Origin of the sequence: Nocardioides zhouii (genome assembly GCF_004137345.1) — a bacterium.
Lineage (GTDB): Bacteria > Actinomycetota > Actinomycetes > Propionibacteriales > Nocardioidaceae > Nocardioides > Nocardioides zhouii.
The window spans coordinates 1-227,618 of the sequence record NZ_SDWV01000006.1; the positions used below are offsets into that span (position 1 = coordinate 1).

Genomic DNA, 227,618 nt, shown 5'->3' on the forward strand with positions numbered 1-227,618 from the left:
CTCGACCAGGCCCTGAGCCACGGCGCTGCGGCGCAGAAGGCCCTGGGCTCGACCGAGTCCTTGGACGTACGCCGCGCGAAGGCCCTCGGCGACCTCGCCCGTACGCAGACCGCACTGGACTTGTTCAGCCAGGGCCAGACCGGCACCCGCGACGGTGACGGTCTGCCGGCGGCGCGGGAGGTCGTGGTCCACGCCCACTTCGACGCGACGACCGTCGGTGAGTAGACGGTGTTCGGTCCCACCGGACGGATGGAGAACGGCCAACGCCTGGTCCTCCTCGACCAGGTCATGGGCTGGTGCGGCGACTCCCGCACAAAGGTCACCATCAAGCCCGTCATCGATCCGAACGTCGAGTTGTCGACACCGGCGTACGAGATCCCCGACCGGATCCGCGAGCAGATCATGCTCCGCGACCGGACCTGCGTGTTCCCGTGGTGCACCCGACCAGCCCGGCGCTGCGACGTCGACCACATCGTCGAGTTCGACCACGACGCAGAAGCCGAAGGACGACCCCAACCCGGCCCGACCGCCACGCACAACCTGGCCGCGCTCTGTCGCTACCACCACCGACTCAAGACCTTCACACCATGGCGCTACCGGATGGTCGAACCCGGAGTCTTCGAGTGGACGAGTCTCCACGGCCACCGCTACCGACGTGATCGCACCGGCACCACCCGGATCGACGAACCCGAGCCACCCGACCGGCATTGACCCCGCCCCGCACCCCGCCGCAGCACCATCCGGCGGGGCCACAGGCACGCCCGGGCCCGGGCGGAACGATCTGGGTGCCTGTGATCTGATCGCCACGTGCCCACACCGGAGGAGATCACCCGCCACCACGACGAGGGCGAGGTGGTCTACGTCGGTTCCTACCCGACGGGGTACGTCGTGCGCATCGAGGAGCCCGATCCCACGTGGCCGCAGCGGTACGCCGAGATCGAGGGCCAGATCTCTGCGGTCCTCGGCGAGCGGCTGCTCGCCATCCAGCACATCGGCTCCACCTCGGTGCCCGGGCTGCCGGCCAAGCCCATCATCGACATCGACCTGGCCGTGGCCGACCCCGTCGACGAAGCGGCGTACGTCCCCTCGCTCGAGTCGCTGGGCCTGGTCCACTGGCTGACCGAACCCGACTGGCACCAGCACCGGCTGTTCAAGATGCTGACCGAGCCGCGGGTGCACCTGCACGTCTTCGGACCCGGGTGCCCCGAGCTGGTCAGGCACCGGATGTTCCGCGACTGGCTCGTCGACCATGCCGAGGACCGCGAGCTCTACGCCGCCGCGAAGCGCTCCGCCCTCGCCCGCCTCGACGCCCGCGGCGATCATCCCGACGGGCTGGGCTTCGGGATGCGCTACAACAACGTCAAGGAACCCGTCGTGCGCGAGATCTACGACCGCATGTTCCGGGCGTCCGGCCTGCTGTGAGCGTCGATCACTCCCACTCATTACTGATTTAGCACCGATTCTTATAGTGACTCTAGGGATCTTTGCTAATACCCCCGTGGGGTATAATGGTCACGTCCCGCCAAGGCATCCCAGTTCCTTCCACCACGGAGAGCAACGCATGCCCAGCGGACACATTCGACTCAGCAACGCCGTTGAGCAGTACCTAACGAGCCGTCGAGCCGCCTGCGCGAGCACGACCGTCAAACAAGAGACGCTTGTCGCAAGGCGCTTCGTTAGCGCTGTCGGGGACCTCTACGTCGAGAATCTTCGCCCTTCGCACGTCGAGGACTTTTTCACCAGCCTCCTGGATGACCACGTCACCCGGGACGGACGTACGCGCCCGGCGATCAGCGCAGCTACATGGAACTATCTGTACGCCCGCATCAAGTCGCTGGCCCTGTACTTGGGGAAGCGGGGCTACACCCGCTACGACCTCATGGAGTACGTGCGCCCTCGCAAGGTTGACCAGCGCAAACGCTTCCAGCCGAGCGCCGAAGTGATGTGGGCGATGCTTGACGCGGCTCGTGACGACCGAGACCGAGCCTTCCTCGCGACGGCTTGCAACACCGGACTGCGCGCTAAGTCGCTTGCCGACCTCCGAGTTGGCGACGTGGACCTCAACGAACTCTTCCTTCGCGCCCGGATCACCAAAAGCCGCATCGAGGACGACATGCCGATCACGTCGGACCTCGCGGCCGAACTGGTCTCCTGGCTGAAGGTGTACCGGGCCTATCAGGTGGCCAGATTGGACCGCGTCGCCCAACCGTCGGACTTCTTGTTCCCAGCGCGCCGTTCGCCTACCTGGCGATGGGACGCGCAGCCCGATGGCTCCCGAGAGCGCATCAGCGTTCCAGGAGGCTGGGATCCCCTTCGACCAATCCGCAAGCCGCATGTGATCGCGCAGGACGCCCTCGAGTCCGTCGGTCTCCCCCGCCTGCACGAGGGTGCCCACACGCTCCGGCGAGGGGCCGCACGCCTCCTATTCGATTCCCTCGTCGAAGAGCGCGGCTATGACGGGGCGCTTCGCGTTGTTTCCTCCTTCCTCCACCACAGCAACGTCACTACAACCGAGCGCTACTTGGGTATCGGGCAGGAGCGGCGAGTGCGCGACCTGCACCTCAGAGGGCGCTCACTGCTGGGCCCGAGGCCGACTCTCGATGAGCGCACTCGGCCCATCCCGATACACCCGGGAGGGCTCTCGAACGCACCTGGACCGAGAGGTCCTGGGGTCAACGAGGGTCCTTGGAGTGACCTGCCCTACTCATCAGATCTCCCATGAAGGCGTGAGGGCCCGCGAGGCCCCCTGAGTAACCAGTCGGATAGCCGACAGGGCTCAGATGCCCTGAGGGGTGGACGTTGCTTACCGTGCACGGCACTGCTCTTGATCTTGATGCTGCGAAACGTGAACGAAGTGGGCTCTGCCCCCGACGCTCCGGCGAGTGGCTGAACACGCGAACCGGAGAACTGTTCCCCTCGTCTTGCTGGGCGTCGAGCTGTCCCCGCTGTCATGCCGTGCAGATCGCCCGCAAGCGAACTGCGGTCGCGTACGCGAACCCACAGTGGCTCCTAACCGCCACACAGGTGGGTGACGAGTGGGAACAAGTACGTGGTCGCTTTCGGTCACTCATGCGGCGCGTACGAGCGGACGGCTTCCGGCCAGAAATGGCGTGGACCATCGAATGCGCCTCCTTTGGCGCTGAGCATCACCTGCACGCGCTCGGGTGGGGGCCGCTTCCCAAGCACACCATGCTGCGTGAACACATCCGGGCTGTCGGCTGGGGTCGCCAGGCGGACGTGAGGGCGGTGACAGCTCCGACAGTTTCCGGCTACCTCACGAAGCAGGCCGTCAACGCAGGCGGACAACTGGATCACTTCTTGGATATGAACGGCCGCCGCCTGTTGCACACCACGGCTGGGTTCTGGAGAAGCCCAGACGGAAGCCCGATCCGCGGTGGCCTGCGGACCGTGCTCGAGCACGTAGAGGCCTGCCGTGGACTCGCCGGCCAGGAAAGTACTTCAGGTGACCTGCCCGGGACTTCGGATCTCCTCTGAAGAGGTGAGGGAGCAATCACGCGCCTCACACGCAGATACAGGAGAGCCAAGTGCCAGATGACCTGCTAACCATCGAAGAGGTCGCACGGACAACGCGCATGAGCGTGAAGTTCCTCCGCCGTGAAACCGCCCGTGGAGAACTCCGCACCGTACGACTGGGGCGCTCGGTGCGCGTGCGTCCGGAGGACCTCCGCGCCTACGTTGCCGGACGCGTTACGAGGCCGTCACAGACGGGTGCAGACAGCGATGCATGACCGGGAAGGAGATACATCTATGTCCAGCTCCCACGGCCCGCACACAGAGCCAATCCCAGGCTGTCGAGGGCGGCGCTGCAAGGGCGAGCCCGAACGGGACTACCAGCGGCGGTGCCTGGAATGCCGCCACTCCCTCCCTCTGCATGGCGGCGCAGCCAAGAAAGAGTGTCAGGGCTACGGATGCTCGTGCTTGGGGTGGCTGGAGACCTTCGGAGTAGTGCTCCGAGTTCGGCCGTCGGACGGAGACGTTGATTTCCAGGTCCTTCGCGGCCTTTAGGAGGCAGCACCCCGCCATTGACAGGTCCGCCTGACCATCGACCGCAGCCGCGCCTGAGGACGTATCAGTAGCACTCCGTGGCCTCGCGCCAGCCGCAAATTGCCCTCGCAGACACCTCGTACGCCCCTAGCGGGGGCGCTGATCACCAAGGAGCAGCATGTCCAACCCCATCGAGCTACGAACTGACAATCCCCCCGAAAGGTCCGGACAGCGGCGTAGCAAGCGCTACCTGGTGAATGCGCTGATCGACACGCATGACGCCGACGATGTCGGCTCGATTCTTGGTTGGACGGACGATTGGGGCCGAGCCATGCTCGCGGCCCGCCGGCACGCTGAGAGTTGGTTTGGCGCGTACCTACTGGAGGGAGCGTCGATCATGACTTTGATGGATGACAATTCCTATCTGGGCACGGTGTTCCAGATCCCCCCAACGTGCCCTGCATGCGACTGGACAGCGCGATCGGTGGGGCCCATAGGTCGGCCGCCCGGGCGGATCCTGAACCTCATGTCGCGATTCGCTCACCGCGACGTCGTCCATGGCTGGAACCACTTGCATGACTTGCCTGGACCTAAGTATCGGCCGTGGTGGGTGCTTCCATCGCAAATCCGCGAGTGGCCCGAAGAGGCGATCGCGCACCGCGAACAGACGGACCGACCGCTTCTGGACCTCGACCTCGAACTGCCCCGCTACATGCGCCTTCGAGGTGACGCGAGCCAATAGCCCCGCCAGCGGCACCTGCGTCGCCTGCAGGCCGAGGAGAGGTGAGGGACGGCAACATCCGCGGAAGTCATGCTTCTTAGTCGTAGAGGTAGTCATACTTGTTCGGGTCGACACCTTCGGTGCGCAGGGCAGACTCAATGTCTTCGAGCGTCGTGACCCCGTCAGCCACGATGTCCGCCCAAGTCAGATCCTGGATGATCTGTTGCAGAGTTCGCTCCTGAGGCACGCCCCGACCATACGGCTGGGAGCCGACTTAGCGAACTAGTTTTGCCGGCGTTCTCAATTGGTTGCTGCAACTCGATCGTGAGTGAGAGGTTGCGGCGCATGCCGGGAGTGAGGTTGACCGCGGATCAGCGGTTGGTGATTGAGCGGGCGTATCTGGCGGGGTTGCCCCAGGCCACGATCGCAGCGTTGGTGGACAAGCATCCGTCGACTGTCTCCAGGGAGCTGCGTCGTGCTGGATCGATCGGTGTCCGGTCACCCCGGATCCTGACAGCACGGGCCTCGGGTCGTGGCTATCGACGCAAGTACAGCGCGAAGTGGTCCCAGCGCGAGGCTGCTCGCAAGGCGCGTCGCCCCAAGGATCGGCGTCTTGATCATCCGCCGCTGCGCGAGAAGGTTTGGGAGTTGTTGCGGGCAGACTGGTCGCCGCAGCAGATCGCGGCGACGCTCCCGCTGCTGTTCCCACGCGATCCGAGGATGCGGGTGTCCCACGAGACGATCTACCAAAGCCTGTTCGTCCAGACCAAGGGCGAGCTCAAGCGCGAACTGACCGCTCACCTGCGGACCAGGCGGCAGCGACGCAAGGCCCAGACCGGTGGCGCGAAGCGGGTCACGCTCGGCATCACTGACGAGATCCGGATCTCAGCACGCCCAGCCGAGGTCAAGGACCGTGCCGTACCGGGGCACTGGGAAGGAGATCTACTGCTCGGTGGCACCGGCAAGGGTGCGGTGATCACCCTGGTCGAAAGGTCATCGCGCTTCGTGCTGTTGGCACCACTGCCGGGTCGGCACACCGCTGAGATCGCCCGGATGTCGCTGACCGACATGATCGCCACGCTGCCACTGGAGCTGCGCAAGTCGATCACCTGGGACCGCGGATCGGAGATGGCCCAGCACGCCCTGTTCAAGACCGAGACAGGGATACCCATCTACTTCTGCGACCCACAATCGCCTTGGCAGCGCGGCACCAACGAGAACACCAACGGCCTCCTGCGTCAGTACTGGCCCAAGGGATCCGATCTCCGCGCACTGACCCAGACCAAGTGCGATGCGGTCGCGCTGAAGCTCAACACCCGCCCCCGCAAGACCCTGCAGTGGAAGACTCCTGGCCAAGCCCTCAATACGAGGGTCGTTGCAACAACCGTTTGATCTCGCGGCCACAGGCGTCGGCGGACGGCTGCCTAACTTTCGAACCTTTGTTCTATTCTGACTCGATGCCCCGCACTCCTCCATTCCACGTGTGGGTGGACTTGACTGGCAGGTGGTCACTCCCGGTGCCAGGCGTGCTGCTCGCGTGGCGGCACACCGACCGACGCGGATGGGAAGCATGGGTGGTCCGCGTGGAGTCCTACTCGACCGGCGTGGGCACGGAGGTGCTTGTGTCTCAGTCTTGGGTAGCGGCCGCGCTTGTGCAGCCAATAGACACTGCACCTCTTTTGGCTTGATCCGCCCGCTTCACAAGCTCGAGGTGGTCACGCCGGAACCAGCGCCGACCGTCGTGCTTCTCGCTCGGCATGTGGCCCCGCTTCGCGCGGTCGTTAACTGCGTTGCGGGAAACACCCATGACCCCCGCCGACTGATCGGAATCCACCCAGACGTGCTCCCTATCGGGCGGCTCTGACACCTTCGGAGGCTTTCCGCTCCGGCGGCGACGACGACGGCCTAGGTGGCGCCCTAGCGTCTCTCAAGGCCAGAACCTCACGTCGTGAGAATGCGGGGCGCTCACCGTTGGGACGCGTCGTCAGGTCACCCCTCCGCCGCATCTTCGGGATGTTCGACTTGTGCACGCCGAGGATCTCCCCGGCTTCACGGGCGGTGATCCAATCGGACATAGCGGCAGGCTATCTACCGGCCACTGCGCTCACTGCGCCGCCACGTACGTGTCTGGATGGACTGGACTCCGGCCGACGAGGACTTAGCGCCCAGGAAGTACGCCGGCGCGCTACCCACCATCGAGAAGCAGTTAGGGTTCTGAATCGTGTACCTCGTTCCAGCTTTTCGGGAGATGGATGCGGGCATGTGCGCACTCGTGGCGCAGGTGCTGCCAGTCTTCTGGCTCGTTGCGGTTATCCCCGCACGCGGATGGACGAAGCGTCCGAACCTGCCGTTCTGGGATCCTTTCTTCGGAGTAGCGATGGCGCCCCTTCTAGCCGCCATTGAAATCGTGGTGCTGATTGGTGCCAGCCGAGATGGACTCAGCGGCCTGCTTGCGTACTGGACGTGGTGGGCTGTGGTCGGCGTCATCGGCTTCGTAGGGGTGAATCAGTTCCTGGGCTCATTGATGTCGCCTGGCAGCGACAGTCCTGATGACTCGGTGGCACCGCGAGGGTTGGCTCAACCGTCCTGGACAGTGGAACTCAGTTCACGACGCCCAGCAGCAGCGACTAACGATCCGGAACTCATCGGTGGTCCCACGGAGGAGTCAGAGGCCTAGGTCGTTAACCGCGTTGTCTGTGAAGACGGTGGCGTGTCGGATATATCCGCGCAGGACCTCCATCGAACGGTGTCCGGTTTGGACGGCAATGCGTCGTTCACTGGCGCCGTGGGCCGCCGCCGTAGTGGCGAACCCCGCCCGGAGACTGTGGCCGGAGTACTTATCGGGGTCGAGGCCAGCCGCCGTTGCGGCCCTCCTGATGACCAGGACGATCGCGCGGTCTGACAGTTGCTCCCCGACGTTGCCGTGACGGTCGACCGAGCGGAACAGCTGGCCCCGAGAGATGTCACCTTCCGCTAGCCAACTCCGAAGCGCGTCTACCGGGCAAGACTGCTCGTCCTTGCCGCGAGGCAGGGCGACCTCTCGCCCGGCTGCTTCCTGATCGGCCTTGGATCGCCGGATGTGCAGCACAGCCCCTTCGTCTCGCCACTCCACGTCGTCGACTCGTAGGGCGACCAGTTCGGAGCGGCGCAAGGCGCCAGCGAATCCGACCAGCAGGATGGCGCGATCGCGGGATCCCGCCGTGGTGTCGGGTAGGTGGGCGATCATTCGACGGAGCTCGCCGAGGCCGAGGGGCGAAGCTCTACGTGCTGCCACTCCTTCCGTCCGACGCACACCGCGAAGGATTTCCCGGACTCGAGGGTCGACGGTCGGTGAGGTTAATCCGTGACGCTGATGCATGACTGAGATCGCCGCCAACCGCCGAGTCAGCGTGCCTGGCTTGTGGGTGGTCGCCAGATCGGTGACGTACATCGCCACAGCGACGGGCTCTGCCGGAAGGGCGGAGGCGCCGTGTCTGCCGGTCCACTCCTCAAAGTGAGCCCAGTCGGACGCATACGCCTTCAGAGTCGCCGGGGATCGAGTAGCGGCGGCGTAGGCCGAGGCTCGCTCCATCAGTCGTTCGGCGGACCGCGGCAGAGTCAGGTCATCCGAGCCGGGCGGCCGGCCGGCCGGCATCGCTGAGGGGGTGCGTTGAGTGTCGATAACCACATGTTATCGGAACTTAGAAACTACGACTGCCACGGCCCGTCTCGCGGGCCATCATCAAAGAGGGGCGCGCGTTGCAGAGCGCCAGCCGTCGGTTGAGTGCACCAAGTACTAAGGAAGCCGTAGAGGGTGCTAGGTACCTCGATGAGGACAGACGCCGCGGTCATCGCCCCCTCCCTGTAAGCACATCGGTGCGCCCGTTGGGGGACTACCCTGATGCACGTGGGAACGCGAAGTCTCAGAGAGATCATCGAAGACCTGACGTGGGATGACATCGTCGCGGACGGCCTCACCACGACCGATGAGATCGAGGCCCAGTTGCGGGCCAAGGGGGTCGACCCCACCATGTACGACTATCTGTACGAGTAGCGGTCGCTCCGCTCCGTACGACTGCCGGACCTGTCTCAGATCGACCTGCGTCAGTAATGGATGTCGAGCAGCCGTGCGCGCTTGCTGGCGCGCCCAGTCAAGGTCTGCTCTTGTTGTTCCCCCAGCCGGGGACCGAGTTCCGCTCCGGCCGCAACTAGTAGTTCACCGACGGCCAGAATGGGTAGTGGGAGCACGATCTGCCTCGCGATGGCACGGCCCACCCCCGCGACTACGGCCCCCGGGTACACGACTAGGTCCCTTGCGGACGGGTGCCTCAACGACTGAACCTCTGCGATCAGCGGCCGGCCGACGGTGCGATACATCTGGATTCGGTTCTTGCCCTCCCTGGCATACCACAAAGGCAGTTCGCCGACTCGGACGAGGATGGCCCAGTCTGGCTCTGAACGATCTCTAGCCAACTGATCAAGCCGATCGCACAACGCCTCGGCGTCGTCACCTTCTGGGGCGTTCCTCCATGCATCTTTCCATCGAGCCCCCACCACGAGTTGCGACGGGACCGCTTGGACAAGGTCAGGGGGCGTCCTCGTCAGGCCGGTAGCGAACGGGAACGCATACTCGACAAAGGCCGCTGGCAACGCAGAATGCTTGCCATCGACAAGACGCTCCTCGTCGAGCCGGTCTTTCGCGGCGACGACCCGGGCCGAGGCTGCCTCAGCATCCGAATAAAGTATTGCTCCGCTCCAATCCTGGCGCCGCCTCACACTTCCTTCTGTGTGGCGGGGCTACGAGTCAATGCCGGGGACGACTCCGCATGCGTACTCCGGCGTCATACCAGCTCGTAGAGAGTGCCGTGCTTACTTGTCATGGTCGATTCAACAGACTCAGCCAACGGGACGTCTCGGGTGAGGACGCCGAACTCCACGTTGCGGTTCTCAGCGCTGAACGAGAAGTTGGCGCTGGTGAGCAGTAGGACTTCGTGGTCTATGACAATGAACTTGGCGTGACTGACAACACGCTTGCCAGACGGCAGCTCGGCGGATCGGTAGATGGTGGCTCCCGGGAGTTGGGCCTTGACCTTGATCGCGTCAGCTTTGTTGCCGTCGACGTAGACGGTCACTACGACTCCGGGCTGTTCGGCAGCCTGTTTGAGCACTGTCCACATCTTCGAAGTCGTCTCAAAGTTGTAGGTGGCGCAAGTCACCGAGATTCTAGCGGCTTGGACGAGGCGGTGGAACTCGCCGGTGAGGTGTCCGAGCTTGGCTTCGTTGCCAGGCATCGTCCACACGGGCGTGAGGTCGCGGTGGACCGACTTTGCGCCGACGATCCCCCGCAGCACCGCCGTCGCTCGTGCGCTGTCGACGTGGCCGAGCCCCGCAGCTGCCAACAGCTCCTTAGCGTCTGCACGGCGGCCGGAGTTGATCACGCCAAGCGCCTTGATGACGTGTTGGCCGTTGCCGAACTGAACGGCGAGGGCCTCGGCTTCGCTGGCGGTGAGGTACTGGCCGAGTGCGATGAAGGGATCAGAGGGCATCGACGCTCCCGAAGAACCCGGACACGGTGTCTCCGGTGGCCGTCGGGAGGTTGAGCAGGAAGCGCCGGTCGAGGAACCGGTTGGCTTTCTCGCACGATGTCTCGGATGCGAACGAACAGCAGTGGCATGCGGCCCCGTGTAGGAAGTCCTCCGGGTCGCTTGGCGTTCGCATCGCACAAACTGGGTCCGATGAGCACCTCGATGCGCGCCGCAGCGCGGAGACCACCAGCCCCTGAAGCCGGGCCGGCTCAGAGAGCGCAACCAGCCCACCAAGCGTGCCTTCGCTGTCCGATGCAGTGGTGCAGATCAGAAGCCCTGCCGCGGCCTCGCGCTGCGGCGAAGCCGACCACCCGTATATGCGCTCGGTGAGGCTCGCAGCTCCGTAGCCGCTCGACATCGCCATCTCGCGGATCAGCGCGTGGGACAGCGAGTGCAGCAGCCAGTATCTGGGCGCGGGCAAGCGGGTGTCGGGGTCCACCAGTTTGGCGGTCTCAGAGAACCGACGAGAGAAGTTGCGACGATGCGCCTCTTTGTGGGCATCCCAGAGCGGACTTGCGAGGATGCCCTGTTCCCACCCGTCGACAGCGGCGCTGTCGAGCTGGAGAAATATCCCTTCGCCGCGGTCCTCGGTCGCGGGCACCCACGTGGGCTTGCCGGTGCGAGCGAGCTTGACGAGGCGGCTGACGAGGTCGTTGACGCGGTCCATCTCGTCAAGGCGGGTGAACCCTAGGACTGCGTTGATCTTCTTCATCTGGTTCACCGCGACGACACGACCGATTCGCTCGTGCAGTTCGAGTCCCCGCTGCATCTCGGTGACCATGAGCCCACTGGAGTTTTGCTGTTGGGGGAAGAGCGATGGCTTCTGGAGGTACCGCCACTCCGGGACAAGCAGATCGACAGGATCCCAGGCGGCAAGCTTCTCGTGACGTTCCGCTTCGGAGTCCGCGGGCGCGAGTACGTCGGCTACGGCCGCGACAACGTCATCGTCGGTGATGCCGGCCATGTCGATGTGCTTGGCGATCGCCAGCGCGCGAATGACGTCGACCTGTGCGCCGAACTGCTGGACCTGCTCGACGCCGAGTTCAACACGGAGCCGGTCGGCGAGCGCTTCCTTCTCCTCGGCATCGGTGCGGGGCATGACAATGATCGACTGGGTGGAGGCGAACCACAGGTTCGAGGCGCCCATCATGATCAGCGCCGGGCGGGCGTCGCATTCAGCGTCGAACGCATTGAGATGCGGGTGGCGGCCTCTGCACTTCTGGGGCAGCTTGTCGCGACCAACGCCACCCTGGGCTTCGGCCATCCCCCGGGTCGCACCACAGGAGGCGCACTGAATCGTTGAGCCGACGGACTTGCCGACGTTCGCGTCACGCATCTTGAGGTCGGGCAGTTCGGCCCTGGGGCACTTGCCGCCGCGGTGAACCCACAGCGCGTAGGGGAACTCGTCGAGGTGCCCGTTGGCGCATGTCAGAAGGTGCTGCGCCGGGACGGCGGGACTTTCGCGCTTGCGGGCGGTAGATCCCGCTCGCTGTCTTCCTCGACCGGGGCAGTTCTTGTGTGTGAACTGTGCGAGGTCGGGTCGGAAGGGGTGGGTGTTGGCGTAGCTGAACCGAGGGAGTGGGCCGAGGAAGTCGCAGCCGGTGCAGCGAAACAGTTGAGGAAACACCCGTGACGGGATGCCGAGGTCGTCGCCTTCCTTCGACATGGCGCCCTTCTTGGGCTGCCAAGGGAAGGGACGCAGCCCATCGACCTGGGGCCCTAGGTGCAGGCGTACGACGTTGAGGAGCCTGGGCTCAATGATGCTCGGGATGAAGGGCCGCCGCTTCCAGATCGGTTCCCAGTCGTCGAGCCCAGCCGGCATCACCGAAAATCCGGGCAGGTCCATGATGGCGCCGGGACCATATGTGTAGAGCAGCGATGATGGACGAGCGGAGCCTACCTTGGCGCGGTTCTTGACCACTCCGTCCTCCGCGTCGGCGAGGGGGTCGAGGGCCTCGGTGCGGTCGTGCAGCATGTCGTCGGAACCCGATTCAGGCAGCAGGTCGGTCATCAGTCCCCCTCTCCCACGGGCAGCGTCCAGGCGGGCACGCCCTCGGGCGTGCGGGCGAAAAGTCGCTCGACTACAGGGCTGACGAGCAGGTTGATCTCCGGCTGCACCTCGCGCATCGAGTTGGCGATGACAAATGGAGCCTCCATCGACCCGCCCACGGAAGCCTTCGCGTTCTCGGGACTGATGATCAGCGGCAGGTACTTGTCGCCCTCACCAGTGCGTTCGTAGACGAGCGTCTTGCTCATCTCCGCAGCACGCTTGGCCCGCTCGGTCCACCTATCGATCCGATTCACAAGCAGGTCGTTCGCACGCTTGGTGGCGTCCTCGCTCTGCGCGGCCGCGGCGATCCGCTTCTTGAGGCGCTCAGCGATCGACTCCACGATCGACCGCTGATCCTGGATGCGCCAAGCCTCGCGCTCGGGTGACAGTCCATCCGCGGTTGCGGCCTCAATCACGCGCGCAACACTCACCAGCAACCCGTCAATACCGCGGGCGAGCGAGGTCGGCGAGAACGGTGTCACCGACAGCGCCTCGACCTGGGCGTAGAACGTCTCGTGGTAGTGCCGGAACTGCTCGAAATGCGCAAGGTCGCGAGGACGTGCCCAGTTCCCGAGTGCAACGACCAGCCCCGGACGATCGGATGCGTCGCGGCCGACCCGCGAGGACGCCTGGATGTATTCAGCCGTGTTCTTCGGCTGCCCCACCACCAACATTAGACCGAGTCGCTGGACGTCGACACCCACCTGGAGCATCGAGGTGGCGAGCACAACGTCGAAGGGCGAGTCGGTGCGGTAAGTGACTTTCTGGTCCGCTTTCCGCGCCGCGAGCCGCGCTTGGAACGCCTCGGTCGAGTCGAAGTCCGAGTCAAACTCCAGCCCCAAGCGGTCCAAGGTGCGCCCGATCTCGGCGGACGCGATGCGAGACGTCAGCTCGGCCGTGTGGAGGTTGCCGAAGGCGGCGCCGTAGCGACGGGGGAATCCCGAGTCCTTTGCCGGGTTGCCCACGCGGTTCGCGACGTCGTCGGCCATGTAGCGCGCCATGCCTGCCAGCTCGCGGGTGGCGTTGAAGTAGCCGACGAGGGTCATATACGGATCGGCCGCCGCGCCCGCGCGGTCGAACAGCAGCTGCCCCGAGGACAGCAGCACCTCCGAAACGCGGATCTCGGCACTCGATAGACGGACGCCTTGAGCGCTGACTCCGATGTAGCGCCGCCCGGGGTTATCCCTGTCGATCGGAAACTCCCGGGAGAAGAATGTGTCAGCGACGTCCAACACCTGTGGCGGGAAGATCTCCACCTGGCGTCCATAGAGTCCGCGTACCTGCTCCTGGGCGTTGCGAACGGTTGCTGTCGAAGCGACGATGAGTGGCTTCACTGGCTTCCCGTCTGGGGTCTCCCAGGAGGACAGGGTCTCAACCGCAACTTCGAACAGTCCGACGGCCGTGCCCAGTGCGCCCGTGATGAGGTGCAGCTCGTCCTGAATGATCAGGTCCGGCGGACGCAGCCGACCCACCGGCCGAACTGTGGCGGCCGGTAGACCGCTGTTCGCAGGGTGGGAACCGACCTGACACGGCGTGTAGTCAGCGTGGACGTACCCGTGGCGGCCGCAACGCCTGCTCACATAGCCGAACAGCGCGGCGGCCTCGCCCTCCCGTGCGAGGCGTGCGAACTTGTCGACGGTGGCGATCACAAACGCAGGAGTGAGGCGGTAGATCTCCTCATCGACGGTGAGAACCGGCAACCCTTCGGAGACCACGCCGCCCTTGGAGAAGGGGCACCGGGCCAGCTCGTCGCCACAGTGGACGAACACACGACGCATCGTGGCGTCGGCCCTCACCTGTGCCGCAGTGATCGGGGTTCCGCACCACGGGCAGCGTTGGATCTGGAGCACGGTCAGCCGGTGCGAGCCGTATTCGTTTGCCTTCTTGAGTTGCTCGTCTGCCTCCTCGAAGCGCTTGGGGCTCACGTCGGTTCCGACCCACAGTCCGATCCGGAAAGGCTCCACTCCCCAGGTCGCCTCGTCCTCGCGCCGAGCAAGCTCAGCAGCGCACATCAAGGTTGTGGCTCGCTGGAACTGCTGAGCAGTCAGGAGCCGCAGGGTGTAGCGCATCAGCACCGCAATGCCGTCGTTCCCTTCGAGGGGACCCTCGGACGACTCCACGACACCTTGGCGGCGCCTGATCGCGAACGTATAGGCCGCGAGGCCCAAGTACGCCTCGGTCTTGCCTCCACCTGTTGGGAAGAACAACAGCTCGACACGCGACTGGTGGTCTGCGCTCCGCAGCGGTTCGGTGGGATCGGTCAATGCTCCGAGCTGCATCAGGATGAATGCCAGCTGGAACGGACGCCATGAAGCCGCCTCGGGGCCGCGTTCGGTGACCTTGGCCTGTGCCTGGTCGAGAGTCACCGACGCATCCGATGCGCGCTCTGCAGCAACCTGCGATGCGATGCGCTGATCGCGCATCACTCGATTCATGAACTGGAAACAGCGCAGTGCTTCCGGATCGGTAGCGACATGCTCCAGGCCCGAGACGAGCCGCGCGTGGGCCTGCCGGGCCTCCCACAACACAAGCTCGCACGTCTCCTGCCAATGGGCAGGCAACTTCGCCGCCTCAGTCTCCTGCTCGTCGAGCCACGCTCCGTAGCCGGCCACGAGGGGTTCGAGCCCCGCACGCAGGTCGGCGGGTGTGACCTTGGACAGGTCGTCCATCGACAGCAGCGCGTCTTTCACGGATCGCGCGCGCGTTTGCGGCGTCTCGCCGATGGGAAGCCAGGTCGTCTCCACCGAGGTGGCGCGACGCGAACCCACCTTGGCCGTCCAGTCCACTGAGCATGTGCGGCCGATAGCGAACTCGAGGCGATTGCGGTACTGGAGGTTGAGGCGCTTGACCTCTTCGTCGTACTCGGGCCAGTCCTGCTCCAACACGTCCCGCACAGGCAGGAAGGCCTCAGCTCCACCGGCGTCGACCAGGAGCTTGGTCTGGAACATCCACATGCTTAACGGGATTGGCAGTGGGGTCTCGCGGTCGTTGCATAGAGCGATCTCTACGAGCACCCGCTCGAAAGTCGGATCTTGGTACAGGTCGACGCGAAGGCACGCATCGTCGCGCAGCGCAATCGACGCAGTCTGTCCTGGCACCAGATCGGCAAGACGGACTGTGCGGCGCTCCTCGATCGGAACGCGCTGGTAATGACGGATCGGCCGGCCGGCCTTCGACACCTTCCCGCTCTCCACCGACTCGTAGAGGCCCCACGATGCCGTTACGTCGAACGAGCCAAGATCCGTTGGCACCTGGAAACGCAACCCCATCGAGGCCGGGATCATCAGCCCCTGCTTGGGCGCCCGGTCCTCAGCGTCATCATCATCGGAGTCAGCTTCGGTCTCGTCCGCCGCGTACGCCGGAACGCCACGGCCCTCGGAGAGACCGTCGGCGTCCGTGCGAACCGCGGTGAGATCGTTCGCGGTGTCGTCAACATCCAGAGGCGAGGACTTCGCGCCCAGCAACTTCACGGGCGCGATGTGCCCGACGAGGTACTGCGACCGCGGGCTGAACGGCAGCACTTCCTCTGGCCCGTGGACCGGGCCGAGCAGCTCGCGCTGCATGATGTCGACGAGGTTCTCGCGCACAGCAAATGACGACCCGTCCAGGTGGTGGCTGAGTCGATACGCTTGTGGCCCCGCGGCCTCACTGTTTGCTTCCGTCACAGTGCCGGAGTCTGCCCTAGCGCGGCGACAAGTTCCCGCTCTCCGCAAATTGTCGGATGGTTCGCGTAGCGTCAGCGTTGGGGATTTCCCAACGCCGACGGCTAGGATCTGACGCATGAGCACGATGTCCGAGGTAGGCGACCGCATCCGGGCTGCAATGCCGTTTGGCATGAATCAGCGGCAGCTTGCAGACCGGGCAGGCATGACGCCGGACGCACTATCGCGCGCGCTCAACGGACAGCGGGGCCTGTCGCCACTCGAAGTTGCCAAAATCGCTAAAACTCTGGGCGCGGACACTCATTGGCTCATTACAGGCGCCCCCGACCCGTTTGCTATCACCGTCGCCGCCCGGCACGCCTGGGACATTGGTCGCCGTGAGCGGCACAACCCAGGAAAACAGGATGACCAATCGCTGCTTGACCGGGTCGTCGGGCTATATCGCGCCGCGTTCCCTCAGGGGCCTACCCCATCAGCCGTACTTCCGAGTGCCCCTACTGACACGCGGGAGCAGTTAGGGCCTGAGTTCGTTCGCGACTTTGCAGATAAAGTCGAGCAGCGATTGAACATCGATGTCATCCGAATCCCAGGGCTAAAGACTGATTACTCTCTTCGCGTGGGCGAACGGGGAGTGATCGTGCTTGCCACCCAAGCGAGTTGGTTCCGAAGTAACTGGTCCCTCGCACACGAACTGGGCCACCTCGCCCTTGGCCACCATTCAACTTACAACGATTCGGCCCGGCGTGTTCAGTCGGACGAGAAGGCTGCTGACGCGTTCGCGGCCCAACTGCTGATCTCCCAGCACGACATCGATGAGGTCGGGAGTGCCGAGACGGAGGGCGCAGTCGCCCGAGCGGTCTGGAGGCTTGGCATCTCGACCGAAGCCATGCGGAACCGCTTGGCCAGTGCACGGATGCAGCCCAACCCCGCAGTCACCGAAGCTCTTCGAACTTCAACCCCCCGACTGCTACGTGCAAATGCGCTCGACCTCACGGACGCAGGTGGTGGCACCGATCAGGTAGCCGCGCGCGAGCAAGCGGCTTCAGCCCGGCGATTCCCTCTCGCACTCCTATCGGCGCTTCAAACCCAGACCGAGCTTGGTGCAGCCTCACCCGCGCATCTGTCTTGGGCTCTAGATGTGCCCATAGATGATATCGAGTTCCCCGAGCCGGACGAGGACGCTGCTGGGTACGAGCGCATGGTGGCGGAGCGGCCCAGCGCAAGCCGTTGGCGGTCACTGATCACTGGTGCGGCACAGATTTAGTGACCGACCTTGATCCCGAGTGGCGGCCCCTCACCACCCGGAAAGAAGCGCGCGTGCTTGAAAGCTTCACGTGCACCGATGACCACCCGCGCACCCCCGGTGGCCGCAAACTCCCACATGATCGACGGTGGGAATGGGAGGCGCAGCGCCACCTGCGGCAGACATCCCAGCTGCTTCAGGAGGGGGACCTCCTTTTGGCCGGCCTACGCAGCAGCGAGGTCGTCGCCGCGGCTCACCTGCAGTTCGATCCCACCAACGAAGTCCTCCAGCTATTTGTTGCTGCAGCTGGTGTAGCCCTGGCCGGCCGCAGGCAAGGCGGCAACTTGGCGGACCAAATGCTTGCCGCAATCCTCGCGGAGGGGCTCCATCGCGCAACCGGGCTTCGCTGTGCAAACCTGGTCCTGACCGGCAAAATTCACACTCGTAATACCCCAAGTCAGCTGATGGTTCAGCGGGCAGGATGGGAGCCGTACGACGCGCCGAGCAGCGACTACCAAGCATGGGGGCTGATCGTCCCGCTCTCCACCTAACCGTTGCGTCGTGTCGCCGTCGTACTAAGGCCGGTCAGAGATTCGCGCGAAGAGGCCGAGCTGACTGTCGTCCGACGGAGCGGAGATGTTGCCCGCCCGCCCACCCCGCGGCGCGCTCTCGGCAGCAGCGCGTTTGTGGTTTTCCTCCAGAAGGCGATCCAAAATCTCGATCCGCGTGGCGGGATCGAGCGTCCAACGCTCCATCTGCCGGTAGGTGTGAAAGCCGTGGTCGAGGCTGACGTCGGACCAGCCATATGCATCCATCACCGCATTATCGAGTTCCGCGTGGATCGCACGAATTCTCCTTACGTCCGGGTCAAGCGCGTCGGCGATGTGCGGCGAATTGACTAGGTTGTAGAGCTTGGTTAGGCCGAGATCGCGTCGCAGCATGATCTCCCTACGTTCGCCATCGAGTAGGGATCCGACGCTCTTAAGGCGTTCGGTTGCGGTTGGCCTCGGGAAGGTCTCGAACACATCCGCCGGGGTGTAACGCGGGTCTGAGCGAAGCCCAGATCCGAACTTGATCGCCCACATCTGGTGGATGCTCGACGACAGGACCGCCTGCTCCACAAAATCGTCAGTAGCAAAGACCGCGAGAGAGTCGCTAAAGACCTGAGATGTTGCTACGCGCACCGGCATGACTGTCTTGCTCACTCGGGTGATCACGAGTGCCTCTTGGAGACCTTGCAACGCCCGCCGGAGACCGGGAGCGTTCTCGCCGTACTGCCACCACCGATCGCGCCGAGCAACTCGATTGTTGGTCGCTCGAACGGGTCGCACCAGCTTCTCGACTCTCGCGAACGGCGCTGCGTAGGATCCTGCCCGTTCTTCACTCCAGTCATCGAAGTCGATGATCCAGCGCGAAGGCGAGAACGAGGGACTCGAGTTGAGGTCCTCACCGTTGAGGTACGGCCGGATTACGTCGCGATTATTCTCATCTGCACGAAGGTATCCGTCTGCATCCTCCGGCGTGAGGACGAACCCCATACCGTCCACCTTGCAGCCATAAAAGGACAGCTCTCGATTTTCGGCCAGCCTGAGCGGCGTTCCCTTCACTCGGCCCTCGGGCTCGAGCAACGACGAGATGCGGCCAACGGGTGCGCCGTCGCTGAAGCGAGGGATGTCTTGATCGATCGGTGCCCATGTGCCCCACATCGCCGCGAATTCCAGCGTCACAGTGGATGCTGGCCAGGGGCGACTTTGGATAGCTCGGGTGACCTCGAACCCCTCGGCTGTAAGTCGATCGAGACTCACCTCTCTGGTGTCGCCTTGGGCAAGGGTGTTCGTGGCGATCAGTCCGAGCGTGCCTACCTTTGGCCGGATCAGGTGTGCCGCTCGAAGCACGAAGTAGGCGACCATGTCGGCATTGCCTGAAACCCCGGCGACCTGACTCGACAGCCACTCTCTAACATTCGGTCCCACGGCCCCCGAGATCTTCGAACCTCCGTGAAATGGGGGATTCCCGATCACCGCGTCGAACCCGCCATGGTCAACCATCACATCTGGTGCTTCAAGCATCCAATGGAGCGGCTGCCAGCGTTCATAATCGGTCGGCACAGTGGGAGTGAGTCCCGCGTCAGTTAGAGACGCGAGTAGTGAGGAGTCACGGGCTCCATGGTCGGGGTACGCGGCTTTGACCGCGATCCGGAGGCTTTCGTACGCCTCATCGAGGCCCCGACCCGGCTTGCCCCCCAACGGCAGCCCAGCCGCAATAACGCCGTCAGCGATCCGTCGAAGGTCCGCAGTAGTGGTCCGGAGTTGCGCCAACTGGCGCCGCTTCGCGGCGCTCGATCGGGCCGGGTCAGCATCATCGACCGGGGAGGCTAGGTCGCGCCGCAAGTCGACGGCTTTGCGAACGATGCCGTCAATATCGACGTCATACTGATAGTAGTGCTCGATCTCCGTCGACCGAGATGGGTTGATGTGAAGCTTGCGGATTTGATCCAGGCTCGTGAGGCCAAGCAGCGAGTTTCCGAGCAACACTTTGTCGTCGACGAAGGAAAATGGCATGTCTCGGTCGAGCGAGACGAGCCAGAGCGAGAGCTTGCACATTTCGACGGCCATGTCGTTGATATCCGCGCCGTAGAGGCAATTGGCGACGACCTGGCGGACGGCCCGGGTATGGAGATCCTTCCGGGCAACGTTGGCCGGGTCTTCAGCGATCCAAGCTTCGACCACTCGGTCGGCGAGGTAACGAGCTGAGGCAACAAGGAAGGCACCCGAGCCGCAGGCAATGTCTGCGACCTTGAGGTCGAGCAACTCATCCGATGACCTGAGCACCCATCGATCTTCTTCGGCGGTCTGGTGCGGCCCCGGCGAGTAGCAGAGCGGCTGCAGCGCATGAAGAACGACGTCTTCGGCCAGTGACTTCGGCGTGTAATGGGCACCCGCGTTTTTCCTGGATGGCGTCTCCTTAACCATCAGTCCGCCAGGCAGGACGACGAAGGGTCGTTTGCGAAGGTCGAGTCGAACTAGGTTGAGCCACGGGCGGACCCGATCCCTTAGGAGCGGGTCGTCGCCCACGGCTTGGGTGAGGGCACTCACGGCGCTTGGATCGACATCGGCAGTGATCGCCTTGGCGAGGGCAGAAGCAGACCCTGCCTTTGCAGACGGTTGATTCCCCTCGACCCAAGCACGGATCGCAACGGCGAACTCTCTGGGGTTGGCATTGGCCTCGGCGAGTTCCTCGAGCTTGGCAAGCGGGATCTCTGGCTCGACGCCGGCAGTGCCCCTGAGTCCGACGTAAGCCAGGTCCACCTTGCTGGCGGTGTAGCCGAGCAGACCTTCGTAGATGTAACCGATCTGCTCGACGTCGATGTCGCGGAAGGAGATGCGCCGGGCCTCGCCTTTGATGTCGGCGATCTGCACTGATCGAAGAACGTGCAGCATTACGCGGTCCGGGACCGAGACCGCGAGGGTGCCCTGCTCGTTCACCGCGGTCAGAAAATGAAACCGTTCGGGGTCGAATAGGGAACCGCCGTAGGCCGGCATCCGCAGGCTCTCGAAAGACGCCCCGCTGAACAACGCTTGGCTGGTGGCCAGAAGTCGATGCCAGGTCAAGGACGTGGAGTCGAGGGCCTCTTCGCTCTCCTCAGTCTCGCGCGCGATCAGACGGTCGAACTCTCGAGCGATTCCATAGCCCTGGTCGAAAAGCTCGCCCGAGGGAAGGAGCCCACGTTCCTCGGCGAACAGGAGGAACACCACGCGCATCATCACGGTGACGGCCGCTTCATAGGCGTCGTGTGTTCGGACCGGCAGCGGGTCCGGCATGCCGCGTCGATGCGCGTCGGCAGCAGACTCAGAAAACGACTGGATGAGCAGCTCCACTGCGCTGCGGACCTGCGCCCCAAGTGCTTCGGTGATTTCCTCGGCTGCTGCGACGGATTCCTCGAAGAGAACGGGGAGACGCTCTGCCGGGTCACCGCCGATGACGTGCTGACGGCCGATCAAGGCAAGGAATGCGTCCCGGGTCCGGGGCTCCTCGATCCAGGTAAGAGCATCGACGGTGCCCGAGGCCGCCATGGCGCCCTCGCGGACGCAGACCAGCCCCCACCAGCGTCCGTCGGTGACGATTCCGAGCTGGACCTTGTTCTCGCGCAGAAGCGCCTCGGTGCGGTCGACGGGCGTTGCTGCCCAGAGGTCGTTAGGCGTCTGGCGCAAGGAGTCGGTGGGGTCGACGACATGCACGAGCGCTCCAATCCCGTCGACACCATTCAGAATCGCATGAGCGGTGACGGTGACAGCGCGGTTGGGCGACTGGGCTTGGAAGCCCGGCGCCTCGCCCCATGACAATGACTCGTCCCACCCGGCGACATCCCTCAAGACGGTCTCGACCCACTTGTCGCGGGCGACTCGGTAGGAGTCGAGAACGGCGTCGTTGTCAGGGGTGCGGTCGAACCTTTCCCAGGCCGCCTCGAAGTCCTTTCGGGCGTCGACGAGTGCGGACTTCCGGCCGTCGCTGAGAGCGGGCATGCCCTGCGGCCAGACCCGCTTGAGAGGCGGAATCGCCAGGAACGGGCCCTCGGTGTCGACAAGTTCGAGCCAGGCGCGATGCAATTCAGTCACGCTCGGAGCGTTGGTTCCGATCCGTCCTCGGGTGTCTAAGCGGCCCATCACTCGACCCACCCTTCGGCGTCATCGCGGGTTAGCGCGAAAACGACCGCTGCGGCGGTGGCGTGTGGCTTTACGTCGGCGTAGCGGTCCGTAATGGCGGCAATCTCGCGTGCTTCCTCATCGTCGAGCTCCTCGAGGCGGCGGGTCATCGCCTCAACGTCGCGCCTCCATTGGCGCTGCTGGTCCGGGTCGGCGAACAGCTGGCCTTGGGCTTCGTCCTCGGCGGCATTGAGCGCTGCCAGAGAGTCGCGGAGGTTGGTGCGGAAGGCCGTGAAGATCTCGTGGGCTCGTTGCGTATCGGCGTCCTGCCGCTTGGCGAGCTGTTCCAGAACCAGGCCATGGCGGCGATCGGCACGGGCCCGCATCGACTCTTCCAGGCGCACACGAAGTGGCGCGTTAGGCACGTTCCAAAGGTCGCACAGCTGGTCGCGGACCTGCGGCTGGGCGAGGGCCAATCCCTCACGATCGAGGGCCTTATCGAGGGCTTCCTCGGCCTTCTCCTCGGCCATGGCCCGGCGGCCCTTCACACGGACACCGGCGAGGAATACCTCTTCATGGAGTCGAATACCCCCTCGCCCAACGAGAACCATGCGGGTGACGGCCGCTACGAAGGACTCCTCCAAGTCGTCGACCACGACGGCGGTCACGCGGCTCAACGGAGAGTCCACGCTCCACAGAGAGCGGCGCAACAGCCGCTGTGCCTTCTGCACAATCGGGTGACCAAGGTGAACGTAAACGAGGTCGTCACGCCCCTCGGCTGCGCTGGCGTCGAACGTGATTGGCCGCTGCACGCCGGGGTTGAGACGAGTGTCGAGACCTCGCACGGTGTCGTGCCAACCCGAGGTCAGGGTCGGCAGCTCGAACACCTCGGCGTCCGTGTCCTGGGCGAACTCGTGGTTCGGCACCAGCAGGGACTGATGGTTGATTCGCAGGGCGGTGTCGACCACGCGGCGCAAGTTGGCCGGATCGAGGTGCATCTCGGTGCGCGACGCGTCGTACCCCTGCTCCAGCTGGGTCAGCCGGCTGTTCAATTCCATTCCGCCGGCCAGGGCGGCGTTGATGACCTCGTTGGTGTCGACGCCCTTTGACTTCACCCTCCCAGGGGTGCGACGGGCGAAGTGTGTCTGGATCTCCTCGCCGACAACCTGGTTGGCGGAGCCAAGGTCGTACTCAACCTGGGCGATCTTGCGTGCAATGCGCGACATGAAGTCGACATCGGCGGCGTAGGTCGATGCCCCGGCCGCCGGGACGAAGTGGAAGATCTGAGGCTCATCAGTCTGACCGTAGCGATCGATGCGCCCGATCCGTTGCTCCAATCGAGACGGGTTGAAGGGGATGTCGAAGTTCACCAGCCGGTGGCAGTGGGTCTGGAGGTCGATGCCCTCGCCCGCAGCGTCAGTAGCGAGCAGGACGCGGACGGGCTCCAGGGCTGGGTCGGCTGTGAACTGCGAGCGAATGTACTCGCGGTCCTCGGGCTTGGTCGAGCCCTGGATCACAGCAAGGCGCTCTTCGACGTAGCCGCGTTGGCGTATTACGCGGGTCAGCCAGTCGACGGTGTGGGCGTACTCCGTGAAGATCACGACGCGCTCGTTGGACCAGTTCCTGCCGTCCGGGCGACATACTGCATCGAGGAAGTCCATCAGACGGTCGAGGCGGGAGTCTGCGCGACTCTCGTAACTCAGACCCCACTCCATGAGTGATTCAAGCTGGCCGGGCTCGGCCGCGACCAAGGGATCGGAGCCCTTGGACTCGCGCAGTCGTTCTCCCTCATCCTGGTCCCATAGGCCCTCTTCCTCGTCGGCCTGGCCTTCACCGAAGACGTCGTCGTAGTCGTCGTCCGACAAGCCACGCCCAGCCTTGGAGGACAGGTAGTGGCTCAGAGTCATGCCGAACGCGAACGGACTGGACAGGAAACGCTTCTTTAGGAGCATGGTCACGATGTCGCCTGTCGGCTTGGTGCCGTTCTGCTTCGCACTCTTGATGACGATGTCATCCAGTAACGAGAACGACTCCTGCTCGGCGTCCGATGGGGTGAAGCCGAGTGCGCTGACGGTGCGCTTCTTGAAGCCCTTGCCAGGTAGGTCGGTCTTGAGGCGACGGACCGTCACGTCCTTGAGCGCCTTGGAATCCAGGAGCGCTCCACGGGAGAACCGGCGAGGATCGATCATTTCCATCAGCGCGGTGAACGACTCGGGGTGGCCGTTGTGCGGGGTCGCGCTCAGGAACAGGCGGTGCTCGCACTTGTCGGCCAGTTGCCTCACGGCCACAGTCCGCTGAGTGTCCACGGCGTACCCACGTACCGCCCCGGCGGCTGAAGGGCTGGACGGAGCGACATGGTGCGCCTCGTCAACCACCAGAACGTCGAAGGCGAACCGCTTACCGGTCTTCGGGTTGGTGGCCTGCGCGTAGACGTCGCGCAGCAGCCGCTGAGCGCGCACCTGCGGCAACCACGCCATGCTCACGATCACACGCGGGAACAGCTGGAACGGGTTGGCGTGAAGACCGTGGGTCCGGCGAACCTGTGCCATCAGCTCGCTGTTGACGATCGTGAAGTCCAGACCGAACTTCTCCCGCATCTCGTCCTGCCACTTTAGTGCGAGGCTCGGCGGACAGACGACCACTGCAGTGCGGGCCCGATGCCTCAGGAACAGCTCCTGGATCACCAGTCCAGCCTCAATGGTCTTGCCGAGGCCCACGTCGTCGGCGAGCAAGAGGTTGGTGCGAGGGGCACCGAGGGCGCGACGAAGGGGCTCGAGCTGGTACGCCTCGACGTTCACGCCTGACCAGAACGGGGCTTGATAGCGGTTCGGGTCGGCCGATGTAACAGCTCCCCAGCGCATCGCGTCCACGAAGCCAGCAAGTGTCGTCGGGTCGTCGAACGCCTCGGCATAGATGACGTCCGGGAGGCCCTGAGGCGGAGAAACGGTGTGCCCAACCTCCAGCTCCCAGACCACGGAGAGCTGCTCACCGAGTCGGTCCTCGTCGAGCGACTGGAGGTCGACGACGTGCGAGAGCTGTGCCGAGGACTCGTCGGCCGGGCTGCGTGGCAGGCCTTGAGGCTGCACGTTAGCGACGGCCCACGTAGAACCGCGAGCCTCGACCACTTGACCGGGCTCTGGCAGCGTGGGCAAGCCCCTCTTCGTGCTGTTCGAACGGTCATCAACGATCGTGCTGTCCCCGGTCACAATGACGGACACTATCGATGATCCCCCGCCTCTATCCGGATTCGGAGTAACCTAGACGCTCAACAACCTCGCCGATGGCGGCCGCAGAAACCGCAGGTCAGAATGCGCGGCTCACTCCCACTCGATGGTGCCCGGCGGCTTCGAGGTGATGTCGACGGTGACCCGGTTGACCTCGGCGACCTCGTTGGTGATGCGCGTGGAGATCCGCTCCATCACCTCGTAGGGCAGGCGTGCCCAGTCGGCGGTCATCGCGTCCTCGGAGGTGACCGGCCGGATGACGATCGGGTGGCCGTACGTGCGGCCGTCGCCCTGCACGCCGACGGAGCGGACGTCGGCGAGCAGCACGACCGGCATCTGCCAGATCTCGCGGTCCAGCCCGGCGCGGGTCAGCTCCTGGCGGGCGATCGCGTCGGCGCGGCGCAGGATGTCGAGGCGGTCGGCCGTGACCTCGCCGATGATGCGGATGCCGAGGCCCGGTCCGGGGAACGGTTGGCGCCACACGATGTCCGCGGGAAGACCCAGCTGTTCCCCGACGAGGCGGACCTCGTCCTTGAAGAGCGTGCGCAGCGGCTCGACGAGCGCGAACTCGAGGTCGTCGGGCAGGCCGCCGACGTTGTGGTGGGACTTGATGTTGGAGGTGCCGGCACCGCCGCCGGACTCGACGACGTCGGGGTAGAGCGTGCCCTGCACCAGGAAGCCGACCTTCTCGCCGGAGCCGGCGGCCTCGCCGAGGACCTGCACCTCGGCGGCCTCGAACGCGCGGATGAACTCGCGGCCGATGACCTTGCGCTTCTCCTCGGGGTCGGTCACCCCGGCGAGCGCGGCGAGGAACGTCTCGCGGGCGTCGTACACGTGCAGGTTGACCCCGGTCGCGGCGACGAAGTCGCGCTCGACCTGCTCGGCCTCGCCCTCGCGGAGCAGGCCGTGGTCGACGAAGACGCAGTGCAGCCGGTCGCCGATCGCGCGCTGCACGATCGCGGCGGCGACAGCCGAGTCGACGCCACCGGACAGCCCGCAGATCGCCAGGCCGCTGTCGCCGATCTGCTCGCGGACGCGCTCGATCTGCTCCTCGGCGATGTTGAGCATCGTCCAGGTCTGGCGGGCGCCGGCAATGTGGTGCAGGAAGTGCTCGAGCACCTTCTGGCCGTGCTCGGAGTGCAGCACCTCGGGGTGCCACTGCACGCCGGCCAGGCCGCGGGCCACGTCCTCGAAGGCCGCAACGGGCGTGTCCGCGGTGGAGGCCAGGACGGTGAAGCCCTCGGGCGCCCGGGCGACCGAGTCGCCGTGCGACATCCACACCTTGTGCTCGGCGGGGATGCCGTCGAGCAGGGTGCCCGGCTCAGAGACGACGACGGGCGTACGTCCGTACTCGCGCGCGCCGGTGTGGGCGACCTCGCCGCCGAGGCCCTTGGCCATCAGCTGGAAGCCGTAGCACATGCCGAAGACGGGGACCCCGGCCGTGAACACGGCGTCGTCGATGCCGGGTGCGCCGTCGGCGTACACGCTGGACGGGCCGCCGGACAGGATGATCGCCTTCGGCTGGCGCGCGAGCATGTCGGCGACCGGCATCGTGTGCGGCACGATCTCGGAGTAGACCCTCGCCTCGCGGACCCGGCGGGCGATGAGCTGGGCGTACTGCGCCCCGAAGTCGACGACGAGGACCAGGTCGTGCTCTGCAGGCTGCGTCACGCGCGGAGTCTATCGACGGCGCTGCCCCGAAATCGTCCCAGGGCCCGATCGGGGAGGGAGGGTGACCGGGCCCTGAGACTTGTGTCCCCGCCACTGAACGTCCAGTGCCGAGAGCGAGGGATCCGGCCCTTGGGAGGGAGCATGACTTGCCGGAGCCCTCACACAGGCCAACGACCTCTCGCGGGGGTGGTTACGGGCGGGACGAAAGTAAATCGACGAGCGAGGCGAGCCGGTCAGCTGACTCCGACGATCGGCAGCCGCAGCGCACCCGGCGCTGCCTCGGGCACGACCGGGTTCTTCGGCTCCACCGGTGCGAGCAGGCGGTACGTCGCGCCGAGCTCGGGCCGGGGGTCGGCCTCGCCCTTGTTGGGCCAGAACGCCATCGCCCGCTCGGCCTGCGCCGTGATCGTCAGCGACGGGTTGACCCCGAGGTTGGCCGACACCGCGGAGCCGTCGACGACGTGGAGCCCCTCGTGGCCGAACAGCCGCTGCCACGGGTCGACGACTCCGGTGGTGGCCGAGTCGCCGATCGTGCAGCCGCCGATGAAGTGCGCGGTCAGCGGTCGGTTGAAGACCTCGCCGACGTTGCCGCCGGCGGTGCCGCCGAGCGCGTCGGCCATCCGGCGCGTGGCCTCGTACGCGATCGGGATGTACGTCGGGTTGGGCAGGCCGTGGCCCTGCTCGCTGGTCATCCGCCACCCGAAGCGGCTCTTGACCCACTTCGTGGTGATCGAGTTGTCGAGCGTCTGCATCACCAGCGCGATGACGGTGCGCTCCGACCAGTGCTTGAAGTCGTAGAGGTCGAGGGCGGTGCGGCGCTGCTTCCACAGCTCCCGCGCCCAGGTCTTCAACCGCGAAGTGCCTGGGGTGTCGTCGGCGAGCACGGTCTGCATCAGCGCCATCGCGTTGGAGCCCTTGCCGTAGCGCACCGGCTCGATGTGGGTGACGTCGTCGGGGTGCCACGACGAGGTGATCGCCACGCCCTCGGTGAAGTCGGTGGAGCCGGCGGGCGCGAGCGCTCCCAAGATCGCCTCGGAGTTGGTGCGGGTCAGCACCCCGAGCCGGTCGCTGATGCGGGGCAGGTGGCCCTCGGCCTTCAGCTGGTGGAGCAGCTTCTGCGTGCCGAGCGCGGCGGCAGAGAACACGACCTGGTCGGCGGTGAACACCTTGACGGCCGACTGCTTCCCGGTCAGGCGCGACAGCTTGGCCTTCGTCCAGCGCGTGGTCACCTCGTAGCCGCCGCCGTCGCGGGGGCATACGCGCGTCACCGTGGTCAGCGGATGGACGACCGCTCCGGCCTGCTCGGCGAGGTGGAGGTAGTTCTTGACGAGGGTGTTCTTGGCGTTGTGGCGGCACCCCGTCATGCACTCGCCGCAGTTGAGGCAGGCGTTGCGGGCCGGTCCGGCGCCGCCGAAGAACGGGTCCGCGATCTCCTCGCCGCCCTGCGCGTCGGGGCCGCCGAAGAAGACGCCCACCGGCGTCGGGTGGAACGTGTGGCCGACTCCCATGTCCTCGGCGACCTGCTTCATCACCTCGTCGGACGGCGTGTGCCGCGGGTTCTCGACGACGCCGAGCATCCGCTTGGCCTGGTCGTAGTAGGGCGCAAGCTCGCTCTTCCAGTCGGTGATGTGCGACCAGGAGGGGTCCCGATAGAAGGCGTCGAGCGGCTCGTAGAGCGTGTTCGCGTACACCAGCGACCCACCGCCGACGCCGGCGCCGGCGAGGATCAGGCAGTCCTTCACCATGTCGATGCGCTGGATGCCGTACATCCCCAGCGAGGGCGCGAAGAGGAACCGCTTGGCGTCGAACGAGGTGGCCGGGAAGTCGCCGTCCTCGAACCGCGCGCCGGCCTCGAGCACGCCGACGTCGTAGCCCTTCTCTGTCAGCCGGAGCGCGGTGACGGAGCCGCCGAAGCCCGACCCGATCACCAGGACGTCGTAGTGTTGGATTTTCTGGGCAGTGCTCATGCCCTGCCCAGCTTGTTGAGCACGCGCAGCGCGGCGGTCATGACCTTGGCGTTGGTCTCCTCCGACATGCCGAACATCGGTGCGATCGGCACCACCCGCTGCGTCGCGACGGACTGCGCCTCGGTGTAGCGGTGGATGCCCTCGGCGCCCTGGCGCCGGCCCATCCCCGACTCGCGCATCCCGCCCATCGGCGCGCCGAGCGAGCCGAAGGTGGCGCCGTAGGCCTCGTTGACGTTGACCGTGCCGGCCTTGATCCGGCGCGCGACGGCCCGGCCGCGGGCGCCGTCGCGGGTGTAGACCGACGCGTTGAGGCCGTACGCCCCGTCGTTGGCGCGCTCGACGGCCTCGTCCTCGCTGTGGAAGCGGTGGAGCGCGACGACCGGGCCGAAGGTCTCCTTGCCGAAGCACTCCATGTCGGCCGAGACGCCCTCGAGGATCGTCGGCTCGAAGACGAACGGGCCGAGGTCGGGACGCGCCCGGCCGCCGGTGAGCACCCGCGCGCCCTTGGCGACGGCGTCCTCGACGTGGCGGGTCACGGTGTCGAGCTGGGCCTGCGAGATGAGCGAACCCATGTCGACGCTCCAGTCCTGGCTCGCGCCCAGCGTCATCGCCTGCGTGCGGGAGACGAAGGCGTCGACGAAGCGGTCGTAGACCTGGTCGGCGACGAAGAGCCGCTCCATCGAGACGCAGAGCTGGCCGGCGTTGGAGAAGACACCGCGTACGGCGCCCTCGGCCGCGCGGTGCACGTCGGCGTCGCGCAGCACCAGCATCGGGTTCTTGCCGCCGAGCTCGAGCGAGCAGCCGATCAGGCGCTCGGCGCACTGGCGCGCGATGACGCGCCCGGTCGCGGTCGAGCCGGTGAAGCAGACGTAGTCGGCCTCGGCCACGATCGCGCCGCCGACCTCGGGGCCGGGACCGGCGACGACCTGCCAGAGCTCGGGCGGGAAGCCGGCGTCGTCGAGCAGCGTCGCTGCCAGCAGGGCGGTCAGCATGGTCTGGGCGTCGGGCTTGGCGACGACGGCGTTGCCGGCGAGGAGGGCCGGGAGGCCGTCGCACAGCGCCATCGTGAGCGGGTAGTTCCAGGGCGAGATGATGCCGACGACGCCCTTCGGCGCGCGGTGCACCTCGGCGCGGGTGAGCACCGGGAACATGCCGCCGACGCGTCGGGCGTCGAGGTGCTCGTGGGCCGTACGGGCGTAGTAGCGCGCGGTGAGCGCGAGGTGCGCGACCTCGAGGTAGGCGTCCTTGCGGGCCTTGCCCGACTCCCACACGACGAGGTCGATGAGCTCGGCCTGGCGGTCGAGGAGGATGTCGTGCAGGCGCAGGAGCGTGGCGGCGCGCTCGTCGACGGACGTCGCGGCCCACGCGGCCTGGGCGTGGCGGGCGCGGGCGAACGCCTCGGCGACGTCGGCCGGTCCCGACTGCGGGACGTGGGCGAGCGGGGTGCCGCCGATCGGCGACGAGACGGCGTGCGTCTCCCCCGTCGTGCTGACGATGCGGCGCGTGAGCGCGGCGACGTACGACCGGTCGAGGCCGTAGGCCGCGGTGGCGTCGTGCTCGGGGTCGGCGGGACCGTCGACGATGGGACCTGATGCGGGGGTCTGCTCGCTCATCCTCGCAGCGTAGGTCGCCCCCGACGGCCTTGCTACTGGTTGGTCACTTCATCCCGGCATTTGACACTACTGTGACATTTGTCAAACGGCTCGCTCAGACGATGTCGGGCGCCTTGACCCGGGCCTCGTCGGCCTCCTGGTCGGTCGGCATCAGCTGGCTCTGCCGCTCGGCCTCGACCCGCCGGAGGTAGTGGTCGACCTCGTCCTCGAGCTGCGCCCCGTCCCAGCCGAGGGCCTCGGCCATCAGCTCGGCGGCCGGGCGGGCGGCGGCGATGCCGCGGTCGAAGGTCTCGATCGACACACGCGTCCGCCGGGCCAGGACGTCGTCGAGGTGGCGCGCCCCCTCGTGGGTGACGGCATAGAGCACCTCCACCTGCAGGTAGTGCTCGGCGCCGGGCAGCGGCTCGGCCAGGTCGGGTCGCTCGTGCACCAGCGCGAGCACCTCGTCGACGAGCCCGCCGTAGCGGCCGAGCAGGTGGTCGACCATGCCGATGTCGATGCCCGACGAGCGGCTGAGCGCGACCCGCTGGTTGCTGCGCGCCTCGAAGCCCCACGCGCCCATCAGCGGAACGCGGTCGGTGATGGACTGAGGTATCGGGTCGAAGGCGCCCTCCGAGCGACTGAGCGCGTGGTCGACGGCGTCGCGGGCCATCACGCGGTACGTCGTCAGCTTGCCGCCGGCCACCAGCACGAGGCCAGGCACGGGGTTGGCGACCGTGTGCTCGCGGGAGAGCTTGGTGGTCTCCCCCATCTCGCCCTCCTTGCGCATCGGCTTGAGGAGCGGCCGGAGCCCGGCGTACACGCCGACGACGTCGCGCTGGTCGAGCGGGTCCTTGAGCAACCGGTTCACGTGGCCGAGGACGTAGTCGATGTCGGCCCGGCTCGCCGCCGGGTGGGCCAGGTCGAGGTCCCACGGGGTGTCCGTGGTCCCGATGATCCAGAACTGGTCCCACGGGATGACGAAGAGCACGGACTTCTCGGTCTTGGTGATGAAGCCGCACTCGGAGCGGATCCGGTCCTTGGGCACGACGATGTGGATGCCCTTGCTGGCGTCGACGTCGAGCTGCGCCTGGCCGCCGATGAGGTCCTGCACCTCGTCGGTCCAGACGCCGGCGGCGTTGATGACCACCTTGGCCCGGACCTCGATGTCGCGATCGCCCTCGAGGTCGCGTACGCGTGCACCGACGACGCGGTCGCCCTCGCGCAGGAAGGCGGTGACCTTGGTGCGCGTCGCGACGTGGGCGCCGTTGTTGGCGGCCGTACGGGCGATCGTCATCACGAGCCGGGCGTCGTCGACCTGACAGTCGTAGTAGCGGATCGCGCCGTGCAGGTCGTCGGTCCTGATGTCGGGCGCCATCCGCGCCAGCTGCTTGCGGAAGATGTGCTTGTGCTTCGGCACGCCCATGTCGTACTTGCCGGTCATCGCCATGCCGTCGTAGAGCGCGACCCCGGCGCCGACGTAGGGGCGCTCCCACGCGTGCTGGAGCGGGTAGAGGAACGGGACCGGTCGTACGAGGTGGGGCGCGAGCCGCGTGAGCAGCAGGCCGCGCTCCTCGAGCGCCTCCTTGACCAGCGCGAAGTCGAACATCTCCAGGTACCGCAGGCCGCCGTGGACCAGCTTGGACGAGCGCGACGACGTCCCGGAGGCGAGGTCGCGCTGCTCCACCAGCCCGACCCTGAGGCCGCGGGTCACCGCGTCGAGGGCCGCACCGACGCCGACGATGCCGCCGCCGACGACGAGGACGTCGAGCTCACCGGCCCCGAGCTGCTCGAGCGCGTCGGCGCGCTGGTCGGCGTCGAGGGCCCTGGCGATCGTCATGCCTGCACCACGACCTCGATGCGCTGGAACTCCTTGAGCTCTGTGTAGCCGGTGGTGGCCATCGCGCGCCTGAGGGCGCCGATCAGGTTCATCGTGCCGTCGGCGACGCGGGACGGGCCGAACATGATCTCCTCCAGCGACCCGACCGGGTCGAAGCCGACCCGCTCGCCGCGGGGCAGCTGGGCGTGGGTGGCCTCGCTCCCCCAGTGGTAGCCGCGGCCGGGGGCCTCGGTGGCCCGCGCCAGCGGCGAGCCGATCATCACGGCGTCGGCACCGCAGGCGATCGCCTTGGCGATGTCGCCCGAGCTGCCGATCGAGCCGTCGGCGATGACGTGGACGTAGCGACCGCCCGACTCGTCGAGGTAGTCGCGGCGGGCGGCGGCGACGTCGGCCACCGCACTGGCCATCGGGACCGCGACGCCGAGGACGGTGCGCGTCGTGTGGGCGGCCCCGCCCCCGAAGCCGACCAGCACGCCGGCGGCGCCCGTACGCATCAGGTGCAGCGCGGCCTGGTAGGTCGCGCACCCGCCGACGATCACGGGGACGTCGAGCTCGTAGATGAACTCCTTGAGGTTCAGCGGCTCGGACTGGCTGCTGACGTGCTCGGCGCTCACGGTGGTGCCGCGGATGATGAACATGTCGACGCCCGCGTCGACGACGGCCTTGACGTGCTCCTTGGTGCGCTGCGGCGACAGCGAGCCGGCCACCGTCACGCCGGCGGCGCGCACCTCCTTGAGGCGGGCCGTGATGAGCTCGGGCTTGATCGGCTCGGTGTAGATCTCCTGCATCCGGCGCGTGGCGTCGGAGCCCTGGAGGCCCGCGACCTCCTCGAGCAGCCCCGTCGGGTCGTCGTACCTCGTCCAGAGTCCCTCGAGGTTGAGGACGCCCAGGCCGCCCATCTGGCCGAGCGCGATCGCGGTCGACGGCGACATCACCGAGTCCATCGGTGCGGCGAGGACCGGGATGTCGAAGCGGTAGGCGTCGATCTGCCAGGCGGTGCTGACCTCCTCGGGGTCGCGGGTGCGCCGCGAGGGCACGATCGCGATGTCGTCGAAGGAGTAGGCGCGGCGACCGCGCTTGGCACGGCCGATCTCGATCTCGGTCACCTGGGCAGCGTATCGGCTGGGCTGGACCGCCCAGACTGCCCGTTCCCGCGAGAACCTGTACGGGGTTACGGTGCGCGCGTGCCGCACGCCGTCGTGCTCGGAGGCTCGATGATCGGCGCCGCGACTGCCCTGCTGCTGGAACGCTCCGGATGGCAGGTCACGGTCGTCGACGCCGAGCACAGCCGCCTGCGTGACGACGACGTGACCCACCGAGCCGGTGCCCCGCACGCGGTCCACGCCCACGGCTTCATGTCCCGCACCCGCGTCGAGCTCACCACCCGGCTGCCCGACGTCTGGGCCGCGCTGCTCGACGCCGGGGTCGAGGAGGTGCCGCTTGCCGCCATGGTGCCTCCTTCCCTTCACGACGGAGGTCGACCGGGCGACGACGACGTCACCTCTGCGCGGATGCGGCGCCACGTCACCGACCGGGCGCTGGCCCGGGCACTCGACCGCTCCGCGGTCCGACTCGTGGAGGCGCGGGCCACCGGGCTCGTCCTCGGGAGCGGGAAGGCCCTGCCCCGGGTGCTCGGCCTGGGACTGGCCGACGGCAGCGCGATGACCGGTGATCTGGTCGTGGACGCCGGAGGACGGCGCTCACCCGTGTCCGGATGGCTCCGTGCGGCCGGCATCGTCCAGCCCGAGCGCCACGACGAGAGCATCGCGCGCTACTACAGCCGGCACTACCGCGTCACTGGCGGGCGACCCCCGCTCAACGTCGGGTTCGCCGACGTCCACCGGTTCGCCTGTCACGTGCAGCTCATGTTCCTCGGTGACAGCGGCACAGCCATGGTCGCCCTCGCCGCGCATGACGACGACCCGGTCCTCAAGACGCTGCGCCACGCCGGGGCGTACGACGCCGTGCTCGGCGCCAACGACGCCTTCGCCGCCTGGCGCGAGGTGCTGGAGCCGACCACGGACGTCTTCTGCCTCGGCGCCTTCGACAACCGGATGCGGAGCCTGGTCGCCGACGGCGAGCCCGTGGTCCGGGGTCTGTCGCAGCTCGGGGACGCTCTTGCGACCACGAATCCGACCCGCGGCCGCGGCGTCTCGATGGGGCTGATGGCAGCCGGGCACCTCGCCGACGTGTTGGCCGCCCACGAGGACAAGGACGACGTCGCGCTGGCCTTCGAGGCGTGGCGGGACCGCGTCCTGGCGGTGGTCTACCGGGAGTGCGCGGCCACCGACGTGACGGCCTCCCGGCAGCTGAGCGCCGGCCTCGCCGGACGCTCCATCCCCTCCAACGCGCCCGCCGTCGAGATCCCTGAGGATCACGCGTTCACGGCCGCGGAGCTCGAGCGGGCGGCCGGGCTGGACGCCGACCTGTTCCGCGTCTTCCTGCGGGCGACCGCTCTGCTCGACGACGATCGACGCGTGCTGTCCCCCGAGGTGGCTGCGGACGTGCGCCGGGTCCTGGACGCGGCAGGACCTTCGACGCCGGACCGGCCGCGCCCGACCGATGGCCTGCACGACCGCGAGACGCTCGCCCGCCTGCTGGCGCCGTGGCAGTGAGCGTCGCAAACGGCTCGTGAACAGATTCGCGAAAGCTCCACGCACGCCTGGACTCCTCCCTACCGTGACCGGGTGGGGAACACAGGTCTGGTCGCGCGCGCCCTGGCGGCCGTCTGCATCGCAGGCGGGCTGCTCGGCGTGGTCGCGCCCGCCGCCCAGGCCTCCGACGACTACCCGTGGGCGTGGCAGGGACAGTGCCCGATCGTGCCGCAGGCACCGATCGTCGAGCCCACGCCCCCGCCGACACCGACACCGACACCGGCCCCGCCGAAGCCCGGCGAACCGCCCGCTCCCGTCGAGCCACCGGCACCGCCCCCTCCCCCGCCACCGCCGGTGTTCGACCCGGTGACGGGCCACACGTACGACCCGCGCGGGCCGCGCCCGACGTGCGCGAGCCGGGTGTGGTCGATCAACGGCTCGATCGGCGACTCGTGGGGGTTCGTGCTGCGCAACTGCACGAGCTTCGCCGCGTGGCGCCTCCGCGAGCGGGGCGGCGTGGCCTTCAGCAACTCCTACCTCGGACAGCACTGGGGTGACGCGCGTGCCTGGGACGAGGCCGCCCGGGCCGTGGGCATCCGGGTCGACGACGTGCCGGCGATCGGCGCGGTCGCACAGTCCGACGAGGGCCGCGCCGGCCACGTCGCCTGGGTGAGCGCCATCGGACCCGGCACGGTGACCATCGAGGAGTACAACCACTCCGTGCCCGGGGGCTACGGCAGCCGTACGGTCCCGGTCGGCGACTTCCGCTACCTGCACGTCGGCGACGTCGCGCCGTCGCCGCTGCTCGGGTCGGACCGCCCGATCGTGTCCGTCCCCGACAGGCTGGGCGAGTCGTCGACGGCCCGCGTCGACGACCGGGGCACCCTCTGGCTCTCGCGACCCGGACGGCCCCTCCGGGTCGCCGGTCCGCGCCGCACCTTCTCGCCGTTGGCGGCGCCCGCGCTCGCGCTCGACCGGTCGGGGATGCCCTGGCTGGCCGCCACCACTCGCGACGGGCGGGTCCTGGCCGGCCGGCTGCGCGAGGGCCGGCTGCGCCTGCGCGACGTCGGGGCATCCGCCCCGACCGCGAGCCCCTCCCTCGCCCTGACCCGCTCGGGACGCCCTGTGCTCGCGACCGTCTCGTCGACCGGCACCCTCACCACCCGTCGCTTCGCGGTCAGTGGCCGGTGGAGCCGTCCCGTCCGGGTCGGCAGGCCGAGCTCGTGGGCCACGCACACCGCCCCCGTCCTCGGCGCTGACAGCGACGGCCGTACGTGGATCGTGGCGGTCGGCCGCGCCGGGACGACGTACGCCAAGCCCCTGGAGAGCGGACGCCTCGTGCGCCTCCGGGGAGCCACCGGGTCGATCACCTCGACCCCCGCGCTCACCGTGGCCGGCGGCACGACCTACCTGCACCAGGTCGGCGCCGACGGCCGGCTCGGAGTCCGTACGCTCGACGATCGCCGGTGGACCCGACCTGAGCTGCTCGACGGCGAGTGGTCGCCGTACGCCTCACCGGCGGTCGGCGAGCTCTCGGGGCGACTGCATGTCGCCGTCGTCGACGTGAGCGGCAGGGTCGTCGTCCGTGCCGCCGTGCCGGGCCAGCGCGCCCGGGTATCGGTCGATCTCCGGGCCGAGCACGACCCGACACGGTCTCCCGGACTGGTCACCCGGCACAACGCCGGGATGTTCGTGGTGGCCGGACAGGCGCGCGCCCGCCTGTTGACCCGCCCCGCGTCTGCCCTCGCCGGAGTGTCGTCCCAGACCCGGGCAGGCTTCACGCCCTGACGTCGCGGCGTCAGCTGCCGGAGTAGTTGGGCGCCTCGACGGTCATCTGGACGCCGTGGGGGTGGCTCTCCTTGAGCGAGGCCGACGTGATCCGGACGAACCGGCCCTTGTCCTGCAGCTCGGGGATGGTGCGGGCGCCGACGTAGAACATCGACTGGTTGAGCCCGCCGACGAGCTGGTGGGCGACCGCGGACAGCGGGCCGCGGTAGGCGACCTGGCCCTCGATGCCCTCCGGGACGATCTTGTCGTCACTGGCGACCTCGGCCTGGAAGTAGCGGTCCTTGGAGTACGACTTCTTGCCGCGGCTGCTCATCGCGCCGAGCGAGCCCATCCCGCGGTAGGACTTGAACTGCTTGCCGTTGACGAAGACGACGTCGCCGGGCGACTCCTCGCACCCGGCCAGCATCGAGCCGACCATCACGGCGTCGGCGCCGGCGACCAGCGCCTTGGCGATCTCGCCGGAGTGCTTCATGCCGCCGTCGGCGATCAGCGGGACGCCGGCCGGCTTCGTGGCCAGCGACGCCTCGTAGACCGCGGTCACCTGCGGCACGCCGACCCCGGTGACGACGCGGGTGGTGCAGATAGAGCCGGGTCCGACGCCGACCTTGACCGCGTCGGCGCCCGCATCGACGAACGCCTGCGCGCCCTCGCGGGTCGCGACGTTGCCGCCGATGACCTGGACGTGCTTCGTGGCGGGGTCGGTCTTGAGCCGCTTGACCATGTCGAGCAGCAGGTGGACGTGGCCGTGCGCGGTGTCGGCGACCAGGACGTCGACGCCGGCCTCGACCAGCGTCGTGGCCCGCTCCCAGGCGTCGCCGAAGTAGCCGATGGCCGCGCCGACGAGCAGTCGGCCGTCGGCGTCGTACGAGGCGTGGGGGAACTGCTCACCCTTGACGAAGTCCTTGACGGTGATCAGCCCGCCGAGACGCCCCTCGTCGTCGATGAGCGGCAGCCGCTCGCGCTTGTGGGCCCGCAGCAGGGTGGTCGCGTCCTCGCGGGAGATGCCGATGGCGCCGGTGATCAGCCCCTCGCTCGTCATCACCTCGGTGACCTTGGTGGTCGCCCACTCGGCAACCGGCGTGAAGCGCAGGTCGCGGTTGGTGATGATGCCGAGCAGGTGGTTGTCGACGTCGACGACGGGGAGGCCGGAGACCCGGTACTCGCCGCAGAGCCGGTCGAGGTCCTCGAGCGTCGCGTCGGGGCCGATCGTGACGGGGTTGGAGATGATCCCGGTCTGGGTGCGCTTGACGAGGTCGACCTGGCGGGCCTGGTCCTCGATCGAGAGGTTGCGGTGCAGCACGCCGATGCCGCCCTCGCGCGCCATCGCGATCGCCATCCGCGACTCGGTGACCGTGTCCATCGCCGCACTGATCAGCGGCACCCGGATCGAGATCTCGCGTGTCAGGCGCGTGGTGGTGTCGATGTCGCTGGGCGCGAGGTCCGACTCCCCCGGCAGCAGCAGCACGTCGTCGTAGGTGAGGCCCAGCGCAGCAAACTTCTCGGGGATCTCCACGCGCTCATTCTACGGGCGCGTTGCGGGTGCTCTGAGACAGTGTCGCCATGGGGATGTCGCGGGTCGTCTGGCTCTCGGCCGTCGTCGCCTTCGTCGCCCGGTTCCCCTCCCTGCTGTGGCCGCTGCGACCCGACGAGGCGGGGTTCCTGCTGGTCGCCCGCGCGTGGCGGCCCGAGGCCGACTCGGTCTACGGCCACTACTTCGTGGACCGCCCGCCCCCGATCATCTGGCTGATGCAGGCGACCGACGCCGTCGGCGGCGCGTACACCCACCGACTGGTCGGCGCGGTGGGCTGCGCACTCCTGGTGCTCGCGGCCGCGGCGGCCACTCGGGAGATCGCCCGTCGCGCGGGCCTGGTCGACCCCGCCGCCGTGCGCCGGACCACCGCATGGGTCGCGGTCGCGACCGCGGGGCTGGTCTCCAACGCCCAGATCGACCCGGTGGCCGTCAAGGGCGAGCTCCTCGGCATCCCGCTCGTGATGGCCTCGTGCTGGCTGTCGCTGCGGGCCGTACGCCGGATGTCCCCCGCGGACGCCTTCTGGGCGGGATTCCTCGCGATGCTCGCCGTCGGCCTCAAGCAGAGCATCGTGGGCGGGCTGGTGTTCGGCGGCGTCCTGCTCGTCGGGTCGGTCCTCGCCCGGCAGCTCCCGTGGCGGGCGACCTCCCGGTGCGCGCTCGCAGCGATCGCCGGCGCGGCGGTGCCGGTGGCGGCCGTCGTGGTCTGGGCACTCGTGGCCGGCGTACGCCTCGAGGCGCTCTGGTACGTCTCCGTCAGCTTCCGCTCCGACGCCAGCCGGATCATCGCGACGCAGAACGCCGAGGGCGCGACCGGCCGGATCTGGGTGCTCCTGCTCGTCTTCATCGGCGTCGGGATGCTCCTCCTGGTGGTCTGCTTCCTCGCCCAGCTCCCCGGCATGCTGCGCCTCGACGCCGTGCCGGTGGTGGCCGTCGTGGTGATGCTCGGGGTCGACCTGGTCGGGGTCGCGGTCAGCGGCAGCTACTGGATGCCCTACCTCTTCGTCCTGGTCCCGCCGCTGGCGCTGGCTCTCGCCCTGCTGCTCAGCAACGACCGCGTGCGCGGCACCCGCGACCGCGTCAACCCCGCCGCCATCGCCTTCGTCGTCGCGTCCAGCGTGGTGGCGCTCGTGGGGTGGACCGGCGCGTGGGTCGGCGGACGGGTGCCCGTCGAGGTGCGCACGGGCGAGGCGCTCGACGCGATCGCCCAGCCCGGCGACCGGGTCCTCGTCTACGGAGGCCGCGCCGACATCCAGTGGTCGACGCACGCTGCATCGCCGTACCCCTATCTCTGGTCGCTGCCGATGCGGACCCTCGACCCCGGCCTCGACGACCTCCGCTCGGTGCTCACCGGCAACAACCCGCCGACGTGGTTCGTCGAGGCGAGCTACATCAACACGTGGAGCGAACTCGGCACCCGGCCCATCGAGAGCTCGCTGATCCGCAAGTACGAGTTCGTCGTGACCGCGTGCGACCGCTACCGGATCTACCACCTCAACTCGGTCGACCCGGTCAAGGTCGACGTCGACTGCACGACGCCGTACCGGACGATCTGGGGCCGGTGATGCGGCGCCCCCATGCAACCTCCGGGGGCCCTCATCCCGTTCGGACGTACATGGAGCAAGAACATGCGTGACGAGGCGGCGTTCGTCGAGTTCGCGCAATCGGCACGCGACCGGCTGCGGCGCACGGCGTACCTGCTGTGCGGCGACTGGGACCAGGCGTCCGACTTCGTGCAAGAAGGCCTGGTCCGGGTGTACGTCCGGTGGCCGCGGCTGGAGCGCAACGGCGGCGAGCTCGCCTATGCGCGCAAGGCGGTGGTCAGTGCTTACCTCGACCACGTACGGCGGCGCTCGAGCACCGAGCGTCCGCGGGCGGCCGACCCCACGGTGGCATCCGACGAGGACGTGGCGACCGCGGTGTCGACCCGAGCGGCGCTGATGTCGGTGCTCGCCGACCTGCCGCCACGGCAGCGGGCGTGCGTGGTGCTGCGCTACTTCGAGGACCTGTCGGTCGCCGACACCGCCGCCCTGCTCGGCTGCACGGAGGGCACGGTCAAGAGCCAGACCTCCCGCGCACTGTTCTCGCTCCGGTCCATGTTCGAGGACTCGCCGTTCGGCGAGCTGGCCGAAGGAGCCGTCTCATGGTGAACGACCTGCGCGAGCTGATGCGCGATGCGAGCAGCCACCCGCCCCAGGACCGGGGCGACGTCGAGGCGCTGCTGGGTGCCGGGCGGCGCCGTGTGCGCGTACGCCGCGCCGGGATCGTGGGAGGTACGGCGCTGGCCGCGGGCGCGATCACCCTCGCGTCGTTGTCGTGGTTCAACCCCAGTCCCGCCGACCTGGCTGCCGCCGGCGTGCCCGAGGTCGCCGGTCCGAGCATCCGGCTGACCGATGCCCGGCCGGCCGTCGAGGGGCAGGACTACCGCGAGCTGACGTCGTACACCAACGACGACCTCGACGCCGACAACGGCCAGTACTTCGACGGCGTCACCGACGACGGGTTGGTCCTCTTTCGGGACGGGCCTCGGCGCGACCAGCTCTTCCCCCGGTTCGCCCTCATGGACCCCGCGACCGGAGAGAAGGACTGGCTGCCGCAGCTGGACGTCGGACAGGCCCAACTGTGGGCCGTGGAGCTGGGCGAGGACCGGCTGGTCCTGCTGAGCCCCGACGACGGTAGGACGACGAACGGCGCGTCCGACGACCCCCTGGTCCATGTCTTCGACCGGGACTCACGACGCTGGTCAACGACCTCGTGGTCCTCCCTGCCGGGACGGGGCTGGGGCGACCGGCTGCCGACCATGGGACCTGACGGCCGCCTGTACGTGCTGGTCCCGGCGACTCAGGGACAGATCCCGGAGGGCGGGTGGCCGATGGGACCGGACGGCGAGGCCGACGACGCCAACGCTGACGGTGACACGTTCGACCTGTGGTCGGTCTCGCCCACCGACCCCACCGATGTCCGCGACGAGGGGCTGCGCGTCGGAGCGATCGGCTTCAGTGGCGACGGTTCCTTGGTCTACACCGGCTCCGCCAACGGCGCTGCCGGGCGGGTGCACGTGCGCGACCTGGCGTCGGGCGAGGAGACGTCGTTCGACCCGAGGCTCGGCGAACGGTGCAACCTGCTCGGCTTCGACGCCGAGGGCGAGCGCATCGCCCTCACGCAGTACTGCGGCACCTACGAGGACGGCGTGCGCGACGACCGCATCCAGGTGGTCACCACCGAGGGCGATCCCGTCGTCACGATCCAGGACAACGGGGTCGATGGAGGTCAGCTGATCGCGGGCGGCGACTACCTGTCCCTCGTGGCGTACGGCCGGGCGACCGGCGGCACCTACGTCTACGACTTCGAGGACGGCCGGCTGCTCCGGCTCAGCGAGGGGCACTCCGCCTGGGCGGTCGGGTCCGGCCCGACTCCGGGAGACCAGTTCCTGTGGAACGAGCCGGCGGGAGGCCTGGACTCGATGTTCGGCAGGAGCGGAGCCGAGACCCACCTGGGCGAGATCATCCGCTGACGGACTCAGACCGACGCGAGGCGCCGCACCGGGATCCGTACGGTGAGCTCGTCGTCGCCCATCCGGATCCGGCCGCGGAGACCGGTGCCGAGGATCAGTGGGAGCACGGCCGGGTTGTCCGCGGCCGTGCGCACCACGATGTCGTCGACGTCGTACGACCGCGCGGCTCGCGCCGTCTCGAGCAGGAGCTTCGACCCGATGCCGCGCCGTCGCCACGCAGGATCCACGGCGAGCTCGACGTGCCAGGCGCGCTCGTCGTCGGCCCGCCAGGTCGCCGACCCGACGACGGTGCCGCCCACCGCGGCGCGCACCTCGCCCTCGCGGACGTCGTACACCGGCGCCTGGTCGCCGGCCGGCAACGGCTCCGGCACGGCCGCGGGCGCCGCGGCGGCGAGGACGTCGGCCACGAGCTCGGCCAGGGCCGTGCCGCGGGCGTGCTCGGCAGCGGTGAACGGAGCCGTACGCCGCAGCTGCACGACGACGTCACCGATCTCGAGGTCCATGGCGTCCATCAGCGGCCCGAGGCCCGAGCCCGACGGGTCCGCCTCGGCGTCGAAGAGGTGCGCCACGACGTCGGGGAAGCCGGCGGGCTCGGCGAGGATCGTCCGCGCGGCCAGCACGTAGCGGGTGGGCTGGTCGGCCAGGGCGGCCTCGGTGCACGGGAGCACGCTGACGCGGGTCCCGCCGGAGCGCTCGACGAGGTTCGCGAGATCGGCGAGGTCCCAGTCGTCGGGCGTACGCAGCACCAGCTCGTCGGTCACCCGGTCGACGCCCGGGAAGACGTGCAGGCCGAGGATGTTCACCCCGGCCGAGCCGCAGGCGGTGGTCAGCTCGGCCAGGGCACCGGGTCGGTCGTCCAGCGTCGTCCGCACTCTCCACAACATGTCGCCAGCGTGCCCGCGCGTTGTTTCGGGACGTCGACCGACGGGTTTCGGGCTCGTCACATCTGTGGCGCAGATGGCCGGACGTGCGACAGGCCCGCACCGGCGAACCGGTGCGGGCCTGTCGTGTGGAGCGGGTGGATCAGTGGCCGTGGCCGTGCCCGTGGCCGCCGCCGGCAGCAGCCGACTCGTCGTCCTCGGGCTTCTCGACGATCAGCGTCTCCGTCGTGAGCAGCATCGCGGCGATGGAGGTCGCGTTGACGAGCGCCGAGCGGGTGACCTTGACCGGGTCGAGGACGCCCTGGGCGACCAGGTCGCCGTAGGTGTCGTCGGCAGCGTTGTAGCCGTTGCCGACACCGAGCTCGCGGACCTTGGCGGTCACGACGTAGCCGTTGACGCCACCGTTCTCGGCGATCCAGCGCAGCGGCTCGTCGCACGCCTTGCGGACCACGCGTACGCCGTAGGCCTCGTCGCCGGTGAGGCCGAGGTCGCCGTCGAGCACCGAGACGGCGTGGATGAGCGCGGAGCCACCGCCGGGGACGATGCCCTCCTCGATCGCGGCGCGCGTCGCGGAGACGGCGTCCTCGATGCGGTGCTTCTTCTCCTTGAGCTCCACCTCGGTGGCGGCGCCGACCTTGATCACGCAGACACCGCCGGCGAGCTTGGCGAGGCGCTCCTGGAGCTTCTCGCGGTCCCAGTCGGAGTCGGTGTTCTCGATCTCGGCCTTGATCTGGTTGACGCGGCCCTCGACAGCGCTGCTGTCGCCGGCACCGTCGACGATCGTCGTGTGGTCCTTGGTGATGACCACGCGGCGGGCCTGGCCCAGGACCTCGAGGCCCACCTGGTCGAGCTTGAGCCCGACCTCGGGGGCGACGACCTGCGCGCCGGTGAGGGTCGCGATGTCCTGCATCATCGCCTTGCGGCGGTCACCGAAGGCCGGGGCCTTGACGGCGGCGACGTTGAAGGTGCCGCGGATCTTGTTGACGACCAGGGTCGAGAGCGCCTCGCCGTCGACGTCCTCGGCGAGGATGAAGAGCGGCTTGCCGGTCCCGATGACCTTCTCCAGCAGCGGGAGCAGCTCCTGGATCGAGGAGATCTTGCCCTGGTGCAGAAGGATGTACGGGTCGTCGAGGACGGACTCCATCGACTCCGGGTCGGAGACGAAGTAGGCCGAGATGTAGCCCTTGTCGAACTGCATGCCCTCGGTGAACTCGAGCTCGGTGCCCATGGTGTTGGACTCCTCGACCGTGATCACGCCGTCCTTGCCGACCTTGTCGAAGGCCTGGGCGAGCAGGTCACCGATGATGCTGTCGCGGCTGGAGATCGTGGCGACGGACGCCATGTCCTCGCGCGACTCGACCTCGCGGGCGGCCTCGCGCAGCGCGTCGCCGACGGCCTCGGCCGCAGCGTCCATGCCGCGCTTGAGACCCATCGGGTTGGCGCCGGCCGCGACGGCGCGCAGGCCCTCGTGGACCATGGCCTGGGCGAGCACGGTGGCGGTGGTGGTGCCGTCACCGGCGACGTCGTTGGTCTTGGTGGCCACCTCCTTGGTGAGCTGGGCACCGAGGTTCTCGAAGGGGTCGTCGAGCTCGATCTCGCGAGCGACGGTCACCCCGTCGTTGGTGATCGTGGGGGCGCCCCACTTCTTGTCGAGGACGACGTAGCGGCCCTTGGGGCCGAGCGTCACCTTGACGGCGTTGGCGAGGGCGTCGACGCCGCGCTCGAGGGCGCGCCGGGCGTTCTCGTCGAACTCCAGGATCTTGGGCATCTATGTGCTCCTAGGAAAGGGGTGAAAGGGGTTCGCCCGGACGTCATACGGAGGGCGCAAGCGATTGCCCCGTCCGTATGACGTTCCGGGCGAGGAGATCAGGAAACGACGGCGAGGATGTCGCGGGCAGAGAGGATGAGGTACTCCTGACCGGAGTACTTCACCTCGGTGCCGCCGTACTTGCTGTAGATGACCTTGTCGCCGATGGCGACGTCGATCGGGACGCGGTTGCCGTTGTCGTCGATGCGACCGGGGCCGATCGCCACGACCGAGCCCTCCTGGGGCTTCTCCTTGGCGGTGTCCGGGATGACCAGGCCGGAGGCGGTGGTCTGCTCGGCTTCGATCGCCTGGACGACGATGCGGTCCTCGAGGGGCTTGATGTTGACCGACACTTCGGATCAACCTCCACTTTCTCTTCACGAGATTTCTTGGCTGACGTGGGCCCGGGACCTGGTCGGCACGCCGTCGCGGGGGTCGCGCCGGGGCCTCGGGCATTGGCGCTCTCGGGGCGAGAGTGCCAGAACTGACGCTAGCACTCTGACCCACCGAGTGCTAGCGGCGGTCGCGGCCGGTCCGCCTGACAGGATGCGCGCGTGGAGATCGAGACGCTGGACTGGCTGCGCACGAATGAGGGCGAGCGCCTCCTCGTCCACGCGAGCCAGGCGTGGGCCGACCACCCGGGCGACCCGGTGCGGGTCGCCAGCGTCGTACGCCGCCTCGAGCCCGACGCCGAGAAGGCGGCCGCGGCCACCACGCAGGCGCAGCTGCGCGCGAAGGCAGTGGCGAAGTTCGGCAGTGCCGCGCCCGTCATGTTCTTCACCCCGGACGCGCTCGAGCAGGCGACCCGCACCCGCGTGGCCGACCACCGGGCGGCCCGCCTCGCGGCCGCGATCCCCGGCGGGAGCGTCATCGACCTGGGATGCGGGATCGGCGGCGACCTCCTGGCCTTCGCCCGGGCCGGGCTGATCGCCGCCGGGATCGACCAGGACCCCGTACGGGTCGCGATGGCCGAGGCCAACCTGGCCGCGCTCGGACTCGCGGGCGCGGTGCTCGTGGGCGACGCGACCACGATCGACACCGGCGGGTTCGACGCCGCCTTCGCCGACCCGGCACGGCGAGGAGGCCGCGGCCGGGTCTTCGACGTGGAGGGCTGGACACCGCCGTGGCCCTGGGTGCTGGACGTCCTGACCCGCCGCGCGTTGGTCAAGGTGGCGCCCGGCATCGGCCACGACCTGGTCCCGCCCGGCGTCGAGGCGGAGTGGGTCAGTGACGCCGGCGAGGTCAAGGAGGCGGTCCTGTGGTCGCCCGGCCTCGCGACGTGCGAGCGCCGCGCCACGGTGATCGGCGAGGGCGGCCTCGCGACCCTGACCGAGGACGACGACCCGGGAGCCGAGGTCCGACCGGTCGGCGCGTACCTCTACGAGCCCGACGGCGCCGTGATCCGGGCCGGGCTGGTCACCGCGGTCGCGGCCGGCATCGGCGGTGGACTGGTGGACGCGCACATCGCGTACGTCACGAGCGACGACTCCTTCCGTACGCCGTTCGCCCGGGGCTACCGCGTGCTCGAGGAGCTCCCCTACCGCGAGAAGCCGCTCAAGGCCGCGCTGCGCGAGCGCGGGATCGGCCGGCTCGCCATCAAGAAGCGCGGCGTGCAGGTCGTGCCCGAGGAGCTCCGCAAGCGCCTGGCCCTCAAGGGCGACCACGAGGGCACGCTGGTGCTCACCCGCGTCGCGGGCCAGGGCACGGCCCTGCTGGTCGAGCCGTTCTGACCTCACGGAGACGGCGCGCGGCCCACAATGTCCACCATGGGACCTGCCCTGCTCCTCCTCCTCGCGATCGTGGCTGCCGTCCTGCTGGCGGCGACGAACCGCTACGCCAAGCAGCAGCGCGAGGAGCTCGAGACCCTCGCGCCGCCCGCCTCCCTCGACTCCGTCGGCACCTGGGAGGCCGAGGTGCTGGCTGCGGAGCAGGCGGCAGCAGCAGCGCCAGCGGCACCGGGGCCGCCGGTCACTGCCCGAGCCCTGCACGCGGTCCGGGACCAGGCGGTCCTGTTCCAGCAGCACGTGCCGCCACGGGCGGACGCCCGCAGCTACTGGGGCGGCCGGCCGCGGCTGGCGCCCGGGATGGTGTGGCCGGCCTTCACGGCTCCGGATGGCACCGAAAGAGCCATGTCGTTCCTCGTGCAGATCGCCTGCGACGAACTGCCAGGCGGGGCACGACTCGGAGTCTTCCCGGACACCGGCGTGCTTCACGTCTTCCTCGACCTCGCCTGGGGCGAGCACTGGCGCTGGCGGTGCCTCTGGACGCCGGGGGACTCCGCGGCGTGGCCCGAGGCCGTACCCCCTCCGGCTCTCCCGCGCGCCTACTCCGACCGCGGCCACTGGACCTGGCCCCAGGACGACGGGGACTGGCCGCGGCTGCTCCCGCGGTGGAGCTTCACCCCGGTCCTGGTCGAGGGGACACCCGCCGACGAACCGGTCGACCCGGTGGCAGATCCGGGCGACGACGAGGGGCGCCTGTGGCCGGGGTCGATCGACCTCGCCACCGCCCTGCAGGGACTCGGGGCCGTGGTCGACCAGGTCACGCTCCCGAGAGGACGCCCCTTCGCCACCTTCCCCCACGACTGGCGGTCCGTGACGATCACGATCGGCCACCTGGCCCACCACCTCGACCGCGCCGTCCGCTGGCCCTCGATGGGCAGGGTGGACGAGGACGCGGCGGAGCGACTGCGTGGACAGCTCGCGACCTGGGCGGCACGCTCGCGCGAGCACGCCCCGGAGGAGCCGCTGACGGCCGACGAGAGCAACGAGGCCTGGCACGCGTTGCTGGAGGAGAACGCCATCGCGGGACGGGCGATGCGAGACGCGGTCCACGACTCGGTCGAGGCGACCCTCACCGACCGGCAGTCGCGCGCCGTCCTGCCCGAGGAGGCGATCGATCTGGTGCGCTCGCGCCACGCTCTGGCGAGCCGCAACCCGGAGACCGGGTACGTCCACGTGAACACCCCGGACCGCATGCTCGCGGCACCCACCTGCGTCCAGGTGGAGGGCGACGCGCGCGCCGCGGAGTGGCTCCTGCTGCTGGAGGTGTCCAGCCTCCCGGGCATCGGTCATGAGTTCGGCGAGGGCGTGCTCCAGTTCTGGATCCGACCGGACGACCTCGCCGCCCGTCGGTTCGAGCGCGTCGAGCTGACGGGCGAGGCCTACTGACCGCAGCCGGCGCGGGACACGCCGGCCACCTTGACCGGGAGCCGACCCGGCGCGGCGGCCCGGCCGAGCAGCACGTCGACCAGCACCTCCATCGCGCCGGCCGTGTCGCCGTAGGTCGCGATGCGGGTGGGGGCACCGACCTGCCCGAGCACCCACGGGCTGTCCGTGGCCACCGCGACGTCGCCGTCGACCGGCGCGTCGTGGAAGCCGGAGAACCCGATGCCCGTCCCGGCCGAGAGCCGGGTGTCCTCGCGGGCGTTCCAGGCACCGAGGCGGCGTACGCGCCCGGCCTCGTCCTTCTTCCAGGCCCGCACGCGCAACTTGTAGTGCCGCTTGCCCTCCTTGGCCTTGCGCTCCGGCCGCGGAACGGCGGTGCCGAGACGGTCGGGCGGTGGCCGGCGCTGGAGGACGGTGAGGCCGGCCCCGATGGCGGCGGCCGCGAAGGTGGCGACGGCGCCCGGGTCGCCGTAGGGGTGGACCGTGGTGTCGACCAGGGCTCCCGAGCAGGCCCCGTCCGTGACGGTGATGGCTGCTGCCGAAAGGCTGCGCGAGGCGGCGCGGGCCGACCCGACGGCCTTGCCCTTCGCCCCGGCGAGGTGCGTGAGGAGGGCGATCTGCCGCGCGGCGGACTGCTCCAACCGGCGGCGCGCGAGCGACCCGGACCTGACGGCCTCGACCAGGGCCGTACGCGCGAGCGCGGGCGACTGCGGCATCAGCAGCACGTCGGCGCCGGCGCGCATCGCCTGGACCGCGACCCGGCCCGGCGGGCGACCGCGGGTGACGCCGGCCATCCGGAGGGAGTCGGTCACCACGAGACCGTCGAAGCCGAGCTCGTCGCGGAGCAGGCCGGTCACGACCTTGCGCGACAGCGACGAAGGCACGCGCGGGTCGATCGCCCGGACGTCGATGTGCCCGACCATCACCGACGGCAGCCCGGCCTCGACCGCCTCGCGGAAGGGCACGAGGTCGGAGGACTCGAGGTCCTTCAGCGACTTGGTCTGCACGGGAAGGGTCAGGTGGCTGTCGGCGGGCACGGACCCGTGGCCGGGGAAGTGCTTGATCACCGGCAGCACCCCGGACTCCGCGAACCCGGTGCTCGCCGCGACGACGTGCTCGGCCACGGTGGCCGGCCTCGACGAAGGGGATCGGGACCCGATCGTGGGGTCCCCCGGGCCGGAGGTGACGTCGGCGTCGGGCGCGAAGTCGACGGTGAACCCGAGCCCACGCAGCTCGGCACCGCTGGCGGCGTACGCCCGCCGCGTGAGCGTGGGGTCGCCCGCCGCTCCGGCGCTCATGAAGGTCGGGAACCGGGTGGCCGCGCGACGCAGGCGCTCGACGACGCCACCCTCCTGGTCGACGCCGAGGAACAGCGGCCACTTCCGCCTGACCTGGCGGGTGAGGGCGGCGTTCACACCGGAGATCTGGGCGGCCGAGGCGACGTTGGAGTCGAACGCGATCACTCCGCCGAGGTGGAGGTCCCGCACCATCGCCACCGGCGCCCGGGTGCCGGTCCAGTCGGCGACGATCACCTGGCCCGCGAGGTCGGGGAGCCGCATTCGGCCGACGATCTGGGCCGCGCGGTCGAGCTCGGTGCGGTCCGGGCCCCATCCCTCATCGAGCCCGAGCTCCTCCGAGGGGGTCGGTGGGACCGTGGGCGTCGCGCTGGCCGCGGCGCTGCGCGCCTCCTCGTCCTTGACCGGCGCGGCACCGTCGCCGCTGCACGCCGCGGTCGACGCGACCAGCGCGAGCGTCGCGAGGAGCGCGGTCAGGCGGGCGGACATCCCGTCATGGTGGCACGACCCACGGACGAGCTCACCTGCCGTGCCGCTCCGGTCGCTCCCACGGCCAGTCCGCCTCGAGCCACGCCGCCACGGCGTCCGCGAGGGGTACGTCGAGCTCGGCCCGGTCGGCGCGTACCCACGACTGCACGTCGACGTCGTGCTCCGTCGACCTCGTCGGGTAGAGGTAGACGCACCCGATGACCTCGTCCGTGGCCGGGTCGAGCACGGTGAACGTGAACCCCTTGCGTGCCTCGAAGTCGGCCGCGTGCCGGGTCAGGTCGCCGAGGTTGGCCTCGGAGGACATCCCGCCGACGGGCGGCCAGCGCCCGTCCGGGTAGCCCGGCGTCGAGCGGATGTGCTCGATGCTCGAACCCCAGGCGGCGAGGTCGGAGTCGTTGTGCTGCGGCCCCAGCGGCTCCAGCCGGAACGCGTCGGCCACCAGAGCCCTCGGGGCCACGAAGTCCGGCGGGACGAAGTCGGTCACAGGTTCGCCTTCTCCGCACCGATCGTGGTGTCCGGGCCGTGGCCGGTGTGCACGACCGTGTCGTCGGGGAGGTCGAAGAGCTTCGAGCGGATCGAGCGCACGATGAGGTCGGAGTCGCTGAACGACCGGCCGGTCGCTCCCGGGCCGCCCTCGAAGAGGGTGTCGCCGGTGAAGACGCAGCCCAGGTCGTGGACGTAGAGGCAGACCGCACCGGGCGCGTGGCCGGGCGTGTGGATCACCGTGACCGCGGCGCCACCGATGGTCAGCGTCATCCCGTCAGAGAGGTCGACGTCCCACAGTTCGGCCCCCTCCTCGTCGCCGCCGTGGGTGAGCTCCCACAGGGGACGGTCGTCGGGGTGCAGCAGGATCGGCGCGCCCGTGGCCACGCGCAGCGCCGGAGCGACGCGTACGTGGTCGTCGTGCGCGTGCGTGCACACGATGGCCTTCACCGCACGGCCCCCGACGAGGCGGAGGATCGCGTCGACGTCGTGCGGGGCGTCGATGACGAGGCACTGCTCGTCGTCACCGATCACCCACACGTTGTTGTCCACCTCGTGGGTCTCGCCGTCGAGGCTGAAGGTCCCGGAGACGACGGCGTGGTCGACACGTGCGCTCACAGGACCACGACCGAGCGCAGGACGGTGCCGGAGTGCATCTTGTCGAAGGCCGCCTCGACGTCGCCGAGGCTGATCTCCTCGGTCACGAACGCGTCCAGGTCGAGCCGCCCCTGCTGGTAGAGGTCGACGAGCATCGGGAAGTCGCGTGACGGGAGGCAGTCGCCGTACCACGACGACTTCAGCGCGCCGCCGCGTCCGAAGACGTCGATGAGCGGGATCTCGGGGATCTTCATGTCCGGCGTCGGCACGCCGACGAGGACGACGGTGCCGGCCAGGTCGCGGGCGTAGAACGCCTGCTTCCACGTCTCCGGGCGGCCGACCGCATCGATGACGACGTCGGCGCCACCCTCGTGACCCGTCGCGTCCGGCGGCGGGGTCAGCGACCGGATCGCCTCGACCGGGTCTGCGTCCTTCGAGTTCACCGTGTGCGTCGCGCCCATCTTCTTCGCGAGCTCGAGCTTCTTGTCGTCGATGTCGACCGCTATGATCCTCGACGCACCGGCCAGCACCGAGCCGGCGATCGCGGCCATGCCGACGCCACCGCACCCGATGACGGCGACCGTCGAGCCGCGCCCGACGTTGCCGGTGTTGATCGCCGCGCCGAGACCGGCCATCACGCCGCACCCGAGCAGGCCGACGGCCGCGGCACGGGCCGACGGGTCGACCTTGGTGCACTGGCCCGCGGCGACGAGCGTCTTCTCCGCGAAGGCGCCGATGCCGAGTGCGGGCGAGAGCTCCGTGCCGGCCAGGTCGCCCTCGGCGAGCGTCATCTTCTGGGTGGCGTTGTGGGTCGCAAAGCAGTACTGCGGCTCGCCGCGGTTGCAGGCCCGGCAGTCGCCGCACACCGCGCGCCAGTTGAGGACGACGAAGTCGCCCGGCGCCAGCCCGGTGACGTCCGGGCCCACGCTCTCCACGACGCCCGCGGCCTCGTGGCCGAGCAGGAAGGGGAACTCGTCGTTGATCCCGCCCTCGCGGTAGTGCAGGTCGGTGTGGCACACCCCGCAGGCCTGGACCTGCACCACGGCCTCGCCCGGCCCGGGGTCGGGCACGTTGATGGTGGTGAGCTGCACCGGCTCGCCCTGGGCGAGTGCGACGACGGCCTTGACCTGCTGCATGCGATGTCTCCTGTGTAGGTCGGGAGCCACGAGCCTCCCAAACAGATGCAACCTCCGTCGACCCGGCCGCGTCCTCACCCCGACACGCCCCGTTCCGGGGCATCGGGTTCAGGCAGGAGGCGGACGGTGAGCGCGACACTCGTCGACATGGGTTCCCAGGACCGACGCACCGACAAGGACGCCGACTTCTCGGCGTACATGTCCGCTCGTCAGCCCGCCCTCTACCGGACGGCGTACCTGCTCACCGGCGACCACGCCGGCGCCGAGGACCTCCTCCAGAACGCCTTCGCCAAGCTCTACCTGTCCTGGGACAGGATCCGGGACCGTGGGGCGCTCGACGGCTACGTCCGGCGGGTGATGGTCAACGAGAACAACTCGCTGTGGCGCCGCGCATGGAAGCGCCGCGAGCACTCGACCGACACGATGCCGGAGACCGGCACCACCGACACGTACGACGACGGGATGGGCGGGGCCCTCTGGTCCTTCGTCCAGACCCTGCCGCCCAAGCAGCGGGCCGTCGTGGTGCTGCGCTACTACGAGGACCTCAGCGAGGCCGAGATCGCCGAGGAACTGGGCATCTCCCCCGGCACCGTCAAGTCCCAGGCCAGCCGCGCCCTCGCCGCGCTGCGGGCCCGCGCCCCCCGCTCCCTCAACCCCCACGAGACCGGAGACGCACGATGAGCAACACTCCCCTCGAGGACCAGGTCCACGACGCCCTGCACCGCAGGGTCGACTCGATCCAGCACGCGCCCCTCACCGTCACCGACGTACGCCACCGCGCTCGCCGCATCCAGCGCCGCCGAACGGCGGTGGCCGGAGTGGCCGTCGCCGCGGTCCTCGCCATCGCGATCCCGTTCGGCCTCTCCGCCACCGGCTCCGGGCAGCGCAGCGACGTGCCACCCGCGACGCAGCCGCCGAGCCCGACCCCGACCCTGCAGCTGGGCAGCACCGTGATGGTGGACCCGCGCGGCGCCGAGGTGGTCGAGGAGACCCCCGTCCCGCTCCTGGACGTCGACGCCCCCAGCCTCATCACCCCCGACGGCACGACCGACCTGCCGCACGTCTACGACACCATCACGCCCTACCTGGACGGCTACGTCGGCGTCGCTCTCAACGACCAGCCCGGCGTGCCCCCGGTCGCGATCGAGTTCTTGGGCGCCGACCTCCGGGTCGACGACGGTGGCAGTCCCACCGGCGGACTCATCGTGAGCCCGGACGGGCGGAGGATCGGCTGGTCGGAGTACGACGGCACCCGCTGGCGAGTCTTCGTCGCCGACCCTGCCGGCCAGGTGGAGTGGGTCGAGACCACGTTCCCGCCGTCGGCCGAGACCGAGACGGTGATACCCGTCGGCTTCGTCTCGGACGAGGCGGTGGCGGTGCGGGCGATGTACGACCTCGGCGACACCAAGACCTTCGTCGCCGGCGGCGGGCAGCCGGTCGAGGTGCAGGGCCTGCTGCAGGCCGACGCGGCCTCCCCCTCGCTCGGCGTCGTCGCGGGGATCACCGAGTTCCGACCGCAGGGGACCTGCTTCGGTGTCGTGGACGCCATCGCCCGCGACGGCGACCCTGTGTGGACCACCTGCGACCACCGGCTCGGGCCGTTCAGCGCCGGCGGTGCCTACGTGGTCGGCATCAGCGCGGAGGCCGACGGCAACGGCTCGCCGACCATCACGGTGCTCGACGCGGCCACCGGCAAGGAGGTCGTCACCTTCGAGGCCGTCCTGCCGCGCCGCACGGTCGGCGGGTTCTGGACCCAGATGGCCTGGGTCGGCGACGAGGCGCTCGTGGTCAGGATGTTCAGCGGGGACGACTACTTCATGATGCGGCTCGGCCTCGACGGCTCCGTGCAGCGCATCGGCATCCCGAGTGCTGGCGTGTCCGGCCTGCAGGTGGCCGTGCCGAGCTGATGTCCCTGCGGCGCCTCAGCCGTCGCGCGGGCTCGGGCTCTGGTAGGTCGCGACGATCGAGTCGACGATCTCCGTCTGGCGCTCGGCCGAGAGCGCGTTGGGCAGCTGGATGTTGAGCTCGACGATCCACCCCGAGTCCCAGGTCCCCATCACGTGCTCGGTGAGGAACTTGTTGGCCTCGGCCGTGTAGTAGAACGCGCTGAGCCCGCCGAGCACCGTCCTCGGCTGCTCCTCGAACCCCCGGGGCTTGGCGCCCGGCTGCCACGACTTCCGCGTGGATGCGGCGATCGACACCTGCTCGCTCGAGGGGACCAGCCCCAGCAGCATCCCGCCCGAGCGGCCGTCGTCGACGGGCCCGATGGCCGTCGCGGCGATGAGGAACTCGTTGTTGATCCGCCACTTCTTCGGCGCGTTGACCCGGAACCCCTTCAGCTCGATCTCGACGCCGGTGGCCGGCTCCACCGTCGGCGTCGGCTCCGGCTCCGGGGCGTCGGAGGGGGTGGAGTCGCTCGAGGAGGGGCTCGAGGACGGACTGTCCGAGCCGGCGCCCGGGGACTCACCACCGCCGCCGCACCCCGCCGCCACCAGTGCCAGCCCAGCCGCGGCCAGTGCTCCGCGTCGCCTCATGCCCACGTCTCCCCGAGTCGTCCCAACGTCGTACGCCCTGACCGTAGCCGACCTCGTCGAGGATCTGCGCCTCGCGACACATCGTGCGAAAATCCCCACCACGACGTGTTTCACCGCCCTCGGAGGCGGGAATGGGGGACAACATGCTGATGGCGGACATCGGGCTGGTGGCGAATGCCTTGACGGCCCTCAACGTGGATCCGGACCTCGTGGCCGAGGTGACGGAGATGTTGCTCGACAACTCCGACGACCTCAAGAGCCACATCGTCACGGACGTGGCCCCGGGCTGGTTCGGTGGCTCGAGCAACGCGCACCGCATCGGCGTCAACACCAAGATGGCCCACCAGGCCGTCGAGGAGGAGTTCCAGAAGCTCGCCGACTCCCTGCGGGGCTACAGCGAGGCGATCAACCTGTGGGCCAACGAGGTGCGCGACGTCGACGGCACCAGCAACGCCGAGATGGTCCAACGGCAGACCGCCCTCGAGCAGGTCAACACCACGCTCGACCATGCTCGCGACGAGTCCGGTGACAACAACATGGGCGACGGCAGCTACACCGAGCCCACCACCAGCGGGAGTGGCGCCTGATGAGCATCGGTCCCGAGCGCGCCAAACTGCGCCAGTACCTCCAGGGTGCGCGGCACGACGCCACCGGCGATGCCGGTCTCAACTGGTTCTCGAGCGGCGAGTTCCTCGACAAGGTCTCCCAGGCGATGATCGCCGGCGCGAAGACCGCCACTGGCGACAAGACCGGCGGGACGGGCCTGTCGGGCGTCACCGCACAGGCCGTGCTCGAGGCCTTCCAGGTGTCCGCGACCTCCATGCAGGACAAGTCCGTCAAGATCCAGGCCGCCGGCACCGCCCTCCAGGAGACCGCCGAGGTGATGCGCAAGGCCGAGGAGGCCGAGGCCACGATGGACGTGCTGGAGCAGCCGCCCGCCTACTCCGCGCCGAACTACTCCCCCGGCTACCAGCCCACCCCTGCCGAGATCACGGCAGAGGGCGACAAGCGCTCGGCCGCCAACGCCAAGATGACGACGTACACCACGCAGCGCGCCGAGCAGGAGGGCGCCGCGTCCGACTGGTCGCAGAAGATGGACACCGCCTTCGTCACCGCGATCCCGCCGATGCAGGAGATCCACGGCGAGCCCGACCCGACGGAGCCGCCGCCTCCGGTTCCCGGCACCCCGGGCACGCCCGGAACCCCCGGAACCCCCGGCACCCCTGGCACGCCGACCGACCCGACGCCGAAGGACCCCGACCCCAAGGACCCCGATCCGGATCCCGATCCCGACCCGGACCCTGACCCTGACCCGGACCCCGATCCCGACCCGGATCCCGACCCGGACCCGGATCCCGACCCCGACCCCAAGGACCCGAAGCCCCTTCCGAACCCGAACCCGACTCCCGGGCCGACCACCACGGTCATCGGGTCGTCGCAGAGCGGCATCACCTACAACCCCACGAGCGGCACCGTCTCCGCGCCGGTCTCGGCCGGCACCGGTCCGTCGGCGGGTGCCTCGGCAGCCGCACTGGGTGCGGCGGGCGGTGCGGGCGGCATGGCCGCTGGCGCCATCCGGCCCGGCGCGGTCCCGACATCAGCGACGCGCGGCGCCACCCCGGTCCGGGCCATCGGCTCGACGGGGCGTGCCGGCAGCGCCGGCGCCCTGTCGCGGTCTGCCGGCTCCGCAGGCTCCACCGCCGGTCGCGCCGGCTCGGCCGGCAGTCCGGCCTCACGCGGTGCGGGTTCCGCCGGTGGTCGCGGCGCGGCTTCGGGCAGCACGTCCGGTCGCGGCAGCGCCGGTGGACGCGGCAGCGCCGGTGGCCGCAGTGCGGGCTCCAGCGCAGGTTCGCGCTCGGGTGGGCGCGGCTCGAGCGGCGCGCGTGGCACCGGAGCAGGCGGCGCCTCGGGCAAGGGTGGCCGCAAGGGCGAGGACGAGAAGACCACCGATCGTGACAGCCTGGTCTACGACCAGGACTGGCTCGGCGACGACGACGTCGCACCCGGCGTTCTCGACTGAGGCACCACCTCAGTCGCGAACGTCACGATGCAGGTCCCCGCTCTCGGGCGGGGACCTTCGTCATGTGCAGGCCCGCTTCAGGCGACGACGGTCGTGATCGGTTGCGACGAGTCGGCCGGCAGGTCCAGGAGCGAGGGCGTACGTCCGCGCGCGACGAGCTCGGCGCCGAGGGCGGCGACCATCGCGCCGTTGTCGGTGCACAGCCCCGGACGCGGGACCCGGACCCGGATGCCGGCGGCGGAGGCGCGTTCCTCGGCCATCGCGCGGAGCCTGCTGTTGGCGGCGACCCCGCCGCCGATCAGGATGTCCTCGATGCCGCGACTGGAGGCCGCGTCGACCGCCTTGCGGGTCAGCACGTCGCAGACGGACTCCTGGAACGAGGCGGCCACGTCGGCCACGTCGATGGTGATGCCGGCACGCTGCTGGGCCTCGACCCAGCGGGCCACGGCGGTCTTGAGCCCCGAGAAGGAGAAGTCGAACCGGTGCCGCTCGAGGTCGCGCCGGTTCGAGAGCCCGCGCGGGAAGTCGATCGCGACGCTGTTGCCGCTCCGCGCCACCCGGTCGATGTGCGGTCCGCCAGGGAACGGCAGTCCGAGGAGCCTCGCGACCTTGTCGAAGGCCTCCCCCGCGGCGTCGTCGATGGTCGCGCCCATCGGCTCGACCCCGACGGTCACGTCGTGGACCTCGAGCAGGCTGGAGTGTCCTCCGGAGACGAGCATGGCCAGGCACGGCTCGGGCAGCGGCCCGTGCTCGAGCTGGTCGACGGCCACGTGCGCGGCGAGGTGGTTGACCCCGTAGATCGGCTTGCCGAGGCCGAGGGCGAGCGCCTTGGCGCTCGCCACGCCGACGAGCAGCGCGCCGGCGAGGCCGGGTCCGCTCGTGACGGCGACGGCGTCGATGTCGTGCAGCGAGATCCCTGCCGTCTCGACCGCCCGCTCGATCGTGGGCACCATCGCCTCCAGGTGCGCCCGGCTGGCCACCTCGGGCACGACGCCGCCGAAGCGGGCGTGCTCCTCGACGCTGCTCGCGACCGTGTCGGCGAGCAGCGTGTGCCCACGTACGATCCCGACGCCCGTCTCGTCGCACGACGTCTCGATGCCGAGGACGAGGGGTCCGTCAGTCATTCCTCGTCGCCGTCTCCGCGCGGGCGGCGCCGGGCAGCCAGCGGCACATGACCAGCGCCTCGGACCCGTCGCGGTAGTAGTGCGGGCGGACGTCGATCACGCTGAACTGGCGCGCGACGTAGAAGCCGAGCGCGGAGGCGTTGGAGACGCTCACCTCGAGCAGCATCCGCGAGGCATCGTCGGTGTCGACGAGCAGCTCGTCGAGCAGGCGCGAGGCGAGGCCCGTACGTCGCGACTCCGCGCGTACGGCGATGCGCAGCAGGTCGACGATGTCGCCGGCCGTCATCGTCACCGCATAGCCGTCGAGTCGGCCCGCGCCGTCCTCGGAGACGACGAACCGGCGTCCGGGCCCCTCGATCTCCTGCCGGACCAGGGCCTCGTTCCACGCATCGTCGCCGAAGAGCTCCTCCTCGAGCGCGGCGAGGGCCGGGAGGTCGGCCAGGACGGCAGGTCGGATCACGAGACCGGCTTTCTGGGTGCTCCTGCGACCGCGTCGGGGCGCCGCAGGTAGAGGGGTTCGGGGTCGACCAATTCTACGAGCTCTCCGATGACGCCGCTGGCCAACCAGCCAGCACTCGGCCGAACGGGTGCGATCGGGTGGGGAAAGTGCTCGGGATACAGCACGGGGCCCGCGCCCGCGACCGGGGCGTCGGTGGCGACCTCGGCCGGGCGGGTGACCACCGGCCCTTCCAGACGTCGACCGTCGGCGTCGTACGAGGCGAGGTAGACCTCCTTGCGGCGCGCATCGGTGGCGACGAGGAAGCTCCCCGGCGTCGTCGAGGTGCCGACGACCTCCAGCGCGACGGCGTCGAGCGAGCAGACGCCGTACACCGGGATCTCCAGCACGAAGCCGAGCGTGCGGGCGGTGACGATGCCGACGCGCAGGCCGGTGAACGGTCCCGGCCCGACGCCCACGGCGATCGAGGTGAGGTCCTGCCGGACGATGCCGGCGTCCTCCATCGCCCGTGCGATCAGCGGGGCGAGGTGCTCGCCGTGCTTCATCGGCTGCTCGGAGGAGTGCTCGACGACGACGCGCTCCCCGTCGTGGAGCGCGACGCTCACGAGCGGGGTCGCGGTGTCGAGGGCGAGGAGCACGGCGACGAGGCTACTGTCCGATGACCCAGCGCAGTGAAACGCGCCGGGGATCGAGCTCGTCGTCCGCCGCGTGACCCACCGCGCGCTCGATCACCACGTCGAGCCGCGAGTCGGCCAGGCCCTCGGCGAGGCCGGAGCCCCACTCGACGACCGTCACCGCCGAGTCGAGCGAGGTGTCGAGGTCGAGGTCGTCCAGCTCGTCGAGGCCGCCGAGGCGGTATGCGTCGACGTGGACCAGGTCGGGGCCGTCCACGAGCGACGGGTGGACCCGGGCGATCACGAACGTCGGCGAGGTGACGGCGCCGCGGACCTCGAGCCCGGCGCCGAGCCCCTGGGTGAAGGTGGTCTTCCCGGCCCCGAGCTCGCCCGTGAGGACGACGAGGTCGCCGGCCCCGAGGCTGCGACCGACCCGCTCGCCCAGCAGTCGCATCGTGTCCGCGTCCGGGGCGTCGAAGGTCGTGCCCAGCCAGAGGGCGAGCTCGACGTACGGACTGGTCCGGCCGGTCACCACGAAGTCGTGGCGCTCCCAGAAGCCGACCGTCTCGGGCAGCTCCTCGCGCGCGACGACCTTCACCGCCGAGCGTCCGGCGGCCGCGTCGACGGCCGCCTCCACCAGCGCGGTGGCCACACCGCGGCCCTGCGCACCGGGCGTGACGCCGAACCGGCGCAGCACCAGGCCGTCCGGCGCCGGGTCGAGCACGACGCATCCGACGGGCACGTCGTCGATCGTCGCGAGGAAGCCGCCTCGACGTCCGAGCAGCCGGGCGATGGAGTCGACGTCCTCGCCGAGCGCGTCGGCGGGCGGGTCGAGGGCCGGGCGGGCGCCGAACGCCTCCCGCACGACCGCCAGCACGTCGGCAGCGGCCTCCGGCCCGACTCGGCGTACGACGACGCTCACCGCAGCGCCTGCCCCTGGGCCAGCGAGATGAGGTCGTCGAGCTCCGCGGTGACCTGCTTGTGCTGCTCGAGCAGCACCATGTGGCCGGCCCCCTCGCACTCCAGCAGGCTCGAGCCGCGGATGCGGCTGTGCAGCTTGCGGCTGTGGCCGACCGAGGTGATCTTGTCCTCCGTGCCGCAGATGACGGCCGTCGGCACGCGACCGAGCGGCTCGAGGCGGTCGAAGTGGTCGAGCGTCGCGAACGCGGGGTAGAAGTCCGCGACCACCGCGAAGGGGGTGGCGTTGAGCATCGAGTAGACGAACTCCACGTACGACGCCGGCACCGGGTCGGTGCCGAAGGCGTAGCGGTCGGTGACCACATCCGCCACAGCATGCCCCCACGAACGGGCGAGGTCGACCACCCGGTGGCCGCGGTCGAGGGTGCGAACCGCCCGTCCCATGAAGCGTCCGCCGAGGCCGAGCGGCAGCATCGGGAACAGGATGCGACCCGGGTCGAGGCCGCCTGCGGTCGTCGAGACGAGCGCCGTGCCGATGACCTTGTCACCGAACAGCTCGGGGTGGTGCTCGGCCAGCGAGACCACGGTCATGCCACCCATCGAGTGGCCCACGACCACGCACGGGCCGGGGACGGTGTCCTCGATGACGCGGCGCAGGTCGTGGCCGAGCTGGTCGATCGTGCAGTGGGCCTCGTCCGACCTCGCCGACCGGCCGTGGCTGCGCTGGTCGTAGAAGACGGTGCGGACCTGCCCGCGGTACGCCGCCCGCTGGAAGTGCCAGCTGTCGAGATTCAGGGAGTAGCCGTGCACGAAGACGATGGTGAGGTCGTCGTCGGTCGACGCCCGTCCCCCGAAGTCGGCCGGCTCGTCGATCTCGACGTGCAGGTCGAGCGCGTCGTCGGCGACGACGACCCGCCGTGCGCTGCGCAGCCCGCCGAACTCGACCTTCTCCCCGGCGGCGCGGTTGCCGATGATCCGGCTCTGCCGGGCGATGCCGACCGCGCCGGCCGCGGCGGCCAGGCCTGCCGCTCCGACCACGGTGCCGAAGATGCGGCCCTTGATGCTCATCGGGTGCGTTCCTCGTTGTCGCCGTTCTCACTGTCGACGTGGCGCCGGGACAGCCGGCCGCCGATCCGGGTCACGACCTCGTAGTTGATGGTGCCGGCGGCCTCCGCCCAGTCCTGGGCGGTCGGCTCACCGCGGTCACCCGGGCCGAACAGCACCACCTCGGTGCCGGCCGGCGGCAGCTCGCCGTGCAGGTCGATGACGAACTGGTCCATGCACATCCGGCCGCGGATCGGGCGCAGCGAGTCCTCGACCCAGACCGAGGCCGTGTTGCCGGCCGTACGCAGGATGCCCTCGCCGTAGCCGGCGGGCACGACGCCGACGCTGGTGTCGTGGTCGGCGACCCAGGTGTGGCCGTAGGAGACGCCGTCGCCTGCCGCGAGGGGCTTGCTCAACACCAGCCGGGCGCGCACCGTCATCGCCGGCCGCAGACCGAGCCGCGGCGTCACACCGGGCGCGGGGTCGAGGCCGTACACCGCGATGCCGCAGCGGACCAGGTCGAAGTGCGACGACGGGCGCAGGATCGTGGCCGCCGAGTTGGCGAGGTGGGTGACGTCGGGGTCCAGGCCGGCGGAGGCGGCCAGCGCGAGGGCCTCTCGGAACGCGGCCTCCTGCTGGTCGTTGGCGGGGTGGGCCGGCTGGTCGCTGCAGGCGAAGTGCGACCAGATCCCTGTGACGGTGATCCGGCCCGCGCGCTCGAGGTCGCTGGCGGTGGCGAACAGGTCGTGCCAGTCGGCGCGCGCTGCGCCGCCACGGGACAGGCCGGTGTCGACCTTGATCTGGACGCGCGCGGGACCGACCGCGCCGATCGCCTGGAGCTCGTCGACGGAGTACGCAGTGACCTCGACGCCGGCCGCCACGGCTGCCGCGAAGTCGTCGCCCGGCGCACTCAGCCAGGAGAGCAGCGGACCACGATCGCCGGCCGCACGCAGCGCGAGGGCCTCGTCGATCGTCGCGACGCCCAGCCAGTCGGCGCCGGCGTCGCGCGCCGCCTCGGCGGCCTCGACCATGCCGTGGCCATAGCCGTCGGCCTTGACCACCACCATCAGCTGCACCGGGGCGTCGACCGTCACCAGGTCCTTGAGGATCCGGACGTTGTGGCGGATGGCGGCGAGGTCCACCACGATCTCGGCGCGCGAGGGCACGGGATCGGTCATGGGCGCGATCATCCCAGCATTCCTGATCGGGGGGGCGCGAGCGTCTCGCGCACGACCTGCGGGATGTGGACCGCGACCCGGCTCGCGGTCAGTGGCCCACCGGCCGCGGCCTCGGTCGCCGCGGCGCCGTGCAGCCACGAGCCGACGGACGCGGCGTCGTACGGCTCCAGGCCGGCCGCGAGCAGCGCGCCGACGAGCCCGGCGAGCACGTCGCCCGCCCCGGCGGTCGCCAGCCACGGCAGGCCCGTCGTCGTCACCCGCACCCGGCCGTCGGGCGCCGCGACGAGCGTGTGGTGGCCCTTGAGCACGACCACGCAGTCCCAGCGGCGGGCGGCCTCACGGGCGTGCTCGAGCGGTGCGGCCTCGACCTCGTCGCGCTCGACGCCCAGCATCGCGGCGAGCTCGCCGGCATGCGGAGTCAGGACGCAGCCCGGCAGCGTGCCGGTGACGTGTCGCAGCGCGTCGGCATCCACCACGACGGGCACGTCATCCGCGCGCGCCTCGGCGAGCATGGTGGCGGCGTCGTCTCCGCCGCCGGGCCCGACCACCCACGCCTGCACCCGGCCGTTGCCGACGACCTCGGGGTGCGCAGCGCGGACGGTGTCGGCGACCCGCTCCGGCCCGACGTAGCGGACCATCCCGACCAGCCCGGTGTTGGCTCCGGCGACAGCGAGGAGCGCGGCGCCGGGGTAGGTACCCGACCCGGCGCGTACGCCGACGACGCCGCGGGTGTACTTCTGCGCGTCCACGCTGGGCCGGGGCAGCAGCGCGCGTACGTCGTCGGGCTGGAGCGCCTCGACCGCCGGAGCTCCCAGGTCGAGCCCGAGGTCGACCAGGTGCAGGGCGCCGCACGCGAGCGAGGCGGGGTCGACGAGGTGGGCGACCTTGTGGGTGCCGAACGTGACGGTGAGGGCGGCCCGCACGTGGGGGCCGTCGACACGTCCGGTGTCGACGTCGACGCCCGACGGCACGTCGACCGCCACGACCGGCACGTCGGCGAACCGCTCGAGGACGGCGACCGCGTCCGGTCGCAACCCGGGCCGGCCACCGATGCCGACGATGCCGTCCACGACGAGGTCGGGGCGGGGGTCGAGGTCGTCGAGGTCGCGGGTCGCCCGGCCACCCGCCGACAGGAGTTCGGCCAGGCCGGCCTCGTGGGTGCGGTCGGAGAGCAGGAACGCGTCGACGCGGACACCGCGGGCAGCGAGCCGGGCACCGGCCCACAGCGCATCGCCGCCGTTGTCACCCGATCCGACGAGGAGCAGGACGCGGCGACCGTAGCCGCCGCCGAGCAGGTCGAGGACCGCGGCCGCGAGACCCGCCGCCGCGCGCTGCATCAGCGCCCCGTCGGGCAGGTCGGCCATCGCGGCGGCCTCAGCCCGGCGTACGTCGTCGACGGTGTGCGCGCGGAGCATTCAGCTCTCCAGGATGACGACCGCCGAGGCGATGCCGGCGTCGTGCGAGAGCGAGACGTGCACGTGGACCACGCCCAGCGCGTCGGCCTGCGCGGCCACCGTGCCGCGGATCTCGAAGCGGGGGCGGCCGGTCTCCTCCGAGACGATCTCGGCGTCGTGCCACGCCATCCCGACCGGGGCGCCGAGTGCCTTGGCGATCGCCTCCTTGGCGGCGAAGCGTGCGGCGAGCGAGGCCGGCGGACGCGACGCCTCGGCCGCGGTGAAGAGCCGGTCCCGCAGGGCAGGAGTGCGCTCCAGAGACTGCACGAAGCGGTCGATGTCGACCACGTCGATGCCGACGCCGATGACCGGCATGATTATTCGACCGTGACGGACTTGGCGAGGTTGCGCGGCTGGTCGACGTCGTGGCCGAGCTGGGTGGCGAGCTCGCAGGCGAAGAGCTGCAGGGGCACCACGGCGACGAGCGGCTGGAGCAGCACGGGCACCTGGGGCAGCGTGATCAGCACGTCGGCGTACGGCTCGATCGCCGTGTCGCCCTCCTCGGCCAGGCAGAGGGTGCGGGCGCCGCGGGCGCGCACCTCCTGGATGCCGCTGATCATCTTGTCGTGGAGCTGGTCGCGCCCGCGCGGGGGCACGATGCAGAGGATCGGCAGGCCCTCCTCGACCAGGGCGATCGGGCCGTGCTTGAGCTCGCCGGCCGCGAACCCCTCGGCGTGGAGGTAGGCGATCTCCTTGAGCTTGAGGGCCCCCTCGAGCGCGACGGGGTAGCCGGCATGGCGGCCCAGGAAGAGCACCGAGCGGCTGCCGACGTGGTCGCGGGCGAGGCCGTAGACCTGCTCGGACTTGTCGAGCACGGTCTGGATGTGGGCCGGCATCTGGTCGAGCTGGTCCATCACCTGCGAGATCTCGTCGCCGTAGCGGGTGCCCTTGACCTGCGCGAGGTAGAGCGCGAGGAGGTAGCAGGCGACGAGCTGGGTGAGGAAGCCCTTGGTCGACGCGACGCCGATCTCCGGACCGGCGTGGGTGTAGATGACACCGTCGGACTCGCGCGGGATCGTCGAGCCGTTGGTGTTGCAGATCGACAGCACCCTCGAGCGCTGCTCGCGGGCGTGACGGATCGCCTGGAGCGTGTCGGCGGTCTCGCCCGACTGGCTGATCGCGACGACGAGGGTGTCGCTGGTGAGGATCGGGTCGCGGTAGCGGAACTCGCTGGCGAGCTCGACCTCGACCGGGATCCGGCACCAGTGCTCGATGGCGTACTTCGCGACCATGCCGGCGTAGAACGACGTCCCGGCCGCGATGATGATGATCTTGTCGACGTCGCGCAGGTCCTGGTCGGACAGCCGCATCTCGTCGAGCTGCAGCAGGCCGTCGGTGCCGCGGCGACCGAGGAGCGAGTCGGCGACGGCGCGCGGCTGCTCGAAGATCTCCTTGCGCATGAACCAGTCGTGGCCGTCCTTCTCGGCGGCCGACAGGTCCCAGTCGACGTGGTAGCGGCGGCCCTCGGCCGGCGTACCGTCGAAGCCGGAGACGGCGACGCCCTCGCGGGTGATCGTGACGACCTGGTCCTGGTCGAGCTCCATCGCCTCGCGGGTGTGCTCGATGAAGGCCGCGACGTCGGAGCCGAGGAAGTTCTCGCCCTCGCCGATGCCGACGACGAGCGGGCTGTTGCGGCGGGCGGCGACCACGCGGTCGGGATCGTGCGCGTCGATCGCGACGAGGGTGAAGGCGCCCTGGAGGTTGCGGCAGACGTTCTGCATCGCGACGGTCAGGTCGATGCCGGTCTCGAGCTGCTCCTCGAGCAGGTGGGCCGCGACCTCGGTGTCGGTGTCGGAGGCCATCTCGACGCCCTCGGACTCCAGGCGGCCGCGGAGGGCGGCGTAGTTCTCGATGATGCCGTTGTGCACGAGCGCGACCCGGCGTGCCCGCCCCAGGTGGGGGTGCGCGTTGCGGTCGGTCGGCGGCCCGTGGGTGGCCCAGCGGGTGTGCCCGATGCCCGTGGTGACCTGCGGGAGGGGCGACTCGGCGATGGCCTTCTCGAGGTTGGCGAGCTTGCCGGCGCGCTTGTCGGTGACGATCTGTCCGTCGTCGATCAGGGCGATCCCGGCGGAGTCGTAGCCGCGGTACTCCAGTCGCCTCAGGCCCTCGATCACGACGCCCTCGGCCGGCTTGGCACCCACGTACCCGACGATTCCGCACATGGCCGGTGAGTCTATCGGCAGGCCGCTGCACCCCGACGCCCCGGCGCGGTGCCACAATCGCACCCATGCCCGAGGTCCCGGAGCCGTCGCACGGCAACGAGGCCTCCCCCTATGTCGAGCTCGAGCGTGCCGCGTGGGCGGAGCTGGCCGGCACCGCCGAGACCGTCCTGACCCCCGACGAGGTCATCAACCTCCGCGGCCTCGGCGACCAGCTCGACCTGCGCGAGATCGAGCAGGTCTACCTCCCGCTCTCGCGCCTGCTGAGCCTCTACGTCGCAGGCAACTCGCGACTCCACCGCGAGCAGGAGGAGTTCCTGCACCGCGTCACCCCGCCGCGTACGCCGTTCGTGATCGGCCTCGCCGGCTCGGTCGCCGTCGGGAAGTCGACCACCGCCCGCGTGCTGCAGCAGATGCTCGCCCACTGGCCCGAGCACCCCAACGTCGCGCTGGTCACGACCGACGGCTTCCTCCTGCCCAACGCCGAGCTCGAGCGCCGCGGGATCCTGCACCGCAAGGGCTTCCCGGAGTCCTACGACCGCAAGGCGCTGCTCAAGTTCGTCGTCGACATCAAGTCGGGTCGCGACGAGGTCGAGGCACCGATCTACTCCCACCTCGTCTACGACGTGGTCCCCCACGAGAAGGTCGTCGTCAAGCGACCCGACATCGTGATCATCGAGGGCCTCAACGTCCTCCAGCCGGCGCGGGTCCGCGACGACGGCCGCACCGGCCTGGCGGTCAGCGACTTCTTCGACTTCTCCGTCTACGTCGACGCGGCGCTCACGGACATCAAGCGGTGGTACGTCGACCGGTTCCTGCGGCTGCGCGAGACCGCCTTCCGCGACCCGGCGTCGTACTTCCGCAAGTACGCCGCCCTCTCCCACGACGAGGCCGTCGACCAGGCAACCCGGATCTGGGACTCGATCAACGAGCCGAACCTCGTGCAGAACGTCGCCCCCACCCGCTCCCGCGCCAACCTGGTGCTGCGCAAGGACGCCGACCACTCGGTGAAGTACGTCCGCCTCCGCAAGCTCTGAGGCGACCCGCCCGGGACGTCATGAGAATCTCGGGTTCGAACCCACAGATCTCATGACGCAACGTCGAGGGGGCAGCCCCGCGCGACGAGCGCGGCGGTGATCTGGGCGAAGAACTCGTCGGGAGCGAGCCTCAGCCCGAGCAGCGGGAGCCGGAGGACGACCGCCCGGTCGAGGGCGATGGCGTTGTGCCGCAGCGCATCCGCGACGACGTTCGCCGCCCACTCGTGGTGGATGCCGTCGATCTCCACCACGACGCCCCACGGCTCCCAGCAGACGTCGAGGTACCACTGACCGCGAGGCCCGCGTCGCAACGCCTGCCGGGTCGGCTCGGGCAGTCTGCGGAGACGGCACATCCGCGCGAACTCGTGCTCGCCCAAGGAGCGCACGCCGCCCACGAGGTCGGCGATCACGCCGGTGAGGATGATCCGGCGCCGGTCGCGCTTGACCCGCATGACCTGCGCCCCGAGGCGGTCCGCGGTCGTCAGTCCCTGTTGCGCGGTCATGGTGAGGAGGAGCGTCGCCTGCTTGTCCGACCTCGCCCACAATCCAGCGCGTACGCCGGCCACCTCGGGCCGCGTCCGCGGAATCCCGGACGGCGCGAGATCGTCCGGCTCGAGTCGTCGGGTCTGGCGGATCTCGACCCCGACGGCGTGCCGGGTCAGGACGCCACGAGGCACCGACACCCGGATGACGTCCTCGGTGTAGTGCTCCAGTCCGCCCGCGATGAGCGCCGAGGCGCCGTCGAGGCAACCGCGGTCGCCCGCCTCGAAGACCGCAGCCCACAGCCGGCCGGCATCGGGCCACGGTCCGGTGTGCACGGCGATGCTCTGGCTGTGGACCGGACACCACCGATGGCCGCGCAGGTGGGACTCCAGCTCGTCCGGGGTGATCCCCGCCGTCCTGAGCTGGTCGCGCGAGACGACACCGCCCTGGCGGTCAGCGATGTCGCGCACCATGTGCAGACGCGCCTGGCGTACGTCCCGGCTTCGAGGAGACTCACCCTTCTTCGGCACCGCCCCAGACTGTGTGGGCTCTCCTGCTCGTGCCACTGGTCGGTGGCTCGCCTGTGGAGAAGTCCCCTCGCGTGCCATCTGTGGACACAGCGCGACCCCATCCACCCGCGTACGTCATGAGAATCCTGGGTTCGTACCCACGTATCCCATGACGTCCGCGTCGCGGCCTGCGCCGCTCAGGCGGCTGCGGCGGTGAAGCGCTGCCGGCGGTGCTTCGGGTCCTCGATCTCGTCGACGAGGGCGACGGCGTAGTCCTCGGCGGTGATGAAGTCGCCGGCCGGGGTGTCGAGCGCGGTGGCGTACGACCCGGTGCGCTCGCCGGGGGCGATGGCGGGCGCCGGGCTGACGAACGTCCAGTCGAGCGAGTCCGGGGCGGCGCGGAAGAGGTCGAGGGCGGCGGCGCCCGACGTGGCCTCGGCCTTGTACTCCTCCGGGAAGCCGTCGGTGTCGAGGAGGCGGGTGCCGTCCGGGGTGAGCAGCGAGCCGGCGCCGCCCACGAACAGCACACGGGCGCCCCCGCTGTTCGCGATGAGGGTGGAGACGGCGTCGAGCCACGGCTGGTGGGACTCGCCGGTCCGGCTCGGGCCGGTGGCCGACACGACGACGTCGTGGCTGGCGGCCGCCTGGCGTACGGCGTCGGCGTCGGCGAGGTCGCCGCCGGTGGAGCGGCTGAGCGACGTCACCTCGTGGCCGCGCGAGGTGGCCTCGGAGGCGATGCGGGTGCCGACCATGCCGGTGGCGCCGAACAGGGCGATCTTCATGTGGAGTCCTTCAGTCGTGGGAACGGGATGCTCCGACAGTAACCACTGGTAACTGATGACTTCAACGTGCTATAAGTACCTTGTGGTAACCATGAATTCCGAGCCCGGTCGCGGTGACGCCTTCGACCCCGACTGCCCCACCCGCGTGGTCCTCGACCGGATCGGCGACAAGTGGACGGTCCTGGTCATCCGGTCGCTCGAGGACGGCTCGCTGCGCTTCAGCGAGCTGCGCGCCCGGATCGGCGGCGTCGCGCCCAAGGTGCTCACCCAGACGCTGCGCGCCATGGAGCGAGACGGCCTGCTCACCCGCACCGTCCACGCCCAGGTCCCGCCACGCGTCGACTACGAGCTCACCGCGCTCGGCGCCTCGCTCACCGCGCCGATCGCGACCCTCACCGACTGGGCCGAGACCCACCTCAGCCGCATCCTCGCCGCGCGTGAGAGCTACGACAGCGCGAGCTGACTCACAGCTTCTTCTGCAGCTCCAGCAGGGTCTCGATGGTGCGATAGCCCAGCGCCTCGTTGACGGCGTTCATCCACGTGTTGACCTCGGCGTTGGAGGTGTCGACCGTGCCGATCCCGGCGTACGTCGCCAGCGCCAGGTCGTGGGTCGCGAGCTTCAGCGCCAGCCCGAGCCGGTGGCCGCGGTGGGCCGGGTCGACCAGGGTGATCCCCACCTGGCCGCGGGTGGTGTCGGTGTCGTTGACCCGGACGTCGGAGCTTCCGGCCACCGAGCCGTCCTCGGCGATCGCCAGCGCGGTGAGCACGTGACGACCGATGCCGAGCTGCCGCTGCTCGGCGTCGCGGATCCGCTCGACCGTCCACTCCGATGCGCGCAGGTCGAGCTCGCCCAGCGGGATCTCGTCGAGCAGCATGCCGAGCAGGCGCCCGAACGACTCGGCGTACGCGTCCGGGCACACGGTGTCGAACGTGACGACCCGGTAGGCCCCCGCCGCGGCCACCTCGTCGGTCAGGGCGCCTCGGCGGGCGAGGTAGTCGGCCAGGGTGAGCTCGCGGATCGACTCGCGGCTCGCCACCTCGTAGCCCAGCGCGGTCGCGAACGCCTCGGGACCGGTGCCGGAGGCGCCGGGTGGCAGGAACGCCTCACCGTGCAGCGTCGTACGCCCGTCACCGGCGGCGACCACCTCGAGCTCGGCGACGAGCCGACCGCCGATCCCCTCCCGGGTCCGGTCCGGACGGACGTACACATCGACCGTCGCGGTGTGCAGGTTGTCGCGCAGCGGACGCATCAGCAGCCCGGCGCCGACCATCTCGCGACCGTCGATGGCGGCCAGCAGCGTGACCTCCCCCTCGGGGTTCACCGCCGGCAGTGACACGCGGCTCTGCTCCCAGACCGGCCACGGGGCACCGGGGCGGTGGGCGGTCGCGGCGTGGCCGACCTCCCACCATGCGCGCAGCGCAGCCTCGTTGCGCGGGTTGAACTGCTCGATGTCGACCACGCTGCGACGCTAGTGGACTAGGAGCGCGCGGCGCGGCGCTGGCGGCGCGCCTCGATCCGGTCGGCCTCCTTGAGGACCGACCGCTCCGCCACGCGCCCGCGCCAGCGGACCAATACGCCGATCAACAGGGTGAAGGCGGGGGCGCCGATCCCGAGCCAGAGCCAGGTGGCCAGCGGCGAGCTGGTCTCCACCGCGGAGCCGTCCGGGGAGATCCACAGGGTCCAGGTGTCGCCGACCTCGCGATCGGCGCGCCCGGAGCGGCGGAACGTCGTCGTACGGACGTCGTCGCCGTCCGTCCACCGCAGGTCGTACGTGGTCAGCGGTCGGTCGACCTCGTCGGGACGGGTGCCCTCACGGACGGCGACGACCGTCGTGTCGCGTCGGTCCGTGCCGCCCAGCAGGTGGGTGCGTGCGCCGGGCGTGATGAGAGCCAGCACGGCAGCGAGCACCAGCCCGATACCGATCGCGAGGGCGACGTCCCTCGCGGTGAGCCGGCTCTTGGGCTCGGGCGCGCCCCCGTCGAGTCCGGTGCTCGCATCGGTCGTCACGGCAGCGACAGCTGGGACTTCACCACGTCGGCGAGCCGGGACGCGACGTCCTGGGCCTCGTCGTGGGTGGGCGCCTCGACCATCACGCGGACGATCGGCTCGGTGCCCGAGGGGCGGAGCAGGATCCGGCCGCGCTCCCCCAGCGCCGCCTCCTCCTCGGAGACGGCGGCGGCCAGCACGGCGTCCTCGTCGGCGCGGGTCTTGTCGACGTCGCGCACGTTGAGCAGGACCTGCGGCAGCCGGGTCATGACCGAGGCGAGCTCGGCGAGCGACTTGCCGGTGGTGGCCATCCGCTCCATCACGTGGAGGGTGGTGAGGATGCCGTCACCGGTGGTGGCGTGGTCGCTCATGATGACGTGGCCCGACTGCTCGCCGCCGAGGGAGTAGCCGGAGATCTTCATCGCCTCGAGGACGTAGCGGTCGCCGACCTTCGTCTGGCGTACGCCGACACCGTTGGCGCGCATCGCCTGGACGAAGCCCAGGTTGCTCATCACCGTCGCGACGACGGTGTCCTTGACCAGGCGGCCCTTGTCGAGCAGTGACAGGGACAGGATCGCGAGCAGCTGGTCGCCGTCGACGACGTTGCCCTCGGCGTCGACGGCCAGGCACCGGTCGGCGTCGCCGTCGAGGGCGAACCCGGCGTGGGCGCCGTGCTCGACGACCGCCGCGCGGAGCGACTCCATGTGGGTCGAGCCGCAGTTGTCGTTGATGTTGAGGCCGTCGGGGTCGGCGTGGATCGCGATGACCGTGGCGCCGGCGTCCTCGAGGGCTCGCGGGCCGGCGGCGTGGGCGGCGCCCTCCGCGCAGTCGAGGACGACCTTGAGGCCCACCAGCGGGTGGGTGATCGTGCTCTCGAGGTGGGCGGCGTACTCCTCGACGGCCGTCGAGTAGGGGTTGACCCGACCGACGTCACCGCCGATGGGCCGCTCCCACGGCTCGCCCATGCGGCGCTCGATCGCGATCTCGATCGCGTCGTCGAGCTTGTGCCCGCCGCGGGCGAGGAACTTGATGCCGTTGTCGGGCATCGGGTTGTGCGAGGCCGACAGCATGACGCCGAGGTCGGCACCGAGCCGCTCGGTCATGTAGGCGACACCGGGCGTCGGCAGCACGCCGAGCAGGAGCACGTCGACCCCGGCCGAGGCGAGGCCGGCGACGACCGCCGCCTCGAGGAACTGTCCGGAGATGCGCGTGTCCCGACCCACCACGGCAAGGGGACGGTGCCCCTCGAACTCGCCGCGGTCGGCCAGCACGTGTGCTGCGCACACGGACAGGTCCAGGGCCAGCTCCGCCGTCAAGGAGGCGTTCGCCAGGCCCCGGACCCCGTCCGTGCCGAAGAGTCGCGTCATCGGACGAGACCCTGGTGGATCAGCGCTTCGAGAACTGCGAGGCCTTGCGGGCCTTCTTGAGACCAGCCTTCTTGCGCTCCACGACGCGGGCGTCGCGGGTCAGCAGACCGGCCTTCTTGAGCGCCGGGCGGTTGGCCTCTTCGTCGATCTGGTTCAGCGAGCGGGCCACGCCGAGGCGCAGGGCGCCGGCCTGACCGGCGGTGCCGCCACCGTGGATGCGCGCGATCACGTCGAAGCGGCCCTCGAGCTGCAGCTCGGCGAACGGCTCGTTGGCGATCTGCTGGTGCAGCTTGTTCGGGAAGTAGTTGTCGAGCGTGCGGCCGTTGATCCGCCACTCGCCGGTGCCGGGGACGATGCGCACACGGGCGACGGCCTCCTTGCGACGGCCGGTGGCCGCGCCAGGCGCGATCGTGGCCGGGCGGGCCGGGGTGTCCGCGGAGGCGTCGCTCTCGGACGTGTAGGAAACGCCCTCGGCGTCGGTCTCGAAGGTCTCCTCGACCTCGCCAGCAGCGTTCAGGTCAGTGTTCTCAGTCATCTGTGCGTCCTCAGTCGTCGTCACTGGGAGATCTGCGTGATCTCGAAGGGAGTGGCCTGCTGGGCCAGGTGCGGGTGGTCGGGGCCGGAGTAGACCTTGAGCTTCTTCAGGATCTGGCGACCGAGCTTGTTCTTGGGGAGCATGCCCCAGACAGCGTTCTCGATGGCCTTGCGGGCGTCCTTCTCGAGGAGCTCACCGAAGGGCGTGGCCGAGAGGCCGCCCGGGAAGCCGGAGTGGCGGTACGCCATCTTGGTGGTCTTCTTGGTCCCCGACAGCGACACCTTGGAGGCGTTCACGATGATGACGAAGTCGCCCATGTCCATGTGAGGGGCAAAGGTCGGCTTGTGCTTGCCGCGGAGGAGGTTGGCGGTCTGGACGGCGAGGCGTCCGAGGACCACGTCGGTGGCGTCGATGACGAGCCACTCACGCTGGATGTCAGCGGGCTTGGGGCTGTACGTGCGCACGGCGATGTCCCGTTCTGGTTCGTTGGACCCGGCCCTCGGTCGAGGACTGGACTGTGCCCCACAAAATTCTGCGAGGCTGCGCGACGACTGACGAACACGGCCCGGTTCGCTCCCTCCGCAGGAGGGATGACGTCCGGATCTGCACCCGTCCCCGGAGAGGACGGACGCGGCAGTAGTCGCGACCAGCAAGAGTACGGCGATCCGACCGTGAGGGTCAAAACGTCGTCGCGAGGCGCACGCGTCACAATGTCGACGTGCGCAACGGTGGTGTGTCCTTCTGGTGGCAGCAGGTCGGGCTGCCGTCGCCGACCGACCGGCTCGACGGCGACGTCACGTGCGACGTCGCAATCGTCGGTGCCGGCCTGACCGGGCTCTGGACGGCCCACTACCTCCACGAGGCCGACCCCACCCTCGACATCCGCGTCATCGAGGCCGAGTTCGCCGGTTTCGGCGCGTCGGGCCGCAACGGCGGCTGGCTGTCGAGCGAGCTGCCCGGCAACGCCTCGGCGTACGCCGCACAGGCGGGCGAGGACGGCGTCGAGCGACTCCGGGCGGCCGTACGCGCCACGGTGGACGAGGTCATCGACGTGGCCGCCCGCGAGGGCATCGACGCCGACATCGTGCGCAGCGGCGTGCTGCACGTCGCGCGGTCGCAGGCCCAGGCCGAGCGGCTCGACGGCGAGCTCTCGGCGACGCAGGTGGCCGAGCGGATCCGGGTGGCCGACGCCGTCTCGGGACACTTCGACCCCGACTGCGCCCGCTTGCACCCCGCCAAGCTGGTGAGCGGCGTCGCCCGCGTGGTGCGCGAGCGCGGCGTACGCATCCACGAGGGCACCCGCGCCGTCGCGATCGAGCCGGGCGCCGTGGTCACCGATCGCGGCACGGTCCGCGCCTCCGTCGTGCTGCGCTGCCTCGAGGGGTTCACCGCCGGGCTGTCAGGACACCGGCGCGAGTGGCTCCCGATGAACTCCGCGATCGTGGCGACCGCTCCCCTGACCGACGCCCAGTGGCGGGAGATCGGCTGGAGCGGCGCGGAGCTGCTCGGCGACGAGGCCCACGCCTACTGCTACGCCCAGCGCACCGCCGACGGCCGGATCGCGATGGGCGGCCGCGGCGTGCCCTACCGCTTCCGCTCGCGCACCGACGTCGACGGACGCACCCAGGACTGGACGGTCGAGTCGCTGCGCTCGACCCTCACCACGCTCTTCCCGTCGCTGGCCGGTGTCGCGATCGACCACGCCTGGTGCGGCGTCCTCGGGGTGCCGCGCGACTGGAGCGCCAGCGTCTCCTTCGACCCCGCGACCGGCCTCGGCCACGCCGGCGGCTACGTCGGTTCCGGGCTCACCGCGACCAACCTCGCCGGGCGTACGTTGCGCGACCTGGTGCGCGGCGAGGACACCGACCTGACCCGGCTCCCGTGGACCAACCACCGCGTACGCCGCTGGGAGCCGGAGCCGCTGCGGTGGGCCGGTGTGCACACGCTCTACCGCCTCTACCGGGCCGCCGACCGGCGCGAGGACGCCGGCCTCGAGCGCACCAGCCGCATCGCGCGGGTCGCCCACCGGGTGGCCGGTCGCTGACCCGCGGCTCACTCCTGCGGGGGGTCGAGCGCTGGACACCGGTTCGCGCTCGCGCGACACCCGCGGATAGGTTGGAGTGACCCCACAGGCGTACAAAGACGTATGAACAGGAGCCGACGTGACCGACGTAGCGGCCAAGGATTCCCTGACTGTCACCGACAACCGGACCGGTCAGCAGTACGACATCGCGATCAACGACAACACGATCGCGGCCACGGACCTGGGACAGATCCGTCTCACCGATGACGAGCCCGGCCTGGCGACCTATGACCCCGGCTTCGTGAACACCGCCTCGTGCCGCTCGGCCGTCACCTTCATCGACGGCGACAAGGGCATCCTCGAGTACCGCGGCTACCCGATCGAGCAGCTCGCGGAGAAGTCCAACTTCCTCGAGGTCGCCTATCTCCTCGTGCACGGCGCGCTGCCGTCCAAGGAGGAGTACGACGCCTGGGTGCACGAGATCACCTACCACACGTTCGTGCACGAGAACGTGAAGGGCTTCATGCACGGCTTCCGCTACGACGCCCACCCGATGGGCATGCTGATGGCCTCGGTCGGCGCGCTGTCGACGTTCTACCCCGACGCCCGCAACATCAGCGACGCGGACAACCGCCACATGCAGATCGTCCGCATGATCGCGAAGATGCCGACCCTCGGCGCGTGGTCGTTCCGCCACGCCCAGGGCAAGCCGTTCGTCTACCCCGACAACGACCTCGGCTACACCGCCAACTTCCTCTCGATGCTCTTCAAGATGAGTGAGCAGAAGTTCGAGGCCGACCCCCGTCTGGTGAAGGCGCTCGACGTGCTCTTCATCCTCCACGCCGACCACGAGCAGAACTGCTCGACCAACGCGGTCCGCTCCGTCGGCTCCTCGCAGGTCGACCCCTACTCGGCCGTCGCGGCCGGTGTCGGCGCGCTCTACGGCCCGCTGCACGGTGGCGCCAACGAGGCCGTCCTCCGGATGCTCAAGCGCATCGGCTCCAAGGAGAACATCCCCGCCTTCATCGAGGGTGTGAAGGACGGCAACGAGCGCCTGATGGGCTTCGGCCACCGGGTCTACAAGAACTTCGACCCGCGCGCCACGATCATCAAGAAGGCCTGCGACGACGTCTTCGAGGTCACCGGGGTCAACCCGCTCCTCGAGATCGCCAAGGAGCTGGAGAAGATCGCGCTCGAGGACGAGTACTTCGTCAAGCGCAAGCTCTACCCCAACGTCGACTTCTACTCCGGCCTCATCTACGAGGCCTTCCAGTTCCCGCCGGAGATGTTCACCGTGCTGTTCGCCATCGGGCGTACGCCGGGCTGGCTGGCGCAGTGGGCCGAGCTGGTGCAGGACAAGGACCAGAAGATCGCCCGCCCCAAGCAGATCTACACCGGCGACCGCGAGCTCACCTTCACCGCGGCGTCGGAGCGCTGGAAGTAGTTTCTCGAGTTCCCAGCCCGCTCTCAGCCCGCACACAGGGTCACGCCGCAGGCTCGAGGCATGAGCGACCAGTACCCCACCCAGCCGCAGTCCCCGTTCCACCAGCCGCCGCAGCACCTGCCGCAGCAGCCGCAGCCCCGGCGACGACGTACGGGGCTCGCGGCCGCGGTGGTCGCCACCTCGCTCCTGGTGGGTGGCGGCGCGGGCCTCGGCGGGGCGGCCGTGTGGGACGCCACCCACGACGAGCCCGTGAGCTCGGCGCGCGCCGACGCGCCGACCACCTCGACGGTGGCCAACCAGACGCAGACGCCGCCGGCGGACGGATCGGTCGAGTCGGTGGCGCAGAAGGTGCTGCCGAGCGTGGTGAAGATCGACGTCACCGGCAACAACGAGGCCGGTTCCGGCTCGGGGATCATCCTCACCGCCGACGGCACGATCCTCACCAACAACCACGTCGTCGAGCTGGCCGGCGAGGGCGGCACGATCAAGGTGTCGTTCTCCGACGGCACCAGTGCTGACGCAGAGATCCTCGGCACCGACCCGCTCACCGACACCGCCGTCATCCAGGCCTCGGGGGTCTCCGACCTCACCCCGGCCACGATCGGCAAGTCGGCCAACCTCGGCGTCGGCGAGGGCGTGGTGGCGATCGGCTCACCCTTCGGCCTCGACGCGACTGTCACCAGCGGCATCGTCAGCGCGCTCGACCGCCCGGTCAACGTCGGCTCCGACGACGCCGGCAACTCCACGACGTACCCCGCGATCCAGACGGACGCGGCGATCAATCCCGGCAACTCCGGTGGCCCCCTGAGCGACATGACCGGCGCCGTGGTGGGGATCAACTCCTCCATCCGCACCGCCAGCTCGGCGACATCGGAGCAGTCCGGGTCGATCGGCCTCGGCTTCGCGATCCCGATCGACGAGGTGATGCCGATCGTCGACCAGATGGCCCGGGGCGAGACCCCGACCCACGCCCGGCTGGGGCTCCAGGTGGGCAACCCGCAGACCGGTGACGACGCCGGCGCCGTCGTGCGCGAGGTGACCTCCGGCTCCACGGCGAGCGAGGGCGGCCTCTCCTCCGGCGACGTGATCACGAAGGTCGACGACCGGCGGATCACCGACGCCGACTCGCTCGTGGCCACGATCCGCTCCTACCGTCCCGGCGACAACGTCAGCGTGACCTGGCTGAGCGGCGGGCAGGAGAAGACCGGCACCTTCGTGCTCGACAGCGACGCCACGACGAGCTGATCAGCAGCACTCGTTGGGCCGGCCGCGCCATGATGGGGCGGCCGGCCCTCTCGTGTGCGCCGGCCACAGGCACAAGCAGAGGAGTCACATGCAGCTCGAGCTGAGCCAGACCGACCGCGAGTTCCGCGACCGGATGCGGGAGACCTTCACCACCAAGGTCCCGCAGGAGATCCGCGACACCGTCCTCGAGGGCCGCCACCTCACCCGTGACCAGATCGTCGAGAGCCAGCAGGCCCTCAACGCCGAGGGGCTCGCCGTGCCGCACTGGCCGGTCGAGTGGGGCGGCCAGGACTGGACCGACCTGCAGCGCCACCTGTGGCACGAGGAGATGCAGCGTGCCGGTGTGCCGATCCCGCTGGCGTTCAACGCCTCGATGATCGGCCCGGTGATCGCGCAGTTCGGTAGCGAGGAGCAGAAGGAGCGCTTCCTGGCCAAGACCGCGAACCTCGACATCTGGTGGTCGCAGGGCTTCTCCGAGCCCGACGCCGGCTCCGACCTCGCCAGCCTGCGTACGACGGCGGTGCGCGACGGCGACGACTGGGTGGTCAACGGCCAGAAGACGTGGACCACGCTCGGCCAGCACGGCGACTGGATCTTCACCCTCGTGCGCACCGACACCGAGGTGAAGAAGCAGGCCGGCATCTCGATGCTGCTCATCGACATGACCGACCCCGGCGTCGAGGTCCGGCCGATCGAGCTCATCGACGGCGGGTACGAGGTCAACGAGGTCTGGTTCTCCGACGTCCGCGTGCCCGGCGACCTGCTCGTCGGCGAGCCCGGAGGCGGTTGGACGATCGCGAAGTTCCTCCTCGGCAACGAGCGCGTCGGCGTGGCGCCGGTGGGCGCCACCAAGCGCGCGCTCGCCACGCTGAAGACGACGGCAGCCGACCAGCTGGACGACCCGCTCGTCCGCGCCCGGATCGCGGAGCTGGAGAACGACCTGCTCGCCCTCGAGCTCACCGCCCTGCGCGTGGTCGCGCACTCCTCCGACGGCGAGCCCCACCCGGCCTCGTCGGTGCTCAAGCTCCGCGGCACCGTGCTGCAGCAGGCGGTCAGCGAGCTTGCGCTCGACCTGGCCGGTCCCGCCTCGCTGGCCTCCCGGGCCGAGGACGACTCACCGCAGGAGGGCTGGGCCCGGCGGACGGCGCCGACCTACCTCAACCTCCGCAAGGCGTCGATCTACGGCGGGTCCAACGAGATCCAGCGCCAGATCATCAGCCGCACGATCCTGGGACTCTGAGAGGCACCGCGATGGACTTCACCTATGACGACGAGCAGCAGGCGCTCCGCGAGGCCGTGCGCGGCCTCCTCGCGACGACGTACGCCGACCACGAGACGCGGCGCCGCACGGTGGCCGACGAGCCCGGCTTCGACCGCGCCCTGTGGGGCCGGCTGGCGGAGATGGGCATCCTCGGCCTGCCCTTCAGCGAGGACGACGGTGGCGTGGGCGCGGGACCCGTCGAGATCGGCATCGTGTGCCAGGAGCTCGGTCGGGTGCTCGCGCCGGAGCCCTTCCTCGCGAGCGTCGTGCACGCCGGCGGGCTGGTCGCTTCACTCGGGTTGGCCGAGCAGAGGGCCGACCTGCTGGGCCGGCTGAGCGCCGGCGAGGTGGTGCTGGCCGCGGCCGACACCTCCCCCGGCGGGCGCTGGGCCTCGCGCGCGGACGGCGTACGCGCCTCCGTCTCCGACGGCACGTGGACGCTCGACGGCGTGGCCGACCCCGTCGTCGGTGGCGAGTCGGCCGACGTGCTGGTCGTGACGGCCGCGCTCCCCGACGGCGGGACAGGCGTCTTCGTGGTGGCAGCAGACGACGTGTCCCGCACGGGGTACGCCGCGGCCGACCTGACTCGCGCGGCGAGCGTCACCTTCGACGGCAGTGCCGCGACTCCTCTCGGGGAGGCCGGCCGCGACGCCGGACCGAGCATCGCCACGATCAGCGACCTCACCCGGATCATGGGCGCCAACCAGGCCCTCGGCGTGATGCAGAGCCAGGTGCGCGCGACCACCGACTACCTCAAGAGCCGCAAGCAGTTCGGCGTCACCCTCAACGCGTTCCAGGCCCTCACGTTCCGGGCGGCCGACATGTACGTCGAGCTCGAGCTGGCGCACAGCATGGTCGACTGGGCGACGATGACGATCGCCGGCGGCGACCGCGACGTCGTCGCCGACGCGGCCGACCGGGTCGGCCTGCAGATCGCCCGCTCCGGGCGCCACATCGGCCAGGAGGCGATCCAGCTGCACGGCGGCATCGGCATGACGGCGGAGTACGCCGTCGGCGTCGGCACCGCGCACCTCGAGGTGCTCGACCAGTGGCTCGGCAACGGCCCCCACCACCTGCGCCGGCTGGCGGAGCGGGTCACCGACCACGACCTCGTCGAGGCGATCTGATGGACCTGTCGCTCAGCGACGAGCAGCAGGCCTTCCGCGACCTGGCGCGCGACTTCCTCGAGCGCGAGGCGGTCCCGCACCGGATGCAGTGGGACCACGACGAGTCCGTCGACCTCGCGATCGTGCCGAAGATGGCCGAGCTCGGGTTCTTCGGCCTGACCATCCCCGAGGAGTACGGCGGTGTCGGCGGCGACTACGTGACGTACTCCCTCGCGATGGAGGAGCTCGGCCGCGCCGACTCGGCGCTGCGCGGGATCGTGTCGGTCAGCAGCGGCCTCGTCGGGAAGTCGATCCTCTTCCACGGCACCGAGGAGCAGAAGCAGGAGTGGCTGCCGCAGCTCGCCGCTGCCACCAAGCTCGGCTGCTTCGGGCTCACCGAGCCCGGCACAGGGTCGGACGCCGGCAACCTGACGTCGCGCGCGACCCGCGACGGCGACGACTGGGTGATCGACGGCCAGAAGCTCTTCATCACCAACGGCACGTGGGCCGATGTCGCCCTTGTCTTCGCCCGGACCAGCGACGACGGCCCGCGCGGAGTGACGGCGTTCCTCGTGCCGACCGACTCCCCCGGCTTCGAGGCTCGCGAGATCAAGCACAAGCTCGGGCTGCGCGGCCAGGCGACCGCCGAGCTGTTCCTCACCGGAGTACGCGTCCCGGACTCGGCGCGCCTCGGCGAGGTCGGGCAGGGCTTCAAGATCGCGATGGGCACCCTCGACAAGGGACGCCTCGCGGTCGCCTCGGGCTGCGTCGGGATAGTGCAGGGCTGCCTCGAGGCGTCGGTGGCGTACGCCACCCAGCGCACGCAGTTCGGCAAGCCGATCGCGTCCTTCCAGCTCGTGCAGGACCTCATCGCCGACATGTCAGTCGACGCCGACGCGGCCCGGCTCCTGGCGTGGCGGTGTGCCGACCTGATCGATCGCGGAGAGCCGTACGGCACCGCAGCGTCCAAGGCCAAGCTGTTCGCCTCCGAGGCTGCCGTGCGCGCGGCCAACAACGCCGTCCAGGTGCACGGTGGTGCGGGCTACGTCGACGACTTCCCGGTCGCGAAGTACCTCCGCGACGCCCGCGTGATGACGCTCTACGAGGGCACCTCGCAGATCCAGAAGCTGCTGATCGGGCGCGCCGAGACGGGCATCAGCGCCTTCGGCTGATCCGGTCGGTGTCGCTAGAGTCCGGGCATGCGCATGGCAGCGGGGGTGCCCTTGGTCCTCGGCCTCTGCGCGTCCGGGCTCGTCTTCGCCCTCGGCGCCGAGCACGAGCGACCGGCCCCGGAGGCGGGGACCTACGCGGTGCCCGAGGAGCTGGCCGACTACTCCTACGTCACCGGCAGCGTCTCGTCGTCCCCTCCCGGGCCGGCCGTGGCGCTCTTCCAGCACGGCTTCGGCGTCGAGTTCATGGACTTTCCCCAGGCCGTCGTGCTCGGCGCGGGTGGCGACTCCTACCGCCGCGTCGACGTGGCCGAGGACCGGGCGGGCGCTGAGACCCAGGGCGACCCGGCGCCGATGCTGCTCTCACCGGACGGCCGATATGTCGCGGTCGGGGACCACGACACGGCCGAGCCGAACGTCGCGGTGGTCGACCTCACCACCGGCGAGACGTCGACGTACGACCTCCCGCAGGGCCGCAGCGTCATCCCGGTGGCCTTCTCCGCCGACGGCACGTCGCTCGCGGCGCTGCTGTCCGCCGAGCCGACGAACCCGTACCGGGGTGAGCGCATCACGGGCGACGTCGGCGTCCTCGACCTGGCGGACGGCTCGACCGAGGTGATCGACGTCGACGGCGCTGGGGCCACGGCGGCGTTCTCCTCCGACGGCACGGAGATCGGCGTCGAGCGTGCGTCTCCCCGGGAGCTGTCGCTGATCGCCCTCGGCGATGGAGGTTCCGAGCGCCGCCTGCCCCTCGACGGTGTCCTGGCCGGACCGACCGCGTGGTCGCCCGACGGACGCCTGCTGGCGATCACCACCGTCGAGCCGGCCCTCGCACCGCCGGGTGCGGACGAGCCGGGCGTCCCGACCGGACTCGCGTTCGTGGACGCGACAACGGCCGGCGGGGACGTTCCAGCGCCGCTCATCCTGCCGCTGACCGCCCCCGGGCGCGTGCTCGGGTGGGACGGCACCGAGGCGGTCCTGATGCTGCTCGCCGTCGAGGACGACGACGCCTACACCGTGTCCCGCGTCCCCATCGACGGCTCGGAGCCCACCACGCTCATGCAGATGGACGACATGGGCTCCTACGGCGTCGGCCGTTTCCAGATGGCCGCGGCGGCGGGCGACCGCCTGCAGGTCGTCGATCCGAGCGACGTCGACCGCGGTCCGTGGCCGCTCCTCCAGCGCATCGCGGCGTCCGTCCTCGCCGGGCTCCTCGTGTGGGTCGCCGCAGCCGTGATCATGCGGATCGGGCGCCGGGTCGTACGGCGAGTCACGGCCCCGCGGCCACGATCCGCCTGACCTCGTCGAGGTCGAGGTCGTAGGGCCCGATCCGGGTGAGCACCCACGAGGCGCCGCGGTCGAGCCACGGCGCGACGTCCTGGTCGGACTCCAGGTCGACCACGACCTCGAAGCCCGACTGCGGCCCGTACGCGGCGAGCGACCCGACCACGGCGTCGAGGTCGTCGGGTCCGTCCAGCCCGATGACGAAGAAGCCGTCGTGGCGGGCGGCCCGCCGCATCGGCGCCCTGTTGGGGAAGCGGCCGGCCAGCCAGATCGGCACCCTCGGCGCGGGCCGGAAGCCGCCCCCGAGGTAGGACGCGAGGGCGTCCAGCCCCTCGTCGAGCAGCCGGCCGCGGACCTTCGGGTCCGGCTCGTCGCCGTAGTCGCTGAACTCCCCCACCCAGTCGTCGCCGAGCCCCAGCCCGAGCACGAACCGCTCCCCGGACAGCACCGCGAGGCTGGCGGCCTGCCGCGCCAGCACCTGCGGCCGGCGCCGGGCCAGCGGCGTCACCATCGGTCCGAACACCATCCGCTCCGTACGCATCGCGACGGCCGCGCAACACGTCCACACGTCGGCGATCTCGCTCACCCGATCGCCGTACTGCAGGTGGTCCCAGACGAAGAACCCCTCCCAGCCTGCCGCCTCGGCCTCGGCGGCGAGGTCGCCGACGACCCGCGGGTCGGCCAGGGTGTCGAAGGGGGCGACGAACAGGCCCCGGCGCGTGGTCATCAGCCGCGCTCAGCAGCCGAGCCGGTCAGCCAGCTCGTCCTGCTCAGGGTCGGTGTCGGGTCCGGAGGAGAAGCCGCAGTAGATGGTCTTGGTGAAGACGCGGTCCTGGTGGGTCTCCCACGCGGTGATGCCGGCGAAGGCGGCCGTTGCGACAGCGGCAGCGGCGATGACGTGCAGCAGCAGGCTGGTCCGACGCTCGGCGTCGTACGGCCGCGGCGGCTTGGGCGGCTTGGGCGGCTTGGGCGGCTTGACCGACTCGAGGATGTCGTCAGAAGCACTCATGGCCGCACCCTAGAGGTACGTGCCAGGGGCCTGACCGCGCTCCCGCCGCATCCGCCGCTCGCGGGGCGCGTCCTCCGGCCAGCCGTCCGGCACCCCGAGGTCGGCGAACCCAGCCCGCGCGTACGCCGCGATCGCGGACGCGTTGTCGTCGCGCACCATGAGGTACGTGTCCTGCCCGCGCGCGGACGCCCATGCCACGACCTCGCCGATCAACCGGCCGGCGAGCCCGGTGCCGCGGTGGTCGGGAGCAACCCACATCGAGATCAGCTCGACGTGCTCGCCCGACGACACCCCGGACACGACTCCGACGAAGCCTCCGTCATCGCGCGCGACGACCGTCAGTGGCACGTCAGTGAGCCGTGACCGCCACCTCTCCTCGCTAGCGTCGACCCAGTCGGCGTGGCTCGCGCCGAAGGCGTACGGCGCATCGACGAGCGCGGCGAGCCGCACCTCCCGGAACTCCCGCCACTCGTCGGGTCCCAGACGGACCAGCTCGGGTGCGGCCATCAGCCCAGCTTCTTCTGGAAGTCGCCCAGCCACGCGACGGGGCGGAAGCCCAGCGCCTCGTTGACCGCGATCATGTGGGAGTTGACCTCGGCGTTGTACGTCGTCAGCCGGACGACGTCGGGCCGCTCGCGCTGCAGCAGCCGCAGGTTCGCCACCTTCACCGCGACGCCGAGCCGGTGGCCGCGGTGCTCACCCAGCACGAGCGTGCCCCACTGGTAGGCACGACCGGGGTCGTGGACGGTGGTGGCAAGGTCGGAGTAGGCAACCACGTCACCGGCCTCAGTGAGCGCGACGGTGTTGTACTTCGTGCGCCCCTGCCGGGCCAGCGTCGCCTCCCGCTCGCGTACGACGTCCGTGCTCACCGCCTCCGGCTCGAGCTCCAGGTCGCCGGTCGGGGCCTCGGTCGCCAGGCTCGACGTGAGTGCGGCCCACCCCTCCAGGAGCTCGTCGGGCACCGGGCCGACCCAGGAGCGCAGCTCGTACGCCGGGTGGGCGAGCGCGGCCTCGTCCGCCAGACCGGCCAGCACTGCGTCGTCGACGGGAAGGGCGAGCTCGCGCTGCACCTCGGTCAGCGCCAGGTCGTAGCCGCGCGCGCGGGCGAACAGCGGACCCGCCGCGTCCTCGCCGAGCGGGCCGTGGCCCCACGTCCACCCGACCAACCCGGTGAGGACCGTACGACCGCGACGACGCGCCTGCTCCTCGACGTGGGCCAGGAGCGCCGTGCCGATCCCCGACCGCTGCCGGTCGGGGTCGACGTGCACGTCGAGCTCGGCGAGCTCGAGGTTGTCCAGCAGAGGAGTCCGCAGGAAGCCGGCGCCGACGGTCTCGCCCGCCGCGACGGCCGACCAGCCGCCCGACCACGCCGACGACCCGTTCTGCTGCATGACGGCACGCAGCTCCTCGAGCATCCACGGCGTGGCGGCCTCGCCCATCGCGTCCTGCGCGCGGAGATAGACGCGGTGCCAGGCCTCGAAGGCGGCGGCGTCGAACGGGTCGAGGTCGACGATCTCCAGACTCATCGCGCGCGGGCCACGCGGCCCTCGTCCCACACCGGGCCGTCGGACTCGTAGACCTCGCCGTCGGCGCCGTAGACCAGGAACCGGTCGAACCCGCGGGCGAACCACCGGTCGTGGGTCACCGCGAGCACCGTGCCGTCGAACGCCTCCAGCCCGGCCTCGAGCGCCTCGGCGGACTGCACGTCGAGGTTGTCGGTCGGCTCGTCGAGCAGCAGCAGGGTCGCGCCGGAGAGCTCGAGCAGCAGGATCTGGAACCGGGCCTGCTGGCCGCCGCTGAGCGACTCGAACTTCTGCTCGCCGGCGTGCGCCAGCTCGTAGCGGTCGAGCACCCGGCTGGCGGCCTCGCGGCCCATCCCGGCGCGCCCCTCGGGGGTGCCGTCGCCGCGGTGCAGGATCTCGAGGAGCGTACGGCCGAGCAGCTCGGGGTGCTCGTGCGTCTGCACGAACCACCCCGGCCGTACGCGGGCGCCGAGCTTGGCGGAGCCGGTGTGCGGCACCGGGGCGGGAGGTACGCCGACGGGCTGGTGCTCGATGTCGGGGTCGCTGCCGCCTGCGGCCAGCAGCCGCAGGAAGTGCGACTTGCCGGACCCGTTGGAGCCCAGCACCGCCACCCGCTCGCCGTACCAGACCTCGAGGTCGAAGGGCCGCATCAGGCCGCTGAGCTCGAGGTCCGTGCAGACGACCGCGCGCTTGCCGGTCCGGCCGCCCGTGAGGCGCATCGTGACCTGCTGCTCGCGGGGCTGCTCGACCGGCGGGCCGACCTCCTCGAACTTCCGCAGGCGCGTCTGGGCCGCGCGGTACTGCGACGACATGCCGTCGTTGTACTCCGACTTGATCTTCAGCCGCAGGACGAGCGCCTTGATCTTGGCGTGCTCCTCGTCCCAGCGGCGCCGCATCTCCTCGAACCGCTCGAAGCGGTCCGTGCGCGCCGCGTGATAGCTCGCGAAGCCGCCGGGGTGGGTCCACACGAGGTTGCCATCGCTGCCGAGCTCGACGGTCACGATCCGCGTCGCGGTGTTGTCGAGCAGCTCCCGGTCGTGGCTGATGAAGAGGATCGTCTTCGCCGACTCCCGGATGCGGCCCTCGAGCCAGATCTTGCCGGGGACGTCGAGGTAGTTGTCGGGCTCGTCGAGCAGCAGCACCTGGTCGGGCCCGCGCAGCAGGTACTCCAGGACGAGCCGCTTCTGCTCGCCTCCCGACAGCGTGCTCAGCAGCCGGTGCCGCGCCCGGTCGAAGGGCAGGCCCATCGAGGAGATCGTGCACACGTCCCACGTGACCTCGACGTCATAGCCACCCGCGTCGGCGTAGTCCGACAGCGCCGTGGCGTACGCCATCTGGGTGCGCTCGTCGTCGGTGTCCATGAGCTTGAGCTCGACGGCGTCGACCGCCTCGGCGGCAGCGCGTACGCGAGCCGGCGACACCGACAGCAGGAGGTCGTGGACGGTCTCGTCGCCGCCGCCGTGGCCGACGAACTGGCGCATCACGCCCAGGCCGCCGGAGCGGGTGACGACGCCGCCGTGGGGCGTCAGGTCGCCGGTGATGATCCTCAGCAGGGTCGTCTTGCCGGCCCCGTTGGCGCCGACGAGGGCGACCTTCTGGCCGTCGCCGACCCGGAAGCTGACGTCGTCGAGCAACACCCGGCCGTCCGGCAGCTCGTAGCGCACTCCGGCGACATCCACATGACCCACAACGGAGCATTGTCCACTGCCGCCGGCGGCGCCGTCACCTCAATTGCGATGACTAGGGTGCAGGGCATGACACCGCGTCGGGCAGTGCCGGAGCCGGAGGACGGCTCGACCTCGGCCAACCACCGCACGGTCGAGTCCTACGAGCGGATCGCCCGGGACTACGCGGACGACACCGCACCCGGACCGACCGGCGCCGGCGAGCTCGACGGAGACGGCCTGCGCCGCCTGCTCGGGGTCGTTCCCGCAGGCGGGACGGTGCTCGAGGTGGGGTCCGGCCCCGGCTGGGACGCCGACTTCCTCGAGGCGCACGGCGTCGCCGTGCGCCGGACCGACATCACGACCGCCTTCATCGACCTCCAGGCCGAGCGCGGCAAGGTGGTCGAGCGCCTCGACGTCACGAGCGACGACCTCGGCGGACCGTACGACGCCGTGCTGGCGCTGGCCGTCCTGCAGCACGTCGACCGGGCGCTGATGCCCGACCTGCTCGGTCGCGTCGCGGGCGCCCTGACGCCGGGCGGGGCCTTCCTCATCTCCGTCCGCGAGGGGGACGGAGAGCAGTGGGAGGTCGGCGACTCGGGCAATCCCTACTTCACCGTACTGTGGCGCGAGCCCGACCTCTGCGACGCGCTCGAGGACGCCGGCTTCGGGCTCGAGTGGCGCTCGTGGGGCGAGGACTCCGAGGAGAGCCGGTGGCTGACGTTCCTCGCGAAGGCCGGCACCTAGGCTGCCGGCATGGATGCAGGCATGCCTGACGAGCGGACCATGCGCGAGCGGATGCTCGCCGGCGACCTCTACCTCGCCGACGACCCGCAGATCGGTGCGGACTCGAGACGGGCGCTGGGCCTGGCCCACCGCATCAACCACACCGACCCGACCGACTCGGCGACCCTGCGCGAGCTCTTCACCGAGCTGCTCGGCCACTACGGCGACGGCGCCGAGATCCGGCCGCCGTTCCAGTGCGACTACGGCTACCAGACGAGCTTCGGAGCCCGATCGTTCGCCAACTTCGGTCTCGTCGTGCTCGACGTCGCGACAGTGACGATCGGCAAGGACGTGCAGATCGGCCCCGGCGTCCAGCTGCTCACCGCGACCCACCCCCTGGAGCCCGGGCCGCGGCGCGACAAGTGGGAGGCGGCCGAGCCGATCACGATCGCGACAACGTCTGGCTGGGTGGCGGGGTCATCGTCTGCCCCGGCGTGACGATCGGCGCGGACACCGTCGTGGGCGCGGGTTCCGTGGTCACGAAGGACCTGCCGGCGGGCGTGATCGCGGTGGGCTCCCCGGCCCGTGTGCTGCGCGAGATCTGACCGGAGCCTGACTCTCAGCCGATCGAGGTGAGCACCTGCCGGGCGGCCTCGGTGACCTGTCGCACCACCCCCGAGAAGTAGATGCCGAGCCCCTCGCGGCAGCCGTCAGCCACTGCCGTCGCGCGGTAGCCGTCGGCGTCGAGGATCGCGATCCGACTGGTGAACGCCTGGTCGGCGCAGGCACTCCGGGGGTCCGCAAGCGGAGCCTCCGCCAGGGTGGCCCACCGGCTCGCTGCGGCGTCACCCGTCCAGCTGCCGCTCGCGGAGAGGAGGTCCTCCGCGCTGTAGCGGCAGAGCGTGAGCGGCCGCTCGGCGGACGTCAGCGCCTCGGCCTCGCCGAGGGTCGGTGGACAGCCGTAGGGGTCGAGGCCCTCGAAGCGGGTCACCGAGTCGACGATCCGCTGCGTGAGCGCACGATCGGGGGTGGCCACGGTGACCACGTCGGACCCGTCGTACCAGTACGAGAGCCAGGTGTCGTCGGGGTACTGCGCGTTGACGACGCCCTCGGTGTCGTACCTCCAGACCTCGCCGCTCGCGTACGCCGGGTCGAATGTGGCGGAGGAGGCGATGGTCGCGCCGTAGCCGTTGCCGGGCGAGCACAAGATCGAGAAGACGACCGTGTCCGGTCGGCCCACCCTCGGCTCGTCGCCCAGCGTCCCCCCGTTGGCGCACCAGTCGGATCCGCCGTGACCCCAGTCCTCGGGGACCTCCAGGGTGAGGTCACGCCACGTCTCGGCGCGGAAGCCGTCCGTGACCGGAGGTGCCTCGCTCGCGACCGGGGCGGTGTCGTCAGGTGTCGGGTCGCTGCCGCCGCGGACCTGGCCGAGCCCGAGTCCGACCGGGATCGCCGCGGCGACCACGGCGGCCGCGACGGCCGCCGCCCACGTCGTACGACGTCGTCGCAGGCGTTGGCGTGCGCCGGCGGCGAGGCCGATCGCATCCGGGGCCTCAGCGGCCCGCTCGGACAGGGTCTCGCGCAGCCGCGTCTCGAGGTCAGGCATCGTCTTCTTCCCCCAGCTCGTGTCGCATCGCCGCGATGCCGCGGGAGACGCGGGATCGGACGCTGCCCTCGCGTACGCCGGTCAGGGCGGCGATCTCGGCGTAGTCCAGGTCTTCGTAGAAGCGGAGGACGACGGCCGTCCGCTGGTCTGCCGGCAGTGCCTGGCAGGCGCGCCAGAGCCGGTCCCGCTCCTCGCTCGCGACGCCCGCGGGCACCGGCCGGTCGTGCACGGTCTCCACCGGCACCTCGCGCCGGCGGAATTTCCGCCACCGCGACACGTGGGCGTTGACCACCATCCGGCGGACGTAGGCGTCGGGGTCGTCCACGCCGGCGATCCGGGACCACCGCGGCAGCGCCCGGGACAGGACGTCCTGGACCACGTCCTCGGCGTCCGTGCCGTTGCCCGTGAGGACGTACGCCAGCCGCAGCAGGGCCGGCCCCTTGGCCGCCACCCAGCTGTCGAAGTCGGGCTCGTCCACGCGACTCCTCCCGGCCTCGACGAGTGTGGTCATGCACTACCAACGCGGCCCGAGTGCGCCGTGTTGCAAGAAGGATGGCTCAGACGCCTGTGGCGTGACGCACCCAGACGTTCGGCTCGACGTACGTCGCGGTGCCGTGCTCGGCGTCGCACATCACCGGCACCAGGGCGCCGGGCACCTCGACCGGGCCGGTCGTGTCGAACGGCAAACCGGTCCACTCGCGCCACTCCTCGACGGTCCCGGGGATGCACATCGATCGCGTCGCCACCCGGTCGATGCGACCGCCGGCACGTACGTGCACGCGCAGCCACGGGTCGACCGGCAGGCCGTCGTCGCGGGTGCGGAAGGCGTATGCCGCCATCGGCTCGTGGACGTCCGTCCTGCCGTTGGGCCGCACCGGGGCGATCAGCTCGGAGAAGCCGAGCCGTCCCGCGTTGTCGCGCAGGGCGTCCACCATGAGGCTGGAGAGGCCGGTGCCCTGCACGGCCGGCTCGACGCAGATCTCCGCGGCGGTCACGGCATTCGGCGTCTCGTCCCAGATCCGGATCAGCAGGGCGTTGCGAAGGGCGAAGTCCCAACCGGCGTCGGGCAGGTCCCCCTCGGGCAGGTGGAAGGGCGCGGAGAAGGCCTTGGCCACGATCCGACCCGTCCCGTCGAGCGCCATGAGCACGTAGTCGCGGAAGCACTCCTCGATGCAGGAGTAGTAGGAGTTGCCGATCGGGTCGTGCTTCATGAACTCCGGCCAGGACGTCTCCATGTCCCAGAAGACGTCCATGAGGTCCGGCCGCTCGGCCAACGTGACGATCTCGAGATCCATGCCTCTCATCGTCCTCGCCCGAGCAACCGAAATTCAGAGCCGCTCGGCCACCCGGCGCGCGGCGACCTGGAGGATCTCCCACGCGGTCGCGAAGGGCGGCGCGTAGGCGAGGTCCATCCAGGCCAGGTCGTCGACAGTGCCCTCGGCCCAGAGCACGGCGGCCGCGGCGTCGATCCGCTTCCCCGCGCCCCTGCCCCCGACGACCTGCACGCCGAGCAGCCGGCGGGTCGCCCGGTCGGCCATCACCCACAGCGCGATCGGCTCGGCCTCCGGCATGTAGCCGCTCGCCGTCGATCCCTCGGTGACCAGCGCGACCGGGTCGTTTCCCGCCGCCTCGGCTTCCTTGCGGGACAGGCCGGTGCGCGCGATCTCGAGGTTGACCTCGCCGTAGGAGAAGCGGGTGATCGAGGTGTCGACCATCCCGTCGAAGGTGAGCGAGCCGCCGGCCAGGCTGTCGCCGAGCGCGCGGCCGTGCTTGTTGGCGTACGTCCCGAGCGGGCGGAACACCCACGCCCCGTCGATGCGCCGACGCACCTCGCAGCAGTCCCCTGCCGACCACACGTGGTCGGCGACGCGGCCGTGCGGGTCGGGGCGCAGGGCGCCGCCGTCGGTGAGCTCGACGCCGGTCCCCCGGAGGAACTCGGTGGCCGGTCGTACGCCGATGGCGACGACCACCAGGTCGGCCTCGCGGTTGCCGCCGTCCCACTGCACACCGGTCACCCGGCCGTCCTCGGTGTCCAGGCCGGTCACCTCGGCGCCGAGCACCAGCTCCGCTCCGGCGTCGCGCAGGCCGGCGTTGACGAGGTCGGACATCTCGTCCTCGAGCATCGCCATCCCGCGCGTGCGGGTGAGGACGGTGACGCCGAAGCCCCGGCGCAGTGCGGCCTCGGCGACCTCGACTCCGACGTAGCCCGCCCCGACGACGACCACGTGCGCGCCCTCGTCGGCGCTCGCGAACTGCTCCAGCCAGGTCGCGCCGTCGTCGAGGGTCTTGACCGCGCCCACACCGTCGTACGTCGTCCCGTCCGGCCGCAGCGCCCAGTCGGGCACGACGGCCGGGGCGCCCGTGGCCACGACGAGCTCGTCATAGCCGACGATCTCGCCCGCGGCCGTCGTCACCGTGCGCGCCGCCAGGTCTGCCGCGACGACCTCGGTCCCCATCCGCAGGTCGATCCCGGCCGCGCGGTGCTGGTCGGCGGTCCGGGCGACGAGGTCGTCGCCGCTGTCGACGTCGCCAGCCATCCAGTACGGGATCCCGCACGCGCTGTACGACGTGTGGGTGCCGCGGTCGAGCACGGTGACCTCGAGCTCGCGGCCGCCGCGCTTCGCGGTGCGCAGCGCCTGGTGGGCGGCCGACATGCCGGCGGCGTCAGCGCCGATGATGACAACCCGCTTCGCCGGACTCATGTGCGCGCTCGCTCCGCTTCGCGCGTCCATGAGCGCTTTCGCTCGCTGCGCTCGCTCACTGCTTCGCCCAGAGGTTCACGCCCGCGTCGTCGGCGTACCGGTCGATCTCGTCCAGCTCGTCGGACGTCAGCGGCGGCCCGTCGAGGGCGTCGAGGTTGGTGTCGAGCTGCGCGACGCTGGACGCACCGATCACGGCGCTGGTGACGCGGGAGTCGCGGAGCACCCACTGCAGGGCGAGCTGGGCGAGCTTCTGCCCGCGCCGCTCGGCGATGCCGTTGAGCGCACGCACACGCTCGAGGACGTCGTCCTCGAGCCCGGCCAGCGTCGAGTCCTCGCGGGCGGCCCGCGAGTCCGCCGGCACGCCGTCGAGGTAGCGGTCGGTCAGCAGCCCCTGGGCGAGCGCCGTGAAGACGATGCAGCCCATGCCCTGGTCGTCGAGCTCGTCGAGCAGGTTCGGCCCGCCGTCCTGCTGGTGCTCGATCCAGCGGTTGAGCATCGAGTACGACGGCTGGTGGATCAGCAGCGGCGTGCCGAGGTCGCGCGCGATCGCGGCGGCCTCCTGCGTCTTCGCGGCGGAGTACGACGAGATGCCGACGTAGAGCGCGCGGCCGGACCGGACGGCCGTGTCGAGCGCCCCCATGGTCTCCTCGACGGGCGTGTCGGCGTCGAAGCGGTGGCTGTAGAAGATGTCGACGTAGTCGAGCCCCAGGCGCTCCAGCGACTGGTCGAGCGAGGCGAGGACGTACTTCCGCGAACCCCCACCCTGGCCGTACGGACCCGGCCACATGTCGTAGCCCGCCTTGGTCGAGATGACCAGCTCGTCGCGGTAGGGCTTGAAGTCGTCGGCCAGGTAGCGCCCGAAGTTCTCCTCCGCGCGGCCGTACGGCGGGCCGTAGTTGTTGGCGAGGTCGAAGTGGGTGACGCCCCGGTCGAAGGCCCGGCGCAGGATCGCGCGCTGGGTCTCCTCGGGCCGGTCGGTGCCGAAGTTCTGCCACAGGCCCAGCGAGAGCGCTGGCAGCTGGAGTCCGCTGCGGCCGGTGTGGCGGTAGTGCATGCCGGTCGAGTCGTCGTACCTGTCGGATGCTGCAATGTATGCCATGGTCCCATCCTGCCGGTTGTGCCAATCACGGCTGTCGGGGGCGACCCCGGTACGTACCGGGGGCATTCCCGATGGCGGTCTGCACGTCGCAGGCCGTCTACTGGTGGACATGGCTCCCTCGTTGCGCGGCACGGCCCTCAAGCTGGCGGTCTCGACCGCGGCGCGGCGCGTGCCCGGCAGCATCCGGTTCCCGCTGCAGCGCGACGGCGTCGATCCGGTGCCCCGGCTCGAGGAGAGCCGCGCGCACGGCGACGTCGTACGCCTCGCGCGGCTGCTCGGCACCCGCGTCTGGCTCGTCACGGGGTACGACGTCGCGCGGGCCGTGCTCGCGGACTCCGACGCGTTCGCCAACGACGTACGTCACGTGATCGGGCGGCAGGGCAGGGCTCCGGCCGAGCGGATCGGGGGTCTCGGCATGACCGACGCCCCCGACCACGAGCGGCTGCGGCGGGTGCTGACGCCGTACTTCACCCGTCGCCGGCTGGCCGACCTGCAGGCCGACATCGACCGCGTGGTGGCCGCCGCCCTCGACGACATGGCCGCCCACGGCCCGGAGGTCGACCTGGTCGAGCGCTTCGGTTTCGCGGTCCCCTTCGGCGTCATCTGCGACCTCCTCGGGATGCCCGGCATGGACCGGGAGGAGTTCCGGCAGCACGGTGCGGCGCGGTTCGACCTGCGCAACGGCGCCCGCATCCTCGACACCGCTGCCGGGACCCGACAGTTCCTCATCGACCTCGTCGCCGCGGAGCGCCGCGCGCCGCACCTCCCCGACGGGCTGGTCGCGCGGATGGTCGCCGACCACGGCGCGGACTTCGACGACGTCGAGCTCGGCGGCCTCGCGGACGGCGTCTTCCTCGGCGGCTACGAGACCAGCGCGAGCATGCTGTCGCTCGGCACGTACGTGCTGCTGCAGCACCCGTCCGCCTGGCAGTCCCTGCGCGACGGCGACCCCGGCGACGTCGACCGCGTCGTGGAGGAGCTGCTCCGTTTCGTGTGCCCGGTCCAGATCGCGTTCCCGCGCATCGCTCGTCGCGACCTCGTGGTCGGCGAGCAGCACGTCCGCGCCGGCGACGTCGTCGTGGTGTCGCTGACCGGCGTCGAGCGCGACCCCGCACGCCACGTCGACGCCGCGCGCTTCGACCCGACCACTGCCTCCGCCGGGACGCTCGCGTTCGGCCACGGCCTGCACCGCTGCGTCGGCGCCGAGCTCGCCCGGATGGAGCTGCGGACCGCGCTCGTCGCCCTTGCGCGGCGCTTCCCCGACCTGTCGCTGGCGTGCGACCCCGGCGACCTGAAGTTCACCGAGCTCGCGATCGTCCACAGCGTCGAGTCGCTGCCCGTCCGGCTGGGGTGACTCGCACCCCGGACGTACGCTCGAGCAGGTGGCACTCAGGTCGGGGATCCTCGGCGCTGCCGTGATGGTGGCGGCCGCCTCGGCCTGCGCGGCCGACGACCCGCGGCGCTCCGGATCGACGAACGCGCCGGCGCCCGCGGAAGGGCGTACGACGACGGCGGCGACGCCGACCGCCACACCGACCGCCACGCCGACCTCGACGCCCACCGAGACCGCAGCTCCCGAGCCGGAGGCGCCCGAGCCGAGGCGCTCGTACGTCACGATCCCGGCGATCGACCTGGTCGACTTCCCGGTCGTGCGCTACCGCGGATCGCCCGACGACGCCCCCGGCACCGCCTTCCAGAACGCCGGCGAGATGGCCTCACCGCGCGGCGCGCGCGGCGGCGTGGGACCGGGCGAGGTGGGCAACTTCATCGTCACCGGCCACCGGCTCACCGGCACCGCTCCCCTGCGCTACTCGCCCTCGCTGCAACCCGGCGACCGGATCCAGGTGCGCAGCGGCGACACCGTCTTCGTCTACGAGGTCCGGCGCACCCGCTGGACGTCGTTCCGCCAACCCCAGTCGCTGCGCGCGCAGCGAGCACCCGTGCCGGGACGCGTCGGCGAGGAAGCGACGGAGGCGATGATCACGCTCTCGACCTGCGCCACGCTCGAGGACCACGCGGTCGGCAACTACTGGTCCGACGAGTTCGACAACCCCGAGCACCGCATCGACAAGATCGGCGTGCTCGTCGCGACGCGACCCGCCTGACGCCGAGACGTCAGCCGCGCCGCGTCTCCAGCACCCGGAAGCCCTTGTGGCTGCCGAGCCGCTGGGTCGGCCAGCCCCGCTCGCCGAGCCAGCGCTGGAGCGAGTCGGCGCCGAGGTTCTTGCCGACGACCATGACCATGCGGCCGTCGGGGGCCAGCCGCGGCAGCCACGTGAGCAGCAGCTCGTGGAGGGCCTCCTTGCCGATGCGGATCGGCGGGTTGGACCAGATCTCGTCGAACACCTGGTTGCTGGCCACCTGATCGGGCGTGCAGGCCACGAAGCGCGAGTCCAGCCCGGCAGCCTTCGCGTTCTCGTTGGCGAGCAGCAGCGCGCGCTCGTTGACGTCGACGCCGGTCACGTTGGCGAGCGGCACCGCGCGGGCGATCGCCAGACCGATCACGCCGTACCCGCAACCGAGGTCGAGGAACTGGCCCTGCACCGGCGGCTCGAGCTCGCGGAACAGCACGGCGGTCGCGTGGTCGAGGTGCCCGCGGCTGAAGACGCCCGACCCCGTGTCGAAGGTCAGCTCGCTCCCCCACAGCTCGGCGGTGAACTTCTCCCGCTCGAAGGGCACGCTCGGGTCGGCTGTGAAGTAGTGCTCAGGCATCGATGGCCTCTCGCTTGGCTCGGGCCCGCTCGGACTGCGCGGCCAGCTCGGCGTCGTCGGGATAGCCGACCTCCTCGAGCGTGAGCCCGTGCGCGTGTACGACGTGCACGCCGCCGTCGCGGCGGCGTCCCGCGAGCACCTGTGCCGGCCAGGCCGTCGCCTGCCGGCCGTCGCCCACCGCGATCAGGCTGCCGACGAGGGCGCGGACCATGTTGTGGCAGAACGCGTCCGCCCGTACGGCGCACACCGCGAGGCCCGCGTCGTCGCGGCTCCAGGACAGGTCGAGGAGGGTCCGCACGGTGGTGGCGCCCTCCCGCTTCTTGCAGAAGGCCGCGAAGTCCTGCAGGCCGACCAGCTGCGCGGACGCCTCGTTCATCGCGTCGAGGTCCAGCGGCCGCCCCCAGGTGAGAACGTGCCGGCGCACCAGCGGGTCGCCCAGCTCCTGGGTGTCGGAGATCCGGTAGGCGTAGCGGCGCCAGATCGCGGAGAAGCGGGCGTCGAAGCCCTTCGGCGCCTCGGACACGCGGCGTACGCGCAGGTCGGGCGGCAGGATCCCGTCGACGCGACGGGCGAGCGCCCGCAGCGGGGTGTCGTCGCCGCGGACCGGGAAGCCGCTGACGACCTCGGGGTCGACGTCGAGGTGCGCGACCTGGCCGCGCGCGTGCACCCCGGCGTCGGTGCGCCCGGCGACGGTGACGCGTGCCGGCGGGATCCGCAGCACGGTCGCGAGCGCCTCCTCGAGCGTGCCCTGCACGGTCCGCAGGTCGGACTGCGCCGCCCACCCGGAGAAGTCGGTGCCGTCGTAGGCACAGTCGATCCGCAGGCGCACGCAGCGATCCTAGGCGCGGAGCGGTCCGCCGCGAGAAGTGGTGTCGCACGACGGATTCATTACCTAGGCTGACCGCGTGACGTGGGGGAACCGACTTCTCAGGCTCGCGGTGGCACTGACCATGGGCGCCGCCGTGATCGTCGGCGTGCCCGCCCTGACCGCACCGGCCGGCGCCATGGTCCAGCCCTGCGTCGTGACGTACACCGTGCCCGGAGGGACGATCCAGCCCGACAGCCCGGACCAGTCCGACTCCCCGTCCGGCAAGCACGTCCTCAGCGCCTTCGACGTCAAGGTCGCCGACATGCGCTTCGTGACCGACATCGATGTGACCTGGGACATCAACCACGCTGATGCCACGCAGGTGTCGCTGCACGTCGTCGGACCGAAGACCGGGCCCAACCTGGCTCCGTCGATCCAGACCTACAACACCGGCATGGCGACCGGTCCGCTCAACGGCCGCTACTCGTTCGACGACGAGGCGGGCACGACGAAGCTCGTCGGCCCCAATCCCGCGTCCGGCTACTACCTGCCCGCCACGCCGGCCACCGGCCTCGAGCAGTACCCGGCGAACGGCGGCTGGAGCCTGTGGATCCTCAACCAGGCGCCGTACGCCGCCACGCTCCGCTCGTGGACGCTCACCCTCACCTATGCCACCTGCGACACCGACGGTGACGGCATCGAGGAGAAGCAGGACAACTGCCCGTACGCCGCCAACGCCGACCAGGCCAACCGCGACGGCGACGGGGTGGGCGACGCCTGCGACCTCGACATCGACGGCGACGCGCTGGCCAACACCGCGGACGGCTGCCCAGGAGTAGCCGCCTCTACGACGAGCGGCTGCCCGGCGGTCGGGCGCAAGGTCACGCTCCGCCACCTGAAGGCCACGAGCAAGCTCAAGGCCGTCGTCCGCTCGGACGCCGCCGGCTGCCGATCGGGCGCGAAGGTCACCCTCTTCAAGGCGAAGCCCCGCAAGGACACCAAGCTCGTCGTCGGTACGACAAACGCCGGGGGGCGGTGGACGCGCAAGGCCCCGAAGGCTGCGGGGCGCTACTACGTCAGGGTCGCGAAGTCGTACGCCGCCGGCCAGGCCGAGTGCGGCCGCGCGCGTTCCTCCGAGGCCCGGGTCCCGCAGGGCAGGACCGCCCTGCGCGCCGTGCTGATCGACACCGACGGCGACGGGCTCGACGACGCCGTGGACGGCTGCCCGACGGTCGCCTCGGCCAACCCGACGGGCTGCCCGTCCGCCACCCGCAACGTCTCGCTGGCCTGGCTCGCGGGCAAGGAGCGGCTCCAGGTGCGGGTCATCTCCCCCGTCGGCGGTTGCGCATCGCGGGCCCGCATCGCGCTCTGGCGGGTGCGCGCCAACCGTGACTACAAGGTCTTCGGTGGCAACGTGAGCTTCGCGGGCCGGCTCCGGATCGAGGTCTCCCGCGGCGCGACGTACTACGTGACGGTGTCGACCTCGTACGCCAGCGGCGTCGCCGAGTGCGGGGCGGCGATCTCGCGGAGGGTGCCCGTACCGAGGGCCTGAGCCTTGTTCAACCAGATGGTTGACAACCTCGGGTGGGTCGTCGTACCTTTATTCAACCAATCAGTTGAAGAAGGTGCCTCGTGACCGATCAGCTCTCTCGTGTCTTCGCCGCGTTGGCGGACCCGACCCGTCGCGACATGGTGGCGCGCCTCACCGAGGCCGACCACACCGTCAACGACCTGGCCGCTCCGTACGACGTGAGCCTCCAAGCCGTCTCCAAGCACCTCAAGGTGCTCGAGGACGCCGGCCTGGTGAGCAGGACCCGGGAGGCGCAGCGTCGGCCGGTGCACCTGGAAGCCGAGGTGTTCGACCTGATGACCAAGTGGATCGAGCGCTACCGCCGACAGGCCGAGGAGCGCTTCGCAGCGCTCGACGCCGTGCTCGCGCGGATGCAGGACGAGGAATCAGCCGGCACCACTACCCAGCACCCGGAAGGAACCGCATCATGACCACCATGCAGACCCCCGACACGACGACCCGCTTCCCCGAAGCGCAGATCCTGGCGGACGAGCACGTGCCCGCCATCCACATCTGGCGCGACTTCGACGCCACCCCCGCGCAGCTGTTCCGGGCACACACCGAGCCCGAGATCTTCTCCGCGTGGGTCGGGCCGAAGGACATCGGCGCCGACATCACCCACTGGGAGGCCCGTGACGGCGGCAGCTGGAGCTACGCCGTGCGCGGGACCGACGGCCGCGAGGAGTTCGAGACGTCGTTCCGCGGGTGCTTCCACACCGTGCGCGAGGACCGCATCGTGCAGACCTTCACCTGGGACGGCATGCCCGACGGCGTCGCGCTGGAGACGCTGACCTTCGAGGACCTCGGCGACGGGCGTACGCGCCTGCACGCCACCAGCCTGTGCGACTCGTTCGAGGACCGGGACGCCTGGCTGCGCAGCGGCATGGAGGTCGGCGTCAACGACGGCTACGCCGCGATCGACCGGATGCTCGCGGAGGGCTCGCTCTGATGGCACTCCCCGAGTCCCCGGCCGCCCGCCACCAGGCGGTGGCCGGGGAGTTCTCCCGGCTCGTCGAGCAGACCAGCGACTGGGCCGCTCCGGCACCCGTCGACGGCTGGACGGCGCGCGACGTCGTCGACCACCTGGTGAGCTGGTTCGGCGGGTTCCTCTCCGCCGGCGGCGTCGACCTGCCCGCCGGCTCGTCGGCGGCCGACGACCCGGTGGCCGCCTGGCACCACCACGCCGACGCCGTGCAGGCGCTCGTCGACAAGCGTGGCGACGAGTCCTTCACGCACCCCTACATCGGTCCGGGACAGCTCGCGACGACGGTCGACAGGTTCTACACCTCCGACGTCTTCATGCACTCCTGGGACCTGGCGCGCGCCACCGGGCAGGAGGCGCGCCTCGACGAGGACTTCGCCGGCCAGCTGCTCGCGGGTATGCAGCCGATCGAGGCGATGCTGCGCGACTCGGGGCAGTACGGACCGGCCGTGCCCGTTTCCGACGACGCCCCCGTGGTCGAGCGGCTGTTGGCCTTCGTCGGGCGCGATCCCGCGTGGCGGCCCCCGGCCTGACAGGCCCTGCCCTGCCTTCCTCGTAGGGTCGAGGACATGGACTACGTGGTGTACGGAACCGGAGCCGTCGGTGGGGTCATCGGCGGCCACCTCCACCTCGCCGGCAGCCCGGTCACCCTCGTCGCGCGAGGCGCCCACCTCGAGGCGATCCGCGCGGGCGGGCTGGTGCTCGACGCCGGGGACGGCCGCCACCGCATCGACGCACCCGCCACCGACACCGCGGCCGACGTCGCCTGGACCGACGACACGGTGGTCATCCTGGCCGTGAAGTCCCACCAGGCCGCCGTCGCCCTCGCCGACCTGCGCGAGCACGCCCCGCCCGGGACCGCCATCGTCTGCGCGACCAACGGCATCGCCACGGAGGCGGCAGCCCTCCGCCTCTTCGCGCGGACGTACGCCGTCTGCGTGATGCTGCCGTCCACGCACCTGGAGCCCGGCGTGGTCGTGGCCGGGTCCCACCCGACGCCGGCGATCCTCGACATCGGCCGCATCCCCGGCGGCACCGACGCGACCACCGCGGCCGTGTCCGCCGACCTCCACGCAGCGCGCATCGAGTCCGTCGAGCGCGACGACATCATGGCGTGGAAGCGCCGCAAGCTCATCATGAACCTCGGCAACGGCGTCGACGCCTCGTTCGCCCGGGGCGACGCGGCCGACGACCTCGCCGATCTCGCCCAGGCGGAGGGCGAGCGCGTGCTCGCCGCCGCGGGCGCGACGGTCGTGACCGCCGACGAGGATCGCGAACGCCGCGGCTCGATCCTCCAGCGCCGCCCCGACCTCGAGCGCCGCGGCGGCTCGACCTGGCAGAGCCTGGCCCGCGGGACGGGCGACTCCGAGATCGACTACCTCGCCGGCGAGATCGTCCTCCAGGGCCGCCTCCACGGCGTCCCCACCCCGGTCAACGAGGCCGTGGTCGCCGCCACCCGCGCGCTGGCGTACGCCGGCGGCTCCCCCCGCAGCCTCGACGCCGCCGAGGTCCTCGCCCGCCTCTGAGCGCCGCTCCGCCGGGGCGGTGATGGAGCCACATTCCGCGCGTCGCGAGTGTGGCTGGACCACCGCCCGGGCGTGTCGGCGTACGACGCACCGGCGGGCGGTGATGGAGCCACACTCCTTCAGTGGGAAGAGTGGCTGGACCACCGCTACCGGTGAAGCGGTGCGTGAGGGGGATCTCCACCGCTCAAGATCCGCCTGACCCACCGACCGCGGGCGTGTTGGGGTACGACGCGCCGGGGAGCGGTGGGTGAGGCGCATTCCGGGCGCGTGGAATCCTCCTCACTCACCGCCCGCGGGGGGGCGTACGCAGCTCCGCCGGGCGGTGCTGGAGCCACCTTCCACGCGTCGCGAATGTGGCTGGACCACCGCTCAAAAAGGGGGTGCACATGCAACGAGGCCCGCCACCCCAGTGGGATGACGGGCCTCGTCGAGGTGTGTCAGGTGGTCACTCGCCGGCGCGGGTGAACCCGGCCGCCTCGGCCGACTCGGCGGAGTCGAACCAGACCTCGGCCACCGTCTGCGTGTACCACTGGCCGTCGGGCTCGTGGAACTTCATCGAGTCGCGGTTGCCCTTGACCTCGAAGCCCGCGGGCGCTTGGTCGGCGTCGTCGAGCGGGGCGTGCGCACCGGCGGGCAGCTCCTCGGAGCCGTCCACGTCCGCGAACGCCTTGATCTCGGTGTCAGCAGCCTCGGTGTCCGAACCCTCGGTGTCCTCGGTCTCGACGACCTCGGTCTCCTCGGCAGCAGGCGCCGGAGCGGCAGCAGCGTTGGTCTTCTTGGTCGAGGGAGCCTTGGGGCTGTAGGCCTCGGTCACCAGCTCGATGACCGCCATGGGGGCGTTGTCGCCCTTGCGGGGTCCGACCTTGGTGATGCGGGTGTAGCCACCGGGACGCTCCGAGAAGCTCGGGCCGATCTCGGTGAACAGGGTGTGCACGACCGACTTGTCGTGGATCCTCTTGAGGACCTCACGACGGTTGTGCAGGTCGCCCCGCTTGGCCTTGGTGATCAGCTTCTCCGCGAGCGGGCGCAACAGGCGTGCGCGGGTCTCGGTGGTGGTGATCCGGCCGTGCTCGAACAGGGCGGTCGCCAGGTTCGAGAGCATCAGCTTCTGGTGAGCCGCGCTCCCGCCGAGGCGCTTGCCCTTCGTGGGCTTGGGCATGGGGTGCCTTCCTTCTCTCGGGCCGTGTCAGGTACCCGGGTAGACGACCGGCACTGTGCCGGTCGATTTTCAGATCAGAGCTGCTCGTCCTCGATGAAGGCATCGTCGTCGTCGTCGCCGTAGGCGGCGAGGGCGGCGTGCGGGTCGAAGCCGGGCGCGCTGTCCTTGAGCGAGAGACCCATCTCGACGAGCTTGGCCTTCACCTCGTCGATGGACTTCGCACCGAAGTTGCGGATGTCGAGCAGGTCCTGCTCCGAGCGCGAGATGAGCTCACCCACGGTGTGGATGCCCTCGCGCTTGAGGCAGTTGTAGCTGCGGACCGTGAGCTGCAGGTCCTCGACCGGGAGAGCCAGGTCGGCGGCGAGCTGCTCGTCGACGGGCGACGGGCCGATGTCGATGCCCTCGGCCTCGACGTTGAGCTCACGGGCCAGGCCGAAGAGCTCGACGAGCGTCTTGCCGGCCGACGCGATCGCGTCGCGGGGACGGATCGACGTCTTGGTCTCGACGTCGATGACGAGCTTGTCGAAGTCGGTGCGCTGCTCGACTCGGGTGGCCTCGACCTTGTAGGTCACCTTCAGCACGGGGCTGTAGATGGAGTCGACCGGCATGCGGCCGATCTCGTTGTCGGCACCCTTGTTCTGGACGGCCGAGACGTAGCCGCGGCCACGCTCGACGACGAGCTCCATCTCCAGCTTGCCCTTGTCGGACAGCGTGGCGATCTTGAGCTCGGGGTTGTGGACCTCCACACCGGCAGGCGGCGTGATGTCGGCGGCGGTGACGTCACCGGCACCGGACTTGCGGAGGTACATCACGACGGGCTCGTCGTGCTCCGAGGAGACGACGATGCCCTTGAGGTTGAGGATGATCTCGGTCATGTCCTCGGTGACGCCCTCGATGGTCGAGAACTCGTGGAGGACGGAGTCGACCTTGATGCTGGTGACCGACGCACCCGGGATCGAGCTGAGGAGCGTACGACGCAGCGAGTTCCCGAGCGTGTAGCCGAAGCCGGGCTCGAGGGGCTCGATGACGAACCGCGAACGGAACTCGTCGACGGTCTCTTCCGTGAGGGACGGGCGCTGAGCGATGAGCACGGAGTTTTTCCTTTCCGGATCCACCCGCTATTTGACGGATCCGAACATGAGGTTGGCGGAAGGCGAAGCTGGAAGAGGGCGTCGGCGGCCGCCCGGGACGGGCGGCCACCGACGGTGGTTCACTTCTTGGAGTAGTACTCCACGATGAGCTGCTCCTGGACCGGCACGTCGATCTGCGCGCGGACCGGGACCTGGTGGATCAGGACGCGCATCCGCGTGGGGATGACCTCCATCCATGCCGGGGTGACGCGCTCGGCGTGGGTCTCGCGAGCCACGATGAGCGGGGTCAGCTCGAGCGACTTCTCGCGCACGTCGACGATGTCGTGGTCGGTGACCTGGAAGGACGGGATGTCGACCTTCTTGCCGTTGACCAGGAAGTGACCGTGCACGACGAGCTGGCGGGCCTGGCGACGCGTACGCGCGAAGCCGGCGCGGTAGACCACGTTGTCGAGGCGGCACTCGAGGAGCTGCAGCAGGTTGTCGCCGGTCTTGCCCTGGCGACGGCTGGCTTCCTTGTAGTAGCGGACGAACTGCTTCTCCATCACGCCGTACGTGAAACGAGCCTTCTGCTTCTCACGGAGCTGCAGGAGGTACTCGGACTCCTTGATGCGGCCGCGGCCGTGCTGGCCGGGGGCGTAGGGACGCTTCTCGAAGGCGGCGTCGCCGCCGACGAGGTCGACACCGAGACGGCGCGACTTGCGGGTCATGGGACCGGTGTAGCGGGCCATGTTTCAGTCTCTCTTTCTCAGTCTCGGGTCAGACGCGGCGGCGCTTGGGCGGCCGGCATCCGTTGTGGGGGGTGGGCGTGACGTCCTGGATGGTGCCGACCTCGAGGCCGATGGCACCCAGCGACCGGATGGCGGTCTCACGGCCCGAGCCCGGACCCTTGACGAAGACGTCGATCTTCTTCATGCCGTGGTCCATGGCGCGACGGCCAGCGGCCTCGGCAGCCATCTGCGCGGCGAAGGGGGTGGACTTGCGCGAGCCCTTGAAGCCGACGGTGCCGGCAGAGGCCCACGAGATCACCGCACCGGTCGGGTCGGTGATCGTGACGATGGTGTTGTTGAACGTGCTCTTGATGTGGGCTTCGCCCTGAGCGACGTTCTTCTTCTCCTTGCGGCGGACCTTGGTCGCGCGGCTCTTGGGAGGCATGCATTAACTCCTGAGGTCTGGTCTGGAAGCTTCGATGACGAGGATCAGCGCAGGGCGCCGATCACTTCGCCTTCTTCTTGCCGGCAACGGTGCGCTTCGGGCCCTTGCGGGTACGAGCGTTGGTCTTGGTGCGCTGTCCGCGGACCGGGAGGCCCATGCGGTGGCGGCGACCCTGGTAGCTGCCGATCTCGATCTTGCGGCGGATGTCCGCCTGGACCTCACGTCGGAGGTCACCCTCGATCTTGAAGTTGGCTTCGATCTCGTCGCGAAGCTTGACCAGCTCCTCGTCACCGAGCGTGTGGACCCGAGCGTTCGGGTCGACGCCGGTGGCGGCCAGGAGCTGCTGCGAGCGGGTACGGCCGATGCCGTAGATGTAGGTGAGTGCGATCTCGATGCGCTTGTCGCGCGGGAGGTCAACACCAACGAGGCGTGCCATGTGGCGGTTTCCTTGTCTCTTCTCGCATCGGTTTCTGGTCGTGTCGCGTCCCATCCCGCCTCGGGTGGGCTCCGGCCGATACTCCGGAGGTGATTTCAGTCAGGTGGTGCCCGACCTAGCGATCACGTTGTGGTGTTTCAGTTGTTGAGCGGGTCTTGCTCAGCCCTGCCGCTGCTTGTGGCGGGGGTTCTCGCAGATGACCATGACGCGTCCGTGACGGCGGATGACCTTGCACTTGTCACAGATGGCTTTGACGCTGGGGTTGACCTTCATGTCAACAAATCCTCGCTACTCGGCTGGCTGGTTACTTGTAGCGGTAGACGATCCGACCTCGCGTGAGGTCGTACGGCGAGAGCTCCACCACGACGCGGTCCTCGGGGAGGATCCGGATGTAGTGCTGGCGCATCTTGCCGCTGATGTGGGCGAGCACCTTGTGCCCGTTGGCCAGCTCCACGCGGAACATGGCATTGGGAAGGGCCTCCACGACGGTGCCCTCGATCTCGATCACGCCTTCTTTCTTCGGCATGTCCTCCACAATCTGTTGTCTGTTTGTCTACCGTGGCCCGGGAACCGCCCGGCACCTGCGAAGGTGACCGGTGGACCTCGTGTGCGGTTCCTGGGAGCCTCTTCCCGGGCACACGCACGACACGTCGAATGGACGAGTCCTACGAGGTCCGGGCAGCCGCGAGGCGCCACGAAACACAGCCCACGTTGGGCCGACGCACCAGTTTAGTCAGGCGTACCCCGAGAACGCCAATCAGCAAGCCCGCGCAGCCGAGCGAGGCGGCCGGGGGCGGGCTCCGGCCCGGCGAGGCCCTCCCCCGCGCCCTCCGGCGAGGTGGTGGCCGGGCGCCGCGAGCGGCCGGGACGCAGCGATCGTACGCTCACCGCCGCGCGCAGGCGCTGCCACGTGCCGACCTCCTGGGACATCGCCCGCCGCTCGCCGTCGACCGACTCCCAGTACGTCGTCGCGGCGGCCTCGGCGGGCGCGCTCGGACCGAAGACGAAGCTGTCGGCGCGGCGGGCGAGCGAGCCCGCCTGGCCGGACACGATGCCCACCGACTGCTCGCGCCGGGTGACCGTCGGTCCCAGGGGCACCACCTGTCCCAGGTCGCGGGCGTGGTCGACCAGCTCGCGCCAGGCGCCGACGAAGCGGGCGGAGGCGGAGTCGGCGCTGCGGCGGCGGTGGCGGCGCAGCGCCTTGAGCGCGAGGACCGCGCCCAGCAGGAGCGCGACGAGCAGGAGCGGTCCGCCGACGTACGTCACCACGAACCCGACCCACGACGGCAGGCCGGCGATCAGCCCGTCCTCGTCCTCGTCGGCCCTCTTGCGGGTGGCCTTGCGCTCCTTGAGGTCGGCGTCGCTCTGCTCCCCCGCGTCGGACGGCGGCGGGATCGGGTTCGGCGGCGGGATCACCGTCCCGGACATCGGGGTGTTGGTCTCCGGCACCTGGTCGGACGGCGGCGTCTCGCCCATGAACGCCTCGGTCGGCAGGGTGCGCCAGGAGCCGTCGGCGGCCCGGAGCTCGACCCACGCCGAGACCTCACGGCCGGTGACCACACCGCCCTCGGGCACCACGGCACCCAGGACGACCCGCGCAGGGACGCCGATGTCGTTGGCGATCAGCGCCATCGTGGCGGCGTACTGCTCGTCGTTGCCGACGATCTGCGGGGCGTTGACGAACTCGTCGGACAGCCGCCAGATGCTGTGGCCGGCCACGTAGATGCGCTCGGTGCGCCCGACGCCGTCGGAGTACTTGCCCTCCGAGCGGAGGTGCTCGGCCGCGGCCAGGACGCGGGCCATCGGGTCGCTGCCGGCGCCCTCGGTCCACTTCTCGGTCGGCCCCTGGATGAAGGCGGCACCGGCCGGGAGGCTGGTCACCTCGGATGAGCCGACCGTCTCCGGGGTGAGCACGTCGTCGGGCTGGACCGCGGTGAACGAGTACCGGTCGCCGGCCTGGAGCCCGGTGGGCACGACGGCCGTCGACGTGGCCAGGTTGTAGCGGAAGACCTCCGCCTTCGAGCGGGCGTCGGCGGTCTCGAACGCCATCGACTGCAGCGCGCCGACGGTCGGGAGCCAGACGCCCGCGTAGCCCTCACCGAGCGTGACGGTCACGTCCAGCTCGCGGCCGAGCGCGCCCTCGGCCGGGTCGGCGACCGGGTTGTCGATCGTGGAGGAGACCCGCTGGAAGGAGTCGTCGGCAGGACCCGGGAGGGCGTTGTCGCTGGCGCCCCACACCATGCCGTCGTAGCGGTCCATCGCGGCGAACCGCACGCGCGTCCCGGCCGGCACGCCCTGGATCTCCAGGAGCGTCTTGTCGTAGACGTTGGCCCGGTCGGTCTCGCCCTTGAGGTTGATGTACTTGCGGAACCCGGCCAGTGGCGAGGGGTAGCGGCCGATGTCGAAGGGCGGCGCCACCCAGTTGCGGGCCACGGCGCGCTCGTCGTCGGCACCGGCGACCAGGGCGCTGGCGGGGAAGGCGATCCCCGCGGCCAGGGCCAGCATCGCGACGGCGCCGACGCCACGGACGTACGACGTGCTGCCGCCCTGCACGGCGGCGCTGGCGCGCCGGGCCCGGATCGCGAGCCAGCCCAGCGCCAGCCCCGCGAAGACCGATCCCTGCAGGAGGAGCGACTGCGGGTGGCGTACGCCGATCAGGATCGCGCCCGAGAGGACCAGGGTCATGCCGAGGACGGGGAGCACCGCCGCCAGCCACGCCCGACGGACGGGCAGGTGGGCGAGGCCGAGGCCGACGAGGCCGGCGAGCAGCCCGGCCAGCCAGGGCAGCACCAGCAGCGGACCGTCGCCGTCGACGGGGGGCAGGGTGGTGAGCAGGTCCTTCCACCCGAAGACCGCCTGGTCGGCGACGCGGGCCAGTGTCGAGGCGCCCGGCAGCACGGTGGTGTCGCCGACCGAGCGCAGGCAGAGCGGGCCGCCGAGCAGGAAGAAGAGGACGACCAGGATCGTGACCGCCGAGATGATCGGCCAGCCGGCCGCCCGCGTCAGGTGCGTGACGACGACCGCGATCACGACGCCGAGCATCCCCACGACGAGGTAGGACGTGCCGGTGAACGAGGTGCCCAGCGCGCTCAGCGCGATGCCGGCCAGCACGACGGTGAACGCGATGTCGATCCACGAGTGCCGGTCGGGCAGCAGCGGGTGGGACCGGACCCGCGTACGGGTGCCGGTGCTCGAGGAGGAGGCGCGGCTCATCGGACGGACCACCTGAGCAGCCCGCCGAGGTCTTCCTTGGCGGCGAGGTGCAGGACGTGCAGGCCACCGGTCTCGGTGACCCGGCTCGTGCCGGACGGGTCGACGACGATGCCGAAGCGGCGGACCTCGGGCGGGAAGGCGGCGGCGGAGCGCAGGAGGTCGGTGAAGTGGGTCTCGGCGCCGCCGACGAAGAAGGCGAGGCTGGTGTCGCGGGCCAGCGTGGTGGCCTGTCGACCGGACTCGATGATGCCGCGGTCGCCGAAGTCGGCGCGACAGACCGCGTCGAGCGCGAGGTAGCCGTCGGAGCCAGACGCACCGGCCGAGGCGTGCGACCCGCAGACGAACGAGACGTCGAACTCGTCGAGCACCGCGCGTACGGCGATCGACGCCGCGACCGCCATCGCGGTCTCGAAGTCCTCGGGGTCGGACCAGGACGCGAGCCGGTCGTCGACCACGATCGTGGCGTGGCTGCGGCGAGTGTCGAGGTACTGGCGCACCAGCAGTGCCGACTCGCCGGTGGAGGCCATCACCTTCGCGGAGGAGCGCCAGTGGATGTGGCGCAGGTCGTCACCGGGGACGTACTCGCGGAGGGCGTGGAAGGCGAGGTCGCTCTGGCTGACCGCGTCGGTGGAGACCCCCTCGAGGTCGCGGAGGAGACCGGCGCCGAGCGACTCCATCGGGACGAGGTGCGGGCGCACCAGCACCTCGCGCACCGGGGTCCACACCACGTCGCGCGAGAAGATCCCGATCGGGTCGCCACGCCGGGTCATCGCCGGGCCCACCGAGATCACGCCGCGGCGCTCGGTGCGGATGGTGAACGACTCCTCGTGGGTCGCGCCGGGAGCGAGCGAGCTGATGCCGTAGCGGTGGATCGCCGATCCGACCGGCACCTCGAGGGTGGTCGGGACGAGCCGCGTCGACGCGCGGTTGACGACGAGCACGCCGGCGGCGACCGACTCCCCCGCCGCGACCCGCTCGGGCTGGAGGCGGAGGTCGACCGAGACGGACGTACGACCCATGAGGAACGGGACCGCGAGGACGAGCAGCACCGGGCAGGCAATGCCGAGGACCGCCAGCTCGCCCCACTGCGTCACCGTGGCCACCAGGAGCGCGCCCAGACCGAGCATGAGGACCAACCAGCCGATCGGCTTGATGACCTCGAGCGCGTCGTTCAACCGCTGTCGCATGGGAGTCGTCAGGCTCCGACGCGATCGGTCGGGGGTGCGACGGAGTCGAGCAGGCGCGAGATCACCGTCTGCACGTCGACGCCGCTGAACTGCGCCTCGGCGTCGAGGAGCAGGCGGTGCGAGAGCACGGGCTCGGCGAGGTCCTTGACGTCGTCGGGGACGACGTGGTCGCGACCGTCGGCGGCCGCCCACGTCTTGGCGACCCGGACCAGCGCCAGGCAGCCGCGCGGGGAGAGCCCGAGCTTGACGTGCGGCTGGCGTCGCGACTCCTCGGCCAGCTCGGCGACGTAGCCGATGACCGCGGGGTCGACGTACACCTGGTCGGCGAGGCCGCTCATCTGCGCGATCGTCGCTGCGGTGATCACCGGGGTGACCAGCGCGGCGCGGTCGCGGACGGCCGCGTTGTTGAGCAGCTCGACGGTGGCCTGCCGGTCGGGGTAGCCGACGGACGTCTTCATCAGGAACCGGTCGAGCTGCGCCTCGGGGAGGCGGTAGGTGCCGGCCTGCTCGATGGGGTTCTGCGTGGCGATCACGAGGAACGGCTTGCCCACCGGGTGCGCGACTCCGTCGACGGTGACCCGGCCCTCCTCCATCACCTCGAGGAGCGCGGACTGGGTCTTCGGCGAGGCGCGGTTGATCTCGTCGGCGAGCACGATCGTGTGGAAGATCGGGCCGGGGTGGAACTCGAACGTGCCCTTGTGCTGGTCGTAGACGGTGACGCCGGTGACATCCGAGGGCAGCAGGTCCGGGGTGAACTGCACCCGCGCGTGGCTGCCCTGGACCGTGTTGGCCAGCGCCCGCGCCAGCATCGTCTTGCCGGTGCCGGGGAAGTCCTCGATCAGGACGTGGCCCTCGGAGAGCAGGCAGGTCAGCGCCAGGCGTACGACGTGGCGCTTGCCGAGGACGGCCTTCTCCATGTTGTCGGTGAGCTGGTCGAAGGTGGACTTGAACCACTCGGCCTGTTCGTGGCTGATCGTCATGTCGCGTTCCTGTCGGTGCTGTCAGCGGATGGCGGGGATGAGGGCCCGAGGTCGGGCGGTCGGGCGGCGGCTACCACGTCGCGGACCCGCTCGACTGCTGGCCGAAGAGTCCGTTGCCCCGACAGTTCACCGTGGCGCCGTTGGGGCTGTACCAGTCGGTCACCTGGGTCACCTGCCCGGAGCCGGTGGCGCTGAAGCTGTAGGTGCGCCACCCGGAGTAAGAGTTCCAGCCGAGCGACACCGAGCAGGTGAAGCCCTCGTAGAAGCCGGAGACCGCGAAGCTGACGAACCCGCAGGACGCCACGTCGCAGGCGGGCGGCTTGTTGTTGCCGGGGCCGTCCCAGCAGTTGTTGCCTCCGTCGGAGTCGCCGTCGTTGCACGCAGTGCCCTTGGTGACCGACACCCCGGGAGCGGGTACGCCGCTGGTGGCCCGGTTGTCGCGGTAGGCCTCGCCACGACCCGCCGGCGCACTGTCGCGCAGCCACACCTCGAGCCTGATCTGCTGGGCGAAGTCGGCCGTGGTGCCCGTGATGTTCCGGCTGAACGTGCCGGTCTCCGGGATGTTGAGGACCTGCTCGGCGCCGCCGTCGATGCGGTAGTAGAGCTGGGTGGCGTCACCGTTGCTCGACCCGTTGACGGTCCAGGTGACGCTCTTGCCGTTGACCACCGGCGCGCCGATCTCGCTGAGCATCCCCTCGAGCCGTCCGAACGACTGGGCGCTCTGCTGCCCGCTGAGCGTGCAGCCGGCCGGCGCCTTCTCGTTGCACACGCGGAGCTGGATCTGGTACGGCTGCTCGTTGCTCGGCACCTGGATGCGCGTGGTGATCGGCCCGGTCTGCTGGTTGAAGATCCTGTTGACCAGTCCGCCGACCAGGATCTCGACCTTGCTCTGCGTGCCGCGCGAGTCCGGCACCGTGTACTGGAGCTGGAGCTCCTGGTTGTTGCCGGTGGGAGCCGCGGTGAACGCGCCCCACTGCGCCGGTCGGCCGACGGCCTCGATGGCCGTCCCCTCGCTGGGCTGGGAGCGGTTGCCGGGCTGGTTGGCGGCCACCACGCGGTAGGTGTAGGTGTACCCGTCGTACGGCACGCCGGCGTGGGTGCAGGTCAGGCTGGCGAGCTTCTGGCAGCCCGGCACCGAGCCCGACGTGACGCCGTTGGTGTAGGTGACGGTGTAGACCGTCGGCCCCAACCCCTCGGGCAGGACCGCCTGCCAGCCGATCCTCAGGTCCGTCTGGTTCGACCCGGCCTCGAGGTCCGTCACGGTGGGGGCGGGCGGCGCCGGCGGCGTGCCCAGCGGCTGGAACTCGGCGGACGACCGGGGCGCGGAGTAGTCGACCTTGTTCTGCGCCTTGATCGTGAAGACGTACTTCTCGTTGTTGTTGAGTCCCTGGGCCTTGAAGGTGGTCGTGTTGCCCGGCACGGTGCCCTGGCCACCGACCCATGTGATCGTGTAGTCGAGGATCCGCGACGTCGTCGAGGGCTTGTCCCAGGCGATGGTGACCTCGCCGTCACCCTGGGCCTGCAACCGGATGTTCTGCACGCGACCGGGCTCGGTGTCGGCCCGCGCCGTGCGCGACAGGTCGCTGTAGTCGCTGGCGCCGACGCGGTTGAACGCCCGCACCCGGAAGTTGTAGTTGCCACCGGTCTTGAGCTTGCGGAAGACGCACTCGTTGGTGTCGCACCGCTGGGTGGCGCCCTTCCGCTCCTCCTTGACCTCGTAGTAGAGGATCGGCGCTCCGCCGTCGTCGTCGGGCGGCTCCCACGACATCTTGATGGTGTCGACCTCGTCGGAGACCGGGTAGGGGCGCGGCTCGCCCGGCGACGACGGGACGCCGATGACCTGGAACTCGACCCGCGCCTCGGCACGGCGCTCGGCCGGCGGGTCCGAGGAATTGATGTCGCTGACGACGAGCCGGAACGAGGCCTCCACACCGCGGGCGTCCTTGCTCGCGGTCAGGGTGAGCCTGCTGCCCTCGGTGGTGGCGCGCACGTCGGGACTGCCGGTGCTCACGACCGACACGATCGTCGGGTCGGGGTCGGACACCCCTGCCTCGAGGTAGGCGGCGATGTCGAAGGTGCGGCTCTCGCCGGCCTCCATCGTCTCCACCTTGATGGGGTTCATGGTCGGGGGCGGCGCCTGCGCGAGGCGGAAGCGCACCTCTTCGGTGTTGCTGTCCCCGGCGCGCACGGACAGCACGGCCTCGCCGCCCTGCGTTGCGGAGTCCGACGCGGTGACGGCGACGACCGAGCCGTCGGGGCTGTTGACGTCGACGCCGTCGACGGACGTGCTCCACTCGGCGGCGTACTCCAGGCCCGCGGCATCGCGCGGGTCGGGCGTGAACACCTTGCAGAAGGTGGCGATGTCGAGGTCGTACTGCTGGCCGGCGGAGATCGGCACCACCGACGAGGGGCACTCGAGCTCGGGCTTGTCGTCGCCGACCTGGACCGGGATGGACAGGAGCACGGTCGCGCCGTCGTCCGTGGTCGTGGTGTCCTCGTTGCCGTTCTCGTCGGTGGCGGTGGTGACCTCGACCAGCACGGCACCAGGGCCGCGGAAGCTGTCCGGGGCCGAGAGCGTGAAGCCGCGGTCGCCGTCCGGCCCCACGTTGAGCACGGTGGGCGAGGCCGACCAGGAGCGTCGGCCCGACGCGAGCCGGACGTCGGCGCCGTCGGGAGCGGCGATGTAGTCGGCGATCTTGCCTGTCGTGGTGTCGCCGGAGTCGAGCGTGATGAGCGAGTCCTCGATGACGTACGGCAGCCCGGTGCCGGTCGGCGGGATGTAGACCGAGGCGGTCGTCGAGGCGCCGTCGCCGTCCTCGACGACGAAGGGCAGGACCTTGGGCGCGGCACCGCGGTCGGCCCGTACGGACACGCCGTCCACGACGGTGGCCGACTCGTCGCCGCTCACGTCCGCGACGGAGAGGTCGTCGACGGAGCCGTCGGGGTCGTACGCGCCCTCGAGCACGTCGACCACGACGCTGCCGCTGTCGTTCACGCGGCCGAAGGCGTCGTAGACGATCGGCGGGTTGTTGAAGCCCTCGGAGGTGTCGAGCGTCATCGTCGCCCGCGACTCGCTCAGGCCGTTGGAGACGCTGTAGACGATCACGACCGGGGGCGCGTCAGCCGTGGCCGGCGCCGGCACGGTCACCAGGTTGGTCACCGGGTCGCGCTTCGCGTCGGCCGGCGCGTCGAGGAGGGTGACCTCGACCGCGTCGCCCGGGGCGACGAAGTCGTTGGCGAGCGGGTCGAACGTCGCCGTCCGCCCGGGCGCCACCGTCAGCCGGTCGTCGACCGCGAGCGGAGGCTGGGGCTGGCCGGGCTCCACGACCGCGACCCGAACGGTGCCGGTCGCGAAGGCGCCCTGCGAGTCGACCACGGAGTAGGTGAACTCGTCGGTGCCGACGGTGCGCGGGTAGGCCTGGTACTGAAGGAAGTTGCCGCCGTAGCTGACGATCCGGCCGAGCCGGGGTGCGGACGTGATGCCCGTGACCGTCACCGGGTCGCCGTTGCGGTCGACCCCGGTGCCCGGGACCCGGACCTTCGCGAAGTCGCCCGACACGACACGGCTCTCGAGCGTCGGCGGCTCCGGCGGGTCGTTGGGGTCGTCCTGCGGGACGACCGTCACGCGCAGGACGCCGTTGGCCTTCTGGCCCTCGAGGTTCTTCGCGACGTAGGTGATCTCGTAGGTGTCGCGCTCCTTGAGGTTGTCGGGCGCGACGTAGCGCACGACTCGCCCCGAGACGAAGGCGCGGCCGACGTCACCGGTGACGTCGACCGGAGCGACGACCTCGAGCTCACCGGGTGTCTCGCTGTCGACGAGGTCGCTGACCAGCGTCAGCCGGTCGCCGGCCGGGGAGACGTCGTTGTCCAGCACCGGGGCGCTCACCGACGAGCCGGCCCGGACGACGACCCGGTCCCCCGCCGTGATCGGCGTGTTGTCGGCGGGGGCGTCCCGCTGGATCACCACGACCTCGCCCTGCACGCCGGAGCTGGTGCCGTTGGTGATCGTGTACGAGACGGTCTGGGTCCTGGGCGAGAGGTCGGGCTGGACCGCGGAGATGCGGAGCCACCGGCCCTCGATGATGGCGACGTCGAGCTGGCCGGCGCGGTCGCCGGCCGCGCGCAGGGTGACGAGGACCCCGCCGGCCGGGTCGAGGTCGTTGGCCAGCACGTCGACGATGCCGGGGGCCTGGCCGTAGACCGTGAGGGTGTCCGGCATCGCGACGGGGTCCGCCGCGCGCTTGGGGCGGGGCTTCACGTCGACCCGGATCGTGCCCGCGTCGAGGTCGGCGTTGCCGTAGCCGGCGTCGTAGGTGAGGAAGTAGGTGCCCGGTTGGTCCCCGGTGAAGGTCAGCTGGCCGGACTCGAGGTCGGAGACGACCTTGGCGCCGGGCTGCTGCGGGACCTTCCCGCCGAGGCTGAGCTCGGCGTTCGGGGTGTTGGGGTCCGAGCCGGGGAGGTCGTTGAGCAGCGGGCGGATCTTGATCGGCTTGCCGACCTCACCGCGTACGACGTCGGGCTCGGCGCTGGGCGGGAACGTGTCCTGGTCCTTGGGCGCCTGCACCTGGAAGGTCAGCGACTTCTTCACCGGCGCGGACCGACCGTCGGTCACGGCGAACTCCACGCGCACCGCCTGCGCACCCTCGACGGCGGAGGTCGGGGCGGTGAAGCGGATCCGGCCGTCGGCGGTGGTGCGGGCCGCGGCACCGGTCTCGGTGCCACCCACCGCCCGCGCCGAGTCGAGCAGCAGAGTGTCGCCGTCGCGGTCGTCGCGCCAGTCGGCGAGGACCGGCACCGCCAGCGCGCCGCCGTGCGGCACGCGGTAGACCGGCTTGCGGTAGCCCTCGCGCAGCTCCGGGGCCTCGTTCTCCTGGCCGTCGCGTACGTCGACGCTCACGGCCGCGCGCGCCGACAGCCCGTTGCGGCCGTCGTCGATGAAGTAGTCGAAGGTCGCGGGCCGGGCCTTCGCCGGCATCTGCAGGATCAGGGTCTGCCCGTCCGGGCTGATCTCGACGCGGGCACCGCCGGAGGGCTGGTCGACGTCGACGATGCTGAGCAGCCGGCCCTCGGGCGCCGCGTCGTTGTCGAGCGGGTGCAGCACCGTCGTACGACCGGCACGCACGCCGTAGGAGTCGGGCTTGGCCGTCGGAGGTCGGCGATCGGCCTCGCTCGGGTTCTCGTTCTCGTTCTCGTCGTCCTCGTTCTTCTTCTTGGAGGTGAAGTCCTCCCAGTTGTCGATCCTGGCCGGACGCTCGTCCGTCACGTCCCAGACCGTGCCGCTGTTGGCGTCGTTGAGGACGATCTCGCCGCGGTTGACCCGGAACGCGAGGCTGGTCGCGTCGCCGTCCAGCGGCTGGGGGTCGGCGGCCTGCGACCCGCACTGCTGCGCCACCGCACCCAGTCCGCCGGACCACGCCCCGAACACGCAGGGGCCGAGGCGGACCGGTCGTACGGCCGTCCCGGAGCTCGTGGCGACGGTCGTGACCTCGCCCGAGTCGAGGTCGACGCTGAGCAGCGACTCCGGGGTGCCGACGAGCACGGCGTCGAAAGAGGGGCCGGCCTGCTGGAGGACGCTTCCGGCGGGCACGGAGGCGGTCGCGCCGTCGACGACGCTGAGCACGCCGGAGTCGGAGTCGACGGTGACGACGCGTTCGCCCACGGTGGTCACGTCGCTGACCTGCCCGGCATCGCCCGGCAGGTCCCTCGTCGTCGCCTTGCCGAAGCCCGCTCCGGCCGGCGCCGGCGCGAGGGTGGTCACCGTGGCGTCGTCGGCCGATGTCACCACGATGGTGCCGCCCTGGCTCACCTCGAGCGCGGCACCGGCGCCGGCCTCGGCGATCGCCTCGGACTGCCGGTCGACGGAGCTCATCACCGGCTTGCCGACCTCGCGGTCGTAGCGGACGGCCCAGACCTCGCCGGTCTCGGCGTCGACGCTGGCGAGGGTCCCACCGCCCATCGCGACGGCACCGGACGACGGCACGGCCGCGGACCCTCCGTCCTGGAGCTCGAGGCGGCTGGTCTCGATGGACTGGCCGCGGGCGGAGTCGACGCTGAGGGTGACGACCGCGGCGCCGTCCTGGACGACATCGAGCCGCGTCTTCCCGTCCTCGCTCGGCACCACGCCGTCGAGCTGGTTGATCGGCTTGTTGAGCCGGCCCGACCAGCCCTTCTTGCCGTTCACGACCCAGACGCCACCGTCGTTGAGCTCGGCCTCGTGCTTCTTGTACCCGTTCGCCGTGACGGCGTAGCCGACCACGGCGGCGCCGGCGATCGCCAGTGCGACACCCGAGGCGATGCCCACCCGGTGCCGACGCACGAAAGTCGCTCGCGCCACGCCATTCCCCCTTGGCCCCCCGAATGACGTGCGCCCGCCGCAGTCACCCAGAGGACAGTATGTAGGCAGTGCGGGTTCCGACAAGTCGCGACCGCGTGCGCCGGACGGGTGCGATGGGTGATGATGGACGCGTGGGCGCGTACGAGGGGAGCCGACGTTGATCGTGGACGCGAGGTACACCAGTGGGGCTGGTGTGCTTCTCGGGAGTGGCGCCCACTGGGTGCTGCTGACCGATCCGGCAGACGAGCAGATCGTCCAGGACATCTGGGACGTGCTCTCCATGACCGCGCCCGCCGGCTCCACGATCGTCGAGCGCGTGCTGGCCATCGTCGAGAAGGCCTTCGACGGTGACCCGCCCGGATTGGCCGTCGTCGACTTCACCTCAGGCGCCTCGACCTCCCTCTCGCGCGGCGCCGGTCACGTACGACTGGTGGGGCCCGGACGCGTGCTGAGCCTCGATGGCGGCGCCGATCCCGACGAGCTCAGCCCCACGCGCCGGCTCGTCGGCGGCGTCGTGGCGGCCCAGCGCGTCGAGCTCCGGCCGATCTCGACCCGCACCGCTCCGGCGCACCACGCCCAGGAGGTGGAGGCGCCGAGCCCGTCCGCCGCCATGATCGACGGGATCCCGGCCTCGATCCTCGCCGCCAAGGGGCCCGATGGTCCGCCGCCGCGCACCCGGGTCCGCCGGCGCACGGACGACACCGGCCCGGTGACCGACACGTCCGAGCCCGACCCGCTGCTCGCGGAGCGCATCGAGGAGGGCACCCGCACCACGATCCGGACGCCGTCCGAGCCGCACAGCGCGCCCGGGGCCCTCCCGGCCGGCGACGACGTGGATGACCACGACGGCTCCACGACCTTCCGGCCCGCGCACCTCTCGCACAGCACGTCACCCACGGTGCTGGCAGTCAGCTGTCCGCTGGGCCACCTCACGCCTCCCGCCGCACCTCAGTGCCGGGTGTGCCACCAGCGCGTAGCGCCGCAGGAACCGCGCCGGGTCGACCGCCCGACGCTGGGTGGCCTGCGGCTGCCGACCGGCGAGGTGGTGCCGCTCGACCGCGGCGTCGTCCTGGGCCGCAAGCCTGCGCCGGCCGACGGCAACACCGACTGGCCCCACCTCGTGCACCTGCCCAAGGACCACTCGTTCGTCTCGCGCCAGCACCTCGAGATCGAGCTCGACGGCTGGGACGTCGTCGCCCGCGACCTCGACAGCCGGGGCGGCACGACCATCGCCCCGCCGGGCCGGGAGCCGCAGCGGATGCGGCCCCGCGAGGCGTACGTCCTCGAGGCGGGCACCGTCCTCGACCTCGCGCAGGTCTACGCGGTCCGCTTCGAGACGGGGGCGGTTGCCCGGTGAGCGCCCCGGTCATCCCCGGGTTCGCGTTCGTCGAGCACCTGGGCAGCGGCGGTTTCGCCGACGTCTTCCTCTACGAGCAGCAGTGGCCCCGCCAGCGCGTCGCGGTCAAGGTCGTGCGACCCGACGTGCCCCTGACCGACCGGGAGAAGTACCTCTTCACCGCCGAGGCCAACGCGATGGCCCGGCTGGCCGACCACCCCTACATCGTCTCGGTGATCACCGCCGGCGTCACCGCCGAGGGCGGACGCCCGTTCCTGGTCATGCGCTACTGCCCGCCGCCGGACCTCGGCGTGCGGGTGCGCTCCCACCCGATGGCGCCCGTCGACGCGGTGTCCACCGGCATCAAGCTCGCCAGCGCGATCGAGACGGCCCACCGCTCAGGGATCCTCCACCGCGACATCAAGCCCAGCAACGTCCTGGTCACCAGCTATCACGAGCCGGCCCTCACCGACTTCGGCATCGCCGGCCACATGGCCGACGTCGAGGGCGACAACGACGTGCGGATCTCCTACCCCTGGTCGCCGCCCGAGCTCCTCGACGGCCGCTCCAACGGTTCGGTCGCCTCCGACGTCTACTCCCTCGGCGCCACCATCTGGCACCTGCTCGTCGGCCGCTCGCCCTTCTCGATCCCGTCCGGTGACAACTCGACCCGCGCGCTCAGCGCGCGCATCCTCCACGCCGCTCCCCCTGCCACCCAGCGCCCCGACGTCCCGCCGGCCCTCGACCGGCTGCTCCAGCAGTGCCTCGCCAAGCGGCCGGAGCACCGCCCGTCCAGCGCGCTCGAGCTCGCCCGGGCGCTGCAGCGGATCGAGTCGGCCGCGGGCTGGTCGCGCACCGCCGTGGCGGTCGAGGGCGACCGCCCCGACGCCTCCGTGGCGGCGCCGGAGGTCGCGGAGGCCCCGGAGGACGCGACGGCGATGAAGCCGGTGACGGTCATCTCGGCCAGCGGCCCCCGCCGCATCGCCGCCCAGGACCCGACGCCTGCGTCCACCGAGGACGACGACGAGACCAGTCGCGTGTCCGGACTGGTCTGGGCCGGCGTCGGCGCGCTCGTGCTGGCACTCCTCGTCGGCTTCCTCGTCTTCCGCGGTGACGGACGCGGCGAGGACCCCGGCGTCGTCGTGCCGACCGAGTCACTGGTGCCGAGCAGCGTCCTGCCCGACGAGCTGACCGCCGCGCCGACGCTCACCGGCAGGCGTACGCCGCGCGGCGTGGTGTTCGAGTGGAACCCGCCGGTCCCGGTCGAGCCCGGCGACTCGTTCAGCTATCACCGCGACGACACCGACGACTACGGCACCACGACCAAGCAGCAGCTGCTCGTACGCACCGACCGCCCGGTCTGCCTCGACCTGCGGATGCGCCGCGGGTCCGACAACTCGCCGAGCGCGAGCGAGTGCGTGTCATGAGGCTGCTGGTGGCGGCCGCGTGCGCCGTGCTGATGGCGGCACCGGCCACTGCCGCCGCGACACCGGACGCCGCGTCGCGGGCCACCCCCGGCGAGGAGCGGATCCTCGACCTCCTCGAGCGCGCCCGCATCGTCGACGAGATCGACTACCAGCCCGGCTACGACCGGGACTGCGACCCCGGCGGATGCGTCTTCGGCGAGCCCTGGACCGACGACCACGACGGCCCGAAGGGGCACAACGGGTGCACCACCCGCGAGGACGTCCTGCTCATGCAGATGAAGGACATCGAGATGCGGTGGGGCTCGGAGTGCCGCATCTACGAGGCGCGGCTGCGCGATCCCTACTCGGGCGAGCGGATGACGTGGCGCGACGACGGCTACTACATCTCCATCGACCACATCTACCCGCTGGCCCGGGCCTGGCACGGCGGCGCGTGGGCGTGGCCGCTGCGCAGGCGGATCGCCTTCGCCAACGACGTACGCCGCGAGCTGCTCGCCGTGTCGGCGCGCACCAACGAGGCCAAGGAGGCCGACGGGCCCGCCGAGTGGCTGCCGCCGTGGCGCCGCTCGCACTGCGACTACGTACGCCGCTACGTCCGCGCGGCCGTGGCGTGGGACCTGCCCCTCACCACGGCCGACGCGGACGCCGTACGACGCGTCGCTGCCACGTGTTGACGCCGAGCCTGCTGATCAGTCGTCTTCCCAGTCCCGGCGCGGACCGGTGGAGGCGTCCTGCTCCTCGGACGACATCCGGCTGGACACGAACAGTGACAGCGCGGCCGTGACCGCGAGCGTGGCCACGATGACGACGAGCGAGAGCCAGATCGGGATCTCCAGCCACGCGTAGTCGAGGTGCTCGCCGCCGTTGATGAACGGCAGCTCGTTCTCGTGCAGGGCGTGGAAGAACAGCTTGACGCCGATGAAGGCCAGCAGGAACGCGAGCCCGTACGACAGGTAGATCAGGCGCTGGAGCAGGCCGCCGATGAGGAAGTACAGCTGGCGCAGGCCCATCAGCGCGAAGATGTTGGCCGTGAGCACCAGGTAGGGCTCCTTAGTGATGCCGAAGATCGCGGGGATCGAGTCCAGCGCGAACAGCAGGTCCGTGGTGCCGAGCGTGACGATCACGATGAACATCGGGGTGATCATCCGCTTGCCGGCGTCGGAGTGGAACAGCTCGCGCCCGTGCCACTCGGAGGTGGCCGGGAAGCGGCGCTCGATGAACGCGACGAGCTTGTTCTCCTCGAACTCCTCGTCCTCGTCCTCGGCGCCCTCCTTGGCCAGCTTGAAGGCCGTGTAGACCAGGAACAGGCCGAAGAGGTAGAAGATCCAGCTGAAGTTGGTGATCGCGGCGGCGCCCACGGCGATGAAGATCGCGCGCATGAGCAGAGCCATCACGATGCCGATCATCAGGGCGTACTGCTGCAGCTCTCGCGGCACGGCGAACTTCGCCATGATGATGATGAAGATGAAGAGGTTGTCGATCGACAACGAGTACTCGACGAGCCAGCCGGAGTAGAACTCCAGCGCGTAGGTGCCACCGTTGGTGTACCAGACCCCGAGGCCGAAGAGCAGCGCCAGGCCGACGTAGATCGAGAGGTAGGTCGCGCACTCCTTCATGCTCGGCTCGTGCGGTCGGCGACCGACCACGGCGAGGTCGAAGGTGAAGATGGCGAGGGTCACCACGCCAGTGGCGATCCAGACCCAGGTGGGTACGTCCACGCTGATGCTCCTAGAGACGAAGGGGGGGATGAGGTCAGGGTCCGCGCAGCACACGGACGCCGGAGGTCTCTTCCGCTCGCACCTGACGCGCGAACCCGCGGTGCCGGGCCCCGCTCGCGCGAGAGCCGTGCTGACGACACCACTGTCGGGGAATACTCCCCTCCTGCACCGTCAGTCTCCCACGACCGGACGGCGGGGCGCCAAACGGAGGGATCAGCGTCCGCCGAATGGGACGCCCAGCTCGGCGAGGCGGGCCTCACCACCGTCGACGGCGGTCAGCACCCAGGACCCCTCCGGGGTGACGGTGAACGTGTGCTCGAAGTGGGCCGCCATCGACCCGTCGACGGTGGCCACGGTCCACTCGTCCTCGAGCAGGTCGGTGGACTTGGAGCCGAGGGTGATCATCGGCTCGACGGCCAGGGCGAGCCCCTCGACGATGGCCGGGCCGCGTCCGCGGCGGCCGTAGTTGGGCACGTTGGGTGCCATGTGCATCTCGGTGCCGATGCCGTGGCCGGTGTAGTCCTCGAGGATCCCGTAGCGGCCCTGTGAGCGGACGTGGGTCTCGATGGCGTGGCTGATGTCGGTGACGCGACCGCCGAGGCGCGCCGCGGCCATGCCCCGCCACAGCGACTCCTCCGTCACCCGGAGCAGCTCGCGTACGTCGTCGGGGACCTCGCCGACCGGGACGGTGATCGCCGCGTCGCCGTGCCAGCCCGCCACGATGGCGCCGCAGTCGATGGACAGGATGTCGCCGTCGACCAGCGTGCGCGACCCCGGGATCCCGTGCACGACCTCGTCGTTGACCGAGGCGCAGATCGTCGCCGGGAAGGGCGGGTGGCTGTAGCCCTTGAACGACGGGATGCCGCCGTGGTCGCGGATGTGCGTCTCGGCGAGGGTGTCCAGCTCGAGGGTCGTCACGCCAGCACCAGTGGCCCGCCGGAGCAGCTCGAGGGTCTCCCCCACGAGCCGACCCGCGACCCGCATCAGGTCGATCTGGTCGCGCGTCTTGATCTCGAGACCACGGTCCCGGAAACCCATCGCAGCAGTCCTGCCCGGATCAGCTCTGGGGGATCTCGTCGAGGGCGTCGAAGATGCGCTGGGTGACGTCGTCGACCTCGCCCATCCCGTCGAGCTCGACGAGGATCCCGCGCTCGCGGTAGACACCGATGAGCGGCTCGGTCTGCTCGGTGTAGACCTCCTGCCGGCGCCGGATCACGTCCTCGGTGTCGTCGGTGCGACCGTCGGTCTGCGCCCGCTGCAGCAGCCGCTGGACGAGCTCCTCGGGGTCGACCGTCAGCACCACGACGGCGTCGAGCTTGTGCCCGGTGAACGCGATCATGCCGTCGAGCTCTTCGACCTGGGCCAGCGTGCGCGGGTAGCCGTCGAGCAGGAAGCCGGGCTCGGCGTCGGACTCGTCGATGCGGTTGCGCACCATCTTGTTGGTGACCTCGTCGGGGACGTACTCCCCCGCGTCCATGAACCGCTTCGCCTCGACGCCGAGCGGCGTGCCCTGCGAGACGTTCGCGCGGAAGATGTCACCGGTGGAGATAGCGGGCACCCCGAAGTGCTCGGCCACGAATCGGGCCTGGGTGCCCTTGCCCGCGCCGGGCGGGCCCATGAGGATCAGTCTCATCTACTTCAGGAATCCTTCGTAGTTGCGCTGCTGGAGCTGGCTCTCGATCTGCTTCACCGTGTCGAGCGCAACGCCGACCATGATGAGGATGGACGTGCCACCGAACGGGAAGTTCTGGTTGGCCTGGATCATCGCGAACGCGATGAGCGGGACCAACGAGATCAGGCCGAGGTAGAGAGCTCCAGGGAACGTGATGCGGGACAGGACGTAGGACAGGTAGTCCTCGGTCGGCTTGCCCGCCCGGATCCCGGGGATGAAGCCGCCGTACTTCTTCATGTTGTCCGCCACCTCGACAGGGTTGAAGGTGATCGAGACGTAGAAGTACGTGAAGAAGATGATGAGCGCGAAGTACATGATCATGTAGAGCGGGTGGTCGCCACCGACGAGGTAGGTGCCGATGAAGTCCAGCACCGGGTTGGTGCTCTCCGGGTTGAACTGCACCGCCATCGCCGGGAGGTAGAGCAGCGACGAGGCAAAGATGACCGGGATGATGCCGGCCTGGTTGACCTTGAGAGGGATGTACGTCGAGTTGCCGCCGAACATCTTGCGGCCCACCATGCGGCGGGCGTACTGCACCGGGATGCGGCGCTGCGCCTGCTCGATGAAGATGACGGCCGCGACCAGGATGAGGCCGATCACCATCACGATGCCGAAGACGACCCAGCCCTTGGAGGTCTGGACGCTCCAGAGCGACGCCGGGAAGGTGGCGACGACCTGGGTGAAGATGAGGATCGACATGCCGTTGCCGATGCCGCGGTCGGTGATGAGCTCACCGAGCCACATGATGACCGCGGTGCCGGCGGTCATGGTGACGACCATGACGAGGAACGTCGAGGTGCTGTTGTCGTGCAGCAGGTCGAGGTCACAGCCCTGGAGCAGCGCCTTGTTGCGCGCCAGCGCCACGATGCCCGTCGCCTGCAGGACCGCGAGGCCGAGCGTGAGGTAACGGGTGTACTGCGTGATCTTCGCCTGACCGGCCTGGCCCTCCTTCTTCAGCGCCTCGAGCCGTGGGATCACCACGACGAGCAGTTGCAGGATGATCGAGGCCGTGATGTAGGGCATGATCCCCAGCGCGAAGATGGTCAGCTGGAGCAGCGCACCTCCGGAGAAGAGGTTGATGAGGCTGTAGAGGCCCCCCTCCTCGAGCTGGCTGATGCACTGCTGGACGTTGGCCACGTGGACACCCGGGGTGGGCACCTGCGATCCGAGCCGGAAGATCGCGACGATCAACAGGACGAACAGCAGCTTCTTCCGCAGGTCCGGAGTCCGGAAAGCGTTGGCGAAAGCGCCTAGCACTGGTTCCTCTTTCATTCGGTGGCCCGGCCGGGATCAGCGGGCAGCGAGACCCCCACCGTCGTACGGCGGAGAGCCCGGGGAAGCCTAACAGCCGGTGTTCGACCCGCTTCCCCGCTAACGACGAAGGCCCGGCCGACAGTTCCCACTGTGCGGCCAGGCCTTCACCGGATGAGCGTGATCGTGGCGTCAGGCCACGGTCGTGGTGCCGCCTGCAGCCTCGATCTTCTCCTTGGCCGAAGCCGAGAAGGCGTCGACGCTGACCTGGACGGCCACCGAGATGTCGCCCTGACCCAGAACCTTGACGGGCTGGCCCTTGCGGACGGCACCCTTGGCCACGAGGTCGGCGACGGTCACGGAGCCACCGTCGGGGAACAGCTCGCCGAGGCGGTCGAGGTTGACGACCTGGAACTCCACGCGGAAGGGGTTCTTGAAGCCCTTCAGCTTGGGCAGGCGCATGTGGATCGGCATCTGGCCACCCTCGAAGGCAACCGGGACCTGGTAGCGCGCCTTGGTGCCCTTGGTGCCTCGACCGGCGGTCTTGCCCTTGGAGCCCTCACCGCGACCCACGCGGGTCTTGGCGGTCTTGGCTCCCGGAGCGGGACGCAAGTGGTGCAGCTTGAGCGTCATGTCACTCCACCTCCTCAACCGTCACGAGGTGACGGACCGTGTTGACCATGCCCCGGATCTCCGGGCGGTCTTCCTTGACGACGACATCGCCGATCCTCTTGAGACCGAGCGAGCGCAGCGTCTCGCGCTGGTTGGCCTTGAGACCGACCAGTCCGCGCTTCTGCTGGACCTTGAGCTGTGCCATTACTGCTGCACTCCCGCCGTCGCCTCGAGCAGACCCTCGGCACGCGCCTTGAGCAGCGCGGCCGGGGCGACGTCCTCGACGCGCATGCCGCGACGAGCCGCGACCTGCTCCGGCTCCTCGAGCATGCGAAGCGCCTCGACCGTCGCGTGGACGATGTTGATCTGGTTGGACGAACCGAGCGACTTGCTCAGCACGTCGTGGATGCCGGCGCACTCGAGCACCGCGCGCACCGGGCCACCGGCGATCACGCCGGTACCGGGGGCGGCGGGACGCAGCAGGACGACGCCTGCAGCCTTCTCGCCCTGCACCGGGTGCGGGATGGTGCCCTGGATGCGGGGGACCTTGAAGAAGTGCTTCTTGGCCTCCTCGACACCCTTGGCGATCGCCGCGGGAACTTCCTTGGCCTTGCCGTAGCCGACGCCGACGAGACCGTCACCGTCACCCACGATCACGAGGGCGGTGAAGCTGAAGCGACGGCCACCCTTCACGACCTTGGCGACACGGTTGATCGCCACGACGCGCTCGATGTAGACAGACTTCTCAGCCTGGCCACGACCGTTGTCGCGTCCGCGACGGTCACCCGAGCCACCGCTGCGCTGTCCGCGCTGGGCTCCGCTCATGAGATGTGCTCCATATCTAAGGTGTGCTCTCTGGTCGCGTAGGCGATCAGAAGGACAGGCCGCCCTCCCGGGCGGCATCGGCGAGGGCCGCGATGCGGCCGTGGTACTTGTTGCCGGCGCGGTCGAAGACGACGTCTTCGATCCCCGCGGCCTTGGCACGCGTGGCCACCAGCTCGCCGACCTTCTTGGCCTGCGTGGTCTTGTCGCCGCCAGTGGTGCGGACGTCGGCCTCCATGGAGGAGGCGTACGCCAGCGTGGCGCCGGCCAGGTCGTCGACGACCTGCACGGAGATGTGACGCGCCGACCGGGTGACCACCAGGCGCGGACGCTCGGTGGTGCCGTTGATCCGCTTGCGGCCCCGCGCCTGACGGCGCAGGCGGGCACGGACACGGGTCGCCGTGTGCTTGTTGTTGCTCAGTGAGATAGCCATGTCACTTACCGGCCTTTCCGACCTTGCGGCGGATGTGCTCGCCGGAGTAACGCACGCCCTTGCCCTTGTAGGGCTCAGGCTTGCGCAGCTTGCGGATCTTGGCCGCGACCTCACCGACGAGCTGCTTGTCGATGCCGACGACGCCGAGCTTGGTCGGGCCTTCGGTGGTGAAGGTGATGCCCTCGGGCGCGTCGAAGATGATGGGGTGGGAGTAGCCGAGCTGGAACTCGAGCTGCGTGGGGCCCTTGGGCAGTACGCGGTAACCCACGCCCACGATCTCGAGCTTCTTCTCGTAGCCCTCGGTGACACCCACGACCATGTTGTTGATCAGGGTGCGGGTGAGGCCGTGGAGCGAGCGACTGTTGCGCTCGTCATCGGGGCGGTTGACCGAGAGGACACCGTCCTCGGCCTTCTCCACGACGATGGGAGAGGCCACAGTGTGGCTCAGGGTGCCCTTGGGGCCCTTGACGGTGACCGTTGCCGAGTCGATGGCTACATCGACACCGGACGGGACCGGGATGGGGAGCCTGCCAATACGCGACATGCTTGTTTCTCCTTCTGGTCTTGTAGTCCGGATTACCAGACGTAGGCGAGGACTTCGCCGCCCACGCCCTTCTGGTTCGCCTGGCGGTCGGTCAGCAGTCCCTGCGACGTCGAGATGATCGCGACGCCGAGTCCACCGAGGACGCGGGGCAGGTTCGTGCTCTTGGCGTAGACACGCAGACCGGGCTTGCTGATGCGGCGCACGCCGGCGATCGAGCGCTCCCGGTTGCGGCCGTACTTGAGGGTGACGGTCAGCGTCTTGCCGACGGCGGGCTCGCCCTCGGCGTTGGCGTTGTCGGCCACGTCGTAGGAGGTGATGTAGCCCTCCTGCTTGAGGATCTCCGCGAGGCCGGCCTTCATCTTGCTGTAAGGCATCGACACCACGTCGTGGTACGCCTGGTTGGCGTTGCGCAGACGGGTGAGCATGTCTGCGATCGGGTCAGTCATCGTCATGATGTGGTTCTTTCTCGTCGTGGTTTCCCCCAGCTCGCAGCCGGGGGACCTTCAACGTGTTGAGGTGGTGAGAGAGGAGACCGAGGTCACCAGGAGGACTTGGTGACGCCCGGCAGCTCGCCGCGGTGGGCCATCTCCCGCAGGCAGATCCGGCACAGGCCGAACTTGCGGTAGACGGCCTTCGGGCGGCCGCAGCGCTGGCAGCGGGTGTAGCCGCGGACAGCGAACTTCGGCTTGCGAGCGGCCTTGACCTTGAGCGCAGTCTTCGCCATGTCAGTTCTCCTTGAACGGGAAGCCGAGCTGCTTGAGCAGCGCGCGCCCCTCGTCGTCGTTGGTGGCGGTGGTCACGATGGTGATGTCCATGCCGCGCGACCGGTCGATCTTGTCCTGGTTGATCTCGTGGAACATGACCTGCTCGGTGAGACCGAAGGTGTAGTTGCCACGCCCGTCGAACTGCTTGGGCGAGAGACCGCGGAAGTCGCGGATGCGGGGCAGGGCGAGCGAGAGCAGGCGGTCGAGGAACTCCCACATGCGGTCGCCGCGCAGCGTGACGTGTGTGCCGATCGGCATGCCCTCACGCAGCTTGAACTGCGCGATGGACTTGCGGGCCTTCGTCACGGCCGGCTTCTGGCCGGTGATCGCGGTGAGGTCCTTGATGGCGCCGTCGATCAGCTTGGAGTCGCGAGCAGCCTCGCCGACACCCATGTTGACCACGATCTTGGTCAGGCCAGGCACCTGCATGACGTTCGCGATGTCGAACTCCGTGCGCAGCGCGGGGAGGATCTCCTCGCGGTAACGCGCCTTGAGCCGAGGAATCTCGTTCTGGGTCTCGGCCATGTCAGATCTCCTTGCCGGTCTTGCGGGACACGCGGACCGAGCGGTTCGCCGCGTAGGTCGAGCCGTCGGGACGGCGCTTGGTGACCTCGTCGCGGCGGAAGCCGATGCGGGTGACGCCGTCACCCTCGACCAGCATCACGTTGGAGACGTGAATCGGGGCCTCACGGGTGATGATGCCGCCGGTCGTGCCGGTCTGCTGGACGGACTTGGTGTGGCGCTTGACGAGGTTGACTCCCTCGACGATCACGCGGTCCTCCTCGCGGAGCACCGTGATGACCTTGCCCTGGGCACCCTTGTCCTTGCCTGCGATCACCTTGACGGTGTCGCCCTTCTTGATGTTCATGTGCTTACCCATCTCTCACAACACCTCCGGGGCGAGCGAGATGATCTTCATGAAGCGCTTCTCGCGCAGCTCGCGGCCCACGGGGCCGAAGATGCGCGTTCCGCGAGGCTCGCCGTCGTTCTTGAGAATGACGGCGGCGTTCTCGTCGAAGCGGATGTAGGAACCGTCGGCGCGGCGACGCTCCTTGACGGTGCGTACGACCACGGCCTTGACGACGTCGCCCTTCTTGACGTTGCCACCGGGGATCGCGTCCTTGACGGTGGCGACGATGACGTCACCGATGCCGGCGTAGCGACGGCCAGAGCCACCGAGAACACGGATGCAGAGGATCTCCTTCGCACCGGTGTTGTCGGCGACCTTGAGTCGCGACTCCTGCTGGATCATTGGTTTCTCCTGGTTGTCGAGCTGGTTCTCACACCCTCACGGGGTGCGAGCCTGGCCGAACTGGTGGGGTTTCGTTGCGTGCGGGCCGGGTGGGATGAGCGGGGCTCACCTCACCGGTGGCTCACTTCGCCTTTTCGAGGACCTCGATGAGGCGCCAGCGCTTGGTGGCCGACAGCGGACGGGTCTCCATGATGAGGACCCGGTCGCCGATGCCGCACTGGTTGGTCTCGTCGTGCGCCTTGAGGCGCGAGGTCTTGCGCAGCACCTTGCCGTAGAGGGCGTGCTTCACGCGGTCCTCGACAGCGACGACGATGGTCTTGTCCATCTTGTCGCTCACGACGAGGCCCTCGCGGGTCTTGCGCTGGTTGCGCTCGCCGGTGGTCTGGGTCGCAGTGTTCTCGGTCATGCCTTCGCCTCTTCGTTGGTGCCCGGCGTCGTGCGGATGCCGAGCTCACGCTCGCGCAGCACGGTGTAGATCCGGGCGATGTCCTTCTTGACCACGCGCAGCCGGCCGTGGCTGTCCAGCTGGCCGGTGGCCGCCTGGAACCGGAGGTTGAACAGCTCCTCCTTGGCCTCGCGCAGCTTGGCCTCCAGGTCGGTGGCGTTGAGCTCGTCGAGCTCGTGGGCGATGAGCTTGGTAGCCATCAGAATTCACCGGCCTCTCGGGAGATGAACCGGCACTTCATCGGAAGCTTGTGCATCGCGCGGCGCATGGCCTCACGAGCAGTCACCTCGTCGACACCGGAGAGTTCGAACATGACGCGGCCGGGCTTGACGTTGGCCACCCACCACTCGGGGGAACCCTTACCGGAACCCATGCGGGTCTCGGCAGGCTTCTTGGTCAGCGGGCGGTCCGGGTAGATGTTGATCCAGACCTTTCCGCCACGCTTGATGTGACGGGTCATGGCGATACGGGCCGACTCGATCTGTCGGTTGGTCACGTAGTGACCCTCGATCGCCTGGATGCCGAAGTCACCGAACGCCAGGGTCGTACCGCCCTTGGCGGCACCACGACGCTTCGGGTGGTGCTGCTTGCGGTGCTTGACGCGACGGGGCATCAACATGAGGTCAGGCCTCCTGTCCGGTGCTCGGTGCGGCCTCGGCAGCCGGGGCGGCTGAGGTCTCAGCAGCGCCCTCGGTGCGAGGAGCGCGGTCGCCGCGGGTGCCACGGCTCGGGCGCTCGGCGCCACGGTTGGTGGTGGGACGACCGCCGCGACCGGGAGCACCGGCGCGGGCGGCCTGCTGGGCCTGGCGCTCGGCACGGGTGCCGGCGACCTCGCCCTTGTAGATCCAGACCTTCACGCCGATGCGGCCGAAGGTGGTCTTGGCCTCGTAGAAGCCGTAGTCGATGTCGGCGCGGAGCGTGTGCAGGGGCACGCGGCCCTCGCGGTAGAACTCCGTACGCGACATCTCGGCGCCGTTGAGACGACCCGAGCACTGGATCCGGATGCCCTTGGCACCCGAGCGCATCGAGGTCTGCATGGCCTTCTTCATCGCACGACGGAACTGCACGCGACCGGAGAGCTGCTCGGCAACTCCCTGGGCGACGAGCTGGGCGTCGATCTCGGGGTTCTTGACCTCGAGGATGTTGAGCTGGACCTGCTTGCCGGTGAGCTTCTCGAGCTCGCCGCGGATGCGGTCGGCCTCGGCGCCACGGCGACCGATGACGATGCCGGGACGCGCGGTGTGGATGTCCACCCGGACGCGGTCGCGGGTGCGCTCGATCTCGACCTTGGAGATGCCGGCCCGCTCCATGCCCTTGGAGAGCAGCTTGCGGATCGCGACGTCCTCGCCGACGTACGCCTTGTAGAGCTTGTCGGCGTACCAGCGGCTCTTGTGGTCGGTGGAGATGCCGAGGCGGAACCCGTTCGGGTTGATCTTCTGACCCATCAGGCACCCCTTCCGTTCGTGTGGGTGGGGCCGTTCTTGCCGTTCTTGGACGTCTTGGTGACGAACTCGGCCGGCTGCACCGCGAGGGTGATGTGGCTCGTGCGCTTGTTGATGCGGGTCGCCCGACCCTGGGCACGCGGACGCCAACGCTTCATCGTCGGGCCCTCGTCGACCATCGCGACGGTGACGAGCAGGTCGGCCCGGTTGAGGCCCTCCGTGGTCTCAGCGTTGGCGACGGCGCTCTCCAGCACCTTGTAGACGGTCTCGGAGGCTGCCTGCGGCGCGAACTGCAGCAGGGTCAGGGCCTCGTCGACCTGGAGGCCGCGGACCATGTTCACGACACGGCGGGCCTTCATCGGGGTGATCCGCACGTAACGCGCGCTGGCATAGGAGCCCGGCTGGTCGCCGAGCAACGTGCTGCGGCGCGCACTGGTGCGGCTGCGCTCGGTGGTGCTCATCGACGGCGTCCCTTCCGGTCTTCCTTGACGTGCCCGCGGTAGGTGCGGGTGGGGGCGAACTCCCCGAGCTTGTGGCCGACCATGGAGTCGGTCACGAAGACAGGGACGTGCTTGCGACCGTCGTGCACGGCGATGGTGTGACCGATCATGTCGGGCACGATCATCGACCGGCGTGACCAGGTCTTGATGACGTTGTGGCTGCCCTTCTCGTTCTCGGCGTCCACCTTCTTCTGAAGGTGGTCGTCGATGAAGGGGCCCTTCTTCAGGCTGCGAGGCATGTCGGTTACTTCCTACCCTTGCCGGACTTGCGACGACGGATGATCTGGGAGTCGCTGGCCTTGCGCTTGCGCGTACGGCCCTCGGGCTTGCCCCAGGGGGAGACGGGGTGGCGACCACCGGACGTCTTGCCCTCACCACCACCGTGCGGGTGGTCGACCGGGTTCATGACGACACCACGGACGGTCGGGCGGACGCCCTTCCAGCGCATGCGGCCGGCCTTGCCCCAGTTGATGTTGGACTGCTCGGCGTTGCCGACCTCACCGATCGTCGCGCGGCAGCGCACGTCGACGAAGCGCATCTCGCCCGAAGGCATGCGGAGCGTCGCGCGGCTTCCCTCGCGGGCGACCAGCTGGGCCGAGTTGCCGGCCGAGCGGGCGATCTTGGCGCCGCCGCCCGGACGCAGCTCCACGCAGTGGATGGTCGAACCGACCGGGATGTTGCGCAGCGGGAGGTTGTTGCCGGGCTTGATGTCGGCGTTGGGGCCGGACTCCACCGGGGTGCCCTGCTCGAGGCCCTTGGGGGCCACGATGTAGCGCTTCTCGCCGTCGGCGTAGTGCAGCAGCGCGATGCGGGCGGTGCGGTTGGGGTCGTACTCGATGTGAGCGACCTTGGCCGGCACGCCGTCCTTGTCGTAGCGACGGAAGTCGATGATGCGGTAGGCGCGCTTGTGCCCGCCACCCTTGTGACGGGTGGTGATGCGGCCCTGGTTGTTGCGGCCACCGTTCTTGGGCAGCGGACGCGTCAGCGACTTCTCGGGCGTGGTCCGGGTGATCTCGACGAAGTCGGCCACGGACGAGCCACGACGGCCCGGGGTGGTCGGCTTGTACTTGCGGATTGCCATAGTCAGTTCCTAGTCAGGAGCCCGGTCAGGAGACCGGACCTCCGAAGATGTCGATGCGGTGACCCTCGGCGAGGCTGACGATTGCGCGCTTGGTGTTCGGACGCTTGCCCAAGCCGTACTTGGTGCGACGCGTCTTGCCCTGGCGGTTGATCGTGTTGACCGAGGTGACCTTGACGCCGAAGACCTTCTCGACCGCGATCTTGATCTCGGTCTTGTTGGCGTCCGGGTGGACGATGAAGGTGTACTTGTTGGCGTCGAGCAGGCCGTAGCTCTTCTCCGACACGACCGGGGCGATCAGGACGTCGCGGTGGTCCTTGTGCAGGGTGCTCACTTGTCGTCCTCCTCGGTCTTGTCGGCGGCGGTTCCGCCACCGGCACGCGTGAAGCCAGCGGCCTCGGCGTCCTCAGCGCTCTTGAACCAGAACTCGGCCTCGGTCGCGGCGTACCACTGACCGTCGGGCTCGTGGTAGAGACCCGAGTCGGCGTTGCCCTTGACCTCGTAGCCCTTGGGAGCGTTGCCGCTCTTCAGCGGGGCCTTCGCGCCCTTGGGCAGCGCGGGGGCCTCGTCGGCGGACTCGTCGGCAGCCGGGACGTCGGCGAACGCCTTGACCTCGGCCTTGGCCGCAGTCGTGGTGTCGGCCTTGGCAGCCGTCTTCGTCTCGGCCTTGGCCGGAGCAGCGGTGGACGCGCCGCTCACGAAGACGTCGTAGGCGCCCTGGGTGAACACCACGTCGTCGGCGTTGAGCACGTCGTAGGTGTTGAGCTGGTCGACGGCGACGATGTGGACCTCGGGCGCGTTGCGCAGCGAGAGCCAGGTGACCGCGTCGGAGCGCTCAAGCACCACGAGGTAGCCCACGCGGTCGGTCAGCGTGATCAGCGAGGCCAGCGCGTTCTTGGTGGAGGGCTTGTCGCCCGTCACCAGCGCGTCGACCACGTGGACACGACCGTTGCGGGCCCGGTCGGAGAGGGCACCGCGCAGGGCGGCGGCCTTCATCTTCTTGGGGGTGCGCTGGTCGTAGCTGCGCGGCTGCGGGCCGTGGACGACGCCACCGCCGGCGAACTGCGGAGCGCGGGTCGAGCCCTGACGGGCGCGGCCGGTGCCCTTCTGCTTGTAGGGCTTGCGGCCACCACCGCGCACGTCGGCGCGGGTCTTGGTGGCGTGCGTGCCCTGACGCGCGGCAGCCTGCTGCGCGACGACGACCTGGTGGATCAGGGGAATGTTGACCTCGACGTCGAAGATCTCGGCGGGGAGGTCGACCTTGATGGTCTTGACAGCCATGCTCAGGCCTCCTTCACGGTGCTCTTGGCGGCCGAGCGCAGGACCACGAGGCCACCGCGGGGGCCGGGGACGGCGCCCTTGAGGAGGATGAGGCCCTTCTCGGCGTCGACGGCGTGCACCGTCAGGTTCTGCGTGGTGACCGTGTCGCTACCCATGCGGCCGGCCATCCGAGTGCCCTTGAACACGCGACCGGGGGTCGCGCAGGCGCCGATGGAACCGGGCTTGCGGTGGTTGCGGTGGGCACCGTGCGAGGCGGACACGCCGTGGAAGCCGTGACGCTTCATGACGCCAGCGAAGCCCTTGCCCTTGCTGGTGCCGGTGACGTCGATCTCCTCGCCAGCGGCGAAGGTGTCGACGCTGAGCTCCTGGCCCACGGTGTAGGCGGCGGCGTCAGCAGTGCGGATCTCGGCGACGTGGCGACGCGGGGTCACCCCGGCCTTGGTGAAGTGACCGGCCTCGGGGGAGTTGACCTTGCGGGCCTCGATCTCGCCGTAGCCGACCTGGATGGCGTTGTAGCCGTCCACCTCGGGCTGGCGGACCTGGGTCACCACGTTGGTGCTCGCGGAGATCACGGTCACGGGGACGACCTTGTTGTTCTCGTCCCAGAGCTGGGTCATGCCGAGCTTGGTGCCCAGCAGACCCTTCACGTTGCGTTCAAAAGTGTTCGACATGTCGGCCCTCAGAGCTTGATCTCGATGTCGACACCGGCAGGCAGGTCGAGTCGCATCAGCGAGTCGACGGTCTTCGGCGTCGGGTCGATGATGTCGATGAGGCGCTTGTGGGTGCGCATCTCGAAGTGCTCGCGGGAGTCCTTGTACTTGTGGGGCGATCGGATGACGCAGTACACGTTCTTCTCGGTCGGCAGCGGCACAGGGCCGGCGACCTTCGCACCCGTACGGGTGACGGTGTCCACGATCTTCCGCGCCGAGGTGTCGATCACCTCGTGGTCATAGGCCTTGAGCCTGATGCGGATCTTCTGTCCCGCCATAGGTCCCTGTCCTTCGATCTCGTACGCCTGGTCTGGTTTCGGCTCTTCGCCCCTGCTGGGCGAGTGCCGCCTGTCTCTCCTCCACCCTCCGACCCCCGCGGTCGGGCGTGTCGCGCCGGAAACTCGCGATACGCCCCGGTTTCGGGGAGTGGTACTGCTCTGGGTGGCACCCGACGGTTGTCGGATCTGGTCGGGTCTCCGATCAAGACATCTGATCCGGTGCGGCGCACGCAGACGACTGATTCGATCGAGGAGACGCGATTCAGAAGTCAATGTGTGCCTGCCCTGGCGACCCGCCGGAGCAACCGGAACATCTTGACAGACTCGGTGTGCCCACGCCAAATCGGAATGGAGTGGAGCGCGAACGGGCGGCTGTCAGGTGCCCGAGGGCCCTGTCGCGAACGCCACCAGCTCCCGTCCGATGCGGGTCACGGACCCGCTCACGGGGTTGACCAGCAGGTCCCATCCGTGGCCGGAGCGACCCGCCACGAATCGTACGTCGGCCGCCTCCGCGAGCGACTCGGCGGCCGCATAGATCTCCGGTCCGTCGCTCGGCGCCATCACGACCAGTCCGTCGTCCGGGAGCGATCCGGCGAGCGACGCGAGCTCCACGCCCTCCCACGCCGGGGGTCCCGAGACGTCTGCCCACGCGTCGACGTCCGCGCCGGCGGCGACCGCCATCACGGTCAGCGAGCCGCCCATCGACGTGCCCAGCAGGACCACGCGCTCCGCGCCGTACTCCCCGCGTGCCAGGGCGACCGCCGCCGCCACCTCGTGGAGCGGGTCGGCGTCCTCCTCGGCGGTGCAGGTCGTCTCCCCGTAGCCGCACGGGCTGACCAGGAGCGAGGTGAGGCCGGCGTCGGAGGCCGCGGTCGCCCAGCGACCCCAGCCGCAGATGCCGCCGATCTGGGGCAGCAGGATCGCGACCCCGTCGTTCGTCTCCGGGCCGATCCGCGCGGCCTCGATCGCGTTGCCGCTGCCGCTGGTCAGCGTGACGGCCGCGAGTGGAGCGTCGTCGGGCATCGCGGACAGGCAGCGCCCGCGCAGCGCCGTCGTCGCGTCGGGCTTCGCGGACGTCGGCGGCGAGGCCGTGGGCTCGTCAGTCGTGCGCTCGGTGCCCGAGCAGCCTGTGGCGAGCAGGACCAGCACCGCAGCGACCACTCCCCTGCTCCCCCCGGTGCCCACGGCTCGAGAATAGGGACGTGGTCCGGCTGGGTCGAGGTCCTAGCCTGCGGCCCATGACGAGCGACCTGCGTGAGGTGTGGGACTTCGACGACCCGTCCGGCAGCGAGGAGCGGTTCCGCCGGCTCGCCGCGGACCCCGACGAGCCGCTGGCGACGTACGCCTCGACGCAGGTGGCACGTGCCCTCGGCCTGCAGGAGAGGTACGACGAGGGGCACGCGGTGCTCGACGCCCTCTCCCCCGCTGACGCCGGGTCGCGGGTGCGGATCGCGCTCCAGCGCGGTCGGCTGCTGCGCTCGTCGGGCGACCCGGGATCCGCCCGACCGCTCTTCGAGGACGCGGCGTCGGCTGCTCGCGAAGACGGTCTCGAGGAGCTCGAGGTCGACGCCCTGCACATGGTGGCGCTGGTCGTGGAACCGGCGGAGCGGCTCGCGGCCCACCACGCCGCCCTCGACCGGGCGCGGGCTGCGTCCGACCCGGCGGCCCGGGACTGGGACGCGTCCCTGCTCAACAACATCGGCATGGAGCACGCCGATGCGGGCGACCACGCGGCCGCGCTCGCGGCCTTCGAGGAGGCGCTCGAGGCGCGGCTGCGGATCGGCGACCCGGCACGCACCCGGGTCGCGCGGTGGATGGTGGCGTGGTCGCTGCGCCACCTCGGCGCCGTCGATGCGGCGCGCGAGAGGCAGCTCGCGCTCAAGGCCGAGCTCGACGCGATCGGCGAGACCGACCCGTACGTCGACGAGGAGCTCGCCCTCCTCGACCCGCCGAGCTCACCGTCTGAGCGGTGAGTGAGGAGGACTTCCTCCGCGGGGTACGCCCCTCACGCACCGCTCAGAGCGCGTCGTACGGCGACACGCGCGCGAGCGGCGTGTGAGGCGGATTGCGCGGGCGACGAACGCCCCTCACGCACCGCTCGAAGGAATCAGCCGACCCGGCGGTAGCAGAAGTCGGCGATGTCGCGGCCGACGTCGAGGCCCTTGCGCTCGAAGCGGGTGACCGGACGTTCGGCCCAGCGCTCCACCCGGCCGCCCTCGAGGGTGGGCTCGGCGTCGAGCACGTCGCGCATCTGGTCGGCGTAGTCGGCCCAGTCCGTCGCGAGGCGCCAGGCGCCGCCCGACACCAGCCGCGAGGAGGCGAGCGCCGCGTTGGCGGGCTTGACCAGGCGGCGCTTGCGGTGCTTGGTCTTGCGCCAGGGGTCGGGGAAGAAGGTCCAGATCTCGGCGAGGCTGGCGGGGCCCAGGAGGTTCTCCAGCGACCAGACGGCGTCCACCGAGCAGAACCGCACGTTGTCCGCGCCGGCCTCGGCGACACGCCACAACGAATCGGCCACTCCGGGGAGCCACACATCGAGCGCCAGCACGTCGTGGTCGGGGCGGGCCGCGGCGAGGACGGCCGTGGCCTCGCCGATGCCGGACCCGATCTCGAGGATCAGCGGGGCCTCCCGGCCGAACACCTCGGCCAGGGAGAAGTCGGGCCGGTCGACGGCCGCCTCGGGGATCACCCAGTCCGCCTGGTGCGCGGCCCAGGCCTCGGCCTGGCGCGGGGTGAACCGGCTGCCGCGACGTGAGTAGGACAGCACCTCGCGCATGCGCCGCCCGTCCTCGGTCAGCTTGTGGTGCGGGCGGGCCGGGCGTACGTCGTTCACGGGAGCATCCTCCCCGCTCACGCGGGTCGGACGCACATCAGAGGTGCGCGAGCGCCCCGGTGAGCACGGAGCGCAACCGCTGCTCGATGTCGTCGAACTCCGGCTGGCCGATGATCAGCGGCGGCGCCAGCTGGATGACCGGGTCACCGCGGTCGTCAGCCCGGCAGTAGAGCCCGGCCTCCCACAGCGCACCGGAGAGGTAGCCACGCAGCAGTCGCTCGGACTCGGCGTCGTCGAACGTCTCCTTGGTCTCGCGGTCCTTCACCAGCTCGATGCCGTAGAAGTAGCCGTGACCACGTACGTCGCCGACGATCGGGATGTCGTACAGCTTCTCCAGCGTCGAGCGGAAGCCCGGGGCGTTCTGCTGGACGTGGTCGGTGAGCCCCTCGCGCTCGAAGATGTCGAGGTTGGCGAGGGCGACCGCCGACGAGACCGGGTGCCCGCCGAACGTGTAGCCGTGGGCGTACGCCGTGGTGCCGCTCTTGAACGGCTCGAAGAGCCGGTCGCTCGCGATCATCGCGCCGATCGGCGAGTAGCCGGAGGTCATGCCCTTGGCGCACGTGATGATGTCGGGCTGGTAGCCAAACTCGGTGGCGCCGAACATCTCCCCCACCCGGCCGAAGGCGCAGATGACCTCGTCGGAGACCAGCAGGACGTCGTACTCGTCGCAGATCTCGCGCACCCGCTCGAAGTAGCCCGGCGGGGGCGGGAAGCAGCCGCCGGCGTTCTGCACGGGCTCGAGGAAGACGGCGGCGACGGTGTCGGGCCCCTCGAACTCGATCGCCTCCGCGATCCGGTCCGCGGCCCAGCGGCCGAAGGCCTTCTCGTCGTCGCCGAGGTAGTCGGGGCGGCGGTAGAAGTTGGTGTTCGGCACCTTGTGGGCGCCGGGGACCAGCGGCTCGAACATCTCCTTCAGCGGCGGGATGCCGGTGATGGACAGCGCGCCCTGCGGGGTGCCGTGGTAGGCCACGGCCCGAGAGATGACCTTGTGCTTGTTGGGCTTGCCGGTGAGCTTGAAGTACTGCTTGGCGAGCTTCCACGCGGACTCGACGGCCTCGCCGCCGCCGGTGGTGAAGAAGACGCGGTTGAGGTCGCCGGGCGCCATCTTCGCGATCCGGTCGGCGAGCTCGATGGCCCGCGGGTGCGCGAAGGACCACAGCGGGAAGAAGGCGAGCTCCCTGGCCTGCTGGGCGGCCGCCTCGGCGAGCTCCTCGCGGCCGTGGCCGACCTGTACGACGAACAGGCCGGCGAGGCCGTCGATGTACTCGCGGCCGTGGCTGTCCCAGATCTTGTGGCCCTCGCCCTTGACGATGAGCGGCATCTCGCCGCCCTTCTCGTAGGTCGAGTGGCGGGTGAAGTGCAACCACAGGTGGTCGCGGCCGGCCGCCTGGTAGTCGAAGGACTGGTCGATGCTCATCGTGTTCCCCAGTTGTAGTGCTGCTTGTTGAGCTTGAGGTAGACGAAGGTCTCCGAGGAGACCACCCCCTCGAGCTCACGGACGCGACGGATGACGTCGAGCAGGTGCGGGTCGTCCTCGCACACCACCTCGACGAGGAGGTCGAAGCTGCCGGCGGTGGTGACCACGTAGTCGACCTCGGCGACCTCCGCGAGCCGGTCGCCGACCTGGAGCGGGTCGCCCTCGGTGCGGATGCCGATCATCGCCTGGCGGGTGAACCCGACCTGGGTCGGATCGGTGACCGCGACGACCTGCATGATCTCGGAGTCGAGCAGCTTCTGCACCCGCGCGCGGGCCGCGGCCTCGGAGAGACCGACTGCCTTGGCGATGGCGGCGTACGACGCGCGGCCATCCTCCTGCAGGAGCTCGATGATCCGCTTCGCGGTCGCATCCAGCTTCACCGGTCCCTCGCTGCTCATGCGCCCATGGTGGAGCGACCGGCCCCGAAAGGCAAGCCGTGAGGAACGGATTCCGCATTTCCGCCGCGTTAATTCTGCGATTACCGCACATTCTTTGGCTCAGGCTATGGCGATGGGTACCCCTCGCGGCCTACTCTCCCCTCATCGCACCCCGACCGGGAGGACACCCGTGACCACCCCACGCACGCTGCGCAACTTCATCGGCGGCGCCTATGTCGATGCTGATGCCGGCGCCACGAGCGACGTCGTGAACCCCTCGACCGGGCAGGTCGTGGCCCACGCCCCGGTCAGCGGGGGCGAGGAGGTCGACGCGGCGTACGCCGCCGCCGACACGGCCTTCGCCGAGTGGGGGCGTACGACGCCCAGCGAGCGGCAGCAGGCGCTGCTGAAGTTCGCCGACTCGATCGAGGCGCACGCCGACGAGCTCATCGCCCTGGAGTCGGAGAACACCGGGAAGATCAAGGCGCTCACCGCGAGCGAGGAGATCCCGCCGATGGTGGACCAGCTCCGCTTCTTCGCGGGAGCGGCGCGGGTGCTGGAGGGGCGGGCGGCCGGGGAGTACATGGCTGGCCACACCTCGTGGGTCAGGCGCGAGCCGATCGGCGTCGTCGGCCAGGTCACCCCGTGGAACTACCCCCTCCTCATGGCCGTGTGGAAGATCGGACCGGCGCTGGCCGCGGGCAACACCGTGGTCCTCAAGCCGAGCGACACCACTCCCGAGAGCACGCTGCGGCTGGCCGAGCTCGCGTCCGAGTTCCTCCCGGCCGGCACGCTCAACGTCGTCACCGGTGACCGCGAGACCGGCCGCCTCCTCGTCGAGCACCCGACCCCGAGCCTCGTCGCCATCACCGGGTCCGTACGGGCCGGGGCCGAGGTGGCCGCCAGCGCAGCGCCGCAGATCAAGCGGGTGCACCTCGAGCTCGGCGGCAAGGCGCCGGTCGTGGTCTTCGACGACGCCGACATCGAGGCCGCCGTCGAGGGCATCGCGATCGCCGGCTACTTCAACGCCGGCCAGGACTGCACCGCCGCGACGCGGGTCCTCGTGGCGCCCGGCATCCACGACGACTTCGTCGCGGCGCTCGCCGAGTACGCCAGGACCTCCGCGCCGGTCGGGCTGCCCGACGACGAGGACGCGCTCTTCGGCCCGGTCAACAACGCCCGCCAGCTGGCGCACGTGAGCAGCTTCATCGAGAACCTCCCCTCGCACGCCACCGTCTCGGCCGGAGGCAACCGGCGTACGGACCTGGGTGACGGCTTCTACCTCGAGCCCACCGTGCTCTCGGGGCTGCGCCAGGACGACGAGGCGACCCAGAACGAGATCTTCGGTCCCGTCATCACGGTGCAGCGGTTCACCGACGAGGACGAGGCGATCCGCTGGGCCAACGGAGTCGACTACGGCCTCGCGTCGTCGGTGTGGACCAAGGACTTCGGCCGCGCGATGCGGATGTCGAAGGCGCTGGACTTCGGCTGCGTGTGGATCAACACCCACATCCCACTCGTCGCCGAGATGCCGCACGGCGGCTACAAGAAGTCCGGCTACGGGAAGGACTTGTCGATGTACGGGTTCGAGGACTACACCCGGATCAAGCACGTCATGGCGAACATCGAGAGCTGACCGGCTCCCGCTCCACACCGACCGACAACAGCCAGACCACGGACCGACCTCGGGGCCGACGGAGGACTTCCACAGATGACACCCATCCCACGCCGGTCACGGCGACACCTCTCCCCCGAGGCTGCGGCCGTCGTCGGCGCCTCCGGTGGCCTCAGCCGCCGGGCCCTGCTCGGCACCGGCGTCGCCGCCAGCGCCGGTCTTGCGCTGACGGGGTGCGCGCCGCCCTCTCCGCCGACCGGAGGCCCTGCGGCACTCAAGCTGCCGACCGACGTGTCGGACTCCGAGAAGATCCTCAAGTGGGCCAACTGGACGGCCTACCTCGACATGAACGGCAAGGAGACGAAGTCCCCGACGCTCGACGCCTTCATGCAGCAGAGCGGGATCGAGGTCAGCTACAGCGAGGATGTCGACGACAACGACTCCTACTACGCCAAGGTCGGACCGCAGCTCCGCGCCGGCCAGAGCATCGACCGCGACATCTTCACGCTGACCGACTGGATGGCCGCGCGCGTGATCCGCGACCAGCTCTGCCAGCCGCTCGAGCTGATCCAGATGCCCAACGTCGTCAACAACCTGCTCCAGCCGCTGAAGGACGTCTCCTTCGACCCCGGCCGCCAGCACTCGATCACCTGGCAGAGCGGCTTCGCCGGCATCGGCTACAACAAGGAGAAGGTCGGCCGCGAGCTCAAGTCGCTCGACGACCTCTGGGCCGACGACCTCAAGGGCAGGATCGTGGTGCTCTCGGAGTTCCGGGACACCGCCGGCCTCGTCATGCAGTCCCAGGGCGTCGACATCGACAGCGACTGGGGTCGGGCGGAGTTCGAGAGCGCGCTGGACTTCATCGAGCAGAAGATCGAGGACGGCTACATCCGCAAGGTGAAGGGCAACTCCTACATGGAGGACCTCACCAGCGGCAACGCCGTCGCCGGCATCACGTGGAGCGGCGACATCTTCGTCCTCGCCTACGACACCGAGGACCCCAACTGGACCTTCACCATCCCCGAGTCCGGCGGCACGCTCTGGTCGGACAACATGATGGTGCCGATCACCTCGACGCACCGCTCCAACGCCCAGCAGCTGATGGACTACTACTACGACCCGGCGGTCGCCGCGCAGGTCGCCGCCTGGGTCAACTACGTCTGTCCCGTCGACGGCGCGCAGGCCGAGATGGAGAAGATCGACCCCGACCTGGCCGAGAGCCCGTTCATCTTCCCGACCGCCGACTACATCGAGGAGAACAACATCCAGGCGTTCCGCGTCCTCGACGCGGACGAGGACATCGAGTTCGCCGACCTCTGGTCCTCGAAGGTGATGGGGAACTGACATGGCCGGATTCAGAGAAGCCAGCGGCGACCTGCAGCTCGAGAGCGTGACGAAGGCCTTCGGCGACTTCACTGCCGTCGACGACATCGACCTGCACGTCCCCCGCGGCTCGTTCTTCGCCCTGCTCGGCCCCTCGGGGTGCGGCAAGACCACCACGCTGCGGATGATCGCGGGGCTCGAGCAGCCCACGGCCGGCCGGGTGATGATCGGTGACACCGACCTGACCGGCTCGCGACCCTACGAGCGCCCGGTCAACACGGTGTTCCAGTCGTACGCGCTGTTCCCGCACCTGACGATCAAGGACAACGTCTCGTTCGGTCCCAAGCGCCGCAAGGACAAGGACGCCGCGACGCGCACCGACGAGGCCCTCGAGCTGGTGCAGATGACGCAGTTCGCCGGCCGCAAGCCGGCGCAGCTCTCGGGCGGCCAGCAGCAGCGCGTCGCCCTGGCCCGCGCCCTGGTCAACCACCCGGAGGTGCTGCTGCTCGACGAGCCGCTCGGCGCCCTCGACCTCAAGCTGCGCCGCGAGATGCAGGTCGAGCTCAAGCGCATCCAGACCGAGGTCGGCCTCACCTTCATCCACGTCACCCACGACCAGGAGGAGGCCATGACCATGGCCGACACCGTCGCGGTGATGAACAAGGGCCACATCGAGCAGCTCGGCGCACCGGCCGCGCTCTACGACCTGCCGCTCACCCGGTTCGTCGCGAACTTCCTCGGCCAGGCCAACACCGGCGTCGGCACCATCAAGGACACCGACGGCGACCACATCGTCGCGGACGTCCTCGGCACACCGGTGAAGATCCTCAAGTCCCGCTCCCAGGTGCTCGAGGGCGAGGTGCTGTTCGGCGTACGTCCCGAGAAGGTGACCGTCTCGCGCTCGCAGCCGGACGGAGCAGGCAACGACGTCAAGGGCGTCGTGCGCGACGTGTCGTTCCTCGGCGTCGCCACCAGCTACCTCGTCGACATGCCCAGCGGCACCACGTGGAGCTGCTACGAGCAGAACCTCGACGTCGAGCCGCTCGATCTGCGGCCCGGGGACGAGGTGTGGCTGACCTGGAACCCCGGCCACGCCTTCGGGGTCCCCGTGGACGAGACATGAGCGCACTCGCCCACGTGGCCGGGGGGGACCCGGACTTCGATCCGTCCGGGCCGGTGCCGGCGCCGACGAAGCGCAGCTGGACGGCGTACCTCCTGCTGCTCCCGGGCGCGCTGTGGCTCGGCGTCTTCTTCGTCCTGCCGCTCGTGCAGCTCGCGGCGGTCAGCCTGCAGAGCCGCTACCCCGGCTTCCCGGGCTACTACTACCGCGACGTCAACTTCGAGAACTACGCCAGCGCGCTGACGGACTACGCGCCACACTTCGCGCGCTCGTTCCTCTACGCCGGTCTCGCCACGCTGCTGGCGTTCGTCGTGGCGTACCCGCTGGCCTACGCCATGGCGTTCAAGGCGGGCAAGTGGCGCAACCTGATGATGATCTGCGTAGTCGCGCCGTTCTTCACCTCGTTCATCCTGCGCACGTTCGCGTGGTCGCAGATCCTCGCTGACGAGGGGTGGGTCGCCGGCACCCTCAACTTCCTGCACCTGCTGCCCGGCGGCAACATCATCAACACGCCGCTCGCCGTGGTCGCGGGCCTCACCTACAACTTCCTGCCGTTCATGGTGCTGCCGATCTATGCCTCGCTCGAACGCGCCGATCCGCGCGTGATCGAGGCCGGCGGCGACCTGTACGCCAACGGCTTCACCACGTTCCGCACCGTGACCCTGCCGATGTCGATGCCCGGCGTGCTCGCCGGGACGTTGCTCACGTTCATCCCGGCAGCAGGTGACTTCGTCAACATGGAGCTGCTCGGCCCCCAACGCGGGAAGATGGTCGGCAACGTCATCAACGACCAGTTCCTCGCCGTCCCGGGCGGCTACCCGGTCGCCGCCTCGCTGTCGTTCACGCTCATGGCGGCGATCCTCGTCATGGTCTTCCTCTACGTCCGCCGCTTCGGCACCGAGGAGCTGGTGTGAGATGACCACCACGACGACGACCCCCTATCGGCCCTCGGCACCCAAGCGCGCGCAGGTCTGGCTGGCCAACCACTTCGCGATGCTGTCCGCGATCCTGGTGCTGCTCTACCTCTTCCTGCCGGTGGCCTACACCTTCGCCTTCTCGTTCAACGACCACGGCAAGACCAACATCGTGTGGCAGGGCTTCACCTGGGAGCACTGGCAGGACCCGTGCGGTGTGGCCGGCGTCTGCGGCTCGCTGGTGACGTCGCTGCAGGTCGGCGCGATCTCCACGCTCGTCGCGACGGTGCTCGGCACCCTCATGGCGCTGGCGATGGTGCGCTACCGCTTCCGCGGCAAGGCGGCCAGCAATGTGCTGATCTTCGTGCCGATGGCGACGCCCGAGATCGTGATGGGTGCCGCGCTGCTGACGATCTTCGTGCAGGGCTTCTCCAACATCGGGCTCAGCCTGGGCTTCACCACGATCGTCTTCGCCCACATCATGTTCTGCCTGAGCTTCGTGGTCGTGACGGTCAAGGCCCGGATCCAGTCCCTCGACCCCCGGATCGAGGAGGCGGCGCAGGACCTCTACGCCAGCCCGATGCAGACCTTCTGGAAGGTCACCTTCCCGCTGATCCTGCCCGGCATCGCGGGGGCCGCGATGCTCGCGTTCTCGCTGTCCTTCGACGACTTCATCATCACCAACTTCGTCTCCGGCAACGAGAGCACGTTCCCCAAGTTCGTGTACGTCGCCTCCCGCCGCGGCATCCCTGCCGAGGCCAACGTCATCGGCTTCTCGATGTTCGTGCTCGCCGTCCTGCTCGTCGTCGGCGCTCAGCTCGTGAGCTCGGTCCGGGCGTCCAAGATCAAGGAGTGACATGCCACAGCCGATGCGGGTGCTGATGGTCGGGGCCGGAGGCGTCGGCGACGCAGCGGCCCGGATCGCGGTCGAACGCGACTTCTTCGAGGCGTGGGTGGTCGCCGACTATGACCCGGAGCGCGCCGAGCGTACGGCCGCCGCCGCTCGCGGACGGCGTACGGGCGAGGAGCGGTTCAGCGCCGCGCAGGTCGACGCCTCCGACGCCGACGCCGTGGCCGCGCTCGCCCGCGAGGTGCGCGCCACGCACGTCTTCAATGCCGTCGACCCGCGGTTCGTGATGCCGATCTTCACCGGCGCGCTGGCCGCCGACGCCCACTACCTCGACATGGCGATGAGCCTGTCGGTGCGCCACCCCGACGCACCGTACGAGCAGGTCGGCGTCAAGCTGGGCGACGAGCAGTTCGCCCGGGCCGGTGAGTGGGAGGCGGCGGGTCGCCTGGCCCTGCTCGGGATCGGCGTCGAGCCGGGCCTCTCCGACGTGTTCGCGCGGTACGCCGCCGACGAGCTGTTCGACCACATCGACGAGCTCGGCACGCGCGACGGCGCCAACCTCGTCATCCGCGACGACGACGGCAACGAGGTGTTCGCCCCGGGCTTCTCGATGTGGACGATCATCGAGGAGTGCCTCAACCCGCCCGTGGTGTGGGAGCGCGAGCGGGGCGGCGGCGACCTGGAGAAGGGGTTCTTCACGCTGCCGCCGTTCTCCGAGCCGGAGGTGTTCGACTTCCCCGACGGCATCGGGCCGGTCGAGTGCGTGCACGTCGAGCACGAGGAGGTGCTCCTCATGCCCCGCTGGGTCGAGGCCGACCGGGTGACGTTCAAGTACGGCCTGGGCGAGGAGATGATCACGATCCTCAAGACCCTCCACACGCTGGGCCTCGACTCGACCGAGCCGGTCACCGTCAAGGGCGTGCAGGTCTCGCCCCGCGACGTTGTCGCCGCGTGCCTGCCCGACCCGGCGACCATCGGGCCGCGGATGGAGGGCAAGACGTGCGCCGGGCTGTGGGTCACCGGCACCGGCAAGGACGGCGCGCCGCGCTCGACGTACCTCTACCACGTGGTCGACAATGCCGACTCGATGCGCGACTACGGCGCCCAGTGCGTGGTGTGGCAGACCGCCATCAACCCCGTCGTCGCCCTCGAGCTGCTCGCCAACGGCACCTGGTCGGGCAGCGGCGTGCTCGGCCCCGAGGCGCTGCCGCCGAAGCCCTTCCTCGACCTGCTCGCCGCACCGAAGCCCGAGGGGTACGGATCCCCGTGGGGAATGGAGGAAAAGTGACACTCTCCCAGGAACGCATCCTCGCGACCGAGATCCCCGGGCCGCGCTCGCAGGCGCTGCAGGCCCGCAAGGTCGCGAGCGTCTCGGCCGGCATCGGCACCACGCTGCCGGTGTACGTCGAGCAGGCCGGGGGCGGCATCCTCCGCGACGTCGACGGCAACCAGCTGATCGACTTCGGCTCGGGCATCGCGGTGACCACTGTCGGCAACGCCTCGCCCAAGGTGGTGGAGGCGGTGCAGCGCCAGGTCGCCGACTTCACCCACACCTGCTTCATGGTCACGCCCTACGAGGAGTACATCGAGGTCTGCGAGAAGCTCGCCGAACTCACGCCGGGCGACCATGAGAAGCGCTCGGCGCTCTTCAACTCCGGGGCCGAGGCGGTGGAGAACGCGGTCAAGGTGGCGCGCCACCACACCGGCCGCGACGCCATCGTCGTCTTCGACCACGCCTACCACGGGCGGACGAACCTCACGATGGCGCTCACCGCGAAGAACATGCCCTACAAGCACGGCTTCGGCCCGTTCGCGGGCGAGATCTACCGCGCCCCGATGGCGTACCCCTATCGCTGGCCGGGCGGCGCCGAGGCGTGCGCCGACGAGGCCTTCGAGGCGTTCGTGAACACCGTCCACGCCCAGGTCGGCGAGGACAACTGCGCGGCCGTCCTGATCGAGCCGATCCAGGGCGAGGGCGGCTTCATCGTGCCGCCGCCGGGCTGGCTGGCACGCGTGGCCGCGTGGTGCCGCGAGCAGGGCATCCTCTTCATCGCCGACGAGATCCAGACCGGCTTCGCGCGCACCGGTGACTGGTTCGCCAGCGACCACGAGGGCGTCGTGCCCGACCTCGTCACCACCGCCAAGGGCATGGCCGGCGGGCTGCCGCTCGCCGCCGTGACGGGGCGCGCGGACGTGATGGACTCCGTCCACGCCGGCGGGCTAGGCGGCACGTACGGCGGCAACCCGGTGGCGTGCGCGGCCGCTCTTGCCGCCATCGACACCATGGAGGCCTCCGACCTCCCGGCCCGGGCCCGCGAGATCGAGGCGATCTTCGTCCCGCGACTGCGCGCGATCGCGGAGCGGCACCCCGACCGGGTCGGCGACATCCGCGGACGCGGGGCGATGCTGGCGCTCGAGCTCGTCAGCGACGGCCCCGGTCGTACGCCGGACGCGGCCCTCGCCGGTGCCGTCCACCGGGCCTGTTCCTCGCAGGGCCTGGTGACGCTCACCTGCGGAACCTTCGGCAACGTCTTCCGCTTCCTGCCCCCGCTCTCCATCGACGACCGCCTCCTGTCGGAGGGCCTCGACGTCTTCGAGGCCGCCTTCGACGAGGCGGCCGCCGCCAGCCAGTGAAAGGGTGCTGACATGGCAGACCTGATCGACACCGTCCCCCGACAGCTCCTCATCAAGGGCGAGTGGGTCGACGCCTCAGGCGGCGCGACCTTCGAGGTGACCAACCCGGCCAACGACGAGGTGCTCACGCGCATCGCCGACGGCACTCCCGCCGACGGCGAGCGCGCCCTGGCCGCCGCAGCGGGGGCGCAGAAGGAGTGGGCCGCCACCGAGCCGCGCGTACGCGGGGAGATCCTGCGGAGCGCCTTCGAGCTGCTCACCGAGCGGGCCGACGACTTCGCCCGGCTGATGACGCTCGAGATGGGCAAGACCCTCGCCGAGGCGAAGGGCGAGGTGGGCTACGGCGCCGAGTTCTTCCGCTGGTTCTCCGAGGAGGCCGTACGCATCCACGGCCGCTACGCCGCCGCCCCGGCCGGCAGCTCCCGGTTGATCACGATGAAGGCCCCCGTCGGCCCCACGCTGATGATCACGCCCTGGAACTTCCCCCTCGCGATGGGCACCCGCAAGATCGGGCCCGCCATCGCGGCCGGGTGCACGATGGTGGTGAAGCCGGCCCACGAGACGCCGCTGACGATGCTCGCGCTGGCCGCGCTGATGGAGGAGGTCGGACTCCCGCCGGGAGTGCTCAACGTCGTCACCACCACCGACTCCGGCGGGGTGTGCGAGCCGATCATCCGCGATGCCCGGCTGCGCAAGCTGACCTTCACCGGCTCGACCGCGGTCGGCAAGGTGCTCGTGGCCCAGGCCTCCGAGCAGCTGCTGCGGGTCTCGATGGAGCTCGGTGGCAACGCCCCCTTCATCGTCTTCGGCGACGCGGACCTCGACGCCGCCGTCGACGGCGCGATGCTCGCCAAGATGCGCAACATCGGTGAGGCCTGCACCTCCGCCAACCGGTTCCTCGTCCACTCCTCGGTCGCCGAGGAGTTCGCCGCGCGATTCGCCGAGCGGATGGGCGCGCTCACCGTGGGCGACGGCACGCACGACGGCGTCGACGTCGGGCCGCTCATCACCGAGAAGGCCCGGGCCGGCGTCCACGAGCTCGTCGAGGACGCGGTCTCCGCCGGCGCGACGGCCCTGGTCGGCGGGACGGTCCCCGAGGGGCCCGGCCACTTCTACCCGCCGACGGTGCTGGTCGACGTACCCGAGACGGCGCGGGTCTTCCGCGAGGAGATCTTCGGACCGGTCGCGCCGATCATCACGTTCGACAGCGAGGCCGAGGCGATCGCACGCGCCAACGACACCGAGTACGGCCTGGTCGCGTACGTCTTCTCCCGCGGTCACGCCCGCGTGCTGCGGGTCAGCGAGGCGCTGGAGTTCGGCATGGTCGGGGTCAACACCGGGATCGTGTCCAACCCGGCGGCGCCCTTCGGCGGCGTGAAGCACTCGGGCTTCGGCCGCGAGGGCGGGTTCGAGGGCATCGAGGAGTACCTCGAGACCAAGTACGTCGGCAGCGCGCTGTGACGACGACGGAGGTCGACCGCACCCGGCTGGCCGCGCTCCACGCCGAGGAGGAGCAGCGGTTCGTCGACCTGCACCCGACCTCCGCGCACCTCGCCTTGGCTGCCGGCGAGCACCTGCTCGCGGGCGTGCCGATGCCGTGGATGACGCGGTGGCCGGGCTCCTTCCCGCTCTTCGTGGAGTCGGCCTCGGGCGGACGGTTCACCGACGTCGACGGCATCGACTACGTCGACCTGTGCCTGGGCGACACCGGGTCGATGACCGGGCACTGCCTGCCCGCGGTCGCCGACGCCGTACGCGAGCGCACCGAGCGCGGCATCACGACGATGCTCCCGTCGACCGACGCCACCTGGGTCGCCGCCGAGCTCAGCCGCCGGTTCGGCCTCCCCCGCTGGCAGATGGCGATGACCGCGACCGACGCCAACCGGTTCGTGCTGCGATTCGCGCGCCACCTCACTGGGCGCCCGCGCATCGCGGTGATGGACTGGTGCTACCACGGCACCGTCGACGAGACGCTCGGCGTGCTCGAGCACGGCCGTGCGGGCGACCGGGTCGTGGCCCGCCCCGGCGCGCTCGGTCCGCAGGTCGACGTCTCCGTCACCACCGCGGTGGTCCCCTTCAACGACCTCGACGCGCTCGACGTACGCCTGGCCGAGGGCGACGTCGCGTGCCTGCTGATGGAGCCGGCGCTGACCAACATCGGGATCGTGCTGCCCGACGAGGGCTACCTCGCCGGGGTCCGGGAGATCACCCGCCGGCACGGCGTCCTGCTCGTCAACGACGAGACCCACACGATCTGCGCCGGCCCCGGTGGGGCCACCGCTGCGTGGGACCTCGAGCCCGACTTCGTGGTCATCGGCAAGCCGATCGGCGGCGGGATCCCGGTCGCGGCGTACGGCATGAGCGCCGAGGTGGCCGCGCAGCTGGAGGGACCGATGCTCGGCCACGACATCGACGTCGCCGGGGTCGGTGGCACGCTGTCGGGATCGGCGCTGGCGATGGCCGCGGTGCGCGCGACGCTGTCCTCGGCCCTGCGCCAGGAGGACTTCGACGTCGCGATCCCGCTCGCCGAGTCGTTCACCACCGGCATCCAGGGCGTGATCTCCGAGCACGGCCTGCCGTGGCACGTGCAGCGGCTGGGCTGCCGGGCGGAGTACTGGTTCTGCCCGCCGCCGCGGGCCGGCGCCGAGGCCGCCGCAGCTGTCGACGAGGAGCTCGACGCGTTCTTCCACCTCTGGACCGTCAACCGCGGCGTGCTGCTCGCGCCGTTCCACAACATGTCGCTGTTCTCGCCCTTCCACACCGAGGCGGACGTCGACGCCCACACCTCGGTGTTCCGGGGTGCCGTGGAGGCGCTGCTCGGCTGACGGCCGGATCGGAACCTGGTCCCAGCAGCCTCTCGCCGCGGAGCGTGTCGCGGCGTAGCGTGGAGGCATGTGGAGCTGGCTCCAGGACTACGGTCCGTTGTTGCTGGCCTGGGCAGGTGTCCAGGTCGTGCTGGCCGGCGCGCTCGGCTTCTGGGCCGGCTGGTGGCCCTGGCAGCTTCGCCTCGGAGCCTTCCTGGTGCGGCTGGCGAGCCCCCGCCCCGCGCCGCTGGTGCCGCGCAACCGGCCCATCGAGCAGGTCGGTGCCGACGTCCGTCGGCTGCGTGACGCATTCGGCCGGGAGGGCGTGCGCTTCGCCAAGTGGGAGGGCATCCGCCGGGCGTACGACGGCGTGCTCGCCGAGGCGGCCGACACCCTCGAGCTCAGCCACGGCCTGGCCGACCTCCCGCCCGGCGCCGACCGGGACTTCGAGCGTGTACGGGTCGAGCGGCTCCTCGAAGACGCCGGGCTCCTCACGCGGCTGCACGCCGCCTGACACCTCGGACGCACGAGACCCCGCCTCCCTTGCGGGAGACGGGGTCTCGGATGGTGCGGGTGCCGGTCAGTGACCGGCGGTGATCACTTGGTGATCTTGACGACGCGGCCGGCGCCGACCGTACGGCCACCCTCACGGATCGCGAACCGGAGGCCCTCGTCCATGGCGATGGGCTGGATGAGCTCGACCGACATCTCGGTGTTGTCACCCGGCATGACCATCTCGGTGCCCTCGGGCAGGGTCACAACACCGGTCACGTCAGTCGTACGGAAGTAGAACTGCGGACGGTAGTTGTTGAAGAACGGCGTGTGACGGCCGCCCTCGTCCTTGCTGAGGATGTAGACCGAGGCCTCGAAGTTCGTGTGAGGCGTCGTGGTGCCCGGCTTGATGACGACCATGCCGCGCTCGATGTCCTCGCGCTTGGTGCCACGGAGGAGCAGACCGACGTTCTCGCCCGCCTGGCCCTCGTCGAGCAGCTTGCGGAACATCTCGACACCGGTCACGACGCTCTTCTGAGCGACCTCGCGGATGCCGATGATCTCGACCTCCTCGTTGACCTTGACGATGCCGCGCTCGATGCGACCGGTGATGACGGTGCCACGACCGGTGATCGTGAAGACGTCCTCGACGGGCATGAGGAACGGCTTGTCGGTCTCGCGCTCGGGGGTCGGGATGGACTCGTCCACCGCAGCCATGAGCTCGATGATCGACTCGCCCCACTTCTCGTCACCCTGGAGGGCCGGGAAGGCAGCAACGCGGATGACGGGGATGTCATCGCCGTCGAACTCGTACTCGGAGAGGAGCTCGCGCACCTCCATCTCGACGAGCTCGATGAGCTCCTCGTCGTCGACCATGTCGCACTTGTTGAGCGCCACGACCAGGGCCGGCACGCCGACCTGGCGGGCGAGCAGCACGTGCTCACGCGTCTGCGGCATCGGGCCGTCGGTGGCGGCGACCACGAGGATCGCGCCGTCCATCTGAGCGGCACCGGTGATCATGTTCTTGATGTAGTCCGCGTGACCCGGGCAGTCGACGTGCGCGTAGTGGCGCGCCTCGGTCTGGTACTCGACGTGCGCGATCGAGATCGTGATGCCGCGCTGGCGCTCCTCGGGAGCCTTGTCGATCTGGTCGAAGGCCGAAGCCTCGTTCAGAGTCGGGTACTTGTCGTGCAACACCTTGGTGATCGCCGCGGTCAGCGTCGTCTTGCCGTGGTCGATGTGACCGATGGTGCCGATGTTGACGTGCGGCTTGGTCCGCTCGAACTTCGCCTTAGCCACTGGGGCTCCTCCTGGTTGGGTTTGTACTTGAACTCATGGGTGTGTAGCGGGGTGGTGCGGGGGCCGAGGGGGCCCGGGCGACTTACTCGCCGCGGACCTTCTTGACGATCTCCTCGGCGATGTTCGTGGGAACCTCGGCGTACGAGTCGAACTCCATGGAGTACGACGCCTGGCCGGAGGTCTTCGACCTCAGGTCGCCAACGTACCCGAACATCTCGGAGAGAGGCACAAGGGCGCTCACGACCATGTCACCGTGACGCTCCTCCTGGTTGTGGATCTGGCCGCGGCGCGAGTTGATGTCACCGATGACCGTGCCGAGGAAGCTCTCCGGCGTGATCACCTCGACGGCGAACATCGGCTCGAGCAGCACCGGCTTGGCCCGACGCGCGGCCTCCTTGAAGGCCTGGTTGCCGGCGATCTTGAACGCGAGCTCGGACGAGTCGACATCGTGGTAGGCGCCGTCCTCGAGGGAGAACTTCACGTCGACCATGGGGTAGCCGGCGAGCACGCCGAACTCCATGGCGTCCTGGCCACCGGCGTCGACCGACGGGATGTATTCCTTGGGGATGCGACCACCGGACACGTTGTTGACGAACTCATAACCAGCGCCAGTGCCGGTCTCGGGGTCGATGTTGGGACCGAGGCTGATGACAACCTTGGCGAACTGACCCGAACCACCGGTCTGCTTCTTGTGGGTGTAGGAGTGCTTCTCGACCAGGTTGCGGATGGTCTCGCGGTAGGCCACCTGCGGCTTGCCGACGGTCGCCTCGACGCGGAACTCGCGCTTCATCCGGTCGACGAGGATCTCCAGGTGCAGCTCGCCCATGCCGGCGATGATGGTCTGGCCGGTCTCTTCGTCGGCCTTCACCGTGAAGGTCGGGTCCTCGTCGGAGAGGCGCTGGATCGCGGTGCCGAGCTTCTCCTGGTCACTCTTCGTCTTGGGCTCGATCGCGACCTCGATCACCGGGGCCGGGAACGTCATCGACTCGAGGATCACCTGGTTCTGCGGATCGGACAGGGTGTGTCCGGTCTTGGTGTCCTTGAGCCCCATGACGGCCACGATCTGACCGGCGCCGACCGACGCGATCTCCTCACGCTTGTTGGCGTGCATCTGGTAGACCTTGCCGATCCGCTCCTTGCGACCGTTGACCGAGTTGACCACGGTCGCGCCGGCCTCGAGCTTGCCGGAGTAGACGCGGACGTAGATCAGCTTGCCGAGGTGCGGGTCGGTGGCGATCTTGTAGGCCAGACCCGAGAAGGGCTCGTCGTCGGACGGCAGACGCCTGATCTCGACGCTCTCGTCCTTGACCGAGTGGCCGATGATCGCGTCGATGTCGAGCGGCGAGGGCAGGTACTTGACGACGGCGTCGAGCAGGGGCTGGATTCCCTTGTTCTTGAACGCGGTGCCGCACAGGACCGGGTTGAGCTTGTCGGCGAGGGTGGCGCGGCGGATCGCGGCGTCGAGCTCGGCGACGGTGAACTCGCCCTCCTCGAGGTACTTCTCCATGATCGCGTCGTCGGCCTCGGCCAGCGTCTCGAGGAGCTTCACGCGGTATTCCGCGGCCTGCTCGACGAGGTCGGCGGGGATCTCCTCGACCTCGTAGTCCTCACCCATCGTGGTCTCGCCGCGCCAGACCAGGGCACGCATGCCGACCAGATCGATGACACCGATGAAGTCACCCTCGGCGCCGATCGGCAGCTGGAGCACGAGCGGGGTGGAGTTGAGGCGGTCGACCATCATGTCGACGCACTTGAAGAAGTCGGCGCCGGTGCGGTCGAGCTTGTTGACGAAGCACATGCGGGGGACGGAGTACTTGTTGGCCTGGCGCCACACCGTCATCGTCTGGGGCTCGACACCGGCGACACCGTCGAAGACCGCGACGGCGCCGTCGAGGACGCGCAGCGAGCGCTCGACCTCGGCGGTGAAGTCCACGTGCCCGGGGGTGTCGATGATGTTGATCTGGTGGTCCTTCCACCAGCAGGTCGTCGCGGCGGACGTGATGGTGATGCCGCGCTCCTGCTCCTGCTCCATCCAGTCCATCGTGGCGCCGCCGTCGTGGACCTCACCGATCTTGTAGGTGATGCCCGTGTAGAACAGGATGCGCTCGGTGGTGGTGGTCTTGCCGGCGTCGATGTGCGCCATGATGCCGATGTTGCGGACCTTGTTGAGGTCGGTGGTGATGTCGACAGCCACGTCTGTGTCTCAGTCCCTCGAAGTAGTGGGGTTGTGGGGGTGGGAGGCCGTACGCCGCGTGATGCGGGCCGTACGGCCGCCCGTCCTCACCAGCGGTAGTGGGCGAAGGCCTTGTTGGACTCGGCCATCTTGTGGGTGTCCTCGCGCTTCTTCACAGCGGCACCGAGGCCGTTGCTCGCGTCGAGGATCTCGTTCATGAGGCGCTCGGCCATGGTCTTCTCGCGACGATCGGCGGCGTAGCCCACGAGCCAGCGCAGGGCCAGCGTGGTGGAGCGGTTGGCCTTGACCTCGACGGGGACCTGGTAGGTCGCCCCGCCGACGCGGCGGGACTTGACCTCGATGGCCGGCTTGACGTTGTCCATCGCGCGCTTGAGCGTGACGACGGGGTCGGAGCCGGTCTTGTCGCGGACGCCCTCGAGGGCGGTGTAGACGATGCGCTGCGCCACGGCCTTCTTGCCGTCCTGGAGGACCTTGCTGACGAGCTGGGTGACCAGCTGCGAGCCGTAGACCGGGTCAGAGACGAGGGGGCGCTTGGGAGCGGGACCCTTGCGAGGCATTACTTCTCCTTCTTCGCGCCGTAGCGGCTGCGGGCCTGCTTGCGGTTCTTGACACCCTGGGTGTCGAGCGTGCCGCGGATGATCTTGTAGCGGACACCGGGAAGGTCCTTCACACGGCCGCCGCGCACGAGCACGATCGAGTGCTCCTGCAGGTTGTGACCGACACCCGGGATGTAGGCGGTGACCTCGACGCCACTGCTCAGGCGCACGCGGGCGACCTTGCGGAGGGCGGAGTTCGGCTTCTTCGGGGTGGTCGTGTAGACGCGGGTGCAGACGCCACGGCGCTGCGGAGATCCCTTCAGGGCAGGCGTCTTGGACTTCGACACCTTGTCCTGGCGGCCCTTGCGGACCAGCTGGTTGATGGTGGGCACCTGGTGGTTCCCTCTCTCTGTTTCTCGTCTCGGACCGGCGCGGTGCCGGACTCGGGGGTCTTGCCTTCGACAACGTTGTGCCTGTGCGGCTCCCTCGAAGGGGCCGCTCCCTACCAGCGGGCAGTTGACGTGCACGCGCAGGGGTCTGGACGTGCCAGACACGAGGATTGAGGCTACTCGGGCGCTCGGGCAGGGTCAAAATGCCGGAGAGGCGCTCACAGCCGGTTCGTCTGCCGCCTCCGCGGCGTCGGGGCCACGCTCACGCCGGGCGCGCTCGAGCCTCAGGTACAGCATGGCAGACAGGCCCACACCGGCGATGGTCAGCAGACCCCCGCCGAGCAGCGTCCAGCGGGCGCCGTACTCCTGTCCGATCCACCCGATCACGGGCGCCCCGATCGGGGTGCCGCCCATGAAGATCATCAGGTAGAGCGCCATCACCCGGCCGCGGACGCCGGCGTCGGTGTTGAGCTGCATGTAGGTGTTGGCGCTGGTGATGAAGGTCAGCGCGGTCAGCCCGGTGACCGGCGTGAGGAGCGCGAAGGTGAGGTAGGTCGGCATCAGGCCCGCGAGCATCACCGTGGCGCCGAACGCGAGCGCGGAGCCCACGACGAGGCGGTGGCGTACGTGCTCGCGGCGCGCGGCCAGGAGTGCGCCGGTGAGCGAGCCGACGGCCAGGAAGCTGCCGAGCAGGCCGAACTCGGTCGGCCCCTTGCCGAAGACCTCGGTGGCCATCAGCGCGGAGGTGATCTGGAAGTTGAGGCCGAACGTGCCGGCGAAGAAGACCAGACCCAGCACCAGCATCAGGTCGGGCCGTGCGCGGACGTAGGCGATGCCCTCGCGCAGTGCGCCGGGTCCACGCTGCGCCAGGGCGGGCGAGTCGATCCGGGCGACGTCGAGGTGCCGCAGCGACCAGATCGGGGCGGCGTACGACACCGCGTTGAGCAGGATCACCCACCCGGTGGCGACCGCTCCCCCACCGAACGCGGCGATCAGGAGGCCGGCGAGGCCGGGGCCGACGAGGCGCGCGGCGTTGAAGCTGGCGGAGTTGAGGCCGACGGCGTTGGTCAGGTCGACCGGGTCGACGATCTCGGAGACGAACGACTGGCGCGCCGGGGCGTCGAAGGCGGACGCCGAGCCGAGCAGGAAGGCCAGGACGTAGACGTGCCAGACCTCGGCGGTGCCGGTGACGGCGAGCACGCCCAGGATCGCGGCCGGCACGGCCATGCCGATGTTGGTCAGCTGGAGCAGCCGCTGCTTGGGCATCCGGTCGGCGACGAGGCCGGCGAACGGGGTCAGGAGCAGGAAGGGCAGGAACTGCAGCCCCGTCGTGATGCCGAGCGCGGTCGCGCCGGAGCCGACGGCGAGCTGGAGGACCAGCCAGTCCTGGGCGACGCGCTGCATCCAGGTGCCGGTGTTCGACACCACGCCACCGGCGGCGTAGCGCCGGTAGTTGGGGTTGGCGAGGGAACGGAACGTGGGACTCGTGGTGACTCCTCGGTGGTCTCGTGCGGTCGGTCAGTCGGTGTGGGCGAGCCGCGCGAGGATCGGCGCGGCTGCGCGGAGGGAGGCGCGCTCGGCCGGGGTGAGCCGGGCGAGCTGCTGGGAGAGCCAGGCGTCGCGACGCTGGCGGTCGGCGAGCACTGCGGCGCGGCCCTCGTCGGTGAGCGAGACGACCACCTGGCGGCCGTCGGTCTCGTGCGGACGACGGACGACGTAGCCGTCGCCCTCCAGGCAGTTCACCGTGCGAGTCATCGACGGCGGCTGGACGCGCTCGGCGCGGGCCAGCTCCCCCACGGTCTGGTCGCCGAGGCGCACCAGCAGTCCGAGGACGACCATCTGCGGGATGCTCAGGTCATTGTCGGGGTGGCGCTCGGAGACCAGGCGGCGGCGGAGTCGCATGACACCGGCGCGGAGCTCGGAGGCGAGCCCGGCGTCGGTGCGAAGGTCGGCGATCGGCGGCATATCGTTAGCATAACTCATTACCTGTGCTAACTATTCCGACGTAGGTGTCAGGCCCTCCCGCGACCGGGGACGGTCAGGAGAGCCAGCCGCTGATGGGCGTGTAGGCGAAGTAGACGACGAAGAGCGCCGAGACGACCCCCATGAGGGGGTGGACGTCCCTGACCTTGCCGACGACGACCTTGATCAGGACGTACGCCACGAAGCCGGCGCCGATGCCGACCGAGATGGAGTAGGTGAAGGGCATCAGCACGACGGTCAGGAAGGCCGGGATCGCGACCTCGAGGTCGCGCCAGTCGATGTCGGCCACCTGCTGCATCATCAGGAACCCGACGAGCACGAGCGCGGGGACTGCCGCCTCGGACGGGATGGCCGCGACGAGCGGGGTGAAGAAGGTCGCGAGCAGGAACAGCGCTCCGGTGACGACGGAGGCGAGGCCCGTACGGGCGCCCTCCCCCACGCCCGAGGCGCTCTCGATGTAGGACGTGTTCGACGAGACACCGGCCGCGCCGCCGGCGATGGCGGCGACCGAGTCGACGATGAGGATCCGCTGGGCGCCGGGCGGGGTGCCGTCCTCGTCATTCAGGCCGGCCTCGGCGCCGATGGCGGTCATCGTGCCCATCGTGTCGAAGAAGTCGGCGAGCAGCAGGGAGAAGACGAGGAGGAGGGCGGCGAGCACGCCGGTGCCGGCGGAGCCGAACGCCCCGAACAGGTCGACGTCGCCGAGGGTGTCGAACGACGGGAGCCCCACGATGTCGCCGCTGAGGGTCGGCACGCTCAGCGACCAGCCCTTCGGGTTGTCGGCCGACGCGGGGCCGAGGTCGCCGACGGCCTCGACGATGACGGCGACGACCGTCGTGACGACGATCGAGATCAGGATCGCGCCGCGCACCTTGCGCACCCACAGGGCGATGACGAGGGCCAGCCCGAGGCAGAAGACGAGGACCGGCCAGCCCCCGAGGTGGCCGTCGGTGCCGAGCTGCACCGGCACGGTGGTCTGGAAGGCGTCGGGGATCCGGGTCACGACACGGGCATCGACGAACCCGATCAGCGCGATGAACAGGCCGATCCCGACGGAGATCGCCACCTTGAGCTGCTGGGGCACGGCGTGGAAGACAGCCTTGCGGAAGCCGGTCAGCACCAGCAGCAGGATCACGATGCCCTCGAGCACGACGAGGCCCATCGCGGCGCCCCACGTGGACTGGCGCGCGATCGAGTTGGCGACGAACGCGTTGAGGCCGAGGCCCGTCGCCAGGGCGAGCGGGAAGTTGGCGAAGCCGCCCATCGCGATCGTGAGCACCCCGGCCACGAGTGCCGTACCTGCGGCGATGGCCGGGATCCCGCTCCCGGGCTCGCCGCCGCCACCGAGGAAGGCGCCGGTCGAGTCGGGCACGAAGCCGAGGATCAGCGGGTTCAGCACGATGATGTAGGCCATCGTCAGGAACGTGACCACGCCGCCGCGGACCTCACGTCCGACGGACGATCCGCGCTGGCTGATCTCGAAGAATCCGTCGAGTCCGGAGCTGTTGGCGGGCCGCTTGGCAGTGGTGGTGTCGTCGCTCACGGGACCGGAGTCTGGCAGAACCGTGTGACGCGCGCGTGACGCCTCCCCGCGGCGCTGTAGCGTGGCGGCGTGGACCTGGGCGACGCGCAGCCGACGCAGCACGAGATCGGCAACCGCACCTTCATCGTGGCGCAGGTCGCGCCGCTCGACGTCGACGGCGTACGCACCACGGAGGTCGGCACGGCGCTGTGGCTGCTCGGCTTCCTCGGGCTCCTGCCCTTCTGGAGCACGCTCCAGGACAGCGGGCGCACGTGGTGGCTGTGGACCTGCCTGGCCGGCTTCGGTCTCGGCCTGTGCGGGCTGGAGTACTGCCGTCGCCGCCGCAAGGAGCGCGCCGCCCTGCGGGTCTCCCCGTGACGCACCCGCCGACCCGGTGGGAGCTCGCCGGCGAGGGCAACAAGGGCTACGGCGAGACCTTCGCCCACCGCGTCTCGGCCGGTGAGGACGTGGACGGCGAGGCCCGGCTGGCCGACGCCCTCGCGCCCCGCAATGCCCGCATCCTCGACATCGGCTCCGGCATGGGTCGGGTCTCGGCCGCCCTCCAGGCGCGCGGCCACCGGGTCGTGGCGACCGAGCCCGACCCGTCACTGCGCGCCCAGTCCGGGTCGACGTACGCCTCGCTCGAGGTGCTGCCCCACGAGGCGCTCGCCCTCGACCCGGCCGAGCTCGGGTCCTTCGACCTCGTCGTGGTCGTCGGCAACGTGATGATCTACCTGGGCGAGGGCACCGAGCGGTCCGTGCTGGAACGCGTCCGCGACCTGCTCGCGCCCGACGGTCGCGTGCTCCTGGGCTTCCACCTCACGGCCGTCAAGAGCGGAAGCCGCACCTATCCGGCCGACGAGTTCGTGGCGGACGTCGCGGCATCAGGGCTGCGGGTGGTCCACCGCTTCGGCAGCTACGAGCTGCGCGAGCCTGTCGACGACTACGCCGTCTGGGTGTTGGAGCCGGCGAGGGCCTGAGCCAGGGCTACAGCTTCTCGAACTCGTCGTCGGTCAGGGTGTCGAAGGCGTGGTCGGGCATCGGCAGCGGCTGCTGCTTGCGCGCCAGCTTGACCTCGGAGTGGGCGCCGCAGCCGTGGTCGAGGGTGACGACGGTGCCGTCGTCGTTGGCGTTGCCGTTGGCGCAGACGCCGAAGCTGTCGGCCAGCGAGCCGTTGAGCCGGACCAGGAACCCGCAGGACCAGCAGTGGTCGGGAGCGCTCTTGGCAATCGGGGCGTCGGGGCCGCCGTTGCCGGCGTGCCAGCGCTCGGCCGCCATGTCGAGGCCCTCGCGGCTCAGGGTGCGCACGCGCCCCAGGCCGAGGTCCTCGGCGACGCGGCGCACCTGGGCGCGGGCGTCGCCGTCCATCGGGCCGTCGAGCGGGTCGTCGCCGACGAGGTAGGTCGGGACCAGGCGGGCGTCCTCGTCCTCGACCGGGAGCAGGTCGCCGGGTGAGAGGTCGCCGGGCTGGAGGCGCTCCTTGTACGGCACCCAGGCGGGGGCCACGATCGCGGCGTCGCCGGGGAGCAGGACGACCTCGTTGACGGTGAGGTCCTTGCCGCGCTTGGCGCGGGTGAGGGTGACCGACCAGTGCCAGCCGGGGTAGCCCGGCCGGGTGCAGGCGAAGTGGTGCGTGACGACGCGCTCACCCTCGGCGTGGGCACCCAGGTGGTCGCCCACCTCGGCGGCTTCGGCGACCTCGAGGACGGCGCCGCGCGCGAGGTCGGCGGCCTTGGCGAGGACCGAGTCCGGCTTGCCGGAGCGGGTGGGGAGAGCGATCACGTACGCCATCATGACAAACGGTGCACGGTCCTGTCCCGTCGGCACCCCGGGCCGGGACGGCGTCCGCGTGGTGTCGGGCGGGTAGGCCAAGATGGACCCGTGACCAGCGACCACCCCGACCCGACCTCCGGGCAGGAGCCGGGGCCGCGGTCGGAGCAGGCCACTCCCCCGCGTCCGAGCGCCGTACGCCGGTCGATGTCCGGCGCCGCGCGCGGTGCCCGGGCAGCAGGCCGGGGCGCCAAGGTGGCCGGTCGCGGGGCCAGGGTGGCCGGGCGGGGCGCGGGCACCGCGGGCCAGTACGCCGTCTCCCAGGCGCGTCGGGCCGCGCGGGCCGAGGGCGCCGGCGACTCCGGCCTGTCACGGCTGATCGAGCTCCACGCCTTCAACGCCGCCGGCGACGCGGCCGTCGCGATCTCGCTGGCCGGCACGCTGTTCTTCCAGGTACCCACCGGCGAGGCGCGCGGCCAGGTCGCCCTGTTCCTCGGCCTGACGATGCTCCCGTTCGCGATCGTGGCGCCGCTGATCGGGCCGTTCCTCGACCGCTTCAGCCACGGCCGCCGGTGGGCGGTCGGCGCGACCATGGCGATCAGGTGCTTCCTGTGCTGGGTGCTGGCCACGGCGGTGGTGACCGAGTCGGGCTGGTTGTTCCCGGCGGCACTGGGCTGCCTCGTCGCCTCCAAGGCGTACGGCGTCACCCGCGCCGCGGCCGTCCCCCGGCTGCTGCCACCCGACCTGACGCTGGTGAAGGCCAACGCCCGGGTGTCGCTCGCGGGCATCGTGGGTGCCGGCATCTCGGCCCCGCTGGCGATCCTCGCCTCGACGTTCGGACCCGAGTGGTCGCTGCGCTACGGCTTCGTGATCTTCGTGCTCGCCACGATCTGGGCGATCCGGCTGCCCGAGAAGGTCGACGCCAGCCACGGTGAGGGCGAGCTGGTGCTCACCGGATCCACGACCGGCGCCACCTCGGGGAAGCGCCCGCGCACCCGGATCCCCGCAGCCGTGGCGTTCGCGCTGCGGGCCAACTGCGGGCCGCGCTGGCTGTCGGGCTTCCTCACGATGTTCATGGCGTTCCTGCTGCGCGACAACCCGATCGGCGACTGGAAACCCGAGATCCTGCTCGGCGCGGTGATCGGCGCGGCCGGGCTCGGCAACACCGTCGGCATCACCATCGGCTCGATGCTCCGACGGCTCAACCCTGCCGTGACCGTCGTGCTGGCACTCCTGGCGGACGTGGCCGCGGCCGTGGTGGCCGCCCTCTTCTACGGCCTGCCCTCCCTGATCCTGCTGGGCCTCACGGCCGGCCTGGCGCAGGCCCTGGCGAAGCTGTCGCTGGACTCGACGATCCAGCGCGACGTGCCGAGCCGGATCCAGGCGAGCGCCTTCGCCCGCTCCGACACCACGCTGCAGCTCGCCTGGGTGATCGGCGGCTTCATCGGCATCGCGATGCCGCTGATGCCCCAGCTCGGGCTCGGCATCGCCGCCGGCGTCCTCGGGATCTGGGCGACGTTCGTGCTCATCAGCCGGCCGGGCCGGCAGGCGCCTGCACCTGCTGCTGGCTAGGTCAGAGCTCGAGCTCGTCGGCGAGGGCTCGCAGCACCTTCGCCGTGCCGCGGGCCGCGTCGCGCTCGGGGTGACGACCGCGGCGGTAGCCCTCCTCGACGCCCTCGAGCATCTTGATGAGGTCCTCGACGATGCTCACCATCACCTCGGGCTGCTTGCGCTGGGCGTTGCGCTGGTTGCGGGTGACCGAGGCGGGGGCGTCGACGATCCGCACCTGGAGGGCCTGGTCGCCGCGTCGTCCCTGCGCGATGCCGAACTCGACCTTGGTGCCGGCCTTGAGCGTCGTGGTGCCCTCGGGCAGCGCGTCGGAGTGGACGTAGACGTCCGGCCCGTCGTCCTGCGACAGGAAGCCGAAGCCCTTGTCGACGTCGAACCACTTCACCTTGCCACTGGGCACGGGTCTCTCCCTGTTCCTGGTCACCACGGGTCTCTCCGTGGGTCTCTCCGTCCGCGGATCCGCGGGCGCGGGCAAAGAATAGGCGGCGGCGGGCGCGGTCCACCAACGGGTTGTGCACGGGAGGCTTTGTCTGAGCGCACCGCGACTGCGATCATGGGCGGTTCGGGGGACGACACACGTCACAGCAGGGGAAGGCGGGGACCGTGCGGGCACGACCGGTGGGGCGCATCGTGGGCTGCGCGCTGCTCGCGCTCGGCCTCACCGTGTCCGCTGCGAGCGTGGCGCTGGCCGAGGACGCGCCGGCCGCGGCCGCCGGGTCCGAGCCGCTGACCCTCGTCACCCTCCAGGGACCGGGCACCTCCGCGGGCACCCGCGACGCCGCCGACCTCCTCGCCCGGCAGGACACCCTCCTCGCGGCGATCGGCGCCAGCGAGCCCACCTACCGCTGGACCACCGCGCTCAACGGCTTCGCGGTCCGCCTGACCGCCGACCAGCTCGGCGCCCTCGAGGCCCAGCCGGGCATCGCCGCGATCGAGCCCGACAGCGTCCGGCCACTCGCCGGACGTACGTCACCCGCGACGGTGAGCAGCGCCGTGACCAGCCCGCGACTCCGCGGTGGTGCCGGCGTGGTGATCGGCGTGGTCGACTCCGGCATCGCGACCGAGTCCCCCGCCTTCGCCGACGTTCCCGGCCTGGGGGCCGACCCGCAGGCGTTCGCCGGCGCGTGTGCGGAGGGTGACGGCTGGACCGCCGACGACTGCACCCGCAAGATCGTCGGCGCCCGCTGGTTCGTCGACGGCTTCGGCGCCGACCGCATCCGGTCGTCCGAGTCCCTGTCGGCCCAGGACGTGCTCGGCCACGGCACCCAGGTCTCCTCCGTCGCCGCAGGCAACGCCGGCGTGAGCGTCCGGGTCGACGGCCGCGACGCCGGCCGGTTCGGCGGCGTCGCACCCCAGGCCCGCGTCGCTGCCTACAAGGCGTGCTGGGGAGCTCCCGACCCGGCCGACGACGGCTGCTCGACCGCCGACGTCGTGTCGGCCGTGGACGCCGCCGTCGCCGACCACGTCGACGTGCTGAGCCTCGCGCTCGCCGGTGGCGAGGGCATCGACACCCTCCAGCGCGCGCTGCTCGGCGCCGCGGAGGCCGACATCGTGGTCGTCGGCGCGGCCGGCAACTCGGCCGGCTCGGCGTACGCCGCGCACTCCTCGCCCTGGGTGACCACCGTCGGCTCGGCCGTGGGCCGGATGTCGCGCGGACGCGTCTCGGCGCCGGGCAGTCGCTCGTTCGCCGGGGGCGGACGTCCTGCCCGAGTCGCGGGGCGTGCGGTGCTGGCACAGCGGGCGCCTGCGCCGGGTGTCTCGCACCGGGTTGCCGGCCAGTGCCGGCGCGACGCCCTCGACTCGCGCCAGGTGGCCGGACGCATCGTGGTGTGTCGCCGCGGCGGCATCGGTCGCATCGACAAGTCCGAGAACGTCGCCCTCGCCGGTGGCCGCGCAATGGTGCTGGTCAACCTGCGCCCCGGGTCCGTGACCGCCGACTTCCACGCGGTCCCCACCGTCCACCTGTCAGCGCGCGCCGGTCGTACGTTCAGCCGCTGGGTGGCCCGCCACCCCGGCGCCAAGGTCCGAATGTCCCGCATCAGCGGCGCCCCCGGCACCCGACGTACGGCGCCGTGGAGCGCCGCCGGTGACCCGCGCGGCGCGTCGGTGAAGCCCGACGCCGTGGCCGACGGCGACGCCGTGCTGGGCGCCCTGCCCGACGCCACGGGCCGCACCTGGGGCGTCTTCAGCGGCAGCTCAGCCGCCACCGCCCACGCGAGTGGCCTCGCGGCCCTGGTGCTGGGCGAGCACGACTGGTCGGCCTCGATCGTCCGCTCGCTGGTCGCCTCCTCGGCCCGACCCATCCCGGGCTCGTCGGTGCTGGTCCAGGGAGCCGGAGCCCTGCCCGGGCAGGCGCCGACGGCCCACCTCGCCCTCGACGTGCCCACCCACGCGTGGCGTCGTGCCCTGCGCCGGCACACGCTCGCCGACCTCAACACCGGCTCGCTCCTGCTGCCTACGCGGCGGACGACGACCGTGCGCACGCTGACCAACATCGGCACCCGGCCGGAGTACTTCTCCGTCACCGCCCGGGGCTTCACCTCGCACGTCGTCAGCGTCCGCCCCCTCGCCGTACGCCTCGCGCCGGGGCAGTCGGCCCGCTTCACCATCACGGTGTCGGGTCCCACCACCCCCGGCGGCCTCGACGACGGTGAGCTCGTCTGGCTAGGCGCCCGCGGCGGCATCACCCGCATCCCGGTCGCCCTCACCCGCTGACGACGACGGACCGCCGCCCCTCGAGGGGGACGACGGCCCGGTGTCGGGACTGCGGCGTCAGTCGTTCAGCACCCGGTCGTGGCGCAGCGAGTTCCCTCGCGTCTCCTTGGCGAAGAGCACCGCGACGATCGTGATCACCGACGCGATGGTCATGTAGATCGCGACCTTGTCGACGTTGGCCGTGCCCTCGCTCGCCTTGCCGAGGAGGTCGATCGCGATGATCGGGGCGAGCGCGCCGGCGAAGATCGACGCGAGCTGGTAGCCCACCGAGGCTCCGGTGTAGCGCACCGAGGTGCCGAAGAGCTCGGAGAAGAAGGCCGCCTGCGGGGCGTACATCAGGGCGTGCAGCATCAGGCCGACGACGATCGCGAGGATGATCTTGCCCTCGGAGCGCGAGGCGATCAGGTCGAAGAACACCCACGACCACGCCGCGACGCCGACGGCACCGGCGAGGTAGAGCGGCCGGCGGCCGACCCGGTCGCTCAGCGCGCCGACGAGCGGGATCGTCACGAAGTGCACGACCGAGCCGATCAGCAACGCCTTGAGGATCAGCGACTTGTCGTCGGCGGTGCCGGCGTAGATCGTGAGGAACGAGATCGAGATGATCGTGAAGAGGTAGTAGGAGATGTTCTCCGCCATCCGCATGCCCATCGCGACGAAGACCTCGCGGGGGTACTTGCGGAAGACCTCGACCAGCGGCAGGTGTGGGGTCTCCTTGGTCTCCATCTCGGCCTTGGCCTCGGCGAAGACGGGCGACTCCTCGATCGAGAGCCGGACCCACAGGCCCACGCCCACCAGGATCGCACTGAGCAGGAACGGGATGCGCCAGCCCCACGCGTTGAAGTCGGCCTCGTTCTGCACGGCGGCGAGCACCCACAGGACGCCGGTGGCGAACAGGTTGCCCAGCGCCACGCCGGCCTGCGGCCACGAGGACCAGAAGCCGCGCTGCGAGTCGTCACCGTGCTCGGCGGCCATCAGGACCGCGCCACCCCACTCGCCGCCGACCGCGAAGCCCTGGAGCAGGCGGCAGAAGAGGAGCAGCAGCGGTGCGGCGACGCCGATGGAGGCGTACGTCGGGAGGAGGCCGATCGCGAAGGTCGCGACACCCATCAGGAAGAGGGAGACGACGAGCATCTTCTTGCGGCCGACCTTGTCGCCGAAGTGCCCGAAGACGACGCCACCCAGGGGGCGCGCGACGAAGCCGAGGGCGTACGTGCCGAAGGCCAGAAGTGTCGCCGTGGCGGGCTCGCTCTCCGGGAAGAAGAGCGTGCCGAAGACGAGGGCGGCGGCCGATCCGTAGAGGAAGAAGTCGTACCACTCCACGGCGGTGCCGATGAGGGACGCGAAGACGACCTTGACGATGTTGGTGCGCTCGGGCGCCGCGCCTGGCGCGCCGCTCCCGGTGGCGGTGGTGGTCTCGGTGGACATGACGTGCCTTTCATCGGGGGATGACATGGGTGCTGGTTCTGGGATGTGCGGGGTGGGGCTGGATCAACGTCAGGCGGCGGTCCAGCCGCCGTCGAGGAGCAGTGAGGAGCCGGTCATCGAGGTGGCGGCCGGGCCGCAGAGGAAGGCCACCGCGTCGGCGACCTCCTCGGGCTCGACCAGGCGCCTGATCGGCGTACGCGCGAGCAGGACGGTGTCGAGCACCTCGTCCTCGGGGATGCCGTGGGTGCGCGCCTGGTCGGCGAGCTGGCCCTCCACGAGCGGGGTGCGGACGTAGCCGGGGCAGACCGTGTTGCTGGTGACGCCCTTGTCGGCGGCCTCCAGCGCGATCACCTTGGAGAGGCCCTCGAGACCGTGCTTGGCGCTGACGTAGGCCGACTTGTACGCCGACGCGCGGTGGCCGTGGACGCTGGAGACGTGGACGATGCGGCCCCAGCCGCGGGCGTACATGCCGGGCAGGACCCGGCGGGCGAGCAGGAACGGGGCGTGGAGCATCAGCGCGTGGATGGTGCGGAAGAGCTCGGGGTCGAAGTCCTCGATCGGCGCGACGTGCTGGATGCCGGCGTTGTTGACGAGGATGTCGACGTCGAGGTCGATCGCCTCGATGGCGGCCTCGTCGGTCAGGTCGACGACGTGCGGGGTGCCGTGCACCTGCGCGGCGACCTTGGCCACGCCCTCCTCGTCGCGGTCGAGCAGGTGGACCTCGGCACCGCCCTCGGCGAGCCGGGTGGCGACTGCCGCGCCGATGCCGCTGGCGGCACCCGTCACGAGGGCGCGGCGTCCGCGGAGGGCAGGACTGTCGGAGGTCATGGCCCACAACTTAGGGAGCCGGGTGACGCTCGGCACATGGTCCGGTCGCCCACACTTGATTCGCGAACATGTGGCTCTGCGACATGTTCGAGCGAGTCAGGCGTCCCGCAACCGCTCGAGTCGCAGGGCCAGCTGCAGGTCGAGCGAACGGCTCGGGTCGCGCCAGCCGTCACCTAGCAGCTCGCCGATCCGGTCGAGACGCTGGGTGACCGTGTTGGGGTGGACGTGGAGTGCGGCGGCGGCCTCCTTGAGGCGCCCACCACTGGCGAACCACTCCTCGAGCGTGTCCACCAGGCCGGTCCCCCGGCGCTCGTCCCACGCGCGGACCGGCCCGATCATCGACTCGACGAAGGCGGCCACGTGCTCGGGGTCGTTGTCGCCCAGCAGCAGCCGCGCCACGCCCAGACCCGCGGGGTCGCTCACCTCCTCGACCCGCCCGAGCCGGAGCAGGGTGTCGAGGCAGCGCCGCGCCTCGGCGTGCGCGGCCACCAGCCGGTCCTCCCGGGCGTCGGTGGTGGCGGCGACGCCCACGGTCGCCCGGCCGTCGGCGGCCGCGATCGCCGCCTGCAGGTCGACGCCCACGCCGCGCGCGTCGTCGCTCGGCACCACCACGACGACCACACCGCGGTGCTCGCCCGCCAGGCCCGACAGCCGCTGCGCGTACGCGACAGCGGCCCGTCCGGCGCGCTGCGGGTCGGCGCCGTCGACGGCGGCCGCGGCCACGACGAGCGGCCCGTCGAGGCTCGCGCTGTGCCGGCGGACCCGGTCGCGCAAGCGGTCGCGCGCCTCGCCCCCGGCCTCCAGGAGGTCGGCCAGGAGCTGACCGCCCAGGCGCTCCTCGGCGTCGGCCACGGAGCGCGCGAAGAGCAGCACCAGGGCGGTGACCAGCGCACCGCGCTCGAGCGTACGACGCCCCGCAAGGTCGAGCGGCTCGTCGCGGCGCAGCACCAGGGTGGCCAGGTGCTCGGTACCGGCGAGCGCGACGGCGACCAGCCCGCCCTCGACCGCCACGGACCGACCCGACGCCACCGCACCCGCGACCGCATCGGCCCACGCGAGGCCGGGGTCCTCCCCCGCCTCCAGGTCGCCGGAGGCCGTCCACACCGAGACCGGCGCGCCGAGCACGCCCGTCAGGACCTCGGCCACCTCGGCGACACCGCCGCCCCCGACGAGCAGGTCGGTGAGCCGGTCGTGCGCGAGCGCGGCGGCGTCGACGGCCTCGGTGTGCCGGGTGAGCGACCGGTTGGCCTCGTCGAGCTCGGCGAAGAGCCGGGCGTTCTCCAGTGCGACCACGGCGTGGGCGGCGAACGAGGTGAGCAGGCTGACCTCGGCCTGCGGGAAGCGGCGTACGGACCGGTGGACGGCCAGCAGTGCTCCGATCACCACGCCGTCGAGCACGAGCGGGACACCCAGGATCGCCCGGATCTGCTCTCCCGCCACCGCCTCGTCGATGTAGCCCTTGTGCACGAACCGCTCGTCGGTGGCGTAGTCCTCGGTGAAGTAGGCGGCTCCGGTCTGCGCGACGAGCCCCAGCAGCCCCGTGCCCAGCGGCAGCCGCAGCGTCTGGAACTCGCGGGTGAGCGCCCCGTCGGTCACCTTCATGTACGACGCGCCGTCGTGCTCGTCGTTGAGCGAGAGGTAGGTCATGTCGCAGTGCAGCAGCTGGCGGGCGCGGCGGACGATGGCGGCGAGGATCGTGTCGACGTCACGGATCGCGGTGAGGTCGGACGCGGTCTCGTACAGCGCCGACAGCTCGGCCTCGCGCGACCTCATCCGGGTGATCAGGTCGCGCAGCCGGAGGGCGACGTCGTACTCGGTGCGCAGGACGGCCGCTTCGTCCTCGCCGAGGCCGGTCTCGACCCGCGCGAGGTGCTCGTCGAAGGCGGACAGCGGCGCCTCGTCGTAGATCAGGTCGAGGAAGGTCGGCACGGGCACATCCTGCCCTCCCCTGCCCCCCGGGCTCAGGCCTCGCGGGTGATCGTCATCTCGCGGTCGCCGTAGACGACCTTGTCGCCGTGGACGAGCGCGGCCGGCTTGCCCGGTGCGAGCTGGCGGGAGACGCCCTGCCGGACGAGCACGGTGCCGTTGGTCGACCCGCGGTCCATCACCACGATCGTCCCGTCGACGGCCGGTCCGAACTGGGCATGGGTCTTGGAGACCGACATGTCGGCCGACGCGAGCGGGATGAGGTGGGCGACCTGCTCGCCCGTACGCGCCTCGGGGCGCCGACCGACCAGGGCGAGACCGGCGATCACGAAGCTCTCGCCGTTGTCGAAGTGCACCCGCCACCGCTGCGGCGGCGCCTGCTGCTGCGGATGGGCCTGTGGCGGCGGCACGTGCTGGGGTGGCGCCTGCTGCTGGGGCGGCTGCTCTGCCGGACGCACCGGTGGGGCCGCGACCGGCGGCGGTGCGATGGGCGGTGCGGTGGGCGGCGCCGTGATGTCGGCCGGCAGCGGCTGGCGGCGCATCGAGTGCTCCGAGCGCTCGGGCGTCCGGACCGCCTCGACCGGCGGCGCGGGCACGAGCCGCATCGCGGTGAGGTTGACGATGTGGCGCGGCCCCTCGACGGCGTCGTGGTCGGCCACCTCCACCACCGAACGTACGTCGACCACGACGGTGCGGGTCAGGTGGTCGTGCCACCCGCGGCGCTGGCGGCCGCGGTCCTCGACGGCCGTCCACGCCAGGGTGGCCAGGCCGATGCCGAAGGTGGGCAGCCCGGCCGCGCCGAGCACGAGCGAGCGCGCGAGGGCGGGGCCCACGCCGATGGGGGTGCCGGTGCCGTGGTCGACCACCCGCAGGCCGGAGATCGCCTTGCCGGGCGAGCTGCCGCTGATCCCCAGCACGATCGCGAGGACCAGCCACAGGAGCACAACGGCGCCCGCGACGGCGCCGACGACGGTCCACACCTCGTCGGAGACGAACATCGCGGTCACGACGCCCACCGCGGCCAGCAGGCTCCAGGCCAGGAGGCGGTCGACCGCGAAGGCGGTGAACCGTCGCTCGAGCTGGGCGATCGGGTAGGTGATCGCGTACGGGGGTGCTTGCTGGGTCACGGTGCCGGCTCTGCTCAGGGGTTCGTGACCTGGATGGTGACTCCGTCGCCGAGGTCGAGGACCGCGCCCGGGATGAGGCTGACAGCGATGCCGGCCTTGAGGTCCTCCGGGTCGAGACCGGGCTGGGCCAGGACCGTGCCGTTGGTGGAGCCCAGGTCGGTCACGATGGCCGACCCGTGGTCGGCGCCGGCGCCCGGGCGGATCTCGAGGTGCGTCGAGGAGATCTCCTGGTGCGGGCTCGCGACGGTGACGACGTGGGGCTGGTCGTGCGAGGCGAAGCGCCGGGCCTCGGGCGCGCGCCCGACCAGGACCGTGCGGTCGACCGCCACCACGTCACCGGTCGAGAAGACCAGGGAGGCGACGGGCTGCGACACCACGTCGGGGGCCATCTCCTGGCCGGGGATCGGCGGGCGGTCGAAGTCGGGCACCGGGACGCCGGCCTGCGTCTGGCCGTCGTTGTCGGACCACGGCTCTTCGACGACCGGAGTCTCTCCGGTGGGGGTCGGGTCCTCCTCGGGCTCGCCGAAGCTCATCGGGGCCGCGGGCTCGGGCTCGGGTTCCGGCGTCGGCTCCGGCTCGGGCTCGGGCTCGGCCACCAGGACGGGCACCTCGGGCACCTCGGGCGGCACGGCCGCGACGGCGTCCGATGGCGTACCGAACTCCACGACGGAGACCCGCGCGATGCCGGGGGTCAGGAGGTGCTCGGCGGCACCGTCGCCGGTGAGGGTCACCCGGATGCTGGTGACGCCGGTGACGAGCCGCTCGGCCCAGGCAGCACCCGCGGCCGCACTGACGATCTCCTCGCCGGAGGTCGCGGCGACCGCGGCGGTGGGTGCGCCGCGCACGATCAGGCGGGTGGCGTCGTCACCGTGGGCGACGAGCGCGACGTGGTCGAGCGAGGACAACCCCTCGGCGAGGAGCGCGTCGAGGAGGGCGTCGGCGTCGGCGCCGGAGTCGGCGAGGTCCCACAGGCCGGCCACCCGCGCGCGCTGTGAGCCGGGCAGCAGGACGGTCACCTGCTCGCCGACGACGGCGTACCAGTCCCCCGGCGCGAACCTGGCCTCTGTGCTCACAGTCGTCCCCCAAGCTTGGATTCGAGGCTCTCCAGCTGGCGCTGGGAGTCATAACTGGCGTCCTTCACCAATCCCACCACATCGACGACGACGGCCGTCGCGTTGTCCCGGCCGCCTGCGGCCACGGCCGCCCGCACCAGCCGGTCGGCGGCGTCGCGCGGGTCGGCCACGCTCTCGAGGATCTCCTCGATCTCCTTGTCCTCGATCATCCCGGTGACGCCGTCGCTGCACAGCAGCAGCCGCTCGACCGAGCCCAGCGGCAGCAGGAAGAAGTCGGGCTGGATGCCTTCAGGACTGCCCAGGGCCCGGGTGATGACGTGGCGCTCGGGGTGCATCGCGGCCTCCTCGGCCGTGATCTGGCCGGAGTCGATCAGCTCCTGGACGACCGAGTGGTCGACGCTGATCTGCTCCAGGCGACCCTCGGTGATCCGGTAGATGCGGGAGTCGCCCAGGTTGGCGAGCAGCCACTTGGTCACGCCGTTGTCGTCGACCAGCACCGCCACGACGGCAGTCGTGCCGGCATGCCAGCCCGGCGTCATCGCCCGGTGCGCGTTGCCGAAGTCGATGATGCGCGCCTGCGCGCGGGCGAAGGCGTCGGCGACCTGCTCGGCGCCGCGGGCGGGGTCGTACGCCTCGGCGAGGCGCTGGAACTCCTCCACGACCATCTGGCTGGCGACGTCGCCGCCGGAGTGGCCGCCCATGCCGTCGGCGACCACGAAGACCGGGGGCGCGACGAGGAAGGAGTCCTCGTTGACCTTGCGCACCAGGCCGACGTCGCTCGACGCACCGTGGTGCAGGTCAACGTTCCTCATGCCCGACCCTCTCGGCCCCGTCGCGGGATGTGGGGCGGCGGCACCGACCCGGCGAGTAGCGTAAGAGGGATGTCCAGTCGTGGGCGGGCGACACCCGCACGAACCCTCGCCGACCAGCTGCGGAGCTGGCCGGACGAGCGACTCGTGGCGCTCCTGAGGGCCCGTCCAGATCTCGCCACACCCGCCCCTCAAGATTCGTCGCAGCTCGCCTCGCGGGCCGCCACGCGCTCGTCGATCCACCGCGCCCTCGACGGCCTGGACCGTCTGGAACTTTCCGTGCTTGATTCCCTGCTGGTTGCAGGTCAAACCACAACCGCTCGACTGATCTCGATCGTGCACGCCGACGCCGACCGTGTGGCCACCGCGCTCCAGCGGCTCCTCGACCTCGCGCTGGCCTGGGAGGCCCCCGGCGGGATCCGCGCGCTGAGCGGCGTCGCCGACGCGATGCGCGGGATGCCCGGCCTGGTGAGCGGGCTGCGGCCGTCCAGCCCGGAGCCGCCTGAGCCCGACGAGGTGGCCGCGCTGCTGGCCGGACTGAGCCCCGCCGCCACCGCCCTGCTGCGCCACGTCGACGCCCACGGCGGCGAGGGCACGACCGGTTCGGCACGGCGTACGGTCTCGCCGGAGCGGGCCGCGAGCCCGGCCGAGGAGCTGATCAGCCGTCGCCTGCTGGTGCCCCGGGATGGCGACACCGTCGTGCTGCCCGGCGAGGTGGGGCTGGCCCTGCGGGGCGGCCGGACCACCACCGAGCCCGTCGACGAGGTGCCCGGCCTGGCCACGTCCGCGCGGGACGCCGCTCTCGTGGCCCGGACCGCCGCGGGCGCTGCCTTCGACGTCGTACGACGCGTGGAGCTGCTGCTCGACCACTGGAGCGTGCAGCCGCCGAGCGTGCTGCGCAGCGGCGGGCTCGCCGTCCGCGACCTCAAGGCCGTGGCGCGCGAGCTCCACGTCGACGAGGCCGGGGCCGCCCTCATCGTCGAGGTGGCGCAGTCGGCCGGGCTGATCGCCGAGGGCAACGAGCCCGACGGCACGCCCGTCTGGCTGCCGACCGAGGAGTTCGACGTGTGGTCGGGACGGCCCACGTCCGAGCGGTGGGCGCGGCTGGTCGGCGGGTGGCTGTCGAGCAGCCGGGTCCCCTCGCTGGTCGGCACCCGCGACCCCGCCGGCAAGTCGTGGAACGCGTTGGCGCCCGAGCTGTCGAGCGGGCTCGCCGAGGAGGCACGGCGGCTGGCCCTGCGCGTGCTCGCCGAGCTCCCCGACGGCGAGGTGCTCGCCGTCGGTACGGGCACCGCGTCGCTCGTGCAGCGGGTCGACTGGATGCGGCCGCGCCGGCCAGCGATCTTCGCCGACCTCGTCACCGCGGCCCTCGGCGAGGCCGCCGTGCTCGGCATCAGCGGAGCGGGCGGCCTCCCGCCCAGTGGTCGCCGGATCGCCGAGGACGACCTGCCGGGAGCCGCTGCGGCCATCGACCCGCAGCTCCCCCGACCGGTCGAGCACGTCCTGCTCCAGGCCGACCTCACCGCGGTCGCGCCCGGTCCGCTCGAGACCGAGGTGGCGCGCCGGCTGCACCTGCTGGCCGACGTGGAGTCACGCGGTGGGGCGACGGTCTACCGGTTCAGCTCGGGCTCGCTGCGGCGCGGCTTCGACGCCGGCTGGTCGGCCCTCGAGGTCCGCGACTTCCTCACCGCTGTCTCGCAGACCCCTGTCCCGCAGCCGCTGGAGTTCCTGGTCGACGACGTCGCGCGCACCTTCGGCAGCGTGCGGGTCGGCCACGCCGAGGCCTTCCTGCGCGCCGACGACGAGGCCGCGCTGGCGGCGCTCGTCCACGACCCGAAGGCGCGCACCCTCGGGCTCCGGCTGCTCGCGCCCACCGTCGCCATCTCGACGTCCCCGCTCGACGTGCTGCTGCCGCGGCTGCGCGAGCTCGGTGCGGCTCCCGTCGTGGAGGCGGCCGACGGCACGGTCCGGGTCAGCCGACCCGACCTCCAGCGGGCCCGGAGCCGACGTGGTCGCCGGCCCGCCGGAGCCGTCGAGGCGCGGCGGGCCGCGCAGGTGCAGGCCGTTGCCACCGCGATCCGCGTGGGCGACCGGGCGGAGACCTCGCGCCCGGCGAGTGCCACGACGACCACCCCCTCGGGGGCGCTGGCCGCCCTCCGCGACGCGATCGAGGCCGGCACCACGGTGGTCATCGGCTACGTCGACAACCACGGCGCCAGCGGCGAGCGGGTCGTCGACCCGCGTCGGCTCGACGGCGGCCGACTCTCGGCGTTCGACCACCGCGCGGACGACGTACGCGAGTTCGCCGTGCACCGCATCACCGGAGTCCGGACAGCTTGAGGCCGTCTCCGTAGACTGGGTCGGTGGACTTCATCCGCTACGCCGAGCGCGCCGCGACGCTCGTGAACGCCGACCTGCCCGACGAGGCGGCGCTGCACGAGCACCTCGCCGACCGCACGTGGCTGCACCGTTCGGTGGTGCCGGAGGACATCCCGTCGCTGCAGGCCTTCCAGGCCGAGCTGCGGCCGGTCTTCGAGGCCTCCGACGTCGACGACGTACGCCTCCTCGTGGGGTCGCTCAACGACCTGCTCGCCAGCCACCCGGTCACGCCGATGATCTCCGACCACGACCCGTCGAACCTCCACATGCACGTGACCAACCAGGCCTCATCAGTGGCGGAACTGCTCATCGCCGAGTCGCTGATGGGGCTGGCCAACCTGGTCTGCGACCTCGGCGCCACCCGGCTCGGGATCTGCTCGGAGGCACGCTGCGACAACGTCTTCGTCGACACCTCGCCCAACCAGTCGCGGCGCTACTGCTCCGACCGCTGCTCCTCGCGCGCCAACGTCGCCGCCTTCCGCGCGCGGCAGCGCCAGGCCGTGCAGGCAGGGACCGACCAGGACGTCGAGGCCGCGGCACAGTGAACGACGGCCCCCTCATCGTCCAGTCGGACAAGACGCTGCTGCTCGAGGTCGACCACCCGTCGGCGCCGGAGGCGCGCAAGGCGATCGCCCCCTTCGCCGAGCTCGAGCGTTCGCCCGAGCACATCCACACCTACCGCCTGACCCCGCTCGGCCTCTGGAACGCCCGTGCAGCCGGCCACGACGCCGAGCAGGTCGTCGACGCACTGTTGACGTGGTCGAGGTACGCCGTCCCGCACGCGCTGCTGGTCGACGTCGCCGAGACGATGGGCCGCTACGGCCGGCTCCGTCTGGAGAAGCACCCCGTGCACGGCCTGGTGCTGTCGAGCACCGACCGCCCCGTGCTCGAAGAGGTGCTGCGGGCCAAGAAGATCGCCGGCATGGTCGGTGCGCGGCTCGACGACGACTCGGTCGCGGTCCACCCGAGCGAGCGCGGCAACCTCAAGCAGGCGCTGCTCAAGATCGGCTGGCCGGCCGAGGACTTCGCCGGCTACGTCGACGGCGAGGCGCACGCGATCGACCTCGACCAGTCGAGCTGGACCCTGCGGCCCTACCAGACCGAGGCCGCCCAGTCCTTCTGGGACGGCGGCTCCGGCGTCGTCGTGCTCCCCTGCGGGGCGGGCAAGACCCTCGTCGGCGCGGCCGCGATGGCGCACGCGCAGGCGACCACGTTGATCCTCGTCACCAACACCGTGAGTGCCCGGCAGTGGAAGGACGAGCTGATCGCCCGTACGTCGCTGACCGCCGACGAGATCGGCGAGTACTCCGGCGCCGTCAAGGAGATCCGGCCGGTCACCATCGCGACCTACCAGGTGCTCACGACGAAGCGGAAGGGCGTCTACGCCCACCTCGAGCTGCTCGACGCCCGCGACTGGGGCCTCATCGTGTACGACGAGGTGCACCTGCTGCCGGCCCCGATCTTCCGGATGACCGCGAACCTGCAGGCCCGCCGGCGTCTCGGCCTCACCGCGACCCTGGTGCGCGAGGACGGCCGCGAGGGCGAGGTCTTCTCGCTCATCGGACCGAAGCGCTACGACGCCCCGTGGAAGGACATCGAGGCACAGGGCTACATCGCGCCCGCCGACTGCGTCGAGGTGCGCGTCACCCTGCCGGACGGCGAGCGGCTGGCGTACGCGACGAGCGACCCCGACACCCGCTACCGCCTCGCCTCGTGCACCCACGCCAAGATCGACGTCGTACGCGACCTGGTGCGGCAACACGCGGGCCAGCCGACCCTGGTGATCGGGCAGTACATCGACCAGCTCGACGAGCTCGCCGAGCTGCTCGACGCCCCGGTGATCAAGGGCGAGACCCCCGTCAAGGAACGCCAGCGGCTCTTCGCCGCGTTCCGGACCGGCGAGATCGGCCTGCTGGTGGTCAGCAAGGTCGCCAACTTCTCCATCGACCTGCCCTCGGCCGAGGTGGCGATCCAGGTCAGCGGCTCCTTCGGCTCGCGGCAGGAGGAGGCCCAGCGCCTCGGCCGGCTGCTGCGGCCCAAGACCGAGGGCCGCAGCGCGCACTTCTACACGATCGTCTCGCGCGACACCGTCGACGCCGACTTCGCGCAGAACCGGCAGCGCTTCCTCGCCGAGCAGGGTTACGCCTACCGCATCATCGACGCCGGCGACCTCACCGCTGAGCCGAGCTGACGTCAGCCCAGGGTGCTGGCGTCGATCACGAACCGGTAGCGCACGTCGGAGGCGAGCACCCGCTCGTACGCCTCGTTGACCTGATCCGCACCGATCACCTCGACCTCCGAGGCGATGCCGTGCTCGGCGCAGAAGTCGAGCATCTCCTGGGTCTCGGCGATCCCGCCGATCATCGAGCCGGAGAACGAGCGCCGGTTGGTGAGCAGCGCGAAGACGTTGACGTCCAGCGGCTCCGGCGGCGCACCGACGTTGACCAGCGCGCCGTTGACGTCGAGCAGCCCGAGGTAGGCGCTCACGTCGATCTTCGCGCTGACCGTGTTGATGATCAGGTCGAACGAGTCGGCCAGTGCCTCGAAGGTGTTCTCGTCCGAGGTGGCGTAGTAGTGGTCGGCGCCGAGTCGCAGGCCGTCCTCCTGCTTCTTCAGCGACTGCGACAGCACGGTGACCTCGGCGCCCATCGCGTGGGCGATCTGGACGGCCATGTGGCCGAGCCCGCCCAGGCCGACGACGGCGACGCGCTTGCCGGGACCGGCGTTCCAGTGCTTGAGGGGCGAGTACGTCGTGATGCCGGCGCACAGCAGCGGAGTGGCCGCGGCGGGGTCGAGGCTCTCGGGGATCGACAGGACGTAGTCGGCGTCGACGACGACGTGGGTGGAGTAGCCGCCCTGCGTCGTGGTGCCGTCGCGGTCGGTGGCGGCGTACGTCCCGACCATGCCCCGCACGCAGTACTGCTCGTCGCCGTTGGTGCAGTTGTGGCACTCGCCGCACGAGTTGACCATGCAGCCGACGCCGACGCGGTCGCCGACCTGGTGGCCGGTCACGCCGGAGCCGACCTCGGAGACGCGGCCGACGATCTCGTGGCCCGGTACGAGCGGGAAGGGCTGCGGGCCCCAGTCGCCGTTGACGGTGTGGATGTCGGAGTGGCAGATGCCGGCGTACTCGATGTCGATGAGCACGTCGTTCGCACCCACCTCGCGGCGCTCGATCGTGGTGGCGGCGAGGGGCTTGCCGGCGGCGGGTGCTGCGTAGGCGTTGACGCGCATGAGTGTTCCGTCCTTCGGGGGTTCGGGGTGGTGGTCAGGGGTGGTGCGTGACCGCACGGAGCTCGTCGGCGAGCTCGCGTGCCCGGCCGGCGATCTGCTCGCTCCGGTCGGTGTCGCCGTCCAGCACGGCCTGCCAGTAGGCGATCTTGAGATCGACGTAGCGCTGGCGCAGGACCAGCCGCTCGGCCTCGAGCGTCAGGTGTCGCTGCTGCTGCTCGAGCAGCTGCTGCTGCTCGACGGCGGCCTCGGCACCGAGGCGCGCGTTCGCCATGTAGGTGCGCATGTCGTCGAGCGACATGCCGGTGGCGGACAGGCAGGAGACCGACATGAGCTGGTCGAGGTCGTCCTCGTCGTACACCCGGTGGCCGCTGCTCGCGCCCCGGCTGACGTGCGCGATGACGCCGACCTGCTCGTAGTAGCGCAGCGTGGTGGCGGGCAGCCCGGTGAGGGCGGCCGCCTCCTTGATGGAGTAGCTGCGCCGAGTCGTCTGGATGGTCACGACTTCAACGGTAGAAACTTCGAGTACTCGAAGTCAAAGCGCCACTGCGTTGTTGGCTGAGGGTCATAACCTCGACCACGTGAACCTCCGCGAACGCATCGGCGCCGAACTGTTCCGTAAGGTCGCCGGCCCCAACGGCGACCAGGCGCGCGAGCGCGTGCACGGCACGGTCGGCCCGCGCTGGTTCGCGCCCGACTCCCCGATCGCCCGCGTGCACGGCGACGCGTCCATGTTCGTCGGCGGCATCCGGGCGATCATGCTGCAGTCCCTGCACCCTGCGGCGATGCAGGGCGTGGCCGACCACTCGGGCTACCAGGGCGACATGTGGGGCCGGCTCGCGCAGGTCTCCACCTACCTCGCGATGACGACGTTCGGCACCGAGCGCGACGCGCTCCAGATCATTCGCGCGGTCCAGCGCGCCCACGAGTCGGTCGTCGGCACGATGCCCGACGGCACGTCGTACGCCGCCAGCGACCCGCACCTGCTCGGCTGGGTGCACGTCGCCGAGATCGACAGCTTCCTCGCCGCGCACGACCGCTACGGGCAGCGTCGGCTCATCGGTCCGGAGCGCGACGAGTACGTCGCCCAGACCGGGGTCGCGGCCGCCCACCTCGGCGTGATCGACCCTCCCCAGACCGAGGACGAGCTGCGCCGGATGCTCGCGGCGTACGGTCCCGAGCTGCGCGGGACGCCCGCGGCCCACGACGCGATCCGGTTCCTGCTGCTCCACCCCGACCTGCCCCTCGCGGCCCGCCCGGGCTACCTGTCCCTGGCCACGGCCGCCATCGGACTGCTGCCGGACGAGGCGCGGCGCCAGCTGCGCCTGCCCCGGGTGCCACCGGTGACCAACCGGGTCCTCGGCCAGGTCGGCACCCGCACCATCCGCTGGGCCATGTCGTCCGGGCACGAGCAGGCCGCGGCGCTCCAGCGCGAGACCGCCGCCCGGGCATGAGCCTCGCCGACCGCTGGCCGCTCGACGACCGGAGCGACCTGCGCGACGAGCTCCTGGCCGCGTGGGACCGCGACGGCTACCACGACCTGCTCCACCTCAGCGAGGTCCTCGACCGGCTCGACCTGCTCGCGCAGGAGGGTGCGGCCTTCGACCGGACAGTCGTCGGGCTCGCCGCGTGGTTCCACGACGCGGTCTACGCCGGCGCGGACGACGACGAGGAGCGCTCCGCCCAGTGGGCCGAGCAGGCGCTCCCACCGGCGTACGCCGACGAGGTCGCCCGACTGGTGCGGATGACCATCCACCACCGCCCGGCCGACGACGACGTCGCCGGGTGCGCGCTCAGTGACGCCGACCTCGGCATCCTGGCGGCACCGCGTGATCGTTACGACGCGTACGTCGCCGGCGTCCGGGCGGACTTCGCCCACGTCGGCGACGACGACTTCCGGGCCGGGCGCGCGATGGTGCTGGCCGACCTCGCGACGAAGCCTTCGCTCTTCCACACCCCGCAGGCGCGCGCGCTCTGGGAGGCGCCGGCGCGCGCCAACCTCGAGCGCGAGCTGGGTGAGCTCAGGGCCTAGCGGTCGGCGAGCTGCAGGTAGACCGTGAAGCGGTCGTGGCGGTAGCACGTGCGCGACACCTCGACAATGCGGCCGTCGGAGACGGCGCGACGCGCGTGGCGCAGCACCGGGTCACCCTCGGCGATCTCGAGGACGGTCGCCTCCTCCGCGCTAGCGCGGTCGGCGCTGATCGAGTCCTCCACCTCCGTCGGCCGCAGCCCGCGGGCGGCGAGGGCTTCGTAGAGACTGGTGGGCGTGCCGTGCTGGAGGAACCCCGGCAGCAGCACCTCGTTGAGGTAGGCGTCCTCGACGCACACGATGGCCTGGTCGGCACGGCGCAGCCGGCGCCAGTGCAGCACGGGGTCGCCGGGCGAGATGTCGAGCGCGCGGGCCACACCGGGGCCGGCCTGCTCAACGCGCGCCAGCAGCGTCTGGGACTCCGGCAGCATGCCCCGGCGGCGGATCTCCTCGGTGAAGGAGGTCAGTCGGCCGGCAGTCTTGGGCGGCTGCGCGACGAACGTGCCACGTCCGGGGATGCGCTCCAGCAGACCCTCGGCGACGAGCGCGTCGAGCGCCTGTCGTACGGTCATCCGGGCCACGCCGAAACGAGCGACCAGCTCGCGCTCGGACGGTGCCGCGGAACCCGGCGGTTGGGCCTCGATGAGGCTACGGACGTGCTCACGGACCTGGACATGCTTCAGCGCCCGCTGTCGCGGTACGACGAGGTCCACGTGATCCATACTGGTCAGGCTAGGACTGGGCTGGACCGGCGTCTGGAAATTGACCAAGTCTGTGGTAAAGCCTTGATTCAGGCTTGACGATCGAACGCCTGTTCGATCCATCGGTTATGCTGCCCTCGTGGACTTCCAGGCGTCCCTCTTCGCCGACGAGACGCCCGCTCCCGCGGACCTCGCGCCGCAGCGTCGCGTGTTGTCGCACGGCGCCTGGGTGGACGTGCAGCGCGACTGGTTGCGCGACCCCGACGACGTCTTCACCGCACTCGTGGAGCGGGTGCCCTGGCGTGCCGAGCGCCGCGAGATGTACGACGCCGTGGTCGACGTACCGCGGCTCGTGCACACCTACCTCGCCGACGACCAGCTGCCGCACCCCGCGCTCGAGCAGGCCCGTGCAGACCTCACTGCGCACTACCTCCCCGAGCTCGGCGAGCCGTTCGTGAGCGGCGGCTGCTGCTACTACCGCGACGGCCGCGACTCGGTCGCGTGGCACGGCGACACCATCGGCCGCGGCCGGGCCGAGGACACGATGGTGGCGATCGTCAGTGTCGGCGATCCGCGCCGGCTGCTGCTCCGCCCGCGCGGCGGCGGCCCGTCGATCGCCCTGACGATGGGGCACGGCGACCTGGTCGTGATGGGCGGATCGTGCCAGCGCACCTGGGAGCACGCGGTGCCGAAGGTCGCGCACTCCGGTCCGCGGATCTCGGTGCAGTTTCGCCCGCTCAACGTGTTCTAGACGCGACACACTGACGCGATGCCGCCGCAGACCGAGCTCCGCATCGCAGCTCCACGGCCTGCTCATCACCTGGCACTCGCTGGCTTCGTCGTCCAGGCGCTTGTGTCCCTGGTCGCGTGGTTCGCGGTCGACGACCGACCGGACATGCGCGCGTACTCGAACTCCGACTTCGCGGAGTGGTTCACCGTCAGTCTCGTCAGCTCGGCGCTGCTAGCGATCCTCGGCGGCGTGGTGCTGCGGCGCTCGCGGGCAGTCGTGGCGGTCGCCGGCGGATGCGTCCTCGCGGTGACAGCGGCGTGCGTCATGTACGTCGGCTACGTCGGCTTCAACTCCGCGTGACCGAGCGCTACCTGACAGTCGTGTCGCGCGCCCCACCGATCACGACACGACTGTCCGGTAGGTCACCGCTTCAGCAGTCGTCGCAGGACGGCGAGGCCGATCAGGGCACCGAGAGCCTGCTTCCAGTAGGACTTCAGGATCACCGGCAGGACCGCGCTCCCGAGGTCGAGCGCCTCGACGGGCGGAGGTGGAGGCTTCGGTGCGGCCCTCGGCGGCGGCGGGGTTGCCGCCGTCGTCTCCCCGGCCGACGCCAGAGGCGCGGCTGCCTCGACCACCGGCTCCGGCTCGGGCGCGGTGAGCCGCTGCTCGAGGCACGCCACGAACTGGCCGAGCAGCTTGTCCGAGACGTCCTGCATGACGCCGCGGCCGAACTGCGCGGGCTTGCCGGTGATGGCCAGGTCCGTCGTGACCGAGACGTCGGTCGAGCCGTCGACGTCGGTCATCTGGACGACGACGTTGGCGCCCGCCGTCCCGTTGCCGCGCTTGTCCTTGCCCTTGGCGTCGACGACGAAGCGGTGGGCCGCCTCGTCCTTCTCCACGAACGTGCCGGAGCCGTTGTACTGCAGCGCGATCGGACCGAGCTTGACCTTCACCGACCCGCTGAACGACGACTCGTCGGCCTCGGTGACCTGCGCGCCGGGGAAGCACTCGGCCACCGACGCGATGTCGTTGAAGTGGGCCCAGGTCTCCTCGACGCCGATGGGGACGGTGAACTGGTGGCTCAGCTCCACTACGCTCCCGCCGCCTTGAGCACCGCGCGCGCAGTCAGCACGCGGGCGAGGTGCTGGCGGTAGTCGGCAGCGCCGTTGAGGTCCGACGGCGGGTTGGTGCCCTCGGCAGCGAGCTCCGCCGCCTCGCGTACGCCCTCCTCGGTCGCGGTCGCGCCGGCCAGGGCGGCCTCCGTGGCGCTCGCGCGCAGCGGGGTCGAGCCCATGTTGGTCAGGCCCACACGCGCCTCGTCGATGGAGCCCTTGACCGTCGCGGCCACGGCCACGATCGGCCACTGGTGGGCGACGCGCACGAACTTCTCGTAGTGCGCGCCCCAGCCGGTGTGCTTGGGGATGCGCACCTCGGTGAGGATCTCGTCCTCGCCGATCGCGGTCTCGAAGAGGTCGACGAAGAAGTCCGCGGCCTCGACGGTCCGGCTGCCACCGGGACCCTGAATGACGAACTGCGCACCGAGCGCGAGTGCCGGCGCTCCGAGGTCGCCCGCCGGGTCGGCGTGCGCCAGCGCACCGCCGAAGGTGCCGCGGTGCCGGATCTGTGCGTCGGCCACCTCGGCGGCCGCCTTGGAGAGCAGCAGGGCGTGCTCGTGGACGAGCGCGTGGTCGCGTACGTCGTGGTGCGTGGTCATCGCGCCGATGACGATGGCGTCACCGTCGTCGCGGATCCCCCGCAGCGAGCTGATCCCGCCCAGGTCGATGACGACCTCGGGGGCGTTGAGCCGCATCCGCAGGACCGGCAGCAGGCTCTGCCCACCGGCCAGGATCTTGGCCTCGTCACCGTGCTCACCGAGCGCGGCCAGCGCCTCCTCGACCGAGGTCGGTGCGAGGTAGTCGAACTTCACCGGGATCACTGGCCTGCTCCATCCTGGTCGAGGGCACCTTCATGACTCTGCTGGTTTGCTTCGCCTTCGGCGAAGTGGGGCATCGCGTCCGGGGGTGTCTCGGTCGCACCGCCCGCCTTCGAGCCCTGGATGGCCCGCCACACGCGCTCCGGCGTGCACGGCATCTGGATGTCGTTGATGCCGAGGTGGCGGATGGCGTCGACGACCGCGTTGACGACCGCGGGCGTGGACGCGATGGTGCCGGCCTCGCCGACGCCCTTGGTGCCGAGCGTGTTGGTGGTGCAGACGCTCGGCTCGTCGGTGTGGACCACGTCGAAGGAGATCGTGTCGGCCGACGTCGGCAGGAGGTAGTCCACGAACGAGCCGCTGACCAGCGTGCCCGCGTCGTCGTGCACGGCCTCCTCCCAGAGCGCCTGCGCGATGCCCTGCACCAGGCCGCCGTGCACCTGGCCGGCCACGATCAGCGGGTTGATGATGACCCCGATGTCGTCGCAGCAGGTGTACTTCCGCATCTTCACCGCGCCGGTCTCGGTGTCGACCTCCATGGCGCACAGGTGCGTGCCGTGGGGGTAGTTGAAGTTCACCGGGTCGTACGTCGCGTCGGCGTCGAGGCTGGGCTCCATGTCCTCCGGGTAGTTGTGCGCCGCGAAGGCCGCCGTGGCGAGCTCCTGGATGGCGACGCCCTGGTCCGTGCCGGCGACCGTGAACCGCCCGCCCTTGTACTCGAGGTCGTCCTCGCTGGCCTCCAGCAGGTGGGCCGCGAGGTGCTTGGCCTTGTCGATCACCTTGTCGACCGCGCGGACGAGTGCCTCGCCGCCGACCACCAGGGAGCGCGAGCCGTAGGTGTCGAGGCCCTTGTGCGCGATCTGGGTGTCGCCGTGCAGCACCTCGACGTCCTCGAACGGGACGCCGAGCCGGTCGGCGACGATCTGGCTGAACGCCGTCTCGTGGCCCTGGCCGTGGGCACTGGCCCCGGTGACGATCTCGACCTTGCCCGTGGCCAGCATCCGCACGCTCGCGTGCTCCCAGCCACCGGCGCCGTAGTCGAGGCTGCCGAGCACCCGGCTCGGGGCCAGGCCGCACATCTCGGTGAAGGTCGAGACGCCGATGCCCAGCTGGACGCGGTCGCCGCGGTCGCGGCGCTCCTTCTGCTCGGCGCGCAGCGCGTCGTAGCCGAAGGACTCCCGGGCCTTGGCGGTCGCGGCCTCGTAGTTGCCGGTGTCGTACTCCAGCCCGGCCACGGTCGTGAAGGGGAACTCCTCGTGCGTGATCCAGTTGCGCTCGCGGATCTCGAGCGGGTCCACCCCGACCTCGGCGGCGAGCTCGTCCATCAGCCGCTCGATGGCGTACGTCGCCTCCGGCCGCCCGGCGCCGCGGTAGGCGTCGGTGAACGTCGTGTTGGTGAGCACCGTCTGGCACTCGAAGCGGTAGGACGGGAACTTGTAGATCGCGTTGAACATGAACGCGCCGAGCACCGGGACACCGCCACCGACAACGGCGATGTAGGCGCCGAGGTCGGCGTCGAGGTGCACCTTCAGACCGGTGACCTTGCCGTCCTTGTCCGCGGCCAGCGTGAGCGTCTGGACCTGGTCGCGACCGTGGTGGGCCGCCATCAGGCTCTCGCTGCGGGTCTCGGTGTACTTGACCGGCTTCGAGAGGCGCCGGGCCACGGCCCACGCGATCCACTCCTCCGGGGTGGTCTGCAGCTTGCCGCCGAAACCACCACCCACATCGGGGGCGATGACCCGGATCTTCGACTCGGGCACGCCGGTGGTGGCCGCGAGGGCGAACCGGAGGATGTGCGGGATCTGGGTGGCCGACCACATGGTGATCTGCTCGCCCGTCGGGTCGACCACGACACTGCGGGGCTCCATGAACGCCGGAATGAGGCGCTGCTGGCGGTACTCGCGCTCGATGACGATGCCGTCGGTGCGGGCCGTCTCGATGGCCGCCTCGACGTCCGAGCCGGTGCCGACCTCGTTCGAGTCGAAGACCCAGAGCGCGGACTTGTTGGTGCCGAGGTCGGGGTGGGCGAGCACCTCGTCCTTGAGCGCGTTCTTGATGCCGATGACGGCCGGCAGCTCGTCGTACTCGACGTCGACCAGCTCGGCGGCGTCGCGCGCCTCGGCTGCACTGCGGGCGACCACGACGGCGACAATCTCACCGGCGAAGGCGACCCGGTCCGCGGGCATCGGCGAGTGGTTGGGGGTCTTCTGGTCCGGCGTGATGGGCCAGGCGTTGATGCAGACGCCGAGCTCGGCACCGAAGTCCTTGCCCGACAGCACTGCCACGACGTTGGGCGAGGCCTTGGCCGCTTCGACGTCCACCGAGGTGATGGACGCGTGGGCGAAGGGGCTGCGCACCATCGCCAGGTGGAGCATCCCCGGCAGGGTGATGTTGTCGGTCCAGCGCGTACGACCGGTGATGAGGCGCTGGTCCTCCTTGCGGCGGCGGTCCTTGCCGATCTCGGCCGCGGGACGGTCCTGGGTGGCGGTCATGCCTTCGCCCCCTCAGCGGCGTGGAGCACGCTCTTGACGATGTTGTGGTAGCCGGTGCAGCGGCAGAGGTTGCCCTCCATGCCGAGCCGCACCTCCTCCTCGGTGGGGTCGGGGTTCTCGCCCAGCAGGTCGACGGCCTGCATGATCATCCCCGGCGTGCAGAAGCCGCACTGGAGCCCGTGGCACTCGCGGAACGACGCCTGCACCGGGTGGAGGTCGCCCTCGGCGGTGTCGGCCAGGCCCTCGATCGTGGTGACGGTGCGGCCGTTGGCCTGCACGGCGAGCACGTTGCACGACTTCACGCTCGTGCCGTCGAGGTGCACCGTGCACGCGCCGCAGTTGGAGGTGTCACAGCCGATCACGGTGCCGGTCTTGCCGAGCTTCTCGCGGAGGTACTGCACGAGCAGCATCCGCGGCTCGACGTCGTCGGAGACAGCAGCCCCGTCAACGGTGAGTTCGATCTTCGTCATCAGGCCACTCCAGTGTGAGGCGGGTCACGTTGGTCCCGAACCTAGGCCGACCCGGTTGGCGAAAGGTTGGAGGGCGGACGGACCGGCACCTCGATCCCGGCGGTGACCCGGTCGTAGACGAGCTTGGTCACCCGCCGGATGAAGGCGGGGTCGTCGCGGCCGGTCATCGTGACGAAGACGACGACCGCCATCCCCCGCGTGTTGAAGACGCCCACGCGGGCCAGCCGCCGCTCGTCGGGCGTCTGCCACTCGAGGGCGTACGGCGACTCGAGGACCTGGCCGTCGCGGCGCGGGCGGCCCGGAGTGATCACGAGGTCGCGGCCGCCGAGCTCGCGGATCCTTCGGGTCTGGATCCGCAGGACGGCGCGGGGCGGGAGCACCATGGTGGCCTCCCCGAGCGGCGCCACCAGCTCGACGTGCGCCTCGGAGTCTTCCTCGACGTAGTCGTACCACCAGTTGAGGAAGTCGGTGCCGTCCTGCCCGGTGACGGTCTCCCGCGCCGAGGGCATGACCGCCTCGGGGAAGACGAAGGTGGCGCCGGAGTCCGGGTCGGTCAACCGGCCCCATGCACCCGGTGTCCCCTCCGCCGAGTCGTCCAACTCGGGGGTGGGTGACTCCTCCGCCGAGGGTGACTCCCGGTCCCGGGTCGACTCCGCGTCGGGTTCGCGCAACTCCAGGCCGCAGCCCGCGAGGAGCACGCCGACCATCGCGGTCGAGAGCGCGCTCGACCACCGTCCGAGAGGTCTGCCCACGTCAACCCCGGCCCGCGGCCAGCTTTCCCTTGAGCAGCGGGGCCACCGGATGGAGCACCGGCAACGAGGCCAGGCACGCCTCCACCACCGCGGTGTCGTACGGCGCGAGGTCGCTGTAGCGGAGCACCGCGTCGGGGTCGGGGTGCGCCAGCAGCGCCTCCCGCACGCTGACAGCGAGGTAATCGCCCATCTGGACCAGCGCCGGCGACTCCGTGCCGGGCAGCAGGTCGCCGCCGTAGGCCCGCACCGCAGCGCGTACGTCGCCGCGACGCAGCAGCCGCTGCACCTCCTCGACGTCGGTGGCGACGGGCATGGTCAACCGGTAGGGCCGCGAGGACAGCTGACCGGCGAGCGCCGCGCGCAGGTGGGACACCTCGGCCTTGAGGGTTGACGTGGTGACCGTCGAGTCGCCGTAGAGCAAGGAGTGCAGGTGCTCGACCGACAGGCCGGTGGGGTGCATCGCGAGCAGGGCGAGGATCTCGGTCTGGCGGCGGTTGAGCAGCAGCCGCTGGCCGTCGAGCCACACCTCCGCAGTGCCGAGCAGCGTGAGGGTGAGGCCGGGCACGGCGGGTGCGGCGGCCCCGAGAGGCGTCGTACGCCGGTCGGCGGGCAGCGCGCCCTCGATGAGCCGCGCCATCACCCGCGCGGTCGCCAGGCCGATCGGGTGGGTGCGGTCCCAGGTGGTCGAGAGGTCGATGACGCCGAGCGGCCGTCCGGTGACCGGGTCGAAGACCGGGGCCGCCCAGCACACCCAGTTGTGCACGACCTCGGCGTAGTGCTCCGCGCTGAACACCATCGATGGCGCGCCGGTCCGGCCCGCGATCGCGAGGGCGTTGGTGCCGACGCTCGCCTCGTCCCAGCGACCGCCGGGCACGAAGTTGACCGTCTCGGCCTTGCGGCGCATCACCCGGCCGCCGTAGGTCCAGAGGATGCGGGTCTGCTCATCCGTGATCGCGATGACCAGGTCGCCGTCCTCGGCCGTACGGCGCAGCTCGTCCTGCACCCGCGAGACGGCGGTCTGCAGGGGCGAGTGGTTCCAGAACTCGGCAGTGTCGCCCTCGTCGTCGAGCGGGGCGTGCGTCACGGCCGGGGAGACCACGCCGGACAGCTGCCAGCTGCTGCGGATCTCGGGGCGGACCGCCTCGGCCTCCTCGTCGCCCTCGGCGACGAACTGGGTCCACGCGCGGACGGCTTGCACGCGGCGTGCGTGCAGGTCATCACTGGTGGTCATGGCGGCTCCCGACGGGTCGCGGCCGACAGTAGCCCGAGTGTGACGCTCGCAACAGGGCGAGGTGGACCGGTTCAGCTCCTGCGCGTGAAGGTGGCGACGATGCCGGGGTGATCGGTGACCAGGCGACGGTACGAGTCGAAGGAGTCGATGCGGAAGTCGGAGTCGCGCTCGCCCATGACGTAGTCGATCCCGGATCCACCCGCGCGACCGGTGTAGTTGGTCTCGAGCCGCAGGGGCCGGGTGATCCGCCCCTTGACGAGGGCGTCGGTGGTGTCGCGGTTCTCGGTGACGTTGCAGTCGCACATCGCCACGAACTGGTGCCCCTCGGTCGTGTTCTCCGCCAGGGCGCGCACCCGGTGCGCCATCCGCCACATCGCCTCGACCCCTGCGCGGTTGGCGTAGTTGGGCCCGCCGTTCCGGCGGTTGTGGAGGTGGTTGGGCAGGTGGAAGCTCACGGCGCGGATGACGTGGCCGCTCGCGCGGTGCCGGAGCACGGCCACTACGCCGTACTGGTCGTGGGCGACCTGACCGGTCTGGCGCCGCCACGTCCGCCCGGTGAGGAGGGCGGACCAGGTCCGCTCGAGCTCCCACACGTCCTTGTCGAAGGCGATCGGGTTGTCGTCCGTGCCGGTCGGCCCCTTCGGCATCAGCAGGGTCCACGACTCCGGCAGCGACGCGCGCAGTGCCGGGCGGCTGAACAGCCGCTCCTGCAACCCGACGACCGAGGCACCTCCCCCGATGACCTGCCGGATGTCGTGGCGCATGCCCGCGACCCGCATCCCCTTGCGCAGGTTGAGGGTGGCCACGGAGAAGCGGCCGGCGGGCCCTGCGGACCGGGCCTCGGACCGTACGTCCTCGCTGGTGGTCGCCCCCGATGCGCCGGCGGCCAGAGCCGAGAGCGGCAGGAGGGTGGCGACGAGGAGAGCGGTCATGTGGACACGGGCACGGGGCGGCACGGCGGGAAAAAGCATCCCAAAGAAGGTAGACGAAGCCTCAACTCACGCAAATTCGTCGAGGACGCGCGGTCGCGGGGCGTCAGTCGTCGTGGTGGATGCGGCCCTCGGTCGAGGCCAGCCGCTCCCCGGACCCGCCCCACTGCCGGGCCACGATCTCCGCCGCGATCGACACGGCCGTCTCCTCCGGGGTGCGCGCGCCGAGGTCGAGCCCGATCGGCGAGGACAGCAGCGCGATCTCGTCGGCGCTGAGCCCCGCCTCCACCAGCCGATCCATCCGCTCGTCGTGGGTGCGTCGCGAGCCCATCGCGCCGATGTAGCCGGGGCGTACGTCGTCGTCGAGCCGCAGTGCGACCTCGAGGAGCGGGACGTCGAACTTCGGGTCGTGGGTGAGCACCGCCAGCACCGTGCGCCGGTCGATGCGGCCGCCCTCGAGCTCGGCGGCGAGGTAGCGGTGGGGCCAGTCGACGACGACCTCGTCGGCTCCCGGGAAGCGCGAGTTGGTGGCGAAGACGGGGCGGGCGTCGCAGACGGTCACGTGGTAGCCGAGGAACGAGCCGACCTTGGCCACGGCCGCGGCGAAGTCGATCGCGCCGAAGACCAGCATCCGCGGCTTCGGCGCGAAGCCCCAGACGAAGACCCGCATGCCCTCGCCCCGGCGCTCGCCGTCGGGGCCGTAGGTCAGCGTGGCGTTGGTGCCCGCCGCGAGCAGGCCGAGCGCGTCGTCGTGCACGGCGTCGTCCGCCCGGGGCGAGCCCAGGCTGCCGTCGGCCGGGGCGTGCGGGCGGACGACCATCCGACGCCCCCGCCACTCCGGATCGGGGTGCTCGATGACGGTGGCCAGGGCGACGGGCCGGCCGGCCTCGATGTCGGCGGCGATCTCGCCCAGCTTCGGGAAGGTCGTGCGGGAGACCTGCTCGACGAAGACGTCGAGGATGCCGCCGCAGGTCAGGCCGACCGCGAAGGCGTCGTCGTCGGAGACGCCGTAGCGCTCGAGCACCGGCTGCCCCGAGGTGACCACGGTCTGGGCCAGCTCGTACACCGCGCCCTCGACGCAGCCGCCGGAGACGGAGCCCACAGCGGTCTCGTCGGGTCCGACCAGCATCGATGCGCCCGGCGGTCGGGGTGCGGACCGGAAGGTGGCCACGACGGTGCCGACGCCGATCGTCTCGCCGGCCTCCCACCACTGCATCAGCTCGGGCAGCACGTCACGCACGCGCGATCACCTCCGTGAGGTCGGCAAAGGTCGCCAGCGAGTGACCGGCGAGGAAGTCGTCGCAGTGCGGGAGCGCCGCGACGACGCCGCCCTGGAGCGGCTCGTAGCCCGCCTTGCCGCGGTGGGGGTTGACCCAGATGACGCGGTGCGCGACCCGGCGCAGCCGGGCCATCTGCTCGCCGAGGAGCTCGGCGTCGCCACGCTCCCAGCCGTCGCTGAAGACCACCACCACGGCTCCGCGCGCCATGCCCCGCTGTCCCCAGCGGTCGAGGAACACCCGGATCGTCTCCCCGAGCCGCGTGCCGCCCGACCAGTCGGGCACGACCTCGCCGGCCGCGACGATCGCGCGGTCGGCGTCGGGCGAGCGCAGGGCGCGGGTGACATGGGTCAGGCGGGTGCCGACCGTGAAGGTCTCGACGGTGCCGCCCGCGGCGCGTCCCGACTGGGTGAGGCGGTGGGCGAGCCGCACCAGCGCGTCGGCGTACGCGCTCATCGAGCCGCTCACGTCGACGAGCAGCACCACCCGGCGGGGTCGTACGCCGCGGCGGCGCCAGGCGATGTCGCCCGGCTCGCCGAGGTGGCGGAGCGAGTTGCGCAGGGTGCGGGAGGCGTCGATCTCGCCGCGGTGCCACCTCTGGTGCCGGGCCGTGCGCCGACTGGGCGGGCGCAGCGTCAGCCGGACGAACATCCGGGCCAGCCGGCGCTTCTCTGCGGAGTCGAGCGTCGCGACGTCGCGGTGCCGGAGGACCTCGGCCGCCGACGCGGCGGCGCGCACCACGTCCTCGTCGTCGCCGCCGTCGCCCCCACCGGTCTCGGTGTCGGGCAGGAGGTGGGCGGTCGAGGGTCGCGAGGCCTCGCGCGGCCGGGCCTGCGGCAGGCCGTCGCGCGCGTTGAACCAGGCCGCGAAGACCTGGTCGTGGCGGAAGAGGTCGTCGGGCGAGGCGCAGAGCGTCGCCCGGCCGGCCCAGTAGGTCGCCTGCCGGTCGTCGGCGCCGACCTCGGCGACAGCGGCCAGGAAGCCCTGGGCCCGGTCCTGCGTGACGGCGACGCCGGCGGCGCGCAGCGCCCGGGTGAAGCCGAGGAACACCTCGTCGGCGGCGTGGGCAGTGGCCGTCACTGCGCCAGCATCCGGTCCAGGGCGGCCTTCACCCGGTCGGAGTCCTCGCGGTACTTCAGGAGCGCACCCAGGGTCGCGGCGGCCGAGGCCAGGTCCAGCTCGGCGGTGCCGAGGTGGGTCAGGGCGCGGGCCCAGTCGAGGGTCTCGGCCACCCCGGGCGGCTTGAGGAGGTCGTCGCGCGTGCGCAGCTGCTGGACGAGCCTGACGACCTGCCGGGCAAGCGCCTCGCTGACCTCGGGCGCGCGCGACCGTACGATCTCGACCTCGCGCTCGAGGCCGGGGTGGTCGATCCAGTGGTAGAGGCAGCGCCGCTTGAGCGCATCGTGCAGCTCGCGCGTGCGGTTCGACGTCAGCACGACCAGCGGCGGCTCGGGGGCGGTGATCGTCCCGAACTCGGGGATCGTCACCTGCCACGTCGAGAGCACCTCGAGCAGGAACGCCTCGAACTCGTCGTCGGCGCGATCCACCTCGTCGACCAGCAGCACGGCGGGCGCCTGGCGCAGCGCCGCGAGCACGGGGCGCGACAGCAGGAAGCGCTCGTCGTACAGGCTCTTCTCGGCCTCGTCGGAGTCGACCTCGCCGCCGGCCTCCAGCGCGCGCAGGTGGAGGATCTGGCGCGGGAAGTCCCAGTCGTAGAGCGCCTGGCTCGCGTCGATCCCCTCGTAGCACTGGAGACGGACGAGCGGCAGCTCGAGGCTCTGCGCGAGGGCCTCGGCCAGCGCGGTCTTGCCCGTGCCGGGCTCACCCTCCAGCAGCAGCGGCCGCTGCATTCGCGACGCCAGGAAGACGACCGTGGCCAGCTCCTCGTCGGCGAGGTAGCCGGTCGTGCCCAGCCGAGCGGCCACGTCCGCGACGGAGTCCATACCTGTCGACATGTCGTCAGGCTACGACCCGGCACGTTGGTCGGACGTTGGGCCGGTCAGCGGGAGTCGACGTCGACGCCGGTGGCCAGGTCCCCGCACTCGACCAGGACCACCTCGTGGGCGGCGAGGTAGTCCCGCGCCCCGCGGTCGCCGGTCGCGCTCGCGACCACGCCCGCCCAGTGGTCGCGGCCGATCAGCACGGGGTGGCCGGGCACGCCGTCGTACGCCGCCCGGGCGACGACGTCGGCACCCGTGGCCGCTGCCGCCAGCCGGGCCACGACGGCGGCGTCGACGTCGGGCAGGTCGACCAGGGAGACGAGGGCGGAGTCGTGCGCGGTCGACGCGAGCGCGGCGAGACCGGCGCGCAGCGACGCACCCATCCCCTCGGCCCAGTCGTCGGCGCGGATGCGCGAGACCGACATCGGCAGGAGCGCCGCCGCCTCGTCCGCCCCGGCTCCGAGCACGACGACGATCTCGGCGCACGGCCGCAGCGCCTGCACCGAGCGCAGCAGCCACGAGGTGCCGTCGTCGTCGCGCGCAAGGGCCTTCGGCCCGCCGAACCGCTCCCCCGAGCCTGCGGCGAGCAGGACGCCGACGACCGACGTCACTGGGCGAAGGCCTCGTCGTACAACGCCTGCAGCTCCGGGCTCTGCTCGGCGGTGAAGCCGCACAGGGTGACCCGGGTGTCCGTCGCGCTGACGAGGTAGGACTTCCCGGCCTCGAAGTCGACGGCCATCAGGAGGTCCTGCAGGTCCTGGCTGGGCGACTCGACGGTGACGGTGTCGGCCTCGTCGCCGGCGTACCACTGGTCGACCGACAGGGTCGCCGTGCCGCCGTCGAGGGACGTGACCGTGCCGGCGAACGCGGTGTCGAAGGTCGCCAGTGTCTCGGCCGAGGGCATCGCGCACTTGGCGGCCGCCGAGCCGTCGGCCGTGAGGGCCAGGGTGCCACCGGATCCGCTGTCGGCGTCCGGGCTGGTGGGTGCGCTGGTGTCGCGGCCCGTGTCCTCACCAGTGCCGTCGTCGCTCCCGCCGCACGCGGACAGGAACGCCAGGGCGACGACGAGGAGGGGCGTGGCGAGAAGGGTGCGGGTTCGAGTGGCGTTCACGATTCCTCCTGGTGGGACCGGGCCGGTGCCGTCACCGTGCCACATCGATGGGACGGGACTGAGCCTGCGGGGGTTCCGATCGTCACCGGACCGTCGCGTCCGTCTCGTCCTGGCCCTCTTCCTCGTCGATGCGCCGCTTGAGGCGGCCCATGCCGGGGATCTTGGCGAGCATGTCGTTGAGCTCGCGGGCGACGGTGAGGAGGTCGTGGACGTCCGGGGCGACCGTGCCGAGCGTCGCGAGGACCGGCATCACGTCCTTCTCCATCGAGTCGGTCAGCGCGGGCAGCGTGTCGACGAGGCGTACGAGCGCCGCGACCTCGTCCGGGTGGGTGGTGTCCGCGAGCGTCTCGAGGGTCGGCTGCAGCTTGGTGAGCGACGGCTCGAGGGCGTCGGTCAGGGTGGTGACCCGCCCGATGGCGGTCTCGGCCCCGTCCACGACGCCGTTCGCGCGTACGACGACCACGTTGGCCGCCTCGGTGACCTCCCGGACCCGCTGCACCGCCACGTGGGCCCCGTCGAGCAGGGCCTCGGCCCGGTCGAGCAGGGCGAGCGCGCGCGGGACGGCGCCGATCAGGGCCTCGAACTGGTCACCACCCCGTTCGAGGGCGGACAGGACGTCGCGGGGTCCGGGGACGGGGAGGCGCATGCCGCATTCCTACCAGCGGGTCCTACCAGCGCGCCCTGCCTGCTACCTCGCGGCGGCCACGGACTCGTCGGTGCCAGCCAGCTTCTGGGACAGCCAGATCGGGACGATCGAGAGGACGATGAGCGCAGCCGCCACGACGTTGACCACGGGAGCCTGGTTGGGTCGGAACAGGTTCTGGTAGATCCAGATCGGCAACGTCTGGATGCCCTGTCCCGCGGTGAACGTCGTCACGATGATCTCGTCGAACGACAGCGCGAAGGACAGCAGGGCCCCGGCCAGCAGCGCCGAGCGCATCATCGGGAGCGTCACCGACCAGAAGGTGCGGAACGTGCCCGCACCGAGGTCCATCGACGCCTCCTCCAGGTTGCCACCGAGCCGGCGCAGCCGGGCGATGGCGTTGTTGAAGACCGTGACGATGCAGAAGGTCGCGTGCGAGACCACCAGCGTCAGCATCCCCAGCTCGATCCCGAACATCGTGAGGAAGGCGTTGGCCAGCGCGATGCCCGTCACCACGCCGGGCAGTGCGATCGGCAGGATGATCAGGAGCGACACGGTGTCGCGGCCGAAGAAGCGGAACCGTTGCAGCGCCAGCGCTGCCATCGTGCCCAGCACGAGCGCGATGACCGTGGCCACCAGGGCCACCTCGAGCGACACCACGATCGCGTTGCGGGCACCCTCGCTGTCGACCGCCGCCGACCACCACTTCGTCGTGAACCCCGGCGGTGGCCACTCGAAGGTCCGGGACGTGTTGAACGAGTTCAGCACCACCAGCGCGAGTGGCGCGTAGACGAAGAGCAGCACCAGCGCGCTGAACGCCAGGAGCACCGAACGGGTCATCCGCGAGAAGCTCACAGCGAGTCCAGCGCTCCCGTCCGGCGTACGGCCGTGAGGTAGACCAGCATCGCCGCGACCGGGATCGTCGCAACGGCGGCCGCGAACGGCAGGTTGTTGCCCGTGAGGAACGAGTCGTAGACGACGTTGCCGAGCATCTGGTTGGCGCCGCCGACGATCTTCACCGCGATGTAGTCGCCGAGGGTCAGGGAGAAGGTGAAGATCGATCCCGCGACCGCCGCCGGGAACAGCACCGGCAGGACGACGCGCCGCATCGTGGTGCCGGTGCCGGCGCCCAGGTCTGCCGAGGCCTCGATGAGGGAGTTCGGCAGCCGCTCGAGGCCGGCGTACATCGGCAGGATCATGTAGGGCAGCCAGAGGTACGACAGCGTCAGCACCGTCGCCGCCAGCCCGTAGCCGGGCGACAACCCGACGGCGTCGAGCGGACCGCCGCTCGCGAACATGCCGCGCCAGGCGTACGCCTTGACCAGGTACGACGCCCACAGCGGCGTCAGCACGGCGATCACGAGGATCCGCTGGAGCCGCGGCGAGGCGACCTTTGCCATGTAGAGGGCGACCGGGAACGCCAGGACGGCGTCGATGATCGTCACCGCGGCTGCGATGAGAAGCGTGCGCACCGTGATCGTGCGGTAGACGTCGATCGTGAAGAGGTCGCGGTAGTTGTCGAGGGTCCAGATCCGCTCGATGTTGCCGCCGAAGGCGTCGACGGACCACAGCGACGTGATGAAGAGCGCCGCCAGCGACCCGAGGTAGAGCACCCCGAGCCACAACATCGGCGGCCCCAGCAGCAGCCCGAGGCGGAGCCGGGGACGGCGGTGCAGCACCCCTGCGCGGAGTGCCACACCGCCTCCCGGTCGTCCGTCCTGCTGCTGGGCCAACGCGTCAGCCCTTGATCTCGGTCCAGGCCTGCGTCCAGTCCTGGTACGTCGTGCACGTCACGTCCGTACGCCCGTCCAGGCACTGCTCGATCGGCGTCGTCCAGTAGTGGATCTTCTCGGCGTAGGCCTCGTCACCGGCGTGGTACGACTCGCAGAAGCCGTCACTGGTGAGGTCACACGCCTTCTCGTTGGCCGGCGCCTCGCCGAACCACTCGGCGACCGCGGCGTTGGCCTCCGGGCTGACGATGTGGTTGAGCCACGCGTACGCACAGTTGGGCGCCTCGGTCTTCGACGACACCATCCAGGTGTCCGACCAGCCGGTGGATCCCTCGTCGGGGAGGAACGCCTCGACGGTTGCGCCCTCCGACTGGGCGAGGTTGGCGATCACCTGCCACGTGGTGCCGATGACCGAGTCGCCGGTCTTGAAGGCCTGCGTCTCCTTGAGGTAGTCCGACCAGTACTCGCCGACGTGCTCGCGCTGCTGCTTCAGCAGGTCCACGGCAGCCGCCAGCTGGTCGGCGTCGAGGGAGTAGGGGTCCTTGATGCCCAGGTCGGGCTGCGTGTTCATCAGGTACAGCGCCGCGTCGGCGATGTAGATCGGCGAGTCGTACGACGTCACCTTGCCGCTGTAGGTGCCGGCGTCGTCGAAGACCGAGCTCCAGCTCGTGGGCGCGGGGTCGACCTCATCGGTGTTGTACATCAGCAGGTTGGCGCCGTAGCCGTGGGGCACGCCGTACATCTGCCCGTCGACGGAGTTCCAGTCGCGGTCCTTGAGGAACGACCACACGTCGGCGTAGTTGTCGATGAGGTCGGTATTGACCGGCGCGACGTCACCGCCCGCGATCAGGCGCAGCGAGGCGTCACCGGACGCCGACACCACGTCGTACTGCCCGGACTTCATCAGGCTGACGGCCTCGTCCGACGTGCCGAAGTACTTCACCTCGACCTGGCAGCCCGTCCCCTCCTCGAACGGCGTGACCCAGTCGACCGACTTGTCGGTCGAGCCGTCCTCGGCGTAGCCGGGCCACGCGAGCACGCTGAGGGTGCCCTCGTTGTCGCCGAGGGACTCGGCCATCTCGATGTCGGGGGCGGTGAACCCGCCCTGCTCCTCGGAGCCGGTGGCGCCGCCGCCTCCGCCGTCGTCGTCCCCGCTGGACGTCCCGCATCCGGTCAGGACCAGCGCGAGCACCGCTCCTGTCGCCGCGCGGGTGATCGTGGATCTCCTCATGACTCCTCCAACTCCTGGTGCTGTTGTCCTTGCCGTTCCTGGTCGAGCTCGATGACGTGCTCGGGGGCCCAGCCGACGGTGACCCGTTGACCGCGGAGAGCCATGGCCTCGTGCGTGGTGCCGCGCAGGTTCTGGCGCAGCACGGTGAGGGTCGGCCCGGCATCGAGCTCGACCAGGTAGTGGTTGACCGAGCCGAGGTAGACCACGTCCTGCACGACCCCGGGTGCCGTGGCGTCGTCGTCGCCCACCTCGTCACCGAGGTGGATCTTCTCGGGCCTGATGCTGAAGACACCTCGACGGCCGAGCACCGTGTGCGCGGCCTCGCCCTCCAGCAGGTTGGAGGTGCCGACGAATCCCGCCACGAACGGCGAGGCCGGGCTCTCGTACAGGTCGGCCGGAGCGGCCACCTGCTCGATGCGACCATCGCGGAAGACCGCGATCCGGTCACTCATCGTGAGCGCCTCCTCCTGGTCGTGGGTCACGAACACGAAGGTGATGCCGACGTCGCGCTGGATCTGCTTGAGCTCGAGCTGCATCGACCGGCGCAGCTTGAGGTCGAGGGCGCCGAGCGGCTCGTCGAGGAGCAGCACCTTGGGCCGGTTGACCAGCGCCCTCGCGAGGGCGACGCGCTGGCGCTGCCCGCCCGAGAGCTGGGTGGGCCGTCGCGCGGCGAGGTCGCCGAGCTGGACCGCCTCGAGGGCCGCAGTCGCCCGCTCGCGGCGCTCGGCACGCGGGACCTTCTTGACCCGCAACCCGTACTCGACGTTGGCCAGCACGTCCATGTGCGGGAAGAGCGCGTAGTCCTGGAACACCGTGTTGACGTCGCGGGCGAACGGGGGCCGGCCGGTGACGTCCTGGCCGGCGAGGTGCACCCGGCCCGAGGTCGGCTGCTCGAAGCCCGCGATCATCCGCAGCACGGTGGTCTTGCCCGAGCCACTGGGACCGAGCATGGAGAAGAACTCGCCGTCGCGGATCTCCAGGTCCACGCCGTCGACAGCCGTGACGTCGCCGAAGGACTTGCTGAGTCCGACCAGCTCGACGGCCGTTGTGCTCATGCAGTGCCCCTTCACGCGAATGCATGGGGACGACGGAATGCGTCGTCGGGCTCACAGTAAGGGGTCGATACGCGCGTACGTGTGACGCGCAGATCACGATTCAGCAGAGGTCCAGACAGGTGCGCCCGGAGAATGCAGCAGGGCCCCCGCCGAAAGCGGAGGCCCTGCTGGTGGAGCTGTGTGGCTGGGGGACGGATCAGCCGAGCTGAAGCTTCTTCGCTTCGCTCAGAAGTCCATTCCGCCCATTCCGCCCATTCCGCCGTCGCCGCCGCCCATGGCCGAAGCCTTCTCGGGCTTGTCGGCCACGACCGCCTCGGTGGTGAGGAACAGCGCGGCGATCGACGCGGCGTTCTGCAGCGCCGAGCGGGTGACCTTGGCCGGGTCGATGATGCCTTCGGCGATCATGTCGACGTAGTCACCGGTCGCGGCGTTGAGGCCGTGACCCGCGGGGAGGTTGCGCACCTTCTCGGACACGACGCCACCCTCAAGACCGGCGTTGATCGCGATCTGCTTGAGCGGGGCCTCGATCGCCACGCGGACGATGTTGGCACCCGTGGCCTCGTCGCCGGTGAGGTCGAGCTTGGCGAACGCCTCGGTGCCGGCCTGGACGAGCGCCACGCCGCCTCCGGCGACGATGCCCTCCTCGACCGCAGCCTTGGCGTTGCGGACAGCGTCCTCGATGCGGTGCTTGCGCTCCTTGAGCTCGACCTCGGTGGCCGCGCCGACCTTGATGACGGCCACGCCGCCGGCCAGCTTGGCGAGGCGCTCCTGGAGCTTCTCGCGGTCGTAGTCGGAGTCCGACTTCTCGATCTCGGCGCGGATCTGGTTGACCCGGCCCTCGATCTGGCCCTGGTCGCCGGCACCCTCGACGATGGTGGTCTCGTCCTTGGTGATGACGACCTTGCGGGCCTGGCCGAGCAGCTCCAGACCGGCGGTGTCGAGCTTGAGGCCGACCTCCTCGGAGATGACCTGGCCACCGGTGAGGATGGCGATGTCCTGGAGCATGGCCTTGCGACGGTCACCGAAGCCCGGCGCCTTGACGGCGACGGAGCGGAAGGTGCCCTTGATCTTGTTGACGACCAGGGTCGACAGCGCCTCGCCGTCGACGTCCTCGGCGATGATCAGCAGCGGCTTGCCGGACTGCATGACCTTCTCCAGCAGGGGCAGGAGGTCCTTGACCGTCGACACCTTGGAGTTGGCGATGAGGACGTACGGGTCCTCCAGCACGGCCTCCATGCGCTCGAGGTCGGTGGCGAAGTAGGCCGAGATGTAGCCCTTGTCGAAGCGCATGCCCTCGGTCAGCTCGAGGTCCAGCCCGAAGGTGTTGGACTCCTCGACGGTGATGACCCCTTCCTTGCCGACCTTGTCCATCGCCTCGGCGATGATCTCGCCGACGGTGGTGTCAGCAGCGGAGATCGACGCCGTGGACGCGATCTGCTCCTTGGTCTCGACGTCCTTCGCCATGCTGAGCAGCTGCTCGGACACGGCGGCGACGGCGGCCTCGATGCCGCGCTTGAGACCCATCGGGTTCGCGCCGGCCGCGACGTTGCGCAGGCCCTCGCGGACCATGGCCTGGGCCAGGACGGTGGCCGTCGTCGTGCCGTCACCGGCGACGTCGTCGGTCTTCTTGGCGACCTCCTTGACCAGCTCGGCGCCGATCTTCTCGTAGGGGTCCTCCAGCTCGATCTCCTTGGCGATCGAGACGCCGTCGTTGGTGATCGTGGGGGCTCCCCACTTCTTCTCCAGGACGACGTTGCGGCCCTTGGGGCCGAGGGTGACCTTGACGGCGTCGGCGAGGGTGTTCATACCCCGCTCGAGGCCGCGGCGGGCCTCCTCGTTGAAAGCAATCAGCTTGGCCATATCGCGTGCGATTCCTATCGACGTGAGTCTGTGTGTCGACACCAGGCAGGCTGCCCGCGACGGACGATCCGCTCCCCCGGCGATCCATTCACGCCGGCATCTGCGGACCTCAGCATCACCTGGGTCGTTGTCACTCTCATGACGAGAGTGCCAGCGTCATGTTTAGCACTCGACCCCCGAGAGTGCAAACGCCTCAGAGGCTCGTCGGCGCGGCCGTCACGAGAGGTCGGCGAGCTGGGCGATGCTGACCCGGCCCACGATCTCGCTGACGAGGTGGACGTCCTCGGTGCCGACGTCCCAGGCCAGGATCCGTTGGCCCTCCGTGCTGGATGAGGAGAAGAGGACGGTGTCCCCGCCGATCCACCCCAGCGGGAGGCAGCACCCCTTGCTGCGGGTCCCGTCGCCGCCGAAGCCGTAGTCGAGCGCCAGCGCGGTGCGGTCGCCGTGCCGGTCCACCATGAGCGCCTGCGGATTGCTGACCGAGCCGCCGGACACGCCGCCGGCGAGGAAGGCCGCCTGCGCCGTGCCTGCCCGGCCCACGGCGACTGGGCCCCATGGCTCGTCGGCTCCCGTCCAGCCCTGCACCCAGTCGACGTCGGCGACCGAGGTCTCCCCGTCCAGGCTGTGCACGACCCCAGATGAGTCGTCGCCCAGCGCGTCAGGCACCCATATCTGGTTCGTCATCAGCCACCGCGCACCCTCCGCCAGCCAGTCCGGGGTGTCGACCGTCGTCCAGGCGCCGGTCATCAGGTCCAGCACCTCGATCGAACTGTCCTGTACGAAGAAGGCACGGAGCCGGTCACCGGACAGGCTGGCGTGCGACAGCGGGGTACGCCCGTTGCCCTCCTCGTCGGTCACCGGCTCGAGCCGCGAGATGTCGATCTCGACCGCCCGCTGGCTCTCGGTCAGGGCGAGCACCCGCTCCCCGCGGCCCGCGAACAGCGCGACCACCGGCTCCCCGACGGATCCGACGACCTCGGCTCCCTCGAGGTTGATCACGGCGGGGAGACCGGCGACGGGGAGCACGGGAAGATCGGCCTCCTCCACCGCGGAGGGTGCCCACCAGATCGGTGCTCCGGCGTACTCACCAGCCGGGCGTGCCACCGGAGCCTGACCGGTCGCCGAGGCTGTGGCGGACGGCGTGGGCGACGTGGAGGGGGCCGGCGCCGGTGCCACCCGGCCGCCGGGACTCGCCAGCACGGCCACACCGGTGACAATTGCGGCTGCCGCGGCGGTCGCGGCGACGACGCCGACCCGCGACCCGACGCGACGACGGGTGCCGTCACGCCAGGCCCGGTCGATGGCAGCCGGGTCCTGCAGGTCCTGGTCGGGGGCCGCGGCGCGGAACAGGTCGCGGAGGTCGGTGTCGGTCATGAGGTCTCCAGGAAGAGCAGGTCGCTGAGCTCGGGAGCGAGCTCGCGCAAACGGCGCAGGGCCAGGTGGGCGGTGCTCTTGACGGTGCCGGTGGAGACACCGAGGGCCTGCGCGATCTCGGCCTCGGAGAGGTCGTCGAAGTAGCGCAGAACGAGGACGGCCCGCTGCCGGTCGGTGAGGCGACCGAGGGCCCCGAGGAGCACCATGCGTCGCTCTACGGCGGAGTCGCCCGCGGGCGTGCGACCCGGGTCAACAATCTCGGAGGCCACCTCGAAACGGGCGCGACGCCACCAGGAGACGTTGTCGCGCACCAGGATCTGTCGGGCGTACGCATCGGGATGGCCGTCGCGCAGCCGTGGCCAGCGCTGCGCCACCTTGGTCAGCGCCTCCTGGACGAGGTCCTCGGCCAGGCCGGGGTCGCCCGTCAGGAAGCTCGCGGTCCGGAGCAGGTGGGGACGGCGGAGGGTCGCCCACGCCGTGAACGACTCGCGATCGCCCAACCGTTGCTCCATGACCACCTCAACGCGTGCGCGACTCGCGAGGTTGGAGGTGCGCGACAACGAGGTCCGCGAACGGTCCCGCATTGGCGGGCGAGACGTCGAGGTAGAGCCCGGGCTCGATCAGCTCGAGCTCGCTGACGACCCAGTCCCCCTGCCAGTGGAGGAGGTCGACACGCAGGTAGTCGATCGGCCGGCCGAAGCGTCGCGCCATGGCGTCGTACGCCCTCAGTGCGAGCGGGCCGACCTCGCCCGTCGGCACCTCGCGCACCTGCCCGCCGAACTCCTCGTGGACGCGGATCTCGCCGGTGCCGGCCGGCACCTTGTCGAACCGCGCGGTGACGCGGCCGTCGATGACGTAGACCGACACCTCGCCGTGGGTGTGGATCGACTCGACGAGCGGCTGGACGACGACCGGCCCACCCTCGACATGGGGTGCTGCCTGGTCCTCGTCGAGCCCGGCCTGCAGGACCGCCAGGCCCTGCCCGCCGGCGCCGATGGCCGGCTTCACGACAGCCGTGCCGAGGCCGTCGACCGCGGCGACCAGCTGCGTGGCGCTGGCGACCCAGGCGGTCGGGACGCCCGGCAGGTCGTCGAGGTCGAGGAGGTAGCGCTTGTCGTGGTTCCACGCGAAGACGTCGGCGCCGTTGAGCAGCCGGGACTGGTCGAGCGAGGCCGCCCAGCCGAGGAAGTCCGCCGGTCGCTCGACGTAGTCCCACGTGGAGCGTACGGCGACGAGGTCCGCTGCGGCCCAGTCCACGGCCGGGTCGTCCCACCGCACCCAGGCGAAGTCGATGCCGCGCTCGGCGAGGGCAGCGTCGAGTGCGGGCGCGCCGGGCTCGCCCTGCGGCAGGTCACCGCTGGTCGCGAGGAGGACGGTCATGCGGGGGCAGTCATGCTTCGGGCAGCTCGGAGGCGCCGTACAGCTCGTGGGCGACGTCGTCGCGGTTGGTGCCCTCGCGGTTGTCACCCTTCTCGATGATCACGAGGTTGTGGTAGCAGTGCACGCCCCTGACCCACTGGTCGGTGTAGGTCGCCTCGTAGCCCTCGACGAGGAATTCCTCGTGGTTGAGGCCGTCGATGAGGTCCTTGACGAGGTCCATCGAGGTGCCGGGAGCACGGGGGTCGAGCTCGCCGCCCCAGGCGGGCCAGTAGGACGTCTGGATGTCCTCGATGCAGTAGATCGCGCCGTCGGGCAGCAGGGGGAACAGGATCCGGAAGGACTCCCGGACGTGGGCCGGGATGTGGCTGCCGTCGTCGATGACGACGAGCGGGGCGCCCTGCTCCTCGATGATGCGGTGCAGGATCTCCGGGTCGGTCTGGTCGCCGAGGTAGGTGTGGATGTGCCCGCGGGTCAGCCACGTCTTGTCCTCGATGTCGAGGCCGACGATCGTGGCGCGCGGGAAGAACCAGCGCCACATCTTCATCGAGGCGCCGCTCTTGCGCCGCTTCTTGTAGCCGCCGATGCCGAGCTCGAGCAGCGTGAAGGAGTCGCCGCGCAGGTGCTGGAGGTGCCGCTCGTAGTGGGGGGTGTAGCGGTGCACGCCCCACTTGTCGGTGCGGAACTCGACCGCGAGCTCGGTCAGGTTGCTGGCCAGCAACCGGCGGCGGCGTTCGGCCTTCGGGTCGGCCACGGCGCTGGCAGGCGCGGGCTGCGACGGAGGTGCGGGCGGGTCCTGCATGCGGCTGGCCTTCTGGGCCGCCTTCTTGACGGCCTGGCCGGCTCGTCGAGCAGTGGTGCGCACCCGGGAACCCTAACCTGACCCGCGCTGCCCGGGTGCGTGGTGCCCGAACGGCAGATGCTGCACCACACCCAGCGCTGCAAGCACCGACGGCAGCATCGCCTTGGCGGTGCGCTTGTAGCCGTGCGCGCTGGGGTGGAAGCGGTCGAGGCTGAACATCTCCTCGGGATTGGTGATGAAGAACGGTCCCACCACGTGCGCGAGCGACACCACCCGCGCGCCGTGCTCCAGGGCGACCACCCGTTGGGCCGCCGCGAGCTGGCGCGAGGCCCGCGAGCCGAGCGCCCGCAACGGCTGCGGCACCGGTCGCAGCGCGCCGAGGTCGGGGCAGGTCCCGACGACCACCTCGGCACCGCGCCCGCGGAGGTCGTCGATGGCCTCGGCCAGGTGTCGTACGGAGTCGGCCACCGGCACCCGGTGCGTGACGTCGTTGCCGCCGACGACGATCACCGCGACATGGGGCCTGTACGTCGCGGGCAGCGAGGCGAGCTGCGTCGCCAGCATGCTGCTCTCCGAGCCCACGACCGCCGCCGTACGCAGGCGCACCGACCGTCCCGCGTGCCGGGCGACACCGCGGGCCAGCCGGCCCGCGAGCGTGTGCTTGGCACGCTCGGCGCCGAGGCCGGCGGCGATCGAGTCGCCCAGGACGAGCAGGTCCACCGGCTCCCCGTACTTCTTCTTGTAGTGCTTGTCGGCCGATGGCGCCTGCTCGCCCAGCGGCTTGCCGATCGCGCGCCGTGCCTGCGCGGCCTGCCGCTGCAGCAGCTCGCGGGCGGCGTACGCCGTCGCGCCGCCGACGCCGCCCACCACCGCGAGGGCGGCGCCGGCCCGGGTCAGGTGCTTGGTCGCCACCCCACCCATCAACCACACCGACATGGACCGGCGGTCAACTACGGGCGACGGATGGCCCAACGACACCCCCAACCTGGGTCCATGTACTCACGACAACAGGCCCCGGGTTCGTCACGCTGGGCTCATGAGCGACTCCGCAGTCCTGACCACCCGCCCTGTTCCACCGCGCCAGCTCGCCTGGTTGCGCTCCGAGGTCGCCGACTGGACCTCCCAGGGCATCATCACGCCCGACCAGGCCGACCGCATCTCCCGGCACTACACCGCCTCCGACCACACGAGGTTCAGCGTCGGCCGCGTGCTGCTCTACCTCGGTGGCGGCTTCGTCGGCATCGGCCTCATCTGGCTGGTCGCCGCCAACCTCGACCAGCTCTCCCCCGTCGCCCGCTTCGTCGCGGTGACCGTCCTCTGGCTGTCGTTCCTCGCCGGCGGTGAGCTCCTCGCCTCGCGCCAGGCCTCACGCCCGCTCGTCGGGGCCGTACGCCTCCTGGCCGCCCTCGGCATCGGTGCGGTCCTCTTCCAGGCCGCCCAGTCCCTACAGGTGCCCGCCTTCGAGCCGCGCCTCATCGGGCTGTGGGCCGTCGGCGCCCTGCTGCACGCGTACGCCGTCCGCGCGTACGCCCCGTTCCTCGTCGGCATCCTCGCCGGGGTCACGTGGTGGTTCGCGCAGCCGCTCTGGGACGAGCAGAGCGGCCTCGCGGTCGTCGTGCTCTTCGGCGCCGCCGCCGTGCTGGCCGCCGGCCTCGCCGTCCTGCACGACGGCCGTCTCGACTCCTTCGCCTGGGCCTGGCGCACGGTCGCCGGCGCCATGGCGCTGCTCTCGCTCTTCGCCGCTGCCATCCCCGACATCGGTGAGGACGGCCTGACCTGGTCGCCGTGGCTGGTGGGCGCGCTCGTCGCGGCCGGCGTCGCAGCAGTCGCCGCCGCCGTCGTGGCGCGGGGGGCCCGTGCCCTCGAGCCGGCCGGCGCCGTCGTGGTGCTAGGCGTCGCGACCCTGCTCGGCCTCTGGTCGACTGGGTCCGACACGAGCGACGTGGATGCGTCCGACTGGATGCACGCCGCGGTCTCGGTGGCCGCGTACGTCGTGCTGGCCGTCGCCCTGGTGGCGCTCGGCACCGTGCGCGAGCACACCGCCCTCACCTGGATGGCGATGGGCGGGCTCGTGGTCTTCACGACCTTCCAGAGCTTCGCCGTCTTCGCCCCGATCGTGACCGGCGCCTGGCTCTTCGTGGTGCTCGGCACGGTCTTCCTCGGCAGCGGCTTCCTCTTCGACCGGGCCCGGCGCGAGCTGGTCCAGGCGCTCGACACCGACACCGACACACACACCGATGGAGCAGCCCGATGAACCGCACCGCCGTCACCGCCCTGATCGCCGTCGGCCAGCTGGCCCTGGTCGGCGTGGCCGTCGCACCCCAGCTCTCGGCCCGCACCCTCGGCGACACCTACCTGATGAAGGTCGCGCCGCTCGACCCGATCGACCCGTTCCGCGGCGCGTACGTCGCCCTCGACTACCCGGACCTGCGCCACGACGACTCCCAGTCGTTCGGGAACCCCGGCCTCGGGACGCTCGAGGACGGTGAGGAGGGTGCCGTCTACGTCACCCTCGTCGAGGAGGACGGCGTGTGGGCCGCCGACGCGTGGACGCGCGAGCGCCCCGAGGACGGTCCCTACCTCGCCTGCGACGACCGCTCGTGGCAGATCAGGTGCGGCATCGAGAGCTTCTTCCTGCCGCAGGACGAGGCCCGGGAGACCGAGCAGCTGCTGAGCGACGGGGCGGTCGCCGAGGTGCGCATCGACGGTCGCGGCAACGCTGCCGTGGTCGACGTACGAGCGCCCTGAACTCAGTCGCTGCGGACGACCGAGACCGTGTAGTAGGTCTCGTCGTCGGCGACCATCGTGCTCGGGTCGATCGCGATGGACTTCGGGACGCCGCGGCGGGCGTAGTCGACCGTCACGGAGTCGGAGGCGGCGGTCGCTTCGCGGATCATGCTGAAGAGCTCGTCCATCGAGGAGCCGCGGCGGGGCCGCAGCCGCCGGTCGCCCTGCGTGACCTTGATCATGCGGTCACCGCGGATGATGGTCACGACGGGCTTCGCGGGGACGCAGAAGCAGCTGACGCGGACCGAGATGACGTAGTCCTCGATCTCCTTGGACTGCCACTCCTGCCAGGCCGTGGACAGCTCGGGGTCCTCGTTGATGCCCGGCACGAACGGCTGGACGGGCTGCGGGTCCGCCGCGACCGCGGGCGTCGCACCGGCGCTCCATCCACTCACGACCAGGGCGAGCGGGACGAGGGCTGCGGTCAGGACGTGCTTCATCGTCGTCATGGCCCTACGACGTGCCGCGGGGTCGATCCGGTTCCGCCCGGGTGTCTCAGCCGCCGGCGACCGCGGGGATCACCGAGATCTGTACGCCGTCCGGGGTGGGCGTCGCGAGGTCGTCGAGGAAGCGCACGTCGTCGTTGCCGACGTAGACGTTGACGAACCGGCGCAGGGCGCCCGCCTCGTCGAGGATGCGGCCCTTGATGCCGGAGTAGCGGGCGTCGAGGTCGTCGAGCACCGCGGCCAGGGTGTCGCCCTCGGCGCTCACCTCGGACTCGCCGCCGGTGTAGGTGCGTAGGATGGTCGGGATCCGGACGGACACGCTCATGTATCTATCTTCTCCTCAGATGATCTTGGCCGCGACGAAGGCGTCGTAGGACGGGGCGATGGTGGCGACGGCGCCGACGCGGTCGGACACGGCATCGAGGGTCTTGAGCCCGTGCCCGGTGTTGATGACGACGGTCTCCAGCGAGGTGTCGAGCTGGCCGGTCTCGACCAGCTTCTTGAGCACGCCGACCGTCGTGCCGCCGGCGGTCTCGGTGAAGATGCCCTCCGTACGGGCGAGCAGGACGATGGCCTCGCGGACCTCGTCGTCGCTGATGTCCTCGACCGCACCACCGGTGCGGCGGCAGACGTCGAGGACGTAGATGCCGTCGGCCGGGTTGCCGATCGCGAGGCTCTTGGCGATGGTGTCGGGCTTGACCGGGCGGATCGCGTCGGTGCCGGCCTTGTAGGCCACGGACACCGGGGAGCAGCCGGTGGCCTGCGCGCCGAAGACCTTGTAGGGCTTGTCCTCGACGAGCCCGAGCTTGATGAGCTCCTGGAACGCCTTGTCGACCTTGGTCAGCTGCGAGCCGGACGCGACGGGGATGACGATCTGGTCGGGCAGGCGCCAGCCGAGCTGCTCGGCGATCTCGTAGCCCAGCGTCTTGGACCCCTCGGCGTAGAACGGGCGGACGTTGACGTTGACGAACGCCCAGCCCTCCTCCTCGCCGGCGATCTCCGAGGCGAGCTTGTTGACGTCGTCGTAGTTGCCGTCGACGGCCACGAGGCGGTCGGTGTAGACGGCGGAGTTGACCTGCTTGGGCTGCTCGAGGTTGCTCGGGATGAAGACGACGGTCGTGATGCCGGCGCGGGCCCCTGCCGCGGCGACGGCGTTGGCCAGGTTGCCGGTCGACGGGCAGGCGAACACCTTGGCGTCGAGCTCGCGGGCGGCGCTCAGGGCGCAGGCGACCACGCGGTCCTTGAACGAGTTGGTCGGGTTGGTCGAGTCGTCCTTGACCCAGAGGTTGTCGATGCCGAGCTCGCGGCCGAGGTTGTGGGCCTTGAGGAGCCGGGTGTAGCCGGGCTCCATGTTCGGGCTCTGCTCGATGTCCGACGGCACCGGGAGCAGCGCCTTGTAGCGCCAGATGTTCGCCGGGCCGGCGGCGATCTCCTCACGGGTCACCTCCGGGAAGTCATAGGCCACCTCGAGGGGGCCGAAGCACTCCGGACAGGCGTACGACGGGCCGAGGGCGACCTCGTGCCCGCACTCGCGGCAGGCCAGCGCGCGGGCGTTGCCGAAGGCACCCTCACGCAAGGTGTGGGTGGTGGTCTCGTCCAGCAGGGTGCTCATGAAGTCCTCCTTCTCATCTGTCCCCGCGACTCTCGCGGGTCGGATTTGGCACCTGCTCCCATGAACTGCCGGATGGATCCGGGCAGGAGGCATCATGGGTGGTTGCCGGGACTTCGTCGGGCCGTTCCCTCAGTCCCTCGTGATGAGCAGGACCAGAGTAGGCAGGCCGTCTCACGATGTGCACATCACGTCCACCATCTGGATGGGGGTCCCGGTCGGATACGGTGCCCGCGATGAGCGACACCACTGCCCCCTCGACCCGCCGTACGATCTCGTTCCTCCTCCCGGTCTACGACGAGGCGGAGAACATCGAGGTCTTCCACGCCGCGCTCGTCGAGAGCGCCGCGCACCTCGAGGATCGCTACGACGTGCAGTTCCTCTACGTCGACGACGGGTCGAGCGACGGGTCGCTGGCGGTGCTCAAGGGCCTGCACGACCGGGACCCGCGCGTCGTGGTGCTCGCCCTGTCGCGCAACTTCGGCCACCAGAAGGCGGTCACCGCCGCGCTCGACGCCTGCCACGCCGACGCCGCGATCATCATGGACACCGACCTCCAGGACCCGCCGCGCGTCAGCCTCGACCTCGTCGCGGCCTGGGAGGCGGGTGCGGACGTCGTCTACGCCCAGCGCCTGACGCGCGACGACTCGGCCTTCAAGCGCGCCACGGCCCACGTCTTCTACCGGGTGCTGACGCGCGCCGCCTCCATCGACATCCCGCGCAACACCGGCGACTTCCGGCTGCTCGACCGCAAGGTCGTCGACGAGCTCCGGCTCTACCGCGAGCACAACCGCTTCCTGCGCGGCATGGTCAGCCACGTCGGCTTCACCCAGGTCGCGGTGCCGTTCCACCGCGACAAGCGGCACGGCGGCAGCACCGGCTACCCGATCAGCAAGATGGTCAAGCTCGCCGGCGACGGGATCTTCGGCTTCTCGACCGCCCCGCTGCAGCTGATCAGCCGGGTCGGGATGGCGTTCAGCCTGCTCAGCCTGCTCGGGATCGTGTACGCGCTCGTCGTCCGCCTCGCCTACCCGGAGAACGCCGTCCCCGGCTGGGCGTTCCTCGCCATCACCCTCTTCCTGATCGGCGGCGTGCAGATCTCGATGCTCGGCATCCTCGGCAGCTACCTCGGGCGGGTCTACGTCGAGGTGCAGGACCGGCCGCTCTACAGCGTCGCCGACACCATCGGCGACCCCTGGTGACAGGGAGCCGGGCCGGACGGTTCGCCCTGGTCGGGGTCGTGAACACCCTGATCGACCTCGTGCTCTTCACCGTCCTCACCGCGGCCGGCCTCGGCGTGCTCGCGGCCAACACCGTCTCGACCACGTCGGGCATGACCTTCAGCTTCTTCGTCAACCGTGCGTGGTCGTTCAGGTCCGAGCGGCCCGCCCGCGAGACGGTGGTGCCGTTCCTCGCGGTCACGCTCGTCGGCCTCTGGGTGCTCCACCCGCTCGTCATCTTCGGCACGGCCGCGGTCGGCCGCCACCTCGGCCACGAGGGCGACGAGGTGCTGTGGCTCGGCAAGGTCGCCGCGATCGCCGTCGGTCTCGTCTGGAACTTCACGTGGTACGACCGGGTGGTCTTCCGCCAGCGCGGAGCCGAGTCGTGAGGCGGGCGGCTGTCTGGCTGCTGTCGGTGGTCGTCGGGCTGGTCCTGCTCCACGTCCTCCTCGACCCGCTCTACGGTCCCTACCGCTGGTCCCGCACGTACGTCTTCCTGGCCGCGGCGCTGTGCGCGGTCGCGCTGCCGGCCCTCGCGCTCGGCGTACGCCGTGCCGTCCCGTGGCTCGAGCAGCACCCCTGGGCCCGGCGGGCGCTGGTGTGCGGCAACGCTGCCGCGCTCGTGGTCGTGCAGTACGCCGTCGGCCACGCCATCGCGATCCCACCGGGCTTCGACGCGGGGATCGTCCACACCATCGCCGGGACCTTCGCGCTGGAGCTCCCGCTGGGCGTCGGGCTGTCGGACTACATGGCGGCGTACCCCAACAACTGGCTGCTGATCAGCGTGCTCGCGCACTGGTACGACGTCTGGCTCGCGCTGGGCGGCCAGGACGTGCTCACGGCGGCCGTGGTGCTCAACGCCGTGGCCCTGACCGTCTCGGTGTGCCTGACCTACCTGGCCGCGCGGCGGATGGCGCGACCCGCGACGGCGTACGTCCTGCTCGGCCTGTCGTGGCTCTTCATCGGGCTCTCGCCGTGGGTCGCCGTGCCCTACTCCGACACCCTGGCCATGCCGTTCACCGCGCTCGTGCTCTTCCTGTTCAGCCTCGAGCGGGCCGAGGGAGCCGCCCCGTGGCGGCGCGCCCTGCTCTGGGCCGCGATGGCCGCGACCGGCCTCATCGGCTACCAGGTCAAGCCCACGGCAATCTTCGTCCTGGGTGCCGTGGCGCTGGTGGCGGTGGTCGCCGGCCGACGCCCGTCGAGGTCGACGCTGCGCGCCGGAGCGGCGTACGCCGGCGCCGCGCTTGCGGGCATCCTGGTCGCCTCCGCCGCGGTGTCGTACGCGGTTGACGGCGTGGAGGGCAGGGCGGCCTCCTCCGAGGTCGAGCCGTCCTTCCGGCTCGACGCGAGCCACTTCCTCAAGATGGGTGCCCAGTCGAGCCCCGGCCCCTACAACGACTATTACGGCGTCTACGACGAGGACGACATCGCCGAGACCCGCACCCTGGAGCCCGGTCTCGGGCGCACGCGGTTCAACGTCGAGCGCTACCTCGAGCGGGTGGCCGACATGGGTCCGGTCGGCTACCCGGAGTTCCTGTGGGACAAGGCCGCCTGGTTCGTCGGGGACGGGTCCTTCTTCATGTGGGGCGAGGGCGGCATGGTCCTCGACCCGATGCCCTGGACCGCCACCGATCCGGTGAGCCGGCAGGTCCAGGACTGGTTCTTCCTCGGCGGCGACCTCTGGCCCGCGCTTTTCACCACCTGGCAGGGCGCGTGGATCGTGGTCCTCCTGCTGCTGGCGCTCACGCCCCTCGCCCGACGCGACGACGTCGACGGGCCGGTGCCCGCCGCCGCTCGGATCAGCGTGCTGATGCTGATCGCGTTCCTGCTGCTCTTCGAGGCGCGGGCTCGCTACGTGGTGCTCTACCTCCCACACATCCTGCTCGTCGCGGCCCTCACCCTCGACTCGCTCACCGGGCGCGTGGCAGAGCGGGTCAGGCGCGCAAGGGGAACGACAGCCGACTGAGCAGCTCGACGATGCCGCCCGGGCCGTCGACGACGACGTCGGCCAGCTCGACCAGGTCGGGCTGCTCGTGCGACGCGGAGCAGACGACGAGGCCCGGCAGGCCCTCGTCCCGCAGGGCGCGCACCGCCTCGAAGGCCTCGATGTCGCCGAGGTCGTCGCCGCCGAAGACGATGCCGGTGGCCTGCTGCTCGGCGACGAACGCGCGTACGGCCTGCCCCTTGTGCATGTCGCCGGACCGGATCTCGAGGACGTTGCGCCCGGGCTCGATGGTGAGGTGGTGCCGTTCGGCCAGGGCCGCGACGGGGCCCCTCAGCCGCTCCAGTGCCTCGGCTGGGTCGGCCATCCTCCGCGTGTGCACCGCGACGGCGAGGCCCTTCTCCTCCACGAACGCGTCCGCGGCACCGGCCGTACGCAGCACGGCGGGGAGCTCGCGCTCGAAGCTCGCCAGCCCGGCGGGCGGCCGCGGCGAGCGGATTCGCTGCTCGGTCGCCGACCAGCGCTCGTTGCCGTACTGCCCGAAGACGAACAGCTCAGCACCGCGGTCGAGCATGGCGTTGCCCAGCGCGTCGAGGTCGCCCATCGCGATGGCCTGACGCGCCGGGCGGCCGGTGATCACCGCGACGGCGCGCACCACCTCGGCCAGCTCGAGCAGGACGCCCGGTGCGCCCGGGTGCAGGCGGGCGGCCTCGGGGTCGTCGACCACGGGCGACAGGGTGCCGTCGAAGTCGAGCCCGACGACCACACCGTCGAGGACGGCGCGTACGGCGTCGTAGTGGGCGCGTGCGTCGTCGGAGGTGAACTCCATGCGCCAAGCCAACCACGCGGCGCGGACCGCCGGTGAACCGGTCCGAGACGGGAAGATCAGCGAGGTGCGTCGGTGGTGAGGATGATCGTCAGGCGGTCGCGCTTCATCTCGCCCACGGCCGGGGCGGTGCGCTTGATGCCGAGGTCGAGGGCCAGCTGCTTGCCGGCCGCCTTGAGCCGCGGCGGGAAGTAGACCGTGGTGGTCGGGACGACGCCGTACCAGTTGTCCTCGCCGACGACCGCCCAGCCCACCGTGGTGGCCTTCTGCGCGGTCGACGCGGCCAGGCCCTTGATGCCGGAGCTGTTGAAGACCTCGACGTAGACCTCGCCGCGCGTGACCTGCGGCTTGGGCTTCGGCTGCTTCGTGGGCTCGGTCGTGGGATCGGCGCTCGGCGACTGCTCGGCGCTCGCGATGGTCGCGGTGTCGATGCGACGCTCGGTGGGCGCCTGGTCGCGGGTGGCGACGAAGGTGATCGACGCCATCGCGACGGCGAGCACCGACAGCATCACGAGCGGGGACGGGAAGGCCACGCCGCGCTCGTCACGCCCACGGGGGGCAGGGCGACGCATCGGGAGACGGCCAGGACTGGGGAAGGAGGCCATGGGGAAGGTGCCGATCGTGAGTGGTTGGTCAGACGTCGAAGCCGAGGCGGCGGGCGGAGCGCTGGCGCTGGCGGGAGGCCCGCAGGCGGCGGAGCCGGCGTACGAGCAGCGGGTCGGCCTCGAGCGCGTCGGGACGGTCGATCAGCGCGTTGAGGACCTGGTAGTAGCGGGTGGAGGACATGTCGAACTTCTCGCGGACGGCCTGCTCCTTGGCGCCGGCGTACTTCCACCAGTGGCGCTCGAACTCGAGGATCTCGCGATCGCGCTGGCTCAGCCCGGCAGCAGCCTCCCGCTCGACTGCGATCTGCTTGGCGGCGTCCATCTGCCATCTCCTCCTTCGACCCCACGTCCACCCGTGACCGGGTCGACTGGAAGTGAGTCTAGGCGACGAACGACAACGATGTCATTCGCCTCCGGCGAGTCGTCTGGACAAACCCGACGGATGCGACCGAACGGCCCGCGTACGAGCAGGACACCTCGGGGTGGCCTGCGTGTCACCAGCCATCGTTAGGGTTGCCGACGTGAGCCCAGCCCATCAGGCAGACCTCGTGATCGTGGCGAACCGGTTGCCCGTCGATCGCGTCCACCTGCCCGACGGCTCCGTGTCGTGGCGCCGCTCCCCCGGCGGGCTGGTGACCGCGCTGGAGCCGGTGCTGAGGGCCAACGACGGCGCATGGATCGGCTGGCCGGGCTCGGCGGACGACGAGGAGGTCGAGCCGTTCGTCGAGGACGGGCTCTCCCTCGTGCCGGTCTCGTTGAGCGCCCGGGAGGTGGAGGAGTTCTACGAGGGCTTCTCCAACGGCACGCTCTGGCCGCTCTACCACGACGTCATCGCCAAGCCGGAGTTCCACCGCGAGTGGTGGGAGTCCTACGTCGAGGTCAACCGTCGCTTCGCGGACCGCGCGGCCGAGGTGGCTGCCGACGGGGCGACCGTGTGGGTGCAGGACTACCAGCTCCAGCTCGTGCCGCAGATGCTGCGCGAGCAGCGACCCGACCTGCGGATCGGCTTCTACCTCCACATCCCCTTCCCGCCGGCAGAGCTCTTCTCCCAGCTCCCGTGGCGCCGCCAGATCCTCGAGGGGCTCCTCGGCGCCGACCTGATCGGCTTCCAGCTGCCCGGTGCGGCGGCCAACTTCGTCCGCCTCGTGCGCAGCCGGGTGGGCCACAAGACCCACCGCGACACGATCTACCTCCCCGACGGCCGCCCGGTGAAGGCCACGGCCTTCCCGATCTCGATCGACACCGCCGGCTTCGAGGAGCTGGCCAGGTCCGAGGGCGTCGAGAAGCGCGCCGCGGAGATCCGTGAGGCCCTCGGCAACCCGCGCCGGATCTTCCTCGGCGTCGACCGCCTCGACTACACCAAGGGCATCTTCTCGAGGCTGCGCGCGTTCGGCGAGCTGGTGCGTGACGGGCACCTCGACGTGGAGGACGCCGTCTTCGTCCAGGTGGCGACCCCCTCGCGCGAGCGCGTCGAGCAGTACCGCATCCTGCGCGACGACATCGAGCGGCTCGTGGGCGGGATCAACGGCGACCACGGCCGGATCGGACGCCCGGCGATCTCCTACATGCACTCCTCCTATCCCCGCGAGGAGATGGCCGCGCTCTACCGTGCCGCCGACGTCATGGTCGTCACGCCCTTCCGCGACGGGATGAACCTCGTCGCCAAGGAGTACGTCGCCTGCCGCTACGACAACGACGGGGCCCTGGTGCTCTCGGAGTTCGCCGGCGCCGCGGCCGAGCTGCGCCAGGCCTGGCTGGTCAACCCCTACGACATCGACGGGATGAAGGCCACGCTGCTCGAGGCCTTCGCCGCCGACGAGAAGGAGACGTCGCGTCGGATGCGGGCGATGCGCAAGACGGTCCTGACCCATGATGTGGCCAAGTGGGCGCGCGACTTCCTCGATGAGCTGGGCTCGATCCCCGAGCACCACGACAAGTCCGTACGCCGCTCGCGCGCCGGCTGACGGCCGGCCCGGGCTGCGGTCAGTGGTGGGCCTCCGCGGCCCCCGGGAAGGTGGCGTCCTGGGCGACCATGATGGCCTCGATCTCGCGCACCAGGTCGGGTCCGAGCCGCGGTCGTGTGGGGTCGTAGCCGTACGTCTCGGCCAGCCCGAGGGCCGACCTGGTGCCGCTGACGATGTCGACGTCGCGCGGGGAGATCAGGCCGGGATGCACCACCCCGATCGCCTCGGAGACCTTGAGCAGGTCGCGGCGCAGCGACCGTACGTAGTTGGCGGCGCGGACGCTCTTGAGGCTCACGTCGAGGCCGCGGGTGTAGCGCGGGTTCTGGGTGGCGACGCCGACCGGGCAGTGGTCGGTGTGGCACTTCTGCGCCTGGATGCACCCGATCGACATCATCGCCTCGCGCCCGGCGTTGACCATGTCCACGCCGAGGGCGAAGGCGACGACGGCGTTCTCCGGGATGCCGAGCTTGCCGGCGCCGATGAAGACCACGTCGTCGGTCAGGTCGGCGTGGGCGAAGCGGCGGTAGACCTCGGCGAAGGCGATCCGGAAGGGATAGGCGACGGAATCGGCGAAGATCATCGGCGCGGCGCCGGTGCCGCCCTCACCACCGTCGATGTTGACGAAGTCGACACCGCGGTCGCCGCTCGACATCGCGGCGGTCAGCTCGTCCCACATGGTGAGGTTGCCGACCGCGGACTTGATGCCGACCGGCAGGCCGGTGGCCTGGGCGACGGACTCGACGAAGTCGAGCATCGAGTCGACGTCGTGGAACACCTCGTGCCGGCTCGGTGAGGCACAGTCCACCCCTTCCGGGATGCCGCGGATCTCGGCGATCTCGCGGCTGACCTTCCCACCGGGGAGCATCCCGCCGAGGCCGGGCTTGGCTCCCTGGCTCAGCTTGACCTCGATCGCCCGGACCGGGGCGGACTGCACGAGGTCGACGAGCCGGGCCATCTCGAAGCGGCCCCGGTCGTCGCGGCACCCGAAGTAGGACGTGCCGATCTGGAAGATGATGTCGCCGCCGTGGCGGTGGTGCGGGGAGAGCGCCCCCTCACCCGTGTTCTGCAGGCAGCCGGCCATCGCCGCTCCCTTGTTGAGCGACTCGACCGCCTTGCCGGACAGCGAGCCGAAGCTCATCCCGGAGATGTTGACCACCGAGCTCGGGCGGAAGGCGTGCGTACGTCCGCGGGCGGAGCCCATCACCTTGGCGCAGGGCAGGACGATCTCCTCCTGAGCGTGGGGCATCGTCGCCGCCCCGGGGCCGGTGAACGTGCGGTGCTTGATGATCGGGTAGCCGACGACCGTCTCGACGTCGTTGTCGGTGCCGAAGCCGAAGTAGTTGTTCTCCAGCTTGGAGCTGGCGTAGACCCACCGCCGCTGGTCGCGGCTGAACGGACGCTCCTCGTCGTTGCTGGTGACGATGTACTGGCGGAGCTCCGGGCCGAACCGCTCGAGGAAGTAGCGGGCGTGGCCCACCACCGGGAAGTTGCGGATGATCGCGTGCTTCGTCTGGACCAGGTCGTGCACCGTGGTGGCGGCCGCAGCCGCCACGGTGCCGCCGAGGATCGCGTACCTCCACTTCATCCCTCGTTCCTAGTGCCCGGCGGGCCGGTTGTCGAGGAGCGCCCGCCCCGAGGGCGGGGATGGGTCAGACCAGCTCGCCGCGGGCCAGGCTGACGCCGGAGTGGGTCGGGTCGCCGTCGTCGGGCTCCACGGAGATGTCGACGACGAGGTAGCCCTCGTCGAGGAGCCCGCGCGGCACCTGGAACTCGCCGGCGTCGCCGTCGGCCAGCACGCCGAGCGCGACCATCCGCTCGCCGTCGACGTTGATCAGCCACACCTCGTGGAAGCCGTCCTCGCCGCCCAGCTCGCTGGCCTGCACGCGCAGGGTGATCGTGTCGTCGGACTCGACGGCGCGCGCGACGCCGCGTCCGGCGGTGCTGTCGAGCGCGGTGAGGTCGGCGGCCGCGACGACCGCTTCCGGGGCGTCGCGCCCGGGCGTGGTCGCATCGTCCAGCGTTGTCCGGCCCAGGCCCAGGCCCGCGACGAGCGCGACGCCTGCGGCGAGACCGGCGGCCCACACCGGGACCCGGCGTCGCGGGCGCGCCACCTCGGGAGGCGGGGCGGCCACCTGCAGCGGCACGGGGCGGACCGGGGCGTCCCCGGGCACGTCGTTGACCTGCGCCAGCACCTGCTCGCGCACCCGGGCGGGCGGGGCGACCAACGGCTCGCCGGACGTGAGCCGGCGTACGTCGAAGAGGGCGGCCAGCCGGTCGGTGCACTCGGGACACGACTCGACGTGCTCGCGCACGGAGTCGGGGGTGGCATCGGGGTCGAGGACGAGGTCCGCGAGGTCGTCAAGGTCGACGTGAGTCATGGCGCACCCCCTCGAGCTGCTGGTGGAGCTTGATCAGGCCACGACGTACGTGGCTCTTGACGGTGCCGAGAGGAAGGCCGACCTTCTCGGCGATCTCGGCGTGGCTGAGCTCCTCCCAGAAGGCGAGCAGGACGATCGTGCGGCGCGGGTCAGGCAGCTCCTCGACCGCCTGCCTCACCACCAGTCGTTCGGCGACCTCGTCGTCCTTGGATTGCTCCTCGGCGTGACGGACTTCCGGCAGCGCCACCGCGGCCGCCAGTCGGCCGGCGTCGCGGGCGCGCGCGGCGCGTACGTCGGCCACCTTGTGGCGAGCGATCCCGACCAGCCAGGCGGGCAGCGCCGAGGGGCTCGGGGTCAGGGTGTGGCGGCTGCGCCACGCTGCCACGAAGACCTGCTGGGTGACCTCCTCGGCGTCGTGCGCGTCACCGAGGGCGCGGAGTGCATAGGTGTGGATCAGTGCGGACCAGCGGTCGTACACCGCCTCGAGCGCCGATTCGTCGCCCTCCACCAGGCGCGCGGCGAGGGACCGGACGACGTCGTCCTGCTCCTCCTCGAAATCCCGCACGCCGGTGACCACGCCGTCAACGTAGCGGCGGGGTGCCCGCCGGTCGAGCAGCACGGGGGTCTGCTCGACCGGCGGGACATTCATCTCGCGACCGGCCTCAGAGGTTGATCGGGCGCAGGACCTGGTCGATGCCGTGGGCCACCTGCTTGTTGCCCTTGTTGAGGTCGAGGGAGGTCAGCACCGCGCGCGCGTCGCGGTCGTCCTTGTCCCGGTCCTTCAGCGTGATGCGCGGCGAGGGCTTCATCCGGACGTCGACCTTGACGGTCTTGCCGGCCGCCGTCATCAGCTTGGCGCCGTCGGCCTTGAGGACCTTGCCGCTGGTGAGCGTCTTGCCGGGGATGACGTGGTAGAGCAGTACGGTCTCGATGGTGTCGACACCGGCGAGCTCGACGAGCGTGTCGAAGATCTTCTGCTCGCTCTTGATGGTCTCGCCGGTGAGGTCCTTGACGAGCAGGCGGAAGGCCTGGTCGGTGGGGACGAAGACGGTGGCGCGCTGGGTGCCGTCGGCGACGAGTGCCACCGGGGAGCCCGGCTTCGCGCCGACCACGGCCAGGGCGGCCTCGGTCAGGATGTCGAAGTCCTTCGCGAACTTGTCGAACTGGTCGCCGTCCGACGTCAGCAGCCCGGCGAGGGGCGCCTCTCCGGGGACACGCTGCGCGGAGGCAGCGGGCGCGGTCGCCTGGACGGCGCCGAGGGCGAGGGCCGAGACAGCCAGCAGAGCGAGTACGCGTCGCATCATGAGGTCCTATCGTCGGGGGCACCGGATCGCGCCCGTCACCCCCTTCTCCGTGCGAAGCGGCCGCCCGGATGCACCATGGCCGTAGATTTCTCGCATGGACCTGATCCCCAAGCCCGACCAGGTGGTCGCGGCGGCTGGCAACGTCGCCCACACCCTGCTCTACGGCGGGCTGGCCGACCTGCGACCGATGCCGCGCACGCTCATCGACGACGGGGTGCTGCGGGAGGTCTACCACTACCGTCCGGCCGCCGACGTCGCCGAGACCGGCGACCCGGTGCTGCTGGTCAACCCGCTGGCCGCCCCCTCGCTGTGCTTCGACCTGCGCCGCGACTGCTCCCTGGTCGAGCACCTCGTGACCGGCGGCCGCCCGACCTACCTGGTGGAGTACGGACAGGTCTCCTTCAAGGACCGCGGGCTCGGCATGGAGCACTGGGTCGACGAGGTGCTGCCGGAGGCGATCCGGGCGGTGCACGAGCACTCGGGCGGACGCGGGGTGCACCTGGTCGGCTGGAGCCTGGGTGGCATCTTCGCGCTGCTGGTGGCCGCCGACCGGACCGACCTGCCGATCGCGTCCCTGACCGTGATCGGCTCCCCCGTCGACGTCACGAAGGTGCCGCTGATGGCACCCGTCCGCCCGCTCCTCAACATCGGCCAGGGCGCCGGGCTCGTCACCCGGGCCTACCGGGCGCTCGGCGGCGTGCCGACGCCGCTCGTCAACTGGGCCTTCACGGCCGCCTCGGCGCAGAAGGTCGTCACCAAGCCGCTGGCGGTGCTGACGCACCTCGACGACACCGAGTACCTCAAGCAGATGGAGGCCGTCACGCGGTTCATGTCCAACATGACCGCCTATCCGGGCCGGACCTTCGGCCAGCTCTACCACCGCTTCGTCAAGGGCAACGCGCTGGCGAAGGGCCGGATGGAGATCGGTGACCGGACGATCGACCTCGCCGCCATCTCCGTCCCGGTGCTCGTCTTCGCCGGCAACACCGACGGCATCGCGCCGCTGGCCGCCGTACGCGCTGTCGTCCCGCTGCTCACCGGCTCGCCGCAGGTGCGCTTCGAGGTCGTGCCCGGTGGCCACCTCGGCATGCTGACCGGTCGCGCCGCCCGCGGCACGACGTGGGAGGCCATCGACGAGTGGGTCGCCGAGTGGTCGGCCGGGCCGCTGCCCGTACGGAAGGCGGCCGGGCGGTCGAGGAAGGCACCTGCGAAGAAGGCTGCTGCCAAGAAGACCGCCGCGAAGAAGGCTGCTGCCAAGAAGACCGCCGCGAAGAAGGCTGCTGCCAAGAAGACCGCCGCGAAGAAGGCTCCCGCACGGAAGAAGGCGGCGAAGAAGGCCGCCTCGCCCGGCGCCATCGGCTCCAACCCCACGCGCCGCTACGGCTCGTCGGGCTCGCGCGCGCTGGGCCAGCGGTGACGGCGACCACCTCGCCGGGCGGGGCGACGCGGCTGCCGCGCGGCGTACGCATCGGCTACGGCAGCGGCTCGGTCGCGACCGGCGCGTTCGGCACGGTGCCCGGCCTGATGCTGCTGCCCTACCTCACCGACGAGCTCGGCATCGCCGCCCTGTGGGCGGGCGTCATCGTCTTCCTGCCGAAGGCCTGGGACGTCGTCCTCAACCCCGTCGCCGGCCGCATCAGCGACCGCACCGTCGACCCGGCCGGCCCGCGCCGACCCTGGCTGCTCCGCGCCGGGCTGATGCTGGCCGGCGCCTTCGCGCTGATCTTCGCCGCGCCCGACCTGGGCAGCCAGTGGCTCGAGGCCGGCTGGGTGCTGGTCTTCTTCGTGCTGGCGGCGTCGGCGTACGCGTTCTTCCAGGTGCCCTACGTCGCGATGCCGGCCGAGATCACGACGTCGTACGACGAGCGCACCCGACTGATGACGTGGCGGGTCGCGATCCTGGCGTTCACGATCATGCTGGCCGGGGCGACCGCGCCGGTGATCCGCGACGCGGTGGGCGGGCGCGACGGCTACCGCGTGATGGGCGTCGTCATGTCGCTCGTCATCCTCGTCGGCGTCGTGAGCGCGTGGTGGGGCACCCGCCACGCGCCGATCGGCGCCGTCAGCGCCGGGGCCGGGTCGCTGCGCGAGCAGCTGCGGGTCGTGGGCCGGGCCCGCGACTTCCGCGTGCTGCTCACCACGTTCGTCCTGCAGGCGCTCGCGACCGGCTGCATGCTGGCCGGGGTGGCGTACGTGGCCGAGGACCTGCTCGGCCGCTCGGGTGCGGCCACCGTGCTCTTCGTATGCTTCGTCGGACCGGCACTCCTCCTGACTCCTCTGTGGGCCCGGTGGGGCGAGCGCGTCGGCAAGAAGCAGGGGTACGTCGCCTCGTCGCTGGTCCTGGCCGCGGGTGCGGCGCTGGCCGTGCTCGCGCGTGGCGGCAACGACGTGTGGACCTTCGTCGCGACCGGGCTGGTGGGCGTCGGCTACGCCGGCTGCCAGGTCTTCCCGATGGCGATGCTGCCCGACGTGGCCGCGGTGGACGCCGCACGGACCGGCGAGAACCGGGCCGGGGTCTACACGGGCGTCTGGACCGCCGGCGAGACCCTCGGCCTGGCCCTCGGCCCGGCCGTCTTCGCCCTCATGCTGGCGCTCGGCGGCTACCTCTCGAGCGAGGGCCGCGACATCAGCCAGCCCGACTCCGCGCTCACCGCGATCGCCCTCGGCTTCTCGCTCGTCCCGGCCGCGCTGACCATCCTCAGCCTGTGGTGGCTGCGGCAGTACACCCTCGATCCGGCCGAGGTGGCGGCCAGTTCGGTCGGGGAGGAAGGAGCCATCCGTGCCTGATCCCCTCGAGCGGCTCGCGGCGCTGCAGGCCGGCGACCTACCGGTCCACGGCGGCCGCACGCTGGCCTACGTCTACGACTCCGGCGACCCGGAGATCGACCGCGTCGCGCGGGAGGCCGTCGCCGCGTACGCCGCCTCCAACGCGCTCGACCCGACGGCGTTCCCCTCACTTCTCCAGATGGAGAACGAGCTGGTCGGGTTCGCGTGCGGGCTGCTCGACGCCCCGGACGGCGCGGTGGGCACGGTGACCTCGGGCGGCACCGAGTCGATCCTGCTGGCGGTGCAGGGCGCACGGGACAGCCGCCCCGACGTCCGGCACCCCCGGATGGTGCTGCCGGCCACCGCCCACGCCGCCTTCCACAAGGCCGCCCACTACTTCGGCGTCGAGGCGGTGCTCGTGCCGGTCGGACCCGACTTCCGCGCCGACGCGGCCGCGATGGCCGACGCGATCGACGACGACACCGTGCTGGTCGTCGCCAGCGCCCCGTCGTACGCCCACGGGGTGGTGGACCCGGTGACCGAGATTGCCGCGGCCGCCGCCGCCCGCGGCGTGCGCTGCCACGTGGATGCCTGCATCGGCGGCTGGGTCCTGCCCTACGCCGCACGGATCGGTCGCGCGGTGCCGCCGTGGACGTTCGCGGTCGAGGGGGTCACCTCGATCTCGGTGGACACCCATAAGTACGCGTACGCGCCCAAGGGCACGTCGCTCCTGCTGCACCGCGACGCCGGCCTGCGACGCCCGCAGTTCTTCGCGTCCGCAGCCTGGCCCGGATACACGATGCTCAACGCGACGACGCAGTCGACCAGGTCGGGCGGCCCGATCGCGGGCACGTGGGCGGTCGTCGAGCACATCGGCGACGAGGGCTACCTCGAGCTGACCGACCAGGCCCTCGCCGCCGTCGACGCGATCGTGGCGTGCATCGAGTGGGAGCCAGGGCTGCGCGTGGTCGTGCCGCCGGACTCGACGCTGGTCACGCTGGCGACCGACGAGACCCTGGACCCGTTCACGCTCACCGACGAGCTCGTCGCGCGCGGGTGGTACGTCCAGCCGCAGCTGTCGTTCGGCGACCAGGGGCCGAGCATCCACCTCTCGGTGAGCGCCGGGACCCTGCCCCACGTGCAGGAGTTCGCCTCGGCGCTCAGCGAGTCCGTGGCGGCGGCTCGCGAGGCCGGTCCGGTCGCGGTCGACGCGGGAGTGGTCGCCTTCATCGAGGCGCTCGACCCGGCCGCGCTGGGTGACGACGACTTCGACGGGCTGCTCGCCGCATCGGGCCTGGTGGGCGCCTCCGCCGACGGCGAGCTCGAGCTGCCGACGCGGATGGCGGAGGTCAACGCGATGCTCGACGTGGCCTCGCCCGCGATGCGCGAGGCGCTGCTCGTGGCGTTCCTCGACCGGCTGCAGAGGCCGTCCTTGTGAGCTCGCTGGCCGGCCTCGTCGAGAAGGGGCGGGTGGCCGCCGACTGGGCCGAGGCCCTGGCGCCGGTCGACGACCGGGTCGCGGCGATGGGACGCTTCCTGCGCGACGAGGACGCCGCCGGTCGCGGCTACCAGCCCGCTGCCGACCGGGTCTTCCGGGCGTTCGAGCGGCCGCTCGCCGACGTACGCGTGCTGGTGGTCGGGCAGGACCCCTATCCCAACCCCAGCCACCCGATCGGGCTGAGCTTCGCGGTCGAGCGGCACGTGTGGCCGCTGCCGCCGAGCCTGGTCAACATCTACGTCGAGCTGCGCGACGACCTCGGCATCACCCCGCCCAGGCACGGCGACCTGTCGGCGTGGGCGGACCAGGGCGTGATGCTGCTCAACAGGTGCCTCACCGTGCGGCCCGGCGACTCCAACAGCCACCAGGGCAAGGGCTGGGAGGCGATCACCGAGCGGGCGATCTCCGCGCTCGCCGAGCGCGGCGGGCCGGCGGCCGCGATCCTGTGGGGACGGCACGCCCAGTCGTTGAAGCCGCTGCTCGGACCGATCCCGTGGGTCGAGTCGGTGCATCCCTCGCCGCTCAGCGCGCGGCGCGGGTTCTTCGGGTCGAAGCCCTTCAGCCGGGTCAACCGGCTCCTCGAGGAGCAGGGCGCGGCGCCGGTGGACTGGACCCTGCCGACGTACGACGACGTCCCGCCGCGGTAGTCCACCGGGAAATGGTCGTGCCGGCACCCTGCAGCCAGCCACTTGCCGGTGGACTACCGAGGGAATATAGTTGAATCTCGGACTATTGAGGATGTCATGACCTCTGCGATGCCTGCCCTCTACATCGGCCACGGTGCGCCGCCGCTGCTCGACGACCCGATCTGGTCCGGCCAGCTCTCGGCGTGGGCCGCCGACCTGCCGCGCCCGAAGGCGATCCTCATCGTGAGTGCGCACTGGGAGTCGGCGCCGGTGAGCCTGACCGCGAGCCACGCTCCGCTGGTCTACGACTTCGGGGGTTTCGCGCCGAGGTACTACCAGATGACGTACGAGACGCCCGACGCGACGGCCCTGGCGCAGCGGGTCGCGGCGATGATGCCCGGCGGCGAGCCGGTCCACCAGCACGCGACACGCGGCCTCGACCACGGCGCGTGGGTGCCGCTCAAGATCATGTACCCGCAGGCCGACATCCCGGTGCTCCAGATGTCGCTGCCCACCGACGACCCCCACCGCCTGATGAAGCTCGGCGAGCGGCTGCGCCCGCTGCGCGACGAGGGCGTGCTCATCATCGGGTCGGGCTTCCTCACCCACGGCCTGCCGTTCCTCAAGGAGTTCCGCATCGAGGCAGAGGCCCCCGGCTGGTCCCAGGACTTCGACCTCTGGGCCGCCGACGCGCTCGCTCGCGGTGACGTCGACCTGCTCTCCGACTACAAGGCCAAGGCCCCGGGCATGCCGTACGCCCACCCGACCGTCGAGCACTACACGCCGCTCTTCGTCACCCTCGGCGCGGCGACGGCCGCCGACACCCCCGGCAGCCAGGTCATCGACGGCTACTGGATGGGGCTCTCGAAGCGGTCGCTGCAGGTCGCCTAGTCTCGGGGGATGCGCGTCCTCTCGATCCAGTCCCACGTGGCGTACGGCCACGTCGGCAACTCCGCCGCCGTCTTCCCGCTGCAGCGCCTCGGCCACGAGGTGTGGCCGGTCCTGACGGTGAACTTCTCCAACCACACCGGGTACGGCGCATGGCGCGGGCCGCTGATCTCGGCGGAGGACGTCGCCGCCGTGATCGCTGGGATCGGTGAGCGGGGTGCGTTCGAGTCCTGCGACGCGATCCTCTCGGGCTACCAGGGATCACCGGAGATCGCGGACGTCATTGCCGACGCGGTCGCACAGGTCAAGGCGGCCAACCCCGCGGCGACGTACACCTGCGACCCGGTCATGGGCAACGCGACCTCGGGCTGCTTCGTCAACCCGGCGATCCCGCCGAAGTACCGCTCCATCGTCATCCCGGTGGCCGACGTGCTGACGCCCAACCAGTTCGAGCTGGGCTTCATCACCGACCGCGACGCGCTCAGCGGCTCGTCGTCGCTCGACGACATCCTGTCGGCGGTCGACGAGGTCCGCGCCCTCGGTCCCGCGACCGTGCTGGTCACCTCGGTGGACCGGGCCGGGGCAGCGGAGGACGCGATCGAGATGCTGGCCGTCACCGGCGACGGCGCCTGGCTGGTGAGCACGCCGCGCCTCCCGATGAAGGCCAACGGCTCGGGCGACATCACCGCCGCCCTCTTCACCGCGCACCTCCACGAGACCGGCTCCCCCGCCGACGCCCTGGCTCGGACGGCCTCGTCGGTCTTCGCCGTGCTGAAGGAGACGCTCGACTCCGGCGAGCGGGAGCTGCGGCTCATCGCCGCCCAGGACGCGATCGCCTCCCCCGCCTGCGAGTTCGAGGTCGAGCAGGTCCGCTGACGAACATAGGCAGTTGGCCGGCCGCCGCCGATCGACCACGGTTGCGGACGACCCATGGCGTGCCGAACTGCCTACGTTGGAGCCGGTGACAGGAGTCGAACCCGCGACATCTTCTTTACAAGAGAAGCGCTCTACCAACTGAGCTACACCGGCGTGCGTCCGAGGACGCGGCGGCAATCCTAGTCAGCGCGTGACGGCTGAGAGGATGACCCCCGTGAGCCTCCTCCACCTGCCCCATCACGACGGCTCCCCGCTCTACGTCTCCGACGAGGCGCCCACGTTGGGCGACACGGTGACGGTGCGGGTCCGGACCAGCGCCGAGGACCCGGTCGACGCGATCTGGCTGCGCACGACGTACGACGCCGAGCCGGTCTTCCATCCGACGACCTCGCAGGCCGCCGAAGGTGCCGTGTGGTGGGAGGCGCGGCTGCCGGTGCACAACCCGGTGACCCGCTACCGCTTCCTCATCGTGCGTGGCGGCGAACAGGAGTGGCTCACCGGCGGCGGGATCGTGGGCCACGACGTGCCGGACGGTGCCGACTTCCGGCTCGCCGCCTTCCCTGCGGCGCCCGACTGGGGTCGCGACGCCGTCGTCTACCAGGTCTTCCCCGACCGGTTCGCCCGTTCGGCGGCGGCCGACGAGCGGGAGGTGCCCGACTGGGCGCTGGAGGCGGGCTGGGACGACGAGGTGGTCTTCGAGGGCAGCGACCCGCGCACCCCGATGCAGTTCTTCGGCGGCGACCTCGACGGCATCACCGAGCACCTCGACCACGTCGCCGAGGTCGGCGCCGACGTCGTCTACACGACGCCGGTCTTCCCCGGCGAGAGCAACCACCGCTACAACGCGACCACCTTCACCAGCGTCGATCCGCTGCTCGGCGGCGACGAGGCGTACGCCCGGCTGAGCACCGCCGTCCACGCGCGCGGCTGGCGGATCCTGGGGGACCTGACCACCAACCACACCGGCGACACCCACGAGTGGTTCCTGTCCGCCGTCGACGGCGGCGTCGATGACCCGCACCGCTCCTTCTACTACTTCGAGGAGGACGGCACGTACGCCTGCTGGATGGGCCACGGCACGCTGCCGAAGATCAACCACGCCGACCTCGATGTGCGGCACGCGATGGTCGAGGGACCGCACTCGGTGGTGGGCCGCTGGCTCCGCCCGCCGTACGACGTCGACGGCTGGCGCATCGACGTCGCCAACATGACCGGCCGGCTGGCCGACATCGACGTGGCCCACGAGGTCGCGCGGGCCGTGCGCGCTACGGCCGCCGAGCTCCGCGAGGACCCGTGGGTCATCGGCGAGCACAACCACGACGCGACCGGCGACGTGGACGGCGACGGCTGGCACGGCACGATGAACTACTCCGGCTTCTCCTGGCCCGTGTGGTCGTGGCTGCGCGACCCGGCCTCGCCGGCGCGGCCCTTCGGCCGGCCCGTGCCGGTCCCCCGCCGCGGCGGCGGCGCGGTGGTCGACACCCTCCGCGCCTGGCAGGGCACCCTCGGCTGGCGGGCGACGGCATCGAGCTGGAACATCCTCGGGTCCCACGACTCCGCGCGGATCCGTACTGTCGTGGGCGGCGACGCGCAGGTGCACCGCGTCGCGGCGGGCCTGCAGTTCAGCCTGCCCGGCGTGCCGATGCTCTTCGCCGGCGACGAGATCGGCCTCGAGGGCGTCACCGGCGAGGACTCCCGCCGCACGATGCCGTGGCACCGCGAGGACGAGTGGGACCGCACCACGCTGACGGCGTACGCCGACCTCGCGCGGGTGCGCCGTGACCACGTCGCCCTCCGTCGTGGCGGCCTGCGCTGGGCGTACGTCGACGACGACACCCTCGCCTACGTGCGCGAGCACCCCGACGGGTCGGTCCTCGTGGTGGCCCGCCGGGCCGCGGGCTCCGCATTCGCGCTCGCAGTCGAGCCGGGCAGCCACCTCTTCGGGTCCGAACCCGGCGGCGCCGACCTGGCCGGCGGACCCGAGGGCGTCGAGGTCCCGGCTGCCGACGGACCGCGCGTCGACATCTGGGCCCTCGGCGAGGAGTGACGCCGCTAGGGTCATCGCATGGCCATGCGGATCGTCGCCAGCCGGCCCGACCCGGCCATCCTCAGCCTGCCCTGGGACACCCCGCTCGAGGAGTGGCCGGACGACGTCGTCGTCCCGCTGCCGCGCGGGCTGTCGCGCCACATCGTGCGCATCGTGCGGCTCGGTGACCGGGTCTACGCCGTCAAGGAGACGCAGGACGACATCGCCTTCCGCGAGTACCGTATGCTCCGCGACCTCCAGCGGATCGGGATGCCGGCGGTCGTGCCGCAGGGCGTCGTCACCGGCCGCGAGGACGCCGACGGCGAGGAGCTGCCGGCGGCCCTGATCACCCGGCACCTCCAGTTCTCGCTGCCCTACCGCAGCCTCTTCAGCCGCGGGATGACCGCCGCACACGTGCCGACCCTCATCGACGCCATCGTCGTGCTGCTCGTACGGCTGCACCTGGCGGGCTTCTACTGGGGCGACGTGTCGCTCTCCAACGTGCTGTTCCGGCGCAACGCCGGCGAGTTCTCGGCCTACCTCGTCGACGCCGAGACCGGCGAGCTGCGCGACGAGGTCGGCGAGCGGATGCGGGAGTACGACATCACCGTCGGCTGCGAGAACATCTTCGCCGAGCTGATGGACCTCGAGGCCAGCGGCGCCGTCCACGAGATCGACGGCTTCGAGATCATCGAGCGCCTCCGCTCGCGTTACGAGGCGCTGTGGAAGGAGCTCACCGACCTCGAGGAGTTCCGGGCCGATGAGATGTGGCGCATCGAGCGTCGCGTCGAGCGGCTCAACGACCTCGGCTTCGACGTCGACGAGCTCGACATCGTCACCGACCTCGACGGGGACACCATCCGGATCCAGCCGAAGGTCGTCGACCTCGGTCACCACGCCCGCGAGATCCAGGCCCTGACCGGGATGAGCGTCGAGGACAACCAGGCCCGGCGGCTGCTCAACGACCTCGCCTCGTTCACCGCCCACTACGACCTCGGCCGCGAGGACCGCCACCTGGTGGCGAGCAAGTGGATGCACGAGATCTTCGAGCCGATCATGTCGATGATCCCACCGGACGCGACCGGCAAGCTGGAGCCGGCCGAGGTCTTCCACGAGATCCTGGAGCACCGGTGGTACCTCTCGGAGCAGGCCGGGTTCGAGATCAGCATCCACGACACCGCGCGCGACTACATCGACCGCTTCCTCACCGCGAAGCCGGACGAGGCGATCACCGGCGAGGAGTGAACGGGTGGGCCCCCCCGTTTGTGGGGAGTGCGGTCGGCAGCGCACCCGGCGGAGGATCCGTGGAGCACCACTCCCCGGAGGATTCATGCGCCTGGTCCACGCCGTCGTCGCGGCGCTGCTGCTCGCCCTGCTCGCTCCGCCCGGGGTCGCCTCGACCCCCGAGCCGTCGGCCGTCAGGTCACAGGCGGTCCGCGTCTCCCTCTCCGCCTCGCCGGAGTGGGTGAAGAAGGGCGGGCTCGTGACCCTGTCGGGGGCCGTGACAGGTGTGCGCGGCCGCGTGTCCGTCACGATCTACCAGAAGACCAAGGGCAAGTCGTCGTGGAACGTCGAGGCCGTCAAGCGCACCACCCGCAAGGGCCGCTTCACCCACCGCGAGGACGTCAAGTCCGGCGACCGCACCTACAAGGCGTGCGTGAAGCGCAGCTGTGACAGCGTTCTGGTGCACATGGGCCAGCAGCCGAAGCAGGACACGGCCGTCTCCATCAGCTCGCTCAGCGCGTACACCACGGAGGCGGGTCAGCCGTTCACGGTCTCCGGGGTCGCCAGCGGCAACCTCAACGGCCAGCAGGTCCAGGTCCAGGCGTACGACACCGGCAGCTCGTCGTGGAGCTCGATCGGCGGCGCGGGCGTCCAGAACGGACAGTGGGCGGCGACCGTCACGGTCACCACCGCCGGCAAAGCCGTGCCTCTCCGCGCGGTGTTCCTGGGTGGTGGGACGCTGCTGTCCTCGGTGAGCGCTGCCTCCACGGTGGCCGTGTACGGCTGGTACTACCTCTACGACGGTCCACCCGACCAGGTAGCGCAGAGCGGGACGCCGGAGTACGACTCTTTCAACGTCAACGGCACCAACTACTCCAAGTCGGTCGGCATCTACGGTGGCACCGGATACACCAACTACGTCGAGTTCAACGTGGGCCGTGCGTGCATCCGGATTGACGCAACCGTCGGCGTGAACGACGAGGCGAGCACCTCCCTGAGGACCACCGCCCGCCTGCTCGTCGACAACGTGACGAAGTGGACCAAGTCGGGCATCGCCCTCGGATCGTCGGATGCGATCAGCATCGACATCAGCAACGGTCTGCGGCTGCGTCTCGAGAACACCGAGACAGTCGACGGCAGCGGCTACCTCGTCTTCGGCGACGCACGGGCGCTCTGCGCCTTCTGACCACCGCATCGAGCCGGGCTGACGACGAGGGGCGTCTCAGCCCGGCTCGATCGGCTCCCACTCGCCGACCAGCCACGAACCGTCCGTGCGCAGCCGCACCCACTGCAGGCCGACCGGTCGCCCGTCGGCGTACGTCACCAGGCTGACGTCGGCGTCGCGTCGCGGCTTGCTGCCCAGCGCGATCGCGTACGCCGCCCCGCCGGTGGTGCCGTTGGTCCAGGTGTACCCGGTCGCGCCGTCCTCGCCCTCGACGGCGTCGGGCCCGGACTGCACGTGGGTGTGGCCACCCAGCACGAGGTCGACGCACCCGCGGGTGAGCGCCTCGCG

At 70.5% G+C, this 227,618-nt stretch carries 221 protein-coding genes, 1 tRNA gene, 1 pseudogene and 1 riboswitch (1 of these 224 running past the window's edge); of the genes and pseudogenes, 81 read left to right on the plus strand and 142 right to left on the minus strand.

The genetic code is table 11. The features are described 5' to 3' along the window. From EUA94_RS22095 to EUA94_RS07335, 6 genes and pseudogenes are all read left to right on the plus strand, one after another. Nucleotides 1-225, plus strand: a pseudogene (locus EUA94_RS22095) (hypothetical protein); the annotation flags it as partial. 3 nt (nt 226-228) lie between these two features. Further along, the gene (locus EUA94_RS22405) at nt 229-711 is read left to right on the plus strand and encodes an HNH endonuclease signature motif containing protein (protein WP_207210448.1); all 483 of its coding nucleotides are present in this window, start codon (nt 229-231) and stop codon (nt 709-711) included. A gap of 96 nt (nt 712-807) precedes the next feature. After that, nucleotides 808-1,422, plus strand: coding sequence for a GrpB family protein (locus EUA94_RS07320; RefSeq protein ID WP_129426203.1), 615 nt, complete (start codon nt 808-810; stop codon nt 1,420-1,422). A 139-nt stretch (nt 1,423-1,561) separates the two neighbouring features. Next, nucleotides 1,562-2,722, plus strand: coding sequence for a tyrosine-type recombinase/integrase (locus EUA94_RS07325; RefSeq protein WP_129426205.1), 1,161 nt, complete (start codon nt 1,562-1,564; stop codon nt 2,720-2,722). A gap of 823 nt (nt 2,723-3,545) precedes the next feature. Further along, the gene (locus EUA94_RS23100) at nt 3,546-3,749 is read left to right on the plus strand and encodes a helix-turn-helix domain-containing protein (protein ID WP_207210449.1); all 204 of its coding nucleotides are present in this window, start codon (nt 3,546-3,548) and stop codon (nt 3,747-3,749) included. A gap of 434 nt (nt 3,750-4,183) precedes the next feature. Further along, entirely contained in the window at nt 4,184-4,747 is a 564-nt protein-coding gene (locus EUA94_RS07335; RefSeq protein ID WP_129426207.1) for a hypothetical protein, read from the plus strand. A gap of 76 nt (nt 4,748-4,823) precedes the next feature. Here the strand turns inward: EUA94_RS07335 and EUA94_RS22100 are convergent, their stop codons facing one another. Further along, nucleotides 4,824-4,973, minus strand: coding sequence for a hypothetical protein (locus EUA94_RS22100; protein WP_165356833.1), 150 nt, complete (start codon nt 4,971-4,973; stop codon nt 4,824-4,826). A gap of 98 nt (nt 4,974-5,071) precedes the next feature. Between EUA94_RS22100 and EUA94_RS07340 the strand changes: the two genes are divergently transcribed. Further along, complete coding sequence (locus EUA94_RS07340) at nt 5,072-6,118, plus strand: IS30 family transposase (RefSeq protein ID WP_129426209.1); 1,047 nt, start codon at nt 5,072-5,074, stop codon at nt 6,116-6,118. Between the two features lie 829 nt (nt 6,119-6,947). Then, nucleotides 6,948-7,403 carry a hypothetical protein gene (locus EUA94_RS07345; RefSeq protein ID WP_129426211.1) on the plus strand — a complete coding sequence of 152 codons (456 nt, stop codon included), beginning with the start codon at nt 6,948-6,950 and terminating at the stop codon, nt 7,401-7,403. On the opposite strand, the gene EUA94_RS22105 is transcribed toward EUA94_RS07345, so the two are convergent. Then, complete coding sequence (locus EUA94_RS22105; protein WP_165356834.1) at nt 7,392-7,952, minus strand: site-specific integrase; 561 nt, start codon at nt 7,950-7,952, stop codon at nt 7,392-7,394. The two genes, EUA94_RS07345 and EUA94_RS22105, sit on opposite strands and share 12 nt — an antisense overlap. A gap of 660 nt (nt 7,953-8,612) precedes the next feature. On the opposite strand from EUA94_RS22105, the gene EUA94_RS22110 reads away from it, so the two are divergent. Further along, nucleotides 8,613-8,759: a hypothetical protein gene (locus tag EUA94_RS22110; RefSeq protein ID WP_165356835.1), complete on the plus strand. Its 147-nt coding sequence runs from the start codon at nt 8,613-8,615 to the stop codon at nt 8,757-8,759. A gap of 787 nt (nt 8,760-9,546) precedes the next feature. Here the strand turns inward: EUA94_RS22110 and drmC are convergent. From drmC to drmA, 3 genes are read right to left on the minus strand one after another with little or no spacing between them, the layout of a single operon-like run. Beyond that, on the minus strand, nt 9,547-10,251 hold the full coding sequence (gene drmC / locus EUA94_RS07355) for a DISARM system phospholipase D-like protein DrmC (protein WP_129426215.1): 705 nt from the start codon (nt 10,249-10,251) through the stop codon (nt 9,547-9,549). Beyond that, entirely contained in the window at nt 10,241-12,301 is a 2,061-nt protein-coding gene (gene drmB, locus EUA94_RS07360; RefSeq protein ID WP_207210450.1) for a DUF1998 domain-containing protein, read from the minus strand. Before drmB ends, drmC begins: the two co-directional genes overlap by 11 nt. After that, nucleotides 12,301-16,005 (minus strand): DISARM system helicase DrmA, encoded by a 3,705-nt coding sequence (gene drmA, locus EUA94_RS07365; protein ID WP_129426217.1) that lies wholly within the window; start codon nt 16,003-16,005, stop codon nt 12,301-12,303. Before drmA ends, drmB begins: the two co-directional genes overlap by 1 nt. 115 nt (nt 16,006-16,120) lie before the next feature. On the opposite strand from drmA, the gene EUA94_RS07370 reads away from it, so the two are divergent. Further along, on the plus strand, nt 16,121-17,266 hold the full coding sequence (locus tag EUA94_RS07370) for a helix-turn-helix domain-containing protein (RefSeq protein ID WP_129426219.1): 1,146 nt from the start codon (nt 16,121-16,123) through the stop codon (nt 17,264-17,266). Further along, nucleotides 17,266-17,796, plus strand: a complete 531-nt coding sequence (locus EUA94_RS07375) for a hypothetical protein (RefSeq protein WP_129426221.1) — start codon at nt 17,266-17,268, stop codon at nt 17,794-17,796. The genes EUA94_RS07370 and EUA94_RS07375 overlap by 1 nt, the downstream gene beginning before the upstream one ends. A 24-nt stretch (nt 17,797-17,820) precedes the next feature. Here EUA94_RS07375 and EUA94_RS07380 read toward each other — a convergent pair whose 3' ends face one another. The 7 genes from EUA94_RS07380 to EUA94_RS07410 form a co-directional block, all read right to left on the minus strand. Then, nucleotides 17,821-21,861 carry a DNA methyltransferase gene (locus tag EUA94_RS07380; RefSeq protein WP_207210451.1) on the minus strand — a complete coding sequence of 1,347 codons (4,041 nt, stop codon included), beginning with the start codon at nt 21,859-21,861 and terminating at the stop codon, nt 17,821-17,823. A 47-nt stretch (nt 21,862-21,908) separates the two neighbouring features. Then, nucleotides 21,909-25,094 (minus strand): DISARM system SNF2-like helicase DrmD, encoded by a 3,186-nt coding sequence (gene drmD / locus EUA94_RS07385; RefSeq protein WP_207210452.1) that lies wholly within the window; start codon nt 25,092-25,094, stop codon nt 21,909-21,911. A 111-nt stretch (nt 25,095-25,205) separates the two neighbouring features. Continuing rightward, nucleotides 25,206-26,783: a glutamine-hydrolyzing GMP synthase gene (gene guaA / locus EUA94_RS07390; protein ID WP_129426225.1), complete on the minus strand. Its 1,578-nt coding sequence runs from the start codon at nt 26,781-26,783 to the stop codon at nt 25,206-25,208. A 233-nt stretch (nt 26,784-27,016) separates the two neighbouring features. Then, nucleotides 27,017-28,750 carry a GMC oxidoreductase gene (locus tag EUA94_RS07395; RefSeq protein WP_129426227.1) on the minus strand — a complete coding sequence of 578 codons (1,734 nt, stop codon included), beginning with the start codon at nt 28,748-28,750 and terminating at the stop codon, nt 27,017-27,019. After that, nucleotides 28,747-30,363 carry a succinic semialdehyde dehydrogenase gene (locus EUA94_RS07400; RefSeq protein WP_129426229.1) on the minus strand — a complete coding sequence of 539 codons (1,617 nt, stop codon included), beginning with the start codon at nt 30,361-30,363 and terminating at the stop codon, nt 28,747-28,749. The genes EUA94_RS07395 and EUA94_RS07400 overlap by 4 nt, the downstream gene beginning before the upstream one ends. Nucleotides 30,364-30,457: 94 nt before the next feature. Beyond that, nucleotides 30,458-32,182, minus strand: a complete 1,725-nt coding sequence (locus EUA94_RS07405; protein WP_129426231.1) for a glycerol-3-phosphate dehydrogenase/oxidase — start codon at nt 32,180-32,182, stop codon at nt 30,458-30,460. Continuing rightward, a complete protein-coding gene (locus tag EUA94_RS07410) occupies nt 32,179-33,288 on the minus strand; it encodes a GuaB3 family IMP dehydrogenase-related protein (RefSeq protein WP_129426233.1) in 1,110 nt (369 codons plus the stop codon). The genes EUA94_RS07405 and EUA94_RS07410 overlap by 4 nt, the downstream gene beginning before the upstream one ends. Nucleotides 33,289-33,366: 78 nt before the next feature. Between EUA94_RS07410 and EUA94_RS07415 the strand changes: the two genes are divergently transcribed. Together EUA94_RS07415 and EUA94_RS07420 are read left to right on the plus strand one after the other, a co-directional pair. After that, nucleotides 33,367-34,797, plus strand: coding sequence for an FAD-dependent oxidoreductase (locus EUA94_RS07415; protein ID WP_129426235.1), 1,431 nt, complete (start codon nt 33,367-33,369; stop codon nt 34,795-34,797). A 72-nt stretch (nt 34,798-34,869) separates the two neighbouring features. Further along, nucleotides 34,870-36,564, plus strand: coding sequence for a CHAP domain-containing protein (locus EUA94_RS07420; protein ID WP_129426237.1), 1,695 nt, complete (start codon nt 34,870-34,872; stop codon nt 36,562-36,564). Nucleotides 36,565-36,574: 10 nt separating this feature from the next. Here the strand turns inward: EUA94_RS07420 and guaB are convergent, their stop codons facing one another. Further along, entirely contained in the window at nt 36,575-38,077 is a 1,503-nt protein-coding gene (gene guaB, locus EUA94_RS07425; protein WP_129426239.1) for an IMP dehydrogenase, read from the minus strand. Between the two features lie 47 nt (nt 38,078-38,124). Between guaB and EUA94_RS07430 the strand changes: the two genes are divergently transcribed. From EUA94_RS07430 to EUA94_RS07440, 3 genes are all read left to right on the plus strand, one after another. Further along, nucleotides 38,125-39,657 carry a hypothetical protein gene (locus EUA94_RS07430; RefSeq protein ID WP_129426241.1) on the plus strand — a complete coding sequence of 511 codons (1,533 nt, stop codon included), beginning with the start codon at nt 38,125-38,127 and terminating at the stop codon, nt 39,655-39,657. Between the two features lie 63 nt (nt 39,658-39,720). Then, nucleotides 39,721-40,242 carry a SigE family RNA polymerase sigma factor gene (locus EUA94_RS07435; RefSeq protein ID WP_129426243.1) on the plus strand — a complete coding sequence of 174 codons (522 nt, stop codon included), beginning with the start codon at nt 39,721-39,723 and terminating at the stop codon, nt 40,240-40,242. After that, entirely contained in the window at nt 40,236-41,606 is a 1,371-nt protein-coding gene (locus EUA94_RS07440) for a WD40 repeat domain-containing protein (RefSeq protein ID WP_129426245.1), read from the plus strand. Before EUA94_RS07435 ends, EUA94_RS07440 begins: the two co-directional genes overlap by 7 nt. A gap of 5 nt (nt 41,607-41,611) precedes the next feature. Here the strand turns inward: EUA94_RS07440 and EUA94_RS07445 are convergent, their stop codons facing one another. From EUA94_RS07445 to groES, 3 genes are all read right to left on the minus strand, one after another. Then, nucleotides 41,612-42,490, minus strand: a complete 879-nt coding sequence (locus EUA94_RS07445; RefSeq protein ID WP_129426247.1) for a GNAT family N-acetyltransferase — start codon at nt 42,488-42,490, stop codon at nt 41,612-41,614. Nucleotides 42,491-42,629: 139 nt separating this feature from the next. After that, nucleotides 42,630-44,255, minus strand: coding sequence for a chaperonin GroEL (gene groL / locus EUA94_RS07450; protein WP_129426249.1), 1,626 nt, complete (start codon nt 44,253-44,255; stop codon nt 42,630-42,632). Between the two features lie 98 nt (nt 44,256-44,353). Beyond that, a complete protein-coding gene (groES, locus tag EUA94_RS07455; RefSeq protein ID WP_129426251.1) occupies nt 44,354-44,647 on the minus strand; it encodes a co-chaperone GroES in 294 nt (97 codons plus the stop codon). Nucleotides 44,648-44,848: 201 nt separating this feature from the next. Here groES and EUA94_RS07460 point away from each other — a divergent pair, with 201 nt between their 5' ends. Then, the gene (locus EUA94_RS07460; RefSeq protein ID WP_129426252.1) at nt 44,849-46,024 is read left to right on the plus strand and encodes a class I SAM-dependent methyltransferase; all 1,176 of its coding nucleotides are present in this window, start codon (nt 44,849-44,851) and stop codon (nt 46,022-46,024) included. A gap of 36 nt (nt 46,025-46,060) precedes the next feature. Continuing rightward, nucleotides 46,061-47,464: a DUF1963 domain-containing protein gene (locus EUA94_RS07465; protein WP_165356836.1), complete on the plus strand. Its 1,404-nt coding sequence runs from the start codon at nt 46,061-46,063 to the stop codon at nt 47,462-47,464. Here EUA94_RS07465 and EUA94_RS07470 read toward each other — a convergent pair. The 4 genes from EUA94_RS07470 to EUA94_RS07485 are packed head-to-tail and all read right to left on the minus strand — an operon-like array spanning nt 47,458 to nt 51,461. Further along, on the minus strand, nt 47,458-49,245 hold the full coding sequence (locus EUA94_RS07470) for a glycoside hydrolase family 3 protein (RefSeq protein ID WP_129426254.1): 1,788 nt from the start codon (nt 49,243-49,245) through the stop codon (nt 47,458-47,460). The two genes, EUA94_RS07465 and EUA94_RS07470, sit on opposite strands and share 7 nt — an antisense overlap. 31 nt (nt 49,246-49,276) lie before the next feature. Further along, nucleotides 49,277-49,729, minus strand: coding sequence for a GNAT family N-acetyltransferase (locus EUA94_RS07475; protein WP_129426256.1), 453 nt, complete (start codon nt 49,727-49,729; stop codon nt 49,277-49,279). Next, nucleotides 49,726-50,346 (minus strand): MBL fold metallo-hydrolase, encoded by a 621-nt coding sequence (locus EUA94_RS07480; RefSeq protein WP_129426258.1) that lies wholly within the window; start codon nt 50,344-50,346, stop codon nt 49,726-49,728. Before EUA94_RS07480 ends, EUA94_RS07475 begins: the two co-directional genes overlap by 4 nt. After that, complete coding sequence (locus tag EUA94_RS07485) at nt 50,343-51,461, minus strand: S-(hydroxymethyl)mycothiol dehydrogenase (protein ID WP_129426259.1); 1,119 nt, start codon at nt 51,459-51,461, stop codon at nt 50,343-50,345. Before EUA94_RS07485 ends, EUA94_RS07480 begins: the two co-directional genes overlap by 4 nt. Before the next feature lie 126 nt (nt 51,462-51,587). Between EUA94_RS07485 and EUA94_RS07490 the strand changes: the two genes are divergently transcribed. Continuing rightward, nucleotides 51,588-52,142: a SigE family RNA polymerase sigma factor gene (locus tag EUA94_RS07490; RefSeq protein WP_242494723.1), complete on the plus strand. Its 555-nt coding sequence runs from the start codon at nt 51,588-51,590 to the stop codon at nt 52,140-52,142. Beyond that, nucleotides 52,139-53,368 carry a hypothetical protein gene (locus tag EUA94_RS07495; RefSeq protein WP_129426260.1) on the plus strand — a complete coding sequence of 410 codons (1,230 nt, stop codon included), beginning with the start codon at nt 52,139-52,141 and terminating at the stop codon, nt 53,366-53,368. The genes EUA94_RS07490 and EUA94_RS07495 overlap by 4 nt, the downstream gene beginning before the upstream one ends. Before the next feature lie 15 nt (nt 53,369-53,383). Here EUA94_RS07495 and EUA94_RS07500 read toward each other — a convergent pair whose 3' ends face one another. Continuing rightward, on the minus strand, nt 53,384-53,995 hold the full coding sequence (locus EUA94_RS07500) for a hypothetical protein (RefSeq protein WP_129426261.1): 612 nt from the start codon (nt 53,993-53,995) through the stop codon (nt 53,384-53,386). Between the two features lie 131 nt (nt 53,996-54,126). Here EUA94_RS07500 and EUA94_RS07505 point away from each other — a divergent pair, with 131 nt between their 5' ends. Both EUA94_RS07505 and EUA94_RS22410 read left to right on the plus strand, forming a co-directional pair. Beyond that, on the plus strand, nt 54,127-54,582 hold the full coding sequence (locus tag EUA94_RS07505; RefSeq protein ID WP_129426262.1) for a hypothetical protein: 456 nt from the start codon (nt 54,127-54,129) through the stop codon (nt 54,580-54,582). Next, nucleotides 54,582-56,015: a hypothetical protein gene (locus EUA94_RS22410; protein WP_207210453.1), complete on the plus strand. Its 1,434-nt coding sequence runs from the start codon at nt 54,582-54,584 to the stop codon at nt 56,013-56,015. The genes EUA94_RS07505 and EUA94_RS22410 overlap by 1 nt, the downstream gene beginning before the upstream one ends. A gap of 77 nt (nt 56,016-56,092) precedes the next feature. Here the strand turns inward: EUA94_RS22410 and tsaD are convergent, their stop codons facing one another. The 9 genes from tsaD to glmS are packed head-to-tail and all read right to left on the minus strand — an operon-like array spanning nt 56,093 to nt 64,966. Continuing rightward, nucleotides 56,093-57,139: a tRNA (adenosine(37)-N6)-threonylcarbamoyltransferase complex transferase subunit TsaD gene (gene tsaD, locus EUA94_RS07515; RefSeq protein WP_129426263.1), complete on the minus strand. Its 1,047-nt coding sequence runs from the start codon at nt 57,137-57,139 to the stop codon at nt 56,093-56,095. Further along, nucleotides 57,132-57,599 carry a GNAT family N-acetyltransferase gene (locus tag EUA94_RS07520; protein ID WP_165356837.1) on the minus strand — a complete coding sequence of 156 codons (468 nt, stop codon included), beginning with the start codon at nt 57,597-57,599 and terminating at the stop codon, nt 57,132-57,134. The genes tsaD and EUA94_RS07520 overlap by 8 nt, the downstream gene beginning before the upstream one ends. Continuing rightward, a complete protein-coding gene (gene tsaB, locus EUA94_RS07525) occupies nt 57,596-58,234 on the minus strand; it encodes a tRNA (adenosine(37)-N6)-threonylcarbamoyltransferase complex dimerization subunit type 1 TsaB (RefSeq protein ID WP_129426265.1) in 639 nt (212 codons plus the stop codon). Before tsaB ends, EUA94_RS07520 begins: the two co-directional genes overlap by 4 nt. Before the next feature lie 10 nt (nt 58,235-58,244). Further along, on the minus strand, nt 58,245-59,132 hold the full coding sequence (gene tsaE, locus EUA94_RS07530) for a tRNA (adenosine(37)-N6)-threonylcarbamoyltransferase complex ATPase subunit type 1 TsaE (RefSeq protein WP_129426266.1): 888 nt from the start codon (nt 59,130-59,132) through the stop codon (nt 58,245-58,247). Further along, nucleotides 59,129-60,196: an alpha/beta fold hydrolase gene (locus EUA94_RS07535; protein WP_129426267.1), complete on the minus strand. Its 1,068-nt coding sequence runs from the start codon at nt 60,194-60,196 to the stop codon at nt 59,129-59,131. The genes tsaE and EUA94_RS07535 overlap by 4 nt, the downstream gene beginning before the upstream one ends. Then, the gene (gene alr, locus EUA94_RS07540; protein WP_129426268.1) at nt 60,193-61,350 is read right to left on the minus strand and encodes an alanine racemase; all 1,158 of its coding nucleotides are present in this window, start codon (nt 61,348-61,350) and stop codon (nt 60,193-60,195) included. Before alr ends, EUA94_RS07535 begins: the two co-directional genes overlap by 4 nt. 8 nt (nt 61,351-61,358) lie before the next feature. After that, nucleotides 61,359-62,765 (minus strand): NAD(P)H-hydrate dehydratase, encoded by a 1,407-nt coding sequence (locus EUA94_RS07545; protein WP_129426269.1) that lies wholly within the window; start codon nt 62,763-62,765, stop codon nt 61,359-61,361. Continuing rightward, nucleotides 62,766-63,119, minus strand: coding sequence for a holo-ACP synthase (locus tag EUA94_RS07550; RefSeq protein ID WP_129426270.1), 354 nt, complete (start codon nt 63,117-63,119; stop codon nt 62,766-62,768). A gap of 2 nt (nt 63,120-63,121) precedes the next feature. Continuing rightward, nucleotides 63,122-64,966 (minus strand): glutamine--fructose-6-phosphate transaminase (isomerizing), encoded by a 1,845-nt coding sequence (gene glmS, locus EUA94_RS07555; RefSeq protein WP_129426271.1) that lies wholly within the window; start codon nt 64,964-64,966, stop codon nt 63,122-63,124. A 65-nt stretch (nt 64,967-65,031) separates the two neighbouring features. Here glmS and coaA point away from each other — a divergent pair, with 65 nt between their 5' ends. Continuing rightward, nucleotides 65,032-66,000: a type I pantothenate kinase gene (gene coaA, locus EUA94_RS07560; RefSeq protein ID WP_129426272.1), complete on the plus strand. Its 969-nt coding sequence runs from the start codon at nt 65,032-65,034 to the stop codon at nt 65,998-66,000. A 50-nt stretch (nt 66,001-66,050) separates the two neighbouring features. Here coaA and EUA94_RS07565 read toward each other — a convergent pair whose 3' ends face one another. Then, entirely contained in the window at nt 66,051-67,013 is a 963-nt protein-coding gene (locus tag EUA94_RS07565; protein ID WP_129426273.1) for a hypothetical protein, read from the minus strand. A gap of 176 nt (nt 67,014-67,189) precedes the next feature. Next, entirely contained in the window at nt 67,190-67,774 is a 585-nt protein-coding gene (locus EUA94_RS07570; protein WP_129426274.1) for an NAD(P)-dependent oxidoreductase, read from the minus strand. 91 nt (nt 67,775-67,865) lie between these two features. Here EUA94_RS07570 and EUA94_RS07575 point away from each other — a divergent pair, with 91 nt between their 5' ends. Continuing rightward, nucleotides 67,866-68,237, plus strand: coding sequence for a winged helix-turn-helix transcriptional regulator (locus EUA94_RS07575; RefSeq protein WP_129426275.1), 372 nt, complete (start codon nt 67,866-67,868; stop codon nt 68,235-68,237). 1 nt (nt 68,238) lies between these two features. Here EUA94_RS07575 and EUA94_RS07580 read toward each other — a convergent pair whose 3' ends face one another. The 5 genes from EUA94_RS07580 to rplM are packed head-to-tail and all read right to left on the minus strand — an operon-like array spanning nt 68,239 to nt 72,127. Next, nucleotides 68,239-69,234 carry a GNAT family N-acetyltransferase gene (locus EUA94_RS07580; RefSeq protein ID WP_129426276.1) on the minus strand — a complete coding sequence of 332 codons (996 nt, stop codon included), beginning with the start codon at nt 69,232-69,234 and terminating at the stop codon, nt 68,239-68,241. Nucleotides 69,235-69,251: 17 nt separating this feature from the next. Next, entirely contained in the window at nt 69,252-69,782 is a 531-nt protein-coding gene (locus EUA94_RS07585; protein ID WP_129426277.1) for a hypothetical protein, read from the minus strand. Beyond that, entirely contained in the window at nt 69,779-71,128 is a 1,350-nt protein-coding gene (glmM, locus tag EUA94_RS07590) for a phosphoglucosamine mutase (protein WP_129426278.1), read from the minus strand. Before glmM ends, EUA94_RS07585 begins: the two co-directional genes overlap by 4 nt. Before the next feature lie 19 nt (nt 71,129-71,147). After that, a complete protein-coding gene (gene rpsI / locus EUA94_RS07595; protein ID WP_129426279.1) occupies nt 71,148-71,663 on the minus strand; it encodes a 30S ribosomal protein S9 in 516 nt (171 codons plus the stop codon). Between the two features lie 20 nt (nt 71,664-71,683). After that, on the minus strand, nt 71,684-72,127 hold the full coding sequence (gene rplM, locus EUA94_RS07600) for a 50S ribosomal protein L13 (protein ID WP_129426280.1): 444 nt from the start codon (nt 72,125-72,127) through the stop codon (nt 71,684-71,686). 254 nt (nt 72,128-72,381) lie between these two features. Here rplM and EUA94_RS07605 point away from each other — a divergent pair, with 254 nt between their 5' ends. The 7 genes from EUA94_RS07605 (at nt 72,382) to EUA94_RS07635 (ending at nt 81,210) form a co-directional block, all read left to right on the plus strand. Beyond that, nucleotides 72,382-73,707, plus strand: coding sequence for an NAD(P)/FAD-dependent oxidoreductase (locus EUA94_RS07605; RefSeq protein ID WP_129426281.1), 1,326 nt, complete (start codon nt 72,382-72,384; stop codon nt 73,705-73,707). A gap of 118 nt (nt 73,708-73,825) precedes the next feature. Then, complete coding sequence (locus EUA94_RS07610; RefSeq protein WP_129426282.1) at nt 73,826-75,130, plus strand: citrate synthase; 1,305 nt, start codon at nt 73,826-73,828, stop codon at nt 75,128-75,130. Between the two features lie 60 nt (nt 75,131-75,190). Next, entirely contained in the window at nt 75,191-76,375 is a 1,185-nt protein-coding gene (locus EUA94_RS07615) for a S1C family serine protease (protein ID WP_129426283.1), read from the plus strand. An 88-nt stretch (nt 76,376-76,463) separates the two neighbouring features. Beyond that, nucleotides 76,464-77,615, plus strand: a complete 1,152-nt coding sequence (locus EUA94_RS07620) for an acyl-CoA dehydrogenase family protein (RefSeq protein ID WP_129426284.1) — start codon at nt 76,464-76,466, stop codon at nt 77,613-77,615. A gap of 11 nt (nt 77,616-77,626) precedes the next feature. After that, complete coding sequence (locus tag EUA94_RS07625) at nt 77,627-78,763, plus strand: acyl-CoA dehydrogenase family protein (RefSeq protein ID WP_129426285.1); 1,137 nt, start codon at nt 77,627-77,629, stop codon at nt 78,761-78,763. Next, on the plus strand, nt 78,763-79,914 hold the full coding sequence (locus tag EUA94_RS07630; RefSeq protein WP_129426286.1) for an acyl-CoA dehydrogenase family protein: 1,152 nt from the start codon (nt 78,763-78,765) through the stop codon (nt 79,912-79,914). The genes EUA94_RS07625 and EUA94_RS07630 overlap by 1 nt, the downstream gene beginning before the upstream one ends. Before the next feature lie 27 nt (nt 79,915-79,941). Next, complete coding sequence (locus EUA94_RS07635; RefSeq protein WP_129426287.1) at nt 79,942-81,210, plus strand: hypothetical protein; 1,269 nt, start codon at nt 79,942-79,944, stop codon at nt 81,208-81,210. Here EUA94_RS07635 and EUA94_RS07640 read toward each other — a convergent pair. The 5 genes from EUA94_RS07640 to EUA94_RS07660 are packed head-to-tail and all read right to left on the minus strand — an operon-like array spanning nt 81,182 to nt 85,415. Beyond that, a complete protein-coding gene (locus EUA94_RS07640) occupies nt 81,182-81,922 on the minus strand; it encodes an LLM class flavin-dependent oxidoreductase (protein WP_207210454.1) in 741 nt (246 codons plus the stop codon). The genes EUA94_RS07635 and EUA94_RS07640 overlap by 29 nt on opposite strands. Nucleotides 81,923-81,931: 9 nt before the next feature. Further along, nucleotides 81,932-82,204, minus strand: coding sequence for a hypothetical protein (locus EUA94_RS07645; protein ID WP_129426288.1), 273 nt, complete (start codon nt 82,202-82,204; stop codon nt 81,932-81,934). 9 nt (nt 82,205-82,213) lie between these two features. After that, complete coding sequence (locus EUA94_RS07650) at nt 82,214-82,711, minus strand: GNAT family N-acetyltransferase (protein ID WP_129426289.1); 498 nt, start codon at nt 82,709-82,711, stop codon at nt 82,214-82,216. Continuing rightward, nucleotides 82,711-83,730: a GNAT family N-acetyltransferase gene (locus EUA94_RS07655; RefSeq protein ID WP_129426290.1), complete on the minus strand. Its 1,020-nt coding sequence runs from the start codon at nt 83,728-83,730 to the stop codon at nt 82,711-82,713. The genes EUA94_RS07650 and EUA94_RS07655 overlap by 1 nt, the downstream gene beginning before the upstream one ends. Further along, complete coding sequence (locus EUA94_RS07660) at nt 83,727-85,415, minus strand: ABC-F family ATP-binding cassette domain-containing protein (protein ID WP_129426291.1); 1,689 nt, start codon at nt 85,413-85,415, stop codon at nt 83,727-83,729. The genes EUA94_RS07655 and EUA94_RS07660 overlap by 4 nt, the downstream gene beginning before the upstream one ends. 66 nt (nt 85,416-85,481) lie before the next feature. Here EUA94_RS07660 and EUA94_RS07665 point away from each other — a divergent pair, with 66 nt between their 5' ends. From EUA94_RS07665 to EUA94_RS22895, 3 genes are read left to right on the plus strand one after another with little or no spacing between them, the layout of a single operon-like run. Beyond that, entirely contained in the window at nt 85,482-86,138 is a 657-nt protein-coding gene (locus EUA94_RS07665; RefSeq protein WP_129426292.1) for a class I SAM-dependent methyltransferase, read from the plus strand. Nucleotides 86,139-86,159: 21 nt separating this feature from the next. Continuing rightward, nucleotides 86,160-86,615, plus strand: a complete 456-nt coding sequence (locus EUA94_RS07670; protein WP_277986089.1) for a maltose acetyltransferase domain-containing protein — start codon at nt 86,160-86,162, stop codon at nt 86,613-86,615. Next, complete coding sequence (locus EUA94_RS22895) at nt 86,612-86,722, plus strand: hypothetical protein (protein ID WP_277986090.1); 111 nt, start codon at nt 86,612-86,614, stop codon at nt 86,720-86,722. Before EUA94_RS07670 ends, EUA94_RS22895 begins: the two co-directional genes overlap by 4 nt. A 14-nt stretch (nt 86,723-86,736) precedes the next feature. Here the strand turns inward: EUA94_RS22895 and EUA94_RS07675 are convergent, their stop codons facing one another. The 5 genes from EUA94_RS07675 to mgrA all read right to left on the minus strand — a co-directional run bounded on the left by EUA94_RS07675 (nt 86,737) and on the right by mgrA (nt 91,524). After that, on the minus strand, nt 86,737-87,723 hold the full coding sequence (locus EUA94_RS07675; RefSeq protein WP_129426293.1) for a hypothetical protein: 987 nt from the start codon (nt 87,721-87,723) through the stop codon (nt 86,737-86,739). After that, nucleotides 87,716-88,201, minus strand: a complete 486-nt coding sequence (locus EUA94_RS07680) for a SigE family RNA polymerase sigma factor (protein ID WP_242494724.1) — start codon at nt 88,199-88,201, stop codon at nt 87,716-87,718. The genes EUA94_RS07675 and EUA94_RS07680 overlap by 8 nt, the downstream gene beginning before the upstream one ends. Before the next feature lie 79 nt (nt 88,202-88,280). After that, nucleotides 88,281-89,018 (minus strand): N-acetyltransferase, encoded by a 738-nt coding sequence (locus tag EUA94_RS07685; RefSeq protein ID WP_129426295.1) that lies wholly within the window; start codon nt 89,016-89,018, stop codon nt 88,281-88,283. A gap of 33 nt (nt 89,019-89,051) precedes the next feature. Beyond that, a complete protein-coding gene (locus tag EUA94_RS07690) occupies nt 89,052-90,425 on the minus strand; it encodes an FAD-dependent oxidoreductase (protein WP_129426296.1) in 1,374 nt (457 codons plus the stop codon). A gap of 55 nt (nt 90,426-90,480) precedes the next feature. Next, nucleotides 90,481-91,524: an L-glyceraldehyde 3-phosphate reductase gene (gene mgrA / locus EUA94_RS07695; RefSeq protein ID WP_129426297.1), complete on the minus strand. Its 1,044-nt coding sequence runs from the start codon at nt 91,522-91,524 to the stop codon at nt 90,481-90,483. A gap of 109 nt (nt 91,525-91,633) precedes the next feature. Here mgrA and EUA94_RS07700 point away from each other — a divergent pair, with 109 nt between their 5' ends. Next, a complete protein-coding gene (locus EUA94_RS07700; protein WP_129426298.1) occupies nt 91,634-92,878 on the plus strand; it encodes a cytochrome P450 in 1,245 nt (414 codons plus the stop codon). 28 nt (nt 92,879-92,906) lie between these two features. Next, on the plus strand, nt 92,907-93,629 hold the full coding sequence (locus EUA94_RS07705) for a class E sortase (RefSeq protein WP_242494725.1): 723 nt from the start codon (nt 92,907-92,909) through the stop codon (nt 93,627-93,629). A 10-nt stretch (nt 93,630-93,639) separates the two neighbouring features. Here the strand turns inward: EUA94_RS07705 and EUA94_RS07710 are convergent, their stop codons facing one another. Both EUA94_RS07710 and truA read right to left on the minus strand, forming a co-directional pair. After that, on the minus strand, nt 93,640-94,236 hold the full coding sequence (locus tag EUA94_RS07710) for a class I SAM-dependent methyltransferase (RefSeq protein ID WP_129426299.1): 597 nt from the start codon (nt 94,234-94,236) through the stop codon (nt 93,640-93,642). Then, on the minus strand, nt 94,229-95,065 hold the full coding sequence (truA, locus tag EUA94_RS07715; RefSeq protein ID WP_129426300.1) for a tRNA pseudouridine(38-40) synthase TruA: 837 nt from the start codon (nt 95,063-95,065) through the stop codon (nt 94,229-94,231). The genes EUA94_RS07710 and truA overlap by 8 nt, the downstream gene beginning before the upstream one ends. A gap of 76 nt (nt 95,066-95,141) precedes the next feature. Between truA and EUA94_RS23105 the strand changes: the two genes are divergently transcribed. The 5 genes from EUA94_RS23105 (at nt 95,142) to EUA94_RS07740 (ending at nt 99,122) form a co-directional block, all read left to right on the plus strand. Beyond that, nucleotides 95,142-96,596, plus strand: coding sequence for a thrombospondin type 3 repeat-containing protein (locus EUA94_RS23105; protein ID WP_129426301.1), 1,455 nt, complete (start codon nt 95,142-95,144; stop codon nt 96,594-96,596). Between the two features lie 80 nt (nt 96,597-96,676). Further along, nucleotides 96,677-97,045, plus strand: a complete 369-nt coding sequence (locus EUA94_RS07725; protein ID WP_129426302.1) for an ArsR/SmtB family transcription factor — start codon at nt 96,677-96,679, stop codon at nt 97,043-97,045. Continuing rightward, nucleotides 97,042-97,563 (plus strand): SRPBCC domain-containing protein, encoded by a 522-nt coding sequence (locus tag EUA94_RS07730; RefSeq protein WP_242494726.1) that lies wholly within the window; start codon nt 97,042-97,044, stop codon nt 97,561-97,563. Before EUA94_RS07725 ends, EUA94_RS07730 begins: the two co-directional genes overlap by 4 nt. Further along, nucleotides 97,563-98,129: a TIGR03086 family metal-binding protein gene (locus EUA94_RS07735; RefSeq protein ID WP_129426303.1), complete on the plus strand. Its 567-nt coding sequence runs from the start codon at nt 97,563-97,565 to the stop codon at nt 98,127-98,129. Before EUA94_RS07730 ends, EUA94_RS07735 begins: the two co-directional genes overlap by 1 nt. A gap of 36 nt (nt 98,130-98,165) precedes the next feature. Next, complete coding sequence (locus EUA94_RS07740) at nt 98,166-99,122, plus strand: ketopantoate reductase family protein (RefSeq protein ID WP_129426304.1); 957 nt, start codon at nt 98,166-98,168, stop codon at nt 99,120-99,122. 445 nt (nt 99,123-99,567) lie between these two features. On the opposite strand, the gene rplQ is transcribed toward EUA94_RS07740, so the two are convergent. The 11 genes from rplQ to EUA94_RS07795 all read right to left on the minus strand — a co-directional run bounded on the left by rplQ (nt 99,568) and on the right by EUA94_RS07795 (nt 114,674). Next, on the minus strand, nt 99,568-100,281 hold the full coding sequence (gene rplQ, locus EUA94_RS23055; protein ID WP_129426305.1) for a 50S ribosomal protein L17, sunset domain variant: 714 nt from the start codon (nt 100,279-100,281) through the stop codon (nt 99,568-99,570). A gap of 74 nt (nt 100,282-100,355) precedes the next feature. Continuing rightward, the gene (locus EUA94_RS07750) at nt 100,356-101,372 is read right to left on the minus strand and encodes a DNA-directed RNA polymerase subunit alpha (protein ID WP_129426306.1); all 1,017 of its coding nucleotides are present in this window, start codon (nt 101,370-101,372) and stop codon (nt 100,356-100,358) included. A gap of 119 nt (nt 101,373-101,491) precedes the next feature. Next, nucleotides 101,492-102,100 (minus strand): 30S ribosomal protein S4, encoded by a 609-nt coding sequence (gene rpsD, locus EUA94_RS07755; RefSeq protein WP_129426307.1) that lies wholly within the window; start codon nt 102,098-102,100, stop codon nt 101,492-101,494. Nucleotides 102,101-102,128: 28 nt separating this feature from the next. Beyond that, nucleotides 102,129-102,524, minus strand: coding sequence for a 30S ribosomal protein S11 (gene rpsK, locus EUA94_RS07760; RefSeq protein WP_056906616.1), 396 nt, complete (start codon nt 102,522-102,524; stop codon nt 102,129-102,131). Nucleotides 102,525-102,585: 61 nt separating this feature from the next. Continuing rightward, a complete protein-coding gene (rpsM, locus tag EUA94_RS07765) occupies nt 102,586-102,960 on the minus strand; it encodes a 30S ribosomal protein S13 (protein WP_036490072.1) in 375 nt (124 codons plus the stop codon). Between the two features lie 159 nt (nt 102,961-103,119). Continuing rightward, a complete protein-coding gene (rpmJ, locus tag EUA94_RS07770; protein WP_038272979.1) occupies nt 103,120-103,233 on the minus strand; it encodes a 50S ribosomal protein L36 in 114 nt (37 codons plus the stop codon). Between the two features lie 31 nt (nt 103,234-103,264). After that, nucleotides 103,265-103,486 carry a translation initiation factor IF-1 gene (gene infA, locus EUA94_RS07775; RefSeq protein WP_056599768.1) on the minus strand — a complete coding sequence of 74 codons (222 nt, stop codon included), beginning with the start codon at nt 103,484-103,486 and terminating at the stop codon, nt 103,265-103,267. Nucleotides 103,487-103,689: 203 nt separating this feature from the next. Beyond that, nucleotides 103,690-106,173 (minus strand): transglutaminase-like domain-containing protein, encoded by a 2,484-nt coding sequence (locus EUA94_RS07780; RefSeq protein ID WP_129426308.1) that lies wholly within the window; start codon nt 106,171-106,173, stop codon nt 103,690-103,692. After that, the gene (locus EUA94_RS07785) at nt 106,170-107,360 is read right to left on the minus strand and encodes a DUF58 domain-containing protein (protein ID WP_129426309.1); all 1,191 of its coding nucleotides are present in this window, start codon (nt 107,358-107,360) and stop codon (nt 106,170-106,172) included. The genes EUA94_RS07780 and EUA94_RS07785 overlap by 4 nt, the downstream gene beginning before the upstream one ends. 8 nt (nt 107,361-107,368) lie before the next feature. Further along, a complete protein-coding gene (locus EUA94_RS07790; protein ID WP_129426310.1) occupies nt 107,369-108,340 on the minus strand; it encodes an AAA family ATPase in 972 nt (323 codons plus the stop codon). 70 nt (nt 108,341-108,410) lie between these two features. Beyond that, a complete protein-coding gene (locus EUA94_RS07795; protein WP_129426311.1) occupies nt 108,411-114,674 on the minus strand; it encodes a fibronectin type III domain-containing protein in 6,264 nt (2,087 codons plus the stop codon). A gap of 193 nt (nt 114,675-114,867) precedes the next feature. Between EUA94_RS07795 and EUA94_RS07800 the strand changes: the two genes are divergently transcribed. The 3 genes from EUA94_RS07800 to EUA94_RS07810 are packed head-to-tail and all read left to right on the plus strand — an operon-like array spanning nt 114,868 to nt 118,111. After that, entirely contained in the window at nt 114,868-116,031 is a 1,164-nt protein-coding gene (locus EUA94_RS07800; protein ID WP_129426312.1) for an FHA domain-containing protein, read from the plus strand. Further along, the gene (locus EUA94_RS07805) at nt 116,028-117,437 is read left to right on the plus strand and encodes a serine/threonine-protein kinase (RefSeq protein WP_129426313.1); all 1,410 of its coding nucleotides are present in this window, start codon (nt 116,028-116,030) and stop codon (nt 117,435-117,437) included. Before EUA94_RS07800 ends, EUA94_RS07805 begins: the two co-directional genes overlap by 4 nt. Beyond that, nucleotides 117,434-118,111, plus strand: a complete 678-nt coding sequence (locus EUA94_RS07810) for an HNH endonuclease family protein (RefSeq protein ID WP_129426314.1) — start codon at nt 117,434-117,436, stop codon at nt 118,109-118,111. The genes EUA94_RS07805 and EUA94_RS07810 overlap by 4 nt, the downstream gene beginning before the upstream one ends. Nucleotides 118,112-118,126: 15 nt before the next feature. Here the strand turns inward: EUA94_RS07810 and EUA94_RS07815 are convergent, their stop codons facing one another. From EUA94_RS07815 to EUA94_RS07940, 26 genes are all read right to left on the minus strand, one after another. Beyond that, nucleotides 118,127-119,155 carry a TerC family protein gene (locus EUA94_RS07815; RefSeq protein ID WP_129426315.1) on the minus strand — a complete coding sequence of 343 codons (1,029 nt, stop codon included), beginning with the start codon at nt 119,153-119,155 and terminating at the stop codon, nt 118,127-118,129. Between the two features lie 213 nt (nt 119,156-119,368). Next, nucleotides 119,369-120,193, minus strand: coding sequence for a type I methionyl aminopeptidase (map, locus tag EUA94_RS07820; RefSeq protein ID WP_129426316.1), 825 nt, complete (start codon nt 120,191-120,193; stop codon nt 119,369-119,371). Between the two features lie 19 nt (nt 120,194-120,212). Beyond that, nucleotides 120,213-120,788, minus strand: coding sequence for an adenylate kinase (locus EUA94_RS07825; RefSeq protein ID WP_129426317.1), 576 nt, complete (start codon nt 120,786-120,788; stop codon nt 120,213-120,215). Next, on the minus strand, nt 120,789-122,084 hold the full coding sequence (gene secY, locus EUA94_RS07830; RefSeq protein WP_129426318.1) for a preprotein translocase subunit SecY: 1,296 nt from the start codon (nt 122,082-122,084) through the stop codon (nt 120,789-120,791). It abuts the gene before it with no gap. 186 nt (nt 122,085-122,270) lie between these two features. After that, the gene (gene rplO, locus EUA94_RS07835; RefSeq protein WP_129426319.1) at nt 122,271-122,711 is read right to left on the minus strand and encodes a 50S ribosomal protein L15; all 441 of its coding nucleotides are present in this window, start codon (nt 122,709-122,711) and stop codon (nt 122,271-122,273) included. A 1-nt stretch (nt 122,712) separates the two neighbouring features. Beyond that, entirely contained in the window at nt 122,713-122,895 is a 183-nt protein-coding gene (gene rpmD / locus EUA94_RS07840; protein ID WP_129426320.1) for a 50S ribosomal protein L30, read from the minus strand. After that, the gene (gene rpsE, locus EUA94_RS07845; protein WP_129426321.1) at nt 122,895-123,515 is read right to left on the minus strand and encodes a 30S ribosomal protein S5; all 621 of its coding nucleotides are present in this window, start codon (nt 123,513-123,515) and stop codon (nt 122,895-122,897) included. The genes rpmD and rpsE overlap by 1 nt, the downstream gene beginning before the upstream one ends. A gap of 46 nt (nt 123,516-123,561) precedes the next feature. Beyond that, complete coding sequence (rplR, locus tag EUA94_RS07850; protein WP_129426322.1) at nt 123,562-123,945, minus strand: 50S ribosomal protein L18; 384 nt, start codon at nt 123,943-123,945, stop codon at nt 123,562-123,564. A gap of 1 nt (nt 123,946) precedes the next feature. After that, the gene (gene rplF, locus EUA94_RS07855; protein WP_129426323.1) at nt 123,947-124,489 is read right to left on the minus strand and encodes a 50S ribosomal protein L6; all 543 of its coding nucleotides are present in this window, start codon (nt 124,487-124,489) and stop codon (nt 123,947-123,949) included. 32 nt (nt 124,490-124,521) lie between these two features. Then, entirely contained in the window at nt 124,522-124,941 is a 420-nt protein-coding gene (gene rpsH / locus EUA94_RS07860; protein ID WP_129426324.1) for a 30S ribosomal protein S8, read from the minus strand. An 86-nt stretch (nt 124,942-125,027) separates the two neighbouring features. After that, on the minus strand, nt 125,028-125,213 hold the full coding sequence (locus EUA94_RS07865) for a type Z 30S ribosomal protein S14 (RefSeq protein WP_011757321.1): 186 nt from the start codon (nt 125,211-125,213) through the stop codon (nt 125,028-125,030). 1 nt (nt 125,214) lies between these two features. Then, nucleotides 125,215-125,778, minus strand: coding sequence for a 50S ribosomal protein L5 (gene rplE, locus EUA94_RS07870; RefSeq protein WP_129426325.1), 564 nt, complete (start codon nt 125,776-125,778; stop codon nt 125,215-125,217). Nucleotide 125,779: 1 nt separating this feature from the next. Continuing rightward, nucleotides 125,780-126,133, minus strand: coding sequence for a 50S ribosomal protein L24 (rplX, locus tag EUA94_RS07875; RefSeq protein WP_242494727.1), 354 nt, complete (start codon nt 126,131-126,133; stop codon nt 125,780-125,782). Nucleotides 126,134-126,136: 3 nt separating this feature from the next. Next, complete coding sequence (rplN, locus tag EUA94_RS07880) at nt 126,137-126,505, minus strand: 50S ribosomal protein L14 (protein WP_056599693.1); 369 nt, start codon at nt 126,503-126,505, stop codon at nt 126,137-126,139. A gap of 121 nt (nt 126,506-126,626) precedes the next feature. Continuing rightward, entirely contained in the window at nt 126,627-126,911 is a 285-nt protein-coding gene (rpsQ, locus tag EUA94_RS07885; RefSeq protein ID WP_129426327.1) for a 30S ribosomal protein S17, read from the minus strand. Then, entirely contained in the window at nt 126,908-127,150 is a 243-nt protein-coding gene (gene rpmC, locus EUA94_RS07890) for a 50S ribosomal protein L29 (RefSeq protein WP_129426328.1), read from the minus strand. Before rpmC ends, rpsQ begins: the two co-directional genes overlap by 4 nt. Then, nucleotides 127,150-127,569, minus strand: coding sequence for a 50S ribosomal protein L16 (gene rplP, locus EUA94_RS07895; protein WP_129426329.1), 420 nt, complete (start codon nt 127,567-127,569; stop codon nt 127,150-127,152). Before rplP ends, rpmC begins: the two co-directional genes overlap by 1 nt. A gap of 4 nt (nt 127,570-127,573) precedes the next feature. Continuing rightward, nucleotides 127,574-128,395, minus strand: a complete 822-nt coding sequence (gene rpsC / locus EUA94_RS07900) for a 30S ribosomal protein S3 (protein WP_129426330.1) — start codon at nt 128,393-128,395, stop codon at nt 127,574-127,576. After that, nucleotides 128,395-128,853: a 50S ribosomal protein L22 gene (gene rplV, locus EUA94_RS07905; RefSeq protein WP_129426331.1), complete on the minus strand. Its 459-nt coding sequence runs from the start codon at nt 128,851-128,853 to the stop codon at nt 128,395-128,397. The genes rpsC and rplV overlap by 1 nt, the downstream gene beginning before the upstream one ends. Beyond that, entirely contained in the window at nt 128,850-129,131 is a 282-nt protein-coding gene (gene rpsS, locus EUA94_RS07910) for a 30S ribosomal protein S19 (protein ID WP_056599671.1), read from the minus strand. The genes rplV and rpsS overlap by 4 nt, the downstream gene beginning before the upstream one ends. 5 nt (nt 129,132-129,136) lie before the next feature. Further along, complete coding sequence (gene rplB / locus EUA94_RS07915) at nt 129,137-129,973, minus strand: 50S ribosomal protein L2 (protein ID WP_129426332.1); 837 nt, start codon at nt 129,971-129,973, stop codon at nt 129,137-129,139. A 25-nt stretch (nt 129,974-129,998) separates the two neighbouring features. Further along, entirely contained in the window at nt 129,999-130,304 is a 306-nt protein-coding gene (gene rplW, locus EUA94_RS07920; protein WP_129426333.1) for a 50S ribosomal protein L23, read from the minus strand. Beyond that, nucleotides 130,301-131,251: a 50S ribosomal protein L4, sunset domain variant gene (gene rplD, locus EUA94_RS07925; protein WP_129426334.1), complete on the minus strand. Its 951-nt coding sequence runs from the start codon at nt 131,249-131,251 to the stop codon at nt 130,301-130,303. The genes rplW and rplD overlap by 4 nt, the downstream gene beginning before the upstream one ends. A gap of 2 nt (nt 131,252-131,253) precedes the next feature. Then, nucleotides 131,254-131,922, minus strand: coding sequence for a 50S ribosomal protein L3 (rplC, locus tag EUA94_RS07930; RefSeq protein WP_129426335.1), 669 nt, complete (start codon nt 131,920-131,922; stop codon nt 131,254-131,256). Between the two features lie 8 nt (nt 131,923-131,930). Beyond that, a complete protein-coding gene (rpsJ, locus tag EUA94_RS07935; protein ID WP_008360994.1) occupies nt 131,931-132,239 on the minus strand; it encodes a 30S ribosomal protein S10 in 309 nt (102 codons plus the stop codon). 375 nt (nt 132,240-132,614) lie between these two features. Continuing rightward, nucleotides 132,615-133,424, minus strand: a complete 810-nt coding sequence (locus EUA94_RS07940; RefSeq protein ID WP_129426336.1) for an alpha/beta hydrolase family protein — start codon at nt 133,422-133,424, stop codon at nt 132,615-132,617. Between the two features lie 53 nt (nt 133,425-133,477). Between EUA94_RS07940 and EUA94_RS07945 the strand changes: the two genes are divergently transcribed. Then, nucleotides 133,478-134,212, plus strand: a complete 735-nt coding sequence (locus EUA94_RS07945) for a hypothetical protein (RefSeq protein WP_129426337.1) — start codon at nt 133,478-133,480, stop codon at nt 134,210-134,212. A 134-nt stretch (nt 134,213-134,346) separates the two neighbouring features. Here the strand turns inward: EUA94_RS07945 and trmB are convergent, their stop codons facing one another. From trmB to EUA94_RS07960, 3 genes are read right to left on the minus strand one after another with little or no spacing between them, the layout of a single operon-like run. Then, on the minus strand, nt 134,347-135,069 hold the full coding sequence (trmB, locus tag EUA94_RS07950; protein ID WP_242494728.1) for a tRNA (guanine(46)-N(7))-methyltransferase TrmB: 723 nt from the start codon (nt 135,067-135,069) through the stop codon (nt 134,347-134,349). Between the two features lie 37 nt (nt 135,070-135,106). Further along, nucleotides 135,107-136,486 carry an aspartate aminotransferase family protein gene (locus EUA94_RS07955; protein ID WP_129426338.1) on the minus strand — a complete coding sequence of 460 codons (1,380 nt, stop codon included), beginning with the start codon at nt 136,484-136,486 and terminating at the stop codon, nt 135,107-135,109. Then, nucleotides 136,483-136,944 (minus strand): Lrp/AsnC family transcriptional regulator, encoded by a 462-nt coding sequence (locus EUA94_RS07960; RefSeq protein WP_129426339.1) that lies wholly within the window; start codon nt 136,942-136,944, stop codon nt 136,483-136,485. Before EUA94_RS07960 ends, EUA94_RS07955 begins: the two co-directional genes overlap by 4 nt. 169 nt (nt 136,945-137,113) lie before the next feature. Between EUA94_RS07960 and EUA94_RS07965 the strand changes: the two genes are divergently transcribed. From EUA94_RS07965 to EUA94_RS08010, 10 genes are all read left to right on the plus strand, one after another. Continuing rightward, on the plus strand, nt 137,114-138,559 hold the full coding sequence (locus tag EUA94_RS07965; RefSeq protein WP_242494729.1) for a gamma-aminobutyraldehyde dehydrogenase: 1,446 nt from the start codon (nt 137,114-137,116) through the stop codon (nt 138,557-138,559). A gap of 75 nt (nt 138,560-138,634) precedes the next feature. Next, nucleotides 138,635-139,882, plus strand: coding sequence for an ABC transporter substrate-binding protein (locus tag EUA94_RS07970; protein ID WP_129426341.1), 1,248 nt, complete (start codon nt 138,635-138,637; stop codon nt 139,880-139,882). Between the two features lies 1 nt (nt 139,883). Further along, a complete protein-coding gene (locus EUA94_RS07975) occupies nt 139,884-140,984 on the plus strand; it encodes an ABC transporter ATP-binding protein (protein WP_129426342.1) in 1,101 nt (366 codons plus the stop codon). Beyond that, on the plus strand, nt 140,981-141,895 hold the full coding sequence (locus EUA94_RS07980) for an ABC transporter permease (RefSeq protein ID WP_129426343.1): 915 nt from the start codon (nt 140,981-140,983) through the stop codon (nt 141,893-141,895). Before EUA94_RS07975 ends, EUA94_RS07980 begins: the two co-directional genes overlap by 4 nt. Nucleotide 141,896: 1 nt before the next feature. Next, a complete protein-coding gene (locus EUA94_RS07985) occupies nt 141,897-142,751 on the plus strand; it encodes an ABC transporter permease (protein ID WP_129426344.1) in 855 nt (284 codons plus the stop codon). Between the two features lies 1 nt (nt 142,752). Continuing rightward, nucleotides 142,753-144,033 carry a saccharopine dehydrogenase family protein gene (locus EUA94_RS07990; RefSeq protein ID WP_242494730.1) on the plus strand — a complete coding sequence of 427 codons (1,281 nt, stop codon included), beginning with the start codon at nt 142,753-142,755 and terminating at the stop codon, nt 144,031-144,033. Continuing rightward, on the plus strand, nt 144,030-145,379 hold the full coding sequence (gene gabT, locus EUA94_RS07995) for a 4-aminobutyrate--2-oxoglutarate transaminase (protein WP_242494731.1): 1,350 nt from the start codon (nt 144,030-144,032) through the stop codon (nt 145,377-145,379). The genes EUA94_RS07990 and gabT overlap by 4 nt, the downstream gene beginning before the upstream one ends. Before the next feature lie 12 nt (nt 145,380-145,391). After that, the gene (locus tag EUA94_RS08000; protein WP_129426345.1) at nt 145,392-146,840 is read left to right on the plus strand and encodes an NAD-dependent succinate-semialdehyde dehydrogenase; all 1,449 of its coding nucleotides are present in this window, start codon (nt 145,392-145,394) and stop codon (nt 146,838-146,840) included. Next, complete coding sequence (locus tag EUA94_RS08005) at nt 146,837-148,204, plus strand: aspartate aminotransferase family protein (protein ID WP_129426346.1); 1,368 nt, start codon at nt 146,837-146,839, stop codon at nt 148,202-148,204. Before EUA94_RS08000 ends, EUA94_RS08005 begins: the two co-directional genes overlap by 4 nt. 67 nt (nt 148,205-148,271) lie before the next feature. Further along, a complete protein-coding gene (locus EUA94_RS08010) occupies nt 148,272-148,697 on the plus strand; it encodes a hypothetical protein (protein WP_129426347.1) in 426 nt (141 codons plus the stop codon). Between the two features lie 83 nt (nt 148,698-148,780). On the opposite strand, the gene tuf is transcribed toward EUA94_RS08010, so the two are convergent. The 7 genes from tuf to EUA94_RS08045 form a co-directional block, all read right to left on the minus strand. Continuing rightward, nucleotides 148,781-149,974 (minus strand): elongation factor Tu, encoded by a 1,194-nt coding sequence (gene tuf / locus EUA94_RS08015; protein WP_129426348.1) that lies wholly within the window; start codon nt 149,972-149,974, stop codon nt 148,781-148,783. An 82-nt stretch (nt 149,975-150,056) separates the two neighbouring features. Further along, complete coding sequence (fusA, locus tag EUA94_RS08020; RefSeq protein WP_129426349.1) at nt 150,057-152,168, minus strand: elongation factor G; 2,112 nt, start codon at nt 152,166-152,168, stop codon at nt 150,057-150,059. Between the two features lie 86 nt (nt 152,169-152,254). Beyond that, on the minus strand, nt 152,255-152,725 hold the full coding sequence (gene rpsG / locus EUA94_RS08025) for a 30S ribosomal protein S7 (RefSeq protein WP_129426350.1): 471 nt from the start codon (nt 152,723-152,725) through the stop codon (nt 152,255-152,257). Then, a complete protein-coding gene (rpsL, locus tag EUA94_RS08030) occupies nt 152,725-153,096 on the minus strand; it encodes a 30S ribosomal protein S12 (RefSeq protein ID WP_056599611.1) in 372 nt (123 codons plus the stop codon). The genes rpsG and rpsL overlap by 1 nt, the downstream gene beginning before the upstream one ends. A gap of 195 nt (nt 153,097-153,291) precedes the next feature. Further along, complete coding sequence (locus tag EUA94_RS08035; RefSeq protein WP_242494732.1) at nt 153,292-154,521, minus strand: MFS transporter; 1,230 nt, start codon at nt 154,519-154,521, stop codon at nt 153,292-153,294. A 90-nt stretch (nt 154,522-154,611) separates the two neighbouring features. Then, nucleotides 154,612-155,058, minus strand: coding sequence for a MarR family transcriptional regulator (locus EUA94_RS08040; protein WP_242494733.1), 447 nt, complete (start codon nt 155,056-155,058; stop codon nt 154,612-154,614). 73 nt (nt 155,059-155,131) lie between these two features. Continuing rightward, on the minus strand, nt 155,132-156,619 hold the full coding sequence (locus EUA94_RS08045; protein ID WP_129426352.1) for an NCS2 family permease: 1,488 nt from the start codon (nt 156,617-156,619) through the stop codon (nt 155,132-155,134). 69 nt (nt 156,620-156,688) lie between these two features. Between EUA94_RS08045 and EUA94_RS08050 the strand changes: the two genes are divergently transcribed. Together EUA94_RS08050 and EUA94_RS08055 are read left to right on the plus strand one after the other, a co-directional pair. Continuing rightward, on the plus strand, nt 156,689-156,976 hold the full coding sequence (locus EUA94_RS08050) for a DUF2530 domain-containing protein (protein ID WP_242494734.1): 288 nt from the start codon (nt 156,689-156,691) through the stop codon (nt 156,974-156,976). After that, a complete protein-coding gene (locus tag EUA94_RS08055; RefSeq protein WP_129426353.1) occupies nt 156,973-157,578 on the plus strand; it encodes a class I SAM-dependent methyltransferase in 606 nt (201 codons plus the stop codon). Before EUA94_RS08050 ends, EUA94_RS08055 begins: the two co-directional genes overlap by 4 nt. Before the next feature lie 7 nt (nt 157,579-157,585). Here the strand turns inward: EUA94_RS08055 and EUA94_RS08060 are convergent, their stop codons facing one another. Beyond that, entirely contained in the window at nt 157,586-158,380 is a 795-nt protein-coding gene (locus tag EUA94_RS08060) for a DUF3027 domain-containing protein (RefSeq protein ID WP_242494735.1), read from the minus strand. A gap of 99 nt (nt 158,381-158,479) precedes the next feature. Between EUA94_RS08060 and EUA94_RS08065 the strand changes: the two genes are divergently transcribed. Continuing rightward, nucleotides 158,480-159,940, plus strand: a complete 1,461-nt coding sequence (locus EUA94_RS08065; protein WP_242494736.1) for an MFS transporter — start codon at nt 158,480-158,482, stop codon at nt 159,938-159,940. 1 nt (nt 159,941) lies between these two features. Here the strand turns inward: EUA94_RS08065 and EUA94_RS08070 are convergent, their stop codons facing one another. Beyond that, nucleotides 159,942-160,337 (minus strand): cold-shock protein, encoded by a 396-nt coding sequence (locus EUA94_RS08070; RefSeq protein WP_129426355.1) that lies wholly within the window; start codon nt 160,335-160,337, stop codon nt 159,942-159,944. 203 nt (nt 160,338-160,540) lie between these two features. Here EUA94_RS08070 and EUA94_RS08075 point away from each other — a divergent pair, with 203 nt between their 5' ends. After that, the gene (locus EUA94_RS08075) at nt 160,541-162,652 is read left to right on the plus strand and encodes a S8 family serine peptidase (protein ID WP_129426356.1); all 2,112 of its coding nucleotides are present in this window, start codon (nt 160,541-160,543) and stop codon (nt 162,650-162,652) included. A gap of 57 nt (nt 162,653-162,709) precedes the next feature. Here the strand turns inward: EUA94_RS08075 and EUA94_RS08080 are convergent, their stop codons facing one another. From EUA94_RS08080 to EUA94_RS08105, 6 genes are all read right to left on the minus strand, one after another. After that, complete coding sequence (locus EUA94_RS08080; protein ID WP_129426357.1) at nt 162,710-164,080, minus strand: MFS transporter; 1,371 nt, start codon at nt 164,078-164,080, stop codon at nt 162,710-162,712. Between the two features lie 69 nt (nt 164,081-164,149). Next, on the minus strand, nt 164,150-164,908 hold the full coding sequence (locus tag EUA94_RS08085; protein ID WP_129426358.1) for a 3-hydroxybutyrate dehydrogenase: 759 nt from the start codon (nt 164,906-164,908) through the stop codon (nt 164,150-164,152). 96 nt (nt 164,909-165,004) lie between these two features. Next, on the minus strand, nt 165,005-166,837 hold the full coding sequence (locus EUA94_RS08090; RefSeq protein WP_242494737.1) for a helix-turn-helix domain-containing protein: 1,833 nt from the start codon (nt 166,835-166,837) through the stop codon (nt 165,005-165,007). A 32-nt stretch (nt 166,838-166,869) separates the two neighbouring features. Next, a complete protein-coding gene (locus EUA94_RS08095) occupies nt 166,870-167,961 on the minus strand; it encodes an RDD family protein (protein ID WP_129426360.1) in 1,092 nt (363 codons plus the stop codon). A gap of 14 nt (nt 167,962-167,975) precedes the next feature. After that, nucleotides 167,976-169,034: an FHA domain-containing protein gene (locus tag EUA94_RS08100; protein ID WP_129426361.1), complete on the minus strand. Its 1,059-nt coding sequence runs from the start codon at nt 169,032-169,034 to the stop codon at nt 167,976-167,978. Continuing rightward, nucleotides 169,031-169,846, minus strand: coding sequence for a protein phosphatase 2C domain-containing protein (locus EUA94_RS08105; protein WP_129426362.1), 816 nt, complete (start codon nt 169,844-169,846; stop codon nt 169,031-169,033). The genes EUA94_RS08100 and EUA94_RS08105 overlap by 4 nt, the downstream gene beginning before the upstream one ends. A 69-nt stretch (nt 169,847-169,915) precedes the next feature. Here EUA94_RS08105 and EUA94_RS08110 point away from each other — a divergent pair, with 69 nt between their 5' ends. The 3 genes from EUA94_RS08110 to EUA94_RS08120 are packed head-to-tail and all read left to right on the plus strand — an operon-like array spanning nt 169,916 to nt 174,413. Beyond that, complete coding sequence (locus EUA94_RS08110; protein ID WP_129426363.1) at nt 169,916-172,183, plus strand: helicase C-terminal domain-containing protein; 2,268 nt, start codon at nt 169,916-169,918, stop codon at nt 172,181-172,183. Between the two features lie 23 nt (nt 172,184-172,206). After that, entirely contained in the window at nt 172,207-172,767 is a 561-nt protein-coding gene (locus tag EUA94_RS08115; protein ID WP_129426364.1) for a CGNR zinc finger domain-containing protein, read from the plus strand. Beyond that, nucleotides 172,764-174,413 carry a DNA repair helicase XPB gene (locus EUA94_RS08120; protein ID WP_129426365.1) on the plus strand — a complete coding sequence of 550 codons (1,650 nt, stop codon included), beginning with the start codon at nt 172,764-172,766 and terminating at the stop codon, nt 174,411-174,413. Before EUA94_RS08115 ends, EUA94_RS08120 begins: the two co-directional genes overlap by 4 nt. A gap of 2 nt (nt 174,414-174,415) precedes the next feature. Here EUA94_RS08120 and EUA94_RS08125 read toward each other — a convergent pair whose 3' ends face one another. Together EUA94_RS08125 and EUA94_RS08130 are read right to left on the minus strand one after the other, a co-directional pair. Further along, entirely contained in the window at nt 174,416-175,456 is a 1,041-nt protein-coding gene (locus EUA94_RS08125) for an NAD(P)-dependent alcohol dehydrogenase (RefSeq protein ID WP_129426366.1), read from the minus strand. A gap of 34 nt (nt 175,457-175,490) precedes the next feature. Beyond that, nucleotides 175,491-175,955, minus strand: coding sequence for a MerR family transcriptional regulator (locus EUA94_RS08130; RefSeq protein ID WP_129426367.1), 465 nt, complete (start codon nt 175,953-175,955; stop codon nt 175,491-175,493). Between the two features lie 79 nt (nt 175,956-176,034). Here EUA94_RS08130 and EUA94_RS08135 point away from each other — a divergent pair, with 79 nt between their 5' ends. Further along, entirely contained in the window at nt 176,035-176,907 is an 873-nt protein-coding gene (locus EUA94_RS08135; protein ID WP_242494738.1) for an oxygenase MpaB family protein, read from the plus strand. Continuing rightward, nucleotides 176,904-177,485: an HD domain-containing protein gene (locus EUA94_RS08140; protein WP_129426369.1), complete on the plus strand. Its 582-nt coding sequence runs from the start codon at nt 176,904-176,906 to the stop codon at nt 177,483-177,485. Before EUA94_RS08135 ends, EUA94_RS08140 begins: the two co-directional genes overlap by 4 nt. On the opposite strand, the gene EUA94_RS08145 is transcribed toward EUA94_RS08140, so the two are convergent. Then, on the minus strand, nt 177,482-178,204 hold the full coding sequence (locus EUA94_RS08145) for a GntR family transcriptional regulator (protein WP_129426370.1): 723 nt from the start codon (nt 178,202-178,204) through the stop codon (nt 177,482-177,484). The two genes, EUA94_RS08140 and EUA94_RS08145, sit on opposite strands and share 4 nt — an antisense overlap. A 118-nt stretch (nt 178,205-178,322) precedes the next feature. Between EUA94_RS08145 and EUA94_RS08150 the strand changes: the two genes are divergently transcribed. Both EUA94_RS08150 and EUA94_RS08155 read left to right on the plus strand, forming a co-directional pair. Next, nucleotides 178,323-178,934, plus strand: a complete 612-nt coding sequence (locus EUA94_RS08150) for an alpha-ketoglutarate-dependent dioxygenase AlkB (RefSeq protein WP_129426371.1) — start codon at nt 178,323-178,325, stop codon at nt 178,932-178,934. Between the two features lie 18 nt (nt 178,935-178,952). Continuing rightward, entirely contained in the window at nt 178,953-179,273 is a 321-nt protein-coding gene (locus EUA94_RS08155) for a hypothetical protein (RefSeq protein WP_129426372.1), read from the plus strand. Nucleotides 179,274-179,335: 62 nt separating this feature from the next. On the opposite strand, the gene EUA94_RS08160 is transcribed toward EUA94_RS08155, so the two are convergent. The 23 genes from EUA94_RS08160 to EUA94_RS08270 form a co-directional block, all read right to left on the minus strand. Further along, nucleotides 179,336-180,004: an SRPBCC family protein gene (locus EUA94_RS08160; RefSeq protein WP_129426373.1), complete on the minus strand. Its 669-nt coding sequence runs from the start codon at nt 180,002-180,004 to the stop codon at nt 179,336-179,338. Next, nucleotides 180,004-180,849: an FAD binding domain-containing protein gene (locus EUA94_RS08165; RefSeq protein WP_129426374.1), complete on the minus strand. Its 846-nt coding sequence runs from the start codon at nt 180,847-180,849 to the stop codon at nt 180,004-180,006. The genes EUA94_RS08160 and EUA94_RS08165 overlap by 1 nt, the downstream gene beginning before the upstream one ends. Beyond that, entirely contained in the window at nt 180,846-183,338 is a 2,493-nt protein-coding gene (locus EUA94_RS08170; RefSeq protein ID WP_129426375.1) for a xanthine dehydrogenase family protein molybdopterin-binding subunit, read from the minus strand. Before EUA94_RS08170 ends, EUA94_RS08165 begins: the two co-directional genes overlap by 4 nt. Further along, on the minus strand, nt 183,335-183,808 hold the full coding sequence (locus EUA94_RS08175) for a (2Fe-2S)-binding protein (RefSeq protein WP_129426376.1): 474 nt from the start codon (nt 183,806-183,808) through the stop codon (nt 183,335-183,337). Before EUA94_RS08175 ends, EUA94_RS08170 begins: the two co-directional genes overlap by 4 nt. 41 nt (nt 183,809-183,849) lie before the next feature. Continuing rightward, complete coding sequence (locus tag EUA94_RS08180) at nt 183,850-184,560, minus strand: hypothetical protein (RefSeq protein ID WP_129426377.1); 711 nt, start codon at nt 184,558-184,560, stop codon at nt 183,850-183,852. A gap of 1 nt (nt 184,561) precedes the next feature. Then, nucleotides 184,562-185,791 (minus strand): transcriptional regulator, encoded by a 1,230-nt coding sequence (locus tag EUA94_RS08185; RefSeq protein WP_129426378.1) that lies wholly within the window; start codon nt 185,789-185,791, stop codon nt 184,562-184,564. A 71-nt stretch (nt 185,792-185,862) separates the two neighbouring features. Then, nucleotides 185,863-186,723, minus strand: coding sequence for an exonuclease/endonuclease/phosphatase family protein (locus tag EUA94_RS08190; protein ID WP_129426379.1), 861 nt, complete (start codon nt 186,721-186,723; stop codon nt 185,863-185,865). A 103-nt stretch (nt 186,724-186,826) separates the two neighbouring features. After that, a complete protein-coding gene (locus EUA94_RS08195; protein ID WP_129426380.1) occupies nt 186,827-187,960 on the minus strand; it encodes an XdhC family protein in 1,134 nt (377 codons plus the stop codon). Then, nucleotides 187,953-189,077 (minus strand): vWA domain-containing protein, encoded by a 1,125-nt coding sequence (locus tag EUA94_RS08200; RefSeq protein ID WP_129426381.1) that lies wholly within the window; start codon nt 189,075-189,077, stop codon nt 187,953-187,955. Before EUA94_RS08200 ends, EUA94_RS08195 begins: the two co-directional genes overlap by 8 nt. Next, nucleotides 189,074-189,952, minus strand: coding sequence for an AAA family ATPase (locus tag EUA94_RS08205; RefSeq protein ID WP_242494739.1), 879 nt, complete (start codon nt 189,950-189,952; stop codon nt 189,074-189,076). The genes EUA94_RS08200 and EUA94_RS08205 overlap by 4 nt, the downstream gene beginning before the upstream one ends. A 44-nt stretch (nt 189,953-189,996) precedes the next feature. Further along, nucleotides 189,997-190,548, minus strand: a complete 552-nt coding sequence (locus EUA94_RS08210; protein WP_129426382.1) for a nucleotidyltransferase family protein — start codon at nt 190,546-190,548, stop codon at nt 189,997-189,999. Continuing rightward, nucleotides 190,545-191,048 carry a hypothetical protein gene (locus EUA94_RS08215; RefSeq protein WP_129426383.1) on the minus strand — a complete coding sequence of 168 codons (504 nt, stop codon included), beginning with the start codon at nt 191,046-191,048 and terminating at the stop codon, nt 190,545-190,547. The genes EUA94_RS08210 and EUA94_RS08215 overlap by 4 nt, the downstream gene beginning before the upstream one ends. A gap of 82 nt (nt 191,049-191,130) precedes the next feature. Next, nucleotides 191,131-191,694: a hypothetical protein gene (locus tag EUA94_RS08220; protein WP_129426384.1), complete on the minus strand. Its 564-nt coding sequence runs from the start codon at nt 191,692-191,694 to the stop codon at nt 191,131-191,133. A 42-nt stretch (nt 191,695-191,736) separates the two neighbouring features. Next, complete coding sequence (locus EUA94_RS08225) at nt 191,737-192,531, minus strand: ABC transporter permease (RefSeq protein ID WP_129426385.1); 795 nt, start codon at nt 192,529-192,531, stop codon at nt 191,737-191,739. An 11-nt stretch (nt 192,532-192,542) separates the two neighbouring features. Beyond that, a complete protein-coding gene (locus tag EUA94_RS08230; RefSeq protein WP_242494740.1) occupies nt 192,543-193,388 on the minus strand; it encodes an ABC transporter permease in 846 nt (281 codons plus the stop codon). A gap of 40 nt (nt 193,389-193,428) precedes the next feature. Beyond that, nucleotides 193,429-194,652, minus strand: coding sequence for an ABC transporter substrate-binding protein (locus EUA94_RS08235; RefSeq protein ID WP_129426386.1), 1,224 nt, complete (start codon nt 194,650-194,652; stop codon nt 193,429-193,431). Further along, the gene (locus EUA94_RS08240) at nt 194,649-195,707 is read right to left on the minus strand and encodes an ABC transporter ATP-binding protein (protein WP_129426387.1); all 1,059 of its coding nucleotides are present in this window, start codon (nt 195,705-195,707) and stop codon (nt 194,649-194,651) included. Before EUA94_RS08240 ends, EUA94_RS08235 begins: the two co-directional genes overlap by 4 nt. Nucleotides 195,708-195,932: 225 nt before the next feature. Further along, complete coding sequence (gene groL / locus EUA94_RS08245; protein WP_129426388.1) at nt 195,933-197,567, minus strand: chaperonin GroEL; 1,635 nt, start codon at nt 197,565-197,567, stop codon at nt 195,933-195,935. Between the two features lie 216 nt (nt 197,568-197,783). Next, nucleotides 197,784-198,941, minus strand: a complete 1,158-nt coding sequence (locus EUA94_RS08250) for a hypothetical protein (RefSeq protein WP_129426389.1) — start codon at nt 198,939-198,941, stop codon at nt 197,784-197,786. Then, nucleotides 198,938-199,453, minus strand: coding sequence for a SigE family RNA polymerase sigma factor (locus EUA94_RS08255; protein ID WP_129426390.1), 516 nt, complete (start codon nt 199,451-199,453; stop codon nt 198,938-198,940). The genes EUA94_RS08250 and EUA94_RS08255 overlap by 4 nt, the downstream gene beginning before the upstream one ends. 7 nt (nt 199,454-199,460) lie before the next feature. After that, on the minus strand, nt 199,461-200,321 hold the full coding sequence (locus tag EUA94_RS08260) for an ATP-grasp domain-containing protein (RefSeq protein WP_129426391.1): 861 nt from the start codon (nt 200,319-200,321) through the stop codon (nt 199,461-199,463). A gap of 10 nt (nt 200,322-200,331) precedes the next feature. After that, nucleotides 200,332-201,183, minus strand: coding sequence for a class I SAM-dependent methyltransferase (locus tag EUA94_RS08265; RefSeq protein WP_129426392.1), 852 nt, complete (start codon nt 201,181-201,183; stop codon nt 200,332-200,334). 9 nt (nt 201,184-201,192) lie between these two features. Beyond that, nucleotides 201,193-202,056 (minus strand): SGNH/GDSL hydrolase family protein, encoded by an 864-nt coding sequence (locus EUA94_RS08270; protein ID WP_242494741.1) that lies wholly within the window; start codon nt 202,054-202,056, stop codon nt 201,193-201,195. Nucleotides 202,057-202,156: 100 nt separating this feature from the next. Between EUA94_RS08270 and EUA94_RS08275 the strand changes: the two genes are divergently transcribed. Together EUA94_RS08275 and EUA94_RS08280 are read left to right on the plus strand one after the other, a co-directional pair. Further along, nucleotides 202,157-203,374, plus strand: coding sequence for a DUF2157 domain-containing protein (locus tag EUA94_RS08275; RefSeq protein ID WP_165356838.1), 1,218 nt, complete (start codon nt 202,157-202,159; stop codon nt 203,372-203,374). After that, nucleotides 203,371-203,868 carry a GDYXXLXY domain-containing protein gene (locus EUA94_RS08280; RefSeq protein WP_129426394.1) on the plus strand — a complete coding sequence of 166 codons (498 nt, stop codon included), beginning with the start codon at nt 203,371-203,373 and terminating at the stop codon, nt 203,866-203,868. The genes EUA94_RS08275 and EUA94_RS08280 overlap by 4 nt, the downstream gene beginning before the upstream one ends. A 2-nt stretch (nt 203,869-203,870) precedes the next feature. Here EUA94_RS08280 and EUA94_RS08285 read toward each other — a convergent pair whose 3' ends face one another. The 3 genes from EUA94_RS08285 to thrC are packed head-to-tail and all read right to left on the minus strand — an operon-like array spanning nt 203,871 to nt 205,965. Beyond that, complete coding sequence (locus EUA94_RS08285) at nt 203,871-204,356, minus strand: DUF6174 domain-containing protein (protein WP_129426395.1); 486 nt, start codon at nt 204,354-204,356, stop codon at nt 203,871-203,873. Nucleotides 204,357-204,402: 46 nt separating this feature from the next. After that, a complete protein-coding gene (locus EUA94_RS08290; RefSeq protein WP_129426396.1) occupies nt 204,403-204,678 on the minus strand; it encodes a MoaD/ThiS family protein in 276 nt (91 codons plus the stop codon). 15 nt (nt 204,679-204,693) lie between these two features. Continuing rightward, on the minus strand, nt 204,694-205,965 hold the full coding sequence (thrC, locus tag EUA94_RS08295; RefSeq protein ID WP_129426397.1) for a threonine synthase: 1,272 nt from the start codon (nt 205,963-205,965) through the stop codon (nt 204,694-204,696). Between the two features lie 10 nt (nt 205,966-205,975). Then, nucleotides 205,976-206,114, minus strand: a riboswitch (SAM riboswitch). A gap of 84 nt (nt 206,115-206,198) precedes the next feature. Here thrC and EUA94_RS08300 point away from each other — a divergent pair. Genes EUA94_RS08300 through EUA94_RS08310 form a run of 3 tightly spaced genes read left to right on the plus strand, consistent with a single transcriptional unit; the run spans nt 206,199 to nt 209,148 of the window. Beyond that, complete coding sequence (locus EUA94_RS08300; RefSeq protein WP_129426398.1) at nt 206,199-207,164, plus strand: glycosyltransferase family 2 protein; 966 nt, start codon at nt 206,199-206,201, stop codon at nt 207,162-207,164. Next, complete coding sequence (locus EUA94_RS08305) at nt 207,161-207,571, plus strand: GtrA family protein (protein WP_165356839.1); 411 nt, start codon at nt 207,161-207,163, stop codon at nt 207,569-207,571. The genes EUA94_RS08300 and EUA94_RS08305 overlap by 4 nt, the downstream gene beginning before the upstream one ends. Further along, complete coding sequence (locus tag EUA94_RS08310) at nt 207,568-209,148, plus strand: glycosyltransferase family protein (RefSeq protein ID WP_129426399.1); 1,581 nt, start codon at nt 207,568-207,570, stop codon at nt 209,146-209,148. Before EUA94_RS08305 ends, EUA94_RS08310 begins: the two co-directional genes overlap by 4 nt. On the opposite strand, the gene otsB is transcribed toward EUA94_RS08310, so the two are convergent. The 3 genes from otsB to EUA94_RS08325 all read right to left on the minus strand — a co-directional run bounded on the left by otsB (nt 209,117) and on the right by EUA94_RS08325 (nt 210,877). Then, complete coding sequence (otsB, locus tag EUA94_RS08315) at nt 209,117-209,953, minus strand: trehalose-phosphatase (RefSeq protein ID WP_129426400.1); 837 nt, start codon at nt 209,951-209,953, stop codon at nt 209,117-209,119. The genes EUA94_RS08310 and otsB overlap by 32 nt on opposite strands. A 56-nt stretch (nt 209,954-210,009) precedes the next feature. After that, nucleotides 210,010-210,483, minus strand: a complete 474-nt coding sequence (locus EUA94_RS08320; RefSeq protein WP_242494742.1) for a LytR C-terminal domain-containing protein — start codon at nt 210,481-210,483, stop codon at nt 210,010-210,012. Between the two features lie 100 nt (nt 210,484-210,583). Beyond that, nucleotides 210,584-210,877 carry a nucleoid-associated protein NapA gene (locus EUA94_RS08325; RefSeq protein ID WP_129426402.1) on the minus strand — a complete coding sequence of 98 codons (294 nt, stop codon included), beginning with the start codon at nt 210,875-210,877 and terminating at the stop codon, nt 210,584-210,586. A 199-nt stretch (nt 210,878-211,076) separates the two neighbouring features. Between EUA94_RS08325 and EUA94_RS08330 the strand changes: the two genes are divergently transcribed. Then, nucleotides 211,077-212,519, plus strand: coding sequence for an alpha,alpha-trehalose-phosphate synthase (UDP-forming) (locus tag EUA94_RS08330; protein ID WP_242494743.1), 1,443 nt, complete (start codon nt 211,077-211,079; stop codon nt 212,517-212,519). A gap of 19 nt (nt 212,520-212,538) precedes the next feature. On the opposite strand, the gene EUA94_RS08335 is transcribed toward EUA94_RS08330, so the two are convergent. The 4 genes from EUA94_RS08335 to EUA94_RS08350 form a co-directional block, all read right to left on the minus strand. Then, the gene (locus tag EUA94_RS08335) at nt 212,539-214,104 is read right to left on the minus strand and encodes an FMN-binding glutamate synthase family protein (RefSeq protein WP_129426403.1); all 1,566 of its coding nucleotides are present in this window, start codon (nt 214,102-214,104) and stop codon (nt 212,539-212,541) included. 64 nt (nt 214,105-214,168) lie between these two features. Further along, complete coding sequence (locus EUA94_RS08340; RefSeq protein ID WP_129426404.1) at nt 214,169-214,897, minus strand: anti-sigma factor; 729 nt, start codon at nt 214,895-214,897, stop codon at nt 214,169-214,171. After that, complete coding sequence (locus EUA94_RS08345; protein WP_129426405.1) at nt 214,878-215,546, minus strand: RNA polymerase sigma factor; 669 nt, start codon at nt 215,544-215,546, stop codon at nt 214,878-214,880. The genes EUA94_RS08340 and EUA94_RS08345 overlap by 20 nt, the downstream gene beginning before the upstream one ends. Nucleotides 215,547-215,559: 13 nt before the next feature. Continuing rightward, nucleotides 215,560-216,198 carry a fasciclin domain-containing protein gene (locus tag EUA94_RS08350; RefSeq protein ID WP_207210456.1) on the minus strand — a complete coding sequence of 213 codons (639 nt, stop codon included), beginning with the start codon at nt 216,196-216,198 and terminating at the stop codon, nt 215,560-215,562. 97 nt (nt 216,199-216,295) lie between these two features. On the opposite strand from EUA94_RS08350, the gene EUA94_RS08355 reads away from it, so the two are divergent. The 6 genes from EUA94_RS08355 to pdxY all read left to right on the plus strand — a co-directional run bounded on the left by EUA94_RS08355 (nt 216,296) and on the right by pdxY (nt 222,855). Then, nucleotides 216,296-217,618: an alpha/beta fold hydrolase gene (locus EUA94_RS08355; RefSeq protein WP_129426407.1), complete on the plus strand. Its 1,323-nt coding sequence runs from the start codon at nt 216,296-216,298 to the stop codon at nt 217,616-217,618. After that, nucleotides 217,615-218,988 (plus strand): MFS transporter, encoded by a 1,374-nt coding sequence (locus EUA94_RS08360; RefSeq protein WP_129426408.1) that lies wholly within the window; start codon nt 217,615-217,617, stop codon nt 218,986-218,988. The genes EUA94_RS08355 and EUA94_RS08360 overlap by 4 nt, the downstream gene beginning before the upstream one ends. After that, a complete protein-coding gene (locus EUA94_RS08365; RefSeq protein ID WP_129426409.1) occupies nt 218,981-220,405 on the plus strand; it encodes a pyridoxal phosphate-dependent decarboxylase family protein in 1,425 nt (474 codons plus the stop codon). Before EUA94_RS08360 ends, EUA94_RS08365 begins: the two co-directional genes overlap by 8 nt. After that, a complete protein-coding gene (locus EUA94_RS08370; protein ID WP_129426410.1) occupies nt 220,402-221,112 on the plus strand; it encodes a uracil-DNA glycosylase in 711 nt (236 codons plus the stop codon). The genes EUA94_RS08365 and EUA94_RS08370 overlap by 4 nt, the downstream gene beginning before the upstream one ends. Nucleotides 221,113-221,208: 96 nt before the next feature. Then, nucleotides 221,209-221,982 carry a dioxygenase family protein gene (locus EUA94_RS08375; RefSeq protein WP_129426411.1) on the plus strand — a complete coding sequence of 258 codons (774 nt, stop codon included), beginning with the start codon at nt 221,209-221,211 and terminating at the stop codon, nt 221,980-221,982. 9 nt (nt 221,983-221,991) lie between these two features. Further along, complete coding sequence (pdxY, locus tag EUA94_RS08380) at nt 221,992-222,855, plus strand: pyridoxal kinase PdxY (RefSeq protein WP_129426412.1); 864 nt, start codon at nt 221,992-221,994, stop codon at nt 222,853-222,855. 77 nt (nt 222,856-222,932) lie between these two features. On the opposite strand, the gene EUA94_RS08385 is transcribed toward pdxY, so the two are convergent. Next, a tRNA-Thr gene (locus tag EUA94_RS08385) sits at nt 222,933-223,008 on the minus strand. A 61-nt stretch (nt 223,009-223,069) separates the two neighbouring features. On the opposite strand from EUA94_RS08385, the gene EUA94_RS08390 reads away from it, so the two are divergent. The 3 genes from EUA94_RS08390 (at nt 223,070) to EUA94_RS08400 (ending at nt 227,291) form a co-directional block, all read left to right on the plus strand. Further along, on the plus strand, nt 223,070-224,902 hold the full coding sequence (locus EUA94_RS08390) for a glycoside hydrolase family 13 protein (protein WP_129426413.1): 1,833 nt from the start codon (nt 223,070-223,072) through the stop codon (nt 224,900-224,902). An 18-nt stretch (nt 224,903-224,920) separates the two neighbouring features. Beyond that, nucleotides 224,921-226,126: a DUF4032 domain-containing protein gene (locus tag EUA94_RS08395; protein WP_129426414.1), complete on the plus strand. Its 1,206-nt coding sequence runs from the start codon at nt 224,921-224,923 to the stop codon at nt 226,124-226,126. Between the two features lie 85 nt (nt 226,127-226,211). Continuing rightward, nucleotides 226,212-227,291 carry an NPCBM/NEW2 domain-containing protein gene (locus tag EUA94_RS08400; RefSeq protein WP_129426415.1) on the plus strand — a complete coding sequence of 360 codons (1,080 nt, stop codon included), beginning with the start codon at nt 226,212-226,214 and terminating at the stop codon, nt 227,289-227,291. A 36-nt stretch (nt 227,292-227,327) separates the two neighbouring features. On the opposite strand, the gene EUA94_RS08405 is transcribed toward EUA94_RS08400, so the two are convergent. After that, nucleotides 227,328-227,618, minus strand: the 3' portion of a protein-coding gene (locus EUA94_RS08405) for a metallophosphoesterase family protein (RefSeq protein WP_129426416.1). It continues 1,215 nt past the right edge of the window; 291 of the gene's 1,506 nt are visible here — the last part of the coding sequence; its start codon lies off the right edge, out of view — the gene reads right to left on this strand; the stop codon is at nt 227,328-227,330.

Bases quoted from the DNA above. Each gene is read 5' to 3' on its own strand.
- EUA94_RS08000 (WP_129426345.1), top strand. From the start codon at position 145,392: ATGGCAGACCTGATCGACACCGTCCCCCGACAGCTCCTCATCAAGGGC.
- EUA94_RS08085 (WP_129426358.1), bottom strand. From the start codon at position 164,908: ATGACCTCCGACAGTCCTGCCCTCCGCGGACGCCGCGCCCTCGTGACG.
- rplX (WP_242494727.1), bottom strand. From the start codon at position 126,133: ATGGGTAAGCACATGAACATCAAGAAGGGCGACACCGTCAAGGTGATC.
- rpmD (WP_129426320.1), bottom strand. From the start codon at position 122,895: ATGGCACAGCTCAAGGTCCAGCAGAAGCGCGGACTGGTCGGTCTCAAG.
- infA (WP_056599768.1), bottom strand. From the start codon at position 103,486: ATGCCGAAGAAAGAAGGCGTGATCGAGATCGAGGGCACCGTCGTGGAG.
- EUA94_RS08280 (WP_129426394.1), top strand. From the start codon at position 203,371: ATGAACCGCACCGCCGTCACCGCCCTGATCGCCGTCGGCCAGCTGGCC.
- EUA94_RS07370 (WP_129426219.1), top strand. From the start codon at position 16,121: ATGAGCACGATGTCCGAGGTAGGCGACCGCATCCGGGCTGCAATGCCG.
- EUA94_RS07780 (WP_129426308.1), bottom strand. From the start codon at position 106,173: ATGAGCCGCGCCTCCTCCTCGAGCACCGGCACCCGTACGCGGGTCCGG.
- EUA94_RS07990 (WP_242494730.1), top strand. From the start codon at position 142,753: ATGCCACAGCCGATGCGGGTGCTGATGGTCGGGGCCGGAGGCGTCGGC.
- rplR (WP_129426322.1), bottom strand. From the start codon at position 123,945: ATGGCTATCTCACTGAGCAACAACAAGCACACGGCGACCCGTGTCCGT.
- EUA94_RS08110 (WP_129426363.1), top strand. From the start codon at position 169,916: ATGTCCAGTCGTGGGCGGGCGACACCCGCACGAACCCTCGCCGACCAG.
- EUA94_RS22410 (WP_207210453.1), top strand. From the start codon at position 54,582: ATGAGCATCGGTCCCGAGCGCGCCAAACTGCGCCAGTACCTCCAGGGT.
- EUA94_RS07945 (WP_129426337.1), top strand. From the start codon at position 133,478: ATGACGAGCGACCTGCGTGAGGTGTGGGACTTCGACGACCCGTCCGGC.
- EUA94_RS08340 (WP_129426404.1), bottom strand. From the start codon at position 214,897: ATGACTCACGTCGACCTTGACGACCTCGCGGACCTCGTCCTCGACCCC.
- EUA94_RS07670 (WP_277986089.1), top strand. From the start codon at position 86,160: ATGCCTGACGAGCGGACCATGCGCGAGCGGATGCTCGCCGGCGACCTC.
- rplE (WP_129426325.1), bottom strand. From the start codon at position 125,778: ATGGCCGAGACCCAGAACGAGATTCCTCGGCTCAAGGCGCGTTACCGC.
- map (WP_129426316.1), bottom strand. From the start codon at position 120,193: ATGGGTTTCCGGGACCGTGGTCTCGAGATCAAGACGCGCGACCAGATC.
- EUA94_RS08190 (WP_129426379.1), bottom strand. From the start codon at position 186,723: ATGACCGCTCTCCTCGTCGCCACCCTCCTGCCGCTCTCGGCTCTGGCC.
- rpmJ (WP_038272979.1), bottom strand. From the start codon at position 103,233: ATGAAGGTCAACCCCAGCGTCAAAGCCATCTGTGACAAGTGCAAGGTC.
- EUA94_RS08375 (WP_129426411.1), top strand. From the start codon at position 221,209: ATGACCTCTGCGATGCCTGCCCTCTACATCGGCCACGGTGCGCCGCCG.
- EUA94_RS07785 (WP_129426309.1), bottom strand. From the start codon at position 107,360: ATGCGACAGCGGTTGAACGACGCGCTCGAGGTCATCAAGCCGATCGGC.
- EUA94_RS07505 (WP_129426262.1), top strand. From the start codon at position 54,127: ATGGGGGACAACATGCTGATGGCGGACATCGGGCTGGTGGCGAATGCC.
- EUA94_RS22105 (WP_165356834.1), bottom strand. From the start codon at position 7,952: ATGATCGCCCACCTACCCGACACCACGGCGGGATCCCGCGATCGCGCC.
- EUA94_RS07735 (WP_129426303.1), top strand. From the start codon at position 97,563: ATGGCACTCCCCGAGTCCCCGGCCGCCCGCCACCAGGCGGTGGCCGGG.
- groL (WP_129426249.1), bottom strand. From the start codon at position 44,255: ATGCCCAAGATCCTGGAGTTCGACGAGAACGCCCGGCGCGCCCTCGAG.
- rplC (WP_129426335.1), bottom strand. From the start codon at position 131,922: ATGTCGAACACTTTTGAACGCAACGTGAAGGGTCTGCTGGGCACCAAG.
- tsaD (WP_129426263.1), bottom strand. From the start codon at position 57,139: ATGACTGACGGACCCCTCGTCCTCGGCATCGAGACGTCGTGCGACGAG.
- EUA94_RS08335 (WP_129426403.1), bottom strand. From the start codon at position 214,104: ATGAAGTGGAGGTACGCGATCCTCGGCGGCACCGTGGCGGCTGCGGCC.
- rpsH (WP_129426324.1), bottom strand. From the start codon at position 124,941: ATGACGATGACTGACCCGATCGCAGACATGCTCACCCGTCTGCGCAAC.
- EUA94_RS07615 (WP_129426283.1), top strand. From the start codon at position 75,191: ATGAGCGACCAGTACCCCACCCAGCCGCAGTCCCCGTTCCACCAGCCG.
- glmM (WP_129426278.1), bottom strand. From the start codon at position 71,128: ATGACGCGACTCTTCGGCACGGACGGGGTCCGGGGCCTGGCGAACGCC.
- EUA94_RS08225 (WP_129426385.1), bottom strand. From the start codon at position 192,531: ATGACCCGTTCGGTGCTCCTGGCGTTCAGCGCGCTGGTGCTGCTCTTC.
- rpsJ (WP_008360994.1), bottom strand. From the start codon at position 132,239: ATGGCGGGACAGAAGATCCGCATCAGGCTCAAGGCCTATGACCACGAG.
- EUA94_RS07710 (WP_129426299.1), bottom strand. From the start codon at position 94,236: ATGCCTGAGCACTACTTCACAGCCGACCCGAGCGTGCCCTTCGAGCGG.
- EUA94_RS08175 (WP_129426376.1), bottom strand. From the start codon at position 183,808: ATGACGAAGATCGAACTCACCGTTGACGGGGCTGCTGTCTCCGACGAC.
- EUA94_RS08040 (WP_242494733.1), bottom strand. From the start codon at position 155,058: ATGCCGCCGATCGCCGACCTTCGCACCGACGCCGGGCTCGCCTCCGAG.
- pdxY (WP_129426412.1), top strand. From the start codon at position 221,992: ATGCGCGTCCTCTCGATCCAGTCCCACGTGGCGTACGGCCACGTCGGC.
- mgrA (WP_129426297.1), bottom strand. From the start codon at position 91,524: ATGGCATACATTGCAGCATCCGACAGGTACGACGACTCGACCGGCATG.
- EUA94_RS08235 (WP_129426386.1), bottom strand. From the start codon at position 194,652: ATGAGGAGATCCACGATCACCCGCGCGGCGACAGGAGCGGTGCTCGCG.
- EUA94_RS07955 (WP_129426338.1), bottom strand. From the start codon at position 136,486: ATGAGCATCGACCAGTCCTTCGACTACCAGGCGGCCGGCCGCGACCAC.
- EUA94_RS08325 (WP_129426402.1), bottom strand. From the start codon at position 210,877: ATGGACGCCGCCAAGCAGATCGCAGTCGAGCGGGAGGCTGCTGCCGGG.
- EUA94_RS08345 (WP_129426405.1), bottom strand. From the start codon at position 215,546: ATGAATGTCCCGCCGGTCGAGCAGACCCCCGTGCTGCTCGACCGGCGG.
- EUA94_RS07740 (WP_129426304.1), top strand. From the start codon at position 98,166: ATGGACTACGTGGTGTACGGAACCGGAGCCGTCGGTGGGGTCATCGGC.
- rpsE (WP_129426321.1), bottom strand. From the start codon at position 123,515: ATGAGCGGAGCCCAGCGCGGACAGCGCAGCGGTGGCTCGGGTGACCGT.
- EUA94_RS08275 (WP_165356838.1), top strand. From the start codon at position 202,157: ATGAGCGACTCCGCAGTCCTGACCACCCGCCCTGTTCCACCGCGCCAG.
- EUA94_RS08260 (WP_129426391.1), bottom strand. From the start codon at position 200,321: ATGACCGTCCTCCTCGCGACCAGCGGTGACCTGCCGCAGGGCGAGCCC.
- EUA94_RS08170 (WP_129426375.1), bottom strand. From the start codon at position 183,338: ATGACCGCCACCCAGGACCGTCCCGCGGCCGAGATCGGCAAGGACCGC.
- EUA94_RS08105 (WP_129426362.1), bottom strand. From the start codon at position 169,846: ATGAGGAACGTTGACCTGCACCACGGTGCGTCGAGCGACGTCGGCCTG.
- rpsI (WP_129426279.1), bottom strand. From the start codon at position 71,663: ATGACTGAGAACACTGACCTGAACGCTGCTGGCGAGGTCGAGGAGACC.
- EUA94_RS08220 (WP_129426384.1), bottom strand. From the start codon at position 191,694: ATGCGCCTCCCCGTCCCCGGACCCCGCGACGTCCTGTCCGCCCTCGAA.
- groL (WP_129426388.1), bottom strand. From the start codon at position 197,567: ATGGCCAAGCTGATTGCTTTCAACGAGGAGGCCCGCCGCGGCCTCGAG.
- coaA (WP_129426272.1), top strand. From the start codon at position 65,032: ATGCCCGAGGTCCCGGAGCCGTCGCACGGCAACGAGGCCTCCCCCTAT.
- EUA94_RS07575 (WP_129426275.1), top strand. From the start codon at position 67,866: ATGAATTCCGAGCCCGGTCGCGGTGACGCCTTCGACCCCGACTGCCCC.
- EUA94_RS08270 (WP_242494741.1), bottom strand. From the start codon at position 202,056: ATGTCGGTGTGGTTGATGGGTGGGGTGGCGACCAAGCACCTGACCCGG.
- EUA94_RS08395 (WP_129426414.1), top strand. From the start codon at position 224,921: ATGGCCATGCGGATCGTCGCCAGCCGGCCCGACCCGGCCATCCTCAGC.
- EUA94_RS08010 (WP_129426347.1), top strand. From the start codon at position 148,272: ATGTGGAGCTGGCTCCAGGACTACGGTCCGTTGTTGCTGGCCTGGGCA.
- EUA94_RS08250 (WP_129426389.1), bottom strand. From the start codon at position 198,941: ATGACCGACACCGACCTCCGCGACCTGTTCCGCGCCGCGGCCCCCGAC.
- EUA94_RS07445 (WP_129426247.1), bottom strand. From the start codon at position 42,490: ATGTTGTGGAGAGTGCGGACGACGCTGGACGACCGACCCGGTGCCCTG.
- EUA94_RS07645 (WP_129426288.1), bottom strand. From the start codon at position 82,204: ATGAGTGCTTCTGACGACATCCTCGAGTCGGTCAAGCCGCCCAAGCCG.
- rplB (WP_129426332.1), bottom strand. From the start codon at position 129,973: ATGGCAATCCGCAAGTACAAGCCGACCACCCCGGGCCGTCGTGGCTCG.
- EUA94_RS07985 (WP_129426344.1), top strand. From the start codon at position 141,897: ATGACCACCACGACGACGACCCCCTATCGGCCCTCGGCACCCAAGCGC.
- EUA94_RS07550 (WP_129426270.1), bottom strand. From the start codon at position 63,119: ATGCCGGTCATCGGCGTCGGCATCGACGTGGTCGACATCGACCGCTTC.
- EUA94_RS08285 (WP_129426395.1), bottom strand. From the start codon at position 204,356: ATGACGACGATGAAGCACGTCCTGACCGCAGCCCTCGTCCCGCTCGCC.
- rplO (WP_129426319.1), bottom strand. From the start codon at position 122,711: ATGACGCTCAAGCTGCACCACTTGCGTCCCGCTCCGGGAGCCAAGACC.
- EUA94_RS07630 (WP_129426286.1), top strand. From the start codon at position 78,763: ATGGACCTGTCGCTCAGCGACGAGCAGCAGGCCTTCCGCGACCTGGCG.
- EUA94_RS07620 (WP_129426284.1), top strand. From the start codon at position 76,464: ATGCAGCTCGAGCTGAGCCAGACCGACCGCGAGTTCCGCGACCGGATG.
- EUA94_RS07975 (WP_129426342.1), top strand. From the start codon at position 139,884: ATGGCCGGATTCAGAGAAGCCAGCGGCGACCTGCAGCTCGAGAGCGTG.
- rpsM (WP_036490072.1), bottom strand. From the start codon at position 102,960: ATGGCACGCCTCGTTGGTGTTGACCTCCCGCGCGACAAGCGCATCGAG.
- glmS (WP_129426271.1), bottom strand. From the start codon at position 64,966: ATGTGCGGAATCGTCGGGTACGTGGGTGCCAAGCCGGCCGAGGGCGTC.
- EUA94_RS07635 (WP_129426287.1), top strand. From the start codon at position 79,942: ATGCGCATGGCAGCGGGGGTGCCCTTGGTCCTCGGCCTCTGCGCGTCC.
- EUA94_RS07400 (WP_129426229.1), bottom strand. From the start codon at position 30,363: ATGAGCGAGCAGACCCCCGCATCAGGTCCCATCGTCGACGGTCCCGCC.
- EUA94_RS07340 (WP_129426209.1), top strand. From the start codon at position 5,072: ATGCCGGGAGTGAGGTTGACCGCGGATCAGCGGTTGGTGATTGAGCGG.
- EUA94_RS07865 (WP_011757321.1), bottom strand. From the start codon at position 125,213: ATGGCGAAGACTGCGCTCAAGGTCAAGGCCGCTCGCAAGCCGAAGTTC.
- EUA94_RS07685 (WP_129426295.1), bottom strand. From the start codon at position 89,018: ATGGATCTCGAGATCGTCACGTTGGCCGAGCGGCCGGACCTCATGGAC.
- rplV (WP_129426331.1), bottom strand. From the start codon at position 128,853: ATGAGCACCACCGAGCGCAGCCGCACCAGTGCGCGCCGCAGCACGTTG.
- EUA94_RS07970 (WP_129426341.1), top strand. From the start codon at position 138,635: ATGACACCCATCCCACGCCGGTCACGGCGACACCTCTCCCCCGAGGCT.
- rplD (WP_129426334.1), bottom strand. From the start codon at position 131,251: ATGGCTGTCAAGACCATCAAGGTCGACCTCCCCGCCGAGATCTTCGAC.
- rpsS (WP_056599671.1), bottom strand. From the start codon at position 129,131: ATGCCTCGCAGCCTGAAGAAGGGCCCCTTCATCGACGACCACCTTCAG.
- EUA94_RS07495 (WP_129426260.1), top strand. From the start codon at position 52,139: ATGAGCAACACTCCCCTCGAGGACCAGGTCCACGACGCCCTGCACCGC.
- otsB (WP_129426400.1), bottom strand. From the start codon at position 209,953: ATGGAGTTCACCTCCGACGACGCACGCGCCCACTACGACGCCGTACGC.
- rplF (WP_129426323.1), bottom strand. From the start codon at position 124,489: ATGTCGCGTATTGGCAGGCTCCCCATCCCGGTCCCGTCCGGTGTCGAT.
- EUA94_RS07650 (WP_129426289.1), bottom strand. From the start codon at position 82,711: ATGGCCGCACCCGAGCTGGTCCGTCTGGGACCCGACGAGTGGCGGGAG.
- alr (WP_129426268.1), bottom strand. From the start codon at position 61,350: ATGACCGATCCCGTGCCCTCGCGCGCCGAGATCGTGGTGGACCTCGCC.
- EUA94_RS07570 (WP_129426274.1), bottom strand. From the start codon at position 67,774: ATGAAGATCGCCCTGTTCGGCGCCACCGGCATGGTCGGCACCCGCATC.
- rplN (WP_056599693.1), bottom strand. From the start codon at position 126,505: ATGATCCAGCAGGAGTCGCGACTCAAGGTCGCCGACAACACCGGTGCG.
- EUA94_RS07675 (WP_129426293.1), bottom strand. From the start codon at position 87,723: ATGCCTGACCTCGAGACGCGGCTGCGCGAGACCCTGTCCGAGCGGGCC.
- EUA94_RS07465 (WP_165356836.1), top strand. From the start codon at position 46,061: ATGGGACCTGCCCTGCTCCTCCTCCTCGCGATCGTGGCTGCCGTCCTG.
- EUA94_RS07960 (WP_129426339.1), bottom strand. From the start codon at position 136,944: ATGAGCAGCGAGGGACCGGTGAAGCTGGATGCGACCGCGAAGCGGATC.
- EUA94_RS07500 (WP_129426261.1), bottom strand. From the start codon at position 53,995: ATGAGGCGACGCGGAGCACTGGCCGCGGCTGGGCTGGCACTGGTGGCG.
- EUA94_RS07435 (WP_129426243.1), top strand. From the start codon at position 39,721: ATGCGTGACGAGGCGGCGTTCGTCGAGTTCGCGCAATCGGCACGCGAC.
- EUA94_RS08205 (WP_242494739.1), bottom strand. From the start codon at position 189,952: ATGTCGACAGGTATGGACTCCGTCGCGGACGTGGCCGCTCGGCTGGGC.
- EUA94_RS07430 (WP_129426241.1), top strand. From the start codon at position 38,125: ATGGGGATGTCGCGGGTCGTCTGGCTCTCGGCCGTCGTCGCCTTCGTC.
- EUA94_RS08300 (WP_129426398.1), top strand. From the start codon at position 206,199: ATGAGCGACACCACTGCCCCCTCGACCCGCCGTACGATCTCGTTCCTC.
- EUA94_RS07825 (WP_129426317.1), bottom strand. From the start codon at position 120,788: ATGAGACTGATCCTCATGGGCCCGCCCGGCGCGGGCAAGGGCACCCAG.
- EUA94_RS07405 (WP_129426231.1), bottom strand. From the start codon at position 32,182: ATGACGATCGCCAGGGCCCTCGACGCCGACCAGCGCGCCGACGCGCTC.
- EUA94_RS08185 (WP_129426378.1), bottom strand. From the start codon at position 185,791: ATGACCACCAGTGATGACCTGCACGCACGCCGCGTGCAAGCCGTCCGC.
- EUA94_RS07545 (WP_129426269.1), bottom strand. From the start codon at position 62,765: ATGCTCCGCGCGCACACCGTCGACGACGTACGCCGGGCTGAGGCCGCC.
- EUA94_RS07485 (WP_129426259.1), bottom strand. From the start codon at position 51,461: ATGCAGCAGGTCAAGGCCGTCGTCGCACTCGCCCAGGGCGAGCCGGTG.
- drmB (WP_207210450.1), bottom strand. From the start codon at position 12,301: ATGACCGACCTGCTGCCTGAATCGGGTTCCGACGACATGCTGCACGAC.
- EUA94_RS08290 (WP_129426396.1), bottom strand. From the start codon at position 204,678: ATGAGCGTGTCCGTCCGGATCCCGACCATCCTACGCACCTACACCGGC.
- drmC (WP_129426215.1), bottom strand. From the start codon at position 10,251: ATGCCCTCTGATCCCTTCATCGCACTCGGCCAGTACCTCACCGCCAGC.
- EUA94_RS08145 (WP_129426370.1), bottom strand. From the start codon at position 178,204: ATGGATCACGTGGACCTCGTCGTACCGCGACAGCGGGCGCTGAAGCAT.
- EUA94_RS07700 (WP_129426298.1), top strand. From the start codon at position 91,634: ATGGCTCCCTCGTTGCGCGGCACGGCCCTCAAGCTGGCGGTCTCGACC.
- EUA94_RS07395 (WP_129426227.1), bottom strand. From the start codon at position 28,750: ATGAGCACTGCCCAGAAAATCCAACACTACGACGTCCTGGTGATCGGG.
- EUA94_RS07690 (WP_129426296.1), bottom strand. From the start codon at position 90,425: ATGAGTCCGGCGAAGCGGGTTGTCATCATCGGCGCTGACGCCGCCGGC.
- rplP (WP_129426329.1), bottom strand. From the start codon at position 127,569: ATGTTGATGCCCCGTCGCGTCAAGCACCGCAAGCAGCACCACCCGAAG.
- EUA94_RS08350 (WP_207210456.1), bottom strand. From the start codon at position 216,198: ATGCGACGCGTACTCGCTCTGCTGGCTGTCTCGGCCCTCGCCCTCGGC.
- EUA94_RS08255 (WP_129426390.1), bottom strand. From the start codon at position 199,453: ATGGAGCAACGGTTGGGCGATCGCGAGTCGTTCACGGCGTGGGCGACC.
- EUA94_RS08125 (WP_129426366.1), bottom strand. From the start codon at position 175,456: ATGCGCGTCAACGCCTACGCAGCACCCGCCGCCGGCAAGCCCCTCGCC.
- EUA94_RS08080 (WP_129426357.1), bottom strand. From the start codon at position 164,080: ATGTCCACCGAGACCACCACCGCCACCGGGAGCGGCGCGCCAGGCGCG.
- EUA94_RS07325 (WP_129426205.1), top strand. From the start codon at position 1,562: ATGCCCAGCGGACACATTCGACTCAGCAACGCCGTTGAGCAGTACCTA.
- rpsQ (WP_129426327.1), bottom strand. From the start codon at position 126,911: ATGACCGAGAACACTGCGACCCAGACCACCGGCGAGCGCAACCAGCGC.
- rpmC (WP_129426328.1), bottom strand. From the start codon at position 127,150: ATGGCTACCAAGCTCATCGCCCACGAGCTCGACGAGCTCAACGCCACC.
- EUA94_RS07440 (WP_129426245.1), top strand. From the start codon at position 40,236: ATGGTGAACGACCTGCGCGAGCTGATGCGCGATGCGAGCAGCCACCCG.
- rpsG (WP_129426350.1), bottom strand. From the start codon at position 152,725: ATGCCTCGCAAGGGTCCCGCTCCCAAGCGCCCCCTCGTCTCTGACCCG.
- rplQ (WP_129426305.1), bottom strand. From the start codon at position 100,281: ATGCCCAAGCCCACGAAGGGCAAGCGCCTCGGCGGGAGCGCGGCTCAC.
- EUA94_RS07655 (WP_129426290.1), bottom strand. From the start codon at position 83,730: ATGAGTCTGGAGATCGTCGACCTCGACCCGTTCGACGCCGCCGCCTTC.
- thrC (WP_129426397.1), bottom strand. From the start codon at position 205,965: ATGAGCACCCTGCTGGACGAGACCACCACCCACACCTTGCGTGAGGGT.
- EUA94_RS07980 (WP_129426343.1), top strand. From the start codon at position 140,981: ATGAGCGCACTCGCCCACGTGGCCGGGGGGGACCCGGACTTCGATCCG.
- EUA94_RS08240 (WP_129426387.1), bottom strand. From the start codon at position 195,707: ATGAGCACAACGGCCGTCGAGCTGGTCGGACTCAGCAAGTCCTTCGGC.
- EUA94_RS07535 (WP_129426267.1), bottom strand. From the start codon at position 60,196: ATGAGCATCAAGGGCCGCATCTTCGGCACCGTGGTCGGAGCGGCAGGC.
- EUA94_RS08155 (WP_129426372.1), top strand. From the start codon at position 178,953: ATGCCGCCGCAGACCGAGCTCCGCATCGCAGCTCCACGGCCTGCTCAT.
- EUA94_RS08140 (WP_129426369.1), top strand. From the start codon at position 176,904: ATGAGCCTCGCCGACCGCTGGCCGCTCGACGACCGGAGCGACCTGCGC.
- EUA94_RS07730 (WP_242494726.1), top strand. From the start codon at position 97,042: ATGACCACCATGCAGACCCCCGACACGACGACCCGCTTCCCCGAAGCG.
- EUA94_RS07810 (WP_129426314.1), top strand. From the start codon at position 117,434: ATGAGGCTGCTGGTGGCGGCCGCGTGCGCCGTGCTGATGGCGGCACCG.
- rpsD (WP_129426307.1), bottom strand. From the start codon at position 102,100: ATGGCCCGCTACACCGGTCCCATGACCCGCAAGTCGCGCCGTCTCGGT.
- EUA94_RS08355 (WP_129426407.1), top strand. From the start codon at position 216,296: ATGGACCTGATCCCCAAGCCCGACCAGGTGGTCGCGGCGGCTGGCAAC.
- EUA94_RS08400 (WP_129426415.1), top strand. From the start codon at position 226,212: ATGCGCCTGGTCCACGCCGTCGTCGCGGCGCTGCTGCTCGCCCTGCTC.
- rpsC (WP_129426330.1), bottom strand. From the start codon at position 128,395: ATGGGTCAGAAGATCAACCCGAACGGGTTCCGCCTCGGCATCTCCACC.
- EUA94_RS07640 (WP_207210454.1), bottom strand. From the start codon at position 81,922: ATGACCACGCGCCGGGGCCTGTTCGTCGCCCCCTTCGACACCCTGGCC.
- EUA94_RS07790 (WP_129426310.1), bottom strand. From the start codon at position 108,340: ATGACGATCAGCCACGAACAGGCCGAGTGGTTCAAGTCCACCTTCGAC.
- EUA94_RS07625 (WP_129426285.1), top strand. From the start codon at position 77,627: ATGGACTTCACCTATGACGACGAGCAGCAGGCGCTCCGCGAGGCCGTG.
- EUA94_RS07470 (WP_129426254.1), bottom strand. From the start codon at position 49,245: ATGTCCGCCCGCCTGACCGCGCTCCTCGCGACGCTCGCGCTGGTCGCG.
- rpsK (WP_056906616.1), bottom strand. From the start codon at position 102,524: ATGCCTCCCAAGAGCCGCGCGACCAAGGTCCGCCGCAAGGAGAAGAAG.
- EUA94_RS07335 (WP_129426207.1), top strand. From the start codon at position 4,184: ATGTCCAACCCCATCGAGCTACGAACTGACAATCCCCCCGAAAGGTCC.
- EUA94_RS07665 (WP_129426292.1), top strand. From the start codon at position 85,482: ATGACACCGCGTCGGGCAGTGCCGGAGCCGGAGGACGGCTCGACCTCG.